Raw genomic sequence first — 230686 nt, forward strand, 5'->3', positions numbered from 1 at the left:
GAGCGCGACGGCCACGTCGACGCGCTCGACCGCGGCGAGGCGACGTCGTCGGGCCTGCTCCAGGAGCACCTGCCGTCGTCCAAGGTCGCGAAGGCGTTCAACCACATCCAGTCGGCGCACATCACGACCGACGGCACGCCCGCCGGGACGCCGGGGCGCCGCGCGCTGGCGACGTCGAGCGACTTCCCCGAGGCCGCCGCGTGGGTCGAGCGGTTCTACGACGAGCTCGGCTTCGACACCGTCGACACGAGCCCGCTCGCGGAGTCGTGGCGCGTCGAGCGCGACCGCCCGGCGTACGTCGCGCGCCAGGACGCCGACGAGCTGCGGGCCAACCTCGCGCGCGCCCCGCGCACGATCTGACCGCCCCGCGCGGCCCGCGGTCAGTCCTCGCCGTAGAAGACGCGCTCCATGACGGTGCGGGCCCGGCGGGCCGTGCGGAGGTAGTGCTCCTCCAGCTCGGCTCCCGTGTCCACGCCCGGCAGGTCGAGCACGCGCGCGAGGCCGTTGAGAGCGAAGCGGTCGTGCGGCAGCACGTCCACCGTCGTGCCCGTCGTGCGCCCGGACCACAGCACGAGCGCGCTGCGCAGGCGCGACGCGAGGTGCCACGCCTCGCCGAGGGTCGCGGCGTCGTCGGGGTCGACGAGCCCGACGTCGACCGCGGCGTCGAGCGCGTCCACCGTGGACGTGGTCCGCAGCGCGGGGACCTCGTGGGCGTGCAGGAGCTGGAGGAGCTGGACCGTCCACTCGACGTCGGACACTCCCCCGCGCCCGAGCTTGAGGTGCCGCGACGCCTCGACCCCGCGCGGGAGCCGCTCCGCCTCGACCCGGGCCTTGATGCGCCGGACCTCGCGCACGTGCGCGAGGTCGAGGCCCCCGGCCGGGTAGCGCCGGGCGTCCACGACGCGCGTGAACGCCTCGCCGAGCCCGGCGACGTCGCCCGCGACGGGCCGCGCGCGCAGGAGCGCCTGCGCCTCCCACACGCTGGACCAGCGCTCGTAGTACTCGGTGTACGACGCGAGCGAGCGCACGAGCGGGCCGTTGCGCCCCTCGGGCCGCAGGTCGGCGTCCACGGGCAGCGCAGGCTCCGGCCCGACGGCGGACAGCAGCTGCCGCAGCCGCGTCGCCGCGGCGAGCGCGTACGCCTGGGCGGCGTCGCCGGCCGCACCGGGCGCCGGGTCGTGGACGAACATGACGTCGGCGTCCGAGCCGTAGCCCATCTCGCGGCCGCCCAGGCGCCCCATCGCGACGACGAGCAGGCGCGCCGGCGCGGACGACGGGTCCGGCGCGTCGTACCCGAGCTCGTCGCGCGCCACGAACTCCGCGACCCGGAGCGCGCCCGCGAGCACCACGTCCGCCGCGTCGGAGATGCTGCGCGCGGCGTCGACCGGGTCGACGACCCCGAGCAGCTCGGCGGCGCCCGTGCGGGCCAGCTCGCGCCGCCGCACGGCGCGCAGGCTCACCGTGGCCGGCTCGACCTCGTCGGCGCGCGTGAGGATCGCGTCGGTCTCCGATGCGAGGCGCTCGATGCCGCGCGGGACGAGGTCCGCGTCGCCCGCGAGCCAGCGCACGGACTCGGGCGACCGGCCCAGCGCGTCGGCCATGTAGCGCGAGTTGGACAGGAGGTGCGCGAGCCGCTGGGCCGCGGACCCGGAGTCGCGCAGGAGCTGGAGGTACCAGTGCGTCGTGCCGAGCGTCTCGGAGAGCGTGCGGAACGCGAGCAGCCCGGCGTCCGGGTCCGCGCCCTCGGCGAACCAGCCGAGCATCACAGGCAGGAGCTGACGCTGGATGGCGGCGCGACGGCTCACGCCCTCGATGAGCGCGGTGACGTGCCGCATGGCGCCCGCCGGGTCGCGGTAGCCGATGGCGGCGAAGCGGGCCTTCGCGGCCTCCGGCGCCAGGCTCACCTCGTCCGGCGAGAGCTGCGCGACGACCGGCAGGAGCGGCCGGTAGAAGATCTCCTCGTGCAGGCCGCGCACCTCGCGCCGCGTCGCGCGCCACCGCTCGGTGAGGCCCGCCGAGCCCTCGGTCCGCATGCCGAGCGACCGGGCGAGACGGCGCAGCTCGTCGTCGGCCGTCGGGAGCAGGTGCGTGCGCCGGAGCCGGAAGAGCTGGATGCGGTGCTCGAGCGAGCGCAGGAACCGGTAGCAGACGCCGAGCCGGGCCGCGTGCTCGCGCCCCACGTACCCGGCGGCGGCGAGCTCGGCGAGCGCGGTGAGGGTGCTGCGGCTGCGGATCGAGTCGTCGGACCGCCCGTGCACGAGCTGGAGCAGCTGCACGGTGAACTCGACGTCGCGCAGGCCGCCCTTGCCGAGCTTGACCTGGCGGTCGGCCTCCGCCGCGGGCACGTGCGCCTCGACGCGGCGGCGCATCGCCTGCGAGTCCTCGACGAAGTTCTCGCGGCCCGCTGCCGACCACACGAACGGGGCGATCGCCTCCTCGTACGCGCGCCCGAGCTCGCGGTCGCCCGCGACGGTCCGCGCCTTGAGCAGCGCCTGGAACTCCCACGTCTTGGCCCAGCGCTCGTAGTACGCGACGTGGCTCGCGAGCGTGCGCACGAGCGGGCCCTGCTTGCCCTCGGGGCGCAGCGCGGCGTCGACCTGCCACAGGGCGGGCTCGCCGGACGTGCCGGAGCACACGCGCGCGAGGCTCGTCGCGAGGCGCGCCCCCACGGTCGTGGCGTGCTCCTCGTCGTAGCCGTCGGCGGGCTCGACGACGTAGATCACGTCGACGTCGGAGACGTAGTTGAGCTCGCGCGCCCCGCACTTGCCCATGCCGATGACCGCGAGTCGCACCCCCGCACCGTGGTCGTCGAGCTCCGCGCGCGCGACGGCGAGCGCACCCTCGAGCGCGGCGGCGGCGAGGTCGGCCAGGGCCGCACCGACCGCGGGCATGCGCGTCAGGGGGTCGGTGACGGTGAGGTCGGTCGCCGCGATGCGCAGGATCCGCTCGCGGTAGGCGCGGCGCAGCGCGTCGACCCGCTCGGGCCCCGGCTCGGCCGCGACCGGGACGGCGGCGTCCGGGTCGGCGCCCACGGCGCGCAGCAGCTCGGCCCGCACGTCGCCCGCGGCCACCCCGGTGCCCGGCGCCGGGTCCGCGACGACCTCGAGCAGCGCGGGGCGCCGCACGACGTCGTCGCCGAGCGCGACCGACGCCCCGAGCACCGCGAGGAGGCGGTCGCGGGCCGGGCCGGGCCGCAGGGTGCCGCGCGCGAGGTCCGCGAGCGCACCGCGCGCCTCGACGTCGGGGCGCAGCGCGCCCGCGAGCCGCACGACCTGCAGGAGCGCGAGGTCCGGGTCGGCGGCCTGGCCGAACGCGGCGAGCAGCTCGTCGTCGACGACGCCCGCCGGGTCGGCGGCGCCGGCCTCGGGACCGTCGACGGACCGGGCACCCGGGTCGAGCAGCAGCGCCAGGTCCGGGTCCGTGAGCAGGCCGGCCGAGCGCGTGATGTCGGCGAAGCCGAACCGCGCGAGCCGACCCGTGAGCGTGGGCCGGCGGGACCCGCCGGACCGACCGGACGTCGTCGTGGACCCGCTCACAGGACCTGGAGGAACCGCTTCAGCTCGAACGGCGTGACCTGCGCGCGGTACGCGTCCCACTCCTGGCGCTTGTTGCGCAGCACGAAGTCGAACACGTGCTCGCCCAGGGTCTCGGCGACGAGCTCGGAGCCCTCCATGATGCGGATCGCCTCGTCGAGCGACTGCGGGAGCGGCTTGATGCCGAGCGCACGACGCTCCGCGTCGGTGAGCTCCCAGACGTCGTCCTCGGTCTCCTCGGGGAGCTCGTAGCCCTCCTCGATGCCCTTGAGCCCGGCGGCCAGCATGACGGCGAACGCCAGGTACGGGTTGGTGGCCGAGTCCAGCGCGCGGTACTCCACGCGGCTCGAGTTGCCCTTGCCCGGCTTGTACATGGGCACGCGCACGAGCGCGGAGCGGTTGTTGTGGCCCCAGCACACGTAGCTGGGGGCCTCGGCGCCGCCCCACAGGCGCTTGTACGAGTTCACGTACTGGTTCGTGATCGCGGTGATCTCCGCCGCGTGGACGAGCAGGCCCGCGATGAACTGGCGCGCCGTCTTGGACAGCTCGAACTGGGCGCCCGGCTCGTGGAACGCGTTGCGGTCGCCCTCGAAGAGCGACAGGTGCGTGTGCATGCCCGAGCCGGGGTGGTCGGCCATCGGCTTGGGCATGAACGACGCGAACACGCCCTGCTCGAGCGCGACCTCCTTGACGACCGTGCGGAACGTCATGAGGTTGTCGGCCGTCGTCAGCGCGTCGGCGTAGCGCAGGTCGATCTCGTTCTGCCCCGGCCCGGCCTCGTGGTGGGAGAACTCGACCGAGATGCCCATGGACTCGAGCATCGTGATCGCGGCGCGCCGGAAGTCGTGCGTGCTCCCGCGCGCGAGGTGGTCGAAGTACCCGCCCTGGTCGACGGGGACGAGCGGCGACCCGGCGTCGGCCGGCTGGTTGAAGAGGTAGAACTCGACCTCGGGGTGCGTGTAGAACGTGAACCCCTTGTCGCTCGCCCGGGCGAGCGCACGCTTGAGGACGTTGCGGCTGTCCGCGAGGGACGGCTCGCCGTCTGGTGTGAGGATGTCGCAGAACATGCGGGCGGTACCGTGCCGCTCGCCGCGCCACGGCAGCACCTGGAACGTGGTCGGGTCCGGCTTGGCGATCATGTCGGCCTCGTACACGCGCGTGAGGCCCTCGATCGAGCTGCCGTCGAACCCGATCCCCTCGGCGAACGCCGACTCGAGCTCCGCCGGCGCGATCGCCACCGACTTGAGCATGCCGAGCACGTCGGTGAACCAGAGCCGGATGAAGCGGATGTCGCGCTCCTCGACCGTGCGGAGCACGAACTCCTGCTGCCTGTCCATGCGGTACATCCTGCCTGATCCGTGTGACGAACGGGTGACACGGTCGTGTCCTGGACGTCGTGCCGCGGGGCGGGCCCCCGGACGAGCCGTCCGCCCTGCTCGTCTAGGGTGGACGCATGGCTGATCTGCGCGTCGCGCTGGCACAGGTCGACACGTGCGTGGGGGACCTCGACGGCAACGCCGCCCTGGTCCTCGAGCGCACCCGGGAGGCCGCGGCCGCGGGCGCGCAGCTCGTCGCCTTCCCGGAGATGACCCTCACCGGCTACCCGATCGAGGACCTCGCGCTGCGGGCGTCGTTCCGGCGCGCGGCGTGGGACGCCGCCGCGGACATCGCGGCGCGGCTCGACGCCGAGGGGCTGGGCGCGGTCACCGTCGTGCTCGGCACCGTGGGCACCTCGGGCGCGCCGCGCGGTGCGGGCGCCGCGGAGCGCGAGGCCTCGGGCTCCCCCGCCGACCTGCCGACCAACCGCGCCGTCGTGCTGCGCGACGGCGCCGTGCAGGCCGCGTACGACAAGCACCACCTGCCCAACTACGGCGTGTTCGACGAGTTCCGCATCTTCGCGCCCGGCGAGACGACGACGGTCGTCGAGGTCGAGGGGCGCCGCGTCGGCATCGCGATCTGCGAGGACATCTGGCAGGACGGCGGCCCCGTCGCGGAGATGGCGACGCTCGACGAGGCGGGCAACGGGCTCGACCTGCTGCTCGTGCTCAACGGGTCGCCGTACGAGGAGGGCAAGGGGCACGTCCGCACGGACCTCGCCGCGCGCCGCGCGCGCGAGGTGAGCGCCCCGGTCGCGTACGTGAACCTCGTGGGCGGCCAGGACGACCTCGTGTTCGACGGCGGCTCGTTCGTCACCGACGCCGCGGGCACGGTGGTCGCCTCGTCGCCGCAGTTCGTGGAGGACCTGCTCGTCTGGGAGCTCCCCGCCGACGGCTCGCCGCGCGGGCCGCGCGCGCCCGAGCTGCACCCGGACGAGGAGGTGTACCGGGCGTGCGTGACGGGCCTCGCGGGCTACGTGCGCAAGAACGGCTTCCGCTCGGTCGTCCTCGGCGTCTCGGGCGGCATCGACTCGGCGCTCACCGCCGCCGTCGCCGCGGACGCGATCGGGGGCGAGAACGTCGTCGGCGTGTCGATGCCGTCGCGGTACTCGTCGGACCACAGCAAGGACGACGCGGCCGACCTGGCGAAGCGGCTCGGCGCGGACTACCGCGTCCAGCCGATCGCGCCCATGGTCGAGGCGTTCCAGGGCGAGCTCGAGCTCGAGGGCGTCGCGGAGGAGAACCTCCAGGCGCGCGTGCGCGGCGTGATCCTCATGGCGATCTCCAACCGCGAGGGCCACCTCGTCATCGCGCCGGGCAACAAGTCCGAGCTCGCGACCGGGTACGCCACGATCTACGACGCGGGCAGCATCGGCGGGTTCGCGCCGCTCAAGGACGTCGACAAGTCGCGCGTGTGGCAGCTCGCGCGCTGGCGCAACAACGCCGCGCTCGACCGCGGCGAGATCCCGCCCATCCCGGAGTCGTCGATCACCAAGCCGCCGTCGGCGGAGCTGCGCCCCGGCCAGACCGACCAGGACTCGCTGCCGCCCTACGACCTGCTCGACGAGGTCCTCGACGCCTACATCGAGCACGCCGAGGGACGCGCCGAGCTCCTCGCCCGCGGGTTCGACCCCGAGGTCGTCGACAAGGTCGTCACGCTCGTCGACCGCGCCGAGTGGAAGCGCCGCCAGTACCCGCCGGGCCCGAAGGTCACGGCGCTCGCGTTCGGCCGCGACCGCCGTCTGCCGATCACGAACCGCTGGCGCGAGCCGCTCGCCTGACGACGCCGGCACCCCGCGCGCCGTCCGCCCCCTCCCGCACCCAGGAAAGGCCGTCATGTCTGCTCACACCGCCCCCGAGCCCGCCGCGACCGGCGGCACGGGACCGCGCCGCGTCCGCGTGCACCACCTCGCCGAGGCCAAGACGCGCGGCGAGAAGATCACCATGCTCACCGCCTACGACGCGGTGACCGCGCGCATCTTCGACGACGCGGGGATCGACATGCTGCTCGTCGGCGACTCGATCGGCAACACGATGCACGGGCACGCGTCGACCCTGCCCGTCACGGTCGACGACCTCATCCCCCCGGCCCGCGCCGTCGCGCGCGCCGCGCGCCGCGCGTTCACCGTCGTGGACCTGCCGTTCGGCTCGTACGAGGCGGGCCCGGAGCAGGCGCTCGCCACCGGCGTCCGGTTCCTCAAGGAGACGGGCGTGAGCGCGGTCAAGCTCGAGGGCGGGCGCCGCGTCGCGGCGCAGATCCAGGCGCTCACGGACGCGGGCATCCCCGTCGTCGGGCACCTCGGCTTCACGCCGCAGTCCGAGAACCTGCTCGGCGGCCCGCGCGTCCAGGGTCGGGGCGACGACGCCGCGGAGCGCCTCAGCGAGGACGCGCTCGCCGTGGCCGAGGCGGGCGCCGTCGCGGTCGTGCTCGAGATGGTGCCGGTCGAGGTGGCCGCGCGCGTCACCGAGATCCTGCGCATCCCCACGATCGGCATCGGCGCGGGGGCCGCGTGCGACGGCCAGGTGCTCGTCTGGACGGACATGGCCGGGATGACGGACTGGTCGCCCCGGTTCGCCAAGCGCTACGCCGAGATCGGCGCCGCGCTCGGCCAGGCGGCGGCCGACTACGCCGCCGACGTGCGCGGCGGGACCTTCCCCGACGACGCGCACAGCTTCGCCCGCTGAGCACCCGGTGCGGGCGCCGGGTCACCCTGCGCCCGCACCGCCGTCGGCGACCCACGCGGCGACGCCGCTCGCGACGGCGTCCGCGTAGCGCTGGCGCCCCTCCTCCGACTCCATGACCGCGGCCTCCTCGGGGTTGCGCATCTCCCCCAGCTCGAGCATCACGGCCGGCCGCTCGGCGTGGTTGAGCGTCGCCAGGTCGGCGCGCCGCTGGACGGGGCCGTCGTCGGCCGCGACCGACGACGACGGCGCGAACCCGGCCGCCGTCAGCGCGGCCACGAGCTCGTGCGCGAGCGCGACGCTCGGCTCCCCCTGGGCCTCGTCCACGGGCGGGTCGGACACGATCGCGAAGAACCCGTGCGCGCGGCGGTCCTCCGTGCCGTTGGCGTGGAGCGAGACGAGCACGTCCGCGTCGTTCTCCTGCGGGAACCGACCGCGCGCATCGACGCACGGGCCCACGCCCGCGTCGTCGGGGCGCGTGAGCACGACGACGGCGCCCAGCTCGGTCAGGCGTGCCGCGAGCCGCCCCGCCACGTCCCACGTGAACGCGTGCTCCGGGTAGCCCGAGTCCGTGGACGTCCCCACCGTGTTGCAGGCCTTGGTATCGCCCCGGCCGTCGGGGACGGGCGCGTTCACGACGAGCGGGTTCGCCCCGTTCCCGCCGTTGTGCCCCGGGTCGACGGCGACCGTCACGCCCGCGAGCGGGGGCGCCGGCCCGGTCTCCGTAGCCGTCGGGTCGGGCGACGCCGTCGACGGCGCGGGCTCGGGCGCGGCGGGCACGGCCCCGCCCGAGGGGGTGACCGTCGTCGGGCCGGCTCCCGACACGGCGCGGACCTGCAGCGCGACGAGGAGCGTCAGCGCGCCCACCGCCAGCCCGGCGAGGAGCAGGCCGAGACGGCCCGACCACACCCGGCGCGGGCCGGGCGGCGGGGCGTGGGTCACTCCTCGCGCTCGCGGCGGTCTTCCTCGTCCCAGGCGTCCGTCCGCTCGCGCGCCGTCTCCAGGGCCTTCTCGGCGGCCTCGCGCGTGGGGTACGGCCCCATGCGGTGCGACCACGACGCGCTCGGGCCGCGGTGCACCTCGCCGGTGCGCGTGTCGTAGTAGTACCCGTCCGTGGCCGCGGGCTCGCCGTCGTCGCTGAAGCGTGATCCGGTGCTCATGCCTCGATCCTCCCCCATCCCGGCCCGGCCGGCCGCCCACGGCGCCCGCGCGTTCGTAGACTGGCGGCCATGAGCACCGCCCCCGTCCCGCCCGACGCCGCCGCTCCCCCACGCCCCGGGCGCCGTGGCCCCCTGACGCCGGGCGTCGTGGGACCCCAGCGGCAGGTCCCGACGACGATCGAGCGCCCCGAGTACGTGGGCCGGCCGGGACCGCGGCCCTTCGAGGGGAGCGAGGTCAACGACCCCGCGACCGTCGAGCGCATCCGGGTGGCCTCGCGCGTCGCGGCGCAGGCGCTCGTCGAGGTCGGGCGCCACGTCGCCCCCGGCGTCACGACGGACGAGCTCGACCGCGTGGGCCACGAGTTCCTCCTCGACCACGGCGCCTACCCGTCGACGCTCGGCTACCGCGGGTTCCCCAAGTCGCTGTGCACCTCCCTCAACGAGGTCGTGTGCCACGGCATCCCGGACTCCACCGACCTCGTCGAGGGCGACATCGTCAACGTCGACATCACCGCCTACGTGGGCGGCGTGCACGGCGACACGAACGCCACCTTCACCGTCGGCGAGGTGGACCCGGAGTCGGCGCTGCTCGTCGAGCGCACGCGCGAGGCGCTCGCGCGCGGCATCAAGGCCGTCGCGCCCAGCCGCCAGATCAACGTCGTCGGACGCGTCATCGAGCGCTACGCCGCCCGCTTCGGGTACGGGGTCGTGCGCGAGTACACGGGCCACGGCGTGGGGCGCGCGTTCCACTCGGGGCTCGTCGTGCCGCACTACGACGCGGCGCCAGACCACGCGACCGTGATCGAGCCCGGGATGGTCTTCACCATCGAGCCCATGCTCACGCTCGGCACGTCCGAGTGGCGGATGTGGGACGACGGGTGGACGGTAGTCACCGCGGACGCCTCGCGGACCGCGCAGTTCGAGCACACGCTGCTGGTGACCGACGACGGAGCGGAGATCCTCACACTGCCATGAACGCCCACCAGGACTCGCACGCCGCACCCCCGCGGACCGTCCGCGCCCCCGCACCGCCTTCGGCATCGACGTCGGCGGCAGCGGCATCAAGGGCGCCCCGGTCGACCTCGCCACGGGCGAGTTCGCGCAGGAGCGGCACCGCATCCCCACCCCCCAGCCGTCGACGCCGCAGGCCGTCGCGGAGGTGATCGCCGAGCTCGTGGGCGCCTACGACCTCCCGCAGGACGTGCCGATCGGCGTCGCGTTCCCCGCCCCGCTCCAGCACGGCGTCGTGCGGTTCATCGCGAACCTCGACAAGTCGTGGACGGGCGTCGACCTCCCGGCGCTCGTCGCGCGCGAGACGGGACGGCACGTCGTCGCCGTCAACGACGCCGACGCCGCGGGCGTGGGCGAGGTGCGCTACGGCGCCGCGCGCGACGCGGACGGCGTCGTGCTCGTCGCGACGCTCGGCACCGGCATCGGCAGCGCGATCCTCGTCGAGGGCCGCCTGCTCCCCAACACGGAGCTCGGGCACCTGGAGATCGACGGGTACGACGCCGAGACCCGGGCCTCCGACGCCGCGCGCGACCGCGAGGACCTCGACTGGGCACAGTGGGCCGAGCGGCTCCAGCGCTACTTCGGGGTCGTCGAGGACCTGTTCTCGCCCGACCTCATCGTCGTGGGCGGCGGCGTGAGCAAGAAGCACGAGCACTTCCTGCCGCTGCTGCACCTGCGGGCGCCGATCGTGCCCGCCCAGCTGCGCAACGCAGCGGGCATCGTGGGCGCCGCGTCGCTCGCGGCCGACGCCGTCTGACGATCGTGCCCGGGGTCCGAGCCCGGTCCCGAGGGGCCGGGCTCGCCGGGGCCCTCAGGCCGGGCTGACCTCGTGGTGCTCGGTGCCGAAGATCTCGATGACGCCGAGCATCTCCAGGACGTCGGTGACGACCGTCGGCGGGTTGCGCAGCGTCACGGACAGCCCCTCCTCGGAGCCGATCGTGTAGAACTGCACGAGGAACGCGATGCCCGTCGAGTCCATGAACGTCACCTTGGACGTGTCGATGACCACGGGTACGTCGCGTTCGAGAGCGTTGGCGAGCGCGGCGCTCGCCTCGCTGCGCAGGGCGACGTCGATCTCGCCCCACATGTCCACGACGCTCGCGTCGCGTTCTTCGAGCAGCCGGATGCCGCCCGTCCCTGCCCCGGTGTCGCTGCGTTCGAGCTCCTGTACCAACACTGCCCCGCCCTTCGTCCCGCCTTGCCTCGCCCACCCCGACGAGTGCCGCGCCTCCTGCCCGACGCCCCGACCTGTCGGCCCCTGCTCTCGTACGTCGTCGGGCGACAGCAGGACTCCGGCGTGGTCGGTCGTCGCCAGAGTACCCCACGGATAGCGGCGGCTGGTAGGCCTCTGGCGAAGACTTTACCCAGAACCCCGTGAGAGGCCGTTCACCCGGGCGATGGTTGAGGATTCATTCAACAACTGGACGGCTGTCCAGACGACGACGGCCGCCACGGACCCGGTCGCGGGTCGACGTGACGGCCGTCGTGGCGGGCGCCGGACCTCAGCCGGTGTTCTGCAGGCCGGCCGCGACCCCGTTGACGGTGAGCAGCAGCAGGTGCTGGAGCTCGTCCTTGACAGGGCCCTCCGCGCCGGAGCGCAGGCCGCGCAGCGCGCGGACCTGGAGCAGCGAGAGCGCGTCGACGTACGGGCTGCGGAGCTGGACCGCACGGCCCAGCACGCGCCGGCCGGCGAGCGGCCACGCGTTCTCCGTCACCGCGAGGACCTGCTCGCGCGTGAGGCGCAGCTCGTCGAGGATCGCCTGCGCGAGGTCGTCGCGGTCCCCGAGCGCGAGGTACCGCTCGGCGATGCGCTCGTCCGTCTTGGCGAGCGACATCTCGACGTTGTCCAGCAGCGTCGCGAAGAGCGGCCACTCGCGGTGCGCCTCGCGCAGCAGCTCGAGGTCGCCGAAGTCGCGCAGCGCCGTGCCGAGCCCGTACCAGCCCGCGAGGTTGATGCGCGCCTGCGACCAGGAGAACACCCACGGGATCGCGCGCAGGTCGTCGAGGGACGAGACCGACAGGCCGCGACGTGCCGGGCGGGAGCCGATCGGCAGGAGACCGACCTCCTCGAGCGGGGTCACCTGCGAGAACCACTGCGGGAACCCGTCCGCGCGCACGAGCTCGTGGAACCGGCGGCGCGACGACTCGTCGAGCGCGGCTGCGAGGTCGCGGTAGCGCTCGGTCGCCTCGGCGTTGCGCTTCTCCGTCGACGGCGCCGACGCGAGCAGCGTCGCCGCGGCGACCTGCTCGATGTGGCGCGACGCGATCGTCGGGTCGCCGTAGCGCGCGAGGATGACCTCGCCCTGCTCGGTGAGCTTGAAGCGGCCGTCGACCGAGCCCGGGGGCTGGGCGAGCACGGCACGGTTCGCCGGGCCGCCGCCGCGGCCGAGGGCGCCGCCGCGGCCGTGGAACAGCGTGAGCGTGATGTCGTGGCGCTCGGCCCACTGCGCGATGCGGCTCTGCGCGTCGTGCAGGGCGAGGGTCGCGGACACCGGGCCGACGTCCTTCGACGAGTCCGAGTAGCCGAGCATGACCTCGACGCGGCGCCCGTTCTCGGCGAGCCGACGCTGCACCTGCGGCAGCGTGAGCATGGACTCGAGGATGTCGACGCTCGCCCGGAGGTCGGCGAAGGTCTCGAACAGCGGGATCGCGTCGACCACGGGCGCCTCGTCGGAGCCCTCGAACGCGAGCTCTGCGAGCTCGTACACCGCCGCCAGGTGCTCCGGCTTCTGCGTGAACGACACGATGTAGCGGCGTGCGGCCCGGATGCCGTAGCGCTGCTGGACCGCGCCGAGCGCGCGGAACGTGTCGAGCACCTCGCGCGTGCGGTCGGAGAGGTCGCCGTGCAGGCCCTTCTCCGCGATCTCGGCGAGCGCCCCCTCGTGGACCTGGGAGTGCTGACGCACCTCGAGCTCCGCGAGGTGGAACCCGAACGTCTCGACCTGCCACACGAGCTGCTGCAGGTCCCCGTACGCCGCACGGGGCGCGCCCGCCGCCACGAGCGACTCCTGGACGACCCGCAGGTCGGACTCGAGCTGCTCGGCGTTCGGGTAGGCGAGGTCGGCGTTGCGGGCCCGCGTCGCGGCGATGCGGTCCGCGACGACGAGCAGGACCGCGCGGTGCGGCTCGCGCGGCGACGCCTCCGACGCGGCGACGGTGACCGCCTCCGAGAGCCGGCGCTGGCGCTCCCACAGGGCGCGCAGGCCGTCCGACGGCGGCGTGCCGTCCTGGTCGAGCGTGAGCTTGCGCCCGACGGCGCGCGCCTGCTGCTCGAGCGCCGCGAGCGCGTGGTCGGCGGCGATCGCCGCGGCCTGGCGCGTGACGTCGGCCGTGACGTTCGGGTTGCCGTCGCGGTCGCCGCCGATCCACGTGCCCAGGCTGACGAACGGCCGCACGAGCGGCTCCTCGCGCCCCGCCTCGTCGCCCAGCAGCCAGTCGTCCAGGCGGCGGTAGACGGTGGGGAACGTGTCGAACATCGTCGCGTCGAACACGCCGAGCGCCGTCTTCACCTCGTCGAGGACCGACGGCTTGTGCTCGCGGATGGGGGCGGTGCGCCACATCGTGTCGATCTCGGCGAGGAGACGACGCTCGTTCTCCGCGAGCGACGTGCCGCCGAGGCGCTGCGCGTCCCGCTCGTCGAGGAGCGTCGCGATGCGCCGCACCGCGCCGGAGACCGCACGACGGCGCGCCTCCGTGGGGTGCGCAGTGAGCACGGGGCGGAACTCGAGGCGACGCAGCCGGCGCAGCGCCTCCTCGCGCCCGACCTCGCCGACGAGCTGCTCGAACGCCTCGGGCAGAGAGTCGTCGGGAGTCGTCGCGCGGGTCGCGAACTCGGCCTCGCGCTCGCGCAGGACGCGCACGCGGTGGTACTCCTCCGCGAGGTTCGCGAGGTGGAAGTAGCACGTGAAGGCCCGCGCCACCTGCTCGGCGCGCGCCATGGACAGGCCCTCGACGAGCGCCTCGGCCTCGGCGAGCACCGCGCCCGACCGGTCGTCGTACGCGCGGATCGAGAGCTCGCGGAGCCGCTCGACGTCGTCGAGCAGGTCCTGGCCCCCCGTCTCACGCAGCACGGTGCCCAGCAGGCCGCCGAGCAGGCGGACGTCGTCGCGCAGCGGGCCCGGGACGTCGTGGCGCGCGAGGCCGCGCCCGGCGTGACCGGTGTCGTCGGGGAGGTCGGAGACGTCGGCGGAGACCCGGTCGGGGCCGTCGGCAGCACCCGGGGACGGGGACAGTTCCGAAGGGGAGAGGTCGTTCACGGTGACGAGAGTATTCCTTGACCGTCAGGGGACGTCGAGACGTCCGAGGGGTGATCGCTGGTCGAGCACGGGTCGGCCCGGGGTCGTGAGGCGCAGCCCGGGCGCACCGCGGAAGGTCAGCGGCGCGCGCCGACCCGTACCGCGTCGAACGGCGCGTTCGAGGCCACACGGTCCTCGATGGAGGCGGTGACGACGTCCTTGGCGACGCGCGCGGCGTCGAGCACCGAGGCGCCCTTCGCGAGCTCCGCGGTGATCGCGGCGGCGAACGTGCAGCCGGCCCCGCTCACGCGCTCCTCGCCGATCTTCGGGGTGCGCAGCACGTGCACCTCGTCGCCGTCGACCAGGACGTCGACCGCGTCGGGGCCGGGCAGCTCGACGCCGCCCTTCGCGACGACGGCGCGCGGGCCGAGCGCCTGGACCTTGCGCGCCGCCTCGACGAGCTCCTCGACCGTCTCGATCGACTCGACGCCCGCGAGCGTGCGCGTCTCGAAGAGGTTGGGCGTGACGACGGTCGCGAGCGGGAGGACCTGCGCGCGCAGCGCCGTGTCGGTGTCGAGGGCGGCACCGGGCTCCTGGCCCTTGCAGATGAGGACCGGGTCGAGCACGACGTGCTCCCACGTGCGCGAGCGCAGCGACTCGGCGACGACGTCGATCGTCGCGGGCGTGCCGAGCATGCCGATCTTCACGACCGAGGGCTCGTGCGTGACCGTCGCCGCCTCGAACTGGTCGGCGATCACCTGCGGGTCCACGGGGACGAAGCGGTGGCCCCAGTCGTTCTTCGGGTCGAACGAGACGATGCACGTGAGCGTGCCGACGCCGTAGGCGCCGAGCTCCTGGAACGTCTTCAGGTCGGCCTGGATGCCGGCGCCGCCGGTGGCCTCGGAACCGGCGATGACGTAGGCGAGCGGAGGCGTGTGCGAGTCGTGGTGCGACATGGTGCTCCTCGGCACGAGTAGGACGGGGCCCGTCCTCCCGGTGGTGCCGGGAGAGGCGGGCGGACGCGCCGGCGGACCGGCGTCTCCGCGGCGGGTGCGGCACGACAGCCTAACGCCGCACCGCGGCGCTCACGCCGTCCCGCCGCCTCGCGGCCGCCGCGGCCCGAGCCCGCCCGGGCCGCGCGCGGCCCTCCCGTGCCCGCGCACGAGCAGCGTCCCGAGGCCGAGCAGGAGGGCGGCGAGCGCAGCCAGGCCGGCCGTCGTGGCGCCCGTCACGGCGAGGGCGTACGAGGGCCCCGCGGACGGCCCCGGGGCGGCCGGGTGCGAGCCCGGCACCGCACCGGCGGGCGCCTCCCCCGGGCCCGACGGCGGGAGGCCGGGACCGGGGCCGGGGCCGGGGCCGGGGCCGGGAGGAGGCGTCGCTCCGAGCAGCAGACGGACCGCCGCGGCCGCGACGTCGTTCTCCGGGACGGTGTCCGGGGCGTCGTGCGCGACCCGCGCCGTGACGACGAGGTCCGTGCCCGGCGCTCCGGTGGCGGTGCCCGTGAGGCGGTACGTCACCGCGGCGCCGGGCGGCAGGTCGCCGACGACGCACGTGAGGACCGTCGCCGCCACGACGGCGAGGGCGGCCGTGGCCGCAGGCGTGCAGCGCACCTCGGCGGTCGCGCCGTCGAAGCTCGCGACGAGCACCGCGTCGGCGTCGGTCAGGCCCGCGGGCACCTCGAGCGTGAGCACCGTGCCGGTCGTGCCCGCCGGCCCGCCGTTGCGCACGACGGCGTCGAGCTGCACGCGCTCGCCCGGTCTCGCCTGGCCCGACGGCGGGGAGAGCGTCACCGACACGTCGGTCGCCGGCGGCGCGGTCACGGTCCCGCACGCCCGGTCGTCGTTGTCGTCCGCGACCGGGTCGAGCGACCCCGAGCCGACGAGCGCGGTGTTGCAGAGCTCCTGGCCCGTCGTGCCGGCGTCCACGCCGAACGTCACGAGCACGGACGCCGACTCCCCCACATCGAGCGTCTCGAGCGGGCAGCGCACGATCTCCTCGGTGTCGCCGTCCGCGGTGCTGTACTGCTCCGGAGCCGGGCACTCCCCTCCCGCCTCGCGCACCGCCGACACGTACGACATCCCGGCGGGCACGTTGTCGGAGACGACGACGTTCTCGGCGACGGACGGGCCGTCGTTCGTCGCCGTGAGGCGCCAGGTCGCGGGCCGCCCGGCCTGCATCGGGTTCGGCTCGACGAGGGTCTTGACGACCCGCGTGTCGGAGACGTGCTGGACGGTGACCGTCTGGGCGGACTCGTTGTTGTCCAGGGCGGTCTCCGGGGTCGGCGTCGCGACGACGACGCGCGCGGGGTAGTCGCCCGCGGGCGTGTCCCCGGGGATCTGCAGGACGACGACGGACGTCGTGGCCACGCCGGGCTGGAACGGCCCGGTGGGGTCCGTGGCCGCGCAGGAGAGCACGTAGGAGAAGTCCTCCCACGCCGCGGCCTGCGGCTCGGCGGGCGGCGGGCGGTTCCAGGTGCACGTGTTGAACGGGACGTCCCAGCTCACCGGCACGAGCCCGGGCGGGAAGGTGGTCACGCCGGTCACGTCCCACGCGGCCGAGGGGCCGTTGTTGATCGTGAAGCCGGTGTAGGTGAGCTGGCCGCCCGCGGCGGGGGTCGTCGTGCTGACCGTCGAGGTGATGGCGACGTCCGCGACGCGCGCGAGGCGCACCCGCGCCGTCGCGGTGTTGTCCGCCGGCTCGGGATCCGTCGCCCCGGACGACGCGGTCGCCGTGTTCTCGACCTCCCGGGCCACGTCGGTCGACGCCGTGGTGGCCACGACCCGCGTCGCGACCGACCCGCCGACGGCGATCGCGCCGACCGAGCAGCGCACCTGCTGGCGTCCCTGCCCGTCGGTCCCGGTGACGGCGCAGCCGGGGGACGACGCGGGGTCGAGCGCGAGCCCGACCGGGAGCGTGTCCTCGACGACGGCCTGCTCGACGTCGGACGGCCCGGCGTTGACCGTGGTGAGCGTGAACCCGACGGACCCTCCGACGGGGGCGACAGGGACGCCGTCGGGGTCGATGACGGTGGTGTCCGCGACCTTGAGGAGCCGCAGGTCGGCCTGCTCGACGACGTCGACCGGCGCGGCGGCCTGCACGGACGTCGGTGCGCCCTGGAGGTCCGGGGTGGTGGACGTCGCGGTCGCGACGTTCGTGACCTGCTCGCCCTCCGCGCTGACGTCGACGAACCCGGAGACCGTCACGACGGCCGGGGCGCCGGCCGCGGGCCACGCGGCGAGCGTGCCGAGCCGGCACGTCACGCCGCCCGGGGAGACGACGCACGTGCCGTTCGTCGTGCTCGCGGCGGTGGCGACGAACCCGGGGGGCATCGGGTCCGTGAGCACGACGCCCGCCGCGTCGGCGACGCCGCCGCCCGCCGCGTCCGGCAACGACACCGTCAGCTGGTAGGCGAACGGGCGCCCCGCGACGAAGGACGGGTGCCCGTCCGCGGGGTTGGGGGTCGTGCCCACCGGCGTCTTCGCGATCCGCAGGTCGGTGCGCTCCTGCGTGACGGCGGTCGTGGCGGCGGCGAGGTTGTTGCCCTGGTCGGTCTCGGGCGTCGAGGTGAAGACGCGCGTGCGGCCCTCGTACGTCCCCGGCTCCTCGTACCCCGCGACGACGGCCTCGAGGCTCACCGGCACGCTCTGGCCGGGCGCGAGGTCGCCGACGGCGCACACGAGCTCGCCGTTGTCGAGCGAGCAGCCCGCGGGCAGCGACTCCTCGACCACGGCGGCGTCGAGGTCGACCGCCTGCCGGAACACGACGTCGCGGGCGACGGACGGGCCGTCGTTGCGCAGCGTGAACGTCACCGTGCGGCGAGACCCGGGCCCGGTGCTGCCGGGGTCGGTCGGGGTGATGGCCGCGTCCGTCACGAGGACGTCCGCCTCCGTCGTGACCGTGCTGGCGGCCGTGGCGGTGTTGTTCGAGACGACCGGGTCGGGGCTGGTGTCCTGGCTGACCACCTCGGCGGAGTTCACGAGCCGCGTCCCTGCGGCCAGACCCGGGTCGAAGGAGACCTCGACCTCGAGGACGACCGTCTCGTCGGGCGCCAGGTCGGCGGGCAGGACGCACGAGACGACGTCACCGCTGGTCGTGCAGTCCGGGGTCGCGGGAGACCCGGGGATGGTCGCGCCGACGAAGACCGCGCCGTCGGGCAGCGTGTCGCGGACGGTCGGTGCCGGCGCGACGAGCTGCTCCTCCTCCGGGTCGGGCGGGTGGTTGGTCACGGCGAGCGTGTAGACCCCCGTGCCCCCCGCCGTGACGGTGGCGGGCGCCGTCTTGGTGATGCCGAGGTCGATGTACGGCTCGCCGGTCAGCACCCACGTGGCCGTGTTGTTCGTGGTCGGCCCCTCGTCGGGCGCGGACACGGTCACCATCTCCGTGACGTCCGGCCCGCCCTCGAGGACCTCCTCGGCGGTCGTCCGGACCGTGACGGTCGCGGTGGCCCCCGCGGGCACGGGACCGAGCAGGGTGCAGGTGAGGAGCCCGTGGTCCGGGTCGCCCGGCTGCGGCGTCGCGACCTGGGAGGTGTCGCACGTCCCCGCGTCCGTCTCGACGGCGTCGAACCGCAGGGCGAGCGGCACGAGGTCGGTCACGGTGACGTCGCGCGCGGCGGAGGGCCCGGCGTTGCGCACGGTGATCGTGTAGTCCACCGGGCGGGGAGCCGCGCCGGGCAGCGAGGTCCGGTTGGCCCGCTTGGACACGGACAGGTCGAGGCTCCGCGACACCGGAGTCGTCGCGGTCGCGGTGTCGTTCGCCGGCTCGGGGTCCGCGGTGCTCGTCCGCACGGTCGCGGTGTTCGTCAGCGCGTCGCCCGCGAACGCCGGGTCGACGGTGCCCGTGACGGTGACCGTCGCGGTCGCCCCGGGCTGCGTCCCGCCGCCCGTCGCGGCGGGCAGGTCCCCGAGCTCGCACGAGAGGGTCTGGCGCCCGGGTGCCGGGGTGTCCTGCTGCACGGTGCACGTGCCGCGGTCGGTGACGGCCGACGTCACGGTGACGCCGGCCGGGACCGCGTCGGTCACGACCGTGCCGCGAGCGCCCGACGGCCCCCAGTTGTTCGCGACGACGGCGTAGGTGATCGTCGACCCCGCCACCACGCCCGTCGGGCCGGACTTGCCGAGCCGCACGTCCGCCTGCGGCGCGCTCGTGGTCACCTGCGCCGTCGCGCGGTTGTCGCTCGCGTCCGGGTCGGCGGTGGCCGCCGTCGCGGTCGCCGAGTTCCCGACGACGACCCCGCCGTCGAGCGTGGCCGCGAGCACGCCCGTGACCGTCACCGTCGCCGTCGCGCCCGCGGGCAGGGTGGCGACGGCGCACCGCACCCCCGACGCCTGCACGGCCGCGCACACCGCTCCCCCGGTCGTCCCCGTCACACCGGTCAGGGTGAGCTGGCCCGGGTCGTCGACGGCGTCGGCCAGGACGACGTCCTGCGCGTCGGACGGCCCCTTGTTCGTCACCGAGAGCGTCGAGGTGACGGTGGTCCCCGGCGCCGCCGTCGCGGGCGTCGCAGTCTTGGTCACCGCGAGGTCGGCCGCCCGGACGAGCGGCGCGGTGTCCGCCGCGGTGTTGTTCGTGAGGTCGGGGTCGAACGACGCCGTGCTCACGCTCGCGACGTTCGTCACGCTCTGCTGGGCGCTGCCCGCCGGGGTGCGCCCGCGGACCACGACGACGACCGAGGCGCCCGGCTCGAGCCGCCCGACCGCGCACACCACCTCCAGCGTGCAGGACACCCCGGGCGGCGCGTCGACGCTCTCGACGGTCGTGCCCGACGGCGCGGGGTCGCGCAGCTCCGTGGTCAGGGCCGGGTTGGGCCCGGCGTTGGAGACGGTGACCGTGCTGACGACCTCGCCGCCCGCCGTCGCCGGGTCGGGCGCGACGTCCTTCGTCACCGCCACGTCGGCCCGCGTCGTGACCACCGTGCTCGCCGGGTTGGTCGTGTACGTCGCCGCGATGCCCGTGGTCGCCGTCCGGTAGTCGAGGTCGGCGAGGTTCGTGACGGTCGTACCGCCCGCCGCGTCGTCGAGCGTGACCTGGAACGTGTACGCCGACCGGGAGGTGCCGTCGTCGGTGCAGCCGGCGCCTGAGCACGCCATGGTCCCGCCCGCGGTCGCCGAGGCGCCCGCGCCCAGACGGACCCGGACGGTGCGCCCGTCGACCTCGCCGACGTCGTCGCCCGCTCCCGCCGTCAGCGGCACGGGCGTGGCGCCCGGGAAGGGGACGAGGGCGAGCGAGCCCGGCACGAACGTCGTGCCCGGTGGCAGCACGTCCTCGGACACCACCTCGACCGCCGGGTCCTGCCCGGTGTTGGCGTAGTTGAGCGTGTACTGGAGGGTGTCGCCCGGGCGGGCCGGGTCGTTGCCCGCGAGGTTCGTCACGGTCTTGGACGACGCCGTGAACTCCGGCGCGTAGAGGTTGATCGCCATCCCCAGGACTCCCGGGTAGTAGACGTCACCGTTGCTGGAGAACGTGAAGCGGGCGCTCGTCGCCCCGTTGGGGATGGCCCCGGACGCCCCGAGGTTCTTGATGTCGAAGCCCAGCATGTTGCGGTCGGCCGGGGTGCGCGTCTGCACCGACTGGCCGTTCGCCCCGTTGGCGCTGTCGAAGAAGTTCGAGCCCGGGGAGAGCGCGGTGGCGAGCTGCGTGCTGCCCAGCCGCGTGTAGTCGCCGGTCTGGGCGAGATCGCCCTCGTAGGCCACCATCGTCAGCTGGGCGTCGACCGTCCCCGCCTCCGGGGCGAGGAACCCCGAGACCGTGACGTCCTGCGGGCTGCCCGAGCCGACGGCGTTGAACCCGTCGAAGACCGTGAGGTTGCGCAGCGGCAGGCCCGGCGCCGCGTACACGACCGTGAGGGCCCAGCCCGCGTAGCGGTCCTGGCCCGTGGCCGCCTCCACGTCCGCGCCCCAGTACTCCCCGCCGCCCGCCTGCTGCACGATCGTCGTGACGTCCGCGAAGCGCTGGTAGGCGTTGTAGCTGCTGGGGTTCGGGCCGAACTGGTCGCGCGCGGCGGTGCTCGCCGCGACCGTCCGGTACGACGCGGCGCCCGGCGTCCGCAGCCGCATCTGGTCGGCCTGCGCGGCCGAGCCGCCCTGGCCGCCCGCGCCCGCCTGGAGCCGCGCCCCCCAGTACAGGCCGGCCCACAGCACCGTCGACCCGGCCGGGAGGTCGAGCCGCGACATCGTCGAGCTGCTCGTCGACGCGTCCGCGTCCGCGTCGAGCTCGACCATCGTGAACGCGTTGTTGTCGGCGGCGGCGCCCGCCCGGGCGCGCGTGCACGAGGCCGACGGCGCGCACGTCAGCAGGTTGTTCCCGACCGTGACGACGGCACCGTTCGCGTTCGTCGCGAACTTCGCCGTGAACGGCACCGTGGGCGCGGCCGTCGCGCTCGGCGCGGACGGGACCACCAGGAGGGCCACCACCAGGCACCACAGGAGAGCCGTCGCGACGATCGACCGACGGCGGTCCGGCGCGGCTGTGCGTCGTCCCATCTCGTTCTCCGCTCGAGGGGAGTCGTGGGTCCACGCGCGACGTTACGCACGGTCACGACGCCCCGCACGGCGGGCGCAGCAGAGGGGCGGGAGGCGGGTGCGGCGGCCCGTACGTCGGTCCTTCGTCCAGCGGATCGAGCGTCGAGCGCCGACGACCGGAACGCCATCGCCCCACGGAGGAGCGACTACGTCCCGCCTTGACGTCTACGTTGTTCCGATGGACCAGGAGCAGCGCACCGTCCGCGGAACACCAGTCCCCGACGCGCAGATCTCGGCCTGGGCCGACGAGGCCGAGGCTGGATACGACCTGCCCGCCCTCCGCGTGCGTCGCCGTGGCCGCCTCGCGGCCGGCCACGGCCCGGGCAAGCCCGTCACGGTCCGCCTCGACGAGCAGACCCTGACCGCGCTCCGGGAGCGCGCCGCGCAAGAAGGTCTGTCGACAGAGTCGGAGGCGATCCGCGCCGCCGTCCGCGCCTGGGCCTACGGGGCGTGAGCATCCACGCGACGAAGGCACGCCCACAGTGCCGGGACGGCTCCAGCACGACCCGCCAACGACCGCAGGATGTCGTGCGGTCCTCACGCGGACCGATGCAGCGCGGTCCCGTGGAGCCGCAGGTCGGGAGGTGCGATGCGGACGAGTCGGTCTGCACGCCGGGAAGAGCCTGCCCCCAAAAGAGGGGGCTAGTGTGACCTGCGACGATGCGTCAAATGCGCTGGCCATGCCCGGTTTCCAAGTTGTCACTAGGTTGGTTGGGTTGCCCGATGCGAACTGGCTTGTGATGTTCTTGTGGTGTTTTTGCCCTCCCGGATCGGCGCCGCAATCGTTGCAGGTGTGGTGTCGGCGGACGTGCTGTTCAACCCGTCACGTCCTGGCGCGCAGTACGGCACCCGACTTGCGCGGCCTACTAACGACGTCGGGGCGGACTCTCTCACCGTCGTACCGTCCATCGCGGCTCGGCCCGTGTTGCACGCTGGGCGTCACCGCAAAGTCCGCCTTGACGATATGACTGCGCACGCTCACCCGCGGGCGTGCATGGCCGGTTGCCCGCACGACCCGCACCACGGTGGTGACACACTCCCTGACCGCGGCCCGTGGTCCTATCTACTGCGCGGTGCCTTTCCCAGCCAGTTCGAGCGTGGCAGCGCCGTGGGACGGCTGGCACGGCGCACCGTCCAAGAAGCGCTCGTGAGCCTGCGCGACGTCTCCCGCGATGCGCTCAGCGACGTCGACGTGGCTGGTCGGCGGCTGTTGGCCCTCGATCTCGCTCGCCCCCCTTCACGCGGGAAGTGCTGTCCTGGACTACCACTCACCGCTGTGCACCGGACGAGTCGGCGGAAACCGCTGTGACTTCGGATGTCGCCCTGCCCGTCCCGATAGCGATCGTGGTCTTGAAGGTCGGCTGCCGCAAGCGGTTGTGAGGCACGTCTGGAATCGCAGGGTCGGCGCCCGTCAGCTCCGCCAGGCGACCGCGTCGAGCAGACGCAGGTCCGTCAACCGCGCCATCGCCGCCACCTTGGGGTCGCCATCGGCGGCCAACCGTGCACGGGCGTCAGCAAGCGCGTCCGCGTTCTGCTTGTCGGTGAGGTCTTCACGGATCGACGCCCAGCAGAGGCGACGCGCACCACAGGTCGGGTGTTGGCTGGCCGCAAGGGACGCCGCGGTGGCGTATGTGGCTAGAAGACGAGAGTCGAGGATAGGGAACAACCCGGGCCGTTTGAGGTGCAGCACCTTGTGGAGCTTGGCGGCCGCAACGCCCGCCGGAGCCCCGGTACGGAAGTGCTCGTGGAGGGCGACAGCCGCGTCGTACAGTCCGTCGCGTTCATCCGGATCGGCGTTGACCAGGCTCGCACCGGTCGGCACATCACCCCACGGGGCCGTGCGGGCGCGCTCCACGAACCAAGCGCTCTGGCTGTTTGAGATGCGGCTCGCGATGATCCGCGTCCTGGCCACCTCCTGGCCCGTCAACGTCCGTGGGTCACCGACCCCGCCCAGGTCATACCTTGCGATCGTGGCGTGGTGTCGCCGCCCATACTCGGACAGCTCGGCGAACACGTCTGCAATGACAGTCCGGGCCAACGCCAATGACAGCTGCACGCCGCACACGCTCTCACACCAGGTCGCTTTCGAACCGCGAAGCCTGTGCCGGGCGTGACCAGTCCCTCTGTTGCTCACCCGACGGGTTGTGGCCCGGTTCGCTGACCAGAACGTCGGTCCGAGAGAACACTCCCAGCACGTCGTATGAGGCGGAGCTCCGGCCAGGGGAGCCCGCGAAGGTGTGAGCACGACTCTCATTCTCTTGGTCCGGCTCCCATACTTCGCCTCGCTCGATCCGGTCGTCGGCGTACCTGTGATCCAGAGACGGACCGGGGCACGCGTACGTCGCGTGGACGCATCTACGGCTCCGTGGGCTAGGCGGCATCAACGGGGCCACGAGCGACACCGTCTGCGAAGAACGATGCTCAAACGGTTGACCAACGCGAGGAACGCCCGCTACGGTGTGCGCAACCGCTTAACCACGACGATGGGTAGCAATGGACCAGCGAGGGTTCTACCAGCCGAACGGCGCCTGGGTGGGGGACGTCATCCCCTGGCAGGAGGACGGTGTCTTCCACCTCTTCTACCTGCACGAGACGCGCCGCACACCGAAGAGCGGCATGCCGTGGCACCGGGTCACCACCGAAAACCTGGTCGACTTCCACGACGCCGGAGAGGCGCTCGCCTCGGGCGGACCGTCCGCACCAGACTTCAACGTCTACACGGGCAGCATCGTCCTGGACCGTGAGGGAATCCACCACGCGTTCTACACCGGGCAGAACCCGGCCCACATGGGCGCGGACGGGCGACCGCTCCAGGTGGTCATGCACGCGACGAGCCACGACGGCATGCGGTCCTGGCAGGGCCGCCCCGAGGAGACGTTCGGCGCGACGCCCGGGTACGAGACTGGGGACTGGCGCGACCCGTTCGTGCTCTGGGACGCCGAGGCCGAGCTATGGCGCATGCTGATCACCGCCCGTCATGACCACGGGCCGGAGCGTCGGCGAGGCGTCATCGCCCAGTGCGTCTCGCGCGACCTCACCACCTGGGAGGCTGCCGCGCCGTTCTGGGATCCGCGCCGATACATCGCTCACGAGTGCCCCGAGGTGTTCCAGTGGGGTGAGTGGTGGTACCTCGTCTACTCCGAGTTCAGCGACGCCTTCACCACGCGCTACCGGATGGCCCGCAGCCTGGACGGCCCGTGGCTCGTGCCCGAGCACGACACGCTCGACGGGCGCGCGTACTACGCCGCCAAGTCCGCGGAACGCGACGGACGTCGGTTCTTCTTCGGCTGGATCGCCTCTCGCGAGGGCGGGACCGACGACGGAGCGTGGCAGTGGGCCGGCACGATGTCGGTGCTCGAGGCTGAGCAGCGGGGCGACGGCACCCTCACCTTCCATCCCACACAGGAGCAGCGCGACACATACGTCGATCCGGTCGAAGTCGTCGCCGCCGGGACGATGCTCACCGCTCCCGACGGGCACGCGAGCGTGCTCTCCCCCGAGGACGCACCGAACGCGTTCCGGCTCACCGCCCGATTCGACGTCGGCGCGGGAACCCGTGAGCTCGGTCTGCTGCTGCGCGCGAGCGTCGACGGCGACGAGGGGTACGTGCTGCGCCTCGAACCGCACCGCCAACGCCTCGTCCTCGACCGGTGGCCCCGCCAGCAGACCGGCACCGAGCAGTGGCAGATCTCCGGGGACGTCCCGTTCGCCGTCGAGCTCGAACGCCCGTGCACGATCGAACCCGGTGAGCACGAGCTCGAGGTGATCGTGGACGGCGACCTGTGCGTCGCCACCGTCGATGACGCGACCGTGCTGAGCACGCGCCTGTACGACCGGGCATACGGCCGCGTCGGAGCGTTCGTCGGGGAGGGCACCGCCACGCTGACCCGCCTCGCGCTCGCCACCCCGGCCAGCCGCCGCCCGGCACGAGAGCTCGACGACGCCACCGACCTCGGCGACGGCGTGCTCGCCACGGCGACGTAGCCCGATCCCTGACCCGCCCCCAATCCAGTTCACCGCACACCCACCGATCAACGGAGATTTCCACCATGGCTCTCAGGAAGCGCAACGCAGCACTCCTCGCCGCCGCCGTGACCACCGCCCTCGCGCTCACCGGGTGCGCGGGTGGGGCCAGCGGCTCCGACCCCACCGACGTCAACCCCGAGGGCGAAATCGATCCCCGCGAGATCTCCTGGCTCCTCTCGCGGCCCGCCGACGGCGGCGTCATCACCGCGATGGAGCAGATCGCGGACGAGTACGCGGCCGAGCACCCCGGCTTCTCGTTGAACCTCATCACCACTCCCGACCGGCCGTCGTACATCCAGAAGTACGAGACCCTCGCGGCCGCGAACAAGCTCCCCGAGCTCTTCGACACCGACGCCACGCCCTTCGCGCAGAAACTCGCGAGCCAGGACCGGATGATCGACGTCGACGTACTGCTCGACGACCTCGGCCTCGCCGAGGACTACCGCGAAGCGGCGCTGGGCTACCAGCGTTTCGACGACGGTTCGCTGTACATGGTGCCGTTCGAGTTCCAGCTCGAGTTCTTCTGGTACAACACCGCGCTGTTCGACGAGGCTGGAGTCACGGTCCCCGCGACGCTCGACGACTTCCCGCAGCTGTGCCGGGACCTGCGCGCCCAGGGCATCACACCGATCGCGCTCAACGGGCAGGACCAGTGGCCGCTCGAGCGGTACATGGCCTACTACCCGTTCCGCATGGCTGGGCCCGAGTACGTCCAGGACCTCAAGAACGGTGACGCGGCGTTTGCCGACCCCGCCGGCGTCGCCGCCGCCGAGTGGCTGTCCGCGCTCGGGGAGGCCGGGTGCTTCCAGGAGGGCTTCTCCTCCACCGGCTACGCCGACGCTCAGGCGCTGTTCACCTCGGGGAAGGCCGCCGTCTACAACATCGGCACCTGGGAGCTGGGCAATCTCGCCACGGAAGCGCTCGACCCGGGGGTGCGCGACGACGTGGACTACTTCACCCTCCCCACGATCGACGGTGCCGTCACCACGGACGACGAGTACGTCACGCCTTCTGGGATCGGCATGGCCGTCAACGCCCAGACGTACGACCCGCTGGTCCGGGACTTCCTGAAGTTCGCGCTCGAGCGGTACCCCGAGATCTACGCGGCGACGGGCGCGCTGTCTCCCACGACGACCGCGCAGACCACGATCCCCGCCGACGCGACCCCGCTGTACTCCCGCGCGGTCGAGCAGGCGGACACGGTCGGACCGAAGATCGCGATGCCCTGGGACACCCAGCTCGACCCGGCCACCAACACCCGGCTCCAGCAGGAGCTGACGCTGCTGGTCCAGGGCGACATCACGCCGGAGGAGTTCGTGACGACCATGGACGCGACGCTGCGGGAGAACACCGATGGCTGACACCGCCACCGTCGACGTCGCGGCGCCACCGCGACGTCGACCGCAGACACGGCGCACGCCGCTGAGGTCGTCGATGCTTCCGCGCCGGTCGCGGATCGCAGTCCTCGTCTTCCTGGTGCCACCGCTCGTCCTGTACGGCGTGGCGGTGCTGCTCCCGATCGTGCAGTCCCTGTTCTTGAGCCTGTTCCGGTGGGACGGGATCAGCGACATGGACTTCGTCGGCCTGGACAACTACATCAAGATGTTCACGCGCGACGACGTCTTCTGGACCGCGTTCGGCAACGCTCTCGGCTACCTCGCTATCTGCCTGGTGCTCCAGCTCGGCGGCGCACTAGCCGTCGCGGGGCTCCTGACAGCGCTCCCTCGCGCACGCGAGCTCGTCAAAACCCTCTACCTGCTGCCGGCCGTCATCTCGACCGTCGCGATCGCGTTCCTGTTCCAGCGCATCTACTCCCTCGAGCCCGTCGGCCTGCTCAACCAGATCCTGGGATGGGTGGGGCTGGAGAGCCTGCAGACCGCGTGGCTGTCGAACGTGGACACCGTGCTCGCCGCGGTGTCCATTCCTGAGGGGTGGCGGTTCACCGGCCTGTACATGCTCATCGTCTACGCGGCGCTTATCGCCGTGCCCCGCGAGCTCGAGGAGGCTGCACGCCTCGACGGCGCATCGTGGTGGCAGGTGTTCTGGCGGATCCGCTTCCCCTACATCCGCCCCGTCTGGATCACGACGACGATCATGGCGACGACCTTCGCCCTGCGCGGGTTCGACATCCCGTACCTGCTGACCAACGGCGGCCCCGGCCAGGCCTCCGAGCTGCTGACCACCTACATGTACAAGACCGCGTTCGTGCACACCGACTACGGCTACGCCAGTGCGATCTCCGTGTTCATCGTGGTCGAGTGCCTGGTCGCGGTCGGCCTCATCTTCCTCCTGCTCCGTCGAAGGGACGCCTCGTGACCACGCCCGTCCTGGCCCGATCCACGGGCGACACCTCGCGCCCCCCGCGCCCGCCGGCCCGAGCGCACTCGTCGCGCTCCTCCCGGCTCCGCGTCCAGCGCACCCTGCTGACCGTCACGATCGTCGCGATCGTCGTCGTCCAGGTCTACCCGCTCGCCTGGCTGTTCCTCACGAGCTTCCGTACCGCGGCAGACTTTGCCGGCGGGAACCCGTTCGCGATCCCCGGCGAGCTCACGCTCGACAACTACGCGCGGGCGTTCGCGACCGGCAACCTGTGGATGAACATCGTCAACAGCTTCGTCGTGACCCTCGGTGCGAGCGCGCTCATCGTCATCGCCGGGATGATGGGTGCCTTCGCCCTGCAGGTGCTCGGCTTCCGGTTCAGCGGGCTCGTGCGTGCCCTGTTCCTGCTGGGCATCATCGTGCCCGTCCAGATCGCGCTCGTCCCGCTCTTCGTCGACTACGCGCAGGTGGGGCTGCTCGACACGTACGCCTCGATGATCATCCCGCTCGCGGCGTTCTCGCTGCCGATGGCGATCTACCTGTTCTCCTCGTTCTACGAGTACATTCCCCGAGAGATGTACGAAGCGGCGTCACTCGACGGCGCGGGCCCGTACCGGATCTTTGCCCGCATCACGACCCCGCTGTCGGTGAACACCATCATCACGGTGGTCCTCGTGAACAGCATCTTCATTTGGAACGACTTCATCTTCGCCAACACGTTCGTCCTGTCCGACGGGCTCAAGACGATCCCACTCGGCCTTCAGAACTACATCGGCGCCATGGGGAACACCGACTGGACGGCTACCTTCGCGGCCGTGTGTGTCACCGTGACGCCGTTGCTGCTGGTATTCCTCGTCCTGAACAAGGCGATGATCAACGGACTCGAGAGCGGGGCGACCAAGGGATGAGCACGACAGGCAACGGCAAGCACGGAGCGACCGTCACGATGCGCGACGTCGCGAAGCTCGCGGGCGTCTCGGTCGCCACGGTCTCGCACGTCGTGAACGACAAGCCCGGTGCGCGCATCGGCAAGGACGCCCGGCGACGGGTGCAGGAGGCCGTCGAGCAGCTCGGCTACCGCCCCAACGCCCTGGCGAAAACCCTCTCGCGGGGCACCTCACCCTTTATCGGGCTCGTCGCCGACGAGATCGCCACCACCCCGTTCGCCGGGCAGATCATCCACGGTGCACAGGACGAGGCGTGGAAGCACGGCTACGTCCTGCTCGTCGCTAACACCGACGGGAACGTGGCGGCAGAGAACGACGCCATCGCGATGATGCTCGAGCATCAGGTCCGCGGGATCCTCTACTCCACCTGGTACCACCGCGAGATCGTCGTCCCCGAGCCGCTGCACCAGACCGACACGATCCTGGTCGACTGCTACGCCGACGGCAGCGGGCTGCCTGCCGTGGTCCCCGACGAGGAGCAGGGCGGGCGGACCGCCACCGAGGAGCTCCTCGCCGCCGGTCACCGGCGTATCGCCTTCCTCAACACCACCACCCCATCCCCTGCGCAGTCCGGTCGTCTGGCCGGCTACCGCGCCGCGCTCGAGGCAGCAGGCGTCGGGTTCGACCCCGGGCTCGTCGTGTCCGTGGCGCCCGAGCAGGAGGGCGGCTACGCCGGGGCGTCGCACGTCGTCGCCTCCGGTGCGACCGCCGTGTTCTGCCACAACGACCGCGTCGCGATGGGCCTGTACGACGGCCTGCGCGAGCGCGGGCTGCGCATCCCTGACGATGTCGCCGTGATGGGCTTTGACAACCAGGACGTCATCGCCGCCCACCTGCGCCCGACCCTGTCCACCGTGGCGCTGCCGCACTATGAGCTCGGCGCCGCAGGCGTGCGCATACTCCTCGGCGTCGACCCCGTTCCGGACGACAAGCCCCGTCTCATCTCCTGCCCGCCCGTACGCCGGCACTCGGTCTGAGGAGTCCATCCCGTGTCGCCGACGAGCACCGAAGTCCCCCGCCCCCGATTCCACTTCACCCCCAGGCGAAACTGGATGAACGACCCCAACGGGCTCGTGCACCACGAAGGCCTCTGGCATCTGTACTACCAGCACAACCCGGAGGGTTCTGACTGGGGCAACATGAGCTGGGGCCACGCCACGAGCCCCGACCTCGAGCACTGGACCGAGCACCCCGTCGCGCTCCCGCACCGCACCGGCGAGCAGATCTTCTCCGGCTCCGTCGTGGCGTCGCGTGCCGGCGGCGACGTGCTCACCGCGTACTACACCAGCGCCTACGACGACGGACGCCAAGCGCAGTCGCGTGCGACCAGCCACGACGGCGGCTTCACATGGGAGACCGACCCCTCCAACCCGGTCCTCGACCGGGGCACCACCGCGTTCCGCGACCCCAAGGTGATCCGCTACGACGACGGCCGCGACCCCCGCTGGGTCATGCTCACCGTCGAAGCAGACAACCGACAGGTCCTGCTCTACACCTCAGAGGACCTGCTGTCCTGGGAGCACCTGAGCACCTTCGGTCCCCTGGGGACGACCGGTGTCGTATGGGAGTGCCCCGACCTGGTCAGGCTGCCCCTGGACGGCGACGCCGACAATCCCAGGTGGGTCTTGCTGCTCAGCACCAACCCGGTCGTCGACAACCCCGATCCCACCGGCTCATCGATGCACTACGTCGTCGGGCACTTCGACGGCACCGCGTTCCACCCGGACTCCCCCGAACTCCGCAGCCTCGACCACGGGCGCGACTACTACGCGGCCGTCACGTTCGACGACGCCCCGGGCGGAGAGGCCGTGACGATCGGATGGATGAGCAACTGGCGCTACGCGCACGCGTTCCCCTCGACGCCGTGGCGCGGGGCGATGTCGTTGCCGCGTGTCCTGGCGCTACGCACCATGCAGGGGCGGCCCACCCTCGTCCAATCACCACCGACCTTCATCCGAAAGCTCCTCGAGCACGCATCGCTGGCCACGGTCGCCGTCGGGGACGTCCCCGCCCTGCTCACGCTCTCCGGGCACTCGCTGATCGAGATCCACTGGGACCCCTCGACCACCGGCTCGCTCGACTTGCGGCTGCGCGGAGAGGCGGACTCCTTCGTCGACCTCTCGCACCATCCCCGCACCGGAACTCTCCACGTCACCCGCGGAGGTCCCGCTGCTCAGGCCGTGCACCGCGACTTCCCGTCGACGAGCACGCTGCCGCTACCTGCGGACCGCCCGGCGCGACTGCTCCTCAGCCTCGACGGGCCCCTCCTCGAGGTTTTCGTCAACGCCGGCGAAGCGACCGCGTCGAACCTGGTCGTCCTCGGCGCTACGGGTGTCACCGCGAGCATCAAGACAGCACGACCAGGAACCCTGCACGTCACCGCAGTGGACATCGAAATGCCTACCGGACTCGACGCTCTGGTCCCGGCCGCCGTGCTCGACTGACCAGCGCCCCACCCCGACAGCTCTCCTTCTACCGCTGCCCGAACCAGGGTGGACGCTTCGTCGCGCCCACCCGTCCACGAGAGGAACCAGCAATGACGCCGTCCGTCTCACGTCGCACCGTGCTCCAGGGAGCAGGCGCCGGAGCGCTCGCTCTGATCTTCGGCGGCGCTGTGCCGCCCGCAGCCCGCGCATCCGCCCCGGGTTCGCTCCGCGCCGTCTACCACATGACGCCGCCCAGCGGCTGGCTCTGCGACCCGCAACGCCCGGTCACCACGCACGGCGCCTACCAGCTGTACTACCTGCACTCCGACCAGAACAACGGCCCCGGCGGCTGGGACCACGCGACCACGACCGACGGTGTCGCCTTCACCCACCACGGCACCGTGATGCCGCTCCAGCCCGACTTCCCCGTCTGGTCCGGGTCAGCCGTCGTCGACACCGAGAACACGGCAGGCTTCGGCGCCGGCACGGTCGTCGCACTCGCGACGCAACCGACCGACGGCATCCGCAAGTACCAGGAGCAGTACCTGTACTGGTCGACCGACGGCGGGTTCACGTTCATCTCCCTGCCCGACCCCGTCATCGTCAACACCGATGGCCGAACCGCGACGACGCCCGCCGAGATCGAGAACGCCGAGTGGTGCCGCGACCCCAAGATCCACTGGGACACCGCCCGCGGGGAATGGGTCTGCGTCATCGGACGACTGCGGTACGCCGCGTTCTACACCTCGCCGAACCTGCGCGACTGGACACTTCGCCGCAACTTCGACTACCCGAACCATGCCCTCGGCGGCATCGAGTGCCCCGACCTGTTCGAGATCACCGCAGACGACGGGACACGCCACTGGGTGCTCGCCGCCAGCATGGACGCCTACGGCATCGGCCTCCCCATGACGTACGCCTACTGGACAGGCATCTGGGACGGCGAGCAGTTCCACGCCGACGACCTCACCCCGCAATGGCTCGACTGGGGCTGGGACTGGTACGCGGCCGTCACCTGGCCATCGATCGACGCGCCCGAGACGAAGCGCCTCGCCATCGCGTGGATGAACAACTGGAAGTACGCCGCACGCGACGTCCCCACCGACGCATCCGACGGCTACAACGGGCAGAACTCGATCGTCCGCGAGCTGCGGCTCGCCCGACAGCCTGGCGGCTGGTACACCCTCCTGAGCACACCCGTGGCAGCGCTGGCGAACTACGTCACCGCCACCACCACACTCCCCGACCGGACCGTCGACGGCAGCGCCGTCCTGCCATGGAATGGACGCGCATACGAGATCGAGCTCGACATCGCCTGGGACACCGCGACGAACGTCGGCATCTCGGTGGGCCGCTCCCCCGACGGAACCCGGCACACGAACATCGGCAAGTACGGAGCAGACCTGTACGTCGACCGAGGCCCCTCGGACCTCGCCGGCTACTCGCTCGCGCCCTACTCCCGGGCCGCCGCCCCCATCGACCCCGGCGCCCGATCCGTGCACCTGCGCATCCTCGTCGACACCCAGAGCGTCGAGGTCTTCGTCAACGCCGGCCACACCGTGCTCTCCCAGCAGGTCCACTTCGCCGAGACCGACACAGGCATCTCGCTCTACACCGACGGCGGCCCCGCGCAGTTCACCGGCATCGTCATCCGCGAGTTCGGCCAGGTGATCTAGACGATGCACGCCACGACGCCCACTGAACACAGACCTGGCGAGACGACGCCGAACAATCGACACGTCCTCGTCGTCGGTGAGGCGCTCGTCGACGTCGTGCACCGCGCGGACGGCAGCGTCGCCGAGCACCCCGGGGGCAGCCTCGCGAACGTCGCCCTCACGCTCGGCCGGCTCGGGCGGGACGCCCGGCTCGCCACGTGGCTGGGGCACGACGCGCACGGCGAGGCGGTGCGGGCGTGGCTCGACGACTCCGCCGTGACCCTCACGCCCGGCAGCACCGACGCCCCCACGACGAGCGTCGCCACCGCGCACCTCGACGCGCACGGGGCGGCCACGTACGAGTTCGACCTGGAGTGGCGCGTCCCCGCGGGCACGGCTCCCGACGCCGGCACGCTCGCCGTGCACACGGGCTCCATCGCCGCCGTGCTGGAGCCCGGCGCGTCCGACGTCCGCGCGCTCGTCGCCGCAGCGCGCGACACCGCGACGATCACCTACGACCCCAACGCCCGGCCCGCCCTCATGGGCGACCCCGCCGACGCGCGCACCCGCATCGAGGCGCTCGTCGCGCTCGCCGACGTGGTCAAGGTGAGCGACGAGGACGTGGCGTGGCTCGTGCCGAGCGCGGACCCGGTCGCGGTCGCGCGCGAGTGGCTCGCGCTCGGGCCGGCGCTCGTCGTCGTGACGTTCGGCGGCGAGGGCGCGGTCGCCGTCACCGCGACGGGCGAGCAGCGCGCCCGGGCCCCGCGCGTCGAGGTCGTCGACACCGTCGGCGCGGGCGACTCGTTCATGGGCGCGCTCCTCGACGGGCTGTGGGAGGCCGGCCTGCTCGGCGCGGACCGGCGCGAGGCGCTGCGCGCGATCGACGCCACCGTGCTCGGCGACGTGCTGCGCCGCTGCGTCGCGGTCGCCGCCGTCACCGTCTCGCGCGCCGGGGCCAACCCGCCGCGACGCGCGGAGCTCGCCCCGGCTCGAGAAGCCGACCGCGAAGGGCACGCCTGAGATGGCCACGAACAGCGAGGCTCAGACCACGCCTCTACCGAGAGCATCCGGCCGGTCAGTACGTGTCACCGATTGGCGTAGATCGCCCGTCGCACACTTGGAAGGACGCTCCGTCGCGCCGCTCGAAACAGGCGCTCAGGCCGCCGGGTTGAGTGCCGCGGCTTCCTCGTCCAGACGGTAGTGGAGGCTGCAAACGAACATGAGGCCCTGAACGGCGTTGCGGCGGTTGAACTGACGCGGGCTGACGGTGTGGGCGGTGGCGTTGCGGCTGAACGTCGAGGGCACCTTGTCACCTTCGGTGACATAGAACTGCTGGTACGCCTGCCACATCGGGGCGAAAGCGACGAACTGCCGGAAGGTGAACTCGTCGTAGGCGTCCTTCGTGCGCGTGCCCTTGTTCGGCGTGTACTTGTAGCGGTCGTCGCCGAAGTAGTCGGTGAGGATGGAATCAACCAAAGACCCGCTGAGAGCCTGTGCCGCGGCGGTGTGTCCAGCGTCCAGGGCGTCGAGAGCGAATGGGTCTGCCCTGCGCCCGTCGAGCGCAGCCCGTTCTCCCAGCCTGCGCAGCACTCACTCTCCTGCGCGAGCCTGCCTTCAAGGGACGTCGGCCTTCAAAGGACGTACGACACACGTCCTGCTTGCCTCTCGCGATACAGGGAGAAACCCGATGGCCGACCTACGCAGCAGGTTCCGATGCCCTTGATTGGGGTTGTCGCCGTCAGCAGCGGTTGGCGCGGTGGCTGGCAACAAGTGCCTTCGCACCCGCGACCAGGTCACCGGTGGCTATACCGGGCTGGTACAGCGAGCCCCCGACACCGAACCCGTCCGCCCCGGCCGCGGCCCAGCTGGCAAGGTTGGTCGCGTCCACGCCTCCGACGGGATAGAGGGCGATGCCGTCGGGAAGGACGGTTCGCCAGGCGCGCAGTCCGCTGGGGCCGACCTGGTCGGCTGGGAAGACCTTGAGCTCGGTAGATCCAGCGGCAAGGGCGGTGAAAGCCTCGGTGATGGTCGCGACTCCGGGCAGGCATCGCATCGAGCGTGCAAGTGCAGCGCGGATGACGGCCGGGTCGACGTGCGGGGAAACGATGAGCGAGGCCCCTGCCTCATGCGCTCGAGCCACGTCCTCAATGGTCCTGACGGTCCCGGCACCGACTTGAGCGTCCTTGGGCAGGCAGGAGCGCAGCGCGGTGATGCTGCGCAGGGAGTCTGGTGTCGTGAGCGGTACCTCCAGCGTGCGGATTCCCGCGCTGTAAAGGGCGGTGCCCACGGTCGGCGCTTCGGTGGACGGCAGTCCACGCAGGATGGCGACGAGGCGTGCCGGATCCGCCGATGAGGTCATGGGAGGGCTCCTGCGGGCGTAGGTGAAGAGACAAGACCGACGCGCACAGCGACGTGGTGCAGTCCGCCCGCGGCGACGTCGTCATTGACGAGGCGAGCCTGCGTCCCGTACCGCGTCAGCGCTCGGACGTACCGCTCCTGCAGGTGCGGCTCACCCACGACGACGGGCCGGACATGTGGCGAGCTGAGCTCGGCTCTTGCGACGCCTGCGATCTCCGCGCCCACGAGGAGGCCTGAGAGGTAGTCCGGTGCGTCGCCGGCGGGCATCTTGCCCGTCACGACCAGGGCCCGCGCCGAGAAGAGCGTGAGGACGGTGCCTTCGACCTGATGGCCCCAGGCGACGTCCAGGCCGCGGTCGAACGCCGACCAGCTCGGAGCCTGCGGCGCGCACACACCGTGACCGAGGACGGTGTGCGCGAGCAAGGCTGCGTACAGCTCGCCGGTCAAGGCTGTCGCTAAGGAGGTCAGTCGGGTGCCTCGCGCTCGCAGCCATTTGGAGTGCGTCCCGGGAAGGACTAGGACGGTCTCCTCGTCGGCAGCGGGATGGATCTGCAGGAGGGTCCCGAGCGCCTGGGTCTCCTCTCCCCGGGCTACCTCGGTCAAGGACTCACGCGACGACGTCACCCCGGGCAGCAGGTGCACGTCCGCGATCCGGGTGCGCACTGCGGTCAGTGGCACGTCGTCGCGCGCGAGGTCGATCGGTAGCGGCAGGTAGGGCGTGTGCTGCCAGCCTTGGTCGCTGCCGACCATGCCGCTGGCGATGACGGGGAGCCCGGGGGTGCGCGCCAGCCAGTCGCCGCACAGCAGCACCAGGGCGTCCTCGAAGGCACGCTCCCGGCTGTGGCCGTCAACGATCGCGCGCCGGCTGATCGCCGCCACGCCGTCCTGGCTCGTTCGTCGTGCGAGCACCGTGCCGGTGTCGTCGAGGAGGTAGGCGCGGCAGGCTGTCGTGCCCCAGTCCAAGGCGACGAGGCCAGGCTTCACACTGAACTCCCGCCGGGCTGAAGCAGTTGCGCGTGGCGGTGCGCCCAGTCGAGGTAGTGGGACACCTGCGTCTGAAGGTCGCCGGGCGACCAGCCAAGCTCTGACTGGGCGCGCTCGGACACGTAGACCCCGTTCTTCCCGTGATCGTCGCGCGGGTCCATGTCGGCCTCGGCCACGTCGAGCGGCGTCTCGACCACGTCAACGCCGAACGCTGCGACGAGCTCGCGCACACTGGTGCGTCGGCCGGAGGAGATGTTGAGGGTGCGTGTCGTGCCGGGGTCTCCCCCATGGCGGGCAGCCTTGTGCAGCGCGTCGGTCGCGCTGTCGGCGCTGAGCCAGTCGCCACACGCCTCAAGAGTCCGGGCCGTCAATCGAGCCGGTTCTCCCCACACTGCGGCGGCCGCGAGGTGGAACGGGAGCGACATGACCGCCCGTCCACTAGTGGGTCGCTCCATCGGCCCGAACATCTTCGTCAGGCGCGTGATGGTCGTCGGTAGGGCGTGCAGCTCGGCGAAGCGGTGGGCGACGAGCTCGCTCGCCCACTTGCTGATGCCGTAGAGCTCGTCGGGGCGGGGCGTGCTCTCCTCGGTCAGCAGCGTCTCGGGCGAGGACCCGTAGACCGCGCCGCTGCTGACCAGGACGATGCGTGGAGCTTGCGGCAGGCGGCGTGCGGCGTCCAGCAGGTTGACCGTCCCCTCGACGTTGACCCCGGTGAATCGTGCGGGGTTCTCGACCTCGCTGCGGGCGTCGTGTGTGACGGTCGCGCCGTGCACGATCGCGTCCGGGCTCGCCTCACGGACTGCCTGGACTACCGCGTCGGCGTTGGTGACGTCGACGGCGCGGAAGTGGGCACGCTGGGCCAGCGGCCCCAGGTTGTCGAGAGCTGCCTGGTCGGGGTCGTGCAGGTCGATCGCCGTGACCTGAGCGTCCGGCTCGGAGTCGAGGATTCTCGCCGCGAGGACGCTCATGACGAAGCCGTTGGCTCCGGTGATCAGGTAGTGCATGGGCTCTCCCTACGGTCGGTGCCGGCCGGCAACAGGGGCGGCGGCGCGCTCGCGTGCCATCGCGTGGACCGCGTCGTCGACGGTCAGGACGCCGTGCAGGCCGAGCTCGGCGGCAAGGACAGCGGCCTGCGGTGGGCGGATATTGGTCTCCTCGAGCACTGCCCTGCGGGAGAACACCTCTGCTGGGGTGCCGTCGGCAAGGACGGCTCCCTCGCGCATCGCGATGACGCGCGTCGCGTACTCGGCGACGAGGGCCATGTCGTGGGAGATGATCACCACGGTGCGTCCCAGCGCGTGATGGTGGGCCAGGGCGTCGAGGATCTTGCGGGACTCGGCACGGTCCTGCCCGGTGGTCGGCTCGTCGATGACGGCGACCTCGCATCCCATGACGAGGGTGGAGGCGATGGCAAGCCGCTGGCGCTCGCCACGCGACAGGTGGACGGGGTTGGCGTCCTGGCGCCCGGCGAGACCTACGAGGGCGAGGGTGCGGGTGACCTGATCTTCGAGTGCGGACTCCTCGACGCCGAGGTTGCGCGGCCCGTACTCCAGCTCCTCTCGACACGTGTCGTGAAAGATCTGTCGGTCAGGGTTCTGGAACACGTATCCGACCGTGGAGGCGAGCTGGTGCAGCTTGGTGCGCCGGGTGTCCACGATGCCGTCTCGCGTGCGCAGCCGGACGCTGCCGCCGGGGTTGGTCGGTCGCAGGAGGCCGTTGAAGTGCTTGGCGAGTGTCGTCTTGCCGGAGCCGTTCTTCCCGATCACTGCGACGAACTCGCCCTGGCCGATGGACAGCGACACCCCTGCGAGCGCGCGTTTCGTTCCGCCGTAGGTGTGCTCGACGTTGTCGATCTCGATGACCGTCTCCGTGCTCGTCATGCCAGTCTCCCCTCGTGCAGCATCGGCTCGGCCAGGTCAGCCCGGCGCCACGTGTCGACCGCCTCCTGGACGGACAGCGGCAGCTGTCCTGGCCACAGGCCCTGCTCGCGCAGCCGCAGTGCGACGTCCAGGACCTGTGGGCGCTCGGGTGCGGTCGGCCCTTCAAGGACGTCTCGCGGGGTGCCTAGAGCGCGGATGCGCCCTTCGTCGAGGACGACGAGGCGGTCGGCGTACACCGCCAGCTCCTCGACCTTGTGCTCGACGATGATGATGGTCACGCCCTCGTCGGCGAGCACGCGGATGGCGTCCATGACGTTCTCGGTTCCTGCTGGGTCGAGCTCTGATGTGGGCTCGTCCAGCAGCATGATTCGCGGGCTGAGGCAGAAGATCGAGGCGACCACGACGCGCTGTTTCTCACCGCCCGAGAGCGCGTGGGTGAAGCGGTCGAGCAGCCGCTCGATGTCGAACAGGTGCGCCGCTCGGGCAAGGCGCCGCTCGATCTCCGGTACGGGCACGCCGCGGTTCTCCATGCCCCAGACGAGTTCCTCGCGCACGACCGTGTTGACGAGCTGGACCTCTGGGTCCTGCATGACGAGTCCGACGTCCTCGGTGATCTGGGCCAGCCCGTCGTACGCGGAGAGCTCGCGGCCGAGTATGCGGACGGTTCCCTTCAGGTTCGCGTGGTGCTCGTGCAGGGGGATGACGCCGGACAGGCACTGCAGGAGCGTGGACTTGCCTGCGCCGGTCGGGCCGAGGATGCCGACGATCTCGCCCTGTCCGATGGTCAGGTCGATCTCGTCGAGGGCACGGCGGTCGGCGCCGTCGTACCGGACGCTGAGGCCGGCGACCTCGATGGCTGGTGTGGTCATGTCACGTTCCTCCCAGGAACGGGGTCGGGGCCCACCACTGGGCGCCGATGAGGGCGGCAGCGAGCGCAAGGGTGCACAGCAGCAGGGCGGCGTCGGTGGCGCGGAAGACCGGCGAGCGGTAGTACGTGCGGGTGCCGCGCAGCCCGTATCCGCGCAGCTCCATCGACAGGGCGATGTCGCCGCTGCGCTTCATCGATCCGGCAAGCATGGGGAACAGCATCCGCACGATCGCTCGTCCGCGTCTGAACGGGTTGCTGGAGCCGCTCTCGCTGGACCCGCGCACGGCCATGGCGGTCAGCAGGGTGCGCGCCTCGTCCTGCAGCAGCGGCAGGAATCGGAACGCGAAGCTCGTCAGATATGCGAACCGGTACGGCACACCGAGCTTGTCCAGCGCGAGGGCAATGTCTGAAGGGCTCGTGGTGACGGAGAACCCGTAGAAGCAGATGCCCATCGCGAACAGCCGCATCCCGATCCCGAGCCCGAGGAGCACCCCGGAGCGGGACAGCGAGACTGAGCCGATATGCATCAGCGCCGGGCCTCCCTGAACCAGCGCCTGCAGGAGCGTCAGCAGCGCGATCAGGGGAACGATGAGGACTAGCGCCTTCCAGTAGGAGGCTGGGGTGATGCGCGCGAGGGCGGCGAGCCCGATGACGACCAGGACGGTGAGGGCGACGAGGACGTCGAGCCGGGTCGTGCTGAGCGCTACGGCGAGGACCAGGAGGATGACTCCGAGCTTCGCCCGGGCGTCGGCGCGGTGCAGGAAGGACCGGCCGGGGCGGTACAGCATCGTGCCGCTCATCGTGCTCCTCCCGCGGACGAGATGGTCAGGTCATACCGCATCGAGGCTCCCAGCGGTCGCGCGCTCCTTGGGAACCAGGCCCGTGTTCACCAGTCGGCGCATGATCCCGTAGGTGATGAAGGAGCCCACGAGGTAGCACGGCTGGACGATGAGGATCTGCACGGTGATGAAGTCCCAGGGCAGGTGCAGGATCACGCGGTTGCCGATGCCGAACATCATGGCGTCGCACAGACCGGCGATCTGGCCGATGACCACGACCTGCCAGAGCTTGAGGCCTCGGTCGCGCGGCTTGAGCGCCCAGACCAGCAGAGCCACCGGGATGGTGTGGGCAGCGTTCGTCAGGAACAGGAACGGTGCCATCGGCTGGGATGCGGTGAGGTTGGAGATGATCGGGTTGATCCACGCCGTGATCAGGGCGCCCGTCAGTCCGTAGAACGCGGCGGACGGGACCCAGATGGCGCACACGACGATCGCCGAGACGATTGGGATGCTCCCGCCGGTCAGGGCGAGGTCGATGCGCTCGGTGATCTGCAGGATGACAGCCATCGTCAGTCCGAGGAACACGCACGTGATGATCGTGCGAGTGTCACGCGGGAGGATCTGGAACTTCCAGTTGGGCAGGACGGTCCAGCGGGTCTTGGTCTGCTGAGCTCGAGTCATGGTGTCCCTCCGGGGACGTGTCATGGTGCGGTCGTCGCTGACAGCACCTTCTGGTGGTCGCCCGTGCGCGTTCATGGCGACGAGCGATCGGGGCCGCGTTGCGGCCAGGGCCGGGCACCGGCTCGCGTGCCGGTGTCCGGAGGTCTATGTCAGTGCACTCGGGCGAGCGCGCGGTTGACGAGCAGGGCGAGCTCGGAGCCGGGGCTGCTCGGGGTGCCGGCGAGGATGTCGTCCTCGGTGATGCGGGCGAGGTAGATCCCCCGGTCGCCGAACCGGTCGTGGTCGTAGGTCACGTAGATCTGACCGTCGGGGCCGATCGCCGCGTCGGGGTAGGACACGTCATCGCGGTCGTCGAGCAGCAGGCGGTGCGGCCAGGTGGCCCCGTCGTCGTCGCTGAGGAGAGCAGTGAGGTTGGTGCGCCCTTTCCACTCCTTGACGTTGCCCTGCAGCTCGAGCTCCTCGACGGTGCGCCGCTCGCCGAAGTCGACGTGGTTGATCATGAGCAGTCGTCCAGAGGGCATCCGCCGGATGTGGAACCGCGAGCAGGGGCCGTCCACGTGGCTGCGCCGGCCGGGCGACCACGTGCGTCCGCCATCGGTGGAGAATGACTCCCCCACGCCGTCGAAGCAGCGCACCAGCATCCACAGCGTGCCGTCCTGCTTCTCGACGACCATGTGCTCGTCGAAGCTGCGGTTCGGGACGTCAGCGCTGCCCCTGTACCTGATGGTCTCGCCCTGGTCGGTGGAGGCGTACACGTTCGAGAACCGCTCACCGTCGAGGTGGTGGTCCTCGGTGGGCTCGTGGCATGCCCAGATGGCGGTCGGGAAGAGCCAGGTGCCGTCGGACAGCACCGTCGGCTTGTTCATCTGCAAGCCGTTGGCGATTCGCCGCGGCGGCGACCAGGAGGGCGTGTCGTCGTCAGGGTTCTCGCTCACCGACGCCCACACCCCGACCCGGCCGTCGAAGAAGTCGCGGCTCTGGTTCCAGAACATCCACAGCCGGTCGGCCGGGTCGCGCCACAGCGCCGGGTCGTACACGCGCACCTGCGGATCGGGATGCTCGACGACGAACCGAGGACCATCCCAGGTTCGGCCCTCGTCGTCGCTGGTTACTGCCAGGACGAAGTTGCCACCGGTCTCCGTCTCCATCCCCGTGTACCAGTCCACGTAGAGACGTCCGCCGGCCGTCCGCTCGATCGAGGGGATGCCCTGCCACATGCGGTGCTCGTCCTGGAACCGGTCCTCGGTCGGGTTGATCAGCACCCGTGCTGGGGACATCGTGCCTGAGGTCACCATCTGCTCCTGCCGTCGTTGCGTCGTCGATCCGACGGTCGTTTCCGTCGACGGCGGCAGTCTGCACACCCGAGGAGGCGTCTGTCAATTCTGACTAACGCTCCCCAAGTCAGCGTCGGACGGTGTCGGGTACGGCTTCGACCCAGCCGAGGAAACGCTCGACGAGAGCGCCGCCGCTTCCCACCAGGGCGTTCTCCGCGGCGGCGATCATGTCGTCGAAGTGCGCCTCCATCGCTGCCTGTGCACCCGCGGGGTCGCGAGCCTCGATGCGGTCGAGGACGTCCCTGTGCTCGGCGACGACGCGCTCCTCGTCGCGGCGGGTGGACAAGATGGCGTCGAGCACAGCTTCAACCCGGTCCAGGTGCGGAGCGAGCATCATGTCAGCGGCCAGCTTGAGCATCCTGTTGCTCGCGAGGTCCACCACGCCACGGTGGAACTGAAGCCCAGGCTGCTCGATCATCGGCATGCTCCCGACCGCGTCGGCGTGATCGGAGCACAGCCGCCGAAGCTCGGCGACCCCCTCCGCGCCGGGATTCCGGGCCGCGTCGGCGGCCACAGCGCTCTCGACCGCCTGGCGCGCCCGCAGCAGGTCGAGCAGATCCTGGACATCGCGCACCGCGTGCTGCAGCGAATCCGACGTCCGCTCCGCCAGGACTGCCTCCGCAGCGCGCCGCCGCCCCTCTGGCGAGAGAGTGCGCCCCTTCGTCCCCGCCGGGGCGGTCCACCCGCGCCGATCCATCTCGCGCAAGAGGCGAGACACGGAGGACTCGCTGAGGACCATCCCGCGTGCCGCGAGCTCGCGTTGAGCGTTACGCGTGCCTACGGGAGCGTCCGACGTCGAGATGGCGTGCGCCAGTGCGAGCATCGCGCCTTCGCGATCGTTCATGTGTGTCCTCTCCCGGCCCGTCCGCTTGACGCGGATGGCAAGTCAGGGCCATCGTTGGCCGATGTTGGTCAGATATGACTAACGAACACCACGCATTCTAGTCGGTGCCATCAGCGACCGGCGGCACCCCTACGGAGAGACACGCGATGACAACGACGCACCCTACCGAGCAGCCGTACCCGCGCGACCTCGCCGGCTATGCCGGGCGCCCTCCGCACGCTGGGTGGCCGGGCGGGGCGAAGGTCGCCGTCTCGTTCGTCATCAACCTTGAGGAGGGCGGGGAGAACAACGTCCTGCACGGCGACCTTGCATCCGAGGCGTTCCTGACCGAGGAGCCGACGACGGCACTGGCAGGGCGCCGCAATCTCAACGTCGAGTCCCAGTACGAGTACGGGACTCGTGCTGGCTTCTGGCGCCTGCAGCGCCTGTTCGCCGAGCACTCGCTGCCCGTCACCGTCTTCGGCATCGCCGAGTCGATGCGGCGCAACCCGGGCCTCGTGGCGGCCGCGCAGGAGTCCGGCTGGGAGATCGCGTCGCACTCGCTGCGCTGGATCAACTACGCCGAGGTGAGCTCCGACATCGAGCGCGACCACATCGCGCAGGCCGTCCGCACTCACACCGATGTCGCTGGAGAGCCGCCCGCCGGGTGGTACACCGGTCGCAACAGCGACAGCACCCGCCGCCTGGTCGTCGAGCACGGCGGATTCCTCTACGACTCCGACTCGTTCAGCGACGACCTGCCCTACTGGGTCGACGTCGACGGCATCGCCCAGCTCGTCGTCCCGTACACGCTCGACAACAACGACGGACGGTACGTCAACACCTACGGCTTCCAGTCCGAGTCCTTCTCCGCATACCTGACCCGCGGCCTGGAGCAGCTTCTCGAAGAGGGTGCCGATAGCCCCAAGATGATGAGCATCGGCCTCCACCTGCGAATCTCGGGGCGGCCCGGGCGCGCAGCCGACCTCAAGCGCTTCCTTGGCCTGGTCGCCAGCCACCCCGATGTGTGGGTCGCGCGACGCATCGACATCGCGCGTCACTGGCGATCGGTCCACCCGGCAAAGAACTGGCTACCGAACAGCGTCGACCCCCTCGCCGACATGTCCTAGGCAGCAGTCGTGCACACCAGGTGGCCATGCGGGAATTTGCTCGACCATGGGACGGAAGTTCGTCTGGGCCACCACGCGGGAGCACGCCGCGAACACCTACCTCGCACCCCTGCTCGCCATACCCGCCCTACCCGTAGCCACCGCCTGGGGCAACAACCGCACCAGCCCTCGATTCGGCGAGGCCAGGGACCGAGACAGTGCCGCATGAAAAACTGGAGCCCTCAAGAGCATCTACCGCGGGCGACCGCTCGTGTGGCTCGACGACCAAGCCCACCGGTGGGCCGGAGCACGCGTCGCCTCACGACTTCTACAAGGCCCAATGTGCACCGCTTTCGCCCCCCGCGCCACAGCACGAGCGAACCGACGACGAGCACGTGAGCTTCCCTGCCGAAGCCACTCCATCGCGGCACCCGCACCCGGCCTGCAGGCCGCCTGGAGGATGTGACACCGCCAAAGACCGCAACCGAACCTCCAGTTTGTCCGATGCGCACGGCCCGCTGTGATGTTTTTGTGATGTTCTTGCTACCGACCAATGCATAACCGCAGGTCAGAGGCATAAATGCGGACGAGTCGGTCTGTACGCCGGGTTCTGTTCCCGCGCGAGGTCACCCTCGCGCGGGCGACGGTCATCCATCTAGGCCCTGCGTCGCCGCAGGGCTCGAGCGGTCTACCCGACTGTGCTTCTCCGTGGAGAATCGGGCGGGCAGCCCTCAGACACAGTCTGTCTGACCTTGCTCCAGGTGGGGTTTACCGAGCCGGACCGGTCACCCAGTCCGCTGGTGGTCTCTTACACCACCGTTTCACCCTTACCGCACCGGTCGGGGCCGGAGCCCTTCCCGACGCGGCGGTCTGTTCTCTGTGGCACTGTCCCGCGGGTCACCCCGGGTGGGCGTTACCCACCACCTTGCCCTTCGGAGCCCGGACGTTCCTCGGCGGGAGGCACGAGGCCTCCCGACGCGACCGTCCGACCGACTCGTCCGCGCCAGCAAGGCTACCGCTCCCGGGCGGCTCGGCGGACCAGCGACCGGCCCGCCGGCGGGTCATGGCCCGTAGGATGGCCCGCCCCCCTCGAAGCCTGCTCCCGGAGGTCTGTCGTGCCCGCCACCGCCGAACCGTCCGCCCCCGACGCCCCGATCGCGGCACCCGCCACCGACACGTCGGCCGAGCTCGCCCGGGAGCAGGAGTTCCTCGCCGACGCCCGCAGGCAGCTCGCCCGCATGCGCGAACGGGCGGGGTCGCTCGACGCGCTCGCGGGAGACCGGGTCAGCGCCGAGTACCTCGAGGCGGCGCTCGCCCGTCGGCTCGCCCAGCTCGCCGACGACCCCGACGTCCCGCTCTTCTTCGGACGCATCGACCTCGACGGCACCGGCCCCGGGCCCGGGCCCGCCGAGGTCTTCCACATCGGCCGCCGCCACGTCTCCGACCCCGAGGGCGACCCGCTCGTCGTCGACTGGCGCGCCCCGGTGAGCACGCCCTTCTACCGCGCCACCCGCACCGAGCCGATGGGGGTCGCCGTCCGCCGCCGCTACGGCTTCCAGCGCGGCGCCCTCACCGGCTTCGAGGACGAGTCGCTCACCGCCCCGGGCCCCGCTGCGGAGTCCTCCGCGATCCTCGAGGCCGAGATCGAGCGGCCCCGTACCGGGCCGATGCGCGACATCGTCGCCACCATCCAGCCCGAGCAGGACGTCATCGTGCGCAGCGGGATCGACCGGACCGTCGTCGTGCAGGGTGCGCCGGGCACCGGCAAGACCGCCGTCGGGCTGCACCGCGCCGCGTACCTGCTGTACTCCCACCGGGAGCGGGTGAGCCGCGCCGGGATGACCGTCGTCGGGCCCAACGCGAGCTTCCTGCGGTACATCCGCGACGTGCTGCCTGCCCTCGGCGAGGTCGACGCGACCCAGACCACCGTCGAGGAGATCGTCGCGGCGCACGGCCGCCTGCGCGGCACGGAGCCCGCGGAGGTCGCCCGGCTCAAGGGCGACGGGCGCCTGGCCGAGGTGCTCCGACGCGCCGTGTGGTCGCACCTCGTCGATCCGTCCGAGGCGCTCGTGCTGCCGCGCGGTGCGCGCCGCTGGCGCGTCGCCGCGCACGAGGCACGCGAGTGCGTGGCGCAGGTGGTCGGCCGGGAGCCGCGCTTCGACGCCGGTCGCGACCACCTGCGGCACGCGCTCGCGCACCGGATCCTCGTGCAGATCGAGGAGTCCGGGGAGGCGCTCGACGAGCGGGCCTGGGACGCGCTCGCACGCACGCGCCCGGTCCGGGACTACACCGCCGCGGTGTGGCCGAAGGTCACGCCGACGGCGCTGCTGCACCGGCTCCTCGTCGACCCCGCGTTCCTCGCCGCGAGCGCCGACGGCGTCCTCACCGCGGACGAGCAGGAGCTGCTGCGCCCGGCCCGACGCCGGCACGGACGCCGCGCGCGCGGCGCTCGCCGCGGCGGGCCTCGCCTTCGCGGTCGTCGGCGACGCGTCGGACGACGACGGCGCGGTCGAGTTCGACGCGCGCCTCGACCTCGTGCCCGCGTCGCTCGCGAAGGGCTTGGAGTTCGACCACGTCGTGCTGGACGACCCGGAGGGCGTCGTCCGGGGCGAGCCCGACCGGGTCACGGGCCTGCGGCGGCTGTACGTCTGCCTGACCCGCGCGGTGACGTCCCTCGCCGTCCGCCACCGGGACGACCTGCCCGCGGAGCTCCGCCGCCCGTGACGGGCGCCTCGTGGTGCGGCGGACGCGCCGGGACCGTCGTGTCGGAACTCCTCGGTAGGGTGCCCGGGTGGCCACAGCGACTGCGACCGACCCCGCGCTCGACGTGCTCCGGCGAGTCTTCGGGTACGACGCGTTCCGGGGTGAGCAGGCGGCCGTCATCGACACCGTCGTCAACGGCGGCGACGCCCTGGTGCTCATGCCGACCGGCGGGGGCAAGTCGCTGTGCTACCAGATCCCCGCCCTGGTCCGTCCGGGGACCGGCGTCGTGGTCTCCCCGCTCATCGCCCTCATGCAGGACCAGGTGGACGCCCTCGCGGCGCTCGGCGTCCGCGCCGCGTTCCTCAACTCCACGCTGTCCTCGGAGGACCGCCGCGCCGTGGAGCGCGCGCTCGTGGCGGGTGAGCTCGACCTGCTCTACGTGGCGCCGGAGGGGCTCCGCAGCCGCGCCACCCTCGACCTGCTCGACAGGACGCCGATCGCGCTCTTCGCGATCGACGAGGCGCACTGCGTGTCCCAGTGGGGCCACGACTTCCGGCCGGACTACCTCGAGCTGTCGGTGCTGCACCAGCGCTGGCCGTCCGTCCCGCGCATCGCGCTGACCGCGACGGCGACGGCCGCGACGCGGGCCGAGATCGCCCAGCGCCTCGACCTGGAAGGCGCACGGCACTTCGTCTCCAACTTCGACCGCCCCAACATCACCTACCGGATCGTGCCCAAGGACCGGCCCGAGAAGCAGCTGCTCGACCTGCTGCGCACCGAGCACGCCGGGGAGGCGGGGATCGTCTACTGCCTCTCGCGCGCGTCGGTCGAGAGGACCGCCGCGACGCTCGTCGAGAACGGGATCCAGGCGCTGCCCTACCACGCGGGCCTCCCCGCGTCGGTGCGCGCCGCGAACCAGTCCCGGTTCCTGCGCGAGGACGGCCTGGTCATGGTCGCGACGATCGCCTTCGGCATGGGCATCGACAAGCCCGACGTCCGGTTCGTCGCGCACCTCGACCTGCCCAAGTCCGTCGAGGGGTACTACCAGGAGACGGGGCGCGCCGGGCGCGACGGGCTGCCCTCCACCGCCTGGCTGGCCTACGGCCTCGCCGACGTCGTGCAGCAGCGCAAGCTCATCGAGACGTCCGACGGCGACGCCGCACACCGGCGCAACCTGGGCCGGCACCTGGACGCGATGCTCGCCCTCTGCGAGACCGTGGAGTGCCGCCGCGCCCAGCTCCTCGCCTACTTCGGCCAGGAGCACCCGGGGGCCTGCGGGTCGTGCGACACGTGCCTCGCCCCGCCCGAGGCCTGGGACGGGACGGTCGCCGCGCAGAAGGTGCTCTCGACGGTGTTCCGCCTGGACCGCGAGCGCGGGCAGCGCTTCGGCGTCGGGCAGGTCGTCGATATCCTCCTCGGCCGGGACACGGAGAAGGTCCGACGGTTCCGGCACCAGGAGCTGTCGGTGTTCGGGGTCGGGGACGACCTGTCCGAGAACGAGTGGCGGGCCGTGGTGCGCCAGCTCCTCGCCCAGGGGCTGCTCACCGTCGAGGGCGCGCACGGGACGCTCGTGCTCACCGTAGCGAGCGGGGAGGTCCTGGCCCGGCGCCGCGAGGTCCGGATGCGGCACGAGCCGGCTCGTCCGGTGCGTGCGGCGAAGGGACGGAAGGCGGCGGCCGCCGCCGAGCTGGCCGAGGCGGACGTCCCGCTCTTCGAGGCGCTGCGCGCCTGGCGGGCGGGCGAGGCGAAGACCCAGGGCGTGCCCGCGTACATCGTGTTCGGGGATGCGACGCTCCGCGGGATCGCGACCGCCCGGCCCGGCTCGCTCGAGCGGCTCGCGCTGGTGAGCGGCGTCGGCGAGAACAAGCTCGCCCGGTACGGCGACGCGGTGCTGGCCGTCGTCGCCGAGGCAGGGTGAGCGGCCGCACACCGGGCTCGGACCGTCCCCCGCCGCCCCCGGCAGCGGACGACCGTGTCAGACGTCGACGCGGTACGACAGCGCGAGCTCGTCGCCGCTGACCCCGCGGATGCCCCAGTTCTCGCGCGGGCTCTCGAGGATCACGAGCTCCACGTCGTCCACCGTCAGGCCGAGGGCGGGCACGACGTCGTCGTACAGCGCCGCGACCAGCGCGCGCTTGGCCTCGCGCGTGCGGCCCGTGAAGCAGACGACCTCGACGACGAGGTACGCGTCCGAGCGCGGGGCGACCAGGTCGTCGTCGTCCAGGAGCAGGAAGCGGTGGAACCGCTTGTCCGGCGGGAGCTGCCACGCGCGCACGAGCGCGTCGTGCAGCGCGTCGGACACCTCCCTCCGCCGCGCGCCCCACACGCTGCGCCGTCCGTAGATCTTCACCTGGGCCATCGGGCGAGCGTAGCCGTGACGCACCCCACGCCGTCGGCCCCGGTCAGCCGCGGCGGGGACGTCGCGCGCGCTCGTAGAGTGACCCGGTGCTCGTGCTGCTCCCCCGTCCGAGGGCAAGACCCCCGCGCCCGACGGCGCCCCGCCCGTCGACCTCGACACCCTGACCTCCCCCGCGCTCACCGCGCACCGCGTGACGGTCCTCGACGCGCTCGCCGCCGCGAGCGCCCGGCCGGACGCCCACGAGGTCCTGGGCACGACGCCGGGGCTCGCCGAGGAGGTGCGGCGCAACACCATGCTGCGCTCGGCCCCGGCCGGTCCGGCAGCCGACGTGTACACGGGCGTGCTGTACGGCGCCGCGGACCTCGCGGGGGCGCTCGCCGCGGGCGGGGAGCCCGCGCGTCGGGCCCGCGAGGACGTGCGCGTCGTGTCGGGGCTGTGGGGCGCGCTCTCCCCTGCCGACCGCGTCCCGGCGTACCGGCTCTCCATGGCGGTGGACCTGCCGGGCGTCGGGAAGCTCGCCACCGCGTGGCGGCCCCACCTCGGCCCCGTGCTCGACGAGCGGGCCGCGGGCGACGTCGTCGTGGACTGCCGGTCCGCGACGTACGTGGGCGCGTGGAAGCCGCGGACGTCGGGCCCGCGGGCGGCCGAGTGGGTCGCGGTGCGGGTCGTGCGCGAGCACGCCGGGAAGCGGACCGTCGTCTCGCACAACGCCAAGCACACGCGCGGCGTGCTCGCCGGGCACCTCGTGCGCCGGGAGGCGGCGTCGCCGTCGTCCGCGGCCGGGCTGCTGGACGCCGCGCGCGAGCTCGTCGGCACGGTGATCGGGACCGAGGTCGGCTCGGGCCTCACCTACCGGCTGATCGAGGCCACGCTGCACGACGCCACGACCCGCAGCGGCCCGCGCACGCTCGAGCTCGTGATCTCCTGAGCGGTCCGGCGCGGTTGTCGGACCGGGCCGGCGCCGCGTGCCACTGCGCCGGGACGGGCAGGGGTCCACAGTGGACCCATGGCCGTCAGCCAAGACCTCGCCGACCGCGTCCGCGCGGTGCTGGCGCCCCGCGCCCCGTTCGAGGAGCGGACGATGTTCGGCGGCCTCGCGTTCCTCGTCGACGGGCACATGGCGGTCGCGATCACCGGGGACGCCCTCATGGTGCGGGTCGGCACGGGCGGACGCACCGCCGCCCTGGAGCGCGGCGCCCGGCCGATGACGATGGGCACCCGCACGATGGCGGGGTGGGTCGTCGTCGACGGTCCACGCCTGGCGGACACGCGCGAGCTCGACGCCTGGGTGGAGACCGGTCTCCAGATCGCCCGCACCGCGCGTCCGAGGCCGCCGAGGTAGAGGCCTGGTCACGACCATGCCTCTACCTCGCGCTACCAGGCCTCTACCTCGGCCGGGTCAGAGGTCGCTCGGGACGCCCTGGGCCGTGAGCTCGTTCGTGCCGTCGGCCCACAACCGCAGGATGCTCACCGACGCCGGAGGGACGCGGATGCGCGACCACTGCTCGGGCGGCGCGCCCACGGCCGTCCCGATCGCGGCCCGCACCTGGACGGCGTGACCCACGACGACGACGGTGCGGCCCGCGGGCCCGGCACCCGGCAGCATGGTGTCGACGAGGTCACGCAGCCCCTGCCGGACGCGCACGCCGACGTCGGCGGCGGACTCGCCGCCCGGGGCCGGCGTCGTCCCGGTCGTGTACCAGGCGGGCAGGAGGCCGGGCCACCCGGCGTCGACCTCCGCGGCCGTGAGCCCTTCCCACGCGCCGAAGTCCACCTCGGCGAACCGGTCGTCCGTCGTCACGGGCACCCCGAGGCGGCGGCCGACGGCGCGCGCGGTCTCCTGGGCCCGGACCATGGGCGAGGAGACGACGGCCGACGGGCGCGGCAGGTCGGGCCACGCCTGGCGACCGATCCGGAACACCAGGTCCGCGGCCTGCGCGGCCTGCGTCCGGCCGCGCGCGGTGAGCGACGGCCCCGGGACCGACGAGCCGCTGAACGCGCCCGCGACGGTGAGCGGCGTCTGGCCGTGGCGCACGAGCACGACCGTGAGCGCGGGCGCGTCGTCGAACCGGACGGTGGCGCCCGACGGCCGAGCGGGCGTGTCGAGCGCCGCGCCCTCGGGGACGGCGGGGAGGGTCGTCCCGTCCACGGAGACGGGCGCGGTCTCGGTGGCGGGGTCGGCCGCGGCGCCGGACCGCACCTCCGACGTGTCCGCGGGCTCGTGGTCGCGCACGACCGTCCCGCGGGTGTCCATCGCCTCGTTGGCGAGGGCGTCGGCCGCCGCGTTCTGCGCGCGCGGCACCCACTCGTAGGTGACCTGGGCGGCCGGCAGCACCGCCGCGGCCTCGGCCGCCAGGCGGCGCATGTCGTCGTGCTTGATCTGCCAGCGCCCCGACATCTGCTCGACGACGAGCCGCGAGTCCATCCGGACGGTCACGCGCGCGTCCGGGTCGATCTCCGCGGCGGCGCGCAGACCGGCGACGAGGCCCGAGTACTCGGCGACGTTGTTCGTCGTCGTGCCGAGGTACGCGGCCCGCTCGGCGAGCACCTGGCCGGTCGCGGCGTCGCGGACGAGCGCCCCGAAGCCCGCGGGCCCCGGGTTGCCGCGGGAGCCGCCGTCGGCCTCGACGACGAGCTGCCGACCGCTGGTGCCGCTCACGCGCCGGCGCCCTCCGGCCGCACCACGATGTGGCCGTAGTCCTCGAGCCGCACCACCTGGTCGGGCGCGGCCGACGTGATCGCCGCGAGCTCGGCCGGGCTCAGCGAGACGTTGAGCCCGTCGACGTGCTGGCCGCGCAGCGCGACGACGCCACGCCCGCCGTTCTGGTCGCGCACGCGCTCGTAGAGCGCGAGCAGGCCCGCGTCGAGGCCGGCGACGGCGTCCGTGCGCCGCCCCGCGACCTGCGCGGCTTCGGCGTCGAGCTCGGCGTACCGGGCGTCGCGCGCGGCCACGACCTCGGCCTTGGCGGACTCGAGCTCGGCGTGCGCCGACTCGAGCTTCGCGAGGGCCTCCTCGTGCGCCTCGAGGCGCTCCATGACGTCGAGCTCGACCTCCTCGAGGACGCCCTGCCGGCGCGCGAGCGACTCGAGCTCGGCGACGAGCGCCTGAGCGTCCTTCGCCCCGACCTGGCCGGAGTCCAGGCGGGACTGGTCGCGCGCGGCGCGCGTCCGCACCTGCTCGACGTCACCCTCGGCCTTGGTCAGCTCGCGCCGGAGGTCGCTCACCGCGGTCCGCGACTCCACGAGCTTGCCGCGCAGGTCCTCGAGCTGGGCGTCGAGCTCGGCGATGCGCGCGTGCTCCGGCAGGTTCTTGCGCTGGTGCGCGAGCTGCTGGGCACGCGTGTCGAGCTCCTGGACGTCGAGCAGGCGGAGCTGGTCGGCGGGCGGTGCAGTGGCCACGGGTGGTTCCTTTCGTGGGCCCCGGGGCGGGGGCCGGCGTGCGGGTCGGTGGGGACGGGTGGGGGTCGACGCGCCGCGGGCGTCAGCCCTGCGCGGTGGCGCGGGGCGGTCCGGCGTCGGCTGCGGGGTCGGCGGGTGCGGACGGGAACCGCGCCGTCCACGGGTCGGTGACGAGCGTGCTGACCCGCGTCTCCACGGCCGCGCCGGAGCGCGCGAGGACGCGCACGAGGTCCTCGGCAGCGTAGCGGAGCCACGGCCACTCCGAGGCGTAGTGCGGCACGTCGACGAGGAACGGCGTCCCGGCCTCGCCGCCGCCGAGCCGCGCGCGCTCGCGCAGCTCGGACACGGGGTGGTGGCGCAGGTCGGAGGTGAGGTAGACGTCGGCCCCGCTCGCGCGCACGGCGTCGAACAGCGAGTCGCCGGACCCGCCCACGACCGCCACCGACTCGACGCGCGCGTCGAGGTCGCCCGCCACGCGCACGCCCTGCACCGTCGGGGGCAGCACCTGCGCGACGCGCTCCGCGAAGGCGCGCAACGTCGTCGGCTCCGCGAGCCGGCCCACGCGGCCGGTGCCGGTGCGCGCCGCCTCGTGCGGCGACGGCGCGGGGTGCGGCACGAGGGGGACGCGGTGCAGGAGGTCGAGCGCGTCGGCGAGGGCGTCCGCGACCCCGCGCTGCGCAGCGTCGGCGTTGGTGTGCGCGACGTAGAGCGCGCAGCCGCCCCGGATGAGGCGGTGCACGAGCGAGCCCTTGAAGGTCGTCGCGGCGACGGAGTGCACGGGCCGCAGGAACAGCGGGTGGTGCGTCACGAGGAGGTCGGCGCCCCAGGCCAGCGCCTCGTCCGCGACCTCCTCGACGGGGTCGACGGCGAGCAGCACCTTGCGCACGGGCGCGTCCGGGTCGCCGGCGACCAGGCCGACGGCGTCCCAGTCCTCCGCCGTCGACGGCGGGTACAGCTCGTCCAGCGTCCGCACGACGCGGCCGAGCGTCGGGTGCCCCGCGCCCTCGGCCGCCGGGTCCGCAGGAGGCGTGTCGGTGCTCGGGTCGGGCGCGGCGGTCATGGCGGCAGGCTATCCCGGGCGGGCCGCCGGACGCCGCTCGCCATGGTTTGATGGATTGCGCAAGCCATCATTCCGTAGCCCGGAGGACCCGTGCCCCGCCCACCCCGACCCGACGACGGTGCCCCCGGCACCGACGAGACCGCCCCCCTCTACCGCATCAAGGCCGAGCTCTTCCGGTGCCTCGCGCACCCCACGCGGATCCAGGTGCTCGAGGTCCTCGCCGCCGACGCCGACCACACCGCGCCCGTCTCCGTGCTGCTCGACGTCACCGGGTGCGAGGCGTCCCAGCTCTCCCAGCACCTCGCGGTGCTGCGCCGGGCAGGCGTCGTCACCTCGACGCGCAGCGGGAACGCCGTCGAGTACCGCCTCGCCGAGCCGCTCGTCGCCGAGCTGCTCGTCGTCGCGCGGGCGTTCCTCCTGTCGAACCTCGCCGGCGCGTCCGACCAGCTCGAGGCCGCGCGGCGGCTCCCGGCCCTGCCCGGCGCGACCGCGCGCGCGGTGCTCGACGCGACCACGGCGTCGTCCCCCTCGGCATGAACCGCCTCGCCGCCGTCCGCGACCTGCTGCCCCGCCGCTCCGACTACGACCTGCGCCCCCGGACCCTGCGCGCCGACCTCCTCGCCGGCGTCACCGTGGGCGTCGTCGCGCTCCCGCTCGCGCTCGCGTTCGGCGTCAGCTCCGGCGTCGGGGCCGCCGCCGGGCTCGTCACCGCCGTCGTCGCCGGCGTCGTCGCGGCGGTCCTCGGCGGGTCGAACCACCAGGTGTCCGGACCGACCGGGGCGATGGCGGTCGTGCTCGCGCCCGTCGTCGTCGCGCACGGCCCAGGCTCCGTGGCGCTCGTCACCGTCCTCGCCGGGCTCGTGGTCCTCGTCGCCGGGCTCGCCCGGCTCGGCCGGGTCGTCACGTACATCCCGTGGCCGGTCGTCGAGGGGTTCACGCTCGGGATCGCGTGCATCATCTTCCTCCAGCAGGTCCCGGCCGCGGTCGGCGTCGAGGTCGCGCCCGGCCACAACACCCTCGTGTCCGCCGTGGAGGCCGTGCGCGCCGCCGTCACCGACGTCCCCGCCGCCCCGGTGCTGTGGACGCTCGGCTGCGTCGCGCTCGTCGCCGCGACCATGGTGCTGCTCCCCCGGCTCCACGCGGGGATCCCCGCGTCGCTCGTCGCGGTCGTGCTCGCCACCGTCCTCGTCGAGGTGCTCGGCGCGCCCGTCCCGCGCATCGGTGCGCTGCCGTCGTCGCTGCCCGCGCCCGTCCTGCCGTCGGTCACGCCCGGCGCGCTGCGCGACCTCGGCGGCGCCGCGCTCGCCATCGCCGCGCTCGCCGCGATCGAGTCCCTGCTGTCCGCGCGCGTCGCAGCGACCATGGTGCAGTCCGGGCCGGGCGGCGGTTCCGTCTACCAGCCCGACCGAGAGCTCGTCGGCCAGGGCGTCGCCTCCGTCGCCAGCGGCCTCTTCGGCGGCATGCCGGCCACGGGGGCCATCGCCCGCACCGCGGTCAACGTGCGCTCCGGCGCCCGCACGCGGCTCTCCGCCGTCGTGCACGCGGTCGTGATCCTCGCGGTCATGTACCTCGCCACCGGCCCGGTCTCGCGGATCCCGCTCGCCGCGCTCGCCGGCGTCCTCATGGTGACGAGCTTCCGGATGATCGGCGGGCGCACGATCCGCTCCGTCGTCGGGGCCGGGCGCTCCAGCGCGGCGACCTTCGCCGTGACTGCCGTCGTCACCGTCGCGTTCGACCTCGTGCAGGCCATCGAGATCGGCATCCTCGTCGCCGCGTTCTTCGCGCTGCGGACCGTCGCCCGCGCCTCCGGGGTCCACCGCGAGCCGCTGCCCGGCCCCGCCGAGCCGGGCGACGAGCACGTCGCGCTCTTCCGGCTCGAGGGGTCCATGTTCTTCGGTGCCGCCGACCGCGTGCTCGCCGAGGTGACCGACGCCTCGGCGCACGAGGACGTCGCCGTGGTCGTCCTGCGGCTCTCCCAGCTCCGCATGGTCGACGCGACCGGGGCGAAGGCGCTCGGCGGGCTCATCGAGGGCCTCGAGGCGCGCGGGGTGACCGTCCTCGTCAAGGGCGTCCAGGACCGGCACCGCGCGCTGCTCACGAACGTCGGCGCGCTCGCCGAGCTCCGGCACGAGAACCACCTGTTCGACACGCTCGACGACGCCGTCGAGCACGCGCGCTCCCACGTGCGCCGCGCGGCCACCGGCACCGACGTCCCGCAGGTGCGCGGTCTGCGACCCGCGACGTGAGTGCCTAGCCTGGAGCCGTGCACGAGTACGTGCGAGCCCTGCCGCGGGCGCTGCCGCCCGGCGTCGTGTCGATGGTCGGATACCGCCTGCGGACCGCGACGACGGACGGCACGCCGTCCGTCCACCGCGGCCTGCCGTCGCCGTGGCTCACGCTCGTCGTGAGCACCGCGGGCGCCGTGCCGACGGCGGTCGGGCCGGACGACGCCCCGGTGGGTTACGCCTCGCTCGTCGGCGGTCTGCACACGCGGCCCGCGTACATCCACCAGCCGCCCGAGCAGGCGGGCGTGCAGCTCGCCCTCGACCCCCTCGCGTGCCGGGAGCTGCTCGGCGTCCGGGCCGGCGAGCTCGGGCTCGTCGAGGACGCGGACGCGGTGCTCGGGCCCGTCGCCGAACGGTTGCGCGAGCAGGTGGCCGAGGCGGGCTCGTGGCCCGCGGCGTTCGACGTCGTGCGGGCGGTGCTCACGCAGCCCGGGGGCGTCGCGCCGGGTGGCTCCGTCGCCCGGCGCGACGGCGTGCGGCCCGACGTCGCGGAGGCGTGGCGGGTGCTGGTGCGCACGCACGGGCGCGCCCGGGTCCGGGACGTGGCCCGCCACGTGGCGCTGGGCGAGCGCCGCCTGGAGACGCTGTTCCGGGCGGAGCTCGGGGTCTCGCCGCGCGCGGCGCGCGGGCTCGCGCGGTTCGACGCCGCCCGTCGCGCGGTGCAGCGCCTCGCCCTCGGCCGCGGGCCCCGCACGCTCGCGGACGTCGCCGCGAGCGCCGGGTACGCCGACCACTCCCACCTCGTGCGCGACTTCCGGCGGTTCGCCGGCACGACCCCGACCGGATGGGTCCGGGAAGAGGTCGGGAACATCCAAGCCGGGGGCCACACCGACGGCCCAGCCTGGGACCATGAGCATCCACGAGAGCACCCGGGACACCGCTGACCACACCCCCGCCGCCGACGCGGCCGGGACACCGACCGGGACACCGCGCCCCCAGGTCTGGCCCACCCTCCAGGCGCGCGACGCCCGCGCGCTCGTCGCGTTCCTCACCGACGTCGTCGGGTTCGTCGCGACGGCCGTCATGGCGGGCGACGACCGCGACGTCGCGCACGCCCAGCTCGACTGGCCGCACGGCGGCGGGATCATGCTCGGCAGCCACTCCCCCGAGCGGGAGTGGTCGCGCGAGCCGGGGACGTGCGGCACGTACGCCGTCGTGCCCGACGACGCCGCGATCGAGGCGCTCGACGCCCGGCTGCGCGAGCGCGTGCCGGGTACCAGCGGTCGCGTCGTCGTGCCGCTGCGGGACACGGACTACGGGAGCCGCGAGCTCGTGCTCCGGGACCCCGAGGGGAACCTCTGGTCCTTCGGCACGTACCGCGGGGAGCCGCGGCGGTGACGACGCCGGGCGTCCTGCCCGCCGCGTCTCACTTCGCCTCGGCGTAGTGGTCGACGACCGCGACCGTGAGCGGGAAGTCGACCGGGAAGTCGCCGAACAGGAGGCGCCCCGCCTCGGCCGCCGCGGCGCGGACCTCGTGCGCGACCGTCTCGGCGAGCTCGGCCGGCGCGTGCACGACGACCTCGTCGTGCAGGAAGAAGACGAGGTGCGCCCGGTCGGCGAACGGGGCGGGCGCCGCCCCGGGGGTCGCGGCGAGGGGCAGGTCCCACAGCCGCCGCCGGATCGACGCGAGCCAGCACAGCGCCCACTCGGCGGCGGTGCCCTGCACGACGAAGTTGCGCGTGAACCGGCCCCAGGCCCGCGTGTACGACCGGGCCCGCGCCTGCGCGTCGGCCCCGGACGCGGCGTCCTCCGTGGCACCGGCGTCCTCGACCGCGTACGCCCCGTCCTGCGCGGCGTGCCACGACTCGCCGGGGCGCGGGGAGCTGCGGCCGAGGAGCGTCGAGACGATCTCCCCGCGCTCGCCCGCCTGGGCGGCGCGCTCCACGAGGCCGATGGCGTCGGGGAACGCCTTCGCGAGCCGCGGGAGCACGAGCGCGCTGTCGCCGGTCGTGCCGCCGTACATCGCGCCGAGCATCCCCACCTTGGCGTGGTCGCGGGTCGCGACGGCGCCCGACGCGACGATCCCCGCGTACATGTCACCGCCGCGACCCGCGGCGGCCATGCGCTCGTCGTGCGCGAGCCCGGCGAGCACGCGCGGCTCGAGCTGCGCGGCGTCGGCCACGACGAGCCGCCAGCCCGGGTCCGCGACGACGGCGCGCCGCACCTGTTTCGGGAGCTGCAGCGCTCCCCCGCCGCTCGACGCCCACCGGCCCGTGACGACCCCGCCCACGACGTACTCGGTACGGAACCGGCCGTCGTGCACCCAGGTGTCGAGCCACGCCCAGCCGTTCGCCGTGAGGAGCCGTGCGAGCTTCTTGTACTCCAGCAGCGGCTCGACGACGGGGTGATCCGTGCGCTCGAGCTCGCCCTTGCGCAGGGACCGCACGCCGACGCCCGCGTACTGCAGCGCCTTGAGCAGGTCGGGATGGGAGTCGGGGTTGAGGGTGGGCGGCGCGTCGAGCGCCGTGCGGATGCGCGCGACGAGCTCTTCCATGCGCGCGGGCCGCTCGCCCGGCCGGGGCCGTGGTCCGAGCTCGCCGCTGAGGATCGCGTCGTGCACGTCGGCGCGCCACGGCACGCCCGCGTGGTGCATCTCGGCGGCGACGAGTGCGCCCGCGGACTCGGCGGCCAGCAGGAGCCGCAGCCGCCCAGCGGCGTCCGGCCCGTCCGCGGCGGCGGCGGTCGCGAGCTGGTCGCGAAGCTCGGCGACGGGGTCCAGCCGCACGCTCGGGCCGTCCTGCGCACCGAGCTCGAAGAGCCCGACGGGCTGCCGCGGCGCGGACGGGTCGCGCCCGGCCGGCACCGCGGCGAGCGCGTCCCACGGCCCGGGGTCGCGCCGCGCGAACGGCGTGCCCGCGACGAGCCGCGAGCGTCGTAGCAGCACGTGGGACAGGCGCAGGTCGTGCGACCGCTCCACGCGCCGCCCGGCCGTGAGCAGGGGCGGGTACCACCGGTTCGTGTCGTCCCAGGTCTCGCGGACCGGGTCCGGCGGACCGTCCACGACGTGCTCGACCCGGGCCCGTCCCGGCGAGCCGACGTGGACGGCGTAGGTGCTCACGCGCTCGCCTCCCGTGCTCGGGGCCCGGGGTCGGGCGCGGCGGCCACGGCGCGCGCGAGCGCCCGGCCCCGGGACGCGACGAAGCCGGCCCGCAGTAGCCGGGGGCTGTCCGGCTCGTGCGCGACGAGGCCGACCGTGGCGGCGAGCGTCGTCGCCCCGAGGTCGTCGGCGGTGCGCGCGGCGCGCGCGAGGGCGCTCGCCTGGTGCGGCGTGAGGTGCCGGCGCCCCGTGGCGGCGAGCGCCACGACCGTGTCGAGCAGCGTGTCGCACACGTCCTCGACGGGCGTGGGCACGACCACCTCACGCACGTGCGTGCCGGCGCGCCCGCGCAGCGACCGGACCCGGGCGCGGAGCCTGGTCCACGGGGTCGACCACGCCCGGTGGTCGTACGCCGGCGTCAGCGTGGGGACGACGACGTCGAGGCCTTCACCCGGCCGGTCGACGAACAGCCCGACGGCCTCGTCGCGCCGCGACGCGAGGTCGCGCTCGACGGCGACGGCGACCACGCGCCGGTTCCCCGCCGCGACCCCGAGCAGGGTGTCGCACGCCGCCTCGTCCGCGGCGTCGACGCGCACGACCGTCTCCGCGCCATCCGCCGCGACCAGCGTCCAGGTGAGCTCCTGGGCGACCTCGTCGAGGCCGATCGCCCCTGCCTCGCGCACCATGACGACCCGCACGGCGGCGGGTGTCCGGCCGAACCCGGCCTCGGCCCGCGGCGGGGTCGTCGCGGTGCGGGCCGCGACGTCGCGGAGCTCGTCGGCGTCGAGCGCCCCGAGCGGCTCGACGGCGGGCCCCTCGCCCGCGCGCAGCCCCGTGTCCGCCCGCTCGGTCGCGCCGCGGAGCGCGAACGGGCCGCGGCACAGCGCCTCGACCGAGCGGCCCCAGACGAGCGGGAGGTCCCACGAGCGCCGGAAGGTCGGGTCGGCGCCCGGCGGGCGGCCGGTGGTGACCGACCGCACGCGCCCGGCGTCCGCGTCCCACAGGTGCACGGTCACCCCGCGCGCGCCCGACGCCGCGACCCACCACCGCGCACCGAGCGGCACGACCCGCGCCAGGTCGGTCGGGCGCTCGTCGGGCGTGCCGGCGTCGGGCGGGGGCACCGCCTGCACGTACGCCCACAGCTCGGCCAGGGCCAGGAGGCAGTCCGTCTCGTCGACCGCGTCGCGGCGGTCCGCGAGCGCCTCGAGCCGCCCGACCGCGGACGTGACGAGGCGCTGGACCGCGGGCCGCCGGCCGAGCCGCGCCACCACGCCCGCGCCGCGCAGCTCCTCGAGGTCGTCGTGGCCGACGTGCGAGAGCCCGACGTCGAGCAGCCGCTCGACCGCGCGCACGACCTCGTCGGCCACCGCCCGTGCGTCGGGGACGCCCGTGGCACGCGGCGTCGCGGCGGCCCGCTCGGGCCAGGGCCACGGCCGGCCGTGCGCACGCCACACGTGCACGAGCGCCTCCAGCCGCCACCGGCGCTCGTCAGCGTCGCTCCACGCCGCCCCCTCGCGGGCCACGAGCATCCCCGGGAACCCCGCCCCCGCGACGTACGTGACGCGCGGCGCGCCGGGCCACGAGACCTCCGCGCGCGGGCCGTCGACCGCCACCTCCACGGGCGGCCCACCGACCGCCGCCTCCACGGGGAGACCGTCGACCGACGCCTGCGCGGGATCAGCAGGCACCGTCTCGGCGACCGCCCGCACGACGGCGGCGCCCGCGGCTCGGTGCACGGCGCGCGGGTCGAGCGCCAGGATCTCCGCCACCGGGTCCGGGGCGGGAGCGGACGGCGTCGCGCCGTCACGTGCCGCGGCGGGAGCTGCCGCGGGTGCGGCACCCGTCCCCCGTGCCCACAGGCTCGCGGCCACGACGTGCTGGCACGTGCCCGGCGTCGGGCACGCGCACCGCGCCCCGGCGGGACCGCGTGCGTCGAGCTCGACCCGCACCCCGCCCACGGACACGACGACGCCGTCGGGGCGCGCCTCGACCGGCTCGACCCGCCCGGCGGTGACGTCCTTGCGGGCGCGCCGGACGAGGCCCGGGCTCGCGAGCGTGGCGAGGGCGTCGTCGTCGTACCCCGCGTACACCGCGGCCCACGCACCGGGCCCGGCGCCGGACCCGCTCACGGGAGCACCTCGCCGAGCCACTCGGCGAACCGCTCCGGCGTGAGCGCCGCGATCTCCATGCCCTGCTCGGCGAGCCGGCGCGCGACGCCGCGGTCGTACGCGGGGTTCGCCTGCCCGTCGAGGGCCGCGAGCCCGAGCAGCCGGACGCCCGACGCGTGCAGACGCCCCACCGCGGACACCAGCTGCGACACCGAGCCGCCCTCCTCGAAGTCGCTGACGAGCGCGACGACCGTGCGCCGCGGGTCGCGCACGTGCTGCTCCGCGTACCGCACGGCGCGCGCGATGTCGGTCCCCCGCCGAGCTGCGCGGTGAGCAGCACCGTCACCGGGTCGTGCGCGAGGTGCGACATGTCGACGACCGCCGTGTCGAACAGGACGAGGCGGACCGTGATCCCCGGCAGCCCCGCGAGGATGCCCGCGCTCACCGCGCTGTAGAGCACCGAGGCCGCCATGGACCCCGACTGGTCGACGAGCAGCACGACGTCGTACGACAGCGACCGGCGCCGCCGCGCCGAGAATCGCAGGTCCGTGACGAGGAGGCGCCCGCGCTCCGGGTCCCAGCGGCCGAGGTTCGCGCGGACCGTCGCGGCGGCGTCGAACGTGCGGCTGGATCGCACGAACGAGCGGCGAAACCGGTCCCGGCGCCCGTCGACGGCCGTCACGAAGCGGGGGCGCAGGCGGCGCACCACGTCCTCGACGACGCGCGCGACGATCCGTCGCAGCCCGTCCTGCACCTGCGGCCCGAGCCTGCCCCGCACGCGCAGGAGCGCCGACGCCAGCTCGGCGCTCGGCTCGACGGCCTCGACCGCCTCCGGGTCCGCGAGCAGCTCCGTCATGCCGTACCGACCGACCGCCTCGACCTGCATGCGCTCGAACGTCTCGCGGGGGAACAGCTCGCGCGCCGACCCCAGCCAGTCGAGCCCCTCGACGACCGACCCTCCGCGGCCACCTCCGCGGCCCCTGCCTCGGTCGCCGTCGGGGTCTCCCCCGGTGCCGTGCCGGTGGCCGCGCGCGGTGTACTCGCGGTCGTAGAGGTGCCCGAGCGTGCGGTCCAGCGCCTGGTCCGGTGGCGCCACGGGCAGCGTGTCGCCCGCGTACCGGCCCAGCACGAGCCGCCAGCGCCGCGCGGCCTCCTGGTCGTCCGCCCGCCCGGCCACGCCGAGACCGCCGCCCGCCGTCACGAGGCGCTCCCGCGAGCCCACGCGCCCAGCCCATCCCGCTCGAGCACGGCGACGAGCTCGCGCTCCACCACCAGCGCGGCCCGCAGGTCGTCCTCCGAGACGTGCACGCGCCGGTCCAGCGCGTCCGCGCGCGTCCCGGTGCGCGCGGCGACTCGCTCGGCGAGCCGGTGTGTCTCGGTCGGCCGCAACCACGTGAACGCGCGCCGCAGGTCCGGCAGGACCGCTCGGAACGCGTCCTCGTCGAGACCACGCAAGCCCTCGTCGACGGCGTCGAACATCTCCGGCGTGTGGAGCAGCAGGTCCGGGGCCGCGCGCAGGACCCCGCCGAGGAACGCCGTCGCCGCCACGGGGTCTGCGCCGGGTGCGAGCTGGGCCCGCACCCGCTCGACGAGCCCGCGGTCGCCGGGCTCGTCGCCGAGCTCGTCGTCGACGGCGGCGAACGCGGTGAGCGCCCCGCGCACCGCCGGGGACGCGTCGGCGTCCTCGCGGACGCGCGCGAGCGCCTGCCCCACCGTCGCGGCCGCCGAGCCCGGTCCGTCCCGGCCTGCGCCGCGCACGTCGCGCACGAGGGACCGCAGCGCGACGAGGCTCGCCAGGGCGTCGTCCTGCGTCGTCGCGTCGGCCGCCGCGAGGTCCGGGACCAGGTACGCGGCCGTGGCCAGCCCCTGCTCCGCGAGGTCGAGCAGGGCCTGCGCGTGGTCGCCCAGCTCCAGCTCGACGCGCGCCCGCCACAGCGCGACGAGCCGTCGCATGCCCGCGACAACGGACGCGAGCGACGGGTCCACGTCGAGCGTGGAGCGCACGAGCGCGACGAGCGGGGGCAGCCGCTCCGGCAGGCCGACGACGACGCACTGCGCGACGAGGCGCGCGACGGCGTCGCTCGAGCGCTCCTCGCGCGCCCGCTCACGGGCGTCGTCGAGCAGCGCGACCGCGACCGCCTCGAGCGTCGCCCCGCGGTGGGAGAGCTCGACGAGGCGCGCCTCGACGAGCGGCGTCCACGCGTACGTCCACTCCTCCAGCACGAGGCCCAGCCCGCGGCCCGCGACGTGGTCGGGGCCCGAGACCCGGCGAGCGAAGCCCAGCTCGAGGAACGCGCACAGCGCGAGGAACCGACGCCGGTCGCGGTGCGCGGTACGACGGCGGGCGTCGAGCCGCACGGTGCGCGGCACGGCGTCGGACACGTCGAGGCGCAGCGCCCGGGCGCGGGCACGCGCCTCCTCGACGAGCGGCGGGGCCGCACCGCCCGGGGCGACGTCGCCGAGCGCGCGCCCGGCGAAGATCTCGGCGACCGCGAGACCGAGCGGGCGGTCGCCCGCGGCGTCCAGGTCGTCCGGGTCCTTCACGTAGCACGAGGTGATCGCGTCGAGCAGGTCGGTGCGGCACGGCCAGGGCCGTTCCCGCAGGGCCGCGAGCCGGTGCGCGTGCTCGACGGCGGCCTGGGACTGCGCCACGCTCACGAGGGCCCCGCGCTCCGACGCCCCGCGCCCGACGTCGACCAGGACCCCGGCCGCGGCGGCAGCGGGCCCGGCCGGGTCGTGGTGCGCGGCCCAGAGCCGGTCGTAGTAGCCCGGCGCGGGCATGCCCGCGCCGTACCCCCGCAGGGCGTCGAGCCGCTCGTCGTCGTAGCGGACGAGCCACGCGGGAGCGTCGGCGAGGTCGCCGTACCCGTCCGCGGGGCGCCGCGCCACGACCGCCGCGCCGTGCTCGCTCCCGACGAGCGCCTCGACGAGGGCGAGCGTGTGGAACGCGCCCGTGACGACGACGACCGGCCCGTCCGCACGCGCGGCGTGCTCCGCGACGCGCGCGGACATGCGCGCCTCGCGGTCGAGCGAGCCGTCGGCGGCGAGCGCCTCGTCCTCGTAGTCGAGCCGCGCGAGGGCCGCCCAGGCGAACACGTCGTCGACGAGCTCGCGCCAGTCGTGCAGGCGCGACGTCTCGCGCGCCTCGAAGAGGTGGTCCCACAGCTCGTCGTGGTCGCGGCACCCGAGCCGCTCCGCGAGCCGGGCGACCGTGCGCGAGTGCGCGAGGTGGCGCTCCGCGAGGACGGTCCGCGCGGCGGCTCCCCGCTCGTCGTCCTCCTCGGCCGCCCGCTCGCCCCACGGGGAGTCGACGAACGCGAGCTCCGCGCCCGCCGCGTGCCCCGCGCGCAGGGCGACCCACTCGGGCGAGTACCGCGCGAGCGGGTAGAAGCCCGCGGCGCGCACGCCGCCTCCCGCGGCGTCTGCGAGGTCGCCGGCGAGGCTGAGGACCGCGACGGGCGGGACCGTCCGCTCGTCGAGCAGCGCGGGCAGGAGGCGCGTGTACTCCTCGGGCCCCTCGACGAGCACGACGGACGGCCGGATCTCGGCGACCAGCGCGGCCACCGCGACCGCGCAGGCGGGACTGTGGTGGCGCACCCCGACGAGGTGCACGCCGTCGCGCTCGCGCAGCAGCGCGAGGTCGTGAGCCGCCTGGCGAAGCCGCGGCGGCGCGGCGTCCCACGCGGCGCGCAGGGCTACCGCCACAGGTCGCCCGCCGCGGTGAGGAAGTCCTTCCAGCGTGCGTCCGACCGCGCGCGCTCCCGCACGACGTTGTCCACGTAGTGCCGCAGCCGCCGCGCGTCCTCCTCGTCGCCCTTGAGCGCGACGCCGCCCACCTGGCGCGCGACCTGCCCGGCCGTGACCGTGCCGTCACCGAGGTAGCGCGCCTCGAGCGACGCCGCGATCGCGACGTTCACCGCCTCCGCCGTCGACATCACGGTCTCGGGGCGCTTGACCGGTGCGCCGCTCGCCGTCGTGCCGGTGCGCAGGTCCTGGAACACGGTGACGAGCACCTCGAGCACGTCACGGTCGAGCACCGGTCGGTCTTCGACGGGCCCGAGCTCGGCGGTGAGGCGCGTCTCGACGAGCTCGATCTCGAACGCGCGGTCGCGGATCGGCGCGACCGTCTCGAAGTTGAAGCGCCGCTTGAGCGCGGCCGACATCTCGTGGACCCCGCGGTCGCGCAGGTTCGCCGTGGCGAGCACGTTGAACCCGGGCCGTGCCGCGACGCGGGCGTCGGCGCCGAGCTCAGGGACCATGAGCTGCTTCTCGGACAGCACGGAGACGAGCGTGTCCTGGATCTCCGGGGCGCAGCGCGTGATCTCCTCGAACCGCGCGACGCGCCCGCTCTCCATCGCACGGTAGACGGGCGACGGCACGAGCGAGCGCTCGCTCGGCCCCTCCGCGATGAGGAGCGCGTAGTTCCACGAGTACCGCACGTGGTCCTCGCTCGTGCCCGCGGTGCCCTGCACCGTGAGGGTCGACGTGCCGCTCGCGGCCGCCGCGAGCAGCTCGGACAGCAGGGACTTGGCCGTGCCGGGCTCACCGACGAGCATGAGGCCCTGCCGGCCGAGCAACGACACGACCGCGCGGTCGACGAGCGGGTCGTCACCGAAGAACTTGCGGCTCACGCCCAGCTCCCGGTCGCCCACGACGAACGCCCGAACGGCGCGCGGGCTCAGGCGCCAGCCCGGCGGGACGTCGGCCCCGCGCCGGGCGTCGGCCTCGGCGAGCGCCGCGAGCTCGTCGGCGTACCGGACCTCCGCCGGCGGTCGCAGCTCGGCGAGCGCCGGGGGCGCCTGCTCGTCACCGGTCGTCGTGCTCGTCACCCGGGCTCCTCCTCGGTCCGGTCGCGGGCACCGTGCCCGTGGTCCTGCAGGTCAGCGTAGGAGCCGCGTCCCACACGGCCGGCGCCGGTGCCGCGGGAGCGGTCGGCGACGGTTTCGGCGGGCGTGCCCGTCGTGGGGGCGCTCTCCCCACCGGCCCAGGCTGCGCCCGTGGCGCGTCCCGCCGGGACCACGCGGTGCGGGTCGGCCTCCGCGTTCACGACGCCGCCGACGAGCACGACGATGCTCGTGAGCCAGCCCCAGAGGACCCCGGCGAGGACGAGGCCGAGCATCTGCCCGGCCGCCTGGACGACCGCCGTCGTCCCCGCCTCGGAGCCCGGCGCCGCCGGTCCCGCGAGCCGGACGTAGAGACCGAACCCCCAGGACACGAGGAGGACGCCACCGGTCCCGACGGCCGCGCCGGGCAGGCACCGCCGCCACGTCGTGTCGACGTTCGGTGCGTAGCGGTAGAGCAGCGTGAGGTACGCGCCACAGACGAGCACGACGGTCGGCCAGCGCAGCACGTCCCACGTCTGCCGGAAGGCCGCGTCGAGACCGAGCCGCTCGGCCAGGTCGGCGCCGTCACCCAGGAGCGGGCCGACGACGACGAGCGCGACGACGGACACCGCCGTGACGATCGCGCCGAGGGCGAGCGCGACCCCCAGGACGTACTGCGCCACGACCCCGCGGCGCCGCTCGACGCCGTACGCGTCGTCCAGGGCGCGGACCGCGGCGCGGAAGACACGGCTCGCGAGCCAGAGCGCGACGAGGAACGACCCGACGGCGAACCCGGTGCGCTGCTCGTCGAGGAGGCTGTCGACGAGCGGCGCGACGACCGAGGTCGACACGTGCTCGGCGAACACCGTGGTGAGCCCGCCGACGATCGACGAGCGGATCGAGTCGACGGTGTCGTCGCCGAGGAGCGGGCGCAGGAAGCCGAGGCTCGACCCGATCGCGGTCGTCAGCGGGATGAGCGAGATGAGGCCGTAGTACGACATCTCGGCGGCGAGGCCCGTGACGCGGACACCGGCGACGCGGAACGCCGATCGGGCGGCGACGTCGGCGACGCGCACGCCTCGCACCCGCGGCCCGGTGCGCGCCGCGGCGGCGAGCACGCGGTCCTGCCACGCGACCCGGCCCGCCGCGCGCTCGCGCCGCCGCGCCGTCCACGGGCGGACCACCGCTCGCGCGCACCACGTCCCGGCGGCGACCGCGCCGGCCGCGGCGGGCACGCTCGCGAGGGCGCCGAGCGCCCGGGTCCCGCCGTCGTCCGCGGCGACGGCCAACACGACGACGACCGCCCCGACGCCCGCGAGGGCGAGCAGCGTCGACGTCGCCGTGCTCACGGCGGACCGGACTGCCGTCGACCGGCGCGCGAGCACGGCGACGAGCAGCCAGGCGAGCGTCGCGACGACGATCACGGGGCGGCGCCGCCGCTCACGGGAGCGTCCGGCGGGTCACCACTGGCTCTTCCGCTCCCAGTCGGGGTCGAACGACCCCGCCTCGGCCACCGCCACATAGTCCCGGTAGGCCTCCGCGACGAGGACGGGCGGCAGGTCCGCGATCCGCGCGGTCCCCCGTCCGGAGCCGCGGCCCGTCCGCTCGAACGTCAGCGCCGTCACCGCGGCCGGGATGTTCTCCTCCGGGACGAACGACCCCGTGAACTCGATCTGCACGACGATCCCCGCGCTCGTGAACGCCTTGGTGTACGCGCTGAACCACCCGGCGTCCTCGGCCTGCGAGCGGGAGTAGCCCCGCTTCGTGGCGCGCCCGCGGACCGAGAAGCTGTCGGAGAACCAGCCCTTGTGGTCGTCGATCGCGGTCGCACCCGTGGGGACGTCGGGCGTCGTGACGTCGAGCTGCGCGAAGAGCGGGGCGACCTCGTAGTCCGCCAGGTGCGCCGTCCAGGCCGCCGTCGCCTCCGGGCCGAGCAGGACCGCGTGCGCGAGCCCGACCGTGGACTCTGCCCCGAGCTCCACGTCCTCGTCGTCGGCGTCGACGAGCGCGCCGCCGTCGGGCCGGAACGGGCGGGCTCCCTCCGTCCCGGGGTTCTCGACCCAGACGAGCCGCTCGACGAGGCGCGACATCACGGGGTGACCGAGGAGGTACTCCTGCCACTCCGACGCCGTCCACGTGCGGCCCACGCACATCGCCTCGTAGAGCCGCTGGGTCTGCAGGGCGACCGCGGCCTTGAGCTCCTTGCGGCTCGCGGTGAGCTGCTTCTTGGCGGCCGCGACGAGCTCGGGGTCGTCCTGCGCCCGGGGCGCCGGGAGCGCCTTGACCACCTTCCCGGCGTCGCTCGTGAGCTCGAGCGTGAAGGCGGGGGTGATGCGCCCGACGTACTCCCGGGAGCCGAGGTCGAGGTGGAGCAGGCCGTCGTCCTCGAAGCCCGCGGTCTGGACGGTGCGGTCGGCGAGCTGGTCCGCCGTCCAGCCGCGCCGCTCCGCGAGCTCGGCCGCCAGGCGCTGCGCGGTCTCCTGGACCGTGGCCTGGCGGAACCGCCGCGAGACGGCGAGGAGCTCCTGGATCGCGGCCGGCTGCCCGTTCGCCGCGAGCGCGTGCACGAGCGCCTCGGTCTGCGCGCGACGCCCGACGTGCGCCTTCGCGTAGCGCTGGAACGTCGCGGCGAGCTCGGCGCCGGGCATCGCGACGGTCAGCGCGAGCAGACCCTTGTCCTTGACCGCCGAGCCGACGTACGTGGCCTGGTGCTCGCGGTACAGGTCGCGGTGGTGGTCCTCGAGCGTCTTGGACGCCTCGACCGAGTAGTGCTCGGGCGAGCGTTTGGCCCAGGCCTGGTACTGGTCGTACCGCAGCTGGGCACCGGCCGTCGCGTACGCGTCGCTCTCCTGCGGCGAGGGGTTGCGCGTGTCCTGCGCGACCCACGCCGCGAGCACGTGGCTGCCGAGCCGTGCGCGGTCCTCCTCCTGCAGCAGCGACAGGTACCGCTCCAGCAGCCCGGCACCGCTCGGGTCCTTGAGCTTGACCGCGAGCACGACCCACCAGCGCAGGACCGTCGGGTCCACCGGCGAGCCGTCCGCCGCCCAGCGGGCCGCGGGCAGCGCGTCGAGGTCGAACCACGCCATGCTGACCGGCTTCTTCGCGCGCAGGCCCTTGGTCGCCTCCGCGAGCAGCGCCTCGGGCGCGAGGTCGGCCGAGATGTCCTCGCCCAGCGCCTCGAGCGCCGTGAGGAGCGCGGCGCGCACGACCTCGCTGCGCTCCTTGCCCAGCGCGGCGCGCAGCGCAGGCACCGCGTCGACGTCGCCGAGCCGGGCGAGCCACTCCGCCGCGCTGCGGCGCACCTCGGACCGGCCGTTCCCCAGGCCCTGCTCGGCCAGCCCGCGCACCCCGGGGTGCGTGCTCAGGGCCGCCTGCGCCGTCGCACGATAGGTGCGGCCCTCACCCAGTGCGAGCTCGGTCAGGCGCGGCAGGAACCGGCGCGGGACCTGCGGCAGCTGGGCGAGCACCGCGAGCGCCCGGGCCGGCTTGGCGCTGCCGTACGTGCGCTCGCGGTCGTCGAGCGCGGCGGCGAGCCGGTCGAGGTGCCCCGCGTAGTAGGGCCACGCGTGCTCGGGCGTCACCGTGTCGGTCGCCCACCAGGTCGAGAAGTACAGCTCGTCGACCAGCGCCCCGGCGTCGTCGCGTCCGACGCGCCGCAGCGCCTCGTCGAGGACGCGCAGGTCGACGTCGAGCAGGTCGCCCTCGTGGAGCCGGTACCAGCCGAACCGCTCGCTGCGCCCGCGTCCCTCGTTCCCCTGCAGCCGCAGCCGGTGCAGGAGCGTGATGCCGGGGAGGCGCGAGAAAACGCCGGGCGCGGACAGTCGGCGCATGACGACGCCGCCGGGGCGCCGGGTGCTCGTCCCGGACAGGAACGCCGCGAAGACCCGGAGGTCCTCGTCGGTGATGCCGGGCAGCTCCTTGAGGTCCTGCTCGACGGTCAGGCGGCGCCACCGCGGCCACCCGTCGTCCTTCTTCCCTGCGTGCGCCGCGTGGTCGGCGCGGGCGCGCTCGAGGGCGGTGTCGATCGCGGCCCGCGCGGCCCGCACGAACTCGTCGCCGAGCACCGTCTCCGGCAGCGGCTCGAAGGGCGGCACGTCGATCTCGGGCTCGTCCTCCTGCGCGGCGTCGAGGACACGCGCTCGCTCGACGGTGTCGCGCAGGAGCGTCGCCCGGGCGCCCGTCGACCGCTCGGCCGCCTCCTCCAGGGCGACCAGACCGCCGTCGACCTGGGCGAGGCGCGTCACCACGGCGCCGAGCCGCGAGGCCGGGAGCGACGTGAGCAGAGGGGCGAGGAGCTCGCGCTGGCGCGCCGCGGGGAGCGGGACGAGCGCGGCGACCGCCGCCTCGCGTACCGCCTTGCTCGTGTCCGCGGCGAGCACGGCGAGCAGCGGGGCGAGCGTCTCGGTCGCCGCCGGGTCCGCCGCGACGAGCGCCACGAGCTCACCGCGCCCCGCGGCGCTCACCCCCGGCAGCACCCGCGTCGCGACGTCCAGGTGCGCGACGACGAACTCCCGCGCCGGGTCGCCCAGCAGCGCCGGGCCCAGGTGCCGCGACGCCCAGCCGGCCGACGCCGGCCGCTCGAACAGCTCGCGCAGCACCACCGCCGGTGCGTCCGCCTCCGGCACGCCGCCCTCCACCGCGAGGGCCACGAGCAGGTCCGGCGTCCAGCGGTCGGGCGCGCCCTTGCCCTTCTGGCCGTGCCGGCGTTCGTTCGCGCGCCGCGACATGTCGTTGACGAGCGTGGTGAGCCAGCGCGGGTCCGACGCCCGCTCGCGGTCCACCTCGGACGAGACCGCGCTGAGGACGCGGCCGAGGCGCACGAGCTCCGGGACGGTGACGGAGTCCGAGAGCGTGTAGAGGTTGGAGCGCGCGGTGACCGCCTTCGCCGACGTCCACCCCGGCACGGCGGCCTTCAGCCGGTCGTCCTGGGCAGGGGTCGTCCACGAGTAGACCCCGGACTGGCCGGGACGACCGAGGAGCGCCTCGACGTCGCCGCCCCGCAGCGCCTCCAGCTCGAGCAGGACCTCCGGTCCCTCGCCCCGGTGCACGTACGCGACCGCACGGCCCGCGAGCTCCGGCGACGCGACCGCGAGCACCTTCAGGGCGTCGACGAGCCGAGCGCTCGGGCGGTCGCCTCCCGTCTGCCCCTCGGCACGCCGGAACAGACCCTTGACCTTCTCGAGCACCCTCTACCTCACCGTCACGTCGTCGCTGCTGGTGGGCCCGATGCTAGGGGCGGCCGCCGACACGGCGCGCTGCGCTCGCACGGGCGACGGGTGCCACGTCGCAGCACGGCACGACCGTGACTGGCGGGAAGGGAGTGGTGGGTGGGCCCGGAGGGACTCGAACCCCCGACATCCACGGTGTAAGCGTGGCGCTCTAACCAGCTGAGCTACAGGCCCTGGAACGGCGGAGCACAGCCTACCGGGTCGGCACCCCGCCACCTGCCACGACCGCCCGGCTCCCAGGGCTCAGAGCTGCTCCAGCGCCCGTCGGTAACCGTCGAGGTCGCGGCGCTGCCCGCGCGGGTTGACGACCGACCACCGGACGATCCCGTCGGCGTCGAGCAGGAACGAGCCACGCAGCGCGAGGCCGTTGTCCTCGTCGAGGACGCCGTAGGCCCGTGCGACGTCCCCGTGCGGCCAGAAGTCGGAGAGCAGGTCGAACTCGAAGCCCTCCTGCGCCGTCCACGCCTTCTGCGCGAACACCGAGTCGCACGAGATGCCGAGCAGGGTGACGCCGGCCGCCTCGAACTCCTCGAGGTTGTCGCGCAGCTCGCACAGCTCGCCCGTGCAGATCCCGAGAACGCGAAGGGGTAGAACACGAGGAGCACCGGCCCACCCTGCAGGTCCGCGAGGTGGACGGGCGTGCCGTGGGTGTCCGGCAGCGTGAAGTCGGGCGCCGGGTCGCCCGGACCGGGCGGCGTCGTGCGCCCGGTCGTCGCGGCGTCGTCAGCGACCGCGGCCACGGGTCCCGAGCTTCGTCGCGGACCAGTCGGGCGCGATGGCGAACGTGCTCGTCGCGTGCAGCCCGGCCGTGGTCGCGGCCTCCTGGATGTCGTTGTGGCCCACGTGGCCCGGCCGGCCGGGCTTCGGGGTGAGCACCCAGATGAGGCCGCCGTCGTCGAGCACGGTCTGGACGTCCACGAGCAGGTCGGTGAGGTCGCCGTCGTCCTGGCGGAACCACACGACCACGCCGTCCGTGACGTCGTCGTAGTCCTCGTCGACGAGCTCGCCGCCGACGAGCTCCTCGAGCTCCCCGCGCAGGTCGTCGTCGACGTCGTCCGCCCAGCCGAACTCCTGGACCACGTTGCCGGGCGCGAACCCCAGTCGGTCCGCCCCGCTGGGCCCTACGGTGTCGGTCACTGTCGTGTCGTTCCTTTCCTCGTCCTGTCCGTGCGGTGGGCCGTCGCGCGCGCCCGGGCGGGCGCCCGCGCGCACGACGACCTGCCGTGTCTGGCAAAGGTAGCCCACCGCAGGGTGCGGTGCTTGGCAAGGCACCGCCCACGGACGGCCGTCCCGCGGGTCGTCGGCCGTGGTCGTGCACCGCCGGGCGGCCGCACGACGGCGGCGCGCACGCCGTCCGGCCCGTGTCGCCGAAATCACGCCCTCTTGACCACCCGATGGTGTGACTTACGCGCGCGTTGTGAACACAATGGGTAGACCACCCTGGTCTCGTGAAGAGGCGCGGTCGCCACCAGCGGCCGCGGCCGCGTGCCCGGAGTGGGCCCGAGACGGGTGTCGGCCGTGTACCGCGCGGCCGAGCGCCCGGCATCCGACGAGATATGAGGTTGCTGGTGGCTTCGTACGACGAGACCGGACCGCTGATCAACGGTCTGCTCAGCCAGGTTCCGGACTTCGACCCCGCCGAGACCGGCGAGTGGGTCGAGGCCCTCGACGGCCTGATCGACGACCGCGGGGGCCCGCGCGCCCGCTACGTCCTGCTGAACCTGCTCAAGAGGGCCCGGGAGCGCAACGTCGCCGTCCCGACCTCCCTGACCACCCCCTACGTGAACACCATCGGTGTCCACGAGGAGCCCTACTTCCCCGGCGACGAGGCGCTGGAGCGCCGCTACCGCTCGTGGATCCGCTGGAACGCCGCCGTCATGGTGACGCGGGCGCAGCGGCCCGGCATCGGCGTCGGCGGCCACATCTCCTCCTACGCGTCGGTGGCGACGCTGTACGAGGTGGGCCTGAACCACTTCTTCCGCGGCAAGGACCACCCGGGCGGCGGCGACCAGGTCTACTTCCAGGGCCACGCCTCCCCCGGCGTGTACGCGCGCGCCTTCCTGGAGGGCCGCCTCTCCGCGGACCAGCTCGACGGTTTCCGCCAGGAGAAGTCGCACCCGGGCGGCGGCCTGCCGTCGTACCCGCACCCGCGGCTCATGCCCGACTTCTGGGAGTACCCGACCGTCTCCATGGGTCTCGGCCCGGCGAGCGCGATCTACCAGGCGTGGACGGACAAGTACCTGCACAACCGCGGGATCCGCGACACGGAGCAGCAGGACGTGTGGGCGTTCCTCGGCGACGGCGAGATGGACGAGCCCGAGTCGCGCGGCATGCTCCAGCTCGCGGCGCAGCAGCAGCTCGACAACCTGACGTTCGTCGTGAACTGCAACCTGCAGCGCCTCGACGGCCCGGTGCGCGGCAACGGCAAGATCATCCAGGAGCTCGAGGCGCAGTTCCGCGGTGCGGGCTGGAACGTCATCAAGGTCATCTGGGGCCGCGAGTGGGACGTCCTGCTCAACGCGGACAAGGACCGCGCCCTGGTCAACCTCATGAACGTCACGCCCGACGGCGACTACCAGACGTACCGTGCGGAGTCCGGCGCGTTCATCCGCGAGCACTTCTTCGGCCGCGACCCGCGGACGAAGGCGCTCGTCGAGAACATGACCGACGACGACATCTGGAACCTCAAGCGCGGCGGCCACGACTACCGCAAGATCTACGCGGCCTACGCGGCGGCGCGCGCCCACACGGGCCAGCCGACCGTGATCCTCGCGCACACGGTCAAGGGCTACGCGCTCGGGCCGTCGTTCGCGGGCCGCAACGCGACGCACCAGATGAAGAAGGTCGGCCTGGCCGACCTCAAGGCGCTGCGCGACTCCCTGCGCATCCCGATCACGGACGAGGAGCTGGACGCCAACCCGTACGAGCCCCCGTACTTCCACCCGGGCCCCGACGCACCGGAGATCCAGTACCTGCTGAACCGTCGCCAGCAGCTCGGCGGGTTCGTGCCCGAGCGCCGCTCGTCGCCGAAGCCGATCACCCTGCCCGGCGACAAGTCCTACGAGATCCTCAAGAAGGGCTCGGGCCAGCAGGAGATCGCCACGACGATGGCGTTCGTCCGCCTGCTCAAGGACCTCATCAAGGACAAGGAGTTCGGCAAGCGCGTCGTGCCGATCATCCCCGACGAGGCCCGCACGTTCGGCCTGGACTCGATCTTCCCGTCGGCGAAGATCTTCAACACCCAGGGCCAGCACTACCTCGCCGTGGACCGTGAGCTCATGCTGAGCTACAAGGAGTCCGAGGCCGGGCAGATCATGCACACCGGCATCAACGAGGCGGGCTCCGCGGCCGCCTTCCAGTCGGTCGGCACGTCCTACGCCACGCAGGGCGAGATCATGGTGCCGTTCTACATCTTCTACTCGATGTTCGGCTTCCAGCGCACCGGCGACCAGTTCTGGGCGGCGGGCGACCAGCTCACGCGCGGCTTCATCATCGGCGCGACCGCGGGCCGCACCACGCTCACGGGCGAGGGCCTGCAGCACGCCGACGGCCACTCCCCGCTCCTCGCGGGCACGAACACCGCGATCGTCCAGTACGACCCGGCGTTCGGCTACGAGATCCGGCACATCGTGCGCGACGGCATCGAGCGCATGTTCGGCCCGGGCGAGCACGGCGTGGGCGCGGACGGCCGCGACCAGAACGTCATGTACTACCTCACGGTGTACAACGAGCCGATGGTCCAGCCGGCCGAGCCGGAGGACGTGGACGTCGAGGGCATCCTCAAGGGCATCCACCGCATCTCCGTGGGCGAGGGCGACGGGCCGCGCGCCCAGATCCTCGCGTCGGGCGTCGGCGTGCCGTGGGCGCTCGAGGCGCAGCAGCTCCTGCGGGAGGACTGGGGCGTCGCGGCGGACGTGTGGAGCGTGACGAGCTGGAACGAGCTGCGGCGCGACGCGCTCGCCGCCGACCAGGCCGCGTTCCTCGACCCGGCCGCGCCGGCGCGCGTCCCGTTCGTCACGGAGAAGCTCTCCGGCGCCGAGGGGCCGTTCGTCGCGACGAGCGACTACGACCACCTGGTCCCCGACCAGATCCGCAAGTGGGTCCCGGGCGACTACGAGGTGCTCGGCGCCGACGGCTTCGGGTTCTCGGACACGCGCGCTGCGGCCCGCCGGCACTTCAAGATCGACGGCCCGTCCGTCGTCGTGCGCACGCTCCAGGCGCTGGCCAAGCAGGGCAAGGTCCCCGCGGACGCGTCGGCCCGCGCGATCGAGAAGTACCGCCTGATGGACGTCACCGCCGGCACGTCCGGCAACGCGGGCGGCGAGGCCTGACGCTCACCGCCTGAGACGACGACGGCCGGTCACCCCGCGGGGTGACCGGCCGTCGTCGTCTCCGGAAGGTGCCGGACGCCGTGGGTCAGGTCCCGGCGCGGTGCTGCTCGGCCTGCGCGACGGCGCGCTCGAGGTCCGCGCGCAGCGGCGCGACGCCCCGGGGGTCGCCGTACTCGACGAGCGACTCGAGGTGGTGGCGGGCGTCGAGGGGCCGGTCGGCCTCGATGGCCGCGAGGACGAGCTGGCGCCCGACCTCGGCCTCGTGCTCGCGGGCGCGCCAGTGGCCGACGCCGAGGCCCAGCGCCTCGACCGGCAGTCCCGCCGTGCGCAGCACCTCCATGGACTGCGCGAGCGCGTGCCCCGAGGGGTCGCGCTCCGCGGCCGTCGCGAAGCGGCGCAGGGCCGCCTCCGGGTCGTCGTCGAGGGAGAGGCGGCCGAGCTCCACGAGCGGGTACCACCCGCGCGGGTGCCCGGCGAGCTCCTCGGCGAGCGCCCAGACCGCGAGGTCGGCGGCGCGCTGCTTCTCCGTCTCGTCCGCCGGGGCGGCGAGCGGGTCGTCCGTGGCCGGTCCCTCCGCGGCCCGACGGCGGACCAGCTCCGCGAGCGCGCGGAAGGCCCGCTCGTCGTTCGGGTCGTCGACGAGCATCGCCCGCAGCGCGTCCTCGTGGACCGTGTCGCCACGCTTCTCCCCGGACCGTGGGCGGCGCGTGCCGACGGTCGACGCGGACGTCGGCCGACGCATGAGCTGTCGAAGTCGGGGCATGAGTGCCATTCCCCGACCCTAGCGGGTCGTCCGGGTGCTCACCCAGCGACCCGGTCCCCCGGCGACCCGGGGCCCGCCGTGGCACGCGCTTTGTGGACTGTCCACAACCCCGGCCGTATGCTCGGCGCGTGACGGCCACCCCCAGGACCCCGGCGACCGCGCCGGCCCCGACCGGCCCGGCCGGCAACGCGGACAACCTCCAGCGCCTGCGCGACGGCAGCGGCCTGCTCATGTCCGCCGCGCTGCGCCGGCTCGACGACGAGATCCGCTGGTACCGCGAGCTCCCGGCCGAGGACCGCTCCTACGTGGGTCTCGTCGCGCAGTCCGGCATCACGGCGTTCGTCACGTGGTACGCGGACCCGCAGGCCCCGCCGCACGGCGTGAGCGACATCTTCGCCGCGGCCCCGCCCGAGCTCACGCGCTCGATCTCGCTCCAGAACACGCTCCAGCTCGTCCGCATCGTCGTCGAGGTCGTCGAGGCGTACTCGGACCAGCTCGCGGCACCGGGCGGCGAGCGCGACCTGCGCGAGGCCGTGCTGCGCTACTCCCGGGAGGTGGCGTTCTCCGCGGCGGAGGTCTACGCCCGCGCCGCGGAGGTCCGCGGCGCGTGGGACGCGCGCCTGGAGGCCCTCGTCGTGGACGCGCTCATCCGCGGCGACGGCGACGACTCGCTGCGGTCGCGCGTCTCGGCGCTCGGCTGGGGCGGCCACGGCTCGACCCTCGTCATGGCGGGCACGATCGCCGCGACGCTCGACGAGGTCCGGACGGCGGAGCTGCGCCGCGCGACGCGCCGCGCGGCGGGCGACGCGCTCGTGGGCATCCACGGCGACCGGCTGGTCCTCGTGCTCGGCGGCGAGGGGGACCTCCAGGCCGCCGCGGCGTCGCTCCTGCCCCGCTTCGGCCCCGGCCCGGTCGTCATCGGGCCGACGGTCCCCGGGCTGGAGGAGGCCGCGCGCTCGGCGCAGGCCGCGCTCGCGGGGCTGCGGGCCGCGCCCGCCTGGCCGCAGGCCCCGCGCCCGGTGCTCGCCGACGACCTGCTCCCGGAGCGCGTCCTCACCGGCGACACCACGGCGCGACGCACGCTCGTCGCCCAGGCCTACCGCCCGCTCGCCGAGGCGACGGGCTCGGTGCTCGAGACGCTGTCCGCCTACCTCGGCACGGGCCGGTCGCTCGAGGCGGCGGCCCGGTCCCTGTACGTGCACCCGAACACCGTGCGCTACCGCCTGCGCAAGGTCTCGGAGATCACCGGCTGGGACCCGCTGGACGCCCGCGAGTCGTTCGTGCTGCAGGTCGCGCTCGCGCTCGGGCAGCTCTCGACGGTCCGCTGAGGAGCCGGGCGCGCCCGACGTCCCGCGGGCTCCGCGCCCGCGGCGCCTTGTAGGTTCGGCACAACCACCCTCCGCAAGGTTGGTGCGCGTCGTGACGTGGCGCACGGCCCTCGCGTTGGCACAGTTGACGGGTGCTCGCCGTCTTGTGCCCTGGACAGGGCTCCCAGTCCCCCGGAATGCTCGCCCCCTGGCTCGAGCTGCCCGGCGTCGCCGACCAGGTCTCCGCGTTCGGCGAGGCCGCGGGCCTCGACCTGCGCGCGCACGGGACGGAGTCGGACGCCGACACGATCCGTGACACGGCCGTCGCGCAGCCGCTCATCGTCGCGTCGTCGCTCGTCGCGCTCCGCGTGATCCTCGACGGGCGCGACACCGCCGACGTCGTCGACGTGACCGCCGGGCACTCGGTCGGCGAGCTCGCCGCCGCGGCCGTCGCGGGGGCGCTGACGGACACCGGCGCCGTCGGGCTGGTCGCGCACCGCGCGCGCGCCATGGCCGCGGCCGCTGCCGCGACGCCCACCGGCATGAGCGCCGTCGTCGGGGGCGACCCGGAGGAGGTCCTCGCCGCGATCGAGGCGGCCCACCTGTGGCCCGCGAACGTCAACGGCGGCGGGCAGGTCGTCGCCGCCGGCGCCCTCGACCACCTCGCCGCCCTCGCGGAGAACCCGCCCGCGAAGGCGCGCGTCATCCCGCTCCAGGTCGCGGGCGCCTTCCACACGCCCTTCATGCAGCCGGCGCTCGAGGAGTTCGAGCCGGTCGCCGCGTCGTGGGACGTCGCCGACCCGCGCCTGCCGCTCCTGTCCAACGCCGACGGCGAGTCCTACGGGACCATCGACATCGAGGGCAGCACGTACGGCAAGGCGCGCGACGTCGTCCGCCGCCTCACCGCGCAGATCGCGGCGCCCGTGCGCTGGGACCTGTGCCAGGAGACCCTCGCGGAGCTCGGCGTCACCGCGCTGCTCGAGCTCGCGCCCGGAGGCGTCCTCACGGGTCTCGCCCGCCGGTCGCTCAAGGGCGTCGAGGCCGTGGCCGTGAAGTCGCCCGACGACGTCGAGGCCGCGCGCGACCTCGTCGCCCGGCACTCGGTGGCGGCCGGCGCGGCCACGGGCGTCGACGCGTGAGCGGCGCGACCCTGCGCCAGGCCACGGGCCCGGCGCACTCGCGCATCCTCGCGATCGGCGGGGTGCGCGGCGAGAACGTCGTGACGAACGACGACATCGCCGGCCCGATCGACTCCTCCGACGAGTGGATCCGCCAGCGCACCGGGATCGTCACGCGGCGTCGTGCGGGCGCCGACGTCGACGTCCTCGACCTGTCCGAGGCCGCGGCGCGCGACGCACTCGCCCGGGCTGGCCTGCAGGGTGGCGACGTCGACGCGGTGATCGTCTCCACGGTCACGTACTTCCACCAGACCCCCGCCGCCGCGGCGGTGCTCGCGGAGCGCCTCGGCGCGACGCCCGCCGCCGCGTTCGACGTCTCCGCCGCGTGCGCGGGCTACGCCTACGCCATCGCGCAGGCCGACGCCCTCGTGCGCGCCGGCATCGCGACGCACGTGCTCGTGGTCGGCGCGGAGAAGATGAGCGACTTCATCGACCCGACCGACCGCTCGATCTCGTTCCTCCTGGGCGACGGCGCCGGCGCCGCGATCGTCGGGCCGTCCGACACCCCGGGCATCGGCCCGACGGTGTGGGGCTCCGACGGCGGCAAGGCGCAGGCGATCCGCCAGACGCACGCGTGGTCGGACCTGCGCGAGGACCCCTCGCTCGGGTGGCCCACGCTGCGCCAGGACGGTCAGAGCGTGTTCAAGTGGGCCGCGTTCCAGATGGCCCCCGTCGCCGCCAAGGCGATGGCCGAGGCCGGGGTCGCCCCGGCCGACATCGGCGCGTTCGTGCCGCACCAGGCGAACATGCGGATCATCGACCAGATGATCAAGCAGCTCGAGCTCCCCGCGTCCGTCGCGGTCGCCCGGGACATCGCGGAGACCGGCAACACGTCGGCCGCCTCGATCCCCCTCGCGACCCGGCGCCTGCTCGACGAGGGGCAGGTCCGCTCCGGCGACCTCGCCCTCCAGATCGGGTTCGGCGCCGGGCTCGTCTACGCGGCGCAGGTGGTCGTGCTGCCGTAGGGGAGAATCACCCTGGACGGACGGCCGCCCTCCCCGCGGGGAGGGCCCACGCCGTCGGCGGACCCGTCCGTCGCGCGCACCGTCTGACGAAGTACCGCCCGGCACACCCACCGGGCACCGCCACCGGGACCGGTCGCCGCCGGCCCCACGACAAGGAGAAACCATGGCCTACACCGAGCAGGAAGTCCTCGCCGGCCTCGCGGAGATCGTCGCCGAGGAGACGGGTCTGCCGACCGACGCCGTCGCGCTCGAGAAGTCCTTCACCGACGACCTCGACATCGACTCGCTGTCGATGATGACGATCGTCACCCACGCCGAGGACAAGTTCGGGGTCCGCATCCCGGACGACGAGGTCAAGAACCTCACGACGGTCGGCGACGCCGTGTCCTTCATCACGGGCGCCCAGGCCTGAGCACGCCCCGCCTGCCTCGCAGGCCTGCGGGCGGGTCGGCGTCACCCACGCCGGCCCGCTCGTCCTCCCGCCCCCGCCGCAACCCCCGAGGAGCACCATGTCTGCCGCTACTGAAGTCGTCGTCACCGGCCTCGGCGCCACCACGCCGCTCGGCGGCGACGTGCCCTCCACCTGGGCCGCGGCACTGGCCGGCGAGTCCGGCGCGCGCACGCTCGAGAACGACTGGGCGGAGCGCTACGAGATCCCGGTGACATTCGCCGCGACGATCAAGGTCGACCCGGCCGAGGTCCTCGCGCGCCCCGAGATCAAGCGCATGGACCCCTCCACGCAGTACGCGATCATCGCCGCGCGCGAGGCGTGGGCGGACGCGGGCAGCCCCGAGGTCGACGGCGACCGGCTCGGCACGGTCGTGTCGTCCGGCATCGGCGGCATCTGGACCACGCTCGACGGCTGGGACACGCTGCGGGAGCGCGGCGCGCGCCGCATGCTGCCCATGACCGTGCCCATGCTCATGCCGAACTCCCCCACCGCGTACGTCTCGCTCGAGCTCGGTGCCCGGGCGGGCGCCCACGCTCTCGTCTCCGCGTGCGCGTCCGGCGCCGAGGCGATCGGCTACGGCGTCGACATGATCCGCGCGGGCCGCGCGGACGTCGTCGTCGCCGGCGGCACCGAGGCCACGATCCACCCCATGCCGATGGCGGCCTTCGCCGCCTCGCGCACGCTCTCGCTGCGCAACGACGACCCCCAGGGCGCGTCGCGCCCGTACGACGTCGACCGCGACGGCTTCGTCATCGGCGAGGGCTCGGGCGTCGTCGTCCTCGAGAGCGCCGAGCACGCCGCGGCCCGCGGCGCCCGCGTCTACGCGCGGCTCTCCGGCGTCGGGCTGTCCTCCGACGCCTACCACATCACCTCTCCCGACCCGGAGGGCCGGGGCCAGGTCGCGGCGATGCGCCGTGCGCTCGAGGAGGCCGGTGTCACCGGGCGGGACGTCGTGCACGTCAACGCGCACGCGACCTCGACCAAGGTGGGCGACCTCACCGAGACCCGCTCCATCCGCTCGCTGCTGGGCGACGACGCCGACCACGTGCTGCTCTCGGCCACCAAGTCGATGACCGGACACCTCCTCGGTGGTGCCGGCGCGCTCGAGTCGATCTTCACGATCAAGGCCGTCGCGGAGCGCCTCGCTCCCCCGACGATCAACGTGACGAACCCCGACCCGGAGCTCCAGGTGCCGCTCGTGCGCGACACGCCCGCGCCGCTGCCGAGCGGCGACGTCGTCGCGATCAACAACTCGTTCGGCTTCGGGGGCCACAACGTCGCCCTCGCCGTGGCCAGCGTCTGACCGCACGCCACGACGACGCGAAGGGCGCCTCCCCGATCTCGGGGAGGCGCCCTTCGTGGTCCTCGCGGACGAGCGTGCGTGGACAGTCTCTGCAGTGCGGCGTGCGGGGGCGTCAGCCGACGCGGTGCAGCCAGCGCACCGGAGCGCCCGCGCCGGCGTAGCGGAACGGCTCGAGCTCGTCGTCCCAGGCCTTGCCGAGCGCGAGGTGGAGGGCGTCGCGCATGGCCCAGGGCTCGCTCACCTGCTCGAGCGCGGCCCGGATCCGGTCCTCGGGCACGACGATGTTCCCGTGCACGTCCGTCTGGGCGTAGAAGATGCCGAGGTCGGGCGTGTGGGACCAGCGACCGCCGTCGACGCCGTGGCTGGGCTCCTCGGTCACCTCGTACCGCAGGTGGGACCATCCGCGCAGCGCGGAGGCCAGCCTGGCGCCCGTCCCCTGCGGCCCCTGCCACGAGTACTCGGCCCGGTAGAGGCCGCGCGCGGCGGGCTGCTCGGTCCAGTCGAGCGACACGCGCACGCCGAGGACGTTGCCCGCGGCCCACTCCATGTGCGGGCACAGAGCACGCGGTGCTGAGTGCACGTAAAGAACACCGCGGGTGATGGCACCGGCCATGTCTGCCTCCCTAGGTCGAGGTTTCGTCTTCCCCAACGTCCTCACCCAGGGCGGGTCCACAGCGCTCGCACAGGTGTCGCGGCGTGTCTCGTGCTCATCTTGCACGACATCGCGCGTGCGCGCGAGAGATCGGGCGGGCGTGCCCGGGACCGACCGGGCACAACCCCGTCAGAGGTGCTCGCGCAGCTCGCGCATCGCCTTCTTGCGCACGGAGCGGTCGAGCCGGTCCAGGTAGAGCATGCCGTCGAGGTGGTCGCACTCGTGCTGGAGGCACCGGGCCATGAGCTCGGTCCCCTCGACCACGACCTCGTTGCCGTCGAGGTCGGTGCCGACCACGCGCGCATACCAGGCGCGGCGCGTCGGGTACCAGAGGTCGGGGACGGAGAGGCAGCCCTCGTCGCCGTCCTGGTAGTCGTCGGACAGCTCGACGATGCGCGGGTTGAGCACGTACCCGATCTCGTCGTCGATGTTCCACGAGAACGCCCGGAGGTTGACGCCGATCTGGTTGGCGGCGAGCCCCGCGCGTCCCTCGTGGTCGACCGTCTCGACGAGGTCGGCGACGAGAGAGCGCACCCGGTCGTCGATGGTGGTGATCTCGTCGCAGGGGGTGCGGAGCACGGGGTCCGGGATGGTCCGGATCTCTCTCATCGCCATGGTCACCATTCTTCCATGCGCACGACGACGTCCGGCCGTCGTCCCCGGCCTCGCACCGGGGCGCGCGTCACATCCGCGCGTACCGCGCCCGCGCGAACGAGTAAAGCCCGTAGGCCGCGAAGCCCAGACCGACGGCGACGAGGAGCGCGACCCCGAACGGCTGCGCCGCGAGCGTGGCGAACGCGCTGTCGAGGCCGCCCGCCTGCTGCGGGTCGTGCTGGACCGCGGCCACGACGAACAGCACGCCCAGCACGCCGAGCGCGATGCCCTTGGCGATGTACCCGACGCGCCCGAGCGTCACCACGGCGCGGCCCAGGTGCCCGCTGGTCCCGCCCTGGAGGTCCTCGAGGAACTTCTTCCGCCACCCCTTGACGACGTGGTAGACGCCACCGGCGACGATGCCCACCCCGACCGCGCCGACGAGCAGCACGCCGCCGGGCTTCTCCATGAGGGTCGCAGTCATGCTCTCCTCCTGGCCGGAGCCGGCGGCGGACCCGGTCACGACCTGGAGGGCGATCACCCCGAGCGCCAGGTAGAGGACGGCCTTGCCCGCGGCCTTGAGCCGGTCGGACGTCTCGGCCGCGCCGCTCAGCGCGACCGTGACCTGCCACAGGGCGAGCGCCGCGAACGCCACGACGGCGAACCAGAGCAGCGCGGTGCCGCCCGGCGTCTGCGCGATCGCGGTGAGCGCACCGGTCTGGTCGGCCTGCTCGCTCGAGGCCGAGCCCGTCGCCACCTGCACGGCGAGGACGCCGACGACCAGGTGGAGCAGACCGCTCACCGCGTAGCCCCCGCGGGCCAGGAGCTCCAGGGTCTTGCTGCCGCGTGCGCCGCGTGCTGCCGCCTTGCCGGTCGAGCTCATGCTCGGTGCCACAGGACCTCCTCGGTCGTCGGGACGCCGCCCCCACCGCGCCGCCGGGTTCTCCGGCCCGCACACGGTGCCAGAACTGCGCACTCCGCGCACGCCGGACGCCGTTCCCAGGCGGCGTTGATCACGATTCGGTAACGTGCCGCGGATGCCCACGCAGAACCCTCGCCTCGCCGTGCTCGACGGACTCCGGTTCGCGGCAGCAGCCGCGGTGCTCGTCTACCACTTCGTCGCCGTCAACCACCACGCGTGGGGCGCGCGCACGAGCGCCTCGCTCCCCGACGCACAGGCGGTCACCGCCTACGGGTCCTTCGGGGTCCAGCTCTTCTTCGTCGTCAGCGGCTTCGTCATCCTCATGACGGCCTGGGGCCGCGACGTGCGCGGCTTCGTCGCGTCGCGCGCCGGGCGGCTCTTCCCCGCGTACTGGGCCTCCGTGCTGCTCACGGTGGTCCTGCTGGTGCTCGTCGTCCCCGGCCGGCGCGACGTCGACCTGCCGCAGGCGGCGGCCAACCTCACCATGGTCCAGCGCGCGTTCGGCATCCCCGACCTCGAGGCCGTCTACTGGACGCTCTGGTCCGAGCTGCGGTTCTACGTCCTCGTCGGCGTGCTCGTCGCCGTCGGCCTCACGCGGGCGCGGGTCCTCGCGTTCGTCGTGCTGTGGCCCGTCGCCGGCGCGATCGCGACCCAGACCGGCTCCGAGCTGGCCGCGACGGTGCTCGTCGCCCCCGACGCCCCGCTCTTCGCGGGCGGCATGGTGCTCTACCTGCTGACCCGCGAGCACCGCTCCCCCGTCCTCTGGCTCGCGCTCGCGCTGAACGTGCTCCTCGGGGCGGCGCTCTCCGGGCGGATCCAGTCCGGCCGCATCGAGAACAGCACCGACGTCGTCGTCTCCCCCACCGCGTGGTGGGTCGCGATCGTCGTGTGCTTCGCGCTCGTCGCCGTGGCGACGCTCACGCCGCTCGCCCGCGTCTCCTGGGGCTGGCTCACCGCGCTCGGCGCCCTCACGTACCCGCTCTACCTCGTGCACTCGTCGTGGGGACGATGGGTCATCGAGTCCGTGCACCCGTACCTCTCGCGCGCCGCGACCCTCGCGGTGGCGGTCGCGGTGTGCCTCGCCCTCGCCTGGGTGATCCACCGCGCCGTCGAACGGCCGCTCGGGCCCCGGCTGCGGCACGCCCTCGACCGCGACCTGCGCCGCGACCTCGACCGCCCGACCCGGGCCGCCGCGTCCCGGGGCGCTCAGGACGAGGCGCTCGCCGCGAGGTAGTCGCGCAGCACCACCGCCTGGTTGTGCTGCTCGTCCCTCGCCCCGTACACCAGCGTCACCACGGGGTGCTGCCCGACGACGTCCCGCAGCTCCGCGACCGCGTCGCCCTGGGCGTCGAGCTCGGCGCGGTACCGTTCGGCGAACTCGTCGAACAGCCGCTCCTCGTGGTGGAACCAGCGCCGCAGGTCCGTCGACGGCGCCACGTCCCGGAGCCACAGGTCGACGTGCGCCGCCTCCTTGCTCACGCCGCGGGGCCACAGGCGGTCGACGAGCACGCGGAACCCGTCCTGCTCCTCGGCCGGCTCGTACACGCGCTTGGTCCGCACCGTCATGAGGCCATGACACCGCGCGGACGCTCGCGCCGCACGCGCGACGCGGAAGGGTGCCCCGTGCAGGACTTGAACCCGCGACCGAGAGATTATGAGTCTCCTGCTCTGACCAGCTGAGCTAACGGGGCGCGCGGGCGAGCATACCGCCCGTGCGGCAGGCGGTCGGAGAGCCGCTACGGTGGGGACGTGTCCTGGTTCCGCCGTCCCGCGCTGCCCGACCCTGCCCGCCGTGCGCTCGACCTCCCGGCCACCGATCGTGTCCTCGCGTCGGCGGAGCTCGCCGACGGGTCGTGGGCCGTCGCGACGCGGGCCGGGCTCCTCACGAGCGACGCCGGCGGGACGACCGTCGTCCGGCGCCTCTGGTCGGACGTCGACCGGGCGGGGTACGACCCGGAGAGCGCGACGATCACCGTCTCGTGGGTCGACGGCGCCCCTCCCCTGGCCCTGCGCCTCGCCGACCCGCGCCGCACGTCGCTCGCGCAGACGCTGCGGGAGCGGGTGCAGTCGTCGGTCGTGCTCTCGGAGACCGTGACGTTCGCCGCAGGCCTCACCGCGCGCGTCGCCGTGCGGCGCGACGCGGACGGCGAGCTCTTCTCGCAGGTCGTCGCCGACCCCGGGCTGGACCTGACGGACCCGGAGGTCGAGGCACGGGTCGACGCGGCAGAGGGGCGGGTCCGGTCGGCGTCCGGACTACCCCTCTGAGCCTGCTAGAGTTTTCCCCGGTCGCCACGGTGAACACCGTGACAGCCATGGTCGATCCCGCGTAGCTCAGCTGGCAGAGCATCCGACTGTTAATCGGACGGTCGTAGGTTCAAGTCCTACCGCGGGAGCCCTCAGGTTCGGCCCCGGATCGCACAGCGGTCCGGGGCCGAACCTTTTGCGTTCCCGGGACGGACGTCCCTCCGGCGCGGGAGCGTTCGACCTCTCCGAGCGCCGGTGACGTGTCCGTGCCGCTCGCGCGCGCTGGGCGTCGGCTAACGCCGCCGCCCGCGCTGGATGCCACGGCCTGACCAAACCCGCCGGCGTCAGGCGATCTCGCCCTCGCGCAGCGTGCGGCGCTCGGCCTCGACGGCGAGGAGCGCGGCGAACGCCTCCTGGTACGCGGCGAGGTCGACCGACGGGTCGAGCCGCTGGAGCCGGCTCTTCGCGTCGGCGACGCGGCGCGTGAGACCCAGGTCGACGAGGCCGCGCACGACGCCCGCGACGTAGCCGCCGACGACGTTCTCCCGGTCCTCGGGCAGGGGCGCGACGGCGAGCTCGGTCACGAGGCCGCGCACGGGCTCGGCTGCCTGCTCGACGACCGCCTCGACCCAGTGCCCGGCGCCGAGCGACCTGCCCTCGCGCACGCCGCCCGCGGCGCGGATCGCGGCGTGGACGGCGCGCCACGCGGGGACGGCGAACGCTTCCTCGCCGAGGTCGTCGAACATCGGCGGCACGTGCTGGGGGTACTGGAGGACGGCGGCGAGCGCGAGTCGCTCCCGGCGCGCGACGGGGTCGCGCGGGTCGGGCAGGGGCAGCGCGGGGACCTCGGGCTCAGGCGGCCGGGCCTCGGCGCCGGGGCGGGCGTCGTCGGGCCGGGAGGTCCGCACGGGCCCGGGTGCGCTGCCGCGCTTGGCGGCCGCGGCGACCTCGCGCCGGACGCGCTCCGCGTCGGTGCCGATCCAGCCGGCGAGCATGCGCGCGTACTCGGGCCGCAGCGCGGTGTCGCGGATGCCGGCGACGACGGGGGCGGCCGCGCGCAGGGCGCCGACGCGCCCCTCGGCCGTGTCGAGGTCGAACGAGGCGAGCGTCGTGCGGATGACGAACTCGAAGAGCGGCTGGCGGCCGTCGACGAGCGCGCGCACCGCGTCCGGCCCGCGCGCCATGCGCAGCTCGCAGGGGTCCATGCCGCTCGGCTCGACGGCCACGAACGTCTGGGCGTAGAAGCGTTGGTCCTCGCCGAACGCCCGCACGGCGGCCTTCTGGCCCGCGGCGTCGCCGTCGAACGTGAAGACGACCTCTCCCCCGACGGACGCGCCCGACGCGAGCTGCATGCCGCCGCCCGCGGTCGTGTCGCCGAGGAGGCGCCGCACGATGCGCGCGTGGTCCGAGCCGAACGCGGTGCCGCACGTCGCGACGGCCGTCGTCACGCCGGACAGGTGCGCAGCCATGACGTCCGTGTACCCCTCGACGACGACGACGCGCTTCTGCTTCGCGATCTCGCGCTTGGCGAGGTCGATGCCGTAGAGCACGTGCGACTTCTTGTAGAGCGTGGTCTCGGGCGTGTTGAGGTACTTGGGGCCCTGGTCCTCGTCGTAGAGGCGGCGCGCGCCGAACCCGATGATCTCGCCGGTCACGTCGCGGATGGGCCACATGAGCCGGCCGCGGAACCGGTCGTAGATGCCGCGCTGCCCCTGGCTCATGAGGCCGGAGGCGACGAGCTCCGCCTGCGTGAAGCCCCGGCCCTGGAGGTGGCGCTGGAGGTTGTCCCAGCCGGTCGGCGCGTACCCGACGCCGAAGTGCTCGGCGTCGGCCCGCTCGAAGCTGCGCTCGGCGAGGAACGCGCGCGCGGCCTGGGCGCCCGGGGCGAAGAGCTGCTCGGAGAAGTACTGGGCCGCGACGCGGTGCGCCTCGAGCAGGCGCTGGCGGCGGCCGGGCTCCTCGCGCGGGCGCTGCGGGCCGCCGGAGTCCTCGTAGCGGAGCTGGATGCCGATGCGGTCCGCGAGGTACTCGACGGCCTCGACGAACGTCAGGCCGTCGATCTTCTGCACGAACGAGATGACGTCGCCGCCCTCGCCGCAGCCGAAGCAGTGCCAGCGCCCGACGCCGGGACGCACGTGGAACGACGGCGAGCGCTCGTCGTGGAACGGGCACAGGCCCTTGAGCGAGCCGACGCCTGCGGTCTTGAGCGTGACGTGCGCGGAGACGATCTCGTCGATCCGCGCGCGGTCGCGGACGGCTTCCACGTCCTCGCGTCGAATCAGGCCTGCCACGAGGCGAGTCTATGCGCCCCGGGCCGGCCCGGTGGGTGCCCCGGTGGCGGTGTCCGTCACCCCGGCGCCGGTCCCCGCCGCCGCCCCCACGAGGGCCGCGCGCGACGCCGCGCAGCGGCGCGCGTACGCGCCCGGGGTGACGCCCGTCGCGCGCGCGAAGTCCGCCCCGAGATGGGCCTGGTCGTAGTAGCCGACGGCGGTAGCGAGCCCCGCGAGGTCCTGGCCCGGATCCGCCGCCAGGAGGTCCGCGGCGAGGTGCACGCGGTGCCGCTGGAGCACCCACTTGGGGCTCACGCCGACGGACGCGGCGAACAGCCGTTGCAGCGAGCGCGCGGACGTGCCGACGACGTCCGCGAGGTCCCCCACGCCCGCCCCCGGCCCGAGCTCGCCGCCGACGAGCGCCGCGAACGCCCGCGCGACCCGGTCGAGGTCGCGCCTCGCGCGTGCGGTGCGGACCCGCTCGGCCCGGGCGCGCAGCAGGGGCTCGACCGTCCGCGCGGCCTCCTCGTCGCGGCCGGTGACCGCCAGAGCGAGCGCGGCGGCGCCGGTGCGCTCCGCCGTCGGGCCGAGCAGCGGCGCGGCCGGGACCTGCACGCCCGGACGCACGGCGTCCGGGTGGCCGAGCAGCACCCGGAAGGCGCCCGGCCGGAGCTTGGTGCCGACGACGGCGCCCGACCCGGTCAGGGTGCGCTCGAACAGCCCCGGCGGGATCCCGTGCGCGACGTACCCCGACTCCTCGGCCACGACGTTCGCCACCGGGTGGGGCACGAGGACCTGGGTGAACTCCGCACCGGGCGGCAGGTCCCACCGCACGACCCAGTGCCGCTCCACCAGGTCCGCGAGGTCGGGGGCGGGCTCGACGCGCACGAGCTCGAAGCCGCGCCGCGCGGCCGCGGGGTCGACGAGGCCGCGGACGGACGTCGTCGGGCGCCGGGGCCCCGCGGGGGCGCCGGCACCGGCGGGTTCGAACACCTGTCGCATTCCTCCAAGACTGGCACGGCCCGCCGACACGAGCATGAGGGGACGGCCCGCCCCGGGTGGGCGGGAACCACGAGGAGGAGGACACCATGGAGATGTCGGCACTGCACCCCAACGTCACGGTGAGCGGCGCGCGCGAGGCCATCGCGTTCTACGAGGCCGCGCTCGGCGCCGAGGTGATCGACACGATCACGGCGGGCGACGCCGTCATCCACTCCGACCTGCGGCTCGTCTCCCCGGCGGGGACCAGCACGTTCACCGTCGCGGAGGCGTTCCCGCCGGACTCGGTCGCGCCCGAGCCCGGCGCCCCGACGCACGCGTCGTTCACCGTCCCGGTCGAGGACACCGACGCCGCGTACGCGCGGGCGCTCGCGGCCGGCGCGTCGAGCCTCGCGGAGCCGTCGGACTGGTTCGAGGGGTTCCGCCAGGCGGCGGTGCGCGACCCGTTCGGGCACCGCTGGTACTTCGCGACCGTCGCGGAGTCGGTGACGGCCGAGGACGTGCAGCGCGCGAGCGACGCGTGGGTCGCCGAGCGCGGCTGACCCGGCCCGTGCGCCCGCCGGTCAGGCGGGCGGGCGGACGAGGCGCGCGTGCAGCTGCATCGCGGAGACGTCGGTGAGCGACGCGACCTGGTCGATCACCACGCGCAGGCGGGCCGCGTCGTCGGGCGCCGCCTCCCAGTCCGCCGCGAACGACGGCTCGAGCGCGACGGGCGCGCGGTCGCCCAGGACGTGCACCAGGTCGGCGATCACCTCGCGCTGGCGCTGGTAGAGCGGCTCCTGCTCGCGCGGCGCCATGACGTACGCGACCGCGACGCCCTTGAGCACGAGGATCTCGGCGACCGTCTCGTCCGGCACGACGAGCCGCGCCGCGTAGCGCGTGAGCGGGCCGTCCCCGAACAGCGCGCGCGTCGCGTCCTGGGCCGCGCCCGTGAACCGGCCGATGAGCTGGCTCGTGGCGTCCTTGAGCGCGGCGAGCGCGCGGCGCGACCCGTCGAACCCGGTGACCAGGTGCCCGGTGCCCTGGAGCCGGGTGATCGCGGCGTCGAGCGCCGCCTCGTCGTACGCGGTGCCGTACCAGGAGTGGACGGCGCGCACGACGCGCGCGCGCTCGTCGGGGTCGTCGAGCACGGCGAGCTCGATACGCCCGCCAACGACGGCGTCCTCGACGTCGTGCACGGAGTACGACACGTCGTCCGCGAGGTCCATGACCTGCGCCTCGAGGCACTTCACCTGCGCGGGCGCCCCGGCGCGCAGCCAGTCGAACACCGGGCGGTCGTCCTCGTAGACGCCGAACTTGTGGGTGGGCCGGCCGTCCGCGCGCAGCGGCGCCTCGCCCGCGCCCCACGGGTACTTGACGCTCGCGTCGAGGCTCGCGCGCGTGAGGTTGAGCCCGTACGAGCGGCCGTCCTCCACGACCTTGGGCTCGAGCCGCGTGAGGAGGCGCAGCGTCTGCGCGTTGCCCTCGAACCCGCCGACGTCGACCGCGAGGTCCGCGAGCGCCCGCTCGCCGTTGTGCCCGAACGGCGGGTGCCCGAGATCGTGCGCGAGGCACGCGGTGTCGACGATGTCGGGGTCGCAGCCGAGCGCCTTGCCGATCTCGCGGCCCACCTGCGCGACCTCGAGCGTGTGCGTGAGCCGGGTGCGGACGAAGTCGTCGCTGCCCGGCCCGAGCACCTGCGTCTTGGCGCCGAGGCGGCGAAGCGCCGACGAGTGCACGATGCGCGCGCGGTCGCGCTCGAACGGCGTGCGGGCCCGGGACTTCGGGGACTCGACGAACCACCGCTCGGTGTCGGCGTCGGAGTACGACGCCGTGCCCTCCTCGCCGCGCGCCGGGCGCGGGCCGGTCCCCACGACCGCGGGGTCGAACGCCTGCTGCTCGAACGTCTGCACGGGCCCCAGCGTAACGACGCCGGTCGGCACGTGGCGGACGGCGGGCGGGCCGCCGTGGGCGTACTCTCCGCCGTATGGGTGCAGCGCGTGCGCTCGAGCTGCGGGCCGTCACCGTCGACGGCCTGGTCGAGGTCGTCCCCTACGTGGACGGCCGGTCGCTCGTGGACGTCGTCGGACGGTTCGAGTCGGCGCGCGGGTACTCCCCGCGGGCGCGTACGGCGGGCTGGTCCCCGCGTTCTTCCGCTACGGCGACGCCGCGCACCAGTGGTACGGGCGGGGTCGCGTGCCCGCGGGCGGCCGCGCGTGGGTGCTCGCGTGCGACTGCCACGAGGCGGGGTGCTGGCCGTTCGAGGTGGCCGTGGCCGCCGACGCGACCACAGTCACGTGGCGCGACCTCACGCAGCCGTTCCGTCCCGAGTGGGACTACTCCGCGCTCGGGCCGTTCACGTTCGACCACGCGCAGTACGACGACGCGGTGCGCGCGGTCGCGCACCTGTTCGGCTAGGGCAGCCGCCACACCCCGACGGCCGGGCCGTCGCCCGCGAGCCGGGCGCCGCCGTCGTGCGGGGCGAGGTCCAGCGCGCCGTGCAGCCGCTCGGGCTCCCCACGCCCCACGAGCGCGGGGTGCAGCGTGACGCCGCCCCACGGCGCGCGCGCGAGCGCGACGAGGACACGCTCCTCAGGCGTCTCCCGGAGGTAGACGAGCGCGTCGTCGGCGACGTGCACCCAGCGCAGGCCGCCGTGGCGCAGCGCGTCGGAGCCGCGGCGCACCGCGATGAGCGCCCGGTACAGGTCGAACGTCGCGCCGTCCCAGCGCCCGTGGCCCGAGTCCGCGTCGTCCCACGGCATGGTCGCGCGCGCGTGCTCGCCGTTGAGGCCCGTGAGCCCGACCTCGTCGCCCGCGAAGACGACGGGCGTGCCCGGGTAGGTGAGCAGGAGCGTCGCCGCGACCTCGACCATCTCGCGCGAACCGACGATCGAGCGCAGCCGCGGGGTGTCGTGCGAGCCGAGCATGTTCCACTGCGACGCGGTCACGCGCCACGGCAGCACGGCGTCGAACTCGCGCATCGTCTCGACGACCGCCGGCCCGGCCCGGCGCGGCGTGCGCACGGGCAGCCCGAGGTAGGGCACGGGCGAGTGCGCGGGAGACAGCCAGGTCCACGCCGGGCGCGTGAACGCCGAGTAGTTCATGTTCGCGTGCCAGCCGTCGCCCGCGAGGTCGCCGGACGCGTCGTGGAAGTGCTCGGCGACGAGGGCGGCCTCCGGGTTCACGCCCCGCATCGTCGTGCGCAGGCGCCGCGCGACGTCGAGCGTGCGGTCCTCGGCGCCGAAGCGCCCCGTCATGTTGGCGACGTCGATGCGCCATCCGTCGAGACCGAACGGCTCGCGCAGGTAGCGCCCGACGACGGACCCGGGCCCGTCGATCATGCGCGCCCCGAGCTCGGCCGAGCCGTACGACAGCTTCGGCAGCGACGCGTGCTCGAGCCAGCCCACGTACCCGGGCTCGCCGTCGGTCCAGTAGTAGAAGTCGCGCTCCGGCGCGCCCGGGTCCGCGAGCGCCCGCGCGAACCACTCGTGCCCGGCGCCCGTGTGGTTCGTCGTGAGGTCGCCCATGACGCGCAGCCCGCGCGCGTGGGCGGCGCGGATCAGCGACGCGTACGCGGCGTCGCCGCCGAGCAGCGGGTCGACGTGGTCGAACGTGCTCGCGTCGTAGCGGTGGTTGGAGCGCCCCGGGAAGACGGGCGTCGTGTAGAGCGTCGTGACGCCGAGCGCCACGAGGTGGTCGAGCTGCTCCTCGACCCCGGCGAGGTCGCCCCCGTAGTACTGCGTGCCGACGTCGGGGCCGGCGCCGTGCGGCTCGTCGTCCCAGGCCGCGGGGACGGCCCACTTCGGCAGCGGACGCCCGTCGGCCCCGGCCGAGCGCGCGAACCGGTCGGGGAAGACCTGGTACACGACGCCGTCGCGCATCCACGCGGGCGCGCCCTCGTGGACGGTGAGGCGGAAGTCCGCGGCGTCGGGCACGTCGCGGTCCCACACCCCCCGGCCGTTGAGCCAGCGGTAGCCGCCCTCGCCCTCGTCGAGGAAGAACCGGTAGCCGGTCACCGGGTTGTGCACGAGGACCTCGGCGACGTACCAGTCCTCGTGCTCGTCCGAGCGGTCGAGGCGCGCCGGGGCGAGGCGCGGCTCGCCGTCGCGCACGGTGCGCAGCCACACGTCGCGCACGCCGGCGGACCGGGGCACGCGCACGCGGACGGGGACCGTGTCCCGAGGGCGGGGACGCCCTCGGGGACGTACAGCGCCGAGCCGTCGTGGTGCGGGACGGGGGTGGCGACGTCGTGCACGCGGTCAGCCCTTCACGGAGCCGGCCGTGAGGCCGCCCACGATGTACTTCTGCAGGTAGAGGAACAGGGCGAGCACGGGCAGCGCCGAGATGACGGCACCGGCCGTGAAGAGGCCCCAGTTGGCCTCCTTGAGCGACGACACCCACCCGTACAGCCCGACGGCGAGGGTCCAGTTGCTCTCGGACGACAGGACGATGCGGGCGATGATGAACTCGCCGAACGTGCTGATGAACGACAGCAGCGCGACGACGGCGAGGATCGGCGCGACGAGGCGCAGGATGATCGTCCAGTAGATCTGCGTGTGGGTCGCGCCGTCGATCTTCGCGGCCTCGTCGAGCTCGCGCGGCACGGTGTTGAAGAACCCGTACATGAGGAACGTGTTCACGCCCAGGGCCCCGCCGAGGTACACCGCGACGAGCGCGATCTTGCTGTTGAGGCCGAGGACCGGCACGACGTTCCCGAGCGAGATGAGCAGCAGGAAGATCGCGACGAACGCGAGCATCTGCGGGAACATCTGGATGATCAGCAGGGACGTGAGGCCGGCGCGCCGGCCGCTGAAGCGGAACCGCGAGAACGCGTACGCCGCCGCCGCGCCCATGAGCACGGTGCCGACCGACGTCGCGACCGCGATGACGAGCGTGTTGCCCATCCACGTCCAGAACATCGTGGTGCCGAGCTGGGCGTAGTTCGCGGTGCTCACGTCGGAGAACAGCGAGTTGGAGCCGGTGAGCGTCCCGTTCTCCGACAGCGACGCCGACAGGACGTACACGAGCGGGAACGCGGCGTAGACGACGGCGATCACGCCGACGACGTGCCGCCAGCCCAGCTCGGAGAACCAGCGCCCCGGGCGCATGCGGTTCCGGGACGCCGGGACGGCGGTGCCGCCGACGACGGGGGGTGCCTGGGTGGTCGCCATGTCAGCTGATCTCCTCGAACTTGCGCGTGCTGCGGAAGGCGATGGCCGAGATCGTCCCCACGATGACGAAGATGACGATCGACAGGGCGCTCGCGAGCCCGAAGTCCTTCTGCGCCGAGCCGTCGACGCCGGAGATCGAGTACACCATCGAGATGAGGATGTCCGTGTGGCCGAGCGGCACCGACGCGTCGGCGAAGCGTGGCCCGCCCCCGGTGAGCATGTAGATCAGGGTGAAGTTGTTGAAGTTGAAGGCGAACGACGAGATGAGCAGCGGCGCGGTCGAGATGAGCAGCAGCGGCAGCGTGATCGCGCGCCACGTGGTCCAGCGGCCCGCGCCGTCGATCTTCGCGGCCTCCATGACGTCGGACGGCAGGGACTGCAGGGCGCCCGTGCAGATGAGGAACATGTAGGGGAAGCCCAGCCACAGGTTCACCCCGAGCACGGACAGCTTCGCCAGCCAGGGGTCGGTGAGCCACGGGATGTGCGCGCCGCCCAGGATCACCTCGTTGATGAACCCGAACCGCGTGTTGAGCAGCCCCGACCACAGCAGCGCCGCGAGGAAGCCCGGGATCGCGTACGGCAGGATCATGAGCGTCCGGTAGACCTTGCGCCCGCGCATCCGGGTGTCGTTGAAGACGATCGCGAGGAACAGGCCGAGCAGGAACGTCGTGGCGACCGAGCCGATCGCGAACACGAACGTCCACACCAGGATCTTGACGAACGGCTGGGCGTAGCGGGCGTCCGAGAACGCGGTGACGAAGTTGTCGAACCCGACCGGGACGCGCCACCCGACCGCGAGGGTCGAGCCGTCGGGCGCCTCGAACTGGCCCTCGTCGTTCGGCGTGTAGACCGTGCCCGTCGTGGTGTCGGTCATCGTGTCCGCCGCCGCGTCCCACTCGAGGGCGGACGTGTACACGTAGCCGGTGCGGGCGTCGGTGGTGCGGATCGAGCCGTCCTCGGGGTCGTCCGAGACGGGGACGCGCAGCTCGGTCACCTCGGCCTGGCGCTGCAGCACCTGGTCGCGCGGGAGGACCGTGTACCCGGGGACCTCGGTCGCGCGGCCGTCCTCGACGGTCGCGCCGTCGACGACCGACAGCGGCCGCTCGGCCGTGCCGGCCTCGACCTCGCCGTCGTCGGTGACGACCGCGAACCCGAGCGCGTCGCCGTCCTCGACGACGGTCAGCGCGGACGACGCCGAGCCCTCGACCCGGCGCTCGTTCTGGATGAGCAGCGCGGAGACCGCCTGCTCCTTCGTCGAGTTGTGGCCCGTGCCGTAGTTGGTGAACGCCACGTAGCCCGTGTACCCGACGACGAAGATCTGGTAGACGAGCAGGAAGATCAGGCCGGGCAGGATGTACTTGAGCGGCAGGGACCGCTTCGAGAAGTACACCCAGTTCGCCGCGACGAGCAGCGCGATCGTCGCGGCGAGGATGCCGTACGAGCCCGCCGTCCACGCCGACCAGACCACGTACACGCCGAGCGCGTCCACGACCGCCATGAGGGCGAGCTTGACGAAGAACCCGGGCCCGTAGTCGCGCGCGTGCGAGGCGTCGCGCGGCCGCAGGCGGCGCTCGCCGCGCGGCGGCGGGCCGTCGGCTCCGGAGGTGCCGACGCGCTCGTCGCCGGCCGTGGTCTGAGGGGCGGACATCGTGGTGCCTCCGAGGTCGTCGGACGCGCGGGGTGCTGCGTCTTCTGGAGTGTCGTCGTGCTGCGTCGCGGCCCGTTCCGGGCCGGAGGTCGGGACGCGCCGTCGCGGTGCGCAGGAGCCCTGCGCACCGCGACGGCGGGCTGCACCCGGATCAGGAGTCGATCGCGCCCTGGATGTCGGCGATCATCTTGTCCCAGCTCGAGACCGGGTCGGCACCGGCGACGATCGCCGCCTCGGTGACGCCCCAGAAGCTCCACACGGAAGCCATCTCGGGGATCGACGGCATCGGCACGGCCTCGGCACCCACGGCGCGGAAGCCCGCGACGATCGGGTCGTCCGCGGCGGCGGTGTCGGCGGCGGCGGTCAGCGCCGGCGGACGGTTGCCCGCCTCGTACAGCGCGAGCTGCGCGTCCTCGGTGGACAGGAAGTTCACGAGGAAGTCGTTCGCGACGATCGCGTTGTCGCTCTCCGCGCTCAGGTAGAAGCCCTGGACGCCGACGAACGGCTGCGCGGGCTGGCCGCCCGCGGTGGGGATCGGGTCGATCGACAGGTCGAGGCCCTCGAACGAGTCGATCATCCACGGACCGCCGACGATGAACGGCGACTGGCCGTTCTTGAACGCCTCGACGGCGATGTCGTAGGTCGTGTCCTGGCTGAGCACTCCGGCCGCACCCTGGGCGCCGAGCCACTGCGCGAACGCCTGGCCCTCGGGGCCGCCCATCGCGAGCTCGGACGAGTAGCTGCCGTCCTCGTTCTGCGCGAAGACGGGAGCGCCGAACGACGTCTGGAACGGGTAGTGGGTGTACGGGTCACCCTTGTCGCCGTCCGACTGGACCAGGATCGGGAACTGCGTCCCGGCGGCCTGGCCCGCGGCCACGGCCTCGTCCCACGTGGCGGGGGCGGTCGGCGCGAGCGCCGTGTTGCGGATGAGGGCGATGTTCTCGATCGCGTAGGGCAGGCCGTAGACCTGGCCGTCCTGCGTGAACGCCTCGATGGAGACGTCCTCGAACTCGGCCGCCTTGTCGCCCAGCTCGAGCGGCGCCACGACGCCGTTCGTGGTGAGCTCGCCCAGCCAGTCGTGGGCGCCGACGGTGATGTCGGGGCCCTCGCCCGTCGGGACCTGGGCGAGGAAGTCCGCCCGGATGTCCTCGAAGTTCTTGAGCACGACGTCCACCGTCGTGCCCGTCTCGGTCTCGAACGACTCGGCCGCCGCGGTCACGGCGTCCTGACGGGTCTCGTCGACCCAGACGGTCAGCGAGCCACCGGCGGACGAACCCTCGGCGCTCGGCTCGTCGGTGGTCTCGTCGCCCGAGCCGCCGGACGAGCAGGCGGTCAGCGCCAGCGTCGTGGTCAGCGCGGCGGCAAGAAGGATGCTCCGTCGCATCAGTGGTCACTCCAAGCGTGTCGTGATGGGCGGCCCGCTCCGGCGTTGGCACCGGCGCCGGACCCTGATGGGCACGACGGTAGAGCGGGAGGTGGCACAGGTGCAAGTCGTTGCGGTAACTTTCATGCAACGCTTTGCAGGGCGTCGACCGGCGCCCACCCGCCTCCTCCGGTCGACGGGTCCGCGCGCCTCCGCACAGGGGATCGCGGCTCGCCGACCGGACGACCAGGACGAGGAGGTCCGGTGTCCCCTACGCTGCCCCATGTGCGTACCCGTCTCAGTGATCTCGCCGCCCAGGCAGGCGTCTCCACGGCGACGGTCTCGCGCGTCCTCAACGGGAAGCCCGGCGTCGCGAGCGAGACCCGCCAGGCGGTGCTCGCCGCGCTCGACGTGCTGGGCTACGAGCGACCGTCGACGCTGCGCACCCGCTCCGCCGGCCTCGTCGGCCTCGTCGTCCCGGAGCTGACCAACCCGGTCTTCCCCGCGTTCGCCCAGACGATCGAGTCGCTCCTGTCCGAGCACGGGTACACGCCGCTGCTGTGCACGCAGTCGCCGGGCGGGACCACGGAGGACGACTACGTCGACATGCTCATGGACCACGCAGTCGACGGCATCGTCTTCGTCTCCGGCCTGCACGCGGACACCCAGGCGAGCCACGAGCGCTACGAGCGGCTGCGCAGCCGGGGCATCCCGATCGTCCTGGTCAACGGCTTCGCCGAGGGCATCGACGCCCCGTTCGTCTCGCCCGACGACGTCGCGAGCGTCGAGCTCTCGGTGCGCCACCTCGTCTCGCTCGGGCACCGCAGCGTCGGCCTCGCGATCGGCCCCGACCGCTTCGTCCCCGCGCAGCGCAAGCTCGCGAGCTTCGCCGAGTCGCTCGTGCGGCACGGTCTCGTCGCCGACGAGGCGGAGGTTGCCCAGCACGTCGTCGTGACGCTCTACACCGTCGAGGGCGGCCAGGCCGCGGGCGGCGAGCTCATCGACTCGGGCCACACCGCGATCGTCTGCGGCTCCGACCTCATGGCGCTCGGCGCCATCCGCGCGGCGCGCTCGCGCGGGCTGCGCGTGCCGCAGGACGTCTCGGTGCTCGGCTACGACGACTCGCCCCTCATCGCCTTCACCGACCCGCCGCTCACCACCGTGCGCCAGCCCGTGAGCGCCATGGCGCACGCCGCCGTCAGCGCGCTCCTCACGGAGATCGCGGGCGAGCGGGCACCGCGGACCGAGCTCCTCTTCCAGCCGGAGCTCATCGTCCGCGACTCGACCGGGGCCGCCCCGGCCCGCGCGGCGTCCGCGACGGACGCGAGCACGGTCGCCGCGGCGGGCTCGCCGACCGCCTGAGACCGGCGCCCGGAAGTCCACGCACCTCGCTGCGGGCGTCCGCCGACCCCTCGTCGGCACCGCACCGCAAGCGCTTACACTCGACGGAGGGTCGGCGACACCCCGCTCCGCCAGCCGAGTGACCACCACCGGAAGATCCCCTGAAAACCCCAGCACCACGTACGTGAGGACCGACAGCTCGATGACTCGTATCGATTCGACGCCGACCGCCGCCGCGACCAGCACCGGGCTGGCCACCGCCCCGGCGCCCTTCAGCACGGGGGCGCTCGTGCACACCGGGCCGGGCGAGGCCCCCGAGTGGTGGCGCGACGCCGTCATCTACCAGGTGTACCCGCGCTCCTTCGCGGACGGCGACGGGGACGGCGTCGGCGACCTGCCCGGCATCACCTCGAAGCTCGACCACCTCGCCGAGCTCGGGGTCGACGCCGTCTGGCTGAGCCCGTTCTACCGCTCGCCCCAGAAGGACGCGGGCTACGACGTCGCGGACTACCGCGACGTGGACCCGCTGTTCGGCACGCTCGCGGACTTCGACGAGCTCCTCGCCCAGGCGCACGCGCGCGGCATCCGGATCATCGTCGACCTCGTCCCGAACCACACGTCGGACCAGCACGCCTGGTTCCAGGCGGCGCTCGCGTCGCCCGAGGGCTCGCCGGAGCGCGCACGCTACATCTTCCGCGAGGGCGAGGGCGAGCACGGCGAGCTCCCCCCGAACAACTGGCAGTCGATCTTCGGCGGCCCCGCGTGGACCCGCGTCACGGCCGGTCCGAACGCCCGCCCCGTGACCGGCGCCGAGGGCGAGACGCCCGGGCAGTGGTACCTGCACCTCTTCGACTCGACCCAGCCCGACCTCGCGTGGGACAACCCGGAGGTCCGCGAGGAGTTCGAGCAGGTCCTGCGCTTCTGGCTCGACAAGGGCGTCGACGGGTTCCGCGTCGACGTCGCGCACGGCATGATCAAGGCCGACGGCCTGCCCGACTGGGACGGCACCGTCTCGATGGTCGAGGGCACCGAGGCCGCCGACGGCGAGGAGGGCACCGACCCGGGCGCCCCCGAGGACGGCTCGACGGGCGCCGGGAACTCCGGCCCGATGTTCGACCAGGACGGCGTCCACGAGATCTACCGCGCGTGGCACCGCGTCCTCGCCGAGTACGACGGCGACCGTGCGCTCGTCGCCGAGGCGTGGGTCGAGCCGCTCTCGCGCCTCGCGCGCTACGTGCGCCCGGACGAGATGCACCAGGCGTTCAACTTCTCGTTCCTCACCACCGGCTGGGACGCCGCGCCGCTGCGCACCGTGATCGCGGCGTCGCTGCACGCGAACGACGAGGTCGGCGCGCCCACGACGTGGGTCCTGTCGAACCACGACGTCGTGCGCCACGCGTCGCGCCTCGGCCTGGCCGACCCGGGCCTGCGCCCCAACGGCGTCTTCGCCCACGACCCGCAGCCCGACGAGGAGCTCGGCCTGCGCCGCGCACGCGCCGCGTCGCTGCTCATGCTCGGCCTGCCCGGGTCGTCGTACCTCTACCAGGGCGAGGAGCTCGGCCTCCCCGAGCACACCGCCCTGCCCGACGAGGTCCGTGAGGACCCGGCGTTCTTCCGCACCCAGGGCGCCGAGGCGGGCCGCGACGGCTGCCGCATCCCCCTTCCCTGGCGCGCCGACGCCGAGGGCTTCGGGTTCGGGCCGTCCGGCAAGACCTGGCTCCCCCAGCCGGAGTCGTACGGCCGCTACGCCGCGGACGTCCAGCGCGGCGTCGAGGGCTCGACCTACGAGACGTACCGCACGGCCCTCGCCACGCGTCGCGCGGAGCGTCTGGGCGCGGGCACGCTCGCGTGGGTCGAGGAGTTCGCCGGCTCAGCGGACGTCGTCGCCTTCCGCAACCGCGACGTCGTCGTGCTCGCCAACCTGGGCGCCGAGCCCGTGGTGCTGCCGCACGGCGCGGAGGTCCTCGTGGCCTCCGGCCCGGTCCTGAGCGACCGCTCCGCGGACCCGCAGGTCCGCGTCCCGTCGGACACGACCGTCTGGCTGCGCGCGCACTGACCGACGCCGCCGCGTCGTGCGCGACGGCCGGGACCCCGCGGGGGTCCCGGCCGTCGCGCTTCTCGTCCCGTCGGCGCAGGGCCGCGCTGGGGCGGTCGGCGAGGAGCCGGCGCTCAGCCGCCGGAGACGCTCAGCTCGGCCTCGCGCAGGCGCTCCTCGTGCTCGGCGTCGAGCTCGCGCGAGTCGAGCCAGCCGTACGGCAGGTGCGGCGTCTTGGGCGACCCGGCCCGGCCGCGCTGACCCTCGGCGGCCTCGCCGGGGTAGGGCGCGTCCTGGTCGAGGTCGTCGAGCAGCGCGCGCAGCTCGGCGAGCGTCGAGACCATCGCGAGCGCGCGGCGCGCGTCGCCGCCCACCGCGTAGCCCTTGAGGTACCAGGCCATGTGCTTGCGCAGGTCGCGCATGCCCTTGCCCTCGTCGCCGTCGAAGTACTCGATCATGAGCTCGCCGTGGCGGTAGATCGTGCCCGCCACCTCGCGCAGCCCGGGGCGCACACGCTCGGGGCGGCCCGCGAACGCCGCGGCGAGGTCGGCGAACAGCCACGGCCGGCCCTGGCAGCCGCGCCCGACGACGACGCCGTCGCACCCGGTCTCGCGCACCATGCGCACGGCGTCCTCGGCCGACCAGATGTCGCCGTTGCCGAGCACCGGCACGCTCGTGACGGCCTCCTTGAGACGCGCGATCGCGGACCAGTCGGCCGTGCCGGAGTAGTGCTCGGCGGCGGTGCGCGCGTGCAGCGCGACGGCGGCGACGCCCAGGCCCTCCGCGATGCGGCCTGCCTCGAGGTAGGTGAGGTGGTCGTCGTCGATGCCCTTGCGCATCTTCACGGTGACGGGGACCCCGTACGGGCGGGCGGCCTCGACCGCGCCCTGCACGATCGCGGTGAACAGGTCGCGCTTCCAGGGCAGCGCCGCTCCCCCGCCCTTGCGCGTGACCTTGGGCACCGGGCAGCCGAAGTTCAGGTCGACGTGGTCGGCGCGGTCCTCGGCGACGATGATGCGCACGGCCTCGCGGACGGTCGCGGGGTCCACGCCGTACACCTGCGCGGACCGCGGCGTCTCGTCGGCGCCGAACGTCACGATGCGCAGCGCCTCGGGGTTGCGCTCGACGAGCGCGCGGCTCGTGACCATCTCGGCGACGTAGAGGCCGGGGTCGTCGCCGCCGGACGCGCCGGCCTCGCGGCACAGCGTGCGGAACGCGCGGTTCGTGACGCCCGCCATCGGGGCGAGGACCACCGGCGTCCGGACGACGATCGGGCCGATCCGCAGCGGCGCGACGAGCGGACCGGTCCCCGGGTCGGGGCGGTCGATCGTCGTGCTGAGGGCAGGAGCGGGTGCAGTCACGCGCTCCATTGTCCCACCCGGCTCCCGCTGCACGACGAGCCCCGTTTCGACGAGCGAGCACCGCACGGTCGTGGCAGTGTTGAGGAGGTCCGGCAATCCAGGCCGGACACGGACGAAAGGGACGACATGCCTCTCTGGCTCATCCTGGTCATCGTCGGCGCCGTGCTCCTCATCCTCGGCGTCGCCATCGAGGCCGCGAAGATCCTCATCTGGATCGGCATCATCGTGCTCGTCGTGAGCCTGGTGATCGGCCTGCTCAACAGGGCTAAGGGGGCGGCCCGCTAGCGCGAGGCCGCTGGGGGCGACGCGTCCCGACGAGACGCGACAGGAGGGGCGGGACCGCACGGTCCCGCCCCTCCTGCGTGCCCGGCGCCGGTGCGCCGGGCCGGTGACGCGTCAGGCGCCGAGCAGGTGCCCGGCGAGGTACTCGGTGACCTTGTCGAGCGCGACGCGCTCCTGGCTCATCGAGTCGCGGTGGCGGATCGTCACGGCCTGGTCGTCGAGCGTGTCGAAGTCGACCGTGATGCAGAACGGCGTGCCGATCTCGTCCTGGCGGCGGTACCGGCGGCCGATGGCGCCGGCGTCGTCGAAGTCGACGTTCCAGTACTTGCGGAGCTCCGTCGCGAGGTCCTTCGCCTTGGGCGAGAGCTGCTCGTTGCGGCTCAGCGGGAGCACGGCGGCCTTGACCGGCGCGAGGCGGTGGTCGAGGCGCAGGACCGTGCGCGTGTCCACGCCGCCCTTCGCGTTCGGCGCCTCGTCCTCGGTGTACGCCTCGACGAGGAACGCCATGAGCGAACGCGTGAGACCCGCGGCCGGCTCGATGACGTAGGGCACCCAGCGCTCGTTCTTCGTCTGGTCGAAGTACGACAGGTCCTTGCCGGAGTGCTCGGCGTGCGTCTTGAGGTCGAAGTCGGTGCGGTTCGCGATGCCCTCGAGCTCGCCCCACTCCGAGCCGGAGAAGCCGAAGCGGTACTCGATGTCGACCGTGCGGGTCGAGTAGTGCGAGAGCTTCTCCTGCGGGTGCTCGTACAGGCGCAGGTTGTCGCGCTGGATGCCGAGGTCCACGTACCAGTCGGTGCGCGTGTCGATCCAGTACTGGTGCCACTCGGCGTCCGTGCCGGGCTCGACGAAGAACTCCATCTCCATCTGCTCGAACTCGCGCGTGCGGAAGATGAAGTTGCCCGGCGTGATCTCGTTGCGGAACGACTTGCCGATCTGGCCGATGCCGAACGGCGGCTTCTTGCGGCTCGCCCCCATGACGTTGGCGAAGTTCACGAAGATGCCCTGCGCCGTCTCGGGGCGCAGGTAGTGCAGGCCCGACTCGTCCTCGACGGGGCCGAGGTACGTCTTGAGCATCATGTTGAAGTCGCGCGGCTCGGTCCACTGCCCGCGCGTGCCGCAGTTCGGGCAGACGATCTCGGCGAGGCCGCCCTCGGGCGCGCGGCCCTTCTTCTCCTCGAACTCCTCGATCATCTGGTCCTCGCGGAACCGCTTGTGGCAGTGCAGGCACTCCGTCAGCGGGTCGGTGAAGACGCCCACGTGGCCCGACGCGACCCACACCTGGCGCGGCAGGATCACGGACGAGTCGAGACCCACGACGTCGTCGCGGCTCGTGACCATCGCGCGCCACCACTGCTTCTTGATGTTCTCCTTGAGCTCGGTGCCCAGGGGCCCGTAGTCCCACGCGGAGCGGGTGCCGCCGTAGATCTCGCCCGAGGGGAAGACGAACCCGCGCCGCTTGGCGAGGGAGACGACGGCGTCGAGACGGGCGGTGGGCGAGGGCGCTGCGGCCACGGACATCACTCCTGGTGCTCACGGCCCCGCACGTGGCTCGTGGGGGCTGGACGGGTGGGCGACGCCCGCACGGGCGCCGACCGACCAGCGTACCCGGCCGTGACCCGGCTCACCGGGAACGGTTTTGACATTCATTCTCAAGAAGGCGGAGACTGGTGGTCATGCACCGCTCCCCCGCCCGGCGCCGTCGCGCCCTCGCCACCACCGCCGTCCTCGCCACGGCCGCGCTCGTCGCGTCCTGCTCCCCCGGCGACTCCCCCGGGGACGGCGGCTCGGGAGGAGGCGGCGACGACGGCCGGCTCCAGGTGCTCGCGTCGTTCTACCCGCTCCAGTACGTCGTCGAGCAGGTCGGCGGGGAGCACGTCGACGTCGCGAACCTCACGCCGCCCGCGGCCGAGCCGCACGACCTCGAGCTCGCACCCGCGCAGGTCCGCTCGATCGGCGACGCCGACCTCGTCGTCTACCTCTCGGGGTTCCAGCCCGCGGTCGACGAGGGCATCGAGCAGCGCGCCCCCGAGCACGTGGTCGACGCCGCGGAGTCGGCCGGGCTCGAGGAGCACCCCGGCGGCGAGGGCGAGCACGCCGACGAGACCGCGGAGGAGCACGCCGAGCACGCGGACGAGTCCGGCGACGGTCACGACCACGGCCCCACGGACCCGCACTTCTGGCTCGACCCGACCCGTCTGGCCGCGGTGGGCGACGCCGTCGCCGACGAGCTCTCCGCGCTCGACCCCGACCACGCCGACGACTACGCGGCCGGTGCCGCCGCCCTCACCGCGGACCTCGACGACCTGGACGCCGAGTTCGCCGAGGCGCTCGCCCCGTGCGCGGGCGCGACGCTCGTCACCTCCCACGAGGCCTTCGGCTACCTCGCCGAGCGCTACGACCTGCACCAGGTCGGGATCTCCGGGATCGACCCCGAGGCGGAGCCCTCCCCCGCGCGCCTGCGCGAGGTGGGCGAGGTCGTCCGCGAGAACGGCGTGACCACGCTCTTCTTCGAGACGCTCGTCAGCCCCAAGGTGACCCAGACGCTCGCCGACGACCTCGGCGTCCGGACCGCGCTGCTCGACCCGCTCGAGAGCCTCGCGGAGGGCGCGACGGACTACCGTGAGGTCATGGAGTCCAACCTCGAGGCGCTCACGTCCGGCCTCGCGTGCGCATGACGGACGCACCGGAGCTGATCGCCGCGCGCGAGGTCCACGTGACCCTCGGCGGGAGCGAGATCCTGCGCGGCATCGACCTCTCGGTCCGCGCGGGCGAGGTCGTCTCGCTCCTCGGCGCGAACGGGTCGGGCAAGTCGACGCTGGTCCGCGCGCTCGTCGGGATCGTGCCGCTCTCCCGCGGCTCCGTCGACCTGTTCGGCGCGCCGCTCGGCCCGCGGCTGCCGTGGCGGCGGCTCGGCTACGTGCCGCAACGCGTGAGCGCGCCCTCGGGCATGCCGTCCACCGCGTCGGAGGTCGTCGCGTCCGGGCTCCTCGGCGGCGGCCGTCTCCGGCTCCCGCGCGGGTGGCGCGACCGCACGGTCGAGGCGCTCGAGCTCGTGGGCCTCGCGGACCGCGCCGACGACTCGACGGCCGAGCTCTCGGGCGGGCAGCAGCAGCGCGTGCTCATCGCGCGCGCCCTCGTGCGCCGGCCCGACCTGCTCGTGCTCGACGAGCCCGTCGCGGGCGTCGACAAGCCGAGCCAGGAGGCGTTCGCCGCGACGATGACGCGCCTCGTGGGCGACGGCCTCACGGTCCTCGTGGTGCTCCACGAGCTCGGGGCGCTCGCCCCGCTCGTCGAGCGCGCGGTCGTCCTGCGCCACGGGCGGGTCGTGCACGACGGCGCCCCTCCCCGCGCGTCGTCCACGCACGCGGGCGCGACGCACCAGCACCTGCACCCGCACGAGCCCGTGGACGGCGACAACCGCCCCGCGGGCCCGGAGACGGGCCTCACCGACACCCTGAACCCCGACCTCTCCGCAGGCCACGCACCCAGGACGGCCTCATGACCACCCTGTTCTCCGAGATCTCCCTGCTGCTCACCGACCCGCTCATGCAGCGCGCCCTCCTCGCGGCGCTGCTCGTCGGCGTCAGCGCCCCCGTCGTGGGCACGTACCTCGTGCAGCGCAAGCTCTCGCTGCTCGGCGACGGCATCGGGCACGTCGCGCTCACCGGCGTCGCGCTCGGGTGGCTCGTGGGCGCGGCGATGGGCGTCGTGCCGAACGACGCGCTCGCGATCCCCGGCGCGGTCGTCGCGGCGGTGCTCGGCGCGGTCGCGATCGAGGTCGTGCGCGAGCGGGGCCGCACGAGCGGTGACCTCGCGCTCGCGCTCCTCTTCTACGGCGGCATCGCGGGCGGTGTCCTGCTCATCAGCCTCGCGGGCGGTTCGTCCGGCAGCCTCATGCAGTACCTGTTCGGCTCGATCTCGACGGTGACGTCGTCGGACCTCGTCCTCACGGTCGTCCTCAGCGCGGTGATCCTGCTCGTCGGCGTCGGTCTGCGGGCCGCGCTGTTCTCGGTGAGCCACGACGAGGAGTTCGCGCGCGCGTCCGGCCTGCCCGTGCGCACGCTGAACATCGCCGTCGCCGTCGTCGCCGCGCTCACCGTGACCGTGTCGATGCGGGTCGTCGGGCTGCTGCTCGTCAGCGCCCTCATGATCGTGCCCGTCGCGGTCGCCCAGCTCGTCACGCGCTCGTTCCGCCGCACGATGCTCGTCGCGTCGGTCGTCGGGGTGGTCGTGTGCGTCGTCGGGCTGTCCTTCACGTACTGGAACAACGTCTCGCCGGGTGCGACGATCGTGGTCCTCGCGATCGCGACGTACCTCGTCGTCGCCGCGCTGCGACCCCTGTGGGTCCGCCGGCGGCCGCGCGTCGCGCGGGACCCGCACCCGGACATCCCCGACGACGTCGAGCTCGACCTCGTACCCTCGGGGTCGACCCACCGCACCACCGGAGGTGACCCGTGCAGCGCATGACCCGCCAGCGCGCCGCCGTCTCGGACGCGCTGGAGGACCTGGAGGACTTCCGCAGCGCCCAGCAGCTCCACGAGATCCTGCGCACGCGCGGCGACAACGTGGGGCTCGCCACCGTCTACCGCACGCTGCAGAGCCTCGCGGACGGCGGCGACGTGGACGTGCTGCGCACCGAGGAGGGCGAGAACCTCTACCGTCGGTGCGAGCGCCGCGAGCACCACCACCACCTCGTGTGCCGGGCGTGCGGCCGGACCGTCGAGATCGACGGCCCGACGGTCGAGGCCTGGGCCAACCAGGTCGGCACCTCGCACGGGTTCGTCGACATCCAGCACACCATCGAGCTGTTCGGCACGTGCGCGGGCTGCGCGCGGGCCACCGCCGTCCAGGACTGAGCGGTGCCCGACGCGCTGGACGGCGCCCCGTTCGCCGCGCTCTTCGCCTTCTTCTTCGCGGTCGCGTTCGTGCGGACGCAGGCGACCTACTGGATCGCCCGCCTCGTCACGACGTGGACCCTCGACCGCACGCGCCCCGTCAAGCCGTGGGTCGCGCGCGTCCACGCCTGGCTGTCCGGGCGGTCGGCCGCACGCGGGATCGAGACCGTGCGGCGGTGGGGCGTGCTCGCGGTGCCCGCGTCGTTCCTCGCGACCGGGACGAAGACCGTGATCAACGCCGCCGCGGGCGTCGTGCGCATGCCGTTCGGGCGCTACCTCGCGGCCATGATCCTCGGGTGCGCGGTGCACGCGACGATCTACGCGACCGTCGGGTGGGCGGTGTGGACGGCCGCGTTCGCCGCCGCGACGGGCTCCCCCACGGGCGTCGCGGTGCTCGTCGCGATCATCGTCGTGGCCGCCGTGGCGGTGGTCCTCATGGTCCGCCGTCGGGCCGCCCGGGCGGGCGCCGACGCCGCGGTCGTGCCGGCCGGCACGACCGCCGGCGACGTCCCCGCGCTGGACGGGCAGGCGACGATCCCCCGCGACGAGGACGCGCCGCGCACCGACCGATGAGATGACGGGTCCCGGACCGTCCGAACCCCCATGACGACGTTCCTCCTGCTGCCCGGCGCCGGCGGCGACCCCGCCTACTGGGACCTGCTCGTCCCGGAGCTCGACCGGCTCGGCCACCGGCCGGTCGCCGTCGACCTCCCCCAGCACGACGAGGGCCACGGCTGGGCGGACCTCACCGACGCCGCGGTGACGACGCTGCACCAGGCGACGGCCCCCGCCGAGCGGGACGACCTCGTGGTGGTCGCCCAGTCCATGGGCGCGTACGTCGGGCCGCTCGTGTGCGAGCGCGAGGCGGTCCGCCTGCTCGTGCTGCTCAACCCGATGATCCCGCGACCGGGCGAGAGCGGGGGCGACTGGTGGCGCGCGACGGACCACGCCGCCCGTCGTGCCGCCACGGGCCTGGGCCCGTTCGACCCCGTGGACGACTTCTTCCACGACGTGCCGGAGCCGGTCGCGGCCGTCGTGCAGCGCAGCGACCGGCAGCCGTCCCAGCGGTCCTTCGCCGAGCCGTGGCCGGCCCGCGCGTGGCCCGCCGTGCCCACGGTCGTGCTGCAGGGCGACGACGACCGGCTCTTCCCGCCGCCCTTCCAGCGCGCCGTCGCGCGCGAGCGGCTCGGTGCGGAGGTCGAGACGATGCCGGGCGGCCACCTCGTGGCGCTCAGCCGCCCGGCCGAGCTCGCCGCCCGGCTCGACGCGCTGGCCCGCTGACGGGCCGCCCCGACGGGACGACCGCCCCCTCAGCCGACGCTCGTCGGTTCCTCGGGCGCGCCCACGCAGAACTGGTTGCCCTGCGGGTCGGCCAGCACCGCCCAGCGGTACCCGGGGATGGTGTGCTCCCCGACGAGCGTCGCGCCGTCCGCCACGAGCGCCGCGACGTCGGCCTCGCGGTCGGACGTGCCGAGGTCCAGGTGCAGCCGGTTCTTGCCGGGCGTCGGGTCCTCGACGCGCTGGAACCCGAGGACCGGAGCCGTCACCCCCTCGGCGGGCACGACCTCGAGGAACCACCCGTCCGCCTCGTCGACGAGCCGCCCGCCGAGGCGGCGCGCCCACCACTGGGCGAGCGGCCGCGGGTCGGTGGAGTCGACGGTCACCATGCCGATGCTCAGAGTCATGCCGCGCACGCTACCGGCCGCCTCCCACGGCGTCCCGGCGACAGGGCGCGCGCCGCCCCGCGCACGACGTCAGGCCGTGCCGTCCGCCGTCCCGCCCACCGCGTCGACCGCGCCGCCGTAGCGGCGGTCGCGACGCGCGTACTCCTCGACGGCGCGCCACAGCGAGCGGCGGTCCACGTCGGGCCAGGGCTCCGGGAGGAACACGAGCTCCGCGTACGCGGCCTGCCACAGCATGAAGTTCGACGTGCGCTGCTCGCCCGAGCTGCGCAGGAACAGGTCCACGTCCGGCAGGTCGGGCTCGTCGAGGTGCTGCTGGACGGTCCGCTCCGTGACCTTGCGCGGGTCGAGCCGCCCGGCGGCGACCTCGCGCGCGATGGCGGCCGCGGCGTCGGCGATCTCGGCGCGACCCCCGTAGTTGACGCACATCGTCAGCGTGCAGACGTCGTTCTGCTTCGTCTGCTCCTCCGCGACCTCGAGCTCCTTGATCACGGACGCCCAGAGCCGCGGACGACGCCCCGCCCACCGCACGCGCACGCCCCACGAGTCCATCTCGTCGCGGCGACGCCGGATCACGTCGCGGTTGAAGCCCATGAGGAAGCGGACCTCGTCGGGCGAGCGCTTCCAGTTCTCGGTCGAGAACGCGTACGCCGACACGTGCTTGACGCCGATCTCGATGGCGCCCGCGACGACGTCGAGCAGCGCCGCCTCGCCGGCCTCGTGGCCCGCGGTGCGCGGCAGCCCCCGCGCGTTGGCCCAGCGGCCGTTGCCGTCCATGACGACGGCCACGTGGTTCGGCACGAACTGCGCCGGGATCGCCGGGGGCCGCGCACCGCTGGGGTGCGGGAACGGCGGCTGGTACGTGCGCCGCGCCATCAGGCGTCCGCCCCGGCGCCGGCGCGCGGGTCCGCGGAGGCGGCGGCCTCGTCGGCGTGCGGGACGGCGGGGACGTGCGGGGCGGGGGCGTCCCGCTCCACCATGCGCAGTGATCGCAACGTTCTCTCCAGGTGGTATTGGCTGTACGCGGCCACGAGGCCGCTCGCTTCCTTGCGGTGCCGGGCGTCCGACGCGTCGGCCGCGTCCCACTCCCCCGCGAGCAGCGCGGCGAGCAGGGCGAAGGTCTGGGGCGCGGGCGCCGTCGAGCCCGGCGGGCGGCAGCGCGAGCACACGGCCCCGCCCTGCGCGACGGCGAACGCGTGGTGCGGGCCCGGCTCGCCGCACCGCGCGCAGTCGACGAACGACGGCGCCCAGCCCGCCACGGCGAGCGCGCGCAGGAGGTAGGAGTCGAGCACGAGCCCCGGCGCGTGCGCGTGCTCCGAGAGCGCCCGCAGCGCGCCCGCGAGCAGCCAGTACTGCTGCACCGCGGGCTCGCGCTCGTCGGCGACGAGCCGCTCCGCGGTCTCGAGCATCGCGGCGCCCGCCGTGTAGAGGCCGTAGTCCTCGCAGATCCGGCGCGCGTACGGGCCGATCGTCTCCGCCTGGGTCACCGTGTCCAGCGACCGGCCCGCGTAGAGCTGGACGTCCACGAGCATGAACGGCTCGAGCCGCGCGCCGAACCGGGACGACGTGCGGCGCACGCCCTTGCCGACGGCGCGCACCTTCCCGTGCTCGCGCGTCAGGAGGGTGACGATGCGGTCCGCCTCGCCCAGCTTCTGGGCGCGCAGCACGATCGCGTCGTCTCGGTACAGCACCACGCCCCTATTGTCCGTCACGCCGCCGACACGGCGCGCACCACCCGCCGACGGTGGTCACGCGGGCGCGAGGCAGCCGAGGACCGCGCGGACCCGGGCCAGCGTCGTGGCCGCGTCCTCGCCGGCCTCGACCTGGCGGGCCGCGGCGAGCACCACGGCGTTGACGAGCTCCGCGGAGCGCGCGGCGTCCGGGACGCCGAGCTGCTCCAGGGCCTCGACGAGCGGCACGAGGATCGTCGCGTGCATCGCGGCGCTCTGCTGGGCGAGCGCCTCGCGGCCCGCCTCGGCGCGCAGCGCGGCGACGACGGCGTGCTCGCCCTCGGCCACGAGGAGCAGGTTCTCGCGCGCGTAGGCGACGATCGCGTCCTCCGGCGACGCCGCGGTGGCCACCGCGGCGGTGATGCGCGCGGACCACCGCGGCACGACGTCGGCGACGACCGCGTCGAGCAGCTCCTCCCGCGACCGGAAGTACTGGTAGACGCTCGACCGGGCGAGCCCGGCCCGCGCCGCGACCGCCGCGAGCGTGAGCCCGCTGCCGTCCTCGCGGATGAGGTCGCGGGCGGCGTCGAGCAGGGTCCGGAGCTGCGCCGCGCGGTGCTCGGCCACCGTCGGGGCAGCGATCTTGGGCACGAGGGTCCTCCTTCCCGGAGCGCTCTGCGGAGCACTCCCCCGGGAGCGCGACGGCCCCCGGCCGGACCATCATGCCCGACCGGGGCGGTGGAGCGGCCTCCCGGAGCCGCCCGCCGACGTCAGCCGGCCACCGCGGGCAGCCCGAGCCGCCCGTCGACCATCTCGACGACCCGGTGACAGTGCTCGAGCACGTCGTGGTCGTGCGTGACCATGAGCGCCGCGGCACCGTATGCCTCGACCTCGCGGGCCAGCAGGCTCACGACCTCGTGGCTGCGGGCCCGGTCGAGCGCCGCCGTCGGCTCGTCGACGAGGAGCAGCGCGGGGCTCGCGACGAGCGCGCGGGCGATCCCCACGCGCTGCCGCTCGCCGCCCGAGAGCTGGTCCGGGCGCCGGTCGGCGCGGTGGCTCATGGACACCGAGCCCAGCAGCTCGCGGGGGTCGCGGGCGCGGGGGTCGCGCTCGTCGATCCCGGCGATCCGCAGCGCGAGCCGGAGCTGGTCGACGCTCGTGAGCGCCGGGAGGAGGTTGCCGGACTGAAAGACGAAGCCGATGCGCTCGCGCCGCAGCCGGGCCCGCTCGCGGTCGTTCGTCGCGCCGAGGTCGACCCCTTCGAGACGGACGGTCCCGGAGTCCGGCGCCGTGAGCGCGCCGGCGACGGCGAGCAGGCTCGACTTGCCCGAGCCCGAGGGCCCGACGACACCGACGAGCTCGCCCGCGGCGACGCTCAGGCTGACCTCGTCGAGCGCGACGACCGTGGTGTCGCCGTCGCCGTGGCGGACGGTGACCCGGTCGATCTCGAGCACGGGCGTGGCGGGGGTGGTGGTGCTCATCGCTGCCCTCCCAGGGCGGTCAGGGGGTCGACGGAGGTGATGCGCGCGACGGCGACGGCCGCTCCGGCCATGCCGAGGACGAAGAGCAGGACGCCGGCCAGCACGAGGTCGGGGGCCTGGAGCGCGAACGGCATCGGCGACGCGCCGAGGCCCGCGCCCACCGCGACGCCGAGGGCGAAGCCCACGCCGATCGAGGCGAGCAGGAGCACGGCGGCCTGGCCGAGGGAGTCGGCGAGCAGGAAGCGGCGCCGTGCCCCCATGGCGCGCATCACGGCGATCTCGTGCCGGCGCTGGATGACCCACACGGTGAAGAACGCCCCGACGACGAGCGCCGAGATGGCGTAGAGGAACACCTGGATGAGCAGGAGGGTCGCGGTCTCGGCCGTGTACCCGGGCGAGGCGTCGAAGGACTCGGTGAGCGTGCGCGTCACCGTGCCCGACGCCGCGTCGGCGGCCTCGCGGTCGAACGACCCGGGGTCGGTGCGCAGCGCGACGGCGGTCGCGACGTCCGGCACGTCGGCTCCCGGCTGCTCGGCCCCGGCAAGGAGCTCCTGCCACGTGCCGAGCGGGAGGTAGGCGATGTCGACGTGCCCGAACGTGTGCTGGTCCTCGAGGACGCCCACGACCGTGAGCGTGCGCTCCGGGCGCGCGAGGTCCACGGTGTCGCCGACGGAGAGGCCGTCCTCGGCGGCGGTCGCCGAGACGACGATGCCGTCCGCTGCCCCGACGGCGTCGCCCTCCGCGATCGCGGCCGGGGCCACGAACGAGCCGGGCTCGACGCCCACGAGGGTGAGGTCGACGGGCGAGCCGTCCTCCTGGTGCGCGTTGGCCAGCAGCAGGCCGTACGGGGCGGCCTCGAGCACGCCGGGCTGCTCGGCCATGGTGCCGACCTGGTCCGTCTCGATGACGGAGCGCGTGAACGCGGCGTCCGTCCCGGTGCCCTCGGCGAAGGCGAAGTCGGTCACGGGCGTGCGCTTGAGGCCGGAGACGCCGTCGTTGACGAGGCCGGCGGACAGCCCGGAGAGGAGGACGACGAGGACCGCGACCAGCGCGACGACACCGCCCATGAGCAGGAAGCGGGTGCGCGCGAAGACGAGCTCGCGCAACGCGAGGAACATGAGCAGCCTTCCAAAGTTGTCGACAGTGCGTCGGCATCTTACCAACACCGTGTCGACAAAATGCCGACGGCCCGGACGACGAGGTCGTCCGGGCCGTCGGCGAGATCGGCGGGAGAGCGGTCAGTCCCGGGCACGCTCCGCGCGGTTCACGGCGGACACGATGGCCTTGAGCGAGGCGGTCGTGATCGACGGGTCGATCCCCACGCCCCACAGGACGTCGTCGCCCACCTGGCACTCCACGTACGCCGCGGCCGTGGCGTCCCCGCCCTCCGAGAGCGCGTGCTCCGCGTAGTCCAGGACGCGGACGTCGACCCCCACCTGCGCGATCGCGTCGACGAACGCCGCCACCGGGCCGTTGCCCGTGCCCTCGAGCGTCAGCTCCTCGCCGCGGTCGAGGACGTCGACGCTCAGGGTGTCGGGGCCGTCCTCGCTCGACGACGCGCGCGTGGAGCGCAGCTTCAGCCGGCCCCACGGCTCCAGGCCGGAGCCGGGCTCGACGGGCAGGTACTCGTCCGAGAAGAGGCGCCAGATGTCCTCGCCGGTGACCTCCGTGCCGTGCGCGTCGGTGTGCTGCTGCACGGACTGCGAGAACTCGATCTGCAGACGGCGCGGCAGGTCGAGGTGGCGCTCCGACTTCAGCAGGTAGGAGATGCCGCCCTTGCCGGACTGCGAGTTGACGCGGATCACGGCCTCGTACGAGCGGCCGACGTCCTTGGGGTCGATCGGCAGGTACGGGACGGCCCACGTGATGTCGTCCACCGTGGCACCCTCCGCCTCCGCACGGACGGCCATCGCGTCGAAGCCCTTCTTGATGGCGTCCTGGTGCGAGCCGGAGAACGCCGTGAAGACCAGGTCGCCCGCGTAGGGGTGCCGCTCGGGGACGCCGAGCTGGTTGCAGTACTCCACCGTGCGGCGCACGTGGTCGATGTCGGAGAAGTCGATCTGCGGGTCCACGCCCTGGCTGAACAGATTCATGCCCAGCGTGACGAGGCAGACGTTGCCGGTGCGCTCGCCGTTGCCGAACAGGCAGCCCTCGATGCGGTCCGCGCCCGCCTGGTAGCCGAGCTCGGCGGCCGCGACCGCCGTGCCGCGGTCGTTGTGCGGGTGCAGCGACAGCACGACGTTCTCGCGGTGGTGCAGGTGCCGGTTCATCCACTCGATCGAGTCGGCGTAGACGTTCGGCGTCGCCATCTCGACCGTGGCGGGCAGGTTGATGATGACCTTGCGGTCGGGGCGGGGCTCGAAGACCTCCAGCACCTCGTTGCAGATGCGGGCCGCGAACTCGAGCTCCGTGCCGGTGTACGACTCGGGCGAGTACTCGTAGTAGACCGTCGTCTCCGGGACGGTCTCCTCGAACTTCTTGCACAGCCGCGCGCCGTCGACGGCGATCGCGATGATGCCGTCCTCGTCCGAGCGGAACACGACCTCGCGCTGCAGGACGGACGTCGAGTTGTAGAGGTGCACGATCGCCTGCTTCGCGCCCTTGATCGCCTCGTACGTGCGGGCGATGAGGTGCTCGCGGGACTGCGTGAGGACCTGGATGACGACGTCGTCCGGGATGCGGTCCTCCTCGATGAGCATCCGCACGAAGTCGAAGTCGGTCTGCGAGGCCGAGGGGAAGCCGACCTCGATCTCCTTGTAGCCCATCGCGACGAGCAGCTCGAACATGCGCAGCTTGCGCTCCGCGTTCATGGGCTCGATGAGGGCCTGGTTCCCGTCGCGCAGGTCGACGGCGCACCAGCGGGGCGCGGTCTCGATGCGCTTGTCCGGCCACGTGCGGTCGGGCAGGGAGACGTCGATCTGCCGGTGGAACGGCAGGTACTTGTGGATCGGCATGCCCGACGGCTGCTGCGGGTTCGGGTCCGCGGCGGTGGGCGTCGAGGTGGGGGCGGAGGCGTTCATCGTCGGTCCTTCGGGGTCGTCCTGATCGGTGTCAGCCGGCACACCAACCACCGCGACGAGGAACCGGCTACAGGGCCTCGCCGCGGCAACGAAGGAGGAGCTGCCGCATCAGGTGCACGACGCCACTGTACTCCTCCGCCGTCCGCGCGCCCGGGACGTCCGCTCCTCGGGCACGGCGTGGGTGCGCCCGGCCGGCCCTCGCGCGGAGGGCCGGCCGGGCGCCGGGGTGCGTCAGCCGCGCCGCGAGCGCAGCGCCGCGTCGACCGCGGGGTCGCCGAGGTTGCCGAGCCACTCGAGCAGCGCGGGGTACGTCGACGGGTTCGCCGCGACCTGGGGCCGCAGGTGCGGGGCGTCCTGGACGATCTGCGCCAGGACCTCGAGCGGCGTGCCCGGGTCGAGCGCCTGGGCAGCGGTGAAGCCCGCCGGCTGGGCCGGCGGGGCGTACGACGGCTGCTGCGCCGCGGGCTGCTGGGCGTACCCCTGCTGGTCGTACCCCTGCGGCGCGTAGCCCTGCTGCCCCGGCCCGGAGGACGCGTAGCCCTGCTGCTGGCCGTAGCCCTGCTGGGGGTACCCCTGGCCGGGCTGCTGGGCGGTCGGCTGCGGGCCGGTGCCCGGCTGCTCCTCCTGGTAGGCGGGCAGGACCGCCGTCGACGGGCCCTCGTCGGGCGTGAGGCCGGGACGCGCGGCGTACCCGCTGCGCTCCGGCTCCGCCGGCTGGACCGGGAGCACTTCGGTCGTGTCGGACCCGGCAGCGAACCGCCGGTCCGGCGCCTGTTGCGTCGGGACGGGGCCCGTGTGCCCAGCGGGCGGGTAGGCGTTCGTCGGCCCGGTGGACGGGTAGCCGCCCGTCGGTCCCGTGGCCGGGTAGGCGCCCGTGCCCGGGTAGACACCCGAGTGCTCGGTCGTCGGGTGCGCGCCGGTCGGCGGGCCCGCCGGAGCGGGCGCGGGCCGGGCCGGCTTGGGTTGCTTCGGTGCAGGCGGCTCCCACACGTAGGCGCGTGCCGCCTCCGCCCCGGTGGCCGCGGGCACCGGACGGTGCTCGGCGAAGTACGCACGGACCTCGCGCGGCACGGTGAGCGCCCCGACGACGAGCAGCGGGAGGCCGAAGGCGAGCAGCACGTGCTCCACGCCGCCGCCGAGCACGACGCGGTTCGACGTCACGACGAGCAGCACGATGCCGAGCAGCGCCACGACCCCGGCGCCGCCGAGCGCGAGCGGGCGCCCGGTGGCGGCGTCGCGAGCGAGCGAGCGGCGCGCGACGAACGCGACGGCGGCCGCGAGGACACCGACGATCACTGCGAGGACGACCGGGACGCCGCGTGCGCCGTCGGCCAGGGTGAGCACGGCGCTCACGGCGACGTAGCCCGCGACGACGAGCACGAGGTCGAGGGCGTTGACGGCCACGCGCACCCAGGTGGTCACCGGGTCCGCGGCGGCCATCGCGCGGTGCACGGCGGGCGCCGCGGCGACGGCCGCGAGCGCCGGGACGAGCACGAGCCCGAACCGGCCGCCGTGCGTGCTCTCGATCGTCACGAGCCCGTTGTTGCCCGAGCCGAGGACGAACCCGACGGCGAGCATGACGCCCAGCCCGACGAGCGTGAGGCGCGCGGCCTCGGACCGGCGCCACGTGCCGTACGTCGGCAGCCCGGCGAGCGCGAGGACGAACACCGCGGCCACGATCACCAGCAGCACGAACAGGGCGCCGCCGAGGCGCGTGCCGGTGGCGGTGAGGATCACCGTGAGCAGAACGGTGAGGGCGAGGAGCGCCGCGAGCGCGAGGAGCGCCTGGAGCCAACGGTCGGTGACCGCGCGGTCCTGGTCCTGCGGCCCGAGCTCGCTCTCGCGCGGCTGCGCCGCGAGGAGCGCGCCCGCGAGGCCGAGCGCGGCGGCGGAGCCGACCCCGCCCCACCCGTCGGCGAGGTCGCCGCCGCCCACGACGTCGACCACGAGGTAGACGAGCACGAGCAGCACGTAGGGCGCGTTGGCCAGCAGACGGACCGTGCGCGTGGTGTGCACGGTCCAGGTCGTCGGGAGCACGCCCGTGCGCGCGAGGTACGGCAGCGCGAGCGTCAGCAGCGAGAGGATCGTCAGCAGGACGACCTCGATCTTGTCCGACGCGCGGCTCGACACGTCCCACGGCAGCGCGAGGGAGACGAGGAGCAGCAGCGCGGCGACACCGTCGCGCACGTAGTCGCTCACGGGGATCCCGGCGAAGGGCGACGCGGTGGCGGTCGCCGTCGGGGTCCCGCCGGTCTCGCGAGCGGAGCCCGTGTGCTTCTCCGTGCCCGTGTCCGCGGCTCCCGCCGCGTCCGGGTCCGACCCTGCCGAGCCCGTCGCACCGTCCGGTGCGCGCTCGGCCGTGGAGTCCCCATCACCCGCCGTGACGCCCTGGGGCGCCGGGGTCGGCCCGGTGCCCGCAGCACCGGGCTGCGGGTCCTCGGCCGGCTCTGTCTGGTTGGTCATCGTGCACTCCCTACGCTGTCGCGCGGTGCCGGTCGCACGCACGCCGGGCCGAGGGGCCCCGACCGTTTCTACCGGTTCATCACGTGCGGCTCAAGCGCCCACGCGGCCCGGGGCCACCATCCGGACGGTGCCGGAGGCGACGCCGGAGGGCGTCGCGCCCGCCCGGCACCTCACGAGACCGCCGTCAGCCCGCCGGTCCCGAGGAGAAAGAGCCGGCCCTCGACCGCGAGCACGTCGTAGGTGCCCTCCGGCAGCGTCCAGCGCCACTCGACCGCCCCGTCGTCGAGCGCGATCGACACGAGCCCCGGCTGGCGGCGCTGCCGCTCCGTGACGAACAGCGACCGGCCGTCGGTGAGCACCGGCCCGGGGCCGCCGTCCTCGAGCGTGACGGCCCACTCCTCCTCGCCCGTGCGGGCGTCGACGCTGCGGTAGGCCGAGTCCGTCTGGACGACGACGCGGCCGTCGACCCGCGCGACGGCGCGCATGCCCGTGCCCGGCAACGACCACAGCTCCGACCCGGTCGCGGCGTCCACGCCCACGATGCTGCCGAAGGTGTTCGTGACGATGACGCCCGGCGCGGACCCGTCCGACAGGGGCGCCTCGAGCACGCGGCCGGAGATCCGGAACGCGGGCTCGCCCGCGGCGGTGAACACCGTGGCGGTGCCGCGGCCGTACTCGTTGCCGACGTAGCGCCCGTCCTGGAGCCGGACGATGGTCCACACGTCGTCCTCGACGAGCGACAGGCCGTCCTCCGTGAGCGCCGCCGCGACGCCCGGCGCAAGGACGTCGACGACGCCGCGGCGCACGTCGAGCACGACGTCGCCGCCGCTCCCGAGGCCGTCGTGCGCGAGCGTGCGCTCCCACCGCACCTCCCCGGTCGCGGCGTCCTCGCGCACCACCGCGACCTCGTCGCCGCGCCACCACGCCCGCACGACGTCCGTCGCGCCGACCGGCACGACGGACAGCCGCCCCGCCGTCGCGGCCGTGCGCTCCCCCACGACCTCCCCGGTCGTCGCCCGCACGGTCGTGAGCCGGGCCGCCTGCTCGCGCCACCCCGTCGGCACCGCGCACACCACCACCTCGCGCGCGGGCTCGCCCGAGGCCGGCAGGCACGTGGCGCGGTCGCCGAGACGCTCGGACCGCCAGAGGACCGAGCCGTCCGCGACGGAGTACGCCGTGAGCGATCCGTCGACGGTCACGACGGCACCGACCGCGGGGACGACCTCGGTACCGGGCTCGACGGGGACCGACCAGCGCGGCTCGGGCGGGTCCTCGAGCGGCCGCAGCCCCCGGCGAGCGCGGTGACGTCGACGGGCCGCGCGTCCTCCATCGACGCGGTGAAGGCGACGGAGCCGGCGAACGCGACGGCGACCGCGAGCGCCACCCACGGGACGGGGTGCAGGAACCAGCGACGCCCGGCCGCACGCACCTGGGCCTCGCCGCCCCCGGCGGACCGGGACGGCCGGGGCGCGCCGGACCGCGCCGGGCCGGGCGTGTCGCGGGCCGTGGGCGGGCGCTCGTCCTGCGGGCGCGACAGGGGCAGCACGTCGCGGGCCGCCCGGTCGTGGTGCCCGCCCCGGACGGCGGGCGGGCCGTCCTCGTCCCGGGGTCGCGGCCCGTCGGGCGGACGGCGGACGGGCGCCTCGGCAGGACCCGCGAGCGCGGCGTCGAGGGCGGCGTCGAACCGGTCGTCGGACCGCAGCTCGGGCGGCAGGATCTCGAAGCCGCCGACCGCCGTCCCGGCACCGTCCGTCGTCGGCTCGTGGGTGACGTGCCCGGCACGAGCCGCCCGGTCCTGCGCGAGCCGACGGCGCCTCACCCGTCCACGATACGCACGCCCGTGGGGCCGCGCCGGGCGAGCGGCGGGACCGCCACGCCCGGACGACGGCGCACCGGCAGGGTCAGATGCCGAGCTGGTAGACGCCCCAGTACGCGAGGATGACGAGCAGGACGGTGGACCCCGCGATCACGCACCACAGCATGACGCGGGGGGTCACGCCCCGCGCGACCTGCAGCACGCTCCCGCCCTCGTCCGCGGCGACCACCTCGTCGGTGCCCCGGCGCTCGTCGTGCGCACGGCGCGCGGAGCGGACCTCGGCGGCCCGGTTGACCAGCAGGGCTCCCGCGACGAGCGTCGCGAGCCCGACGAGCCGCACCCCGATCCAGCCGCCCTGCACGACCCACGCGTCCTTCTCGTAGTCGAGCGCGAGCCGCGCGGTGGCCACGAGGTAGACGACGAGCGCGACCGTCGTCGCGAACGCGCCGACCCCGAGCCCCACCAGCGGCACGCGGAAGCCGGGCGCGAGACCGGCGGGCGCTCCGGACCGGCCCGCGACCCGTCGCAGCCGGCGCACGAGGCCCCCGACGAGGCCGACGAGCGGGCCGAGCACGAGCAGCCCGACGGCGGCGAGGACGAGGCCGACGAACAGGTCGCCGTTGCCCAGCCAGCGCGGCGACGGGACCGGCCCGGCGAGGTACTGCTGCGTGGGCTCGGCGCCCGCGACCTGCGGCAGCGCGGTCGCGCTCGCGGGCAGGGACGTCACCCAAGAGCTCACGTCGCGCGGGAAGTCGGGCACGAGCACGTCGTCGATCTTGATCCCGTGGTTCGCGTCCGCGTAGTACCGCACGGTGACGTCGGCCCCGCCCGGCACCTGCGACGACGGCCCCGTGGCGTCGAGGATCTGCCGCGCCCCCTGCTCGACGGGCATCGACGGGTCCGCGGTGCCGTACACGACGAGCACCGGCTGGGTGAGCCGCTCGAGGAACGGCTCCACGTCGAAGTCGGCGTACTCGAAACCGCCGCCGGGGATCGCCATCCCGACGGCGCGCGGGATGGCCCGGAACACCCCGTGGGGCACGTCGGTGTTGCGCAGGTAGCTGTCGACCGCGAACGCGGCCTGCTGGCGCGGCGGCACGACCGGCGCGGACACGAGGACGGTGAAGGCGATCGTCGGGTCGTCGGCCGCCATCACGGGCACGATCCACGTGCCCTCGGACTCCCCGTACAGCCCCACGCGCTCCGGGTCGACGCCGGGACGCGCCCGCAGGAGGGCGACGGAGTGCGCGTAGTCGCGTGCCATCGCCTCGTAGTCGCGGTGCCGCGTCGTGTAGGTGTCGAGGCGCTTGTCCGGGACGAGGGTCACGACGCCCGCGCTCGCGAGGTCGGTCGCGACGTCCACGAACGCCTCGGACGCCAGGCCGGTCCCCGCACCGTGCACGAACACCATGCCCGGGAGGTCGTCGCCCGCGTCGACGGGCTCGCGCAGCACGCCCCCGACGGTCGCGCCGTCGAGCCGGACGGTCACGTCGGTCTCGCGCACGTCGTAGGTGCCGACCGGGGCGGCCCCGCCGGGCGGCTGCCCGCCGACGGTCGTGTCGGGCGTCTCGGGGACGAGGTGCTCGGTCACGGGCACCGGGTCCCACTGCGGCCCGGTGACCGCACCGACGATCGCGAGGACGATCGCGAGGGCTGCCGTCGTCGCGGCGGTCCGGAAGATCACCGAGGAATCGTACGCCGCGGGCCGCCGGCCGGTCCCTGGTGCCCTCCCGACGGCGGCACGGGGGACGTCCCCCCGGGTCAGAACCCGAGCCGGTGGAGCTGCTTGGGGTCGCGCTGCCAGTCCTTGGCGACCTTCACGTGGAGGTCGAGGTAGACGCGCGCGCCGAGCAGCGCCTCGATGCCGTGCCGCGCGCGCGTCCCGACCTCGCGCAGGCGCGAGCCGCCGCGGCCGATGACGATCGCCTTCTGCGAGTCGCGCTCGACGAAGAGGTTGACGCGCACGTCGAGCAGCGGCGGCCGGCCCGTGGCCTCGTCGCCGCTGCCCTCGCGGGGCACGATCTCCTCGACCTGGACCGCGAGCGAGTGCGGGAGCTCGTCGCGCACGCCCTCCAGCGCCGCCTCGCGCACGAGCTCGGCGACCATGACGGCCTCCGGCTCGTCCGTGAGCTCGCCGCCGGGGTACAGCTCGGGGCCCTCGGGCAGGTGGGAGACGAGGACGTCGGTGAGCACGTCGACCTGGTAGCCGTCCTGGGCCGAGACGGGGACGATGTCGGCCCAGCCGCCCGTCGCCTCCCCCAGCCGGTCGACCGCCAGCAGGTGCGCGGCGAGGGTGCCGCGGTCCACGAGGTCGGCCTTCGTGACGACGGCGACCACGGGCGTGCCACGGCGCCCGCGCCTGAGCTCCGCGAGCTCGTTCGCGATGAAGCGGTCGCCCGGGCCGATCTTCTGGTCGGCGGGCAGGCAGAACGCGATGACGTCGACCTCGGTGAGGGTCTCGCGCACGAGGTCGTTGAGACGCTCGCCGAGCAGCGTGCGGGGGCGGTGCAGCCCCGGGGTGTCGACGAGGACGAGCTGCGCGTCGGGGCGGTGCACGATCCCGCGGATCGTGTGGCGCGTCGTCTGGGGGCGCCCGGAGGTGATCGCCACCTTCTGGCCGACCAGCGCGTTCGTCAGGGTCGACTTGCCCGCGTTGGGCCGCCCGACGAGGCAGGCGAAGCCGGAGCGGTGCTCGGGGGTGGTCGTGCTCACGGGGTGTCCTTCACGGTGGGGAGGGGCTGACGGGTGTCGGCCGCGGGGTCGGGCTCGTCCGGCGCAGGGACCGGAGCGTCGGGCGAGGTCGCCGTGGAGACGAGGACGGTCGCGAGCTGCTTGCGGCGGCCCTGGACGCGGTCGGCCTCGAGGCGCAGCCCGTGGACCTCGGCCACGGAGCCGGGCAGCGGGACCTTGCCGAGCGCCTTGGCGAGCAGGCCGCCCACGGTGTCCACGTCGTCGTCGTCCAGGCCGAGGCCGAAGAGCTCGCCGAGCTCGTCGACGCCGAGGCGGGCGGGCACGCGCAGGACGCCCTCGCCCAGGTCCTCGACCTCGGGCTCCGGCCGGTCGTGCTCGTCCGTGAGCTCGCCCACGATCTCCTCGAGCGCGTCCTCGATCGTCACCAGTCCCGCGACGCCGCCGTACTCGTCGACGACCATCGCGATGTGCGAGGACGACGCCTGCATCTCGCGCAGCAGGTCGTCCACGGGCTTGGACTCGGGCACGAAGATCGCGGGGCGCGCGACCTCGCCCACGGGCCGCGCGTCGGTCCCGGGACCGCCCTGCAGGACGCGCACGACGTCCTTGAAGTAGGCGACGCCCACGAGGTCGTCCGCGGACGTGCCCGTGACCGGGATGCGGGAGAAGCCGGAGCGCAGGAAGAGCGAGAGGGTCTTGCGCAGGGGCGTGTCGCGCGACGTCGTCACCATGTCGGTGCGGGGCACCATGACCTCGCGCGTGAGGGTGCTGCCGAGCTCGAAGACGGAGCGGATGAGCTCGCGCTCCTCCTCCTCGATGACCTCGGACTCGTTGACGCGGTCCACCATGTCCTGGAGCTCGCGCTGGTGGGCTCCCTCGTCGGGCGCCGGGGCGAGCCGCGTGAGCCAGCGCGTGGCCCCGACGACGACCGTGAGCAGGCGCGACAGGCTCAGCAGGACGCGCACCGCGTGGCGGCGGCCGAGGGACCGCGGGCTCACGCGCACCACGAGGAGCCCGACGACGACGCTCACCGCGAGCGCGACGAGCAGGACCTGCCACCACGGCTCCAGCCACGCCGCGACGAGCAGCGTGAGGCACGTGACCGCCGCGACCTCTGCGACGACGCGCACGAAGCCGACGGAGCGCACGGTCGCCGCCGGGTCGGCGAGCAGCGCCAGCGCCCGACGCCCCTCCGGGCGGGCGGGCACGGCCGGGTCGTCGCCCAGGGCGGCCTCCGTGACGGCCGCCCGCGTCACGCGCAGCACCGCCGCCTCGCCCGCGCTCAGCGCGGCCGCGAGCACGACCGTCAGGACGGTCAGGGCCGCCAGGAGCGCGACGGGTTCGCCGCTCACCGGCCTGCGAGGAAGGTCAGGAGCAGCTTGCGCTGCAGCGCGAACATCTCCTTCTCCTCCTCCGGCTCGGCGTGGTCGTAGCCGAGCAGGTGCAGGATGCCGTGCGTCGTGAGCAGCAGCATCTCCTCCGCCGTCGAGTGGCCCGCCGTCACCGCCTGCTGGGCGGCGACCTCCGGGCACAGCACGACGTCGCCGAGCTGGCCGGGGCCGGCGACCTCGCCGTCGCGCCCGGGCCGCAGCTCGTCCATGGGGAACGACAGCACGTCCGTCGGGCCGGGCTCGTCCATCCAGCGCACGTGCAGCTCGCTCATCACGTCCGTGTCGACGAAGAGGATCGACAGCTCGCTCTGCGGGTGCACGCGCATCGCGTCGAGCACGTACCGTGCCAGCGCCGCGAACTCGGCCTCGTCGACCTCGGCCTCGGTCTCGTTGTTGACCTCGATGCTCACGCGTCGTCCCTCGTCCGTCGTTCTCGTGCCGCGGGGCGTCCGCGGCGGTCGTCGTCGCGGCGGCGCGACCCGGAGCTCCCCGAGCCCCCGCCGCTCGCCAGGTCCCACCGCGCGTACGCGTCGATGATGTCGCTCACCAGCCGGTGCCGCACCACGTCGGACGACGTGAGCCGGCAGAACTCGACGTCGTCCACGCCGGTGAGGACGTCCTCGATGACGCGCAGGCCGGACTGCGTGCCGCCCGGCAGGTCGACCTGCGTCGCGTCGCCCGTGATGACCATGCGCGACCCGAAGCCCAGGCGCGTGAGGAACATCTTCATCTGCTCGGTGGTCGTGTTCTGCGCCTCGTCGAGGATGATGAACGAGTCGTTGAGGCTGCGCCCGCGCATGAACGCGAGCGGCGCGACCTCGATCGTGCCGGCCTCGATGAGCTTGGGGATCGAGTCCGGGTCGATCATGTCGTGCAGCGCGTCGTACAGCGGGCGCAGGTACGGGTCGATCTTCTCCGTCAGCGAGCCGGGCAGGAACCCGAGCCGCTCCCCCGCCTCGACGGCCGGGCGCGTGAGGATGATGCGGTTGACCTGCTTCGACTGCAGCGCCTGCACGGCCTTCGCCATCGCGAGGTACGTCTTGCCCGTGCCCGCGGGGCCGATCCCGAACGTGATCGTGTTCGCGTCGATGGCCTCGACGTAGCGCTTCTGCCCCACGGTCTTGGGCCGGATCGTGCGGCCGCGGCTCGACAGGATGTTGAGCGTCAGCACCTCGGCCGGGCGCGACGCCGTCGCGGCGGTGAGCATCGCGATGGACCGCGTCACGACGTCGGCCGTGAGCTGGGTGCCGGCCTCGACGACCTCGACGAGCTCGTCGAGCAGGCGCGCGGCGAGCGCGACCTCCCCCGGAGGGCCGGCGACCGCGATCTCGTTGCCCCGCACGTGCACGTCGACGGCGGGGAACCCCTCCTCGACGGCCCGGAGCACGGAGTCGCGGCTACCGAGGAGCGCCACCATCGGCACGTGGTTCGGGATGACGATGCGGTGCTCGACCCGGTGCGACGAGGGGTCGGGTTCTCGGGACAGAGAGGTCATGAGCCGGCTTGCGCCGCTGCGCTCCTTCGGTCGGGCAGTGGGTCCGGGACGGCCACCGCCCCGCAGATCGCTTCCATCGTACCGAGCGCGGCCGGGCGTCACACGCGCTTTCGCGCAGGGCTCAGGCGGGCGACCAGCCGAGCTCGGCGCCCGCGATGACGTGGCCGTGCACGTGGAACACGCTCTGGCCGGCGCGCGGCCCCGAGTTGAAGATGAGCCGGAACTGGCCGTCGGCCAGGTCGCCCGCCACCTCGTCCGCCAGCGCGACGACGTCGCCGAGCAGCTCCGGGTCCGCCGCCGCGAGCTGGGCGATGTCGCCGTGGTGGTCGCGCGGCACCACGAGCACGTGCACGGGCGCCTGCGGGTCGATGTCGCGGAACGCGATCGAGCGCTCGCTGGTCGCCACGACGTCGGCCGGCACCTCCCCCGCGACGATGCGGCAGAAGAGGCAGTCCGGGTCGGTGCGCAGGTCGGTGCTCGTCATGACCCCGAGGCTAGACCACGCGTCCCGGCCACGCCCCAGCGGCCGAGCCGCTCGGCGAGCAGCGCCACGGCCACCGGTCCGGCGGTCGACGTGCGCAGCACGTGGGGCCCCAGCCGCGCCGCGACCGCGCCGGCCTCCGTGAGGTCGGCGAGCTCGCGGTCGGAGATCCCGCCCTCCGGGCCGACGACGACGAGCACCTCGGGTGCGGGCGCGCCGTCCGTGGCCGGACCGGCGGGCAGCCCGACGTCGGCGAGCGGCGTCGTCGCCTCCTCGTGCAGGACGATCGCCCGACCGCCTGCCGCGACGACGTCGACGACCCGCGCCGCGAGGCCGCGCGAGTCGAGCGCGACCTCGACGCGAGGCAGGCGCGCGCGCCGGGCCTGCTTGGTCGCCGTGCGGACCGTCGCGAGCCACCGCGCGCGGGACTTCGCCGCGCGCTCGCCGCGCCACACGACGACGGAGCGCTCCGCCTGCCACGGCACGACCGCGTCGACGCCGATCTCCGTCGCCGCCTCGATCGCCATCTCGTCGCGGTCACCCTTGGCGAGCGCCTGGACGAGCGTCACGACGACGTCCGGCGCCGGCTCGCGGTCCACCTCCTGCACGAGGAGCGTCACGCGGCCCGACTCGGCGTGCTCGACGACGCACCGCAGCCGGAGCCCGTCGCCGTCGACGACGTCGACGCGCTCCCCTGCGCCGCGCCGCTGCACGACGCCCGCGTGCCGGCCCTCCGCGCCGTCGAGCACGTAGCGGTCGCCGGGCGCGACGCCGTCGGTCCCCGTCTCGGCGAGGAACACCGGAGCACTCATGCGCGCGCCCCGCTCAGCGGCCGGAGAGCTTGTCGCGCAGGCGCGAGAACACGCCCGGGTGCGCGGCGGCGAGCCGGGGCTCGGGCCGCTCCTCGCCGCGCAGCGCGGCGAGCGAGCGCAGGAGCTGCTCCTGCTCGGGGTCGAGGGCAGTGGGCACCTGGACCTCGATGTGGACGTTGAGGTCGCCGCGCCCGCTGCCGTGCAGGTGCCCGACGCCGAGGTTCTTCAGCGTGACGATCTGGTTCGGCTGCGTGCCGGGGCGCAGGTCGATCTCCTGGAGCCCGTCGAGCGTCTCCAGCTCGAGCACGGTGCCGAGGGCGGCCGCCGTCATCGGCACCTGGAGGGTGCAGTGCAGGTCGTCGCCGCGGCGCACGAACGTGTCGTGGTTGCGCTCGCGGATCTCGACGTACAGGTCGCCCGCGGGGCCGCCGGCCGGGCCGACCTCGCCCTGCGCGGTGAGCTTGATGCGCGTGCCCGTGTCGACGCCCGCCGGGACGTTGACCGTGATGCTGCGGCGGCTGCGCACGCGGCCCTCGCCCGAGCACTCCGCGCACGGCTCGGGGATGACGGTGCCGAAGCCCTGGCACGCGGCGCACGGCGCGCTCGTCATGACCTGGCCGAGGAACGAGCGCGCGACGCGCTGGACCGTGCCGCGCCCGTGGCACACCTCGCACGTGCGGGGCGAGGTGCCCGGGCGGCAGCAGGTGCCGCCGCACGTGCCGCACACGACCGCCGTGTCGACCTGGAGCTCGCGCTGCGCGCCGAACGTCGCCTCGGAGAGGTCGATGTCGAGCCGCACGAGAGCGTCCTGGCCGCGGCGGGCGCGCGGGATCGGGCCCTGCTGCGCCTGGGCGCCGCCGAAGAACGTCTCGAAGATGTCCTGGAAGCCGAACCCGCCGCCCATGGGGCCGCCGCCCCCGCCGCCGGGGGCGCTGGGGTCGACGCCGAGGTCGTACTGCTGGCGCTTCTCCGGGTTGGACAGCACCTCGTAGGCGCGCGCGACGTCCTTGAAGCGGTCGCCCGCCTCCTCGCCCGCGACGTCCGGGTGCAGCTCGCGCGCGAGCTTGCGGTACGCCTTCTTGATCTGGTCCTGGCTGGCGTCACGGGCCACGCCGAGGATCTCGTAGTAGTCGCTCACACGTCACTCTCTGCTGGTGCGGGTCGTGAGGCCGGCGCGGGGCCGGTCGGGAGGGGTCGGGGGTGGTCGTCGAGCGGGCCCGCCGCGGGCGGGGAGACCGCGGGGCTCACGTGCCGAGCACCCGTGACAGGTAGCGCGCGACCGCGCGCACCGCCGCGATGGTGCCGGGGTAGTCCATGCGGGTCGGCCCGATCGAGCCGACGAGCGCGACCGTGTCACCGTCGTTACCGTAACCGGTCGTCACGACGGAGGTCTCCGCGAGGCCCTCGAGCTGGGTCTCGCGACCGATCCGGACGCTCACGCCCGACTCGGCGGCCATCTCGGTGAGCAGCCCGAGCAGGACGACCTGCTCCTCGAGCGCCTCGAGGACGGGGCGCAGCGCGTGCTCGAACCGCATGCCCGCGCGCGCGAGGTTCGCCGTGCCCGCGAGGACGAGGCGCTCCTCGCTCTCCTCTGCGAGCGTCTGGGCGACGAGGTCGCCCACCGCGCGGACGAGCGGGGCGTCGTCGGGGTGGAAGCTCTCGGTCACGGCGGCGAGACCGGGCGCGAGGTCCGTGAGGCGCTTGCCCGCGGCCGCGGCGTTGAGCCGTGCGCGCACCTCGACGAGGGTCCCCTCGTCCGGCAGGCTCGCGACCTCGAGCGTGCGCTGCTCGACGCGGCCCGTGTCCGTGATGATGACGACGAGGAGGCGCGACTCGCCGACGGGCACGAGCTCGAGGTGGCGCAGGCCCGACCGGCTCAGCGAGGGGTACTGCACGACGGCGACCTGGCCGGTGAGCTGGGCGAGAAGGCGCCCGGCGCGCGCGATGACGTCGTCGAGGTCCACGCCCTCGGACAGGAAGGTCTCGATGGCGCGCTTCTCCGGCGCGGACAGCGGCTTGACGCCCGAGAGGCGGTCCACGAAGAGCCGGTAGCCCTTGTCCGTCGGGATCCGGCCCGCGGACGTGTGCGGCTGCGCGATGTACCCGGCGTCCTCGAGGGCCGCCATGTCGTTGCGGATCGTGGCGGGCGAGACGCCGAGGCTGTGGCGCTCGGTGAGCACGCGCGACCCCACGGGCTCGCGCGTGAGGACGTAGTCCTCGACGATGGCCCGCAGCACCTCGAGCCGGCGCTCCTCGCTCACGTCCACCTCCCGCGTGCCGCACCGTCGCCGCCCGGGCGGGCGTGCGGGCGTCGGCACTCTCGACCTCCGAGTGCCAATCCTACGCGTCCGCGCGGCCCGTCCGGCGGTCCTCCGCTCGTCGCGAACGCAGGTCGAGGAGGCCGACGACGAGCGCGACCGCGACGAGGCCGATCGTCACCAGGAGCGCGCGCCCGGTCGCGTCCGCGGCCGAGTCGCCGCTCGCGAGCCCGCCGTAGTAGACGGACAGGACCACGGAGATCCCGACGGCCGACCCGATGCGCTGACCGAGCTGCAGCATGCTGCCCGCCACCCCGGCCCGGCTCACCGGCACCTCGGACAGCGTGAGCGTCTGGTTCGGCGCGATGACCGTGCCGCTGCCCGCGCCCGCGACGAGCAGCGCGACCGCGAGCGCCGGGCCGACGGCGCCCGGGTCGTCCCCGAGCGCGCGCACGACGACCTCCGCCGCGACCACCCCGACGAGCACGAGCACGACGCCGCCCACGACGAGCTCGCGGCCCCAGCGCGCGACCCAGCGGCCCGAGAACCACGCCGACACGCCCGACGCGACCGCGAACGGCGTGCCGACGAGCCCCGCCTGGAGCGGCGTGTACCCCAGCTCGTCCTGGAGGTAGAGCGTGACGACGAGGAAGATGCCCGTGAACCCGGCGAAGTACGCGAGGCCGAGCAGCGCGCCGTTGCGGAAGGACCCGAGCCCCACGACCTGGGGGTCGAGCACGGCCTCGCCCGTGCGCCGCTGGTAGCGCCGCTCCCAGCCGACGGCGGCCACCACGGCGGCCGCGGCCGGCACGAGCCACCACCAGCGCGACGCGTCGTCGCCGCGGCCGGTCGTCGTGACGAACGGCATCATCACGCCGAGGGTCGCGGCGCCGAGCAGGCCCAGCCCGACGAGGTCCAGCCGGCGCGGCCCGCGCGCCGCGCCCGAGCCGGTGCGTGGCGGCCCGGGCACGAGGCGCCACGCGAAGGGCAGGAGCACGGCGACGACGGGGATGTTCACGAGGAACACCCACCGCCACCCCGTCTCCGGTCCCGCCGCGGCGATGATGAGCCCGCCCAGCAGGGGCCCGAGCGCCGTCGAGACGCCGATCGTCGCCCCGAACATGCCGAACGCGCGCCCGCGCTCGTACCCGCGGAACTGCTGCTGGATGAGGCCGACGACCTGGGGGTTGAGGACGCCCGCGCTCACGCCCTGGAGCAGGCGCGCGACGCCGAGCCACGTGTCGGTCGGCGCGAGCCCGGACGCGAGGCTCATGAGCGCGAAGCCCAGGAGGCCCGCGATGAAGAGCGGGCGTCGTGCGCCCGCGTCGCCCAGCCGCCCGGCGGGCACCAGCGCGAGCCCGAACGCGAGCGTGTAGCCGGCGACGACGAGCTGGAGCTGGGTCGGGCCCGCGTCGAGCGACGACTCGATCGACGGCAGGGCCACGTTGACGATCGACACGTCGAGCGTCGTGATGAAGCCCACCGCGAGGCAGACCGGCAGCACGCGCCAGCGGTTCGGGTCCGGCTCCGCGCGCTCCTGGCTCATCGGTCCGTGGTACCACCCCGCCCCGGGGGCGCGCGCGCCGGGAGCCGCCGCGCGCGGCCGGGCCGGGCGCCCGGGACCTTCCCGCGGGCGGCCGATCCCGCGACGCACGGGGCGATCTCGGTGGTGAGCGGCGGACGCTGGCCTAGGGTGACGCCGTGTCCTTCGACCGCTACGGCTCCGACGTCCTCGGCGGCACGCCCGCCCCCACCCACCACCGCGCGCGGCCCGTGTCGCGCCCGCAGCCCGCGGAGCGCGGCCTCGTCGTCGAGGAGGTGCAGACCGGGTGGGTCGGGGCCGTCGTCCGGGTCGAGAAGTCGGGCGGGATGCACGTCGTCGTGCTCGAGGACCGCGCGGGCCGGACCCGCACGTTCCCGCTCGGGCCGGGCTTCTGGGTCGACGGCGCGCCCGTCGAGCTCACCCCGCCCGTCACCTCCCGCGCCCCCGCCGCGCCGACGCGCACGGCCTCGGGCTCGCGGGCCGTCGTCGGGCAGCGGGCGCGCGTCGCGCGCGGGAGCCGCATCTGGGTCGAGGGCAAGCACGACGCCGAGCTCGTCGAGAAGGTGTGGGGCGACGACCTGCGCGTGGAGGGGGTCGTCGTCGAGCCGCTGCACGGCGTCGACGACCTCGCGGCGGCGCTCGCCGACTTCGGCCCGACGCCGCAGCGTCGCGTGGGCGTGCTCGTGGACCACCTCGTGCCCGGCAGCAAGGAGCGGCGGATCGCCGACGAGGCGCTGCGGCGCTCGCCCGCGGGCACGGTGCTCGTGCTCGGGCACCCGTACGTCGACGTCTGGCAGGCGGTGAAGCCGGCCCGGATCGGCCTCGAGCGGTGGCCCGTGATCGAGCGCGGCACCGAGTGGAAGCGCGGGATCCTGCGCGAGCTCGGCTGGCCGGCGGAGAGCGCGGAGGACGTCGGCCGCGCGTGGCAGCGCATCCTCGGCACGGTGCGCACGTACGCCGACCTGGAGCCGTCGCTGCTCGGGCGCGTCGAGGAGCTCATCGACTTCGTCACCGCGCCCTGACCGGTCGCGGGCGCGCGGGACGCACCCCGCGCGTGAGGTACCGCGCTCGAGACGCACCGCGCCCCGGCACCGACGGGCGGTACCGGGGCGCGGCGACAGCGTCGGCCGGGTCTCAGGCGGCCGGCACGCCGCCCGTGAGACGGCGGTAGGCGTAGCCGACGGCGACGTAGCTCAGCGGGATCGTCACGAAGAGCCCGAGACCGCACGGGATCGCGCCGAGGATGTTGATCCCGACGAGGGCGAGCAGGAGCAGGAACACCTGCCCGAAGTTCTTCGCGACGAGCGAGAAGCTCGTGCGGATCGCCGTGATCGCGTCGACGCCCTGGTCGAGCGCGACGTAGTACACGAACGCCGAGAACAGCAGCACCGCGAGGCCGGGCAGGACGCACAGGAACAGCCCGATGTACGACAGGACGCCGACGATCAGAGCAGCGAGGAGCACGTTGACGACGTTGCCGATGCGGAAGAACGCCGCGACGTCCGGCCGGCGCCCGTCCGCCTCGTCGAGCGCGCCGCGCGTGAAGAACGCGGTGATGAGGTAGCCGATGACGGTGCCGACGAGCCCCAGCACGACACTGGTGAACGTGATTCCGCTCAGCGCGGCGAAGTTCGTGTCGGAGTAGTCGAACTGGTCCTGGAACTGGTCGAACCCGCCCGTGATCCAGCTCCACGCAATGTTGACGGCGAGGAAGATCAGCGCGACGAGGATCCACGGCCCCAGGTTCGACGTGACGCGGCGCCACCCGTAGGAGATCGCGTCGCCGACGCCGAACGCCGGGCCCGAGTAGCCGGGCTGGCCCCCGTACCCTCCGGCGGCGCCCGGGTACGACCCGGGCGGCGGCGGGTACCCCCCGGCGGGGGGCGGGTATCCGCCGGCGGGCGGCGGGTACGCACCGGACGGGGGCGGGTACGCGCCCGGCGGGGGCGTCGCCGGTCCCCCGGCCGCGCCGTCCGGCGCACCGGTCGGCGCGCCGTAGGCACCCGGTGCCCCGTACGCGGGCGGGCCCGACGGCGGTGCGGCCGGGTCGTGCGGCGCTCCCCCGCCCGGGCCGTACGGCGAGGCGGGCGGGACGTCGCCGCCGGACGGGGCGGCGTCGGGCCGGTCGGGTCCGGGACCGGACGGTGGCGTGGCGTCCGGTCGCGGGCCGCCCGCGCCGTCGGCGGGGGTGTGCTCGTCGTCGCGGGGCGGCTCGCCGCCCGGGTTCGTGGGGTCGGTCATCGTGCACCTCGTTCCTCGTCGTCACGTGCTGCGGGCTGCACGCTCCGTCGACGTGCTGGGTCCACCTTGGCGGTTCCCGGCCCGGACCGCGCGGCGAGCACCGCGGCCGTCGCACGGCGGCGGGCAGGATGGTGCCGCCGAGGGGCCTCGTCCCCGCGGGGCGCGCCCGGGTCGCGGTGGACCCGGGCCGACGTCACTCGTCCGTGATCGTCCGGACGACCGTGTCCGCGAGCAGCCGCCCCCGCAGGGTGAGCACGGCACGACCGGCGACCGCTGCGCGGCCGTCGAGCAGCCCGTTCGCGACGAGCCCGGCGACGGCGTGGCGTCCCGCCGGGGAGAGGACCGCGAGGTCGAGACCCTCGCGCAGCCGCACGCCGAGCATCGCCTGCTCGAGCCGGCCCTCCGTGCGCGTGAGGAGCTCGCGCCCCGCCGCGGGGCTCGTGCCCGCCTCGAGCAGCGCCGCGTACCGGCGCGGGTGCTTGACGTTCCACCACCGCACGCCGACGCGGGCGTCCTCGGGCGACGCCCCTGCAGGCGCGGCGCCGGTCGCCGCGACGTAGGAGTGCGCACCGGGCCCGATCCCCCACCAGTCGTCGCCGCGCCAGTACGCGAGGTTGTGGCGGCAGCGGTCGGCCTCGGTACGGGCCCAGTTGCTCACCTCGTACCAGGTGAGGCCGGCCGCCGTGAGCAGCTCGTCGGCGAGCTCGTACTTCGTGGCCTGGTCGTCCTCGCTCGGGAGCGCGACCTCCCCGCGCCGCACCTGGGCGGCCATCTTCGTCCCCGCCTCCACGACGAGCGCGTACGCGGACACGTGGTCGACGCCGGTCGCGAGCGCAGCCTCGAGGCTCGCTCGCCAGTCGTCGAGGCTCTCCCCCGGCGTGCCGTAGATGAGGTCGAGCGAGACCTGGAGGCCGGCGTCGCGCGCCCAGCGCACGACGTCCGGGATGCGGCGCGGGTCGTGCGTGCGCTCGAGCGTCGCGAGCACGTGCGGCACGGCGGACTGCATGCCGAACGACACGCGCGTGAACCCGGCGGCCGCGAGCTCGGCGAGCGACTCGGGCGTCACCGAGTCCGGGTTCGCCTCCGTCGTCACCTCGGCGTCGGGTGCGAGCCCCCACGCGTCGCGCACGCCGCCGAGCAGGCGGACGAGGTCCCCGGCAGGCAGGAGCGTGGGCGTGCCGCCGCCGACGAAGACGGTCGACACGGGCCGCTCGGGCAGCCCGGCGTCGTGCAGCACGCGCGCGGCGAGGTCGATCTCGCGCAGCGCCGTGCTCGCGTACGAGGCCTGGCTCGCGCCCCCGCCGAGCTCGGACGCCGTGTACGTGTTGAAGTCGCAGTACCCGCACCGCACCGAGCAGAACGGGACGTGCAGGTAGACCCCGAACCCGCGGGTCGCGGGCACGGTGCCGCCCGCGCCGCTCGCGACCCAGGAGGGCAGCGAGCCGTCGGGCGGGACCGGCTCGCCCTCGGGCAGCGCCGGGCTCACTTCTTCGACTTGTCCTTGGCGTCCTTGCCGCCCGCGGCGTCGGAGGAGAGCGCGGCGATGAAGGCGTCCTTCGGGACCTCGACCGACCCGATGTTCTTCATGCGCTTCTTGCCCTCCTTCTGCTTCTCGAGCAGCTTGCGCTTGCGGCTGATGTCACCGCCGTAGCACTTCGCGAGGACGTCCTTGCGCATCGCGCGCACCGTCTCGCGCGCGATGACGCGCGCACCGACGGCCGCCTGGATCGGCACCTCGAACTGCTGGCGCGGGATGATCTCCTTGAGCTTCGCCGTCATCATGACGCCGTAGTCGTACGCCTTGTCCTTGTGCACGATCGCGCTGAACGCGTCCACCTGCTCGCCCTGGAGCAGGATGTCGACCTTGACGAGGTCGGCGACCTGGTCGCCCGACGGCTCGTAGTCGAGCGAGGCGTAGCCGCGCGTGCGGGACTTGAGCTGGTCGAAGAAGTCGAACACGATCTCGGCGAGCGGGAGCGTGAAGCGCAGCTCGACGCGGTCCTCGGACAGGTAGTCCATGCCGAGCATCTGGCCGCGGCGGTCGTTGCACAGCCCCATCACGGTGCCCACGAACTCGCTCGGCGCGAGGATCGTCGCGCGCACGACCGGCTCGCTGACCTGCTTGATCTTGCCGCCCGGGAACTCCGACGGGTTCGTCACGTTGACGAGCGTCCCGTCCTCGAGCGTCACGTCGTAGACGACGTTCGGCGCGGTCGAGATGAGGTCGAGGTCGAACTCGCGCTCGAGGCGCTCGCGCACGATCTCCAGGTGCAGCAGGCCGAGGAACCCGACGCGGAAGCCGAAGCCGAGCGCGACCGACGTCTCCGGCTCGTAGTTGAGCGCGGCGTCGTTGAGCTTGAGCTTGTCGAGCGCGTCGCGCAGGACCGGGTAGTCGGTCCCGTCGATCGGGTACAGGCCCGAGAAGACCATGGGCTTCGGGTCCGAGTAGCCGCCGAGCGCGTCCGCGGCGGGCTTGGCCGCGTTCGTCACCGTGTCGCCGACCTTCGACTGGCGCACGTCCTTCACGCCCGTGATGAGGTAGCCGACCTCCCCGACGCCGAGGCCCTTCGTGACGATCGGCTCGGGCGAGATGACGCCGATCTCGAGCAGCTCGTGCGTCGCGCGCGTCGACATCATGACGATGCGCTCGCGCGGGTTGAGGTTGCCGTCGACGACGCGCACGTACGTCACGACGCCGCGGTAGGTGTCGTAGACCGAGTCGAAGATCATGGCGCGCGCGGGGGCGTCGGCGTCGCCGACCGGCGCGGGCACGCGCTCGACGATGCGGTCGAGCAGCGCCTCGACGCCGGCGCCCGTCTTGCCGGAGACCTTGAGCACGTCGTCCGGGTCGCCGCCCACGAGGTTCGCGAGCTCCTCCGCGTACTTCTCGGGCTGGGCCGCCGGGAGGTCGATCTTGTTGAGCACGGGGATGATCTCGAGCTCGTTCTCCATCGCGAGGTACAGGTTCGCGAGGGTCTGCGCCTCGATGCCCTGCGCCGCGTCGACGAGCAGCACCGCGCCCTCGCACGCCGCGAGCGACCGCGAGACCTCGTACGTGAAGTCGACGTGCCCCGGGGTGTCGATCATGTTGAGCGCGTGCGGCGTCTCCACGCCGTCCGCCACGACGGCCCACGGCATGCGGACCGCCTGCGACTTGATCGTGATGCCGCGCTCGCGCTCGATGTCCATGCGGTCGAGGTACTGCGCGCGCATGGCGCGCGGCTCGACGACACCGGTGAGCTGCAGCATGCGGTCGGCCAGGGTCGACTTGCCGTGGTCGATGTGCGCGATGATGCAGAAGTTCCGGATCAGCTCGGGCGGCGTGGCCGCGGGCTGGATGCGGGTGCTCAGCTGGGCACTGGGGATCGGGGACAACGCGGGTGCGCTCCTGGGAGTGGCGTGCGGGTCGGGGCCGCGCGCTCGGGGCGGCGCGCCGACGGTCGCTCTCGGGCGGGCGGGAACGACCATTGTCCCACGTCCGGCGTCGGGCACCCGCCCGCCCTGCGGGGCACCGCGAGCCGACCTAGCGTGGAGGACCGGCCGGCCGCACCGGGCCGACCGGCGACGAGAGGAGCGCTCATGGCCCAGGACACCGAGCACCGCACCTCCGGCCGCCCCGAGGGGCGCCGCGTGCTGGCGATCGTGACCAACTACGGCGTCGAGCAGGACGAGCTCGTGGTCCCGCTCGAGCACCTGCGCGGCGAGGGGGTGGAGGTCGACGTCGCGGCCACGTCCGCCGACGACGTGCAGACCCTCGTGGGCGACAAGGACCCCGGTCGCACCGTCACCCCGAACCTCACGCACTCCGACGCCGACCCCGCCGAGTACGACCTGCTGCTCGTGCCGGGCGGGACGATCAACGCCGACGCGCTGCGCCTCCAGGACGACGCCGTGAGCCTCGTGCGCGCGTTCACCGCCGCCGGCAAGCCGGTCGCGGCGATCTGCCACGGCCCGTGGGCGCTCGTCGAGGCGGCCGCCGTCGAGGGCAAGACCCTCACGAGCTACGCGTCGCTCGAGACGGACGTGCTCAACGCGGGCGGCGCCTGGGTCGACCGGTCCGTCGTGCGCGACGACGAGGGGTACACGCTCGTCACGTCGCGCGACCCCGGCGACCTCGACGACTTCCTGCGCGAGGTGGACGCCGTCCTGGCCGGGTGACGTGCACCGTCCGGGCAGCCGGGCGGACGCGCGTCCGCCCGGTAGGGTGCGCGCGTGGCACGCAACCGATGGCTGGGACTTCTGACCGACGCGGCGCGCGCCGTGGTCTCCGGGCTCACGCGCTCGCAGGGCGCAGGGCAGGGCGGCGCGCGCCAGGGCACCGCGGCGACGCGGGCCCCGGGGCGGGAGCGGACGCCGTCGGGCCACGGCCCCGCCGACCGCACGCCGTCGCCGCGGCCCGGCCCGCGTCCCGGTGCTGCACCCGGTCCTCGACCCCGCCCCGCGGCGGGCGGACGACCGGGCCCGGCCGGGACGACGGGCGGTCGGGGCGCCGCCGCCGGGGCGTACCCGGGCGATTTCGAGGGCGCGGTGCGTGCGCAGTACGCGCCGCGGCCCGACGGCGACCCGGACCCCGGCGAGATCGTCTGGACGTGGGTCCCGTTCGAGGAGGACCACTCGCAGGGCAAGGACCGGCCCGTGCTGCTCGTCGGGTCGGACGGCCCGTGGCTCCTCGGCGTGATGCTCACGAGCAAGGACCACTCGCGCGACGCGCGGGACGAGGCGCGCTGGGGCCGGTACTGGCTCGACATCGGGTCGGGCCCGTGGGACGCGCAGGGGCGCGACAGCGAGGTTCGGCTGGACCGCGTGGTGCGCGTCGACCCGGCCGCTGTGCGCCGCGAGGGTGCCGTCGTCGGGCGCGACGTCTTCGACCGCGTGGTCGAGGGGATCTCGCGGCACCGCTGAGGCGGTGGTCCCGGCTCTCGCGCGAGCCTCGGGGCCGCGCGAGGCGCCGCTCCGGCGTCCGCACGAGCGATTAGGGTCACGGCCGGACCGCTGGTAGTCTTGATGGCTGCGTGTCCGCCCAGGTCGGCGGGCACAGCTCCAGCACCTCTCCACGGGTTCCCCACCCCAGTCCCGGAGCTGGAGTCGCCCTCTACGACCTATCCGCTCGCTCCGGCGAACAGAACCAGAAAGTCCACACGTGGCCAACATCAAGTCCCAGATCAAGCGCATCCGCACGAACGAGAAGGCTCGTCTGCGCAACAAGGCAGTCAAGTCCGAGCTCAAGACGTACGTGCGCCGCGTGCGCGAGGCCGTCGCCGCGGGCGACAAGGACGCGGCGACCACCGCGCTCCAGGCGGCGTCCCGCAAGCTCGACAAGGCCGTCTCGAAGGGCGTCATCCACGCGAACCAGGCCGCGAACCGCAAGTCGGCCATCGCGAAGTCCGTCAACGCTCTCTGATCGCACGGTTCGCCCGCGGTGTCGTGACACGCTGATCGTCGCGACGCTCGCACAGGTTTCCCACGAGGGGCGCCGACCCGCACGGGTCGGCGCCCCTCGTGCGTCCGGTGACGGGCGCCTCGTCCTGGCCGTCGGCACCGCGCGGGACCGGGTGCCCGGTCGGAGCCCGCCGCCGACGCCGTGCCGAGCCGGGACCCCGAGCCCGGAGTCGGGCGGGCTTGCTGCTCGGTCAGCGGCCGTGGGCCCGCGCGATCGTCAGCACGGCCCGCTCGACGGCGAACACCGGGTCACGACCGGCGCCCTTGACCTCGGCGTCGGCCTGCGCGACGGCGCTGATCGCGGTCGCGAGCCCCTCCGGGGTCCAGCCCGCGAGCTCGCGGCGCGCACGGTCGACCTGCCAGGGCGCGAGGCCCAGGTCCTTGGCCGCCACCCCGCCACGGCCACGCATCGCGCCGACCTTCGCGAGGGCGCGGAGCTTCATCGCCAGGGCTGCGACGAGCGGCACCGGGTCCGCGCCCGTCGCGAGCGCGTGCCGCAGGAGCGCTACGGCCTCCCCCGCGTTCCCCGCGACCGCGGCGTCCGCGACCCGGAACCCGGTCGCCTCGACCCGGCCGCCGTAGTACCGGTCCACCACGGCCTCGCTCACGGTGCCGTCGGTGTCCGTGACGAGCTGGCTGCAGGCGGCCGCCAGCTCCCGCAGGTCGTTGCCGAGTGCCTCGACGAGAGCCCGCACGCCCGACGCGTCGATGCGTCGACGGGCCCTGCGGAACTCGGCGTTGACGAACGCCACCTTGTCGGAGTCCTTCTTGATCGCCTCGACCGCGACGACGGGCGCGCCGCTCCCCTTGATCGCGTCGAGCATGCGCTTGCCCCGCACGCCGCCCCCGTGCACGACGACGACCGTCGTCGCCGGGTCGGCGACCGGCACGTAGTCCACGACGTCCGCGACGAGCGCGTCCGTCGCCGACTCGGCACCCTCGACGACGACCACCTTCGCCTCGCCGAACAGCGACGGGCTCGCCGCCACCGTGAGCATCCCGGCCTGGTACGTCGCGGCCTCGATCGTCACCTTCTCGACCTCGGGGTCGCGCTCGCGCGCCAGGTCGACGATCGCGTCGACGGCACGCTCCGCGAGGAGCGACTCGGGCCCCTGGACGAGCACCACGGGCGCGAGCCGGACGTCGTCCCACGCGAGGGACGGGCCGGCGGACGGACGGGCGGTGCGGGTCGGCGCGGGCATGGCCCAAGCCTGCCACGAGCCGCCCACCGGCGGTGCCGGCCGACGCGCCCCGAGGCTGCGGTCCGCGACTCTCGCAGGAGTTCCGGCGACGCCGCACCGACGGCGCCCGGGCGTCGCGGGCGCCCTGGCACCGGGGCACAGGATGGTCGGCCGCCCGGGTGCCCGGGTGCCCGGGTGCCCGGGCGGGGGCACGCTCGGGCGCGGTCACCCGCATCCCGCGGCGGAGAGGACCTCGTCGCGCACGACGAGCGCGACGGTGCCGCACACGTCGGTCCGCAGCACGGTAGCCCCGACCCCGCGGTAGAGGTCGAGCGCCCGGTCGGTGGGGTGGCCGTAGGTGTTCTCGCCCGAGCTGACGAGCGCGACGGTCGGTGCCAGGACCTGCGCGAGCCGGTCGGACTGCGTGGCCGAGCCGTGGTGCGCGACCTTGACGACGTCGACCGGGCCCGTGCCCCGCTCGCCCAGGGTCCGGGCGAGCGCCGCCTGCCCCGCGTCCTCCAGGTCGCCCAGCGCGACGACGTCCAGTCCCGCCACCCGGACGAGGAGCGCCACGCTCGCGTCGTTCGCGTCGCCCGGTCCGGCCTGCAGCACCTCCCACGAGGCGCCGTCGTCGACGCTCTCGCCGGATCCCCCAGCATCCGCAGCACCGACTGAGCCCGCCGCGCCCGTCTCCCCGGGCCGCGCGACCTGTACCGGGACGCCTGCGTCCGCGAGGTCACCGAGCACGCGCTCGGCCTGCCCCGCGGGCTCCGCCGCGGGGCTCACGAGCGCGCGCTCGACCTCCCGGCCGCGGAGCACCGCCTCCAGGCCGCCGACGTGGTCCGCGTGGAAGTGGCTGAGGACGAGCAGGTCGACCCGCTCGATCCCGAGGTCGTCCAGGCACGACCCCGCTGCGGCGCCTGCGGGCCCGACGTCCACGACCACCGCGGCGCGCGATCCCGAGCGCACGACGAGCGCGTCGCCCTGCCCGACGTCGCACGCCACGACCGCCCAGTCCGCGGGGACCGGCCCCGCGGTCACACCGAGCGGCCGGAGCACCACGACGAGCAGGACGGGCACCGCGACGAGCGCGACGACCATGGCCGCGACACGCGCACGAGACCGGGCTCTCGCCCGCGGAGCGAGGGCGGGGTGCGCACCATCGGCCCGTCCGAACGGCCCGGCGTCGGGGCGTGACGACCGGGTGACGCGACGCCACCCCCCGGCGAGGCGCACCCGCAGGGACGGCGACGTCGCGCGACGCAGCGTGCGGCGCTCCCCCGCGTCCTGGAGGGCGCGCGAGCGGAGGAGCACGGCGAGCGCGACGGCAGTCAGCGCGGCGAGCAGCGCGGCTCCTCCGACGCCTTCGGGCCAGGGCGCCCGCGCGCCGGGCGCGGCGGCGAAGACCTGGGCAACGCCCGCGATCCAGCCCGTGAAGAGCCCCGCCGTCCAGGCGAGCGCGGTCGCGGCACCGGGCCACCACGGCGCGACGAGCGTCGCGAGGACGCCGAGCACCGTCGCCGGACCGAGCGCCGGTGCGGCCAGGAGGTTCGCCGGGACGGACCACGTGCTCACGCTCGGGTCGAGCAGGACGACGATCGGGGCGCACGCCGCCTGCGCTGCCACCGGGACGGCGAGGACGTGCGCGGTGGTCCGTCCGCACCACGGTGCCAGCCGGCGGGCGATCGGCGCCGTGAGCAGGGCCAGCCCGGCGGTCGCGGCGACGGAGAGGACGAAGCCGTACGACCGTGCCAGCCACGGGTCGACGACCAGGAGCACGACCACGGCGGCCCCGAGCGCCGCCACCGCGCGGGACGGGCGGCCGAGCGCGATGCCGACCACGCCGACCACCCCCATCGCCGCCGCTCTCAGCACGCTCGGCTCCGGGTGGACCAGCGCGACGAAACCCACCATCGCCGCGCCCGTGACGACGACGCGGACGGCTCGCGGCGCCCGCAGCAGGACGCACAGCGCCGCGACGCACGCGACGACGATGACGAAGTGGCCGCCGGACACGGCCGTGACGTGCGTGAGCGACGTGGTGCGCATCGCCTCGTCGAGCTCCGGGTCCAGCCGCGAGGTGTCCCCCACGGCCACCCCCGGCACGAGCCCGCGCGCCTGCGGGCTGAGCCCGTCCGTCGCGTCGAGCAGGCTCTGCCGCATGGCGTGCACACCCCGCAGGAACCGCCCGGGGTCGTCGACGACGCGTGGCGCGCCGTCCGTGCGCAGGAACGTCCGGTCCCCCTGCACGTCGAGCCGGCCGGTGACCACGACGTCCGCCCCGTACGCGAGGTCGGTCCACCCGTCCCCCGTGCCGGACACGACGACAGGCCCCGCCGCCGGGACGGTCGCGCCGCGTGCGGTGACCTGGTCGACCGCCACCCGCGCCTCGTGCCGGTCGGCCGACCCCGACCACGGGTCGGTCCGCGGCTCGACGGCGGAGCGCACCGTCCCGGCGAGGGTCGCCGTCGCGCGCTCGTCGGCCAGCGAGGCGAGCGGAGCCCGCGCGGCGAGCTGGACCCCGCCCGAGAGGAGGACAGCGGCCACGCACGCGAGGACGAGCGCCACCTGCCCGAGCACGCGCACGCCGACCGATGACCCGGTCCGCGGCCCGACCGGCCGACCTTCCCGTGGCCGGACGGGTGCGCCGAGCCGCGGTCCGCCCGACCGACGGGGGCCCGCACCGGTCGCCGGGCCGGAGGGCACGGTGACGAGGCCCGCACCGACGCCTGCGTCGGACATCGCGGGGAAGGTCGCCCCATGACGCAGCGCGACGAGGCCGGCGCCGAGCACGCAGCACAGCACGACGGCCGTGGCACGCGCCCCGTGCAACGCGTCCGCCGCCGACGCACCGACGGCGACGAACGCGGTGGCCCAGGCCGCGAGCGCCGTGGGGACGAGCCGGAGGTCGGTCACACGCGCACGAGGTCGCGCACGTCCTCGAGCACGGCGGGGCCGATGCCGCTGACCTCCCCGAGCTCGTCGACGGCGGTGAACGGACCGTTCTCGTCGCGCCACGCGACGATGCGCTCGGCGAGCACGGGACCGATGCCGGGCAGCGTGTCGAGGGCGGCGGCGTCGGCGGCGTTGAGGTCGACGACCGCGCCACCCGCACCCCCGCCACCGGTGGAGGCCGCCCCCGGGGAGGCGGGCGGCGGTGCGGCGACCGCCTCGCCGGGGCGGGGGACGTGGATCTGCTCGCCGTCAGTCACGGCGCGCGCGAGGTTGAGCGCGGCGAGGTCGGCGTCGGGGGTCGCTCCCCCGGCCGCGTCGAGCGCGTCGGCGACGCGGGCGTCCGTCGCGACGGTCACCAAGCCCGGCGCCGCCACCTGCCCGACGACGTGCACGACGACCCCGCCCGGCGCCCCGGCCGCTGCTGTGCCAGGACCGGGAGCGGCCTCCCCCGCGCCGTCGGCGGCGGCACCACCCGCCGCGGCGGGCGACGCGTCCGAACCGGCCGGGGCGTCGTCACCAGCTGCCGCTGCCGCGGCGGGGGCGTCCACGCGCGCCACGGGCTCGACACCCCCGGCCGGCGCGCGTAGCACGGCGACGCCGACCGCGACGAGCAGCACCACGACGAGCGCGGTGACCGCGGTCCGCGGCCGCAGCGCCCACCGCCGCCCGCCCTCCTCGGCGAGGTCGCCGAACCCGGAGTGCGCCGTCGGGTGCCCGTGCGCGGCCGTGTACGCGCTCGCGGCCGTCTGCGCCGCGCGCCGCCGCAGGCGATCCACCCCTCCGTCCGCCTCGACGTCCTCGTCTCCGTCCACGGTGGCGGCGGGCACCTCGTCGTCGGACCGCGCCGTCCCCCGAGGGTGGCGGGACCGACGGCCTCGTCAGCCTCCGGCACCAGGGACGGCAGGGACGGCAGGGACGGCGCACACTCCTCCGGCTCCGGCCGCGACGGCAGCCACCCGTCGGCGCCGGACGACCTGGGGTCGCCCGGCGCTCCAGGACGCCGGTGCCAGGACGGGACGACGTCCGGCGCAGGGACGTCCGACGCAGGGACGCCCACCGCCTCGTGCGGCTCCCACGACCACCGCTCGCCTCGCCCCGGGCTCGTCTCCGGCGGGTCGACCCGGGGCAGCGCGGCGGTCGCCGGGTGCCACGCGAGGGCAGGCCGCCCGGACCCGGCGACCGCCCGCAGGCGTTGCCGGACGACGGCGCCGTCCCTCCCGGGGTCGCGGCCGGGGCGGGCGTGCTGGCGGGGCTCGTGCCGAGGTGTGCTCACGCCGTGGACGCTAGGGCGAGGGCGCCGCACCCTGCGGGCGCCTCGGGCCGGGTTGTGGAGGAGGCGACGAGGCGCCCGGCTTGTGCACGGCCACGCGCTTAGGGGCCGCGCGGTCGGCACCTCAGGTCGTCGTCGAGAGGTCCCCTGCCCCGGAGCCGCGGTCGGCGAGGTCCGCGACCACGACGGCGAGCACCCCCGGGCCGACGTGCGCCCCGAGCACCGCGCTCACCGGCGTCACGACGACGTCCAGGCCGGTGCGCTCGGTGAGCGTCACCGCGAGCCGGTCGGCACCGTCGTCGTCCCCGACGTGGTGGACCGCGAGCGCGGGCCGCCCGCGCCGGTCCGCGGACTCCACGGCGACCGTCGTGAGCCGCTCGACGGCGGCGGACCGGGTCCGGACCTTCTGCACGACGTCGATCCTGCCGTCACGCACCGCCAGCAGCGGGCGGACACCGAGCACCGTCCCGAGCGCGGCCGAGGCCGCGCTGAGACGGCCGCCGCGGCGCAGGTGGTCGAGCGAGTCGACGAGGAAGACGGCACGGCTCGCGTCGGCGACCTCGATCGCCCGCCGCGCGACGACGTCCGACCCCGCCCCGGCCGCCGCGGCCGCTGCCGCCTCGCGCGCGGCGAAGCCGAGCCCCATCGCGACGGTCCGCGAGTCCACGACACGCACGGGGACGGGGGCGTCGGCGGCCGCGAGCGCCGCCGCGTGCACCGTCCCCGACAGCTGCCCCGAGAGGTGGACGGAGACGATCTCGCGCGCGCCGGCCGCGGCCGCCGCGGCGTACGCCTCGCCGAACGCGCGTGGCGTCGGCTGCGAGGTGGTCACCCGGTGGCCGGCCTGGAGGTGCGCCGCGACGTCCTCGGCGTTGAGGCCGACGCCCTCCAGGTGCGACTCGTCGTCGACGATCACGTGCAGGGGGACGGCGCGCAGCCGCTCGTCGGGCCCGGGGGGCAGGGAGGCCGTGGAGTCGGTGACGACGTGGACGCGGTGGTCGGTCATGGCCGCGCCACCTTACGGCGACCACGCGTCGTCGCGCACCCCGGCCGCCCAGGGACGCGACCGGCCCGCGACGCCGGAGCGGCGCCGCGGGCCGGTGGGCGGCGCGTCAGGCCGAGGTGGCCGCGACGCCCGCGGGCACGGCATGCTCCGCAGGGCGCGCCGCGGGCCGCTCCGCGGCGAGCCGGCGGTAGGACGCGTGGTCGACGTACAGCTCGTCGCGCAGCGGGTTGCGACGCCGCGAGACGATCACGTACGCCTGGTAGACCGCGACGGCGACGTTCGCGAGGAGCGAGACGAGGCTCACCACGAAGAGCGCCGTCGGGTCGTGGGAGGACTGCACCGCGAACGGCGAGTCGGAGACGAACGCCGGGACGGCCATGGTGAACATCATCCAGAGCGCGAGGGTGTGGGCACGGTGCTGGAGCCAAGCCCCCTTGCGCAGGAAGAAGGCGGGGATGGTGCACGAGATCAGCAGGGCGGCACCGGCGTAGAACGCGTGGTCACCGACGCAGTTGTAGACGTAGGCGAAGTTCCAGAGGTCGTAGGCGATGATCCAGAACCACATCATGTCGGGCCAGATCATGTCCTGGAACCGGTCACGGGTCACGAAGATCCCGACCCACCCGCAGATGGTGACGAGGTTGAGGATGCCGGCGACCCCGTTCATGACGTTCCACGGGCCGCCCACCATGACGACGCCGTCGACCACTCCGTCCATCCCCGTGACCTGGAAGTCCCGGATGACGGCCTCGAGGATGTTGAGCCCGAGGATCGCGGGCGGGAACAGCAGGGCGTACCGCATGGCGCGCAGCCGAGGGCTGTAGCGCAGGAGCATGAAGCCGATGCAGCCCGCGAGGGCCGAGTAGACCTTGACCCAGTGGAACCACGTGCCGGTCGAGGAGCCGGCGCCCGCCGTCTGCGGCCAGACGAAGATCGTCAGCACCACGGGCAGGACCACGAAGATCCCGACGGCGGCGGTCTTCGACCAGCGCACGAGCTCGTTGAGCGCGATGAGCGCGGCCAGCACGACGAACCACATGACGGCTGCCTGCCACGGGATCGAGTCGAACAAGAACATGTCGTCTTCTCCTGCGGGACGACCGGGCGGTCCCACGCCACCCGGGAACGGTGCGCGCTCGGAGGGCTTCCGGGTCCCGGCGCGCCGGAGGACCCGGGATCACCCGTCCGAGGAGCTCTCCTCGTCCAGGTGCAGCGTCTGGCGCACGATCGTCGCGAGGGCCGCGTCGTCCACGTCCGGGGAGTTCCGGACGAGTCCGACCAGCCCGTAGACGAGCACGTAGAACGTCTCCGCGACGTGCGTGATCCGGACGCGGTGCCGTGCCGCGTAGGCCTCGACCGTGGTTGCCTCGAGGCACGCGACGACCGCGCGGACGGCGCGGTCGAGGAACCGGTCGTAGAGTCCGCCGTTCTCGGGGCGCCGGAGGTCGTCGCGCAGCGGGTCGATCGCGCGCAGGTAGGTGCGGAACATCGCCACGCAGTCGACGAGCGCGGTGTCGATGTCGCCCGTCTCGCGAGCGGCGTCCCAGGCGCGGACCGCCGCGGTGAACTCCTCGACGTACTCGTCGAGCACGGCGTCGACGAGCGCGTCCTTGTCCGCGAAGTAGTAGTAGACGAGCCCGCGCGCCACGCCGGCGCGCTCCGCCACGTCCGTGGTGGACGTCTTCGCGATGCCTCGCTCGACGAAGAGCTCCCGGGCGGCGCGGACGATCTCCTCGGCCCGCACCTCGGGTGCGGACCGACGTCGCCGCGTCGGTGTCGTCGCGCTCATGGACGCTCCTTCATCAGGGGGACGTCTTCACGCTAGGACCGCTATTGACAGACCGTCAACAAAGCCGAGCGCCGCGGGGACGAAGGTCCCCGAGGGTCGTGACGACCGTCCGGGCGCGGCCGGGCGGCCGCCCGCGCCGCGCCCTAGGATCCGAGGCATGGGCGACGACGCACCGACCGACCCGGAGATCCTGGCGCTGCGCGCGGCCGCCGCGCAGGCCGCCGCGGAGGCGGCCGAGGCACGCGCCGCCGCGGCGCGGGCGGCGCTCGAGGCCGCCGAGGCGGCGGCGCGCGGAAACGCCCCCGAGCCGGACGCCCCCGCTCCCCCGGCCTCCGCTCCGTCGACCGACGCGACCCCTGCCGACGCGACGCCCGGGGACGCTCCCGCGGCCGAGCCGTCCCCGACGGACGCACCACCGGGGCCGGCGCCGACCGGCCCCGCCCGGGACGCACCGCCGCCCCCGGCGACGGGTACGCCGCGCAGGTGGCGACGGGCTACGCGTACGCGGGCGGCACGCTCCCGCTCGGCGCGCTGCTGGAGGGTACGGAGGGCGGCGACCCGTCCCCCCGCGCCGACGTCCAGGTCGGGTTCGCGCTCTCGATGCTCAACCGGCACGGGCTCGTCGCGGGCGCGACGGGCACCGGCAAGACGAAAACGCTCCAGGGCATGGCGGAGGGCCTGTCGGCGGCGGGCGTCCCCGTGTTCCTCGCCGACGTCAAGGGTGACCTGTCGGGGCTCGCCGTGCCGGGCACGTCGTCCGCGAAGATCGTGGAGCGCGCGGCGTCGATCGGCCAGGACTGGAGCCCGACGGCGTACCCCGTCGAGGTGTACTCGCTCGGCGGCCTCGGCACCGGGGTGCCGATCCGGACGACGGTCGCGGACTTCGGCCCGCTCCTGCTCGCCAAGGTGCTCGGCCTCAACGAGACGCAGGAGTCGAGCCTCGGGCTCATCTTCCACTGGGCCGACGCCCAAGGCCTCGCGCTGCTGGACCTCAAGGACCTCCAGGCCACCATCGCCTACCTGACGTCCGACGAGGGCAAGGCCGAGCTCCGGGGCATCGGCGGCGTCTCGGGCGCGACGGCCGGCGTGATCCTGCGCGAGATCGTCGCGCTCCAGGCGCAGGGCGCCGACGTGTTCTTCGGCGAGCCGGCGTTCGCGACGTCGGAGCTGCTGCGCACGACGCCCGACGGGCGGGGCGTCGTCTCCACGCTCGAGCTCCCCGCGGTGCAGGATCGTCCGGCGCTGTTCTCCACCTTCCTCATGTGGCTGCTCGCCGACCTCTTCCAGGAGCTGCCCGAGGTGGGCGACGTCGAGAAGCCGCGGCTCGTGTTCTTCTTCGACGAGGCGCACCTGCTGTTCACCGGCGCGTCGAAGGAGTTCCTCCAGCAGGTGGTGCAGACGGTGCGCCTCGTGCGGTCCAAGGGCGTCGGCGTGTTCTTCGTGACGCAGAGCCCGAAGGACGTCCCCGCCGACGTGCTCGCGCAGCTCGGGAACCGCGTCCAGCACGCGCTGCGCGCCTTCACGCCGGACGACGCCGCGGCCCTGCGGGCCGCGGTGCGCACCTACCCCACGTCGCCGTACGACCTCGAACGGCTGCTGCAGTCGCTCGGGACGGGCGAGGCCGTCGTCACGGTGCTCACCGAGAAGGGCGCGCCCGCCCCGGTGGCGTGGACACGGGTCCGTGCGCCGCAGTCGTCGATGGACCCCGCGCCGACGTCCGTGCTCGACGGCATCGTGGCGGCGTCGCCCGCGACGGCCCGGTACGGCACCGCCGTCGACGCCGAGTCCGCGTTCGAGCTCCTCCAGGTGCGCGTCCAGGAGCAGGCGGCGGCGCGCGCCGCCGCCGACGCGGCCGAGGCCGAGGCGGCCGCGCAGGAGAAGGCGGCGAAAAAAGCCGCCCAGGAGGCCGAGCGCGCGGCGAAGAAGGAGCAGGCCGAGCTGGAGAAGATGCGGGCGAAGCTCGAGCGCGAGGCCGCGACGGGGCGCTCGCGCTCGTCCGGGTCCTCCCGGTCGCGGTCGTCGAGCCCGCTCGACTCGTTCCTCCGCTCGGCGGGCACCCAGCTCGGCCGCGAGCTCACCCGCACCATCTTCGGCACCCGCCGCCGCTGACCCTCCACCCGGTGGGTGCGGGAGACCGTCACGCCGGAACCGGTCAGCGCGGCTGTCTCGACCCGTGAGTGCGGGAGATCGTCGCGTCCGGCTGTCCGAGACGCGACGATCTCCTGCACTCAGCGAACGAGGTCAGACGACGATGTTGACCAGCTTCGGGGCGCGGACGATCACCTTGCGGACCTCGGCGCCGTCGATCGCGCGCACGACGTTCGGCTCGGCGAGCGCGGCGGCCGTGAGGTCCTCCTCCGAGATCGACGGCGGCACCTCGATCCGCCCGCGGACCTTGCCCTTGACCTGCACGATGCACGTCACGGTGTCCTCGACGAGGTAGCGCTCGTCCGCCGTCGGGAAGGGCTCGTGCGCGAGCGAGCGCTCGTGGCCCAGGCGCTCCCACAGCTCCTCCGCGATGTGCGGCGCGACGGGCGCGGTCATGAGCACGAGAGGCTCGACGGCCTCGCGCGGCACGCGGTCGAGCGACGTGAGGTGGTTGTTCAGCGTGATGAGCTTCGCGATGGCCGTGTTGGGGCGCATGTGCTCCATCTCGACGCGGACGTCGGCGATCGCCCGGTGCACGGCGCGCAGCGTCTCGGGCGACGCAGGCTCGTCGACGACCGTCACCTCGCCCGTCTCCTCGGAGACGACGTTGCGCCACAGGCGCTGCAGGAACCGCTGCGACCCGACGACGGCGCGCGTCTCCCACGGGCGCGACAGGTCCAGCGGGCCCATCGACATCTCGTAGACGCGGAACGTGTCGGCGCCGTACTCGGCGTACATCTCGTCGGGCGTGACGACGTTCTTGAGCGACTTGCCCATCTTCCCGTACTCGCGCTGCACGACCTCGCCGTTCCAGCGGTACACGACCTCGCCCGAGCCGTCGGGCGCGGGCTCCTCCGTGACCTCGGTGGCAGGCACGTACTGGCCGCGCGCGTCGGTGAAGGCGTACGCCTGGACGTAGCCCTGGTTGAACAGCTTGTGGAACGGCTCGACGCTCGACACGTGGCCCAGGTCGTAGAGGACCTTGTGCCAGAACCGCGCGTAGAGCAGGTGCAGCACGGCGTGCTCGACACCGCCGACGTACAGGTCGACGCCCCCGGCGCGGCCCGCGCTCGGGTTGTGCTCCGGGCCCATCCAGTAGCGCTCGAGCTCGGGGTCGACCACCGTGTCCTGGGCGCCGCCGTCCCACTGCGGGTCGAGGTAGCGCAGGTAGTACCAGCACGACCCGGCCCAGTTGGGCATCGTGTTCGTGTCCCGGCGGTACTGCTTCGGCCCGTCGCCGAGGTCGAGCGTGACGTTGACCCACTCGTCGTTGCGGCCCAGGGGCGCCTCGGGCGACGAGTCGGCGTCGTCCGCGTCGAACGTGCGCGGCGCGTAGTCGGGGACGTCCGGCAGGTCGACGGGCAGCAGAGCGTCGGGGATCGCGACGGGCTGGTCGTTCTCGTCCCAGACGATGGGGAACGGCTCGCCCCAGTAGCGCTGGCGGCTGAACAGCCAGTCGCGCAGGCGGTACGTCGTCGTGCCCTCGCCGATGCCCTTGCCCACGAGCCACTCGGTGATGCGGCGCTTCGCCTCCGGCACGTCGAGCCCGTCGAGCGAGATCTCGTCGTTGGCGGAGCCGACGACCACGCCGTCGCCCGTGTACGGGCCCGTGAAGTCCTCCGGCAGCCCGTCCGCGGGCTCGACCGTGCGCACGACCGGCAGCCCGAACGCCTCGGCGAACGCGAAGTCGCGCTCGTCGCCGCCGGGGACGGCCATGATCGCGCCCGTGCCGTAGCCCATGAGCACGTAGTCGGCGGTGAAGACCGGGATCGCCTTGCCGTTCACCGGGTTCACCGCGAGGTGCCCCGTGAACACGCCCGTCTTCTTGCCCGCGTCGGCCTGGCGCTCGACGGCGGTCTTCGCGGCGGCCTCGCGGCGGTACGCCGCGACGGCCTCGACCGGCGAGCGGTGCCCGCCCGTCCACGCGCTCGACGTGCCGTCCGGCCAGTGCGCCGGGACCTCGTCGAGCAGCGGGTGCTCGGGCGAGACGACCATGAACGTCGCGCCGAACAGCGTGTCGGGGCGCGTCGTGAAGACCTCGACCTCCGCGCCGGACTCCGCCGCGGCGTCGTTCGCCCCGTCGGGCGTGCCGAGCACGGCGAACCGCACGAGCGCGCCCTCGCTGCGACCGATCCAGTTGCGCTGCATCGCCGTGACCTTCTCGGGCCAGTCGATGAGGTCCAGGTCGTCCGCGAGGCGGTCGGCGTACGCGGTGATGCGCATCTTCCACTGGCGCAGGCTGCGCTGGAACACGGGGAAGTTCCCGCGCTCCGAGCGGCCGTCGGCGGTGACCTCCTCGTTCGCGAGGACCGTGCCCAGGCCGGGGGCCCAGTTCACGGGCGACTCGTCCACGTACGCGAGGCGCTGCGAGTCGACGACGGCGCGGCGCTGCTGAGGCGTGAGGCTCGCCCAGCCGGCCCCCTCCTCGACGCCCTCGACGCCGCCCGGCACCGGGCGCGCGCCCGACGCGAGCTCGGCCTCGAGCTCGGCGATGCGGCGCGCGCGACCACGACCGCCGTCGGGGCGCAGGGCCTCGGGGTCGTACCAGGAGTCGAAGATTTGCAGGAAGATCCACTGCGTCCAGCGCACGTACTCGGGGTCGATCGTCGCGAACGTGCGGCGCGAGTCGTGCGCGAGCCCGAGGCGTCGCAGCTGCCGACGCATGTTGGCGATGTTCGCCTCGGTGGTCACGCGCGGGTGCTGCCCCGTCTGCACCGCGTACTGCTCGGCGGGCAGGCCGAACGCGTCGTAGCCGAGGGCGTGCAGCACGTTCTCGCCGCGCATGCGCCGGAACCGGCCCACGACGTCCGTCGCGATGTACCCGAGGGGGTGCCCCACGTGCAGGCCCGCGCCCGACGGGTACGGGAACATGTCCATGATGAAGTACGGGCTCGCGCCCTCGGGACCGTCGCCCTCGCCGTCCGTCAGGTCGCCCGTGGGGTTCGCGGCCCAGAACGTGCCGCGCTGCTCCCAGAGCTCCTGCCACTTGAGCTCGATCTGCTCCGCGAGCGCCGGCGTGTAGCGGTGGGCGGGGCCGCCCGCGGCGGGGGCGTCCGGGGCGTGCGGGATCGAGGTCGTGTCAGGCGTGGTCACCCGGCCGAGTTTACCGGCCGTCGCACGGCCCGACGGCGGCCGTCCGCCCCGTGCGAGGATGTGCGGCGTGATCATCGTGACGACCAACGACGTGCCCGGCTACCGCATCGACGCGGTGCTCGGCGAGGTCATGGGCATGACCGTGCGCAGCGCCAACCTCGGGGCGAACTTCGTCGCGTCCTTCCGCTCGATCGGGGGCGGGGAGGTCAAGGAGTACACGCAGCTCGTCTACGAGTCGCGCCAGGAGGTCATGCACCGCATGGTGCAGGAGGCGCAGCGCCGCGGGGCCAACGCCGTCGTCGGGATGCGCTTCGACACCGGCGAGATCGCGGCGTCGTTCTCGGAGGTGTGCGCGTACGGCACGGCCGTCGTCGTCAGCCCGCTCGCCGCGGGCCAGCCCGGCGCGACGGCGCAGTCCGCCCACCAGGCCCAGGGTGCGCCGTCCGCTCCCCCGCAGCCGGGCGGCCACGGCTACCCGCAGGACGCCGCGCCGGACCAGCCCGCCTGGCGCTGACGCGACCCGGCACCACCGGCGCGGCGGCGCCGGTCAGAACAGCGAGATGATGATCGGGCCCTTGACCAGCACGATCCACGCGACGAGCGCGACGTAGGCGATCGCCAGGAACAGGTTCCGGTTGCCGACGAGGGTGCGGCGCACGCCCTCGCCCGCGGGCAGGTAGCCCTCCTGCACGGCGTGGACCACCTGGTACCAGAACAGCGGGATCATGGCGAACCACACGACCATGCAGTAGGGGCACATCGCGGAGATCGCGTACATCGTCGTCCACATGAGGAAGACGATCAGGCCCATGCCGAGCGTCGTCCCTCCGAGGAGTGCGGGCCAGTACCAGCGCGGCAGGCGGGCGCCCGCGAGCAGGACCACGCCCGTGGTGATCACCACGGGGAACGCCGCGATCCCGAGCAGCGGGTTGGGGAAGCCCAGGAGCGCGCCCTGCCACGAGTCCATCGCGTCGCCGCAGTCGAGCAGGGCGTTGACGCTGCACGAGGCGACGTGACCCGGGTCGGCGAGCTTGAGGTACTTCTCGATCGCGAGCGCCGCCGAGCCGGCGAGGCCGATCGCGCCCAGCACGACGAGCAGCCAGCCCATCGTGCGCGGCCTGATCGGGCGGGGGCCGGACGCGGGCAGCAGCTCGTCGTCGGGCTCGGCGGACACGTTCGCACCGGCGGTGGCGCTCTTGCTCACGGGGACGCTCCTCGTGGGTCACCGGCTCCCGCCGGACGTGACGGCGCGCACGGCGGTGCGCGCACGGCACAACCTACCGCGCCCCGCTGGGACCTGGCTGGGAGACACCGGACCACCGCACGCGCGCGACCTCGGCCGGTCGGCGGCTACCGCGGCGGCGCGACGGCCGCCGACGGCGCGTGGGCGTCGTCGGGCAGCGTGGCGACCACGACGCCCGCAGGGCGGCGACCGACGACGAGGATGATGGCGAGGCCCGCCACGGTGAGCGCGACGCCCGTCCAGGCGGGCGCGAGGTAGCCCCAGCCGGCGGCGATGACGAGCCCGCCGAGGAACGCCCCGTTGGCGTTGCCGACGTTGAGCGCGGAGTGGCACAGCGCCGCACCGAGCGACGGCGCCGACGGCGACAGGTCCATGAGCCGCGTCTGGAGCGACAGGCCGAGGATCTGCGACGTGACACCGAGCAGGAACAGCGACAGCACGGCCGGGACGGGGTGCTGCCCGGTGAGCGCGAAGAGCGCCAGCATCGCCCCGGTCGACACGAACCCGAGGTACACGGTGCGCATCACCGAGCGGTCGGCGAGCCGGCCGCCGAGCACCGTCCCGACCGTCATGCCGACGCCGAAGATCGCGAGCACGAGCGGCACCGCGCCGGACGCGAGCCCGGTGACGCGCGTGACGGTCGGCTCGACGTAGGAGTACACGGCGAACATGCCGCCGAACCCGATCGCGGCGCCGACGAAACCCGTCCACAGCGGGCCGTTGCGCAGGGCGCCGAGCTCGCGCCGCACGCTCGTGTCCTCGTCGCCCGCCCCGGCGGGGATCAGTCGCCACAGCGCCAGGAGCGTCACGAGCCCGAGCGCCCCGACGACGACGAACGCGGCCCGCCAGCCGAGCTGCTGCCCCGCGAACGTGGAGAGGGGGACGCCGACGACGTTCGCGATCGTCAGGCCCGCCATCATCGTCGCGACGGCGCGGCCCCGGCGGCCCGGACCCGCGACGGCCGCGCCCACCGCCGCCCCGACGCCGAAGAACGCGCCGTGCGGCAGCCCGGCGAGGAAGCGCCCGGCGACGAGGGTCTCGATGCTCCCCGCCGTGGCGGAGAAGAGGTTCCCGAGCGTGTAGAACGCCATGAGCGCGACGAGGAGCGTCTTGCGCGGCACGCGTGCCGCGGCGACGGTGAGCAGCGGCGCGCCGACGACGACCCCGACGGCGTAGGCCGTGATCGCGTGGCCGGCGGTCGGGATGGACGTGCCGAGGTCGGTCGCGATGTCGGACAGGAGCCCCATGGTCGCGAACTCGGTCGTCCCGATGGTGAAGCCGCCCATCGCGAGCGCGAGCAGCGCGGGCCCGGCGCCGCGCAGGCGGCCGGCGTCGCGCGGCTCAGGGGCGTCCGACGGCGGTGCGGTCGGGGTGGCGTCGGTCATGGGTGTCCTCGTGCGTCGGTCGGGCGGGTCGGGCGAGCGGCTCGGACCGAGGTGTCGAATCGATTCGAGCCCGGTCGGCGACATCGGCGACGAGAAGAAGGGGCAGGCGACCAGTCTAGGCGGAGACGGGCTCGGCGCGCACGACCCACACGTGGTCCGCCGCGCGCAGGCCGAGCTGCGCGGGCGGCGCCGGGCGTGGTTCCGGCGCCGGCTCGACGCCCTCGGTCGGCGGCGACCAGACGACCGAGAGGATGCCCGCGTACTCGCGGCGCTCGCGGACCTCGACGCCCGTGTCGAGGCCGACGCCGATCTCGGCGAGGTAGCGCAGCACGTCGGGGTCGGCGTCGGAGATCCGCACCACCGTGCCGCGGTCGCCGACGACGAGCTCCGCGAGCGGGACCGCGGGCGGGCGGACGACGGTCCCGTCGGCACCGGGGATCGGGTCGCCGTGCGGGTCGCGCGTGGGGTGCCCGAGGCGCGCGTCGATGCGCTCGATGAGCAGGTCCGAGACCGCGTGCTCGAGCACCTCCGCCTCGTCGTGGACCTCGTCCCAGCCGTAGCCGAGCTCCGACACGAGGTACGTCTCGAGGAGCCGGTGGCGGCGCACCATCGCGAGCGCGAGGCTGCGGCCGCGCTCGGTGAGGGTGATCGCACCGTACGGCGCGTGCTCGAGCAGTCCCTGGGCGCTGAGCCGCCGGACCGTCTCGGAGACGGTGGAGGCCCCGACGCCGATGCGCTCGGCGAGGAGCTTCGTCGTCACGCGCTCGTCCGCCCACTCCTGGGCGGCCCAGACGACCTTGAGGTAGTCCTGGGCGACGGGCGTCAGGTCGGTCGGGTGGTCCACCCGACCACCCTAGGTCACGGCGTCCGGCCGGGGCTCAGGGGGTCGCGGACCGGACGAGCTCGAGCCGCACCTCGACCGTCCCCTCGTCGCGCACCTGCACGGGCGCGCCGGGCGGCACCGCGATGCCGAAGTCGGAGAAGCGCACGCCGATCGCCCCGGTCGCGAGCGCCCCCTGGCCCGACCGCTGCACGTCGAGCGCGACCGTCACGGCCTGGGTCTCGTCGCGGATCGTCAGCGCCCCCGCGGCCTGGAGCCGGACCGTCTCGTCGGTGGCCGCGAGCTCGCTCACGTCGAGCGGCGAGGTGAGCGAGAAGAGCGTGGTCGGGTACAGGTCCGTCTCGAGCGCCTGCTGGAGCTGACGGTCCGCCACGGACGACCCGGTCCGGAGCGCGGTCGTCGCGACGGTCACCGTCGCGGTCTGCAGCTCGCCGTCCGCGACGCGCAGCGTGCCGGTGACCTCCGGCGTGGTGCCGAGGAGCACCGCCTCGTCCGCCGGGACGTCGAGGACGTCCGCGCGGAAGCCCGCCTCGGAGCCCGGCGCGACGACCCACTCGCCGTCCACGTCGAAGGGACCGGGCGCGGCCGGGGCCGCGGACGCCGTCTCCTCCCCCGGCGACTGCAGGCCCAGCGGGGGCGGGGTGCGGCCCTCCTGCACCTCCGAGTACACGAACGGGGCGAGGAGCACCACGACGAGCGCGAGGACCACCGACACGACGATCCAGCGCGTCGACCTGCTCATACGCCCCATCCTGCCGTGCCGCGCAGCGCGCGGCGAGCACCGACGCGCAGCGGCTCAGCCCTCGCCCGCGGGTTCACCCCCGGCCGGGGCGTCGGCGGGCGCGTCGCCGTCGGGCACGTCGCCCTCGGTGCCGACCTCGGTGCCGTCCTCGTCGGGCTCCTCGACGACCGGCTCGCCGGACGGCGTGGGCCACGCGATCCGCGGCCAGACCTTCGCGGACTCGTCCGTCCCGATCTGCACGAGCTGCCAGTCGACGATGCGCCGCCGCTCGGGGTCGAAGCGCAGCACCGTCATCTCGGCGGTGCCCTTGAGCGGGCCGATGCGGAGCTGGTCCTTGACCGCGCCCGCGGTGCTCCCGCTCACGTACCGGACGCCCCCGCCCGTCCGCTCCGGACCGGACCGGGTGTGCATGTGCCCGGAGACCTGGTTCGGGACGCAGCCGGAGTCGAGCGCCTCGTTCCCCATGCGGGGCGTGTGGATGAGGAGGAGGTCGATCGGGTCGCCGTTCTCCTGCTCGGCGCACGCGACCTCGGTCAGCCGGGCCGCGTACTCCTCCGGCGTCTCCTCGCGGGGCGGTTGGCTGCCGAGCCCGAGCCGCGTCTCGAGCGGGTCGCGGTCGCCGAGGATGCGGATCCCCTCGACCTCGACGACCTTGCCGTCCAGGACGGTCTGGCCGTTCGCGCGCTCCTGCGCCGAGGTCTCGACGCTGTCGTGGTTGCCGTCGGCGACGACCATCGTCACGCCCTTCGGCACCGCGGAGGCGAACGAGTCGACGCAGAACGACTCGACGGCCGTGCCGTTCATCGTGGTGTCGCCGGCGTTGAGGACGACCGACGCCCCCGACCGCTCCACCGCGGTCCGGATGAGCGGGGCCATGCCGGTGTTGCAGTGCAGGTCGCTCACCACCAGGAGCGTGACGAGGTCCTCCTCCGCCGCGGGGGCGGGCTGTGGCGTCGCCTCGTCGCCCGCCTCGGTGTCGGCCGCGGCGTCGGAGCCGTCGTCGGGCGCGCCGGGCTCGTCGGCTCCCGCGTCGGTCCCGTCGTCCGTGCCCGACGTCGTCCCCTCCGTCGCGTCCGGGGCGTCGCCCGTCGCGTCGGGGGCGTCGGAGGACGCGCCGTCGGACGGCTCGTCGGAGGCCCGGTCGTCGGACGTGCCCGCCGCGGCGGGACGCGGCGCGGTGAGGCGCTGGATCCGGTCGCGCCGGTCCCAGGCCGCGACGAGGTGCGCGTCCGCGCGTGCGTAGAAGTCCTCGTTCTCGCGGTAGAGGTCGATGAGCATCGCGCCGTAGGTGTCGACGACGCCCGCGAGCCGGCCGGTGATGCGCGCGCCCTCGAGCGGGGTCCCGTCGAACACCGCGGACGCGCGCTGGGACGGCCCGGCCGTCGTGCCCGGGTCGCTCGCGACGAGCGACGCCCCGACGAGCGAGACGAGCACGACGCCCGCGGTGATCTCGTACGTGCGCGGCGCGACCCGCTCGCTGAGCTCCCGCCGGCGCGGCGGGCCGAGCAGGAGGTAGAGACCCGCACCGACGGCCGCGACGACGAGGACCGCGAACCCCGTGCGGCGCAGCGCGTCGACGACGAGGGCGCGTGCGACGGAGCCGATCGTCTCCTGCGGGCCGCCGAAGAAGCGGAGGTAGTCCTCGAGGTCCTGGGACAGGCCCTCCAGCGTGTCCGCCTGCCCGACGGCGGTGAGGTCGGCGGGGATCTCCTCGACCGTGACGTCGGCGCCCAGGCCGAGCGGCAGCGGCGAGTCGATCTGGATCGTCCCGAGCGGGCCGAGGTCGACGGTGACGAGGCCGTTCGTCGTGACCTCGTACAGCGCTTCGTGCGGGCCGAGGCTGCGCTCGGCCGTCGCCGTCGTGACCCCCCACACGACGCACGGCACGAGGGCGAGCAGGATGCCGAGGGTCCAGCGGACCCAGCGGGGCGGGGTGCGGTGCGGACGGCTCATCACCGCCCAGCCTCCCGGATCGCGGCTCTCGTCGCCAACCGCGAGCTCCGCGCGCCCCGCCGCGAGGGTGCAGGGGGGCGCGCGGGGCGGCGCGCCGTCAGGACTTCGCGCCCCGCAGCGTGACGAGCGCCACGCCCGCGGCGACGAGCATGAGCACCACGCCGATGAGCGACGTCGTGCCGACGCCGCTGCCGAACGCGGCGTGCGCGGAGTCGAGCAGCGCCTGCGCCTGCCCGGCGGGCAGGGTCGAGGCGACCTGGGTCGCGCCGCCGAGCGTCTCGGCCGCGGCGACGGCGTCGGCCGCGGGGACGCCCTGCGGGACGACGACGTTCGCGTGGTACGACGCCGTGAGGATGCTCCCCAGGACCGCCGTGCCGAGCACGGCCCCCACCTCGTACGCGGTCTCGGAGATCGCGGACGCGGCACCCGCCTTCGCGGCGGGGACGGACGACACGATGAGGTCGTTCGACACGGTCTCGGCCGCGCCCACGCCGAGGGAGAGCACGACGAACGCCACCATGAGCAGCGCGAGCGTGCTCTGCCCGGCGCCCGCGGCGACGATCGCGTAGCCCGTCGCGGAGAACAGCAGCGCGACGGCGACGACGTGCGCCGGGCGCACGCGCCGCACCACCCGGACGACGCCGAGCCCGGCGACGATCATGACGACCAGCCCCGGCAGGAGCGCGACGCCCGCCTGCATCGGGCCGAGCCCGAGCACGAGCTGGACGTCCTGCGACACGAAGAACAGGAAGCCGACGAGCGAGAACACGGACAGCAGGTTGACGAGCACCGCGCCGCTGAAGGCACCGCGCGTGAAGAGGCGCACGTCGATCATGGGGTTGGACCGGTGGAGCTGACGGCGCACGAACAGCACGCCCGCGGCGAGCCCCACGGCGACGCTCGCGAGCGCGACCACGCTCGGGCCGGACTTCGCGAAGGTCTTGATGCCGTAGACGACCGGGGTCATGGTCGCCATGACGAGCATGATCGACAGGACGTCGATCCGGCCCGGCGCGGGGTCGCGCGACTCGGGCACGAAGAACGGCGCGAGCGCGAGCAGCAGCACGAGCACCGGGACGGCGAGGAGGAAGACCGAGCCCCACCAGAAGTGCTCGAGGAGGAAGCCGCCGACGATCGGCCCGAGCGCGGACCCGGCCGCGAACCCGGCGGCCCAGACGGCGATGGCGAGCCGGCGCTCCTCGCGGTCGGTGAAGACGTTGCGCAGGATCGAGAGCGTCGACGGCATGAGCATGGCGCCGAAGAAGCCGAGCGCGGCGCGCGACGCGACGAGCGCTCCGGCGCTGGGCGCGTAGGCCGCGACCACGGAGACGGCGGCGAAGCCCACCGCACCGGTGAGGAGCAGCTGACGGCGGCCGACGCGGTCGGCGAACGAGCCCATCGGCACGAGCAGACCGGCGAGCACGAGCGGGTAGATGTCGATGATCCACAGCAGCTGCGTCCCGGTGGGGCGCAGCGACTCGGAGATCTGCGGCAGCGCGAAGCTGAGCACGGTGTTGTCGACCGACACGAGCAGCACCGGGAGCATGAGCACGGCGAGCGCGAACCAGCGGCCGGCGGCGCCGCGCGCGGGTCCACGCGTCGCGGGCTCGTGCTGGGCGGTGGTCCCGGTCGGGGTCGTCGTCACGGGGGTCGTCACGGCGAGGGGTCCTTCCACGTCTTCCGGGCGGCCGGGGCGACGCGGTGGCGCCGAACTTCCAGACCGTCCAGACGGTATAGTAACGACGGGACAGGCCACCGTCACCCCACCCGCGCCTGTGACGCTGCGCACCGCGCCGCCTCCCCCCGACCGGCGCCCCCGCACCGGCCGCGGGCTCGCGGTTCACCGGCCTGCGGGTCCGCACGGGCCGACTACCCTCGGTGCCATGCCGCCGCCCCCCGCTGCTCGCGCCAAGGTCCTGCGGGCGTTCGCGTCCCTGCTCGTCGAGCAGGGCGAGCGCGCCGCCACGCTCGAGGCGGTCGCCGAGCGCGCCGGGGTGTCCAAGGGCGGGCTGCTCTACCACTTCGGCTCCAAGGACGCGCTCGCCGACGGCCTCACCGAGCACCTCCGGGAGCTCACCGCCGCCGACGTCGAGGCGATGCGTGCCGCCCCCGCGGGCGCCGTCGACTACCTCATCCGCACCTCGACGCTCGTCGACACGGAGTTCGAGCTCGTCTACCTCGCCGTGTCCCGGCTCGCGCAGGGGTCGTACCCGCGCGCCCGTGCTGCGCTCGACGGCGCGCACGACGCGTGGACCCGCGCCGTGCTCGACGAGGTCGGCGACCCCGTCGTCGCCCACGCGATCGTCCTGCTCAGCGACGGCCTCTACGCGCACGCCGCGCTGAGCAGCGACGTGCTCGGCCGCGTCACGGGCGGCGACGAGGGGGACGACGGCGACGGCACCCCGGGCGAGGACCTCGCCTTCCGCGGCCCCCGCCCCGGCGACGACGTGGACGACCTCCTCGGCCTCATCGGCGAGCTCGTCGCGCTGCGACGCCCGGGCGGAGCGCGGTAGCGCCAGAGCTCCTGGCTGACTCCTGACCCTGTCGACGAGCGCCGCGAAGCCCGGCGCCCCGGCCAGCGGGAGGCTCCGGCGATTCGGTGTGACACCAGGTCTCCCGGTGTTACTCTCGATCCATGCCCACGCTCAAGCCGCGCCACGCGATCACGGAGACGGACGCCGTCGCCCGCGCGCTGGCGGTCGCCCGACGCCGGTGGCCCGGTGAGCCCGCGACGCGACTCCTCACCCACCTGATCGAGGAGGGAGCCGCGGCCGTCGAGCACGAGGACGACGTCGCCGAGGCCGAGCGCCGCCGGGCAGTGGCGGCGCTCACGACGCTCTCGGAGCACTACGCGGCGCCCGACTACCTCGACGACGTCCGGGCGGGCTGGGACGAGTGATCGTCGCCGACGCGAACGTCGTGATCGCTGCGTCCAGCCCTTCCGACGTGCACCACACCGAGGCGACGTCGCTCGTCCTCGAGCACGGACAGCACGGGATCGTCCTCCACTCCCTCACCCTCGCCGAGGTGCTGGTCGGTCCGGCGCGAGCAGGCGCCCAGGCACAGGCACGTCACCGCCTGGAGGCGGCCGGGTTCGGCCTCTCCGCGCAGGGCGAGCCCACACCCGAGGACCTCGCGCTCGTCCGTGCCACCGCCGCGCTGAAGATGCCCGACGCCTGCGTCCTCGCGCTCGCCGAGTTCCTCGGTGTCCCTCTCGCCACCTTCGACTCCCGCCTGGCGAACGCCGCTCGCGCGCGCGGCACGACGGTGCTCGGCCTCGCCCCGTGACTCCGGTCACGGGCCGCCCCTGCCCGACGCGGCCAGACCCGCCTCAGTTCTCGTAGGCGGCGCGCAACGGCACCAGGTCAAGCTTGGACTGCGTCATCATCACGTCCACGACGCGCTGCACGCGGGCCGGGTCGGGATCCCGCAGCATGGCGAGGAACTCGAGCGGCACGACCTGCCACGACAGCCCGAACCGGTCCTTGAGCCAGCCGCACTGCGACTCCTGGCCACCGTCGGTGAGCGCCGCCCAGTACTCGTCGACCTCGTCCTGGGACTCGCACTCGACGACGAACGACACCGCCTCGGTGAAGGGGAACTGCGGACCGCCGTTGATGGCGTCGAACCGCTGGCCGGCGAGCTCGAAGTCCGCCGACACGGCGGTGCCGTCGGGCTGGCGGAACACGTCGCCGACCTTCGCGTCGGGGAAGACGCTCGAGTAGAACGTGATGGCCTCCTCGAGGTTGCCGTCGAACCACAGGCTCGGCACGATCGCACGCATCGTCGTCTCCTTCGCAGGGCCTCGCGGGCGGCCGGTCGACCGCCCACCCGTTCCGACGGGCGCCGGGCGCGGAACTCATCGCACCCGCCCCGAGGTCGCGCGGTGCGCGCCCGCCCGCCGCCCGGTGCTAGGCGGACGCCTTCTTCCGGGTCGTCTTCGAGGTGGTCGACTTCTCCTTCGTGGAGGCGGCGCGGCTCGTGCTCTTCTTCGCGGCCGGCTTTGTCGCCGCCTTCTCCTTCGTGCCCGAGCTCTTGCTCGCGCTCGTCGACCGGGAACCGCTCGACCCCTTGCCCGACGACGAGCTCGCGCGGCCGGAACCCGACTTCGCGGTCGACCCGGAGCCCGACCCGGGCCCTGAGCCTGAACCTGAGGCCTTCCCCCCGCTCGCGCGCGAGCTCTTCGACGACGCGACCGACTTGCGTAGCGCCTCCATGAGGTCGATGACCTCCGCGCCCTCGCTCTCCTCCGGCTGCTCGCCGAAGGTCTCGGCGGTGTCGAGCGCGTCGCCCTGCTCGAGCTTGGCCTCGATGAGCTGACGGAGCTGCGCCTGGTAGTCGTCCTCGTACTCCTCGGGCGTGAAGTCCGCCTCGAAGCTCGCGACGAGCTGCGCCGACATGGCGAGCTCCTTGTCGGTCACCTTCGCCTCGTCGTCGAGCGAGGGGAACGCGGCCTCGCGCACCTCGTCGGCCCACAGCAGCGTCTGGAGCACGAGCACGTCGTCCCGCACGCGCAGCGCCGCGAGCCGCGTGCGCTGGCGGAGCGCGAACTTCACGATCGCCGTCCGGTCGGTCTCCTCGAGCGTGCGCCGCATGAGCACGTACGCCTTGTTGGACTTCGAGTCGGGCTCCAGGTAGTAGCTGCGGTCGAGCAGGAGCGGGTCGATCTGCTCGCTCGGCACGAACTCCACGACCTCGATCTCGCGGGTGCGCTCGGCGGGGAGCGCGGCGAAGTCCTCGCTCGTCAGCACGACCGTGCGCTCGCCGTCGTCGTACGCCTTGTCGATGTGCTCGTACGGCACGACCTCGCCGTCGATCTCGCACACGCGCCGGTAGCGGATGCGGCCGCCGTCCTTGTCGTGGACCTGGTGCAGCGGCACGTCGTGGTCCTCCGTCGCGGAGTACACCTTGACCGGCACGTTGACGAGGCCGAACGTGATGGCGCCCTTCCAGATGGCCCTCATCCGTCCATGGTGGCGTCACCGGCGCCCGCCCGCGAGGGATACGGCGCGACGTCGGCTCCCGCGTGTGGGTGGCCCGCGGCACCATGGACGGGTGGCGGGGACGAGGTTCGAGTTCGAGGCCGAGCTGTGGCGGTGGGAGGCGCGCACCGACAGCTGGGTGTTCGCCGCGCTCCCGGAGGACGTGAGCGACGAGATCGCGGAGCTGCCGCTGCCGCCCGCGGGGTTCGGCTCGGTCAAGGTCGAGGTGACGCTCGGGGCGCAGCGCTGGTCCACGTCGGTGTTCCCCGACGCGCAGCGCAAGACGTTCGTCGTGCCGATCAAGGCCGCGGTACGCCGCGCCGAGGGCGTCGACGTCGGCGACCGGGTGCGGATCGGCGTCGAGACGCTGGTCTGAGCGGCCGGACGTCGTCGCGCGGCCCGTGCGGGCGCGTCGCCTCAGCCGTCGTGGCGACGTTCGTGGAACGCCTCGTCGGCGACCTGCGCCGTCCGCATGAAGCTCTCCATCACCTCGCGCGGCGTGGCGAGCTCGTCGGTGTTCTCGACCGGCTCCGGCACGCCGTCGAGGCTGCGCACCTCGTCGTGGATGCGCTCCATCGTCGTGTCGAGGGTCGCGGCGACGTCCGCGGCGAGCTTGAGCGCGTCCGTCAGGTGCTGAGGCACGTCCCGCTGGTACTTGTAGTAGATCTTGTGCTCCAGGCTCGCCCAGAAGTCCATGGCGATCGTGCGGAGCTGGATCTCCACGACGACGTCCTCGACGCGGTCGGAGAGGAACACCGGCACCTGGACGATGAGGTGCAGGCTCTTGTAGCCGTTGCCCTTCGGGTGCGCGATGTAGTCGCGCTCCTCCAGGACCGTGAGGTCGCGCTGGCCCACGAGCAGGTCGCGCACGCGGTAGATGTCGGAGACGAACGCGCACGTGACGCGGACGCCCGCGACGTCGAACATGTTCTCCCGCACGCCCTCCGGGGTGAGCGGGATCCCCTTGCGGCGCGCCTTCGCGACGATCGACTCGAGCGACTTCAGGCGCGAGCCCAGGTGCTCGATCGGGTTGTCGTCGTGCACGTGCCGGAACTCGTCGCGGAGCACGGTGATCTTCGTCATCACCTCGTCGATGCCGAACTTGTAGTTCATCATCAGGCGACGGAACTCGCGGACGCGGGGACCGATCTCCGCGGGGAGCGGTACGTCGTCGGTCGTCAGGTGCGTCACGGTGATCCTCTCGGTCCGGCATCGACCCCGGGCGGGCTCCCCGGCCGGTCGGACAGCCCCACCCAGTGTCCACGGTCGAGGACGCCGAGAAGTTCCCGCCACCGCGGGCGACGCCGTCGGGCCCGCGCCACGATGGGCCCATGGCCACCACATCCAGCCGGGCGGGCGAGACGGTGAACGTCGGTGGTCACCGCCTGCGGCTCACCAACCTGGACAAGGTCCTCTACCCCGCCACCGGCACGACGAAGGCCGACGTCCTCGCGTACCTCGCGGCCGTCGCCGACGTCATGCTCCCCCACTGCGCCAACCGGCCCGCGACGCGCAAGCGGTGGCCCGACGGCGTCGACGGCCAGGTGTTCTTCCAGAAGAACGCGGGCCAGGGCGTCCCGTCCTGGGTGCGCACGCGGCGCATCCAGCACAAGAGCAGCGCCAACGACTACGTGCTGGTCAACGACCTCGCGACCCTCACGTGGCTCGGCCAGACGGCGTCTCTCGAGCTCCACGTGCCGCAGTGGCAGTTCGGTCGCACCGGGGCGCACCTCGACCCCGACCGCCTCGTCCTCGACCTCGACCCCGGCCCGGGGGCCGGGCTGGCCGAGTGCGCGGAGGTCGCACGCCAGGCGCGGCAGATCCTCCAAGGCATGGGCCTCGAACCCCTGCCCGTGACGAGCGGGTCCAAGGGCATCCACCTGTACGCCGCGCTCGACGGCAAGCAGGACGCGGCGGCCGTCTCCGCCGTCGCGCACGAGCTCGCCCGCTACCTCGAGGCCGAGCACCCCGACCTCGTCGTGAGCGACATGAAGAAGTCGCTGCGCGGCGGCAAGGTGCTCGTGGACTGGAGCCAGAACAACGGCAACAAGACGACGATCGCGCCCTACTCGCTGCGCGGGCGCGAGCACCCCACCGTCGCCGCGCCCCGCACCTGGGAGGAGCTCGACGACCCGGACCTGCGCCACCTCGACCTCGACGAGGTCGTCGAGCGCGTGCGCACCCTGGGCGACCCGCTCGCCGCGCTCACGCAGGGGCACCTCTCCGCGCTCGAGCCCACGCCCGCGCGCATGGCGACGTTCGAGCGCAAGGGGGGTGCGGCGTCGGGAAGCGACACCGCGGACGGCGGGACGGGCGACGAGCGGCCCGACCGCCTGCACCGGTACCGCTCCATGCGCGACGCCGGGCGCACGCCCGAGCCCGTCCCGGACGAGGCGCCGCCGCCGAGCGCGGGCAACAGCTTCGTCATCCAGGAGCACCACGCCCGCCGCCTGCACTGGGACTTCCGGCTGGAGCACGACGGCGTGCTCGTGAGCTGGGCGCTCCCGCGCGGCGAGCCGACCGACCCGAAGAAGAACCACCTCGCCGTCCAGACCGAGGACCACCCGCTCGCCTACGGCTCGTTCGAGGGCACGATCCCGAAGGGCGAGTACGGCGCCGGCGAGGTGACCATCTGGGACGCCGGCACGTACGAGCTCGAGAAGTGGCGCGACGGCGAGGAGGTCATCGTCACGCTCCACGGCGAGCAGCACGGCACCCGCCGCCTCGCGCTCATCCACACGGGCGGCCGCGACGGCCGCGACGAGGACAACTGGCTGATCCACCTCATGGCGCCGAGGCCGAGCCGTCCGGGCGAGAGCCCGCGGGGTCGGGGCGCCGGGGGTGGGGAGGAGGCGCCGGGTCTACCATCCGCGGCTCGTCCCTCGCCGCTCCCGCCAGACCCGCCACGACCCGGCACCTCCTCCCCACCCCCCGCTTCACCGTCGGCTCGCGGCGCGTCCTCGCCCGACGACCACGGTGCTCCAGAGCCACGGCCCGCGCGGACGGACTGGCGGCCGATGCTCGCGTCGCCCGCGTCGGCGGGCGACCTGCACGACGGCGACGCGTGGGCGTTCGAGATGAAGTGGGACGGGTTCCGGACGCTCGCGCACGTGTCCGAGGGGCGCGTGCGGCTCGTGAGCCGCTCGGGCAAGGACATGTCGGTGACGTACCCGGAGCTGCAGGCGCTCGCGGAGCAGGTCCCGGCCGAGGCGCTGCCGGTGGTGCTGGACGGGGAGATCGTCGCGCTCGACGCGCGGGGGCGGCCGAGCTTCCGGCGTCTCCAGCAGCGCGCGAACATCGCCAAGCCGGGGGACGTCGCCGCGGCGCGACGGCGGGTCACGGTCGACCTCATGGTGTTCGACGTCCTGGAGACCGGCGGGCGGTCGCTCGCGAAGCGCCCGTACGACGAGCGGCGCGAGGTGCTGGAGGACGTGCTGCGCGACGCCGTCGCCCCGGTGCACGTGCCGCCCGTGTTCGACGGGGACCTGGAGGCCGCGATGGAGACGTCGAGGCGGCTGGGGCTCGAGGGCGTGGTCGCGAAGCGGCGCGACGGGACGTACTCGTCGGGCCGCCGCTCGGCGCTGTGGCTGAAGCTCAAGCACGCGCAGTCGCAGGAGGTCGTCGTGGTCGGGTGGCGACCGGGCCACGGCGAGCGGACGCACCTCGTCGGGTCCCTGCTGCTCGCCGTGCCCGACGACGGCCGCCTCGTCTACGTGGGCCGGGTCGGGTCGGGCTTCACGGACGCCGAGCGGCGCGACCTGGTCGCCGAGCTCGACCGGATCGGGCGCACGACGGCGCCCGCGGTGGGCGTGCCGCGCGAGGACGCGCGCGACGCGCACTGGGTGTCGCCGCGGCGGGTCGCGGAGGTCGTCTACGCGGAGTGGACGGGCGCCGGGGAGGGCGACGGCGACGACGTCCCGTTCGGCAAGCTGCGCCACCCCGTGTGGAAGGGATGGCGTCGGGACAAGTCGCCGGACGACGTCGTGCTGGAGGCGCCCGCGACGCTCGAGGGCTGAGTCGGCCGCGGTCCTCGGTCGGTCGCCGCATCGCGCCAGCGGAGCGCTCGGACGATTGGTATACCATTTGGCCATGGCTGCCCCTCCCCTCCCGCGCCGCACCGACCGGCCCGGGGACCGTCGGCCGCGCCGCGCGGCGGCGTGGGCCGCGGCGCTCGGCGTCGCCGTCCTCGCCGCGTGCACGCCCGCCGGGGCGGGCGACGACGCCACGCCCGACGCGCCGCCGAGCCCGGCCGCCACCCCGCAGGCTCCGGCGACGACGCCCGCTGACGGCCCGACGACCCCCGCGCCCGACGCCGTCCCCGCCGTCGAGACCCCGCGCTTCCTGCTCGCCACCGAGGCGGAGTCCGACGGGCTCGCGGTCGTCGACCCGACGATCCGGGAGGGCAGCGCCGTCGTCGACCGCATCGAGGTCGGGGCCGCGCCGTGGGGCGTCGCCGTGCACGCCCCGACGATGCGCGCCTACGTCTCGACGGCCCAGGGCGTCGCCGTCGTGGACCTCGCGACGCGCGAGCGGGTCGACCTCCTCCCCTACCGGGACGCGCCCGCGCGCGTCGCGTTCGGCGAGTACCGCCGCGGCGGCATGGGCATCGCCGTCTCGCCCGACGGCGCCCGCGTCCACGTCGCCGTCCACCGCGGCGACTCGTCGACGCTCGAGACGATCGACGTCGCGTCGCGCGAGGTCGTCGCGAGCACCCCCGTGGGGCTGCGACCGTTCGACGTGCTCGTCGCCGCCGACGGCAGCGAGGTCTACACCGTCGACCACGACGCGTTCTCCGTGCACGTCGTCGACACCACGACGTTCGAGGCCCGACGGATCGAGGTCGCGCCGTTCGGCACGGACGGCGGCCTCGCGTCGTTCGAGAAGCCGCACTACGCGGTGCTCGACGACGACGGCTCGCTCCTGCTGCCCTACCAGGGCCGCGTGCTGGTGCGCCTCGACCCGGCCACCGGCACGACGACGACCGTCGCCTCGGCGGCCGACAGCCACCAGCACGGCGTCGCCCGCGCGCCCGACGGCCGCGTCGTCGTCGTGGGCAACGGCCCGTTCGGCAACGCCACGGGCGGGCCGAACGTCACGGTGCTCGACCCGGCGACCGGCGCGGAGCAGGTCGCCCCGCTCACGCGCCGCCACGAGACCGTGACCGCGTGGACCGACCCCGCGACGGGCCGTCCGAGCGCCGTGCTCGCCGGCGGGTACACGCAGGCCGAGGCGTGGGACGGCGCGACCGTCGTCGACCTCGGCACGCTCGACACGTACGAGATCCAGATCCCCGGACGGCCCCAGGTCGTCGCCCCGCTGCCGGAAGGACCCGCCGCATGACCACCGCCCGCACCCCCGAGACCGTCACCGTCCTGCGCGACGTCCGCCCCTGGGGCGGCGAGCCGGTCGACCTGCACGTCGCGGACGGCCGCATCGCCGCGGTGACGCCGCACGACCCGGCGGCGGGCACGGCGCCGGAGGCCGGCGTGGTCGACGGCCGCGGCCTGCTCGCGCTCCCGGGCCTCGTCAACGCCCACGCGCACGTCGACAAGAGCTGGTGGGGCCGGCCCTGGGTGAGCTACGGCGGCGAGGCGACGACGCAGGGCCGCATCGCGCACGAGCGCGCGCACCGCGACGAGCTCGGCATCCCGGGCGTCGACGTGACGCTTACGGTGCTGCGCGAGTTCGTGCGGCACGGCACGACGGCGATCCGCACCCACGTCGACGTCGACCTCGGCCTGGGGCTGCGCGGCATCGAGGTCGTGCGCGAGGCGCTCGCCGCGCTGGACGGCGCCGTGCACGCCGAGATCGTCGCGTTCCCGCAGGACGGCGTGCTGCGCCGCCCCGGGGTGCTCGACCTGCTCGACGCGGCCGCCGCCGCGGGCGCCGAGCACGTCGGCGGCCTCGACCCGGCGTCGATCGACCGCGACCCCGTCGGCCAGCTCGACGGGCTGTTCGCGATCGCCGAGCGCCGCGGCGTCGGGATCGACGTGCACCTCCACGACGGCGGGGACCTCGGCGCGTTCCAGGTCGAGCTCATGATCGACCGCACCCTGCGCGCCGGCCTCCAGGGGAAGGTCAACGTGGCGCACGGCTTCGCGGTCGGCGACGTCCCGGCGTCGCGCCAGGCGGAGCTCGTCGCCGCGATGGGCGAGGCCGGCATCACCATGACCACGGTGGCGCCGATCGGCGCCGCTCCCCTGCCCGTGCACGCGCTGCGCGCGGCGGGCGTCGCCGTCGGGCTCGGCACGGACGGCATCCGCGATCTGTGGTCCCCGTACGGGACGGGCGACCTCCTCGCGCTGACGACCCAGCTCGCCCGCCTCTCGCGCTTCCGGTACGACGAGGAGCTCGTCACCGCGGCGCGCGTCGCGACGTCCGACGCCGCGCGCTTCGTCGGCCGCGACGTCCACGACCTCGTCGTCGGCGCGCCCGCGGACGTGGTGCTCGTCGACGCGGAGAACGTGCCCGACGCCGTCGTGCGCGCCCCGCGCCGCGCGCTCGTCGTCGCGGGCGGCCGGGTCGTGGCCCGCGACGGCGACGTGCTCGTCTGACGTCGCGGGCCCCGAGCCGTCAGGCGCGCGGCGCCCTCGCGTGCGCCAGGGCCCAGTCGAGCGCGTGGTCCGCGACCGCCTCCCACCCGGGCGCCGCGCACGTCCAGTGGTCGCGGCCCGCGAACTCGTAGTACTCCGTGAGCGCGGGCGAGGCCTCCCAGTGCTTGGCGTTCGAACGGTTCACGGCCGGCGGCATGATGTGGTCCTGCTCCCCCGCGACGAAGAGCAGGGGCGCCCGGTCCGCCGAGTAGTCGACCCACGTGTCCTGGTGCCCGGGCTTGAAGTTGGCGACGAGGCCGTACTCCCACACCCAGTGGCCGGGGGCGGGGATCGCGTACCGCTCCCAGACCGCGCGCGACGCCTCCTCGCTGAGCGTGTTCGTGAACGCGTAGTGGAACTCCTCGGGCGTGAAGCCGACGGCGCGGTGCCGGTTCGCGGGGTTGCGCAGCGCCGGGAAGAGGGAGCGCGCCTGGGACACCGGGGTGACGCGCACGCCCTCGGTGGGCGCCGAGTCGATCACGACGCCCGCGGCGCCGAGACCCCGCGCGAGCAGGAGCTGGGTGAGGGTGCCCCCGAACGAGTGGCCCATGATGATCGGCGGCGTGTCGAGCGCCTCGACGACGGAGGCCAGGTGGTCCAGGGTCTCCGGGACGGTGAGGTCGGCGATGAGCTGCGGGTTCTCCCGGAGCCCCTCGACCTCGATCTCGAAACCGGGGTAGCCGGGCGTCAGGACGGTGAGTCCCTGCTGCTCGTAGTGCGCGACCCACCCCTCCCAGCTCCGAGGGGTCATCCAGAGGCCGTGCACGAGCACGACGGTGTCGGGGCGAGGATCGGGAGGCGACCCCGCGGGTGCCTCGGCGGGGGTCGGGGAGCGGTCGACGTCGGTCATGGCCGGGTCCTCTCAGGCTCGGTGGCGGTGGAGAAGAGCGGGGACGCCACGTCGCGTCCCCCCGGCCGGCACCCCGCCGACCTGTCCTTCGAGAACTGTGCGCGGAGCCCTCCGTCGGACGCTACCGTTCCCGGGCGCCGGGCGACAGACCCTCTGGCCACCCCCGTCGATGAGTTTCCGGGCCCGGGTGCGTCTATCCCGCGACACCCCTCGGGCCAGGCGCCCGCGACACCGGAGGACCCCATGAGCACCCAGATCTTCGTCAACCTGCCCGTCCAGGACCTCGACGCCGCCAAGGCGTTCTACACCGCGCTGGGGTACACGGTGAACGAGCAGTTCACGGACGAGAACGCGTCCTCGATCGTCCTCAGCGACACGATCTACGTGATGCTCCTCACCGCGGAGTTCGCGCAGCGGTTCACGAACAAGGCGATCGCCGACGCGACCGCCACGACCGAGGTCATCAACGCCCTGAGCGTCGGCTCCCGCGCCGAGGTCGACCGGCTCGTCGACGCCGCGTTCGCCGCCGGCGCGACGGCGGTCAAGGACCCTCAGGAGGAGGGCGGCTTCATGTACTCGCGAAGCTTCGCCGACCTCGACGGGCACCAGTGGGAGGTCCTTCACATGGACCCCACCGCGTTCGAGGGCTGACCGCACCGCGGGAATCCGTCGGGCGCCCGCGGGGTTGCCGCCCGTATGCGAGCCATCACCTACTCCCGCTACGGCGGCCCCGACGTCCTCGAGACGACCGACCTCCCGACCCCCAAGGTCGGCCCCGACTCCGTCCTCGTGCGCGTGCGCGCCGCGAGCGTGAACCCGGTGGACTGGAAGGTCCGCGAGGGGTACCTCGACCAGATCATGGATGTCGCGTTCCCTGTCGTCCCGGGCTGGGACGTCGCGGGCGTGGTCGAGCGCGTGGGCCTGGACACCCCCGAGCTCCAGGTCGGCGACGAGGTGTACGGGTACGTGCGCAAGGACGTCGTGGGCGGCGAGGTCTCGGGCGGCACGTTCGCCGAGCTCGTCGCGGCGCCCGTCCGGACGCTCGCGCGCAAGCCGGCGGCGTGGTCGTTCGAGGAGGCGGCGGCGGTGCCCCTCGCGGGGCTGACGGCGTACCAGACCATCCGACGCACCGGGCTCGCCGCGGGCCAGACGGTGCTCGTGCACGCCGCCGCCGGCGGCGTCGGGTCGTTCGCCGTCCAGATCGCGAAGGCGCTCGGGGCGCGCGTCCTCGGGACGGCGTCGGAGCGCAACCACGACTTCCTGCGCTCGCTCGGCGCGGAGCCGGTGACGTACGGCGACGGGCTCGCGGAGCGGGTCCGCGCGCTCGCGCCCGAGGGCGTGGACGTCGTCCTCGACTACGTGGGCGGCGACGCGCTCGACTCGGTCCCGCAGGTGCTGCGCGACGGCGGCACGGTCGCCTCGATCACGGACGCGCGGGCACGCGACGAGCTGGGCGGGCACTACGTGTGGGTGCGCCCCGACGCGGCCGACCTCGCCGAGCTCGCTCGGCTCGGCGACGAGGGCCTGCTGCGCCCGGAGGTCGCGGAGGTCTTCGACCTCGCCGACGCCGCCGACGCGCACCGCGCGAGCCAGTCCGGGCACGTGCGCGGCAAGGTCGTCGTGCGGGTCTGACCCTCCGAGACCGGCCCCGGCGGCGCCCGATCGACCCGCCGCGGGCCGGTCCGGCACGTCCGGGCCGGTCGGGCTGGCCGTCAGGCGGTGGGCGGTTCGCCCGGCAGCTCCCGCAGCGGCGACGTGAGGTCGCCGCCCGCGTCGCCCGTGTTGACCGTCCCCTGCCGCTCGACGAGCACCGCGGAGGTCTCGACGGCGGCACGCGGCCGGTGCTCGACGCCCCGCGGCACGACGAACAGGTCGTGCGGGCCCAGCACGACCGCGCGCTCGACGCCGCCGTCGCGCAGGTCGATCGTCAGCTCGCCGTCGAGCACGAGGAACAGCTCGTCGGTCTCGGGGTGCGTGTGCCAGACGAACTCGCCCAGCACCTTCACCACCTTGACGTCGGCGTCGTTGAGGCTCGCCACGCGGTGCGGCTGCCAGTGCCCGTCGAACGTGTCGAGGGCGGCGAGGAGGTTGCGCACGTCGGTCATGCGAGCAGCCTGCCACTCCAGGACCCGACCCCGGCCGCCCGAGCGGACCCGCGGAGGACCGACGTCGGGCCGCTCGGGTCGATCTCGGCGGCGAGCGGTGCCACGCTGGGCTCATGTCGAGCACCGATGCCGCACGTCCGGGGGCCGCGTTCGGCCCCGAGGTCTACGCCGCGCGTCGCGAGCGCGCCGCCGCGCACGCGCGCGAGGCCGGTCTCACGGGGCTGCTCGTCTCGCCCGGCCCCGACCTCGCGTACTTCACCGGGTACGCGCCGCCGGAGACGGAGCGGTTGACGCTGCTCACGATCCCCGCCGAGGGGACCGGGACGACCGGCGGCGCGTCCGTCGTCGTGCCGCTGCTGGAGCGGGGCGACCTGGCCTCCGCCCCGGGCGCGGACGGCCTCGACGTCGTGACGTGGCGCGACGGCGACGACGAGCACGACGCCGCGGCGCGACTCCTCGCCGCGGACGGCACCTACGCCGTCTCGGACGCCACGTGGGCGCTGCACGTGCTCGGGCTACAGCGCGCGCTGCCGGGCGCCCGCCTCACCGCGTTCTCCGACGCCGTCCCGACGCTGCGGGCCGTCAAGGACGCCGCGGAGGTGGAGCGCCTCGCCGCGGCGGGCGCGGCCGCCGACGCCGCGTTCGCGGACGTCCTGGGCGTCGCGTTCGCGGGCCGGCGCGAGCGGGACGTCGCGGCCGACCTCGACCGGTTCCTGCGCGAGCACGGGCACGAGCAGGTCGACTTCACGCTCGTGTGCTCCGGCCCGAACGGCGCCGACCCGCACCACGACGCGGGCGACCGCGTCATCGAGCCCGGCGACCTCGTCGTGCTCGACTTCGGCGGGCTGCGCGACGGGTACGGGTCGGACACCTCGCGGACGGTGCTCGTCGCGGGCGGCACGGACGACGCCCTCGCGGACCAGCAGCGCGAGGTCTACGACGTCGTCCGGCGCGCGCAGCAGGCCGGGGTCGACGCGGTGCGCCCGGGCGCGACGTGCCAGGACGTCGACCGCGCCGCGCGCGCCGTCATCGTCGACGCGGGCTACGGCGAGCAGTTCGTGCACCGCACCGGCCACGGCATCGGCACGACGACGCACGAGCCGCCGTACATGGTGGAGGGCGAGGACCGCCCGATCGAGCCCGGCATGTGCTTCTCCGTCGAGCCGGGCGTGTACCTGCCCGGCCGCTTCGGCGTCCGGATCGAGGACATCGTCGTCGCGTTCCCGCCGGATGTGCCCGACGGCGCACGCCGCCTCAACACCTCGACCCACGACCTGCAGACGGTGCGCTAGCCGTCGGCACGGCGGGCGCGGGACCTCGAGCCGGCACTCCGCCTCAGCCGCCCTGGGCCCCTCCGGCGCCGGTGGCGCGCACACGGTCGTTGCGGATGCCGACCCAGCTGAGCACGCCGCCGAGGACCAGCAGCGCCGCCGTGACGAGGAGCGAGCGGTGGAAGCCGTCGAGGTCGAGCACGCCGCCGACGATCACCCCCGCGAACGCGATAACGACGAGCCCCGCGACTCGCGACACCGCGTTGTTCACCGCGGAGCCGATGCCTGCGTCGGCCGCGGGGATCGAGCCGAGGATCGCCGACGTCAGCGGCGCGACCGTCATCGCGAGGCCCAGGCCGAAGAGCACGAGGCCCGGCAGGACCTGGGTGACGTACACGGCGTCGTCGGTCGTCGTGAGCAGGAGCAGGTAGCCGGCCCCGCCGACGATCGGGCCGAGCGTCATGAACAGGCGCGGGCCGTAGCGGCCCGCGAGCGCCCCGAACCGCGTCGACAGGGCGAGGAGCACGAGGGTGACGGGGAGCTGGGCGAGCCCGGCAGCGGTCGCGCTGTACCCGCCGACCTGCTGGAGGAAGAGCGTGACGACGAACCCGCCGAAGTACAGCGCGCCGTAGATCGCCGCGGTCGCGAGGTTGCCCCACGCGAAGTTGCGCACCCGGAACAGGCGCGGCGGCAGCATCGGGTCCGGAGCACGACGCTCCCACCCCACGAACGCGGCGAGGCACACGACCCCGACGGCGAACGGTCCCCACACGACCGGGCTCGCCCACCCGAAGCGGCCCTGCTCGATGAGCGCGAACACCGTCCCCGCGAGCCCGACGGCGGCGAGCGTCGCCCCGAGCGTGTCGATGCGCCGTCGTCCGCCCGGGCCCACCGCGGCGCCCGGCTCCTCCGCCGCGGACCGGGGGACGCCGCGCAGCAGCCACAGCGTGACGGCGACGGGGAGCACGTTGATCCAGAAGACCCAGCGCCACGAGATCGCGTCGATGAGGATGCCGCCGAGCAGCGGCCCGACGAGCGACGCGGTGCTGGTCCACGCGGTCCAGGAGCCGATCGCGCGGGCCTGCCGCTCGCCGTCGAACGTGGAGATGATCATGGCGAGCGAGCTGGGCACGAGCAGGGCGCCCGCGACGCCCTGGAGGCCGCGCGCGACGACGAGGACGAGGCCGTCGGGCGCGAGCGCGCACGCGACCGACGTCACGGCGAACCCGACGAGCCCGATCGCCATGATGCGGCGTCGTCCGTGGACGTCCGACAGCGACCCGGCCAGGAGGATGAGCGCGCCGAGCGTGATCATGTAGGCGTCGACGACCCACTGCTGCAGCGCCAGGCCGGTGACCGGCCCGGTGGTGAGCTCGGCGGAGATCGCGGGCAGCGCGACGTTGACCACCGAGCCGTCCAGGAACGACACGAACGACGCGAGGACCGCGACCACCAGCACCCGCTGCTGCACCGTCACGCCCTCACGCTACGACGGTCGCGGCGATCAGGCGTTGGGAGCGACGTCCGTCCCCGCCCCGCGGCGGCGCGGCACGACGCGCGACGGCGCCGTCCGCCCGGCGGGTCCGGGCACCTCCTCGACCTCGAGGCCGGCGTCCGCGATCATCGCGAGGTCCGCGGCGGCGTCCTGCCCCTCCGCCGTGAGGTAGTCGCCGAGGAACAGCGAGCTGGCCACGTGCAGGGCGAGCGGCTGGAGGGCTCGCAGGTGGAGCTCGCGCCCGGCGCCCAGGCGCAGCTCGGCCCGGGGCAGGACGAACCGTGCGGCGGCGAGGATCCGCAGGCACCGTTGCGGCGTGAGCTCGTGCCGGCCCGCGAGCGGGGTCCCCTCGAAGGGCACGAGGACGTTGACCGGGACGGAGTCCGGGTCGAGCGCCCGCAGCTCCAGGAGCACGTCGACGAGCTGCTCGGGGGTCTCCCCCGCCCCCGCGATGAGCCCCGAGCAGGCCGACAGCCCGGCGCCCTGGACGCGCCGGACGGTCGCGACGCGGTCCGCGTGGTCGTGGGTCGTGCAGATCTCGGGGTAGGCGTCCTCCGACGCGTTGAGGTTGTGGTTGTAGGCCTGGGCGCCCGCGTCGCGCAGGCGCTCGGCCTGGCCGTCGGACAGCAGCCCGAGGCACGCGCAGACCTCGACGCCGGGGTGCTCCTCGACGATCCGGGAGACGACCCCGCAGACGCGGGTCACGTCGCGCTCCGTGGGGCCGCGCCCGCTCGCCACGAGGCACACGCGCGACGCCCCGGCGTCGATGCCCGCGCGCGCCGCACCGAGCGCCTCGGGCGCCCGGAGCCACGTGTACCGCAGGATCTCCGCCGCGGACCCGAGCCGCTGGGAGCAGTAGGTGCAGTCCTCGGGGCACAGCCCGGACTTGAGGTTGACGAGGTAGGCGAGCTTCACGCGCCGGCCGAACCACCGGCGTCGGACCCGGGCCGCCGCGGCGACGACGTCGAGGAGGTCGTCGTCGCCGCTCGCGAGGACGGCGAGGAGGTTGTCCGCTGACGGCACCTCCTCGCCCGTCGTGGCGGAGACGAGGTCGTCGAGCAGCGCGGCGAGGTCCTGGTCCATGGGTCGATCGTGGCGACGCGCGCCGCGCGGGCCCGTGCACGATCTCTCCAGCGTCCGGCCGCACGGACGGGAGAGCCCGACGACGCGTCGGTGACGGTCCACAAGACCGGTGGGGCGAGACCGTCGCTCTCCCCCAGGCGCAGGTCGCACTACGTCGGCCCCCGAGTCTCGTCCGCGACATACCTAGCGGTAGGTATGGTCGCCCGCTAGGCTGTGGCCCATGCCGTCCGACACGCGACCCGAGCCACGCGCGGAGGCGCCCGGCTCGGCCCGCGAGCGCCTCGTCGCCGCCGCGCAAGAACTGTTCTGGGCCCAGGGCGTCGGCGCGACGAGCCCACGCCAGGTCCTCGCCGCGAGCGGCGTCGGACAGGGCAGCCTCTACCACCACTTCCCCACGAAGCACGACCTCGCCGCCGCGGCCGTGCACGCCACGACGACCGCGGGCCTCGACGCCGCGCGCCGCGACCTCGGCGCGCAGGGCTCCGCCGTCGAGCGCCTCGTCCGCTATCTCGAACGCCCGCGGCCCGCGCTCGCCGGCTGCAAGGTCGGGCGCCTCGTGAGCGACCAGGCCGTCATGGACGACGCCGCGCTCGCCGCTGAGGTGGGCGCCTACTTCCGCGGGCTCGTCGACCTGGCCGCCGCCGTCCTCGTCGAGGGCGGGCTGCCCGACGACGCGGCGCGCGACCGCGCGCACGCCGCCGTCGCCGTCGTGCAGGGCGGGTACGTCCTCGCGCGCGCCCTCGACGACCCGGACGCGATGTCCGCCGCCGCGCGGGGCTTCGTCGCCCTGCTCGACCCGCTCCCGACCACCTCGGAGGACGCATGACCGACGCCGACCGCCCGTCCCTGCGCGAGCGCCTGCGCGCCCTGCCCGTCTTCGGCCCCGACCTCCCCGGTCTCGACGTCGACGCCGCACCCGACGACGCGGGCACGCTCTTCGTCCGCTGGCTCGACGACGCGATCGACGCCGGGCTGCCCGCACCGCACGCCGCCACCCTCTCGACCGCCGACGCCAGCGGCCGCGTGGACGCCCGGACCCTCATCCTCAAGGACGTCGACGGCGACGGGTGGGTCTTCGCGACACGCGCCGACTCCCCCAAGGGCGTCGCGCTCGCGCAGAACCCGAACGCCGCCCTGACGTTCTTCTGGCGCGAGCACGGCCGGCAGGTCCGCGTGCGCGGGCCCGTCGTGCCGCTGGACGCCGAGACGTCCGCCGCCGACTTCCTGGACCGGTCCGACTTCTCCCGCGCGACCGCCCTCGCCGGGTCGCAGAGCGCCCCGCTCGCGTCCCGCGCCGCCTACCGCGAGGCGTGGGACGCCGCCCTCGACCGCGTGCGGGCGGAGCCCGGGCTCGTCCTCGACGCCTGGACCGCGTACGCGCTCGAGCCGACGAGCGTGGAGTTCTGGGCGTCGTCGGGCGCGGGCCAGACCCGCCTGCGCTACACCGCGGCGTCCGGCGCGCCGACCACCTGGACGAAGGAGCTGCTGTGGCCCTGACCGACGCCCCCGCCCTCACCCCGCCCGACGTCGAGGAGGTCCGGCGCGACGCGCGCGCCGCCCTCGACGCGGTGACCGACGCGGCGCGCGGGCTCGACGCCGCCGGGCTCGACGCGCCGTCGGCCCTGCCCGGGTGGTCGCGCAGCCACGTGCTCGCGCACGTCACCGCCATCGGCGAGGCCATGGCGCGGCAGGCCGAGCGCGCCGCGCGCGGCGAGCTCGTCGAGGTGTACGACGGCGGCGCGGCCGGGCGCGAGGACGGCATCCGGACGGGCGCCCTGCGCTCGGTCGCGCAGCACGTCGCGGCGCTCGACGCTCTGGCCGACCGCCTCGACGCCGCGTGGCCCGCGGTCGGGTCTTTCGGGTGGTCCGCGCCGGTGACGTACCGCGACGGCACGGTCGCGGACGCGCTCGTGGCCTGGTGGCGCGAGGTGCGGATCCACGCGGTCGACCTCGACGCGGGCGTCGGCCTCGACTCCTGGCCTCCCGCGCTCGGGCTGCACCTCCTCGACTTCCTCGGGGTCCGGCTCGCGGACGACGTCGTGGTCGCGCTCGACGGGGCACCAGGAGACCTCGTCGTGGTCCCCGGCGGCGTCCACGTCGGACCGGGCGCTCTCCGCGTCGGACCGGGCGCCCTTCGCGTCGGACCGGGCGGCCTCCGCGTCGCTGCCGGACCTGAGCCCGCGTCCGAAGCCGAGCCCACGTCCGGGGCCGCGGCCTCGCCTGCGCCCGCGTCCGCGCCCGGCCGGGGCGCCGTCGTCGTCCACGGCCGCCTCACCGACGTCGCCGCCTGGCTCGCGGGCCGCACCCCCGGCACCGAGCCCACCGCCCGCCTCGCGGCCGAGCCCGTGAGCCTCCCCGAGATCGGCCCCTGGCCGTCCCCGTACTCCCCGCCGCAGGAGAACCCCACCCCCGCGAGGTAGAGCCCCGGTCGGCCCAGGTAGAGCCCAGGTCCGCCAGGTAGAGGCGTGGTCGGCTCGTGCACGCGGACCACGGCTCTACCTCGCGAGACCACGGCTCTACCTCGCAGGAGGACGGCTCGGGATCCGTGCTCTCCCTCGCGAGATCGTGGTGCGACCCGGGCGAACGCGGCCGGATCGCGCGGTACGCGACGTCCGACCTGCCCGGCTCGGGACCGAGGTCCCGCGAAAGTGTGACGCACGCCCGTGACGCACCGCACAGTTAGTGCACTCTTTCACAAGCGTAGGATCGACATGTGTCGAGTCGAGCGAGCAACCCCGCAAGCAGCGCAGACCAGATCGACGTAGCCCTCATCGGCGGTGGCATCATGAGCGCCACGCTCGGGGCACTCCTGAAGGTCTTGGAGCCCACCTGGACGGTGCGCATCTACGAGCGCCTGGACGCCGTGGCGCAGGAGTCGTCGAACCCGTGGAACAACGCCGGGACGGGTCACGCCGCCCTGTGCGAGCTGAACTACACGCCGGAGAAGCCGGACGGCTCGATCGACATCACCAAGGCGGTGAAGATCAACGAGCAGTTCGAGGTGTCGCGCGAGTTCTGGCACCACCTGCTCACGACGGGCGCGCTGCCGCAGCCCGCGAGCTTCATCTCCCGCACCCCCCACATGACCTTCGTGCGCGGCGCGGAGAACGTCGACTACCTGCGTCGCCGCTTCGAGACGCTGCGCCGCCACCCGCTGTTCAGCGAGCTCGAGTTCACGGACGACCCGGCGGTCATCGCCGAGTGGGCCCCGCTCCTGGTCGCCGAGCGCGACGGCGACGAGCCGGTCGCGGCGACGCGCGCGACGAGCGGGACCGACGTCGACTTCGGCGCCCTCACCGAGCAGCTCGTCGACTACCTCGTCTCGGAGGGCACGCAGCTCTACCTCGAGCACGAGGTGAAGAACCTCAAGAAGACGAAGGACGGCCGCTGGCGCCTGACGGTCAAGGACCGCTCGTGGAACGCCCCGAAGCGCCGCTCGACCGTCGAGGCCCGGTTCGTGTTCGTGGGCGCCGGCGGCGGCGCGCTCCCGCTGCTCCAGGCGGCCGGCATCCCGGAGGCGAAGGGCTACGGCGGCTTCCCGATCAGCGGTGAGTTCCTCCGCACGGACGACCCGGAGCTCGTCGCCCAGCACCAGGCGAAGGTCTACGGCAAGGCCGACGTCGGCTCGCCGCCCATGTCGGTCCCGCACCTGGACACGCGCGTCGTCGACGGCAAGACGTACCTGATGTTCGGCCCCTACGCCGGGTTCAGCCCCAAGTACCTCAAGAAGGGCAAGTACCTCGGGCTCTTCACGTCGCTGCGCCTGCACAACCTCGGCTCGATGGTCGGCGCGGGCCTGAAGAACCTCGACCTCACCCAGTACCTGGTGGGCCAGCTCCTCGCGAGCCCGGAGACCAAGTTCACCGCGCTCCAGGGCTTCATGCCGACGGCGCACCCCAAGCACTGGGAGACCATCACCGCGGGCCAGCGTGTCCAGGTGATCAAGAAGGACAAGGACGGCAAGGGCGTCCTCGAGTTCGGCACCGAGGTCATCGCGGCGTCCGACGGCTCGATCGCCGGCCTGCTCGGCGCCTCGCCGGGCGCCTCGACGGCCGTTCCCGCGATGATCGACCTGCTCGAGCGCTGCTTCCCCGCCCGCTTCACCAAGTGGCGCCCGGAGCTCGCGACGATGATCCCGAGCCTCGGCCACGCCCCGTGGGAGGCGCACGAGCTCGAGGGCCTCGACCAGCTCACGGGCGACGCGGACGTCGACGCGGTCGGCTCGCGCGCCTGACCCGAGCGACACCGCTCCCCCGCGAACGGCCCGGACCTCCACGAGGTCCGGGCCGTTCGTGCGTCCGGAGACGCCGCACGCGGTCGAGCGGCGCGTGGCCGGGCGGCTCCGCACGCGAGGGCTCAGTGCGCGAGCGGCGTGCCCCGGGTCCCCGGCCGCCGCGGCGCGACGGGCGCGTTCGCCCCGGGGCGCCCGCCCGGCACGGCAGGAGCGGCGCGCACGCCGTCGCGCACGGCCGGGTTCGGCACGACGCGCCGCAGCACGAGCTCGGCCGCGACCTCGTGCGGGTCGACGACGGCGGCCGGCTCAGCCGGTCGCGACGCCGCGGCGCGCAGGTCGGCGTCCAGGCGCTGCGCGTCACGGTCCCACCGCTCGCCGTGCACCGACCGGTCCCCGCGCGCGTCCCACGCGGCGCCGCCGGGCCACGCGCCGTCGGACCCGGCGGGGAACCACGGACGGGCCGGGTCCTCGCGGCGGACCGCGAGGGCCGCGACCGTCGGGCCGACGACGAGGAGAAGAGCCACCACACCCCAGAAGATGTCCATGGCTCCACCCTCCCGGCGCGCGACCCGCGCCACGAGTGGCAGCACTGACACCTCTCGACAAGATCCTGCCAGCGGCGTAGCGTGCCCAGCATGGTGCGATCCGTCGCGGCCGTCGTGTGCGACGGCCTGGCCCCGTTCGAGTTCGGCGTCGTGTGCGAGGTCTTCGGCCTCGACCGCAGCGACGACGGCGTCCCGTCGTTCGACTTCCGCGTGTGCGGCCCGGTCGCGGGCCGTGCCGTCCGCACGTCGGTGGGCGCCCACGTCGTGCCCGACCACGACCTCTCCGCGACGGACGACGCGGACCTCGTCGTCGTGCCGGCGATCCGCATCGGGACCGACTACCCGCCCGAGGTGCTCGACGCCGTCCGCCGCGCGTCCGACCGCGGCGCCCTGCTGCTCAGCGTGTGCTCGGGCGTGTTCGTGCTCGCGGCCGCGGGCGTCATCGAGGGACGGCGGGTGACGACGCACTGGATGCACGCCGACGAGCTGCGCCGTCGTTACCCGAGCCTCGACATCGACCCCGACGTGCTCTTCGTCGACGACGGCAACCTCATCACGAGCGCCGGCACGGCGGCGGGGATCGACGCGTGCCTGCACCTCGTGCGCCGCGAGCTCGGGGCGCGGGTGGCGAACACGATCGCCCGGCGCATGGTCGTGCCGCCCCAGCGCGACGGCGGGCAGCGCCAGTTCATCGAGCGCCCGGTGCCCGAGTGCGAGGAGGACTCGTTCGGGGAGCTGCTGGAGTGGATGACCGACCACCTCGACGAGCCGCTCACCGTGCGCGACCTCGCCCGCCGGGCCCACACGTCCGAGCGCACGTTCGCGCGCGCGTTCGTCGCGCAGACCGGCACGACCCCGCTCGCGTGGCTGACGTCGCAACGCGTCGCGCACGCGCAGTCGCTGCTCGAGGAGTCCTCGCTGGACCTGGAGGAGGTCGCGCGGCGCAGCGGTTTCGGGTCGGCCGCGCTCCTGCGCCACCACTTCCGGCGGGCGGTCGGGATCACGCCGACGGAGTACCGCCAGACCTTCCGGTTCGCCGCCTGACCCCTTCGGAGGAGGTGTCGCTCCTTCGCGACTCCTTCACCCGGCCCCCTCGCGCGCGCAACCTACGGTCCCGTAGGGTGGGGTCATCTGCACGACGAGCACCTGCTCACCTCCGCGGCTGGGAAGTCGACACCGACACCCCTGCGAGGACACATGACCTCTGCCGCAGTGCGCCCGGGCTTCCGGGCCACCCGCCCTCGGACCGATGAGCCCGGTGCCGTCACCAGCACCTACAGCGCACTGTCGCGCACGGTGCGCGACGCGGGCCTGCTCCACCGCACGCACGCCTACTACCTGTGGACCCTCGGGGTCCTCACGCTCGCGCTCGGCGGCGCGGTCGCCGGGTTCGTGCTCCTGGGCGACTCGTGGTTCCAGCTCCTCGTCGCCGGGGCGCTCGGCCTGATCCTCACCCAGTTCGCGTTCGTCGCGCACGAAGCCTCGCACCGCCAGGTCTTCGCGTCCGGCCCGGCGAACGACCGCCTCGGGAAGGTGCTGGCCAACGGCGTCGTCGGCATCAGCCACTCGTGGTGGATGAACAAGCACACGCGCCACCACGCGAACCCGAACCGCCGCGGCAAGGACCCGGACATCGCGCCCGACGTCGTCGTGTTCCTCGAGGAGGACGCGGAGGCCGCGAAGGGCTTCCGGGCGGTCATCAACCGCTACCAGGGCTGGCTGTTCTTCCCGCTCCTCACGCTCGAGGGCGTGAACCTGCACGTGCAGGCGTTCCGCTCGCTCCTCGCCGGCGGCCGCGCGCGCGGCGACGTCCGCACGCGCGTCATCGAGATCGTCACCATCACGCTGCGCCTGTCGCTCTACGTCGGCGCGGTCGTCTGGTTCCTGCCGCTCGGCCTCGCGGCCGCCTTCCTGGGCGTCCAGCTCGCCGTCTTCGGCGTCTACATGGGGGCGTCGTTCGCCCCCAACCACAAGGGCATGGCGATCATCCCCGCCGACAGCAAGATCGACTTCCTGTCCAAGCAGGTCCTCACCTCGCGGAACATCCGCGGCGGCTGGTGGATGAACATCCTCATGGGCGGGCTCAACTTCCAGATCGAGCACCACCTGTTCCCGAGCATGCCGCGCCCGCACCTCGCGCGGGCCCGCGAGATCGTGCGCGAGCACTGCGCGCACCTCGGCCTGCCGTACACGGAGACGAGCCTCGTGCAGTCCTACGCGATCGTCGTCCGGTACCTCAACCGCGTGGGGCTCTCGGCGCGCGACCCGTTCGACTGCCCGATGTTCCGCCAGCTCCGCCGGGTCTGATCAGCCCGCCCCTGCTGCACGACGCCCCGCTGCACGACGCCCCGCGCCCGACGGCGCGCGCGGGGCGCGTCAGGCGGACGCCGCGTGCCCGTGGCGCCAGTACCCGACGAAGTCGACGTGCGCCTTCGGCACGCCCCGGTCGTTGACCAGGTGGCGGCGCACGCCCGTCGCGAGCGCCGACTCCCCGACCGCGTACGCGTAGACGGGGCCGGCGGGCAGGTCGGCCGACCGTACGGCGTCGAGCGCGAGGCCGCCCGGCAGCAGGTCGTGGTCGCCACCGCCCGCGGGCCGCGCGCCGTCGCGCGCCAGCCAGCGCAGCTCGACGCCCGCGGGCACGCGGAACTCCTGGGCGTCCGCCGCCTCGGGGACCTCGACCACCGCGAGGCCGCGTGCGTCGTCGGGCAGGGACTCGCAGATCCCTGCGACCGCGGGCAGCCCGGTCTCGTCGGCGACTAGGAGCGTCCAGTCGTGCGGGACGCGCGGGTGGTAGCCGATCCCCTGGTCGAGCAGGCCCACGCGGTCCCCCGGCTCGGCGGACAGCGCGAACGAGGACGCAGGCCCCGCGTCGCCGTGCACGACGAAGTCCACGTCCAGCTCGCGCAGGCCCGGGCGTACGGCGCGCACGGTGTAGTTCCGCACCCACGGGCGGCGCGCCTTCGGGGTGGCGAGGTACTGGACGTACCAGAGGCCCGACGCGCGGGTCGGCAGCCGCAGCGCCTCCTGGTCCTCGCGCGGGAGGAAGAGCCGGAACCACTGGTCGAACCCCAGCGGGGTGAAGAGGTCGAGCTCGTCTCCCCCGAGCGTGACCCGCACGACGTTCGGGCTGACCCGCTCGCGCCCGACGACGCTCAGCGTGACGACGTGCGCGTCCTGGGCCTTGACGGTCTTGACGGACACCGGCGGCTCCTCTGCGACGCCCGGGTCCCCGGGCGGAACGGCGGCCCCGCGAGCGCGGCGACCACGAGAGAGGTTAGCCTCACCTCACGCCCGCGTCGATGTGCTGGATCCCACACCCTGCCCGCGGCCGCCCCGCCCGAGGCACCCGATGCCTCCTGGCATGCTCGGGACGTGGAGATCCCCGTCGTCTGGTCCGTGGTCCTGCTCGTCACGGCCGCCTGGAACCTGCTCATCTGGCCGCGCTTCCTCCAACGCATCGCCAAGGACCCCCGCTCGCGCGACGCCGACGGCCGCGCGACGCGCTTCCTCACCGTGCACGTCGTGCTCATCGCGGTCTCGCTCGCGCTCGCCCTCGCCGTCGGGGTGCTGGGCGTCCTCACGCTCTTCTGACCCGGGCCGTCGCGCGGCCCGGCCCGACGCCCCACCCCGCGCCCGAGCGCGGCCCGGACTACCGGCGTCGGACGAGGTTCGCGAGCGGCGAGTGCCGAGGCACCCACCGCGCGAGCGCGACCGTCGAGCCGGCGCCGAGCGCCGCCGTCGCCCAGACGCCCGCGGCGAGCGACCCCAGCGCCGCCCCGGCCGACAGCACGAGCGGACCGAGGGCGTCGCCGGTGTCCTGGAACAGGCGCCACACGCTGAGGAAGGTCGGGCGCACGTCCGCGGGCGCGACGTCGGCGCCGAGCGTCATGACGATGCCCGAGCCCATGCCGTTCCCGACCCCGAGCACCGCCGCGACGACCGCGAGCGCGGGGGCGGTGTGCGCGAGCGGCAGCACCGCGAGACCGACGGCCATCGTGAGCATGGACGGCACGGCGACCCACAGGCGCCCGAACCGGTCCATGACCTTGCCCGCCGGGTAGAAGAGCAGCATGTCGAGCGCGCCGGAGACGCCGAAGATCAGCGACGTCACCTCGGCGTCCAGCCCTAGGTGCTCGCCCCACAGGGGGATGACGGTCTGCCGGGCCCCGCGGACCGCGCTGACCAGGAGGATCGCCACGCCGAGCGTCGCGAACAGGTGGCGATGGCCGCGCGCCACGCGGGCGATGCCGACCCGCGGCACCGCCCGCGCGCCGCGCAGTCGAGCACGCCCGGCCTCCGCGGGGTCCGGCCGCACGACGGCGAGCACCACCACTGCGGTGAGAGCGGCGCCCGTCCCGAGCCAGTAGGCGCCGCGCACGTCGGTCGCGGCGATGACCGCCGCGCCCGCGAACGGGCCGAGGAACAGCCCGATCCGGTGCACGCCCGCGAGCGTCGACAGGACGCGGGCCCGGCGCAGCGGGGGCGTGATCTCGGTGAGGTACGCCTGGCGGGCGAGGTTGAAGACCGCGGTCGACGCACCCAGCGCGAGGACCCCCACCGCGAGGCCCCACAGGCTGGGGGTGAGCGCGATCGTCGCGAAGGCGACCGCCGCGACGCCCCCGGCGAGCAGCATGGCCGCACGGTCGCCGAGGCGCTGGGCGAGCGCCCCGGCGGGCAGGTCGAAGAGGATCTTGCCGATCGGCACGAGCGCGGCCACGAGCCCCGCGACCGTGAGGCTCGCGCCCCGGCCCGTGGCCGTGACGGCGACGACCGGCAGCATGGCCCCCACGCCGATCTCGAGGACGAGCGTGGGGAGGAACGCGCCGAGGACGACGCTGCGCAGCGGGAAGAGCGGTGCGTCGGTGCCCGCGGGGGCGGTCACCGGGCCTCCGCCACGGCCTCGACGGCAGGGCTCGGCACCTCGACGGCAGGGCTCGGCGCCTCGACGGCAGGGCTCGGCGCCTCGACGGCAGGGCTCGGCGCCTCGACGCCCGCGCGCAGCGCGGCCGCGTCGGGCTGGGAGACCTCGACGCCGCGGCACGCGGGGGCGTCCGCGAGGAGCTCCAGGAGCTGCGGCGCGGCCGAGGCGCCGCGGTCCCAGCGCCCCGTGACGACGGAGACGACCCAGCTCGGCGCACCGCCCTCCGGCAGCGCGAGCGTCACGAGGCGCTCGGCCTCCGGCTTGCCTGCGACGTGGCGCGGCACGAGCGCGATGCCGAGCCCCCGGTCGACGAGCTCGAGGAGCGTGTGCACGTCGTTGACCGAGCACCGCACGCGCCGGTGGACGCCGTGCGCGGCGCACGTCGCGTCGTTGACCGGCCGCGCGCCCCACGAGGGGTCGAAGTCGACGAACTCCTGGTCCGAGAGGTCGGACCACTCGACCCGGCCCCTCCCGGCGAGCGGGTGCTCGGGCGCGCACACGAGCACGAGCGGCTCGCTGCCCAGGACCGTCTGGGACAGCGGCCCCAGGTGCTCGGTGGTCGCGACGAACGCGACGTCGAGGTCACCCTCGCGGACGCGCGCGAGGAGGTCGTGCGAGCCCGCCTGCGCGAAGTGGATCTCCACCTGCGGGTACCGGCGGTGGAACCGCTCGAGCAGGGCGGTCACGTCGAGGACGCCGAGGCACTGCTCCGAGCCGACGCGCAGCGAGCCGGACAGCGCGTGCGTCGCCCGGACGACCGCGTCGCGGGCGGCGGCCGCCTGCGCGAGCATGGAGCGTGCGTACGGGAGCAGCGCGAGACCGGCTTCAGTGGGCTCGACGCGCCGCGTCGTCCGCGTGAACAGGCTCGCGCCGAGCTCCTCCTCCAGGCTGCGGACCGCGGCGGAGAGCCCCGACTGCGAGACTCCGACGAGCTGGGCGGCGCGGGTGAACTGGCGTTCGTCCGCGAGCGCGACGAGGTACTCCATCTGACGAAGATCCATTGACCACTCACAGTTCTCTATTTGACAAATACTAGTTGTTGGACTTCTAGGTTAGCGCTTCCTAGGCTCGACCCCGTCGCGGCCGACCGGGCTCGCTCGGGTCGTCCGGCACCCCGCCCCCGGGCGGACGACGTCCCTTCCTACCCCTGACCCGCGAGAACGACCCCCCAGCAGCAGCGCACTCTCGGATCCCGGACACCGACGTCGCGCACCCGACCCGCCCACCCCGCGAAGGAGCTCCACCGATGAAGCCCTTCACCCTGACCGGCACCGACATCGTCGTCCCGGACGTCGTGCTCGGCCTCATGCGCATCCAGGACAAGACCGACGACGAGGTCCGCACCCTCGTGCGCACCGCACGGGACGCCGGCATCACGTTCCTCGACCACGCCGACGTGTACGGCGCCGAGCTCCACGGCTGCGAGCGTCGCTTCGCCGAGGCGCTCGACCTCTCCCCCGCCGAGCGCGCGGAGTGGGTCATCCAGTCCAAGGCCGGCATCGTGCCCGAGGGCCCGTACTTCGACTTCTCGTACGAGCACCTCGTCGCGTCCGTCGAGGGCTCGCTCGAGGCCCTGCGCACCGACTACCTCGACATCCTGCTGCTGCACCGCCCCGACGCCCTCGTCGAGCCCGAGGAGGTCGCGCGCGCGTTCTCCGACCTGCACGCCGCGGGCAAGGTGCGGGCGTTCGGGGTCTCGAACCACACGCCGGGCCAGATCGAGCTGCTGCGCCGGTACGTCGAGCAGCCGATCGTCGCGAACCAGCTCCAGCTCTCCGTCACGCACGCCCCGCTCGTCGCGCAGGGCGTCGCCGCGAACATGCAGGCCCTCGACCAGTCGATCAGTCGCGACGACGGCATCCTCGACTACTGCCGTCTCCACGACATCACGATCCAAGCCTGGTCCCCGTTCCAGGCGGGGTTCTTCACGGGCGTGTTCCTGGGGTCCGAGAAGTACCCCGAGCTCAACGCCGTGATCGACCGCCTCGCCGCCCGGTACGACGTGCCGCCCATCGCGATCGCGACCGCGTGGATCACGCGCCACCCGGCGCGCATGCAGGTCGTGCTCGGTACGACGAGCCCCGACCGGGTCGCCGGCGCCGCGCTCGGTTCGGAGGTCCCGCTCACCCGCGCCGAGTGGTACGAGATGTTCCGCGCCGCGGGGTACACCGTGCCCTGATCCCCGGGCGCCGAGGGCCCGGCGCGAGCGCGTGCGGAAGGTCACGCGCTCGTCGTCCGAGGGGTCCCGCGGGGCGGTCTAGGCTCGTGCCGTGGCAACCTTCTCGGCAGTGACCCGGCAGCACATCCTCCAGGCCCTCGCGGACTGGGACGACCGGGGCCGGGACGCGTTCCTCGGGGTCTACGGGTTCACCGCGTCCCCCGGCACACCGCTCGTCCACGAGGACCGCGTCTACGACGCGCAGGCGATCCTCGGCGTCGCGCACCGGTACGCGACCGGCCGCGTCGCGACCGCCGAGGAGTTCCGCAGCAGCCCCGTCGGCGTCGCGGACCTGCTGCGCAAGCGCGGGTTCGACGTGCCCGGTGCCGCCCCCGCGGCGGCCCCCGCACCCGCGCGTCGGGCCACGGCGAAGGCCGCGCCCGCGACGCGCACGCCGCGCCGCACGACCGCCCGCTCCGCGGAGCCCGAGAAGCCGCCGGCCGTGTGCCCCACGTGCTTCACGGTCCTGCCCGCGACGGGCATCTGTGACGAGTGCGGCTGACCCGCTTCTCCACCAGCGCACGACGAGGGGCGCCGTCCGGTCGGACGGCGCCCCTCGTCGTGCGTGCTGCCTCGCGGGAGGCCGCGGGCGACCGGGTCAGTTGACCTCGGACGGGTGGGCGCTCACGCGGCCCGAGCCGTCACCCGTGTCGAGGGCGTCGATCGCGGCGACCTCGTCGGCGGTGAGCTCGAACCCGAAGAGGTCGAAGTTCTCCACCATGCGCTCCTTGCGCGACGACTTCGGGAAGACGATGAAGCCGCGCTGCAGGTGCCAGCGCAGCACCGCCTGGGCGGGCGTCACGCCGTGGGCGGCCGCGGCGTCGACGACGGCCTGCTTCTCGAAGAGCGGGTACTTGCCCTGGCCGAGCGGACCCCAGGCCTCGATCTTCGTGCCGTTCGCGTCGGCCCAGGCGAGCACGTCGCGCTGCTGGTAGGCCGGGTGCAGCTCGATCTGGTCGACGGCGGGCACGACGCCCGTGGCGGCGACGATCCGGTCGAGGTGCTCGGGCAGGTGGTTGGAGACGCCGATCGAGCGCGCGAGGCCCGCGTCGCGGATCTCGACGAGCTTCGCCCACGCGTTCGTGTACTGGTCCTGCTCGGGCGCGGGCCAGTGCGTGAGGTACAGGTCGACGTGGTCGAGGCCGAGCTTGTCGAGGCTCTCGCGGATCGCGTCGTGCGGCTGCTCGCCGGACTGGCGGTCGTTCCAGAGCTTCGTCGTGACGAAGAGCTCGTCGCGGGGGATGCCGCTCTTCGCGATGGCGGCGCCGACGCCCTCCTCGTTGCGATAGATCGCCGCGGTGTCGATGTGGCGGTAGCCGACCTCGAGGGCCTCGCTCACGGCCTTCTCGGCCTCGTCCGGCGGCACGAGGAAGACGCCGAAGCCGAGCTGCGGGATGGTGTGACCGGAGTTGAGCGTCACGGTCGGTACAGAGGGAACGGTCATGCTTCCAGCGTAGGAACCCGCCTTCCGCCCGTCCAACGACTGCGGCGCATACGACTCAGCGCTGCCGCTCATGAGTCGAAGGGGAGCGCTGCGCGGAATGTCCGACTGGACTTCTCAGATCACGGTTTGGTTACATTGGCGCGTCCTACCCACGAAGAACCGGAGCGCACCATGTCCCGAGGCCGCCACAGCGCAGCCCCCGCCACCGCGCGCTCCTTCCGGCTCCCGGCCCTGCCGACGCTGCCGGTCCGGTCGCTCAAGCTCCCCGCGCTGGCGCTCGTCACGCTGCTCGGCGCGGGCGCCGTGGGTGCGGGCCCCCAGCCCGCGGAGGGCAACCCCGACCTCGCTCCGCTGAGCGTCGAGCCCACCGCCGGCGCGAGCGTGGAACGCGGCACGGGAGCCGCCAGCCGCTCGTCCGAGCGCGTCGCGCCGCCCACGGCGCCCCAGGAGCCCCCGGTCGTCGAGACCGCGGCGGAGATCGCCGTCGTGCCGGCCGCCCAGGCCGCCCCGACGCCCCCGCCCCTGCCGCCCGTGACCGGCCAGCTCTGGACCACCGAGGCCGTCAACGTGCGCTCCGCGCCGTCCCCGGACGCCGAGCGCGTCGCGACCACCGAGTTCGGCGCCGCCGTCGACGTCACGGGCGTCACCGAGGGCGACTGGAGCCAGATCGTCTGGGACGGCGCGGCCGCGTGGATCAAGTCGAGCTTCCTCGCGCAGTCGCAGCCCGAGGCGCCCCAGGTCGCCGCCGCCGCGGCCGGGGGGTCGAGCGCCGGCGGCGTCTCGGACGCCGCGTGCTCCGTGAGCACCGGGATCGAGTCGTCGCTGCGCGCCAACGCGCGCGCCGTCTACCGCTCCGTGTGCGCGAACTTCCCCCAGGTCACCACGTTCGGCGGCATCCGCCCCGGCGACGACGGCGACCACGGCACGGGCCGCGCCGTCGACATCATGATCAGCGGCGAGACCGGCTGGGACATCGCGCGCTACCTGCAGGCCAACGCGGGCTCGCTCGGCATCACCTACCTCATCTACCAGCAGAAGATCTGGATGGCCGGCGACCCGGCGAGCGCGTGGTCCGGCATGGAGGACCGCGGCGGCGCGACCGCCAACCACTTCGACCACGTGCACGTCAGCACGTCGTAGTCCCCGCTCCTCCCGCACGAGCGCCCGGCCGGCACCTGCCGCGCCGGGCGTCGTCGTCCCGGCTCACGGCACGCCCGTCGCGGGCCGGTACCGCACCGCGACGGCGCCCGAGCGCAGCTCCTGCCGGTCCACCAGCTCGAGCGTGATACGCTCGCGCAACCCCGACAGCAGCGTCGGCCCGTGCCCTGCAAGGACCGGCTGCACGAGGAACGCGTACTCGTCGATCAGCCCGAGATTCGCGAGCGCGAGCGGCAGCGTCACGCCGCCGACGAACAGCGGCCCGCCCGGCTCCTCCTTGAGCCGCCGCACCGCGTCCCCCAGGTCGCCCTCGACGAGCTCGGCGTTCCAGTCGACCTCGCGCAGCGTGCTCGACACCACGTGCTTCCTCGCCCCGTCGATCGCCTCGGCGAACGGGACGTCCCGCTCCCCCATCCAGTCCGGCCACGCGCCCGACGCCGGACGGCGCCACGCCGCCTCCATCATCTGGTAGGTGACCCGCCCGAACAGCAGCGCGTCCGCGCGCTCCGTCTCCTCGGTCCAGAACCGCATCGACTCCTCGTCGGGCGGCAGGCCCGCCTCGTGGTGGCAGCAGCCGTCGAGCGTGACGTTGATCGCGTAGCGCAGTGGCCTCATCGCGTGCCCTCCCCCGGGTACCCGCGCGACGGACGGAGCGCCGTCGCACCGCACCAGCGTGGCAGGCGCGGGAGGCCGCGCCAAGACCCGCGTCCTCCACCGACGAGCACCGGGCGGCGCGCAGGACGCAGAAAAGCCGGACGGGAGCCCGCCCATCTCTCGATGGTGCGTGCTCCCGTCCGGCTCTACGGGTGGAGCTGAGGGGACTCGAACCCCTGACCCCCTGCATGCCATGCAGGTGCGCTACCAGCTGCGCCACAGCCCCGTGGATCCGTGAAGATCCAGGTCATGCACTCCTCCGGCCGGTTTCCCGTCCTGCGGAGCGTCGCTAGTCTACGCAGAAACCGGCTCCAGATTCCAATCCGGTCCCGCGTTCCACTCGTCGAGCGGGAACCCGGCCCCGACGTTGTGCGCCACGAGGCGCCACGCGGGCGTCGCGGCGGGCGCCGAGCGGTGCAGGTGGGACCAGTGGACGTTGTGCAGCCCGGAGATCCCGCGCCAGCCCTCCGGGTCCAGGCCGAGCAGCGCGGTGACCGCGAGCGTGATCGCGGCGCCGTGCGAGACGACGACCAGCGTGTCGTCCCGCTCCAGCGACTCCACGTGCTCGGTGACGGACGTGACGAGGCGCGCCGCGACGTCGGCCTTGGACTCCGCACCCGCGCGCACGGGCTCCTCGCCCTGACGCCACGCCGCGTACTCCTCGGGCCAGCGCTCGGCGATCTCCGGGCCCGTGAGGCCCTCCCACTCCCCGAAGCCGCGCTCGCGCAGCCGGGGGTCGTACGTGACGTCCGCGCCGATCGCCGCCGCGTACGCGCGCGCGGTGTCGGCGGCGCGCACGAGGTCGGACGCGACGACGCGCGTCGCGCGGTGCGCGCTCGCGAGGGCCTTCGCGCCCTGCTCCGCCTGCCACCGCCCGACGGCGTCGAGCGGGATGTCGACCTGCCCTTGCAGGCGCATCGTCGCGTTGTACGCGGTGCGACCGTGACGCAGGAGGACGAGCGTGCCGGCGGTCACGCCAGGGGCTCCCCCGAGAGGCGGATGGCGCCGTCGCCGCGCGTGGTGTCGTCGCTGTCGTCGGCCGTGCCGTCGCCGCCGCGCGCGTCCTCCGGCAGCTCGACGACCGGGCAGTCCTTCCACAGCCGCTCCAGCGCGTAGTACACGCGGTCCTCGGCGTGCTGCACGTGCACGACGACGTCGCCGAAGTCGAGCAGGACCCAGCGGGCCTCCTGCTTGCCCTCGCGGCGGATCGGCTTGGACCCGGCCTTGTGCATGGCCTCCTCGACGGCGTCGACGATCGCCGAGACCTGGCGCTCGCTCGACCCCGAGGCGATGAGGAACACGTCGGTCAGGACGAGCTGCTCGCTCACGTCGAGCGCGATGATCTCCTCGGCCTTGCGGTCGGACGCCGCCCGGGCGGCGATGACGGCGAGCTCGAGGGCTCGGTCGGTGGCGGTCACGTGTCTCCGTTCGTGGTGCGGCCGGTCAGCGGCCGGTGTCGAGGGTGCCGGGGTCGTCCCACGTCCGCACGGCGGCGGCCGAGGCGCTCGCGTCCTCCACGGCCAGGCCCGGGTCGTCGCGGGACACGAGCGTCCAGACGAGCAGGCCGAGGACGAACGCGACGGCGACGAGGATCAGGTAGTGCAGCCACGTGTACGACGGGCCCCGCCGCTCGTCCTCGAGGTCGTCGTCGTCCGACTCCTCGGGCTCGGCGGCACGACCGCGCACGCGGGGGAAGAGCTCGTCCGAACCGCCGGCTGGAGCAGGTGCGGACTCCCGCACGCCGCCGAAGGGCGACGACTGCTCGCGGTCCGCGCTCGCGGGCTCGGGCGCGGAGCCTGCCGTGATCGCGGACCACGGCAGGGCCGCGCCGCCTGCCTCGGCGGGCGGTGCCGGGGCGGGCGCGCGCTCGGGAGCGGGGGCGCGCGTGCCCGCCCACGGGGACGTTGCCGGTGCCGGCGCGGGCGTGCCGGGCGGGGCGGGGCTGGTGGGCGGGGCCGCGAACGCCGAGAGGCGCGGCGGCTGCGTCGCCTCGGGACGCGCGGGGCCCGCGCCCGCGGCGAGACCGCCGACCGGAGCCGACGGCGTCGCGGGGCGCACGGGGCCGGACGCACCCGGCACCGGGGGCCGCGGGGCCGCGGCAGGCGGACGCGAGGACGTGCGCGTGGGCACGACGGGCGTCGGGGCCGGCGGGCGGATCGCGACGCGCTCGGCCGTCTCCTGGACCGGCGTGAGGCGGCCGGTCTCGTCCAGGCCGCGCATGCCGCCCGAGGCGGCCGGGGGTCGCACGACCGACGGCTGTGCCGGGTGCTCCGCCGGGCCGGTCGTCTCGCGCAGGGTGCGGCGCGACGGCGGCGGGCCGGACGGTGCGGCCGGGCGCGGCGGCTGCTGCCAGCCGCCCGCACCCGGTGCCGGGGCAGGCGGGGGCGCTGCGCTCTGCGCGGACCGCTCGGCGGCGGCCGCCTGCTCGCGCTCGCGCATCTCGCGCCGGGTGAGCGGGCGGACGGGCTGCATGTTGCTGCCGTTGTCACTCATCGTGCTGACCTCGATACAAACCGTGCTTGGCGATGTACTGGACCACGCCGTCCGGAACCAGGTACCACACCGGCTGCCCGGCCTCCGCGCGCCGACGGCAGTCCGTCGACGAGATCGCGAGGGCGGGGACCTCGAGCGTCGTGACCACGCCCGGAGGCAGGCCCTCGACGCTCAGCTGGTGACCCGGGCGGGAGACAGCCACGAAGTGTGCCATCTTCCAGAGCTCGTCGGCATCCTTCCAGGTGAGGATCTGCTCGACGGCGTCCGCACCCGTGATGAAGAACAGCTCGGCGTCCGGTCGCGCGGCCCGCAGGTCGCGCAGCGTGTCGACCGTGTAGGTCAGCCCGGGCCGGTCCACGTCCACACGGCTCACCGTGAACCGCGGGTTCGACGCGGTCGCGATGACGGTCATGAGGTAGCGGTGCTCGGCCGGGCTGACGGTCTGGTGCTGCTTGAACGACGGCTTGCCCGTGGGGACGAAGACGACCTCGTCGAGGTCGAACCGCGCCGCGGCCTCGCTCGCAGCGACCAGGTGGCCGTGGTGGATGGGGTCGAACGTGCCACCCATCACCCCCAGGCGGGGTCGGCGCGGGCTCATCGACGCGTCATCGGTCGCGGGCGCTTCCGTCGTCCGGGGCGGGTCAGTGCCGCGTGCCGACGCTGCGGAACGCGTAGGTCACGAGCAGCAGGGCCACGAGCCCGCCGAACCCGAGCAGTCCGTACGCGAGCGGCGGGATGGGCAGGTGCGACGCGGCCTCGGCGCCTTCCTCGGCGGCCAGCACGACGGCAGAGATCACGACGTCCTCCTCGAAGGTCGTCCCCGGGCCGGACGGGCACGTGCCGCGGGCCGGGGTGGTGCGATGGAACGGTACGCCCGCCGGGACCGGCCCGACGGCGGACCGGACGGGCGCCGGTCGCCGACCAGTCTCTCACGACCGTCCGGGGACCTCGTCCGGCGGGTATCAGGTACCCGCCGGGGGCCGTGCGTCAGGGGCGGACGTGGCCGTCCCCGTGCACGACCCACTTCGTCGTCGTGAGCTCCGCGAGGCCCATGGGGCCGCGCGCGTGGAGCTTCTGGGTCGAGATGCCGATCTCCGCCCCGAGGCCGAACTGGCCGCCGTCGGTGAAGCGGGTCGAGGCGTTGACCATGATGGCGGCGGAGTCGAGCTCGGCGACGAAGCGCTCCGACGCCGCGAGGTCGCGCGTGACGATCGCCTCGGTGTGGCCCGACGTCCAGGTCCGCACGTGCTCGATCGCGGCGTCGAGGTCGTCGACGACGCGCACGGCGATCTCGGGCGCGAGGTACTCGGTCGCCCAGTCCTCGTCCGTGGCCGCGAGCACGTCGGTGCCCGCGGGCGCGAGGCCGGCCGTGCGGTCGTCACCGTGCACGACGACGCCCGCCTCGGTGAGCGCGGCGAGCGCGGCCGGGAGGAACTCGGGTGCGGCGTCCGCGTGGACGAGGAGCGTCTCCGCGGCGTTGCAGACGCCCACGCGCTGCGTCTTGGCGTTGAGGAGGATCTCGAGCGCCATGGCCCGGTCCGCGCTCGCGTCGACGTACACGTGGACGTTGCCGACCCCGGTCTCGATGACGGGGACGGTCGACTCGCGCACGACGGTGCGGATGAGGTCCGCCCCGCCGCGCGGGACGAGGACGTCGACGAGCCCGCGCGCGTGCATGAGCGCGACGGCCCCCGGGCGCCCGTGCCGGTCGATCGACTGCACGAGGTCGCCGGGCAGCCCTTGCGCCTCGAGCGCACGGGCCAGCACGCCGACGATCACCTCGTTGGAGCTCGCCGCCGCGGACCCTCCGCGCAGGATCACCGCGTTGCCGCTCTTGAGCGCGAGGCCCGCGGCGTCGACCGTCACGTTGGGGCGCGCCTCGTAGATCATGCCGACGACGCCCATGGGCACGCGCAGCTGGCGCAGGCGCAGGCCGTTCGGCAGCGTCGAGCCGCGCACGACCTCCCCCACCGGGTCCGGCAGGCCCGCGAGCGCGCGCAGCGCGTCGGCGATCGCGGCGACGCGCGGCGCGTCGAGCGCGAGCCGGTCGAGCAGCCCTTCGCTCATGCCGTTCGCGCGCTCACGCTCCAGGTCGACGGCGTTCGCGGCCACGATCTCGTCGGTCGCCGCGACGAGCGCGTCGGCGAGCGCGAGGAGCGCAGCGTCCTTCGTCGCGCGGGTCGCCGTCGCGAGCGTGCGCGACGCGACCTTGGCGCGGCGCGCGACGTCCTCGACGGCCGCCGCGACGTCGGTCGGAGCGTCGGTCGCGGCTGCGGCAGGACCGGCGGTCCCGGGCTCGGCGGCGCCCGCGACGACGGGCGCGTCCTCGGTGGTGGTCATGGTCCGAGCCTACGTCGGCGGCCGTCGCGCCGGGAGCGCCGTCCGGCCCGCGGTCAGCGCGCGCGCCGCCGCACGAGGACGAGGTCGTCGCGGTGCACGACCTCGCGGTCGTAGCCCTCGCCGAGCTCGGCCCGCAGCTCCGTGGTCGACCGGCCGAGGAGGTCCGGGATGTCGCGCGACTCGAACGCGACCAGGCCGCGGGCGACCACGCGCCCGTCGGACGCCACGAGCTCGACCGGGTCGCCGGCGTCGAACTCGCCCTCGACCGCGGTGATCCCCGCGGGCAGCAGCGAGGCGCGCCCGCCCTGCACGGCCCGCACCGCGCCGTCGTCCAGCACGAGGCGGCCGCGCGTGCGGGCGGCGTGCGCGAGCCAGAGCCGGCGGCGCGTCGTCCGCCTGCCCGTCGCGGCGAACCAGGTCCCGACGGGCTCGCCGGCGAGCGCGGCGGCAGCGTGCTGCGCCTTGGTGAGCACCACGGGGATTCCGGTGCCGGTCGCGATGGAGACCGACTCGAGCTTGGTGAGCATGCCGCCCGTGCCGACCGCGCTCCCCCGTCCCGTCACCTCGACGCCCTCGATGTCGGCCGGCGAGCGCACCTCGGCGATCCGCCGCGTGCCCGGGCGCGACGGCGGGCCGTCGTACAGGCCGTCGACGTCCGTGAGCAGGACCATGGCGTCGGCCCGCACGAGGTGGGAGACGAGCGCGGCGAGCCGGTCGTTGTCGCCGAAGCGGATCTCGTCGGTCGCGACGGCGTCGTTCTCGTTGACGACGGGCACGACGCCGAGGTCGAGCAGGCGCTCGAGCGAGCGCTGGGCGTTGCGGTAGTGCCCGCGACGCACCGTGTCCTCCGCGGTGAGGAGCACCTGCCCGACGCGCAGCCCGTGCGCCGCGAACGCCTCGGCGTACCGGGCGACGAGCATGCCCTGCCCGACCGACGCCGCGGCCTGCGCCGTCGCGAGGTCGCGCGGTCGGCTCGCGAGGCCGAGGGGGCCGATCCCGGCGGCGATGGCGCCGGACGTGACCAGCACGACCTGGCCGCCGTCCGCGCGTCGGGCCGCGAGGACGTCGACGAGCGCCCGCAGGGCCGCGAGGTCGAGGTGGCCGTCGGCGCCCGTGAGCGACGACGAGCCGATCTTCACGACCACGCGGCGGGCGGAGGCGATCTCGGAGCGGGAGGACAGCGCGTTCACGCTCCCATCATCGCCGCCGGAGGGCCGCCGCCGCGCACGATTTCACGGACCAGGACGCCTGCGCCCGGGACCGACCCGCTCCCGGGCCGCGCCGAGGACGACCCGGGCACGGCGGAGGGCCCGGTCCCCCACGGGGAACCGGGCCCTCGTCGGCGCGGACGACTCCGGGTCGGTCGGACTCCAGGTCAGTCGGACTCGGGGTCCGTCCAGGTGCCGGCCTGGCGCTCGGTCCACAGCTCGCGCCGCGCCTCCGCCTTGGCGTCCATGCGCTCGTGGTGCTCGCGCCGCTTCTCCGAGCGGGTCGGGCGCAGGCTCTCGTCGAGGCGGTTGTCGGAGCCGCGCGGGCCGCCGAGCAGCTCGGAGCCCGACATGAGCGTCGGCTCCCAGTCGAAGACGACCGCGTTGACGTCGCTGCCGATGCGCACCTCGTCGCCCGCGACGGCGCCCGCCTCGAACAGCTTGTCCTCGACGCCCAGGCGCGCGAGGCGGTCCGCGAGGTAGCCCACGGCCTCGTCGTTGGAGAAGTCCGTCTGGCGGACCCAGCGCTCCGGCTTGGCGCCGCGCACCTCGAACCAGTAGTCGGTCGCCCCGCCCTTGCGCTTGACCGTGAACCCGGCCTCGTCGACCGCGCGCGGCCGCAGCACGACGCGCGTCGGCTCGGGGGCGGGCGCCTCGGCGCGCGCCTTCTCCACGAGCTCGGCGAGCGCGTACGTCAGCGGGCGCAGGCCCTCGTGGCTCGCGGTCGAGATCTCGAACACCCGCAGGCCGCGGGCCTCGAGGTCGGGCTTGACGAGCTCGGCCAGGTCGCGCGCCTCGGGGACGTCGATCTTGTTGAGGACGACGAGGCGCGGACGCTCGGTGAGCGGCACCCGCCCGCCCTCGATCTCGAGATCCTGCGCGTAGGCCGCGAGCTCCGCCTCGATGACGTCGAGGTCGCTGATCGGGTCCCGGCCGGGCTCGAGCGTCGCGCAGTCGAGCACGTGCACGATCACCGCGGTGCGCTCGATGTGGCGCAGGAACTCCAGACCGAGGCCCTTGCCCTCGCTCGCGCCCGGGATGAGGCCCGGGACGTCCGCGACGGTGAAGCGCGCCGAGCCGGCCTGCACGACGCCCAGGTTGGGCACGAGCGTCGTGAACGGGTAGTCGGCGATCTTGGGCCGCGCCGCGGAGATGGCGGCGACGAGCGACGACTTGCCGGCGCTCGGGTACCCGACGAGCGCGACGTCCGCGATGGTCTTCAGCTCGAGGACGACGTCCCGCTCCTCGCCCGGCTCGCCGAGCAGGGCGAAGCCCGGCGCCTTGCGGCGAGGGGACGAGAGCGCCGCGTTGCCGAGACCGCCGCGGCCGCCCTCGGCCACGACGTACTCGGCGCCCTCGCCGACGAGGTCGGCGAGCACCGTGCCGTCGGGCGACTTGACGACCGTGCCGTCCGGGACGCGCAGGACGAGGTCCTCGCCGTTGGCGCCGTCGCGGTCGTCACCCATGCCCTGGGTGCCCGACGTCGCGTGGCGGTGCGGCGAGTGGTGGTACTCGAGGAGCGTCGTGGTCTGGGAGTCGACGACGAGGCGGACGGTGCCGCCGTCACCGCCGTTGCCGCCGTCGGGGCCGGCGAGCGGCTTGAACTTCTCGCGCCGGACCGAGGCGCACCCGTTCCCCCGTCGCCGCCGGAGACGTGCAGGACGACACGGTCGACGAAGCTGGCCATGGAGGGATCCTCTCAGAGGTGGGTCGTGCGGTGCCGCGGTCGCGGCGGGTGGTGCGGCCCGTGGGGACGGGTGCCGGAAACGGCAGGAGGGGCGCACCGCGTCGGTGCGCCCCTCCTGCTCGAAGCCTCTGTGGCTGTCGCTCAGCCCTCGGCGGAGACGATGTCGACGACCTTGCGGCCGCGACGGGTGCCGAACTGGACCGCGCCGGCGGCCAGGGCGAACAGCGTGTCGTCCTTGCCGCGGCCGACGTTCTCACCGGGGTGGAAGTGGGTGCCGCGCTGGCGGACGATGATCTCGCCCGACTTGACGACCTGCCCGCCGAAGCGCTTCACGCCGAGGCGCTGGGCGTTCGAGTCGCGACCGTTGCGCGAGGAGCTCGCGCCCTTCTTGTGTGCCATGACGAACCTGCTTTCGTGCTGGTCTGCTGAGGGAGGGTGCCGTCGGCGCGGCGCGGCTCGGGGCCGCTAGCTCGCGCCGGGCGAGATCACTTGATGCCGGTGACCTTGAGGCGGGTCAGCTGCTGACGGTGACCCTGGCGACGGCGGTAACCGGTCTTGTTCTTGTACCGCAGGATCGTGATCTTCGGACCCTTCTCGTCCCGCACGACCTCGGCGGTGACCTTGACCTTCGCGAGCTTCGCCGCGTCGGTGGTCACCTTCTCCCCGTCCACCAGCAGGAGAGCGGGCAGCTCGAGGGACTCACCGGCCTTGGCGGACACCCGGTCCACCACGACGATGTCGCCGACGGAAACCTTCTCCTGACGGCCACCGGCCTTGACGATCGCGTACACCACGTTGCTGCTCATCTCTCCTAGTCTTGGCGTGCTCGTCACGGCGAGTTCGTCTTGGAGACTCCGACCACGCCGCGGCGTGCGAGTGCGAGTCGTCCGTGGGCACACGGGACCGGCGCGCCTGGGCGCGCCGACGTCCAAGATTACGGACCGCAGGGCGTCCTGGTCAAATGGCGCGCACGGACCCCGGCGCGGGCGACCGCTCCGGGGCGCGTGGCAAGCGTCGCACCGAGGACCGCGGACGGCGACGCCTCCGTGCGACGAGGCCGCCGGCCGACCCTACTCGAGGACGAACGTGACCTCCAGCACGACCTGCCAGGCCGTGATGCGGCCGTCGGCCACGTCGACCTTCTGCTCCTTGACCCACGCGCCCGAGACGTTGCGCAGCGTGCTCGCGGCGCGCTCGACGCCGATCCGCACGGCGTCCTCGAAGCTCGTGTCCGACCGCGCGCTGATGTGCGTGATCCGTGCCACCGTTCCGCTCATGCCGGCTCCCCGGTCCAGGGCGGGCGCACCGATGCGCCCGCGCACCCGTCGAGCATCCCGCCGTCCCCGCGGCCGCGCCACCGGGGCGCCTCCCGCTCAAGACCCTGCGCGGCCCACCCGGGGGCGCGGCGTCCGCCGTCGTGGCTACGCTGGCCGTGGAGGTGGTCGCATGCGCCCCGCGGACCCGCCCGACGCCGAGCGCCGGGACGACGCCGTCGCCGCGGCGCTGCGCACGGTCGACCGCCGCGGCTTCCTCCCCCGCGCGCAGCGGCGCTGGGCCGCGCAGGACCGGCCGCTCGCCATCGGCCACGGCCAGACCAGCTCGCAGCCGTCGACGGTCGCCGCGATGCTGCGCCTGCTCGACGTCGTCCCGGGCGCCCGGGTGCTCGACGTCGGCGCCGGGTCGGGCTGGACGACGGCGCTGCTCGCACGGCTCGTCGGACCGACCGGGCGCGTGCTGGGTATCGAGCGCCACGCCGACCTCGCCGCGTGGGGCGCGGCCAACCTCGCCGCGGTGCGCGCGCCGTGGGCACACCTTGTCCTCGCGAGGCCCGGCGTCCTCGGCACGCCGGGCGAGCAGTACGACCGGGTGCTCGTCTCGGCCGCCGCCGACGCCCTCCCCCGCGCCCTCGTCGACCAGCTCGTGCCCGGCGGGCGCCTGGTCGTCCCCGTGCGGCACACGATGCTCGTCGTCGTGCGCGACCCCGACGCCCCGGACGGGGTGCGGGTGAGCGAGCACGGGTCCTACTCGTTCGTCCCGCTCGTCGAGGACCCGGCGGGACCGGCCGCGCCGCCGTCCTGACGGCGCCACGGGGCTCCCGGCAGGTGCACCCGGCAGCGCGCCTCGTAGCTCTCGGCGCCGCCCACGTGCGCGGCGACCGGCGCGAGCGGGTCGCCCGCCCCGCCGCCGTCGGGCTCCGGCTCCCGGACGGCGCGCACGTGGAACGCGGCGTCCTCGCCGCACACCGCGCACACCGCCGTGAGCTTGTCGACGCGCTCGGCGAGCGCCGCGAGCGTGGGCAGGGGTTCGAAGGGCCGCGCGTCGAACGTGACGTCGAGCCCGGCGACGACCACGACGAGCCCGTCGTCGGCGAGCCGCTGGACGACGTCGACGAGCTCCGGCCCGAAGAAGTGCGCCTCGTCGACGGCGACGAGGTCGAGCGCCCCGGCGTCGCGGACGATCCGCTCGAGGTCGTGCGCGTCGCGGGCGGTGCGCGAGGGGATCGCGAGGCCCGAGTGCGAGCTCACCGTGCCGGTGCCGCGCCGGGTGTCGAGGACGTGCCCGACCACCTCGACGCGGCGCCCCGCGACCTCCGCGCGCCGGACCCGGCGCAGGAGCTCCTCCGTCTTGCCCGCGAACATCGGGCCGCACACGACCTCGACGCGCCCGCCGAGGCGGGGCGTCGGGAGCCCTGCATCACCGGCCCCGGGAACGGTCCCGGGGGCGCCCGGGCGCGCCGCGTCGCTCATGCGAGCAGTGAACCACCGGCTCAGTGGTGGCGCGCGCCGCCGTTCGACGACGGCCGGACGGGCAGCGGCTTCGGCTCCCCGGCGGGGCCGAGGACGGAGACGCGGTCGGGGGCGCCGGGCCGCGCGTCCCGGCGGCTGAGGAGCGTCGTGCCGGACGGGGCAGGGCTCGCCGCGTCGGTCGGTGCGTCGGCCTGCTCGTCGCCGGAAGCCGCCGGGGCGGCGTCGGCCCGGGCGTCGGGAGCGGGTGCCGACCTCTCCCCCTCGGGCGCGGGCGTCGGCTCGGCCGTCGGCACCCCCGCCGCGATCCCGGCGAGCCCCGGTCCGCCGATCCCCGGGACGGACCGGACGAGCGGGAGCTCGCGCGTCCCGGTGCCCGCCGCACGACCGCCCTCCGCGGTCCGCTCGACCGCCGGGTCGGGCGTCGGCCGCTCCGCCGCCGATCCCTGGGCCGGCCGCTCGTCGTCCGCGTCGCGCTCCGCCGACGCGCCGGGCGCGGGCGGGGTGGCCGCCTCCCGGCGACCGGGTGCGGGCGCCGCGACGTCGGCCGCGCGCGTCGGCCGCGCGTCGAGGGCCGGGTCGGCCGGCAGGACGCCGCGGTTCAGCTCGCCGTACGGCACGTGGACCGACGGCGCGACCCGGCGCGCCGCCTCGACCACGGCGCGCTGGTCGTCGAAGAAGATGTGCGGCCGCAGCACCTCGAGCACGCCGCCCTTGTCCACGCCCCCGAGGAAGAACGCGTCGTCGACCGTCACGCCCCACGAGGAGAGCGTCGCGACCGCGCGCTCGTGCGCCGGGGCCGAACGGGCCGTGACGAGCGAGACGTGCACGCGCGGCCGGTAGGACGGATCGGTCGCGTGCCGCTCGCGCTCGACGACCTGCACGCGGTGGATGCCGACGAGGAGCTCGCGCAGCGGCCCCCGGCCGAGCGGCACGTCGGCGTTGAGCACCTCGTGCTCGCGGAACGACGCCAGGCCGCCGTCCTGGTAGCGACGCTCCGAGGAGTCGTCGGCGAGGACGCCGTCGAAGTCGAACGCGATGCGCAGCTCGTCGCCCTCCTCGTCGGCGAACGTCGGGTCGAGCACGTACCCCGCGGGCAGGCCCAGGTCGACGGCGTCGCGCACCGAGCGCTCGTCGGCCGAGAGGAAGAGGTCCACGTGCAGGGGACGGATGAACTCGTGCGGGCTGCGCCCCTGGCGGAAGACGGCGCGCGTGATGTCGAGGTCGTGGTGCCGCACGGAGCGCATGACGCGCAGGCCGGTCTCCGGGGAGTTGCGGGACATGACGATGACCTCGACGAGCGGGTCGTCGGCGGAGGGCGCGAGGTCGTTGAGCGCGAGCAGGCGGCGCACGAACCCGAAGGCGACGCCGGGGGCCAGCGCGTCGTCGCGGTGGCGCTCCTGGAAGTCGCGGTACGCCGCCTCCCCCTGCGTGCGGAACACGCGGTCGGACTCGGTGAGGTCGAACAGTGCGGACGAGGCGACGCCGACGACGAGGCGGCCCGAGAGGTCGTAACCCATGCGCGCATGATGCCAGGTGCGGGTGACGTGCACGAAGACGGCCCGGGGACGCGGCAGGGGCGAGGGTCCGCAGACCCCCGCCCCTGCCGCACCGCTCAGCTCTCGGTGGGCTCCGACCCGCTGTCGTCGCCCGCCGTGGGCGCCGAGCCGTCCGCCGGTGCTTCGGCGCCGTCGTGCTCGTGGGCGTGCGCCGCGGCCGCCGCGATCGTCGCGAGCGTGGCCTTGACCGCGGCCCGCGCCTCCGACGTGACCTCCGGCAGGACCGGGACGGCGGGCTGCGGGAGGGTGATCCCGGTGTCCTTCGGCGCCGAGGCGCCCGAGCCGGAACCGCGCTTGCGGCGCGACCGCGAGCGGCCGCCCTCGGCGGGCTCGTCGGCGGCGGCGCCGCCCCCGTTGCCCCCGGCGTTCCCGTTGCCGTTGCCGTTGCCGTGGTTGCCGTGGTCGTGGTCGCCGCGGTTGCCGCCCGACTTCTCGATCGGGTCGGTGTGCACGATGAACCCGCGCCCGTGGCAGTGCTCGCACGTCTCGCTGAACGCCTCGACGAGGCCCTGGCCCACGCGCTTGCGCGTCATCTGGACGAGGCCCAGCGACGTGACCTCCGCGACCTGGTGCTTGGTCCGGTCCCGGCCCAGGCACTCGACGAGGCGGCGCAGCACGAGGTCGCGGTTCGACTCGAGCACCATGTCGATGAAGTCGATGACGATGATGCCGCCGATGTCGCGCAGCCGGAGCTGGCGGACGATCTCCTCGGCCGCCTCCAGGTTGTTGCGCGTCACCGTCTCCTCGAGCGTGCCGCCCGAGCCGGTGAACTTGCCGGTGTTGACGTCGACGACGGTCATCGCCTCGGTGCGGTCGATGACGAGCGACCCGCCCGAGGGCAGCCAGACCTTGCGGTCCATGCCCTTGGCGAGCTGCTCGTCGACGCGGTGCACCGTGAAGACGTCCTGCGTGCCCGTCCACTTCGAGACGCGCTCGCGCAGGTCGGGCGCGAGCTCCTCGACGTACGTCGAGATCTCCGACCACGCCCCGTCGCCCTCGACGACGAGCGAGCTGAAGTCGTCGTTGAAGATGTCGCGGACGACGCGGATCGCGAGGTCCGGCTCGCCCTGGAGCAGGGCGGGCGCCGACGCGGTCTTCGACTTCTTCTCGATGGCCTCCCACTGGCCGCGCAGGCGCTCGACGTCGGCGCGCAGCTCCTCCTCGCTCGCACCCTCGGCGGCGGTGCGCACGATGACGCCCGCGCCGTCGGGCACGACCTCCTTGAGGATCTTCTTCAGGCGGTTGCGCTCGGTGTCGGGGAGCTTGCGGCTGATGCCGGTCATGCCGCCGCCGGGGACGAACACGAGGTAGCGGCCCGCGAGCGTGATCTGCGACGTGAGGCGTGCGCCCTTGTGCCCGATCGGGTCCTTGGTGACCTGCACGAGCACGGAGTCGCCCGACTTGAGCGCCTGCTCGATGCGGCGCGGCTGGCCCTCGAGCCCGGCCGCGTCCCAGTTCACCTCGCCCGCGTACAGGACGGCGTTGCGGCCCTTGCCGACGTCGATGAACGCGGCCTCCATGCTGGGCAGCACGTTCTGGACGCGGCCCAGGTACACGTTGCCCGCCATCGACGCCTGCGACTGCTGCGAGACGTAGTGCTCGACGAGCACGCCGTCCTCGAGCACGGCGATCTGCGTGCGGCCGCCGCGCTCGCGCACGACCATCGACCGCTCGACCGACTCGCGGCGCGCGAGGAACTCCGCCTCGGTGATGATCTGGCGACGACGACCCGCGTCGCGGCCCTCGCGGCGGCGCTGGCGCTTCGCCTCGAGCCGCGTGGAGCCCTTGAGCGCGGTGACCTCGTCGGCCAGGCTGCGCTCGCGCGGGCGGGAGCGCGTCGTGGTCGTCTCGCCCTCGCCCCGGCTCCCGCGGCGACGACGGCGACGGCGGCGGCTGCCGCCCGCCTCGTCCTCGCCCTGCTCGTCCCCGGGCTCGTGGTCGCTCTCCTCGGCGTCGGCCGGCGCGGCCGCGTCGACCGGCTCGTCGTCCTGCGCCGACGGCGAGGCGTCGTCCTCGTCCTGGTCGCGCTCCTGCTCGCGGTCCTGGTCACGTCCCCCGTCCGGACGACCGCGACGCCCGCGGCCACCACGACGGCGGCGGCGGCGCGGGCCGGAGTCGGCGTCGGAGTCGGCATCGGCCTCGTCGGTCGCAGGCTGCTCGTCGGGCTCCTCCGCCTCGTCGAGCTCGACGAAGTCCTCCGGCCCGAACGCGTCCTCGGGCACCTCGACGCCCTCGGCGACGAGCTCGGACTCGATGGCCTCGATCTCCTCGACCGCGGCCGCGTCCTCGCCCGTGAGGACGAGCTCGGTGGCGGCGGGCTCCTCGACGGGGGTCGACGGCTCAGCCGTCTGCGACTCGGTCGTGCGCGACTCGGTCGTGCGCGACTCGGCCGCGCGGGACGCGGGCGCCGAGGCCCTCCGGCCGCGACGGCCGCGGGTCCCGGTGGCGGGCTCGGGCGTCGCCGTCGGCTCCGTCGTCGCGACCGGCTCCGTCGTGGCGACCGGCTCCGTCGTCGTGGGTGCCGAGGCGGCGGGCTCGACGTGGCGCGGCGGCCCGGCCGGGCTCTGCGCGCGACGCGGACGGCGCGGCGCCGCAGCCGGGTCGGGCGCCTGGAAGAGCAGGGCGGTCGTCGCGAGGCGCGGGGTGCTGGTCCCCGCTCCCGTCGCGGCGGGCGACGCCGGGCCGCCGGCCGGGGCCGACGACGCGGCAGCGGCCGGGGCCTCGGGCGCGGCCGTGCTGTCGGCCGCGGCGGTCGCCTCCGGTGCCGCCTCGGCGGGCTTCGAGGTGGCGCGGCGCGAGCGGCGCGCCGGCTTCTTCGCGGGCTCCGCGGACGCCGGCGCCTCTGCCTCGGCGGGCGTCGGCTCGGCGGCCGGGGCCGCGGTCTCGGCGGTCGGGGCCGCTGCCGCGGAGGTCGCGCGGCGCGACCGGCGCGCGGGCTTCTTCGCAGCGGGTGCCTCGACGGGCTCGGCCGTCGTCGGCGCGCCGGACGGCGCGGTGTCTGCGGCCGGGGCGTCCGGCTCGGCGACCGGCGCGGCCTCGACGGCCGGAGCCTGCGCGGTCGTGCGCGTCGCCCGGGTGCGCTTCGCGCGGCGCGGCGCGTCGGCCGCGCCCAGCAGGGCGTCGGCGTCGGGCGCCACCGTGGGGGCCGGGGCCTGCTCGGCGGCGGGCGGTGCGCTGAGGCCGAACTCGGAGAGGACGTCGAGCGGCGCGTCGCCGGCCGGGGCCTTCGCCTTCTTGCCGCCGCCCTGGGCGCGGCGCGGCGCGCGGGCGCGCGGGGCGGGCTCTGCCGCCGGCGGCTCCGCCACGGCGTCGGCGGCCGCGGGGCTCGCGTCTGCCGGGACGTCGGCCGGGGCGGACGCAGCGGGAGCCGCGTCGGCCGCCGGAGCGGCGACGGACGGCGTGGTGCGGGTCGCGCGACGCGAGCGGCGCGCGGGCGGGGTCGTGGCCTCGGCCACGGGTGCGGTCACGGGCGCCTCGGGCGCCGGGGTCGCGTCCGCGGTGGCCGCCGCAGACGCGGCGACGTCGGAGGCAGCCGTCGCCGCCGGCGGCGTCTGCGGCGGTGCCGCGCTGCGCGTCGCGCGGCGGCGGGCGGGCTTGCGCGCCGGGGTCGTCGGGCTCTCGGCCCGGTCCGCGGCGGCGTCCGCCGTCGACTCTGAGGGGGTGCTGTCGGAGGTGCTGTCGAGCGTCACGCGTCGTGCTCCTGCTGCCACAGGGACCGCCCCGCACCGTGCGGCCCGTCGGGCGGTCGGTCGTCGCTCGGGACGAGCGCACCGGAGCGCGTCGTCCGGCGACGGAAGTCGTCGGTCACGGCCGCGGTCCGCGTGCGCGGCGCGGGCGCCTGCCACCGGGCCCTTCGCCCCGGTCGGCGCGCCGACTGCCGCGGTCCGCTGGTGCCGCGATCTCGTGCTCGCCGGGTGAGCGATGCGGAGCCCGCCCGGCTCCGCCCAGTATCGCACAGGGGTGCGGACGAACCCGGGCGACACGCACCGCGCCCCGGGCCGCCGGTCCCGGGGGGTCGGGACCAACGTCCCGGGACCTTGTGAACATAGTCACAAGCGGCGTGTTTTCAGTACTCCTCGTCATTTCCGGCCCTGCTGATGCGGCAGATTGGAACTACCGTCGGAGGAGGCGACCGGTCGTCCGGCCGCCGGCTCCGGCAACACTCCCCTACGCCGTTGTCCCTTCCCCGACCCGGTCGGGCCCCCCGAGGAGCGCACGTGGATGCCCTAGCCCTGGCGCGGTGGCAGTTCGCCATCACGACCGTCTACCACTTCATCTTCGTCCCGCTGACGATCGGCCTGTCGCCGCTCGTCGCGATCATGCAGACGGCGTGGGTCCGCACCGGCAACGAGCGCTGGCTGCGCCTGACGAAGTTCTTCGGCAAGCTGCTGCTCATCAACTTCGCGCTCGGCGTCGTGACCGGCATCGTGCAGGAGTTCCAGTTCGGCATGAACTGGAGCGAGTACTCGCGCTTCGTCGGCGACGTGTTCGGCGCGCCGCTCGCCATGGAGGCGCTCGCCGCGTTCTTCATCGAGTCGACGTTCCTCGGCCTGTGGATCTTCGGGTGGGACCGCCTCAACAAGAAGGTGCACCTCGCGTGCATCTGGGCCGTCGCGATCGCGACCAACCTCTCCGCGTTCTTCATCCTCGCCGCGAACTCGTGGATGCAGCACCCGGTCGGCGCGATCTTCAACCCGGAGACCGGGCGCGCCGAGATGAACGACATCGGCGCCGTCCTCACGAACAACACCCTCTGGGCCGCGTTCCCGCACCAGATCACGGCGACCTTCCTCACCGCGGGCACGTTCGTCACGGGCATCGCCGCTTGGTGGATGGTCCGCCTCGTGCGCACCCGCAAGGCCGAGAACGTCGAGCTCGCGCGCGACGTCTACCGCCCGGCCGTCACGCTCGGCGTCATCGCCATGCTCGTCGGCGGTCTCGGGGTCGCCGTCTCCGGCGACATCCAGGGCAAGATCATGTACGAGCAGCAGCCCGGCAAGATGTCGTCGGCCGAGGCGCTCTGCCAGGGCTCGGAGGGCGCCGCGTTCTCCATCCTCACGATCGGCGACCTGTCGAACTCGTGCGAGAACGTCAGGCACCTCATCGAGATCCCCGGTCTCGCGTCCTACCTCGGCACGGGCCACTTCTCCGGGCCGGAGAGCTACCTGCCCGGCGTCGAGGACGTCCAGGAGCAGATGACCGAGCGCTACGGCGACGTCACCGCCTCCGGCGACCCCGTCACGTACACGCCGAACCTCGCGATGACCTACTGGTCCTTCCGGCTCATGATCGGCATGGCCGCCGGCTCCGTGCTCCTCGCGCTCATGGCGCTGTGGCTCACCCGCAAGGGCCGGGTCACGGACAACAAGTGGTTCGCGCGCGTCGGCCTCATCGCCATCCCCATGCCGTTCCTCGCGAACTCGTTCGGCTGGATCTTCACGGAGATGGGCCGCCAGCCCTGGGTCGTCGCGCCGAACCCGACGGGCATCGACCAGATCCGGCTGCTCACCGAGCGCGGCGTGTCCACCGTGGTGAGCCCCGGCGTGGTGCTGACCTCGATGATCGTCTTCACGCTCGTCTACGGGGCGCTGGCCGCGGTCTGGTTCACGCTCATGCGGCGCTACGCGATCGAGGGCGTCCCGCTCACGGTCCGCGACGAGTCCCCGGAGGCCCAGGAGCCGCCGGACGAGGACTCCGAGTCCGCCGACCGTCCGTTGTCCTTCGCGTACTGACGCGACGCGCCTGAACCCGCCCAGAAAACTCAGGAGACACCGTGGATCTCGCCGTCGTCTGGTTCGTGCTCATCGCGGTCCTGTGGACCGGGTACCTCGTGCTCGAGGGCTTCGACTTCGGGGTCGGCATGCTGCTGTCGATCCTCCCGCGCGGTGACAAGGAGCACCGCGAGAAGGAGCGCCGCGTCCTCATCAACACCATCGGCCCCGTCTGGGACGGGAACGAGGTGTGGCTGCTCACCGCGGGCGGCGCGACGTTCGCCGCCTTCCCCGAGTGGTACGCGACGCTCTTCTCCGGCTTCTACCTGCCGCTCCTGCTCATCCTCGTCGCGCTCATCGTGCGCGGCGTCGCGTTCGAGTACCGCGGCAAGATCCGCGACGAGGGCTGGGCGCGCCGCTGCGACGTCGCGATCCAGGTCGGGTCGTGGGTCCCCGCCGTGCTGTGGGGCGTCGCGTTCGCCAACCTCGTGCGCGGCGTGCAGCTCGACGCCGACCACCAGTTCGTCGGCGGCTTCTTCTCGCTCCTGTCGCCGTTCGCGCTCCTCGGCGGTCTCGTCACGCTGAGCCTGTTCCTGCTGCACGGCTCGGTCTTCGTCGCGCTCAAGACCGACGGCGAGATCCGCGCCCGCGCCCGTCAGCACGCCTCGGTCTTCGGCGTGGCCGCGCTCGTGCTCGCCGGCGGCTGGGCCGTCTGGGCCCAGGTCGCGTACTCGGTGCCCTGGACGTGGGCCGCCGTCGTGCTCGCCGCGGCCGGGCTCGTGACGACGCTCCTCGCGAACCGCAAGGGCTCCGAGGGGCGCGCGTTCACGGCGTCGGCCCTGACGATCGTCGCCGCCGTCGTGCTGATCTTCGGCTCGATGTACCCCGACGTGATGCCCGCCGTCGACCCGGCGAACTCGCTGACGGTGCACAACGCGTCGTCGACCGACTACACGCTCACCGTGATGACGTGGGTCGCCGTGATCCTCACGCCGCTCGTCATCGCCTACCAGTCGTGGACGTACTGGGTGTTCCGCCGCCGCCTGTCGACGAAGGACATCCCCGCGCCCGCCGGCCTGTCGCTCAAGAAGGTCCGCGAGGCGGCGTTCGGCGGGGCGTCCTCGGGCGGCTCGACCGGCCGTGGCCTGACCGACGGCGGGGGCTCCGGCTCGTGAAGCCGCTCGACCCGCGGCTCCTGCGCCACGCGCGGGCCGCGCGAGGGTACGTCGTCCTGACGGCGGTGCTCGGGTTCGCCACGGCGGCCCTGGTCGTCGCCCAGGCCCTCGTCCTCGCGTCGGTCCTCGCGCCGGCCGTCCAGGGGACGGCCGACCTGGCCGACCTCGGGCCGCGGGTCGGGCTGCTCGCCGCCGTCGTCGCCGCGCGCGCCGGCACCTCGTGGGCGCAGGAGCGCTTCGCGCTGCGTGCCGCGACGCGGACCGTCGCCGAGCTGCGCGAGCAGGTCGTCACGCACGCCGTGGCGCTCGGCCCGCGGTGGCTGGCCTCGGGGCGCGGCCCCGAGGTCGCGACGCTCGCGACGCGCGGGCTCGACCAGCTCGAGCCCTACATGGTGCGGTACCTGCCCCAGCTCCTGCTCGCCGCCACCGTCACGCCCGCGACGCTCGCCGTCGTGCTGGGCCTGGACTGGGTCTCGGCCGTGATCATCGCCGTGACCATCCCCCTCGTCCCGATCTTCATGACGCTCGTCGGGCGCCTCACCGCGGGGACGTCGGAGCGGCGCCTCGTCGTCATGCAGCGGCTCGGCGCGCAGGTGCTCGACCTGCTCGCCGGCCTGCCGACGCTCCTCGCGTTCGGTCGCGCGCGCGGCCCCGAGCGGCGCGTGCGCGCGCTGGGCGAGGCCAACCGCCGCGCCACGATGGGCACGCTGCGCGTCGCGTTCCTCTCCGGCATGGTGCTCGAGCTCCTCACGACCCTGTCCGTGGCCGTCGTGGCCGTGGGCGTCGGCCTGCGCCTCGTGCACGGCGGCATGGAGCTCGAGCCTGCGCTCGCCGTCCTCGTGCTCGCCCCCGAGGTCTACCTCCCGCTGCGCCAGGTCGGCCTGCACTTCCACGCCTCGACCGACGGCATCGCCGCGGCCGAGCAGGCGTTCGCCGTCCTCGACGAGGACGCGCCCGCGCCGGGCACCGCGCCCGCGCCCGCGCTCGCCGGGACGACGCTCGCCCTGCGCGGCGTGAGCGTGCGGGCCGGGGACCGCGACGTGCTCGCGCCCGCCGGCCTCGACCTCGAGCTCCGGCTCGGGACCTCGAGCGGCCGCGTCGTGGCCCTCACCGGGCCGAGCGGCGCGGGAAAGACGACGACGGCGATGGTCCTGCTCGGCCTCGTGCGGCCCGACCGCGGCACCGCGACCCTCACCGCGCCCGACGGCGCCCGGCTCGACCTGGCCGACGTCGACCCCGAGACGTACTGGCCCCAGGTCGCGTGGCTCCCCCAGCGCCCCGTGCTCGCGCCGGGGCGGCTGCGCGACGTCGTCGCCGGCGGCCTGGACGTCACCGACGCCGACCTCGACCGCGCGGCGCGCACCGCCGGCCTCGACACGGTGCTCGCCTTGCTGCCCGCGGGCTGGGACACCGAGGTCGGGCGCGGCGGCGTCGGGCTGAGCGTCGGCCAGCGCCAGCGCGTCGCGCTCGCCGCGGCGCTGCTCGGCGACCCGGCGCGCGTCCCGCTCGTCGTGCTCGACGAGCCGACTGCGCACCTGGACGCGCGCGGCGAGCAGGTGGTGCTCGACGCCGTGCGCGCGTTCCGCGACCAGGGGCGCACCGTCGTCGTGGTCGCGCACCGCGCCTCGCTCGTGCGCGCGGCGGACGACGTGGTCGAGGTCCGCTCCGCACGGCTCGAGCCGTCCCCGGCGAGCCCGGGCGCCGACCCGGCCGACCCCCAGGGCACCGCCCTGGCGGTCGGCGCCGCCACCTCCACGACCCCCGAGGGGAGCGTCCCGTGACCGGACCTCGCGCCCGCCTCGCCGCCGACCCGCTGTGGCGGGCGGTCGGGCTGCTCGACGTGCGCTGGCGCCGCGTCGTGTGGGCGGTCGTGCTCGGCACGCTCTCGCTCGGGAGCGCCGTCGGCCTCGCGGCCGCCGCGGCGTGGCTCATCGCGCGCGCCTCGCAGATGCCGCCGGTCCTCACGCTGTCCGTCGCGGTCGTCGGCGTGCGCGCGTTCGGCATCTCGCGCGGCGTCTTCCGGTACCTGGAGCGGCTCGCGTCGCACGACGTCGCGCTGCGCGGCATGGCGTCCCTGCGCGCCAACCTCTACACCGCGCTCGCGCAGGGCTCGCCCGCCGCGCTCGTCGGGCTGCGGCGCGGTGACCTGCTCGCGCGCGTCGGCGCGGACGTCGACGCGGTCGGCGACGTGGTCGTGCGCGCGTTCGTGCCCGCCGGGGTCGCGCTCGCCGTGTCGGTGGGGTCCGTCGTGCTCGTGGGCGCCTTCCTGCCCGCGGCCGGGGTCGCGCTCGCGCTGTGCCTGCTGCTCGCTGCCGTCGTCGCACCGTGGCTCTCCGCCCGGTCGGCGCGCGAGGTCGAGGCGCGCGGCGCCACGACGCGCGCGGCGATGACCGCCACGACGCTGGAGATCCTCGAGGAGTCCGGGCCGCTCGCCGTGTCCGGGCGCCTCGGCACGCGCCTCGACGACCTGCGCGCGACCGACCGGGCGCTGGCCCGCGTGACCGACGACGGCGCCCGCCCCGCCGGGGTCGCGGCCGGGATCGCCGCGCTCGCCGTCGGCCTCGCGGTGCTCGCGTCGCTCCTGCTCGGCATCCCGGCCGTCACCGCCGGCACGCTCGCGCCCGTCGAGCTGTCCGTCATCGTCCTCACGCCCCTCGCGGTGTTCGAGGCGGCGAACACGCTGCCCGCCGCCGCCGTCCAGCTCCACCGCTCGCGGCAGGCCGCCGCGCGCGTGGTCGGGCTCCTCGACGGGCCGGCGCCCGCGGCCGGTCGCGCGCCGACCCCCGCCCCCGGCGAGGCGGGCCGCGCCCCCGACCCGCGCGCGTCCCTCGTGCTCGACGACGTCGCGGCCGGCTGGCCGGGCGCCGGACGCACCGTCGTCGAGGGCGTGGATCTCGCGCTCGCTCCGGGCCGTGCGGTCGCCGTCGTCGGGCCGTCGGGCGTCGGCAAGACGACGCTGCTCGCGACCGCCGCCGGGCTCGTCCCGGAGGTCGCGGGGCGGGTGCTCCTCGACGGCGTCCCGACGGCCGACCTCGCGCGCGAGGACGTGGCGCACCACGTCGTGCTCGTCGCGGAGGACGGGCACGTGTTCGACACGACCGTGCTGGAGAACCTGCGCGTCGCGCGCGGCGACGTCACGACCGAGGAGGCCGAGGCCGCTCTGCGTGCCGTCGGCCTCGACCCGTGGCTCGCCGCGCTGCCCGACGGCCTGGAGACGCTGCTCGGCCCCGACGCCACCACGGTCTCGGGCGGCGAGCGCCGCCGTCTGCTCGTGGCGCGCGCGCTCCTGTCCCCCGCGCCGCTGCTGCTGCTCGACGAGCCCGCGGAGCACCTCGACGCCGCCGGCGCCGACGCGCTCGTGCGGCACCTCGTCGCGACGACGCGCGCCGCGCAGGACCGGCGCGGCGTCGTCCTCGCGACGCACCGGCTGAGCGCGCTCGAGGCGGTCGACGAGGTGCTGCTGCTCGGCGTCCCCGACGACGCGCCGGACGGCGCCCCCGCACGCGTCGTCGCGCGCGGGACGCACGCCGAGCTGCTCGCGCTCCCCGCCTACCGCTGGGCGCTCGACCAGGAGGCCCCCGCGGTGCGGTGAGCCCGCAGGGTCAGCCCTCGCCGAGGCGCGCGAGGAACAGCGCCTCGCCGACCGCGAGGTTCTCGATCTCGCTGGGCGCGACCGACTCGTTCGGCGCGTGGATGAGGCACGCCGGCTCCTCGACCCCGAGGAGCACGATCTCCGCGTCCGGGCACTGGCCCGCGAGCACGTTGCACAGCGGGATCGAGCCGCCCTGGCCCGCGGTGACCGTCTCGCGCCCGTAGGCGTCCGCGAGCGCCCCCGTGAGCGTGTCGAACACGTGCCCGCTCGTGCGGGCCGCGAACGGCTGCCCGACGGCGTCGCGCTCGACCCGTACGCGCACCCCCCAGGGCGCGTGGGCCTCGAGGTGTGCGACGAGCTTGTCCTGCAGGTCCTGGGCGTCCGCGCCGGGCGGCACCCGCAGGTTGAGCCGGGCGGACGCGCGCGGCTGGATCGCGGCCGCCGAGCCGACGACGCTCGGCGCGTCGATCCCGAGGATCGTCACGACGGGCCGCGCCCACAGCCGGTCGGCGACGCTGCCGGTCCCGACGAGCCCGACGCCGTCGAGCACGCCCGCGTCGCGGCGGAACTGGTCCTCGTCGTACGCGACCCCGTCCCACGTGCCGTGCGCGACGGCGGGCGGCACGCCGTCGATGGTCGTGTCGCCGTGCTCGTCGCGCAGGCTCGCGAGGATCGCGACGAGAGCCGCGAGCGCGTCGGGCGCGGCGCCGCCGAACATGCCGGAGTGGATCTCGCCCTCGAGCGCCTCGACGTGCACGACGACGTTCGCCGCGCCGCGCAGGGTGACGGTGAGCGTCGGGAGGCCGAGCTCGGCATTGCCGGTGTCCTGGACGAGCATCGCGTCGGCCGCGAGCGCCCCGGGGTTCTCCTCGACCCACCGGTCGAGACCGCCCGTCCCCTGCTCCTCGGAGCCCTCGACGACGAGCCGGACCCCGACGGGGAGGTCGTCGCCGCCGAGCGCGCGCAGGGCCCGCAGCGCGGTGAGGTGCGTGACGACGTTCCCCTTGCAGTCCGCGGCGCCGCGCCCGTAGAGGCGACCGTCGCGCTCGGTGAGCTCGAAGGGCGGGCTGGTCCACGCCGTGTCGTCGAGGGGCGGCTGGACGTCGTAGTGCGCGTAGAGCAGGACGGTGGGCGCGCCGTCGGGCCCGGGACGGTGGCCCAGGACGACCTGCGACCCGTCGGGCGTGACCTCCAGGCGCGTGTCGATCCCCTCCGCGCGGAACGCGTCGGCCACCCACCGCGCGGCGCGCTCGCACTCGGCGCGGGGGTAGAGGCGCTCGTCGGCGACGGACGGGATGGCGACGAGCGTGCGCAGGTCGTCGAGCGCGTGCGGCAGGAGGCCCTGCACGGCGGCCCGCACCTCCTCGACGTGACCGGTGGCGTCGGGTCGTGCTCCGGTGCTCGGCTGGCTCACGCGTCCTCCTCGGTCGTGGTTCCGGTGGTGGCGTCGGTGCCCTCGCCGCCCTGCTCGGTGGTGCGGCCGGGGTCGAGGTCGAGCGAGTCCACGTACGCGTCGAACGCGGCGAGCTGCTCAGGGCAGTAGACCTCGATGACGAGCCGGTCGCCGGCGAGGCGGCGCTCGTCGAGCACGGACGGCCGCAGGCCCGGGCCGGCGGCCCCGTTCGCCGCGCCGAGGTTGGCGGTCGCCTCGACGAGGGCGGCCGGGTCGGCACAGAAGCCGCCGCCGTCGTCGCCGAGGACGTCGGCGATCGTCTCCTCGCTGAAGGCGGTGATCCCGATCGCGGCGAACTGCTCGTGCAGCTCGGCCGCCTTCTGCTCGGCCTCGCGCGCGTCGCGGTTCGACCGCACGTCGTCGAAGACGATCAGCATGACGGCGCCGAGGGCGACGAGGAGCAGCGCGGCGGCGGTGTACGTGACCCACCGCTTCGACGAGTCCGGCTCGGGCTCGTGCTCGGGGACGTGGGAGGGACGGGTCGTGGTCATGCCGCGTCGCCCTCCCCCGCCTCGTCCGCCGCCGCGAGCGCCGCGGCCTCGGGGTCCCTCCAGGACGGCTTGCGCAGCAGGTAGAAGAGCGCCGGGACGAGGATGCCGATGATCCCGAGGCCGCCACCGACGATCAGCACGTAGACGCCCACGTTCCCGCTGGAGAACTGCGCGGGCGGCACGAACCCGATGATCATCGCGGCCACCGAGGCGCAGAACCCGACGACGCACAGGAGCGTCAGCGCGGGCGCGCGGTAGCCGCGCGGGTGGTCGGGTGCCCGACGGCGCAGCCGCACCGCCGCGACGAACAGCAGCAGGTACATGACGAGGTACACCTGCGTCGTGATGACGGACAGGATCCAGTAGGCGCTCGAGACGTCGGGGATGAAGGCGTACAGGAGCGCGATGCCGGTCGTGATGACGCCCTGCGTGACGAGGATGTTCTGCTGCACGCCGTGCTTGTTGAGCCGCTGCAGGAACGGCGGGAGGTAGCCCTCCTCGCGCGCGACCGTGAGCAGGCCCTTGGACGGCCCGGCGAGCCACGTGAGCATGCCGCCGAGCGACGCCGCGATGAGCATGAGGCCGAGGATCGGCGTCAGCCAGCTCACGCCGAAGTTGGCGAAGAACGCGTCGAACGCCTGCATCACCCCGGCGGTCAGGCTGAGCTGGTCGGCCGGGATCACCCAGCTGATCGCGACGGCCGGAAGGATGAAGATCACGAGGACGAGCCCGATCGCGAGGAACATCGACCGCGGGAACTCCGTCGCCGGCCTGCGCAGGCTCGTCACGTGCACCGCGTTCATCTCCATGCCCGCGTACGACAGGAAGTTGTTGACGATGAGCACCAGCGACGCGAGCCCGGTCCAGGCCGGCAGCAGGTGCTGCGCGTCCATCGGCGCGGCCGACGGGTTGCCCTGGGCCAGGAAGACGACGCCGAGCACGACGAGGATCGCGGCCGGGACGAGCGTCCCGATGACGAGGCCCCAGCTCGACAGCCCCGCGACCGTCTTGGTGCCCTGGGAGGAGAGCCACACGCCCGTCCAGAAGAGCACGACGATGACGACCGCCACGTAGAGCCCGTTGCTCGCGAGGCTCGGGTTGATGACGTAGGCGAACGTGCTCGCGACGTACCCGAGCAGGCTCGGGTAGTAGAAGATCGTCATCGCGAACTGGCACCAGATCGCGAGGAACCCGAGCGGCTTCGACACGCCGTCCGCGACCCAGCGGTACACGCCGCCCGACCACCCCGACGCGAGCTCGGCCGACACCAACGACGTCGGGAGCAGGAACACGAGCGCCGGAACCACGTAGAGGAACACGGCCGCGAGGCCGTAGACCGCCATGGTCGGCGCGGCGCGCAGGCTCGCGACCGACGACGTGATCATGAACGCGAGCGTGAGCCACGTGATGTAGTTCTTCGGCGTCCGTGCCGTGATCGCCGCGCGCACCTCAGCGTGCGTCGGCGCGCCCGTGGACGAGCCCATCCCCCACCCCCGAAGCCGTGACCCCGCCGGGGCCGACCGGGACGGCGCGCGGACGGCGCGTCGTCGGAACACCGCGAACATATCGCCGCGACGCAGGTCGCGCCTGGGGAGTCGTCCGGGGCGCGACCAGGTCGCGGACCGGGCGCCGCACCGGCACGGGGTCGGCGCCGGGCCTGCTCAGAGGTGGCGCGAGCGCGGCTCGGTGGCGGCTCGGACGCGGTGATACGTTCGCGAGGCGGCCCGTCCCGCGCAGCGCGAGGGCCGTGACGACGACACGGACGACCTCAAGGAGCAGCGGTGAAGATCCTCGTGCCCGGCACCATCGCCCTCGACGTGCACGCGGGCCCGGACGACGAGGTCGTCGTGTACGACGCCGCGGCCCCGTTCCGCCCCGAGGACGCCGACGCCGAGGTGCTCGTGGTGTGGGGCGGCTCCGCGGAGAACCTCGCCGACGCCGCGGCGCGGCTCCAGCGCCTGCGCTGGGTCCAGACGCTCGCCGCGGGCCCCGACGCCGTGCTCGCCGCCGGGTTCGGGCCGGACGTGACGATCACCTCGGGCCGGTCCCTGCACGACGGCCCCGTCGCCGAGCACGCGCTCGCGCTGGTCCTCGCCGTCGTGCGTCGGCTCGACGTGCTCGGGGCGGCACAGCGCGAGCACCGGTGGGACACCGCGGTGAACCAGGCGCAGGCGGACCCGGCGACGGCCGCGCGCTACACGCTCGACGGCGCACGCGTGACCGTGTGGGGCTTCGGCTCGATCGCCGCCCGCCTCGCGCCGCTGCTCGCGGCGCTCGGCGCCGACGTGACGGGCGTCGCGAGCCGCCGCGGCGAGCGGCACGGCTTCCCCGTCGTGACCGACGACGACCTCCCCGACGTGCTCGCCTCGACCGACGTGCTCGTCTCGCTCCTGCCCGCCCTCGACACGACGCGGCACGCGTTCGACGCCGCGCGGATCGACCAGCTCCCCGACCACGCGGTCTTCGTCAACGTCGGCCGCGGCGCCACGGTCGACGAGGACGCGCTCGTCGCCGCGCTGCACGACGGGCGCCTCGGCGGCGCCGCGCTCGACGTCACCGGGTCCGAGCCCCTGCCCACGGAGTCACCCCTGTGGGACGCGCCGCGCCTGGTCCTCACGCCGCACGTCGCAGGCAACCGGCCCCAGCGCGCGTCCGAGCTCGTCAACGCCAACCTCGACGCGGTCCGCGCGGGCCGCGAGCTCCGCAACGTCGTCCCCCGCTGAGGGGGCGCTTCCGGGGTCTACCAGCGGCCGTTGCGGGGGCGCGGCTGGCACCGCGGGCACGTGTACGACGAGCGGTTCATGAACTCGTCGCGCCGGACGGGCGTGCCGCACCGGGGGCACGGCTCGCCCTCCTGCCCGTACACGGCGAGCGACCGCGAGAAGTAGCCGGACTGGCCGTTCACGTTGACGTACAGCGCGTCGAAGCTCGTGCCGCCCTGCGCGAGGGCCTCGGTCATGACCTCGGCCGCCGCGTCGAGCAGGCGGTGCGCCTCGGGACGGCGCAGCGTGTCCGTCGCGCGGGCGTAGTGCAGCCGGGCGCGCCACAGCGCCTCGTCCGCGTAGATGTTGCCGACCCCGGACACGACGGTCTGGTCGAGCAGCGCGCGCTTGACGCCCGTCCGACGACGCCGGATCGCGTCCACCACGTCGTCGCGCCGCAGCGACGGGTCGAGCAGGTCCCGGCCGATGTGCGCGACCGGCGCCGGGACCGCGGCGAGGTCGGAGCCGAGGCCGCCGGGGGCGCCGTCGGGCGTCGGGACGAGGTCCTGGACGGACAGGTGCCCGAACGTGCGCTGGTCGACGAAGTCGAGCGCCTGCGCACCGTACGCGGTGCGGTCGTCGTGCTCGAGCACCACGCGCACCCGCAGGTGCGGCGAGCGGTCGGCGAGCGCGACGCCGGAGCGGACGAGGAGCTGTCCCGACATCCCGAGGTGGGCCAGCAGGGCGGCGGCGGGGCCGTCGTCGGACCCGGCGGCGGGCTCAAGCGGGAGCCAGAGGAACTTGCCGCGGCGCACCGCGGCGCCGAGCCGCTGACCGAGCAGCTCGTCGCGGAAGCCCGCCGGCCCGCCCTCGTGGCGCCGCACGCTGTAGTCGCGCAGCACCTCCACGTCGACGACGCGGGCGCCCACGACGTGGCGGGCGAGACCGTCGCGGACGGTCTCGACCTCGGGCAGCTCAGGCACCGGCGTCCTCGGCCGCGACCGGCGAGGCCGCCGACGCCGCCTCGCGCTCGGCCTGCTCCGCCGCGAGCGCGCGGTACGCGCGCTCCGCGGCCTCCTGCTCGGCGTACTTCTTCGCCGTCCCGCTGCCCGTGCCGTAGAGGCGGCCGTCGAGGTGCACGTACGACGTGAAGACCCGCGCGTGGTCCGGCCCGACGGCGTCGCTCGAGTACGACGGCGCGCTCAGCCCGGCCGCGGCCGCGGCCTCCTGGAGCGACGTCTTCCAGTCGAGCCCGGCGCCCAGACCCGCCGCCGCCGACAGCGTCGGCTCGACGAGCCCGAGCACGAGCCCGCGGGCCGGCTCCAGGCCGTGGCTCAGGTAGACCGCGCCGATGATCGCCTCGACCGTGTCGGAGAGGATCGAGTCCTTGTCGTTGCCGCGCGTGCGGATCTCGCCCTTGCCGAGCAGCACGTACTGCCCCAGGCCGAGCCGGCGCGCGATCGCGGCGAGCGACTTCTGCGAGACGGTCGCGGCCCGCATCTTGGCGAGCTCGCCCTCGGACAGGTCGGGGTGGCGGCGGTAGAGGGTCTCCGTGACGACGAGGCCCAGGACGGTGTCACCGAGGAACTCGAGACGCTCGTTCGTGGGGATGCCGCCGTTCTCGTGCGCGAACGACCGGTGCGTGAGCGCAAGCACGAGAAGCTCGGGGTCCAGATGGACCCCGAGCTTCTCGAGAAGACCGGATGCCGGTGCAGCCGGTGCCACGCGCCTCAGCCTGCGTGCTCGGTGCGCAGCGCCTCGGCGTACTGGCGGCCCTTGTAGGTACCGCACGTCGGGCACGCCGCGTGCGACAGCTTGTCGCCCTTGCACTGCGGGCAGGTGGTGAGGTTCGCGGCGGTCGTCTTCCACTGCGAACGACGCGCACGGGTGTTGCTGCGCGACATCTTGCGCTTCGGAACAGCCACGGCTAGCTCTCTTTCGTCTCGTCGGACACGTTCGAGGTGTCGAACATGCTCTCCAGCGCCGACCACCGAGGGTCGACAAGTTCGTGGGTGTGGCCCGGGTCGTCCGCCAGGCGCGCACCGCACTCGGAGCACAGCCCCGGGCAGTCCGCTCGGCACACCGGACTGAATGGTAGTGCAGTGACGACCGAATCCCGTAGCGCGGGCTCGATGTCCGCGAGGTCGCCGTCCAGCTCGTAGACGTCCTCGGCGTCCTCCAGGTCGTCACCCGACTCCTCGGCGGCCTTCGCGCGCTCCGGGTAGGCGAACAGCTCGCCGAGCTCGACCGAGACGTCCTCGTGCACCGTGTCGAGGCAGCGCACGCACTCCCCGACCGCGCGCCCCGTCACCGTCCCGGAGACGAGCACACCCTCCATGACGGCCTCGAGACGCAGGTCGAACTCGAGCTCGCTGCCCTCGGGGATGCCGATGACGGCGGTCCCGAGGTCGGCCGGCGCGGGGACGGTCCGGCGGACCGTCAGCATGCTCCCGGGTCGCCGACCGAGCTCGTGCGTGTCGAGCACGAGCGGCGACGTCTTCTCGGCGGTGATGGTGCGCTCCAGGATCGGAGCCCGCAGGCGTGGGTGCCCGCGGACGGTGGTCAACGATGGTCGGGGGCCGGCGACCGCTCGACGGCGGCTGCCAGGCACGGGTCGACGCGTGACGCGACGAGCCAAACATCGATCTTACGTCACCGGACGCCGTGGTCGCCACCTTCGCGGTGGCGACCGCGACGGTCGTCGGGCCCGGCGACCGGCACGCCCGTCAGCGGGCCGCGCGCTCCCCGCCGCGCTCGCGCATCGTCGCCGGGAACGGCGACTCGTCGGCGTCGCCGAAGCGGTCGCCGAGCCGGTCCGCGAGCTTCGCCCGGCCGGCCTGGACCTGCGCGAGGAGCTTGCCGAGGTCCACCTCGAAGTCCGCGAGCCGCCGGTCGCAGTAGTCGTCGGCGTCGCGCTGCAGCACGGCCGCCGCCTCCTGCGCCTCGTCGACGATGTCGCGGGCGCGCGCCTCCGCCTGGACCACCACCTGCTCCGTCTGCACGAGCTCGATCGCCCGGGCGCGCGCCGTCGTGAGGATCTCCTCCGCCTGCCGGTGCGCGTCCTCGAGCACGGCGTCCGCCTGCGCGAGCACCTCGTCCGCGTGCGCGAGCTGCTCCGGCAGCGCGCCCCGCAGCTCGTCCAGGAGCGCGAGGGCGTCGCCCTTGTGCACCAGCACCGACGCGGACATCGGCATCGTGCGCGCCGACTCGACGAGGTGCGTGAGGTCGTCGAGGATCGCGTTCAACCCGACCTGCGCCTCCTCGCCCGCGCGGTCCTCGTGCGTCGGCCGTCGGTCCTGCTGCTCGCTCACGTACCCGGTCCTTCCCGTCGTGCTCACCTGCTGGTCCCCTGCGTCCGTGCCAGCGCCGCCCGGACGGCGTCGCCCACCCCCGGCGGGACGAGGTCGTCCACCGGTCCCCCGTACCGCGCGATGTCCTTCACGAGCGACGACGCGACGTGCAGGAGCGCCGCGTCGCCCGCGACGAACACCGTCTCGACCTCCGCGAGGTGCCGGTTCATGAGCGCCATCGGCAGCTCCGCGTCGAAGTCGGCACCGCCGCGCAGGCCCTTGACCACCGCCGTCGCACCGACGTCGCGGCAGAAGTCGACGAGCAGCCCCGGCACGACCTCGACCCGGACGCCGTCCAGCCCCGCGTCCCGCACCGCGGACCGCGCGAGGTCCACGCGCTCGTCGACGCTCAGGAGCGCCGACTTCGACGCGTTCCGCGCGACGCCGACGACGACCTCGTCGAAGAGGGCGCGCGCACGGCGGACGATGTCGAGGTGGCCCAGGGTGATCGGGTCGAACGACCCGGGACAGACGGCTGTGGTCACCTCGTCACGGTAGTACACGGGGGCCGCCGGACCTGGGCGGCGCGGCCGGGCGCGCGCCGACCGGCGTCGGGCGCGACGATGGTCGACGTGACCTCCCCCGCCGTCGTCCCGCTCACCGACCCCGCGCTGCTGCGCTCGCTGCACCGCGACGTCCTCGTGTCGTCGTTCCCCCCGGCCGAGCTCGTCGACGAGCAGGAGCTGCTCGACGCCCACGCGAGCGGGCGGCTGCGCAGCCTCGGCGTGGTCGAGGACGGCCGCGTCGTCGCCGGCGTCGTCGGCGAGTGGTTCGCCGACGCGCGCGTCCTCCTCGTGCTCTACCTCGCGATCGCCCCCGGACGCCGCGGCGGCGGCGTGGGCCGTCGTCTCGTCACCACCGCGCTCGACGACTGGCGCGCGCTCGACCCGCTCGTCGTCGTGGGCGAGGTCGAGCACCCCGCGCACCACACCGGCAGCGAGGCCCACGGCGACCCCGTCGCGCGGCTCCGGTTCTACGCGCGCCTCGGGGCGCGCGTCCTGGCACTCCCCTACTTCCAGCCCGGCGACGGCCCGGGCGGCGAGCGCGTGCCCGCGCTCCTCCTCGTGTCGTTCCCCCTCGGTCCGCACGCCGCCGAGGACGACGTCCCGGCCGCGCCGCTGCGCGCCTTCCTCGCGGAGAACCTCCGCGAGAGCGAGGGCACGCTCGCCGACGACGCCGCGACCCGCCGCCTGCTCGACGCCGCAGGCGGGGACCGCGTCCGCCTCGTCGACCCGGACGACCCCGCCGCCCTCGCGACCGTGCCCGTCGGCGCCCTCGCCCCGGCCGAGACCCGAGCCCCGACTGCCTGACCCCTCCGGCCTCGCGGCCGACCGGAGACTGCCGCCGCGAGCCACAGGGCTGGGCACGACGCCCCCACCGACCAGGCGGTCCCGGCAGGCCGAGCAGGCGGTCCGGGTGCGTCAGCCGACCCGGACGAGCCAGAACCACCTGGTCGACCGGGACGTGGGGCCGGACACGGGTGGGCGGCGGGCTATGCGTCGTCGGGGAGCTCCGGGCCGACGAAGAACACCGCGGTCTCGCCGTAGTCCTTGTGCGCGACGAGCTCCCAGCCGGCGGGCCACGTCGGCTCGGGCGTGCGCGTCGAGCGCTCGACGACGACGACGGCGGCCGGGTCCAGCACGCCGGGCACGGCGAGGTGCGCGAGGACGCGCTCGAGCGCCTCGGCCGTCACGTCGTAGGGCGGGTCCACGAGCACGAGGTGGAAGGGGCCGTGGACCGCCCGCCCCGGGGTCGGCGCCCCGACCGCTCCGGCCGCGTCCCCGACCGCCGACCGCTGCGCCGCGGCCGCCGCCACGCCCGCGACGAACGCCTCGGCCGGCTGCGCGACGACGTGCACGTTCGACAGGCCGAGGGCGGCGACGTTGCGTCGGGCGACGTCGGCCGCGACCCGCGCGGAGTCGACGAGCGTGACGTCGGCCGCGCCGCGGCTCGCCGCCTCGAGGCCGAGCGCGCCGGAGCCCGCGTAGAGGTCGAGGACGTGCGCGTCGTCGACGACGCCGAGGTGCTCGAGCCGGGAGAAGATCGCCTCTCGCACGCGCTCGCTCGTCGGTCGCGTGCCGCGGGGCGGGACCTGCAGCGTGCGCCCACCGACTGTTCCCGCCACGATCCTCGTCACGCGCCCACCCTACGCAGACACCGCGGCGCCCCGCCGTCACGCACGCTCGAGGAACTCCTCGCGCTCGGGGTCGAGCTGCTCGCGGATCGCGGCGGCGAGCGCCGGGTGGTCCGCGAGGTCCGGGTCCTGCGCGACGACCTCCGCCGCGTCCGCCCGCGCGGTCTCGATGACGTCCGCGTCCTTGACGACGCGCAGGAGCCGCAGCGAGCTCGCGCGCCCCGACTGGGCGGCGCCCAGGACGTCGCCCTCGCTGCGCAGCTCGAGGTCGACGGTGGCGAGCTCGAACCCGTCCGTCGTGCGCGCGAGCGTCTCGACGCGCGTCGCGGCGGGCGTGCCCGGCTGCGCGGTCGAGACGAGCAGGCACAGCCCGGCCGCCGACCCGCGCCCGACGCGCCCGCGGAGCTGGTGGAGCTGGGAGATGCCGAACCGGTCCGCGTCGAGCACGACCATCGCCGTGGCCTCCGGGACGTCGACGCCGACCTCGACGACCGTCGTGGAGACAAGCACCTGGACCGCTCCCGACGCGAAGTCGGCCATCACGGCGTCCTTCTCGGCCGGCGGCATCTGGCCGTGCAGCACGCCGACCGTCAGCCCGGCGAGCCGCGGGTGGGCGCGCAGCTCCTCCGCGACCTCCAGCACGGCGCGCAGCGGCGCCCGCTCGACGGCGTCGGGCGCCTCGGGGTCGAGCAGGAAGTCCGGGACGTCGTCGAAGTCGTCGTCCCCCGTCCCGCCCGCGTCGGCGTCCGGCTCGTCCGGGTGGATACGGGCGCACACCACGTACGCGCGGTGCCCGGCGTCGACCTCCTCGCGCACGCGCGCCCACGTCCGCTCCATCCAGGTGGGGTTCCCGGCGGGCACGACGTGCGTCGTGATGCCCGCCCGCCCGGCGGGGATCTCCGTGAGCGACGACGTCTCGAGGTCGCCGAACACGGTCATCGCGACGGTGCGCGGGATCGGCGTCGCCGTCATGACCAGCAGGTGCGGGGAGGTGCGGGCCTTCGCCCGCAGGGCGTCACGCTGCTCGACGCCGAACCGGTGCTGCTCGTCGACGACCACGAGCCCGAGGTCGGCGAACTGCACGTGCTCGGAGAGCAGCGCGTGGGTGCCCACGACGATCCCCGCCGCGCCGCTCGCGGCGTCGAGCAGGGCCTCCTTGCGCGCCGCGGCGCCGAGCGAGCCGGTGAGGAGCGCGACGCGCGTCCCGTGGTCGGCGCCCCCGAGGAACCCGCCCTCGGCGAGCGGCCCGAGGAGCGCCCGCAGGGTCCGCGCGTGCTGCGCGGCGAGCACCTCGGTGGGCGCGAGGAGCGCCGCCTGGCCGCCGGCGTCGATCACCTGGAGCATCGCGCGCAGCGCGACGACGGTCTTGCCGGAGCCGACCTCGCCCTGGAGGAGCCGTTGCATGGGGCGCGCGAGCGCGAGGTCGTCGGCGATCTCCCGGCCCACCTCGCGCTGTCCCTGCGTGAGCGTGAACGGCAGCGCCGCGTCGAAGTCCGCGAGGATGCCCGGCTCGCCCTCCGGCCGGGGCGGGCGGGCGGTCGCGGGCTCGGCGGCGGCCCGGGCACGCCGCTGCGCGAGCGCGGCCTGGAGGACGAACGCCTCCTCGTACCGCAGCCGGTCGCGACCGCGCCGCCACTGCTTCTCGTCATACGGCTCGTGGACGTCGCGCAGCGCCTCGAGCCGGGTACCGAGCCCGCGCCGCTCGCGGACGGCGTCGGGCAGCGGGTCGGGGACGTCCTCCTCGCGCAGCGGGTCGAGAACCGTCCGCACGGCCGGCTGGATCTTCCAGCTCGGGATGCTCCCGCTCGCGGGGTAGATGGGGATCGGCCTGCTCGCCTCGAGGACGGCGCTCTCGGCGTCCTCGGCGTCGTCGTCCATGCCGATGATCTTGTAGTCGGGGTGCGTGAGCTGGCGCGTGCCCCGGTAGAGGCCGACGACGCCCGTGAACAGGCCGTGCCGCCCCGGCGCGAGCCGCTGCTCGTGGTAGCGCAGCACGTTGGGGCTCTTGGCGAAGAACGTGAGGGAGAGCTGCTGCGGGCCGTCCGTCACGATTGCCTCGAGGATGGCGCCCGCGCGGTTGCGCATGCGCCGGACGGTCGCGCTGCGGACCTGGGCGACGATCGTCACGTGCTCGCCGAGGGCGAGCCCGCCGAGGTCCGTGAGACGGCCGGGGTCGCCGTAACGGCGCGGGTAGTGGCGCAGCAGGTCGCCCACGGTCTCGAGGCCGAGCTTCGCGAGCGGCCCCGCGCTGCGCGTCCCGACGGCGCGGGTCAGCGGCTCGGCCAGCCGGTCCGTCATGCGCCCACCGCCTCGTCCGTGCCGTGGTGGACGACGACGCCCTCCGCGGCGACCGCGACCGTGCCGCCGTCCCGGCCCGAGCGCAGGAGCACGAGCTCGGCCCCGGCGCGGGCGGCCGCGGGGGCGAGCGCGTCGAGCGCCGGGAGGGGGACGTCGTCGTCCGCGAGGACCGTGACGACCTCGGCGGGACGCTCGAGCAGGCCCTCCAGGAGCCCGACGAGCCGGTGCGCGGCCTCGGGGTCGTCCGTCCCGGCCGCCGACGCCCGGGACGTGCGCACCGTGGCGAGAGCGGACCGCACGGCGTGCACGCGTCCGGGGCCGTCGACCAGTTGGGCGGCGGCGAGCGCGACCGTCACGTGCAGGTCCGTCGGGGCCGCGAGCACCTCGAGCGACTCGACGCCGTCCTCGCGCAGGGCCGCGCGGAGCGTCGCGACGTCCTCCTCGGGGAGGTCGCCGCCGGGCAGCACCACGACGTGCGCCGCGCGCGCGTCGACGGCGACGCGGTGCAGCGCGGCGAGGTCGGGGGCACCGGGCTCGTCGCGCAGGAGCACGACAGCGCCCGCGCGCGCGAGGTCCGCGACGAGCCCCGGTGAGCTGGTCACCGCGACGAGCCCCGGCTCGTCCGACGGGCCGCCGTCCGCCGTGACGCCCGCCGCTTCCGGAAGATGGCCGTGCCCGTGCGCCCCCGGCAAGTGGCGCAGACGGACCTGCCGCAGCGCGACGAGCGCCCCCGCTCCCTCCCGCGACGCGCGGCCCTGGGCGTCGGCGAGCACCGCCCGTCCGGCCACGACCGCCGCCATCGGGTCGTCGGTGTGGACGTGCGCCTGCCACAGCCCTGACCCGTCGTCGCCCGCGCCGCCGACGACCACGACGGAGTCCCCGATCCGGGACAGGTCGGACCGCAGCCGCTCCCCCGGTGCCGCGGACGCGCCCACGGCGCCCGCGAGCGCACCGCCCGGCAGGTCGACCACGTACATCACCTCGAACTCGCCCCCTCGTGCGCGGCCTCGGTCCCCGACGCCGCCCCCACGGACGACCCGGTGACCGGCGTCATGCCGGACATCATGCCCAGCACCTCCGACACGACCGGCGCGGGGGTCACCGGCGCCGCGCCGGGCTCGTCGAGGCGTGCGTCGACGGTCCCGCGGCCCGGCTCGTCGAGCTGCGTGCGGTCCGCTCCGCCGGTCCGCTCGTCGAGCGCCGCGACGAGCGCGCCGAGCACGAGCACGAGTCCCAGGGCCCCGGCGTCGAGCACCTGCGCCCGTGCCAGCGCGTCGAGCTCGTCGGTGCTGCGCAGCGCCGCGGCCCGGGCGCCGTCCCGCGCCGCCGCGGCGACGGCACCGGGCGAGGGGTCGCCGTCCGTGACCACGTCCGCGGCCGCGCGGGCCGCCGCGTCCGCCGCGGTGAGGATCGTGCCCGGCGCCGGGCGCGCGACGGCACCCCGCGCCGTGCGCGCGGCGCGGTCCAGGCCGACGGCGAGCGCCGCCCCCGAGACCGTCCGGTGCTCGGCGAGCTCGAGCGCGAGCCCGCGCAGGTACTCGCTGAGGATGACGCCGGAGTTGCCTCGCGCCCCGACGAGCGCCCCGCGCGCGAGACGCACGAGGACGTCGCCCGCGCCGCCCGCCGGGCCCGCGGCGTCCGCCGTGCCCGCAGGCAGCGCCCGCACGGCGTCGAGCAGCGTGAGGTACATGTTCGTGCCGGTGTCCGCGTCGGCCACGGGGAAGACGTTCACGCGGTCGAGCGACGCGCGCGCCTGGGCGAGGGCGTGGACACCGCCACGACCCCACGCGACGACGACGGCGGCGTCGACCACGTCGGCTCCGGGGCTCACGTCGGGACGGCTCCTCGTACGCTGGGGGACGGCCCGGCCGCGCGCGGCGGGTCGGACGACCCGGCGGTCGTCGGGACCACGGTAGTCAACCCGGCCCCCGGTCGTGGGGCGAGCCGCCCCGGCTCCGGCGTGATCCGTGCGACGCGGACCCGGTTTGAGCTGAGGGCCTCGGATCGGCTACCCTGACGAGGTTGCCCGGGTGCTTCGCGCGCCCTCGACATCGTCGAGGAGCCGCCGAGGGACACCGGGCCGGACACCCTACAGACCATTCAGGACGTCGCCGCTGCGTGCGCGACGTGCACGACGATCAGGAGAAACCGTGGCTGCCAACTGCGACGTCTGCGGCAAGGGCCCGGGCTTCGGGCACAGCATCTCGCACTCCCACATCCGCACGAAGCGCCGCTGGAACCCGAACATCCAGCGGGTGCGCGCCGTGGTCGCGGGGACGCCCAAGCGCCTCAACGTGTGCACCTCGTGCCTCAAGGCCGGCAAGGTCACCCGCCCCGCCTGAGTCGCGCGACTCCTCCACGAGAGCGCCCGCCGGTCCCCGGCGGGCGCTCTCGTCGTCTGCGGCCCCGGTCGCCGGACGCCCGAGCTCCGAAGATCTCCTGAGGATCCGGACAAACGGGCTTGGTGTATCCCCGCCCGGGTGGCAGTCTTTGTTCATGGTGACGGAACTTAGCGAGGTAACGATCCGCCCGGCCGGTCCCGCGGACGCGCGCGCCATCGCGGCCGTGCACATCGCGTCGTGGCGCGGCGCGTACGCCGGCATCGTGCCGGACGAGTACCTCGCCTCCCTCGACCACGACCAGCGTGAGAAGCACTGGGTCCAGAGCCTCGGCACCGCCGGGGCACGCACCTGGCTCGCCGACGCCGACGGCCGCACCATCGGCTTCGCCACCCTCGGCCCCGGTCGCGACGAGGACGCCGAGCCCGGGGACCTGGAGATCTACGCCATCTACCTCGACCCCGAGTCCTGGGGCCGCGGCGTCGCGCGCGACCTCATGCGCACCATGCTCGGCGAGGTGGGCCCCGGCACCACCGTCACGCTCTGGGTCCTCGAGGACGCCGAGCGCGCGCGCCGGTTCTACCGCCGGCACGGGTTCAGCCCGGACGGGGTCGAGCGCCGCGACGACATCGGCGGCAAGGACCTCACCGCCGTCCGCTACCGCCGGAGCTGACGCCCGCGCTCAGGCGCGGAAGTGGTCCCACCCCGACGACCGGCGCGGCACCGCGCCGTCCAGGCGCACGCCCGGGCCGTCGTCACCCGCGGGACGCACCGTGCCGAGCGGCCGGAACCCGGCCGGGAGCGACGCCGCCGCGGGGAACGTGGCGAGCAGACCGTGGTCCTCTCCCCCGGACAGGACCCACCCGTCGACGAGCTCCGTCCCGTCGCCCGCGAGCGCGGCGCCTGCGTCCCGCAGCCGGGCACGGTCGGCGTCGAGCGCAGCCGGGTCCAGGTCGACGACGACGCCGCTCGCCCGCGCGACCCGCCCCGCGTCCCGCAGCAGGCCGTCCGAGACGTCCATCATCGCCGTAGCCCCGGCGTCGGCCGCGACCGGGCCCGCGGCGAGCGGCGGGTCGGGACGCAGGTAGGCGGCGACGAGCGCGTCGTCGACGTCCGCGCGACCGGCGTCGAGCAGCGCGAGACCCGCGGCGGACCGCCCGAGCGTCCCCGCGAGCGCGACGACGTCACCCGCCCGGGCTCCGCCGCGCAGCACCGGCTCGCGTCCCTCCAGGTCCCCGTGGACGGTCACGGCGACCACGACCTGGTCCCCTCCGGACAGGTCGCCGCCCACGACCGCGGCACCGAGCGGGGTGCACGCGTCGGCCAGCCCGCGCGCGAACCCGGTGACCCAGTCGACGGGCAGGTCGCCCGGCATGACGAGCGACACGACGAGCGCCGCGGGGCGCGCGCCCATGGACACGACGTCGGCGAGGTTCTGCACGGCGGCGCGCCGGCCGACGTCGTAGCCCGTCGACCAGCGCCGGCGGAAGTGCCGGTCCTCGACGAGGACGTCGGTGGACACGACGTAGCGGCCGTCGGGCGCGGCGACGACCGCGCAGTCGTCCCCCGGCCCGACGAGCGTCGAGGGGGCCGTGGGCAGCAGGGGGAAGATCCGGGCGAGGAGCGCCTCCTCGGGCACGTCGCGGACCAGCAGAGGCGTCTCGCTCACGCGGCCACCCTAGTCGCCGCCCGGGCGGTCACGGGCACCCGTCGCGGGCCGCTACGGTGGTCGCGTGCTCGACGTCGTCCCTCCCCGCTCCCCCTCCCCCCGCCCGGGGTCGTCCCGGCCGTCCCGGCGCCGGCTCGTCCGCGCCCTGGCCGTCCCCGCGCTCCTGGGCGTCGTGGCCGCGACCGCCGCGTGCGCGCCGCGCATCGGCGTCCCCGTGGCGGACGACGCCCAGAACCCGCTGTGCGCGGACGTGGTGCTCGCGCTGCCCGACTCGCTGGGCGAGGACCTGCCGAAGGTCGGCACGACGAGCCAGGCCACCGCCGCCTGGGGCGAGCCGGGCGCCGCGGTGACGCTGCGGTGCGGCGTCGAGGTTCCCGGGCCCACGACGACGGCGTGCCAGAGCGTCGTGTCCGAGGGGGGCAGCGTCGACTGGCTCGTCGTCGAGGACGAGGGCACGTGGACGTTCACCACCTACGGGCGCGACCCCGCGGTGCAGGTCGTCGTCCCGCCCGCCGTGACGGAGGGGCACTCGACGTCGTTCATCGCGGACCTGGGCCGCGCGGTCATGGAGGTCCCGCAGACGCGTGCGTGCGTCGGCGTGGGCGACGTCGGCTGAGCCGGTGCCCGTCCCGGGCCTGCCCCCGGCTCGCCGCCCGCGCGGTCAGCGCAGGCCGGTGGGCCGCTCGAGCGCGAGCGCGACGAGCTCGTCGATGAGGTCGGGGTAGCTGAGCCCCGACTTCTCCCACATGCGGGGGTACATCGAGAACGGCGTGAAGCCCGGCATGGTGTTGATCTCGTTGACGACGACCTGCTCGTCGGGCGTGACGAACACGTCGACGCGCGAGAGGCCCTCCGCGCCGACCGCCTCGAACGTGCGCACGGCGATCTCGCGCACGCGCTCGACGAGGTGCTCCGGGAGGTCCGCCGGGCACGACAGCTCGACCCCGGCCTCGTCGAGGTACTTGGCCTCGAAGTCGTAGAAGTCGTGCTGCTCGCCCGTGACGACGATCTCCCCCGGCAGGGACGCGCGCGGCCGGGCTCCCCCGCGCCCGCCGAGGACGGCGCACTCGATCTCACGACCGACGACGCCCGCCTCGACGACGACCTTCGGGTCGTGCTCCTGCGCCGCGGCGATCGCCACGGGCAGGTCGGCGAGGTCGTCGACCTTGGAGATGCCGAGGCTCGACCCGGCGCGCGCGGGCTTGACGAAGACGGGCAGGCCGAGCGCGGCCACCGCCTGCGTCACCGTCTCCGGGTCGCGCTCGAACGCCCCCGGCTTGACGACGGTGTACGGCGCGATCGGCAGGCCCTCGCCCGCGAGCACGAGCTTCATG

Annotated in this window: 200 protein-coding genes, 4 tRNA genes, 1 other RNA gene and 4 pseudogenes (2 of these 209 only partly in view); 79 read left to right on the forward strand and 130 right to left on the reverse strand. The window is 74.5% G+C overall.

The features are described 5' to 3' along the window. Positions 1-360, forward strand: partial view of an NADPH-dependent F420 reductase gene (locus BJP59_RS09950; protein ID WP_137281137.1) — the 3' portion only. It extends 348 nt beyond the left edge of the window; the window shows 360 of its 708 coding nt (coding positions 349-708); the start codon falls outside the window, past its left edge; it ends in the stop codon at positions 358-360. 20 nt (positions 361-380) lie between these two features. On the opposite strand, the gene BJP59_RS09955 is transcribed toward BJP59_RS09950, so the two are convergent. Together BJP59_RS09955 and glnA are read right to left on the reverse strand one after the other, a co-directional pair. Beyond that, positions 381-3536, reverse strand: a complete 3156-nt coding sequence (locus BJP59_RS09955; RefSeq protein ID WP_194522859.1) for a bifunctional [glutamine synthetase] adenylyltransferase/[glutamine synthetase]-adenylyl-L-tyrosine phosphorylase — start codon at positions 3534-3536, stop codon at positions 381-383. After that, positions 3533-4870 (reverse strand): type I glutamate--ammonia ligase, encoded by a 1338-nt coding sequence (glnA, locus tag BJP59_RS09960; protein ID WP_021483141.1) that lies wholly within the window; start codon positions 4868-4870, stop codon positions 3533-3535. The genes BJP59_RS09955 and glnA overlap by 4 nt, the downstream gene beginning before the upstream one ends. 116 nt (positions 4871-4986) lie before the next feature. On the opposite strand from glnA, the gene BJP59_RS09965 reads away from it, so the two are divergent. Both BJP59_RS09965 and panB read left to right on the forward strand, forming a co-directional pair. Continuing rightward, a complete protein-coding gene (locus BJP59_RS09965) occupies positions 4987-6690 on the forward strand; it encodes an NAD+ synthase (protein ID WP_194522860.1) in 1704 nt (567 codons plus the stop codon). A gap of 55 nt (positions 6691-6745) precedes the next feature. Further along, on the forward strand, positions 6746-7594 hold the full coding sequence (panB, locus tag BJP59_RS09970) for a 3-methyl-2-oxobutanoate hydroxymethyltransferase (protein WP_034653916.1): 849 nt from the start codon (positions 6746-6748) through the stop codon (positions 7592-7594). 21 nt (positions 7595-7615) lie between these two features. On the opposite strand, the gene BJP59_RS09975 is transcribed toward panB, so the two are convergent. Next, on the reverse strand, positions 7616-8533 hold the full coding sequence (locus tag BJP59_RS09975; RefSeq protein WP_228485380.1) for an N-acetylmuramoyl-L-alanine amidase: 918 nt from the start codon (positions 8531-8533) through the stop codon (positions 7616-7618). Next, entirely contained in the window at positions 8530-8751 is a 222-nt protein-coding gene (locus BJP59_RS09980; protein ID WP_144682218.1) for an SPOR domain-containing protein, read from the reverse strand. The genes BJP59_RS09975 and BJP59_RS09980 overlap by 4 nt, the downstream gene beginning before the upstream one ends. 69 nt (positions 8752-8820) lie before the next feature. Here BJP59_RS09980 and map point away from each other — a divergent pair, with 69 nt between their 5' ends. Together map and ppgK are read left to right on the forward strand one after the other, a co-directional pair. After that, positions 8821-9726 carry a type I methionyl aminopeptidase gene (map, locus tag BJP59_RS09985; RefSeq protein ID WP_194522861.1) on the forward strand — a complete coding sequence of 302 codons (906 nt, stop codon included), beginning with the start codon at positions 8821-8823 and terminating at the stop codon, positions 9724-9726. Positions 9727-9790: 64 nt separating this feature from the next. Continuing rightward, on the forward strand, positions 9791-10519 hold the full coding sequence (gene ppgK / locus BJP59_RS09990; RefSeq protein ID WP_194523019.1) for a polyphosphate--glucose phosphotransferase: 729 nt from the start codon (positions 9791-9793) through the stop codon (positions 10517-10519). Between the two features lie 54 nt (positions 10520-10573). On the opposite strand, the gene BJP59_RS09995 is transcribed toward ppgK, so the two are convergent. From BJP59_RS09995 to BJP59_RS10010, 4 genes are all read right to left on the reverse strand, one after another. Continuing rightward, on the reverse strand, positions 10574-10939 hold the full coding sequence (locus BJP59_RS09995) for an STAS domain-containing protein (protein ID WP_021482430.1): 366 nt from the start codon (positions 10937-10939) through the stop codon (positions 10574-10576). A gap of 325 nt (positions 10940-11264) precedes the next feature. Beyond that, on the reverse strand, positions 11265-13874 hold the full coding sequence (locus BJP59_RS10000; RefSeq protein ID WP_228485421.1) for a phosphoenolpyruvate carboxylase: 2610 nt from the start codon (positions 13872-13874) through the stop codon (positions 11265-11267). A gap of 260 nt (positions 13875-14134) precedes the next feature. Further along, a complete protein-coding gene (thiD, locus tag BJP59_RS10005; protein ID WP_021483778.1) occupies positions 14135-14953 on the reverse strand; it encodes a bifunctional hydroxymethylpyrimidine kinase/phosphomethylpyrimidine kinase in 819 nt (272 codons plus the stop codon). Positions 14954-15082: 129 nt separating this feature from the next. Continuing rightward, positions 15083-21478 carry a DUF11 domain-containing protein gene (locus tag BJP59_RS10010; protein WP_194522862.1) on the reverse strand — a complete coding sequence of 2132 codons (6396 nt, stop codon included), beginning with the start codon at positions 21476-21478 and terminating at the stop codon, positions 15083-15085. Between the two features lie 217 nt (positions 21479-21695). Here BJP59_RS10010 and BJP59_RS10015 point away from each other — a divergent pair, with 217 nt between their 5' ends. After that, positions 21696-21971 (forward strand): ribbon-helix-helix domain-containing protein, encoded by a 276-nt coding sequence (locus BJP59_RS10015; RefSeq protein ID WP_194522863.1) that lies wholly within the window; start codon positions 21696-21698, stop codon positions 21969-21971. 957 nt (positions 21972-22928) lie between these two features. Here the strand turns inward: BJP59_RS10015 and BJP59_RS10020 are convergent. Then, positions 22929-23573: a DUF6308 family protein gene (locus tag BJP59_RS10020; RefSeq protein ID WP_194522864.1), complete on the reverse strand. Its 645-nt coding sequence runs from the start codon at positions 23571-23573 to the stop codon at positions 22929-22931. Positions 23574-24010: 437 nt separating this feature from the next. Between BJP59_RS10020 and BJP59_RS10025 the strand changes: the two genes are divergently transcribed. The 8 genes from BJP59_RS10025 to BJP59_RS10060 all read left to right on the forward strand — a co-directional run bounded on the left by BJP59_RS10025 (position 24011) and on the right by BJP59_RS10060 (position 33910). Beyond that, positions 24011-25501 (forward strand): GH32 C-terminal domain-containing protein, encoded by a 1491-nt coding sequence (locus BJP59_RS10025; RefSeq protein WP_194520841.1) that lies wholly within the window; start codon positions 24011-24013, stop codon positions 25499-25501. Positions 25502-25566: 65 nt separating this feature from the next. Next, entirely contained in the window at positions 25567-26904 is a 1338-nt protein-coding gene (locus BJP59_RS10030) for an ABC transporter substrate-binding protein (protein WP_194520842.1), read from the forward strand. A gap of 73 nt (positions 26905-26977) precedes the next feature. Continuing rightward, a complete protein-coding gene (locus BJP59_RS10035; protein ID WP_086151565.1) occupies positions 26978-27859 on the forward strand; it encodes a carbohydrate ABC transporter permease in 882 nt (293 codons plus the stop codon). Continuing rightward, entirely contained in the window at positions 27856-28770 is a 915-nt protein-coding gene (locus tag BJP59_RS10040; RefSeq protein WP_228484995.1) for a carbohydrate ABC transporter permease, read from the forward strand. Before BJP59_RS10035 ends, BJP59_RS10040 begins: the two co-directional genes overlap by 4 nt. Further along, positions 28767-29786: a LacI family DNA-binding transcriptional regulator gene (locus BJP59_RS10045; RefSeq protein ID WP_194520843.1), complete on the forward strand. Its 1020-nt coding sequence runs from the start codon at positions 28767-28769 to the stop codon at positions 29784-29786. Before BJP59_RS10040 ends, BJP59_RS10045 begins: the two co-directional genes overlap by 4 nt. A 12-nt stretch (positions 29787-29798) precedes the next feature. Beyond that, complete coding sequence (locus BJP59_RS10050; RefSeq protein ID WP_228484996.1) at positions 29799-31253, forward strand: glycoside hydrolase family 32 protein; 1455 nt, start codon at positions 29799-29801, stop codon at positions 31251-31253. A gap of 92 nt (positions 31254-31345) precedes the next feature. Then, complete coding sequence (locus BJP59_RS10055) at positions 31346-32911, forward strand: glycoside hydrolase family 32 protein (protein WP_194520845.1); 1566 nt, start codon at positions 31346-31348, stop codon at positions 32909-32911. 3 nt (positions 32912-32914) lie between these two features. After that, on the forward strand, positions 32915-33910 hold the full coding sequence (locus BJP59_RS10060) for a carbohydrate kinase family protein (RefSeq protein WP_194520846.1): 996 nt from the start codon (positions 32915-32917) through the stop codon (positions 33908-33910). Between the two features lie 135 nt (positions 33911-34045). Here BJP59_RS10060 and BJP59_RS10065 read toward each other — a convergent pair whose 3' ends face one another. From BJP59_RS10065 to BJP59_RS10110, 10 genes are all read right to left on the reverse strand, one after another. Beyond that, complete coding sequence (locus tag BJP59_RS10065) at positions 34046-34480, reverse strand: hypothetical protein (RefSeq protein ID WP_194520847.1); 435 nt, start codon at positions 34478-34480, stop codon at positions 34046-34048. Between the two features lie 148 nt (positions 34481-34628). Continuing rightward, positions 34629-35249 (reverse strand): 2-dehydro-3-deoxy-6-phosphogalactonate aldolase, encoded by a 621-nt coding sequence (locus BJP59_RS10070; protein WP_086151056.1) that lies wholly within the window; start codon positions 35247-35249, stop codon positions 34629-34631. Further along, positions 35246-36232 (reverse strand): 2-dehydro-3-deoxygalactonokinase, encoded by a 987-nt coding sequence (locus BJP59_RS10075; protein ID WP_194520848.1) that lies wholly within the window; start codon positions 36230-36232, stop codon positions 35246-35248. The genes BJP59_RS10070 and BJP59_RS10075 overlap by 4 nt, the downstream gene beginning before the upstream one ends. Then, complete coding sequence (locus BJP59_RS10080; RefSeq protein ID WP_194520849.1) at positions 36229-37236, reverse strand: NAD-dependent epimerase/dehydratase family protein; 1008 nt, start codon at positions 37234-37236, stop codon at positions 36229-36231. The genes BJP59_RS10075 and BJP59_RS10080 overlap by 4 nt, the downstream gene beginning before the upstream one ends. A gap of 9 nt (positions 37237-37245) precedes the next feature. Further along, entirely contained in the window at positions 37246-38112 is an 867-nt protein-coding gene (locus BJP59_RS10085) for an energy-coupling factor ABC transporter ATP-binding protein (RefSeq protein ID WP_194520850.1), read from the reverse strand. Continuing rightward, positions 38109-38981, reverse strand: coding sequence for an energy-coupling factor ABC transporter ATP-binding protein (locus BJP59_RS10090; protein WP_194520851.1), 873 nt, complete (start codon positions 38979-38981; stop codon positions 38109-38111). Before BJP59_RS10090 ends, BJP59_RS10085 begins: the two co-directional genes overlap by 4 nt. A 1-nt stretch (position 38982) precedes the next feature. Beyond that, complete coding sequence (locus BJP59_RS10095) at positions 38983-39780, reverse strand: energy-coupling factor transporter transmembrane component T family protein (RefSeq protein WP_194520852.1); 798 nt, start codon at positions 39778-39780, stop codon at positions 38983-38985. Between the two features lie 30 nt (positions 39781-39810). Then, on the reverse strand, positions 39811-40440 hold the full coding sequence (locus BJP59_RS10100; protein ID WP_086151236.1) for a hypothetical protein: 630 nt from the start codon (positions 40438-40440) through the stop codon (positions 39811-39813). Positions 40441-40589: 149 nt separating this feature from the next. Next, positions 40590-41732, reverse strand: coding sequence for a sialidase family protein (locus BJP59_RS10105; protein ID WP_228484997.1), 1143 nt, complete (start codon positions 41730-41732; stop codon positions 40590-40592). A 109-nt stretch (positions 41733-41841) separates the two neighbouring features. Beyond that, a complete protein-coding gene (locus BJP59_RS10110) occupies positions 41842-42618 on the reverse strand; it encodes an FCD domain-containing protein (RefSeq protein ID WP_194520854.1) in 777 nt (258 codons plus the stop codon). A gap of 146 nt (positions 42619-42764) precedes the next feature. Between BJP59_RS10110 and puuE the strand changes: the two genes are divergently transcribed. Beyond that, a complete protein-coding gene (puuE, locus tag BJP59_RS10115; RefSeq protein WP_086151064.1) occupies positions 42765-43727 on the forward strand; it encodes an allantoinase PuuE in 963 nt (320 codons plus the stop codon). 562 nt (positions 43728-44289) lie between these two features. On the opposite strand, the gene rnpB is transcribed toward puuE, so the two are convergent. Together rnpB and BJP59_RS19790 are read right to left on the reverse strand one after the other, a co-directional pair. Continuing rightward, positions 44290-44703, reverse strand: an RNA gene (rnpB, locus tag BJP59_RS10120) — RNase P RNA component class A. A 64-nt stretch (positions 44704-44767) separates the two neighbouring features. Continuing rightward, positions 44768-45904: a hypothetical protein gene (locus BJP59_RS19790; protein WP_228484998.1), complete on the reverse strand. Its 1137-nt coding sequence runs from the start codon at positions 45902-45904 to the stop codon at positions 44768-44770. 337 nt (positions 45905-46241) lie between these two features. On the opposite strand from BJP59_RS19790, the gene BJP59_RS19795 reads away from it, so the two are divergent. Next, a complete protein-coding gene (locus tag BJP59_RS19795) occupies positions 46242-46430 on the forward strand; it encodes an ATP-binding domain-containing protein (protein ID WP_228484999.1) in 189 nt (62 codons plus the stop codon). A 67-nt stretch (positions 46431-46497) separates the two neighbouring features. Beyond that, complete coding sequence (gene recQ / locus BJP59_RS10130) at positions 46498-48327, forward strand: DNA helicase RecQ (protein WP_194520855.1); 1830 nt, start codon at positions 46498-46500, stop codon at positions 48325-48327. Positions 48328-48384: 57 nt separating this feature from the next. Here the strand turns inward: recQ and BJP59_RS10135 are convergent, their stop codons facing one another. Continuing rightward, positions 48385-48768 (reverse strand): tautomerase family protein, encoded by a 384-nt coding sequence (locus BJP59_RS10135; RefSeq protein ID WP_194520856.1) that lies wholly within the window; start codon positions 48766-48768, stop codon positions 48385-48387. A gap of 100 nt (positions 48769-48868) precedes the next feature. On the opposite strand from BJP59_RS10135, the pseudogene BJP59_RS10140 reads away from it, so the two are divergent. Continuing rightward, positions 48869-49696, forward strand: a pseudogene (locus BJP59_RS10140) (YaaA family protein); the annotation flags it as partial. Between the two features lie 78 nt (positions 49697-49774). Continuing rightward, positions 49775-50110 (forward strand): TfoX/Sxy family protein, encoded by a 336-nt coding sequence (locus BJP59_RS10145; protein ID WP_194520857.1) that lies wholly within the window; start codon positions 49775-49777, stop codon positions 50108-50110. A gap of 57 nt (positions 50111-50167) precedes the next feature. Here BJP59_RS10145 and BJP59_RS10150 read toward each other — a convergent pair whose 3' ends face one another. The 3 genes from BJP59_RS10150 to BJP59_RS10160 all read right to left on the reverse strand — a co-directional run bounded on the left by BJP59_RS10150 (position 50168) and on the right by BJP59_RS10160 (position 53227). Continuing rightward, positions 50168-51427, reverse strand: a complete 1260-nt coding sequence (locus BJP59_RS10150) for a bifunctional RNase H/acid phosphatase (RefSeq protein WP_194520858.1) — start codon at positions 51425-51427, stop codon at positions 50168-50170. Beyond that, on the reverse strand, positions 51424-52167 hold the full coding sequence (locus BJP59_RS10155; RefSeq protein WP_034653131.1) for a zinc ribbon domain-containing protein: 744 nt from the start codon (positions 52165-52167) through the stop codon (positions 51424-51426). The genes BJP59_RS10150 and BJP59_RS10155 overlap by 4 nt, the downstream gene beginning before the upstream one ends. Before the next feature lie 82 nt (positions 52168-52249). After that, the gene (locus tag BJP59_RS10160) at positions 52250-53227 is read right to left on the reverse strand and encodes a Nif3-like dinuclear metal center hexameric protein (RefSeq protein ID WP_194520859.1); all 978 of its coding nucleotides are present in this window, start codon (positions 53225-53227) and stop codon (positions 52250-52252) included. A 90-nt stretch (positions 53228-53317) separates the two neighbouring features. Between BJP59_RS10160 and BJP59_RS10165 the strand changes: the two genes are divergently transcribed. From BJP59_RS10165 to BJP59_RS10180, 4 genes are read left to right on the forward strand one after another with little or no spacing between them, the layout of a single operon-like run. Then, positions 53318-53764, forward strand: coding sequence for an ArsR/SmtB family transcription factor (locus tag BJP59_RS10165; protein WP_076405483.1), 447 nt, complete (start codon positions 53318-53320; stop codon positions 53762-53764). Further along, positions 53761-55473 carry a SulP family inorganic anion transporter gene (locus tag BJP59_RS10170; RefSeq protein WP_194520860.1) on the forward strand — a complete coding sequence of 571 codons (1713 nt, stop codon included), beginning with the start codon at positions 53761-53763 and terminating at the stop codon, positions 55471-55473. Before BJP59_RS10165 ends, BJP59_RS10170 begins: the two co-directional genes overlap by 4 nt. Positions 55474-55490: 17 nt before the next feature. Continuing rightward, the gene (locus tag BJP59_RS10175; protein ID WP_228485000.1) at positions 55491-56396 is read left to right on the forward strand and encodes a helix-turn-helix domain-containing protein; all 906 of its coding nucleotides are present in this window, start codon (positions 55491-55493) and stop codon (positions 56394-56396) included. After that, positions 56362-56850 carry a VOC family protein gene (locus BJP59_RS10180; RefSeq protein ID WP_228485001.1) on the forward strand — a complete coding sequence of 163 codons (489 nt, stop codon included), beginning with the start codon at positions 56362-56364 and terminating at the stop codon, positions 56848-56850. Before BJP59_RS10175 ends, BJP59_RS10180 begins: the two co-directional genes overlap by 35 nt. 28 nt (positions 56851-56878) lie before the next feature. Here the strand turns inward: BJP59_RS10180 and BJP59_RS10185 are convergent, their stop codons facing one another. From BJP59_RS10185 to BJP59_RS10230, 10 genes and pseudogenes are all read right to left on the reverse strand, one after another. After that, positions 56879-58513, reverse strand: a complete 1635-nt coding sequence (locus BJP59_RS10185; RefSeq protein WP_228485422.1) for a bifunctional 3'-5' exonuclease/DNA polymerase — start codon at positions 58511-58513, stop codon at positions 56879-56881. Positions 58514-58566: 53 nt separating this feature from the next. Beyond that, entirely contained in the window at positions 58567-60678 is a 2112-nt protein-coding gene (locus BJP59_RS10190; protein WP_194520862.1) for a hypothetical protein, read from the reverse strand. Further along, positions 60675-61543, reverse strand: a pseudogene (locus BJP59_RS20395) (VWA domain-containing protein). The gene BJP59_RS10190 and the pseudogene BJP59_RS20395 overlap by 4 nt, the downstream one beginning before the upstream one ends. A gap of 311 nt (positions 61544-61854) precedes the next feature. Next, positions 61855-64362, reverse strand: a complete 2508-nt coding sequence (locus BJP59_RS10200; RefSeq protein WP_194520863.1) for a DUF5682 family protein — start codon at positions 64360-64362, stop codon at positions 61855-61857. Next, entirely contained in the window at positions 64353-65486 is a 1134-nt protein-coding gene (locus tag BJP59_RS10205) for an ATP-binding protein (RefSeq protein WP_144682252.1), read from the reverse strand. The genes BJP59_RS10200 and BJP59_RS10205 overlap by 10 nt, the downstream gene beginning before the upstream one ends. Continuing rightward, the gene (locus BJP59_RS10210) at positions 65483-66904 is read right to left on the reverse strand and encodes a YihY/virulence factor BrkB family protein (RefSeq protein WP_194520864.1); all 1422 of its coding nucleotides are present in this window, start codon (positions 66902-66904) and stop codon (positions 65483-65485) included. The genes BJP59_RS10205 and BJP59_RS10210 overlap by 4 nt, the downstream gene beginning before the upstream one ends. Before the next feature lie 36 nt (positions 66905-66940). After that, complete coding sequence (locus tag BJP59_RS10215; protein ID WP_194520865.1) at positions 66941-70666, reverse strand: DUF4132 domain-containing protein; 3726 nt, start codon at positions 70664-70666, stop codon at positions 66941-66943. A 142-nt stretch (positions 70667-70808) separates the two neighbouring features. Beyond that, a tRNA-Val gene (locus BJP59_RS10220) sits at positions 70809-70882 on the reverse strand. Between the two features lie 69 nt (positions 70883-70951). Then, positions 70952-71448 (reverse strand): annotated as a pseudogene (locus tag BJP59_RS10225) (peroxiredoxin). Beyond that, positions 71432-71845, reverse strand: a complete 414-nt coding sequence (locus tag BJP59_RS10230) for a DUF3052 domain-containing protein (protein ID WP_031316633.1) — start codon at positions 71843-71845, stop codon at positions 71432-71434. The pseudogene BJP59_RS10225 and the gene BJP59_RS10230 overlap by 17 nt, the downstream one beginning before the upstream one ends. Positions 71846-72276: 431 nt before the next feature. On the opposite strand from BJP59_RS10230, the gene aceE reads away from it, so the two are divergent. After that, the gene (gene aceE, locus BJP59_RS10235) at positions 72277-75039 is read left to right on the forward strand and encodes a pyruvate dehydrogenase (acetyl-transferring), homodimeric type (RefSeq protein ID WP_034655442.1); all 2763 of its coding nucleotides are present in this window, start codon (positions 72277-72279) and stop codon (positions 75037-75039) included. 85 nt (positions 75040-75124) lie between these two features. Here aceE and BJP59_RS10240 read toward each other — a convergent pair whose 3' ends face one another. Continuing rightward, a complete protein-coding gene (locus tag BJP59_RS10240) occupies positions 75125-75811 on the reverse strand; it encodes a hypothetical protein (protein ID WP_194520866.1) in 687 nt (228 codons plus the stop codon). 119 nt (positions 75812-75930) lie between these two features. Between BJP59_RS10240 and BJP59_RS10245 the strand changes: the two genes are divergently transcribed. The 5 genes from BJP59_RS10245 (at position 75931) to BJP59_RS10265 (ending at position 81006) form a co-directional block, all read left to right on the forward strand. Further along, complete coding sequence (locus tag BJP59_RS10245; RefSeq protein ID WP_076405505.1) at positions 75931-77130, forward strand: PucR family transcriptional regulator; 1200 nt, start codon at positions 75931-75933, stop codon at positions 77128-77130. A gap of 131 nt (positions 77131-77261) precedes the next feature. Beyond that, positions 77262-78248 carry an ACP S-malonyltransferase gene (locus tag BJP59_RS10250; protein WP_114553198.1) on the forward strand — a complete coding sequence of 329 codons (987 nt, stop codon included), beginning with the start codon at positions 77262-77264 and terminating at the stop codon, positions 78246-78248. After that, on the forward strand, positions 78245-79252 hold the full coding sequence (locus BJP59_RS10255) for a beta-ketoacyl-ACP synthase III (protein WP_086151081.1): 1008 nt from the start codon (positions 78245-78247) through the stop codon (positions 79250-79252). Before BJP59_RS10250 ends, BJP59_RS10255 begins: the two co-directional genes overlap by 4 nt. Positions 79253-79415: 163 nt before the next feature. Continuing rightward, positions 79416-79664, forward strand: a complete 249-nt coding sequence (locus BJP59_RS10260) for an acyl carrier protein (protein ID WP_021482065.1) — start codon at positions 79416-79418, stop codon at positions 79662-79664. Between the two features lie 97 nt (positions 79665-79761). Further along, the gene (locus BJP59_RS10265) at positions 79762-81006 is read left to right on the forward strand and encodes a beta-ketoacyl-[acyl-carrier-protein] synthase family protein (RefSeq protein WP_194520867.1); all 1245 of its coding nucleotides are present in this window, start codon (positions 79762-79764) and stop codon (positions 81004-81006) included. 112 nt (positions 81007-81118) lie between these two features. Here the strand turns inward: BJP59_RS10265 and BJP59_RS10270 are convergent, their stop codons facing one another. The 3 genes from BJP59_RS10270 to BJP59_RS10280 form a co-directional block, all read right to left on the reverse strand. After that, entirely contained in the window at positions 81119-81619 is a 501-nt protein-coding gene (locus tag BJP59_RS10270) for a DUF3145 domain-containing protein (RefSeq protein WP_021481145.1), read from the reverse strand. Between the two features lie 168 nt (positions 81620-81787). Further along, a complete protein-coding gene (def, locus tag BJP59_RS10275) occupies positions 81788-82273 on the reverse strand; it encodes a peptide deformylase (RefSeq protein WP_021481144.1) in 486 nt (161 codons plus the stop codon). A 67-nt stretch (positions 82274-82340) separates the two neighbouring features. Continuing rightward, a complete protein-coding gene (locus BJP59_RS10280) occupies positions 82341-83147 on the reverse strand; it encodes a DUF1206 domain-containing protein (protein ID WP_228485002.1) in 807 nt (268 codons plus the stop codon). 142 nt (positions 83148-83289) lie between these two features. On the opposite strand from BJP59_RS10280, the gene BJP59_RS10285 reads away from it, so the two are divergent. Beyond that, positions 83290-84408 carry an acyltransferase family protein gene (locus tag BJP59_RS10285; protein ID WP_194520868.1) on the forward strand — a complete coding sequence of 373 codons (1119 nt, stop codon included), beginning with the start codon at positions 83290-83292 and terminating at the stop codon, positions 84406-84408. Here BJP59_RS10285 and BJP59_RS10290 read toward each other — a convergent pair. Both BJP59_RS10290 and BJP59_RS10295 read right to left on the reverse strand, forming a co-directional pair. Then, positions 84381-84740, reverse strand: a complete 360-nt coding sequence (locus tag BJP59_RS10290; protein ID WP_205688645.1) for a DUF488 domain-containing protein — start codon at positions 84738-84740, stop codon at positions 84381-84383. The genes BJP59_RS10285 and BJP59_RS10290 overlap by 28 nt on opposite strands. A gap of 51 nt (positions 84741-84791) precedes the next feature. Next, a tRNA-Ile gene (locus BJP59_RS10295) sits at positions 84792-84865 on the reverse strand. Between the two features lie 58 nt (positions 84866-84923). Between BJP59_RS10295 and BJP59_RS10300 the strand changes: the two genes are divergently transcribed. Together BJP59_RS10300 and BJP59_RS10305 are read left to right on the forward strand one after the other, a co-directional pair. After that, positions 84924-85439 carry a hypothetical protein gene (locus BJP59_RS10300; protein ID WP_194520869.1) on the forward strand — a complete coding sequence of 172 codons (516 nt, stop codon included), beginning with the start codon at positions 84924-84926 and terminating at the stop codon, positions 85437-85439. Between the two features lie 55 nt (positions 85440-85494). Then, positions 85495-85567: transfer RNA gene (locus BJP59_RS10305), tRNA-Asn, on the forward strand. A gap of 195 nt (positions 85568-85762) precedes the next feature. Here the strand turns inward: BJP59_RS10305 and dnaG are convergent. After that, positions 85763-87709: a DNA primase gene (dnaG, locus tag BJP59_RS10310; protein WP_194520870.1), complete on the reverse strand. Its 1947-nt coding sequence runs from the start codon at positions 87707-87709 to the stop codon at positions 85763-85765. A gap of 9 nt (positions 87710-87718) precedes the next feature. Then, the gene (locus BJP59_RS10315; RefSeq protein WP_194520871.1) at positions 87719-88681 is read right to left on the reverse strand and encodes an AraC family transcriptional regulator; all 963 of its coding nucleotides are present in this window, start codon (positions 88679-88681) and stop codon (positions 87719-87721) included. Positions 88682-88776: 95 nt separating this feature from the next. On the opposite strand from BJP59_RS10315, the gene BJP59_RS10320 reads away from it, so the two are divergent. After that, complete coding sequence (locus BJP59_RS10320; protein ID WP_194520872.1) at positions 88777-89229, forward strand: VOC family protein; 453 nt, start codon at positions 88777-88779, stop codon at positions 89227-89229. A gap of 21 nt (positions 89230-89250) precedes the next feature. Here BJP59_RS10320 and BJP59_RS10325 read toward each other — a convergent pair whose 3' ends face one another. Beyond that, positions 89251-90540 (reverse strand): deoxyguanosinetriphosphate triphosphohydrolase, encoded by a 1290-nt coding sequence (locus tag BJP59_RS10325; RefSeq protein WP_228485424.1) that lies wholly within the window; start codon positions 90538-90540, stop codon positions 89251-89253. A gap of 322 nt (positions 90541-90862) precedes the next feature. Between BJP59_RS10325 and BJP59_RS10330 the strand changes: the two genes are divergently transcribed. Next, complete coding sequence (locus tag BJP59_RS10330; RefSeq protein ID WP_194520874.1) at positions 90863-91084, forward strand: hypothetical protein; 222 nt, start codon at positions 90863-90865, stop codon at positions 91082-91084. Here BJP59_RS10330 and BJP59_RS10335 read toward each other — a convergent pair. From BJP59_RS10335 to BJP59_RS10350, 4 genes are all read right to left on the reverse strand, one after another. Continuing rightward, the gene (locus BJP59_RS10335) at positions 91081-92826 is read right to left on the reverse strand and encodes a glycoside hydrolase family 13 protein (protein ID WP_228485003.1); all 1746 of its coding nucleotides are present in this window, start codon (positions 92824-92826) and stop codon (positions 91081-91083) included. The genes BJP59_RS10330 and BJP59_RS10335 overlap by 4 nt on opposite strands. A gap of 99 nt (positions 92827-92925) precedes the next feature. Then, the gene (locus BJP59_RS10340; RefSeq protein WP_009864775.1) at positions 92926-93837 is read right to left on the reverse strand and encodes a sugar ABC transporter permease; all 912 of its coding nucleotides are present in this window, start codon (positions 93835-93837) and stop codon (positions 92926-92928) included. A 1-nt stretch (position 93838) separates the two neighbouring features. Continuing rightward, positions 93839-95485, reverse strand: a complete 1647-nt coding sequence (locus BJP59_RS10345; RefSeq protein WP_194520875.1) for an ABC transporter permease subunit — start codon at positions 95483-95485, stop codon at positions 93839-93841. A gap of 151 nt (positions 95486-95636) precedes the next feature. Beyond that, positions 95637-96869, reverse strand: coding sequence for a sugar ABC transporter substrate-binding protein (locus BJP59_RS10350; protein WP_021482604.1), 1233 nt, complete (start codon positions 96867-96869; stop codon positions 95637-95639). Between the two features lie 264 nt (positions 96870-97133). Here BJP59_RS10350 and BJP59_RS10355 point away from each other — a divergent pair, with 264 nt between their 5' ends. Both BJP59_RS10355 and BJP59_RS10360 read left to right on the forward strand, forming a co-directional pair. Continuing rightward, a complete protein-coding gene (locus BJP59_RS10355; protein ID WP_228485004.1) occupies positions 97134-98210 on the forward strand; it encodes a LacI family DNA-binding transcriptional regulator in 1077 nt (358 codons plus the stop codon). 181 nt (positions 98211-98391) lie between these two features. Next, positions 98392-100245, forward strand: a complete 1854-nt coding sequence (locus BJP59_RS10360) for a glycoside hydrolase family 13 protein (protein ID WP_194520876.1) — start codon at positions 98392-98394, stop codon at positions 100243-100245. A 113-nt stretch (positions 100246-100358) separates the two neighbouring features. Here BJP59_RS10360 and dusB read toward each other — a convergent pair whose 3' ends face one another. Then, the gene (gene dusB, locus BJP59_RS10365; RefSeq protein WP_194520877.1) at positions 100359-101594 is read right to left on the reverse strand and encodes a tRNA dihydrouridine synthase DusB; all 1236 of its coding nucleotides are present in this window, start codon (positions 101592-101594) and stop codon (positions 100359-100361) included. Positions 101595-101711: 117 nt separating this feature from the next. On the opposite strand from dusB, the gene BJP59_RS10370 reads away from it, so the two are divergent. Continuing rightward, a complete protein-coding gene (locus BJP59_RS10370; RefSeq protein WP_021483859.1) occupies positions 101712-101870 on the forward strand; it encodes a hypothetical protein in 159 nt (52 codons plus the stop codon). Between the two features lie 111 nt (positions 101871-101981). On the opposite strand, the gene BJP59_RS10375 is transcribed toward BJP59_RS10370, so the two are convergent. Continuing rightward, the gene (locus tag BJP59_RS10375) at positions 101982-103379 is read right to left on the reverse strand and encodes a glycine--tRNA ligase (RefSeq protein ID WP_021482542.1); all 1398 of its coding nucleotides are present in this window, start codon (positions 103377-103379) and stop codon (positions 101982-101984) included. A gap of 161 nt (positions 103380-103540) precedes the next feature. On the opposite strand from BJP59_RS10375, the gene BJP59_RS10380 reads away from it, so the two are divergent. From BJP59_RS10380 to BJP59_RS10405, 6 genes are read left to right on the forward strand one after another with little or no spacing between them, the layout of a single operon-like run. After that, positions 103541-104542 (forward strand): metal ABC transporter substrate-binding protein, encoded by a 1002-nt coding sequence (locus tag BJP59_RS10380; RefSeq protein ID WP_194520878.1) that lies wholly within the window; start codon positions 103541-103543, stop codon positions 104540-104542. Further along, positions 104539-105369, forward strand: a complete 831-nt coding sequence (locus BJP59_RS10385; RefSeq protein ID WP_194520879.1) for a metal ABC transporter ATP-binding protein — start codon at positions 104539-104541, stop codon at positions 105367-105369. The genes BJP59_RS10380 and BJP59_RS10385 overlap by 4 nt, the downstream gene beginning before the upstream one ends. After that, a complete protein-coding gene (locus BJP59_RS10390) occupies positions 105366-106334 on the forward strand; it encodes a metal ABC transporter permease (protein WP_086151093.1) in 969 nt (322 codons plus the stop codon). The genes BJP59_RS10385 and BJP59_RS10390 overlap by 4 nt, the downstream gene beginning before the upstream one ends. Beyond that, positions 106331-106723: a Fur family transcriptional regulator gene (locus BJP59_RS10395; RefSeq protein WP_009864106.1), complete on the forward strand. Its 393-nt coding sequence runs from the start codon at positions 106331-106333 to the stop codon at positions 106721-106723. The genes BJP59_RS10390 and BJP59_RS10395 overlap by 4 nt, the downstream gene beginning before the upstream one ends. Before the next feature lie 3 nt (positions 106724-106726). Continuing rightward, complete coding sequence (locus tag BJP59_RS10400) at positions 106727-107335, forward strand: DedA family protein (RefSeq protein WP_194520880.1); 609 nt, start codon at positions 106727-106729, stop codon at positions 107333-107335. Between the two features lie 30 nt (positions 107336-107365). Then, positions 107366-108043 carry an alpha/beta fold hydrolase gene (locus tag BJP59_RS10405; RefSeq protein WP_194520881.1) on the forward strand — a complete coding sequence of 226 codons (678 nt, stop codon included), beginning with the start codon at positions 107366-107368 and terminating at the stop codon, positions 108041-108043. Positions 108044-108072: 29 nt separating this feature from the next. Here the strand turns inward: BJP59_RS10405 and BJP59_RS10410 are convergent, their stop codons facing one another. From BJP59_RS10410 to BJP59_RS10505, 20 genes are all read right to left on the reverse strand, one after another. Beyond that, on the reverse strand, positions 108073-108447 hold the full coding sequence (locus BJP59_RS10410) for a VOC family protein (RefSeq protein ID WP_043651741.1): 375 nt from the start codon (positions 108445-108447) through the stop codon (positions 108073-108075). Positions 108448-108516: 69 nt separating this feature from the next. Next, complete coding sequence (locus BJP59_RS10415; protein WP_085387710.1) at positions 108517-109320, reverse strand: isoprenyl transferase; 804 nt, start codon at positions 109318-109320, stop codon at positions 108517-108519. Further along, the gene (gene recO / locus BJP59_RS10420) at positions 109320-110138 is read right to left on the reverse strand and encodes a DNA repair protein RecO (RefSeq protein WP_061266734.1); all 819 of its coding nucleotides are present in this window, start codon (positions 110136-110138) and stop codon (positions 109320-109322) included. The genes BJP59_RS10415 and recO overlap by 1 nt, the downstream gene beginning before the upstream one ends. Before the next feature lie 54 nt (positions 110139-110192). Then, on the reverse strand, positions 110193-110765 hold the full coding sequence (locus BJP59_RS10425) for a TetR/AcrR family transcriptional regulator (protein ID WP_194520882.1): 573 nt from the start codon (positions 110763-110765) through the stop codon (positions 110193-110195). A 119-nt stretch (positions 110766-110884) separates the two neighbouring features. Further along, a complete protein-coding gene (locus tag BJP59_RS10430; protein WP_194520883.1) occupies positions 110885-111595 on the reverse strand; it encodes an ABC transporter ATP-binding protein in 711 nt (236 codons plus the stop codon). Further along, positions 111592-112713 carry an ABC transporter permease gene (locus BJP59_RS10435; RefSeq protein ID WP_194520884.1) on the reverse strand — a complete coding sequence of 374 codons (1122 nt, stop codon included), beginning with the start codon at positions 112711-112713 and terminating at the stop codon, positions 111592-111594. Before BJP59_RS10435 ends, BJP59_RS10430 begins: the two co-directional genes overlap by 4 nt. Positions 112714-112833: 120 nt before the next feature. Next, positions 112834-114615: a 2-isopropylmalate synthase gene (leuA, locus tag BJP59_RS10440; RefSeq protein ID WP_031316602.1), complete on the reverse strand. Its 1782-nt coding sequence runs from the start codon at positions 114613-114615 to the stop codon at positions 112834-112836. Between the two features lie 231 nt (positions 114616-114846). After that, positions 114847-117078, reverse strand: a complete 2232-nt coding sequence (locus tag BJP59_RS10445) for a DUF7937 domain-containing protein (protein WP_194520885.1) — start codon at positions 117076-117078, stop codon at positions 114847-114849. 170 nt (positions 117079-117248) lie between these two features. Further along, the gene (locus tag BJP59_RS10450; RefSeq protein ID WP_194520886.1) at positions 117249-118277 is read right to left on the reverse strand and encodes an outer membrane protein assembly factor BamB family protein; all 1029 of its coding nucleotides are present in this window, start codon (positions 118275-118277) and stop codon (positions 117249-117251) included. Next, positions 118274-118897 carry a hypothetical protein gene (locus BJP59_RS10455; protein ID WP_194520887.1) on the reverse strand — a complete coding sequence of 208 codons (624 nt, stop codon included), beginning with the start codon at positions 118895-118897 and terminating at the stop codon, positions 118274-118276. Before BJP59_RS10455 ends, BJP59_RS10450 begins: the two co-directional genes overlap by 4 nt. Positions 118898-118979: 82 nt before the next feature. Beyond that, the gene (locus BJP59_RS10460) at positions 118980-120578 is read right to left on the reverse strand and encodes an alpha/beta hydrolase family protein (protein WP_194520888.1); all 1599 of its coding nucleotides are present in this window, start codon (positions 120576-120578) and stop codon (positions 118980-118982) included. Between the two features lie 77 nt (positions 120579-120655). Then, positions 120656-121606 carry a GTPase Era gene (gene era, locus BJP59_RS10465; RefSeq protein ID WP_074809742.1) on the reverse strand — a complete coding sequence of 317 codons (951 nt, stop codon included), beginning with the start codon at positions 121604-121606 and terminating at the stop codon, positions 120656-120658. Then, positions 121603-122937: a hemolysin family protein gene (locus BJP59_RS10470; protein WP_043651770.1), complete on the reverse strand. Its 1335-nt coding sequence runs from the start codon at positions 122935-122937 to the stop codon at positions 121603-121605. Before BJP59_RS10470 ends, era begins: the two co-directional genes overlap by 4 nt. After that, the gene (gene ybeY / locus BJP59_RS10475) at positions 122934-123386 is read right to left on the reverse strand and encodes an rRNA maturation RNase YbeY (protein WP_021482948.1); all 453 of its coding nucleotides are present in this window, start codon (positions 123384-123386) and stop codon (positions 122934-122936) included. Before ybeY ends, BJP59_RS10470 begins: the two co-directional genes overlap by 4 nt. After that, positions 123383-124471: a PhoH family protein gene (locus BJP59_RS10480; protein ID WP_021482947.1), complete on the reverse strand. Its 1089-nt coding sequence runs from the start codon at positions 124469-124471 to the stop codon at positions 123383-123385. Before BJP59_RS10480 ends, ybeY begins: the two co-directional genes overlap by 4 nt. Positions 124472-124592: 121 nt before the next feature. Continuing rightward, positions 124593-124955, reverse strand: a complete 363-nt coding sequence (locus BJP59_RS10485) for an HIT domain-containing protein (protein WP_021482946.1) — start codon at positions 124953-124955, stop codon at positions 124593-124595. Continuing rightward, on the reverse strand, positions 124952-125764 hold the full coding sequence (locus BJP59_RS10490; protein WP_171468079.1) for a 16S rRNA (uracil(1498)-N(3))-methyltransferase: 813 nt from the start codon (positions 125762-125764) through the stop codon (positions 124952-124954). The genes BJP59_RS10485 and BJP59_RS10490 overlap by 4 nt, the downstream gene beginning before the upstream one ends. A 13-nt stretch (positions 125765-125777) precedes the next feature. After that, positions 125778-126902 carry a molecular chaperone DnaJ gene (dnaJ, locus tag BJP59_RS10495; protein ID WP_043651775.1) on the reverse strand — a complete coding sequence of 375 codons (1125 nt, stop codon included), beginning with the start codon at positions 126900-126902 and terminating at the stop codon, positions 125778-125780. Between the two features lie 106 nt (positions 126903-127008). Then, the gene (gene hrcA / locus BJP59_RS10500) at positions 127009-128025 is read right to left on the reverse strand and encodes a heat-inducible transcriptional repressor HrcA (protein WP_021482687.1); all 1017 of its coding nucleotides are present in this window, start codon (positions 128023-128025) and stop codon (positions 127009-127011) included. A 79-nt stretch (positions 128026-128104) separates the two neighbouring features. Continuing rightward, entirely contained in the window at positions 128105-129568 is a 1464-nt protein-coding gene (locus BJP59_RS10505; RefSeq protein WP_194520889.1) for an MFS transporter, read from the reverse strand. Positions 129569-129723: 155 nt separating this feature from the next. Here BJP59_RS10505 and BJP59_RS10510 point away from each other — a divergent pair, with 155 nt between their 5' ends. Then, positions 129724-130587, forward strand: coding sequence for a DUF3097 domain-containing protein (locus tag BJP59_RS10510; protein ID WP_076405563.1), 864 nt, complete (start codon positions 129724-129726; stop codon positions 130585-130587). Positions 130588-130699: 112 nt separating this feature from the next. On the opposite strand, the gene BJP59_RS10515 is transcribed toward BJP59_RS10510, so the two are convergent. The 3 genes from BJP59_RS10515 to lepA form a co-directional block, all read right to left on the reverse strand. After that, positions 130700-131806: a hypothetical protein gene (locus BJP59_RS10515; protein WP_170963184.1), complete on the reverse strand. Its 1107-nt coding sequence runs from the start codon at positions 131804-131806 to the stop codon at positions 130700-130702. Positions 131807-131999: 193 nt separating this feature from the next. Next, a complete protein-coding gene (gene hemW, locus BJP59_RS10520) occupies positions 132000-133292 on the reverse strand; it encodes a radical SAM family heme chaperone HemW (RefSeq protein ID WP_194520890.1) in 1293 nt (430 codons plus the stop codon). Beyond that, positions 133289-135181 carry a translation elongation factor 4 gene (gene lepA, locus BJP59_RS10525; protein WP_021479819.1) on the reverse strand — a complete coding sequence of 631 codons (1893 nt, stop codon included), beginning with the start codon at positions 135179-135181 and terminating at the stop codon, positions 133289-133291. Before lepA ends, hemW begins: the two co-directional genes overlap by 4 nt. Before the next feature lie 204 nt (positions 135182-135385). Between lepA and BJP59_RS10530 the strand changes: the two genes are divergently transcribed. The 3 genes from BJP59_RS10530 (at position 135386) to rpsT (ending at position 137207) form a co-directional block, all read left to right on the forward strand. Beyond that, on the forward strand, positions 135386-135964 hold the full coding sequence (locus tag BJP59_RS10530) for a type 1 glutamine amidotransferase domain-containing protein (RefSeq protein WP_194520891.1): 579 nt from the start codon (positions 135386-135388) through the stop codon (positions 135962-135964). A gap of 369 nt (positions 135965-136333) precedes the next feature. Next, a complete protein-coding gene (locus BJP59_RS20400) occupies positions 136334-136708 on the forward strand; it encodes a type II toxin-antitoxin system PemK/MazF family toxin (protein ID WP_442861503.1) in 375 nt (124 codons plus the stop codon). 238 nt (positions 136709-136946) lie between these two features. Continuing rightward, positions 136947-137207 carry a 30S ribosomal protein S20 gene (rpsT, locus tag BJP59_RS10540; protein WP_043659362.1) on the forward strand — a complete coding sequence of 87 codons (261 nt, stop codon included), beginning with the start codon at positions 136947-136949 and terminating at the stop codon, positions 137205-137207. 229 nt (positions 137208-137436) lie between these two features. Here rpsT and holA read toward each other — a convergent pair whose 3' ends face one another. The 6 genes from holA to BJP59_RS10570 form a co-directional block, all read right to left on the reverse strand. Next, positions 137437-138447 carry a DNA polymerase III subunit delta gene (gene holA / locus BJP59_RS10545; RefSeq protein WP_076405569.1) on the reverse strand — a complete coding sequence of 337 codons (1011 nt, stop codon included), beginning with the start codon at positions 138445-138447 and terminating at the stop codon, positions 137437-137439. 204 nt (positions 138448-138651) lie between these two features. Further along, positions 138652-141342: a ComEC/Rec2 family competence protein gene (locus tag BJP59_RS10550; protein ID WP_194520893.1), complete on the reverse strand. Its 2691-nt coding sequence runs from the start codon at positions 141340-141342 to the stop codon at positions 138652-138654. Next, on the reverse strand, positions 141339-142193 hold the full coding sequence (locus BJP59_RS10555) for a helix-hairpin-helix domain-containing protein (protein WP_228485005.1): 855 nt from the start codon (positions 142191-142193) through the stop codon (positions 141339-141341). The genes BJP59_RS10550 and BJP59_RS10555 overlap by 4 nt, the downstream gene beginning before the upstream one ends. Before the next feature lie 582 nt (positions 142194-142775). Further along, a complete protein-coding gene (locus tag BJP59_RS10560; protein ID WP_194520894.1) occupies positions 142776-143657 on the reverse strand; it encodes a DegV family protein in 882 nt (293 codons plus the stop codon). Between the two features lie 106 nt (positions 143658-143763). Beyond that, positions 143764-144735, reverse strand: a complete 972-nt coding sequence (locus tag BJP59_RS10565) for a DUF5692 family protein (RefSeq protein ID WP_194520895.1) — start codon at positions 144733-144735, stop codon at positions 143764-143766. A 99-nt stretch (positions 144736-144834) separates the two neighbouring features. Then, positions 144835-145446 (reverse strand): TetR/AcrR family transcriptional regulator, encoded by a 612-nt coding sequence (locus BJP59_RS10570; RefSeq protein ID WP_194520896.1) that lies wholly within the window; start codon positions 145444-145446, stop codon positions 144835-144837. 483 nt (positions 145447-145929) lie between these two features. Between BJP59_RS10570 and BJP59_RS10575 the strand changes: the two genes are divergently transcribed. Further along, the gene (locus BJP59_RS10575; RefSeq protein WP_194520897.1) at positions 145930-147555 is read left to right on the forward strand and encodes a helicase HerA-like domain-containing protein; all 1626 of its coding nucleotides are present in this window, start codon (positions 145930-145932) and stop codon (positions 147553-147555) included. 132 nt (positions 147556-147687) lie between these two features. On the opposite strand, the gene leuS is transcribed toward BJP59_RS10575, so the two are convergent. Continuing rightward, the gene (gene leuS, locus BJP59_RS10580) at positions 147688-150687 is read right to left on the reverse strand and encodes a leucine--tRNA ligase (RefSeq protein ID WP_442861504.1); all 3000 of its coding nucleotides are present in this window, start codon (positions 150685-150687) and stop codon (positions 147688-147690) included. A 67-nt stretch (positions 150688-150754) separates the two neighbouring features. On the opposite strand from leuS, the gene BJP59_RS10585 reads away from it, so the two are divergent. Further along, positions 150755-151201, forward strand: a complete 447-nt coding sequence (locus BJP59_RS10585) for a YbjQ family protein (protein WP_051028118.1) — start codon at positions 150755-150757, stop codon at positions 151199-151201. Positions 151202-151234: 33 nt separating this feature from the next. Here BJP59_RS10585 and BJP59_RS10590 read toward each other — a convergent pair whose 3' ends face one another. From BJP59_RS10590 to BJP59_RS10615, 6 genes are all read right to left on the reverse strand, one after another. Continuing rightward, the gene (locus BJP59_RS10590) at positions 151235-151891 is read right to left on the reverse strand and encodes a vitamin K epoxide reductase family protein (RefSeq protein ID WP_228485006.1); all 657 of its coding nucleotides are present in this window, start codon (positions 151889-151891) and stop codon (positions 151235-151237) included. A gap of 146 nt (positions 151892-152037) precedes the next feature. After that, positions 152038-153315 carry an MFS transporter gene (locus BJP59_RS10595; RefSeq protein WP_194520899.1) on the reverse strand — a complete coding sequence of 426 codons (1278 nt, stop codon included), beginning with the start codon at positions 153313-153315 and terminating at the stop codon, positions 152038-152040. A gap of 115 nt (positions 153316-153430) precedes the next feature. Continuing rightward, on the reverse strand, positions 153431-154159 hold the full coding sequence (locus BJP59_RS10600) for a metal-dependent transcriptional regulator (RefSeq protein WP_114552614.1): 729 nt from the start codon (positions 154157-154159) through the stop codon (positions 153431-153433). 34 nt (positions 154160-154193) lie between these two features. After that, positions 154194-154898: a YceI family protein gene (locus BJP59_RS10605; protein WP_194520900.1), complete on the reverse strand. Its 705-nt coding sequence runs from the start codon at positions 154896-154898 to the stop codon at positions 154194-154196. Positions 154899-154952: 54 nt separating this feature from the next. Further along, positions 154953-156851: a metallophosphoesterase family protein gene (locus tag BJP59_RS10610; RefSeq protein ID WP_194520901.1), complete on the reverse strand. Its 1899-nt coding sequence runs from the start codon at positions 156849-156851 to the stop codon at positions 154953-154955. A 97-nt stretch (positions 156852-156948) separates the two neighbouring features. Next, positions 156949-158508, reverse strand: a complete 1560-nt coding sequence (locus BJP59_RS10615) for an MFS transporter (protein WP_194520902.1) — start codon at positions 158506-158508, stop codon at positions 156949-156951. A gap of 226 nt (positions 158509-158734) precedes the next feature. Here BJP59_RS10615 and BJP59_RS10620 point away from each other — a divergent pair, with 226 nt between their 5' ends. The 3 genes from BJP59_RS10620 (at position 158735) to BJP59_RS10630 (ending at position 160139) form a co-directional block, all read left to right on the forward strand. After that, positions 158735-159364, forward strand: coding sequence for a TetR/AcrR family transcriptional regulator (locus BJP59_RS10620; protein ID WP_228485007.1), 630 nt, complete (start codon positions 158735-158737; stop codon positions 159362-159364). Between the two features lie 122 nt (positions 159365-159486). Further along, positions 159487-159750, forward strand: coding sequence for a hypothetical protein (locus tag BJP59_RS10625; protein ID WP_194520903.1), 264 nt, complete (start codon positions 159487-159489; stop codon positions 159748-159750). Beyond that, positions 159747-160139 (forward strand): type II toxin-antitoxin system VapC family toxin, encoded by a 393-nt coding sequence (locus BJP59_RS10630; RefSeq protein ID WP_194520904.1) that lies wholly within the window; start codon positions 159747-159749, stop codon positions 160137-160139. The genes BJP59_RS10625 and BJP59_RS10630 overlap by 4 nt, the downstream gene beginning before the upstream one ends. Before the next feature lie 43 nt (positions 160140-160182). Here the strand turns inward: BJP59_RS10630 and BJP59_RS10635 are convergent, their stop codons facing one another. Both BJP59_RS10635 and ku read right to left on the reverse strand, forming a co-directional pair. Then, the gene (locus BJP59_RS10635; RefSeq protein WP_194520905.1) at positions 160183-160635 is read right to left on the reverse strand and encodes a VOC family protein; all 453 of its coding nucleotides are present in this window, start codon (positions 160633-160635) and stop codon (positions 160183-160185) included. Between the two features lie 127 nt (positions 160636-160762). Continuing rightward, a complete protein-coding gene (gene ku, locus BJP59_RS10640) occupies positions 160763-161815 on the reverse strand; it encodes a non-homologous end joining protein Ku (protein WP_194520906.1) in 1053 nt (350 codons plus the stop codon). Between the two features lie 91 nt (positions 161816-161906). Here ku and BJP59_RS10645 point away from each other — a divergent pair, with 91 nt between their 5' ends. After that, positions 161907-162209: a DUF1905 domain-containing protein gene (locus BJP59_RS10645; protein WP_031315545.1), complete on the forward strand. Its 303-nt coding sequence runs from the start codon at positions 161907-161909 to the stop codon at positions 162207-162209. 41 nt (positions 162210-162250) lie between these two features. Here BJP59_RS10645 and BJP59_RS10650 read toward each other — a convergent pair whose 3' ends face one another. After that, positions 162251-162949 carry a GTP pyrophosphokinase gene (locus BJP59_RS10650; protein WP_074809919.1) on the reverse strand — a complete coding sequence of 233 codons (699 nt, stop codon included), beginning with the start codon at positions 162947-162949 and terminating at the stop codon, positions 162251-162253. Between the two features lie 215 nt (positions 162950-163164). On the opposite strand from BJP59_RS10650, the gene BJP59_RS10655 reads away from it, so the two are divergent. The 3 genes from BJP59_RS10655 to BJP59_RS10665 all read left to right on the forward strand — a co-directional run bounded on the left by BJP59_RS10655 (position 163165) and on the right by BJP59_RS10665 (position 168387). Beyond that, complete coding sequence (locus BJP59_RS10655) at positions 163165-165849, forward strand: ATP-dependent DNA ligase (protein WP_194520907.1); 2685 nt, start codon at positions 163165-163167, stop codon at positions 165847-165849. A 73-nt stretch (positions 165850-165922) separates the two neighbouring features. Next, the gene (locus tag BJP59_RS10660; RefSeq protein ID WP_194520908.1) at positions 165923-167173 is read left to right on the forward strand and encodes a hypothetical protein; all 1251 of its coding nucleotides are present in this window, start codon (positions 165923-165925) and stop codon (positions 167171-167173) included. Further along, positions 167170-168387: an amidohydrolase gene (locus BJP59_RS10665; protein WP_163187067.1), complete on the forward strand. Its 1218-nt coding sequence runs from the start codon at positions 167170-167172 to the stop codon at positions 168385-168387. The genes BJP59_RS10660 and BJP59_RS10665 overlap by 4 nt, the downstream gene beginning before the upstream one ends. Before the next feature lie 19 nt (positions 168388-168406). On the opposite strand, the gene BJP59_RS10670 is transcribed toward BJP59_RS10665, so the two are convergent. Beyond that, a complete protein-coding gene (locus BJP59_RS10670; RefSeq protein ID WP_081895969.1) occupies positions 168407-169276 on the reverse strand; it encodes an alpha/beta hydrolase in 870 nt (289 codons plus the stop codon). Positions 169277-169519: 243 nt separating this feature from the next. On the opposite strand from BJP59_RS10670, the gene BJP59_RS10675 reads away from it, so the two are divergent. Both BJP59_RS10675 and BJP59_RS10680 read left to right on the forward strand, forming a co-directional pair. Beyond that, entirely contained in the window at positions 169520-169927 is a 408-nt protein-coding gene (locus tag BJP59_RS10675; protein ID WP_021482782.1) for a VOC family protein, read from the forward strand. 45 nt (positions 169928-169972) lie between these two features. Continuing rightward, positions 169973-170908, forward strand: a complete 936-nt coding sequence (locus BJP59_RS10680; protein WP_076405593.1) for an NADP-dependent oxidoreductase — start codon at positions 169973-169975, stop codon at positions 170906-170908. An 80-nt stretch (positions 170909-170988) separates the two neighbouring features. On the opposite strand, the gene BJP59_RS10685 is transcribed toward BJP59_RS10680, so the two are convergent. Beyond that, positions 170989-171381, reverse strand: coding sequence for a cupin domain-containing protein (locus BJP59_RS10685; RefSeq protein ID WP_034654712.1), 393 nt, complete (start codon positions 171379-171381; stop codon positions 170989-170991). A 113-nt stretch (positions 171382-171494) separates the two neighbouring features. Between BJP59_RS10685 and BJP59_RS10690 the strand changes: the two genes are divergently transcribed. Continuing rightward, positions 171495-172673, forward strand: a complete 1179-nt coding sequence (locus tag BJP59_RS10690) for an aminopeptidase P family protein (RefSeq protein WP_086151126.1) — start codon at positions 171495-171497, stop codon at positions 172671-172673. 43 nt (positions 172674-172716) lie between these two features. Here the strand turns inward: BJP59_RS10690 and BJP59_RS10695 are convergent, their stop codons facing one another. Then, entirely contained in the window at positions 172717-174129 is a 1413-nt protein-coding gene (locus BJP59_RS10695; protein ID WP_194520909.1) for an MFS transporter, read from the reverse strand. Between the two features lie 27 nt (positions 174130-174156). Beyond that, complete coding sequence (bioB, locus tag BJP59_RS10700) at positions 174157-175230, reverse strand: biotin synthase BioB (RefSeq protein WP_194520910.1); 1074 nt, start codon at positions 175228-175230, stop codon at positions 174157-174159. A 220-nt stretch (positions 175231-175450) separates the two neighbouring features. On the opposite strand from bioB, the gene BJP59_RS10705 reads away from it, so the two are divergent. The 4 genes from BJP59_RS10705 (at position 175451) to mqo (ending at position 179464) form a co-directional block, all read left to right on the forward strand. Continuing rightward, positions 175451-176056 (forward strand): TetR/AcrR family transcriptional regulator, encoded by a 606-nt coding sequence (locus BJP59_RS10705; RefSeq protein ID WP_194520911.1) that lies wholly within the window; start codon positions 175451-175453, stop codon positions 176054-176056. Next, entirely contained in the window at positions 176053-176727 is a 675-nt protein-coding gene (locus tag BJP59_RS10710; protein WP_194520912.1) for a pyridoxine/pyridoxamine 5'-phosphate oxidase, read from the forward strand. Before BJP59_RS10705 ends, BJP59_RS10710 begins: the two co-directional genes overlap by 4 nt. Beyond that, positions 176718-177650, forward strand: coding sequence for a maleylpyruvate isomerase family mycothiol-dependent enzyme (locus BJP59_RS10715; RefSeq protein ID WP_194520913.1), 933 nt, complete (start codon positions 176718-176720; stop codon positions 177648-177650). The genes BJP59_RS10710 and BJP59_RS10715 overlap by 10 nt, the downstream gene beginning before the upstream one ends. 293 nt (positions 177651-177943) lie before the next feature. Then, the gene (mqo, locus tag BJP59_RS10720) at positions 177944-179464 is read left to right on the forward strand and encodes a malate dehydrogenase (quinone) (protein WP_194520914.1); all 1521 of its coding nucleotides are present in this window, start codon (positions 177944-177946) and stop codon (positions 179462-179464) included. Between the two features lie 122 nt (positions 179465-179586). Here mqo and BJP59_RS10725 read toward each other — a convergent pair whose 3' ends face one another. Then, positions 179587-180009, reverse strand: a complete 423-nt coding sequence (locus BJP59_RS10725; protein ID WP_194520915.1) for a hypothetical protein — start codon at positions 180007-180009, stop codon at positions 179587-179589. Between the two features lie 90 nt (positions 180010-180099). On the opposite strand from BJP59_RS10725, the gene BJP59_RS10730 reads away from it, so the two are divergent. Together BJP59_RS10730 and BJP59_RS10735 are read left to right on the forward strand one after the other, a co-directional pair. Then, a complete protein-coding gene (locus BJP59_RS10730) occupies positions 180100-181053 on the forward strand; it encodes a helix-turn-helix domain-containing protein (protein ID WP_085387675.1) in 954 nt (317 codons plus the stop codon). Between the two features lie 153 nt (positions 181054-181206). After that, positions 181207-182316 (forward strand): fatty acid desaturase family protein, encoded by a 1110-nt coding sequence (locus tag BJP59_RS10735; RefSeq protein ID WP_021482732.1) that lies wholly within the window; start codon positions 181207-181209, stop codon positions 182314-182316. Positions 182317-182385: 69 nt separating this feature from the next. Here BJP59_RS10735 and BJP59_RS10740 read toward each other — a convergent pair whose 3' ends face one another. Next, positions 182386-183213: a siderophore-interacting protein gene (locus tag BJP59_RS10740; RefSeq protein WP_194520916.1), complete on the reverse strand. Its 828-nt coding sequence runs from the start codon at positions 183211-183213 to the stop codon at positions 182386-182388. Between the two features lie 171 nt (positions 183214-183384). Here BJP59_RS10740 and BJP59_RS10745 point away from each other — a divergent pair, with 171 nt between their 5' ends. Further along, on the forward strand, positions 183385-183603 hold the full coding sequence (locus BJP59_RS10745; RefSeq protein WP_114553816.1) for an SCO4848 family membrane protein: 219 nt from the start codon (positions 183385-183387) through the stop codon (positions 183601-183603). A gap of 58 nt (positions 183604-183661) precedes the next feature. On the opposite strand, the gene BJP59_RS10750 is transcribed toward BJP59_RS10745, so the two are convergent. Together BJP59_RS10750 and BJP59_RS10755 are read right to left on the reverse strand one after the other, a co-directional pair. Continuing rightward, a complete protein-coding gene (locus BJP59_RS10750; protein ID WP_194520917.1) occupies positions 183662-184894 on the reverse strand; it encodes an MFS transporter in 1233 nt (410 codons plus the stop codon). Beyond that, the gene (locus BJP59_RS10755) at positions 184891-185919 is read right to left on the reverse strand and encodes a LysR family transcriptional regulator (RefSeq protein ID WP_255541844.1); all 1029 of its coding nucleotides are present in this window, start codon (positions 185917-185919) and stop codon (positions 184891-184893) included. Before BJP59_RS10755 ends, BJP59_RS10750 begins: the two co-directional genes overlap by 4 nt. Positions 185920-186179: 260 nt before the next feature. Here BJP59_RS10755 and BJP59_RS10760 point away from each other — a divergent pair, with 260 nt between their 5' ends. Both BJP59_RS10760 and BJP59_RS10765 read left to right on the forward strand, forming a co-directional pair. Further along, positions 186180-187112, forward strand: coding sequence for an aldo/keto reductase (locus tag BJP59_RS10760; protein ID WP_194520919.1), 933 nt, complete (start codon positions 186180-186182; stop codon positions 187110-187112). 91 nt (positions 187113-187203) lie between these two features. Next, positions 187204-187653: a hypothetical protein gene (locus BJP59_RS10765; RefSeq protein WP_034651120.1), complete on the forward strand. Its 450-nt coding sequence runs from the start codon at positions 187204-187206 to the stop codon at positions 187651-187653. A 96-nt stretch (positions 187654-187749) separates the two neighbouring features. Here BJP59_RS10765 and BJP59_RS10770 read toward each other — a convergent pair whose 3' ends face one another. Continuing rightward, entirely contained in the window at positions 187750-188595 is an 846-nt protein-coding gene (locus BJP59_RS10770) for an aldo/keto reductase (RefSeq protein ID WP_076405613.1), read from the reverse strand. Between the two features lie 171 nt (positions 188596-188766). Between BJP59_RS10770 and BJP59_RS10775 the strand changes: the two genes are divergently transcribed. Continuing rightward, the gene (locus tag BJP59_RS10775) at positions 188767-189735 is read left to right on the forward strand and encodes an SH3 domain-containing protein (RefSeq protein WP_051028408.1); all 969 of its coding nucleotides are present in this window, start codon (positions 188767-188769) and stop codon (positions 189733-189735) included. A 63-nt stretch (positions 189736-189798) separates the two neighbouring features. Here the strand turns inward: BJP59_RS10775 and BJP59_RS10780 are convergent, their stop codons facing one another. The 13 genes and pseudogenes from BJP59_RS10780 to BJP59_RS10840 form a co-directional block, all read right to left on the reverse strand. Then, positions 189799-190368, reverse strand: coding sequence for a dihydrofolate reductase family protein (locus BJP59_RS10780; RefSeq protein WP_194520920.1), 570 nt, complete (start codon positions 190366-190368; stop codon positions 189799-189801). Positions 190369-190560: 192 nt separating this feature from the next. After that, positions 190561-190633, reverse strand: a tRNA-Ala gene (locus BJP59_RS10785). Between the two features lie 68 nt (positions 190634-190701). Next, positions 190702-191382: a histidine phosphatase family protein gene (locus BJP59_RS10790; RefSeq protein ID WP_194520921.1), complete on the reverse strand. Its 681-nt coding sequence runs from the start codon at positions 191380-191382 to the stop codon at positions 190702-190704. Then, a complete protein-coding gene (rsfS, locus tag BJP59_RS10795; RefSeq protein WP_194217069.1) occupies positions 191379-191825 on the reverse strand; it encodes a ribosome silencing factor in 447 nt (148 codons plus the stop codon). The genes BJP59_RS10790 and rsfS overlap by 4 nt, the downstream gene beginning before the upstream one ends. A gap of 25 nt (positions 191826-191850) precedes the next feature. Then, positions 191851-192900 carry a hypothetical protein gene (locus BJP59_RS10800; RefSeq protein ID WP_194520922.1) on the reverse strand — a complete coding sequence of 350 codons (1050 nt, stop codon included), beginning with the start codon at positions 192898-192900 and terminating at the stop codon, positions 191851-191853. Further along, a complete protein-coding gene (nadD, locus tag BJP59_RS10805; RefSeq protein ID WP_031316993.1) occupies positions 192893-193498 on the reverse strand; it encodes a nicotinate-nucleotide adenylyltransferase in 606 nt (201 codons plus the stop codon). The genes BJP59_RS10800 and nadD overlap by 8 nt, the downstream gene beginning before the upstream one ends. 43 nt (positions 193499-193541) lie before the next feature. Then, positions 193542-193697, reverse strand: a complete 156-nt coding sequence (locus BJP59_RS10810) for a hypothetical protein (RefSeq protein WP_021483496.1) — start codon at positions 193695-193697, stop codon at positions 193542-193544. Between the two features lie 190 nt (positions 193698-193887). Then, on the reverse strand, positions 193888-195240 hold the full coding sequence (locus tag BJP59_RS10815) for a glutamate-5-semialdehyde dehydrogenase (protein ID WP_194520923.1): 1353 nt from the start codon (positions 195238-195240) through the stop codon (positions 193888-193890). Positions 195241-195293: 53 nt separating this feature from the next. After that, positions 195294-196421: a glutamate 5-kinase gene (gene proB, locus BJP59_RS10820; protein WP_144682539.1), complete on the reverse strand. Its 1128-nt coding sequence runs from the start codon at positions 196419-196421 to the stop codon at positions 195294-195296. A 194-nt stretch (positions 196422-196615) separates the two neighbouring features. After that, positions 196616-198135: pseudogene (gene obgE, locus BJP59_RS10825) on the reverse strand (GTPase ObgE). A 141-nt stretch (positions 198136-198276) separates the two neighbouring features. Next, positions 198277-198534 carry a 50S ribosomal protein L27 gene (gene rpmA / locus BJP59_RS10830; RefSeq protein WP_021482383.1) on the reverse strand — a complete coding sequence of 86 codons (258 nt, stop codon included), beginning with the start codon at positions 198532-198534 and terminating at the stop codon, positions 198277-198279. Positions 198535-198620: 86 nt separating this feature from the next. Beyond that, positions 198621-198929: a 50S ribosomal protein L21 gene (gene rplU / locus BJP59_RS10835; protein WP_198285668.1), complete on the reverse strand. Its 309-nt coding sequence runs from the start codon at positions 198927-198929 to the stop codon at positions 198621-198623. Positions 198930-199205: 276 nt separating this feature from the next. Further along, positions 199206-199412, reverse strand: a complete 207-nt coding sequence (locus BJP59_RS10840; RefSeq protein ID WP_021482381.1) for a dodecin family protein — start codon at positions 199410-199412, stop codon at positions 199206-199208. 169 nt (positions 199413-199581) lie between these two features. On the opposite strand from BJP59_RS10840, the gene BJP59_RS10845 reads away from it, so the two are divergent. After that, positions 199582-200214 carry a protein-L-isoaspartate O-methyltransferase family protein gene (locus tag BJP59_RS10845; protein ID WP_194520924.1) on the forward strand — a complete coding sequence of 211 codons (633 nt, stop codon included), beginning with the start codon at positions 199582-199584 and terminating at the stop codon, positions 200212-200214. Here BJP59_RS10845 and BJP59_RS10850 read toward each other — a convergent pair. From BJP59_RS10850 to BJP59_RS20150, 4 genes are all read right to left on the reverse strand, one after another. Beyond that, positions 200157-200882 (reverse strand): thymidine kinase, encoded by a 726-nt coding sequence (locus BJP59_RS10850; protein ID WP_194520925.1) that lies wholly within the window; start codon positions 200880-200882, stop codon positions 200157-200159. The genes BJP59_RS10845 and BJP59_RS10850 overlap by 58 nt on opposite strands. Before the next feature lie 20 nt (positions 200883-200902). After that, the gene (locus tag BJP59_RS10855) at positions 200903-202399 is read right to left on the reverse strand and encodes a 5'-nucleotidase (RefSeq protein WP_194520926.1); all 1497 of its coding nucleotides are present in this window, start codon (positions 202397-202399) and stop codon (positions 200903-200905) included. 95 nt (positions 202400-202494) lie between these two features. Then, on the reverse strand, positions 202495-206127 hold the full coding sequence (locus BJP59_RS10860) for an Rne/Rng family ribonuclease (RefSeq protein ID WP_194520927.1): 3633 nt from the start codon (positions 206125-206127) through the stop codon (positions 202495-202497). Continuing rightward, positions 206124-206246: a hypothetical protein gene (locus tag BJP59_RS20150; RefSeq protein WP_255181389.1), complete on the reverse strand. Its 123-nt coding sequence runs from the start codon at positions 206244-206246 to the stop codon at positions 206124-206126. Before BJP59_RS20150 ends, BJP59_RS10860 begins: the two co-directional genes overlap by 4 nt. 409 nt (positions 206247-206655) lie before the next feature. On the opposite strand from BJP59_RS20150, the gene BJP59_RS10865 reads away from it, so the two are divergent. Genes BJP59_RS10865 through cydC form a run of 4 tightly spaced genes read left to right on the forward strand, consistent with a single transcriptional unit; the run spans position 206656 to position 212916 of the window. Next, positions 206656-208170, forward strand: a complete 1515-nt coding sequence (locus BJP59_RS10865; protein WP_061266797.1) for a cytochrome ubiquinol oxidase subunit I — start codon at positions 206656-206658, stop codon at positions 208168-208170. Positions 208171-208211: 41 nt separating this feature from the next. Beyond that, the gene (cydB, locus tag BJP59_RS10870; protein WP_085387659.1) at positions 208212-209324 is read left to right on the forward strand and encodes a cytochrome d ubiquinol oxidase subunit II; all 1113 of its coding nucleotides are present in this window, start codon (positions 208212-208214) and stop codon (positions 209322-209324) included. After that, positions 209321-211105: a thiol reductant ABC exporter subunit CydD gene (gene cydD, locus BJP59_RS10875; RefSeq protein ID WP_194520928.1), complete on the forward strand. Its 1785-nt coding sequence runs from the start codon at positions 209321-209323 to the stop codon at positions 211103-211105. Before cydB ends, cydD begins: the two co-directional genes overlap by 4 nt. Then, on the forward strand, positions 211102-212916 hold the full coding sequence (cydC, locus tag BJP59_RS10880; protein ID WP_076405641.1) for a thiol reductant ABC exporter subunit CydC: 1815 nt from the start codon (positions 211102-211104) through the stop codon (positions 212914-212916). The genes cydD and cydC overlap by 4 nt, the downstream gene beginning before the upstream one ends. A gap of 10 nt (positions 212917-212926) precedes the next feature. Here the strand turns inward: cydC and BJP59_RS10885 are convergent, their stop codons facing one another. From BJP59_RS10885 to BJP59_RS10895, 3 genes are read right to left on the reverse strand one after another with little or no spacing between them, the layout of a single operon-like run. Continuing rightward, entirely contained in the window at positions 212927-214330 is a 1404-nt protein-coding gene (locus BJP59_RS10885; protein ID WP_194520929.1) for a dipeptidase, read from the reverse strand. Next, positions 214327-214860, reverse strand: a complete 534-nt coding sequence (locus BJP59_RS10890; protein WP_194520930.1) for a hypothetical protein — start codon at positions 214858-214860, stop codon at positions 214327-214329. The genes BJP59_RS10885 and BJP59_RS10890 overlap by 4 nt, the downstream gene beginning before the upstream one ends. Beyond that, the gene (locus tag BJP59_RS10895; protein WP_194520931.1) at positions 214857-216344 is read right to left on the reverse strand and encodes an APC family permease; all 1488 of its coding nucleotides are present in this window, start codon (positions 216342-216344) and stop codon (positions 214857-214859) included. The genes BJP59_RS10890 and BJP59_RS10895 overlap by 4 nt, the downstream gene beginning before the upstream one ends. A 297-nt stretch (positions 216345-216641) precedes the next feature. Here BJP59_RS10895 and BJP59_RS10900 point away from each other — a divergent pair, with 297 nt between their 5' ends. Next, positions 216642-217583, forward strand: a complete 942-nt coding sequence (locus BJP59_RS10900; RefSeq protein ID WP_194520932.1) for an NAD(P)-dependent oxidoreductase — start codon at positions 216642-216644, stop codon at positions 217581-217583. Positions 217584-217600: 17 nt separating this feature from the next. Here the strand turns inward: BJP59_RS10900 and mutM are convergent, their stop codons facing one another. The 6 genes from mutM to coaD form a co-directional block, all read right to left on the reverse strand. Next, complete coding sequence (gene mutM / locus BJP59_RS10905) at positions 217601-218545, reverse strand: bifunctional DNA-formamidopyrimidine glycosylase/DNA-(apurinic or apyrimidinic site) lyase (RefSeq protein WP_168944353.1); 945 nt, start codon at positions 218543-218545, stop codon at positions 217601-217603. Next, positions 218538-219287, reverse strand: coding sequence for a ribonuclease III (gene rnc, locus BJP59_RS10910; RefSeq protein ID WP_051028283.1), 750 nt, complete (start codon positions 219285-219287; stop codon positions 218538-218540). The genes mutM and rnc overlap by 8 nt, the downstream gene beginning before the upstream one ends. A gap of 5 nt (positions 219288-219292) precedes the next feature. Then, on the reverse strand, positions 219293-219487 hold the full coding sequence (gene rpmF, locus BJP59_RS10915) for a 50S ribosomal protein L32 (RefSeq protein WP_021482203.1): 195 nt from the start codon (positions 219485-219487) through the stop codon (positions 219293-219295). 2 nt (positions 219488-219489) lie between these two features. Beyond that, entirely contained in the window at positions 219490-220008 is a 519-nt protein-coding gene (locus tag BJP59_RS10920) for a YceD family protein (RefSeq protein WP_194523024.1), read from the reverse strand. A gap of 280 nt (positions 220009-220288) precedes the next feature. Continuing rightward, the gene (locus BJP59_RS10925; RefSeq protein ID WP_228485008.1) at positions 220289-220873 is read right to left on the reverse strand and encodes a hypothetical protein; all 585 of its coding nucleotides are present in this window, start codon (positions 220871-220873) and stop codon (positions 220289-220291) included. A gap of 23 nt (positions 220874-220896) precedes the next feature. Next, entirely contained in the window at positions 220897-221397 is a 501-nt protein-coding gene (gene coaD / locus BJP59_RS10930; RefSeq protein WP_086151247.1) for a pantetheine-phosphate adenylyltransferase, read from the reverse strand. A gap of 87 nt (positions 221398-221484) precedes the next feature. Between coaD and BJP59_RS10935 the strand changes: the two genes are divergently transcribed. Further along, a complete protein-coding gene (locus BJP59_RS10935; protein ID WP_194520933.1) occupies positions 221485-222222 on the forward strand; it encodes a GNAT family N-acetyltransferase in 738 nt (245 codons plus the stop codon). Between the two features lie 182 nt (positions 222223-222404). On the opposite strand, the gene BJP59_RS10940 is transcribed toward BJP59_RS10935, so the two are convergent. From BJP59_RS10940 to BJP59_RS10955, 4 genes are read right to left on the reverse strand one after another with little or no spacing between them, the layout of a single operon-like run. Then, positions 222405-223049 carry an RsmD family RNA methyltransferase gene (locus tag BJP59_RS10940; RefSeq protein ID WP_194520934.1) on the reverse strand — a complete coding sequence of 215 codons (645 nt, stop codon included), beginning with the start codon at positions 223047-223049 and terminating at the stop codon, positions 222405-222407. A gap of 36 nt (positions 223050-223085) precedes the next feature. Next, the gene (recG, locus tag BJP59_RS10945; protein ID WP_194520935.1) at positions 223086-225344 is read right to left on the reverse strand and encodes an ATP-dependent DNA helicase RecG; all 2259 of its coding nucleotides are present in this window, start codon (positions 225342-225344) and stop codon (positions 223086-223088) included. Next, the gene (locus BJP59_RS10950; protein WP_194520936.1) at positions 225341-226315 is read right to left on the reverse strand and encodes a hypothetical protein; all 975 of its coding nucleotides are present in this window, start codon (positions 226313-226315) and stop codon (positions 225341-225343) included. The genes recG and BJP59_RS10950 overlap by 4 nt, the downstream gene beginning before the upstream one ends. A gap of 5 nt (positions 226316-226320) precedes the next feature. Further along, entirely contained in the window at positions 226321-227175 is an 855-nt protein-coding gene (locus tag BJP59_RS10955) for a DAK2 domain-containing protein (RefSeq protein ID WP_194520937.1), read from the reverse strand. 319 nt (positions 227176-227494) lie between these two features. Between BJP59_RS10955 and rpmB the strand changes: the two genes are divergently transcribed. Together rpmB and BJP59_RS10965 are read left to right on the forward strand one after the other, a co-directional pair. Then, the gene (gene rpmB, locus BJP59_RS10960; RefSeq protein WP_024840757.1) at positions 227495-227686 is read left to right on the forward strand and encodes a 50S ribosomal protein L28; all 192 of its coding nucleotides are present in this window, start codon (positions 227495-227497) and stop codon (positions 227684-227686) included. A gap of 154 nt (positions 227687-227840) precedes the next feature. Then, a complete protein-coding gene (locus tag BJP59_RS10965) occupies positions 227841-228356 on the forward strand; it encodes a GNAT family N-acetyltransferase (RefSeq protein ID WP_021483587.1) in 516 nt (171 codons plus the stop codon). A gap of 9 nt (positions 228357-228365) precedes the next feature. On the opposite strand, the gene BJP59_RS10970 is transcribed toward BJP59_RS10965, so the two are convergent. Continuing rightward, positions 228366-229352, reverse strand: coding sequence for a thiamine-phosphate kinase (locus tag BJP59_RS10970; RefSeq protein ID WP_194520938.1), 987 nt, complete (start codon positions 229350-229352; stop codon positions 228366-228368). Between the two features lie 64 nt (positions 229353-229416). On the opposite strand from BJP59_RS10970, the gene BJP59_RS10975 reads away from it, so the two are divergent. Beyond that, a complete protein-coding gene (locus BJP59_RS10975; RefSeq protein WP_228485009.1) occupies positions 229417-229968 on the forward strand; it encodes a DUF3515 family protein in 552 nt (183 codons plus the stop codon). Between the two features lie 45 nt (positions 229969-230013). Here BJP59_RS10975 and BJP59_RS10980 read toward each other — a convergent pair whose 3' ends face one another. Then, on the reverse strand, positions 230014-230686 hold the 3' portion of the coding sequence (locus BJP59_RS10980; protein ID WP_194520939.1) for a D-alanine--D-alanine ligase family protein. 497 nt of this gene lie beyond the right edge of the window; only the last 673 of its 1170 coding nucleotides appear in the window; the start codon falls outside the window, past its right edge — the gene reads right to left on this strand; the stop codon is at positions 230014-230016.

The sequence above is a fragment of the Cellulosimicrobium sp. JZ28 genome (assembly GCF_015327065.1).
In the GTDB taxonomy this organism is placed as follows: Bacteria; Actinomycetota; Actinomycetes; order Actinomycetales; family Cellulomonadaceae; genus Cellulosimicrobium; species Cellulosimicrobium funkei.

Coding starts and splice junctions, on each gene's coding strand:
- BJP59_RS10705 (WP_194520911.1), top strand. CDS start 175,451: ATGCCGTCCGACACGCGACCCGAGCCACGCGCGGAGGCGCCCGGCTCG.
- BJP59_RS10530 (WP_194520891.1), top strand. CDS start 135,386: ATGGCCCAGGACACCGAGCACCGCACCTCCGGCCGCCCCGAGGGGCGC.
- BJP59_RS10595 (WP_194520899.1), bottom strand. CDS start 153,315: ATGACCGACGCCACCCCGACCGCACCGCCGTCGGACGCCCCTGAGCCG.
- map (WP_194522861.1), top strand. CDS start 8,821: ATGAGCACCGCCCCCGTCCCGCCCGACGCCGCCGCTCCCCCACGCCCC.
- BJP59_RS10320 (WP_194520872.1), top strand. CDS start 88,777: ATGGAGATGTCGGCACTGCACCCCAACGTCACGGTGAGCGGCGCGCGC.
- BJP59_RS10920 (WP_194523024.1), bottom strand. CDS start 220,008: ATGCTGACGGTCCGCCGGACCGTCCCCGCGCCGGCCGACCTCGGGACC.
- BJP59_RS10635 (WP_194520905.1), bottom strand. CDS start 160,635: ATGCGTGCGATCGTGCCGAGCCTGTGGTTCGACGGCAACCTCGAGGAG.
- BJP59_RS10730 (WP_085387675.1), top strand. CDS start 180,100: ATGGTGCGATCCGTCGCGGCCGTCGTGTGCGACGGCCTGGCCCCGTTC.
- BJP59_RS10030 (WP_194520842.1), top strand. CDS start 25,567: ATGGCTCTCAGGAAGCGCAACGCAGCACTCCTCGCCGCCGCCGTGACC.
- BJP59_RS10045 (WP_194520843.1), top strand. CDS start 28,767: ATGAGCACGACAGGCAACGGCAAGCACGGAGCGACCGTCACGATGCGC.
- BJP59_RS10110 (WP_194520854.1), bottom strand. CDS start 42,618: ATGAACGATCGCGAAGGCGCGATGCTCGCACTGGCGCACGCCATCTCG.
- BJP59_RS10780 (WP_194520920.1), bottom strand. CDS start 190,368: ATGAGGCCACTGCGCTACGCGATCAACGTCACGCTCGACGGCTGCTGC.
- BJP59_RS10710 (WP_194520912.1), top strand. CDS start 176,053: ATGACCGACGCCGACCGCCCGTCCCTGCGCGAGCGCCTGCGCGCCCTG.
- puuE (WP_086151064.1), top strand. CDS start 42,765: ATGACAACGACGCACCCTACCGAGCAGCCGTACCCGCGCGACCTCGCC.
- BJP59_RS10505 (WP_194520889.1), bottom strand. CDS start 129,568: ATGAGCCAGGAGCGCGCGGAGCCGGACCCGAACCGCTGGCGCGTGCTG.
- BJP59_RS10135 (WP_194520856.1), bottom strand. CDS start 48,768: ATGGCCCAGGTGAAGATCTACGGACGGCGCAGCGTGTGGGGCGCGCGG.
- BJP59_RS10435 (WP_194520884.1), bottom strand. CDS start 112,713: ATGTTCCTCGCGTTGCGCGAGCTCGTCTTCGCGCGCACCCGCTTCCTG.
- BJP59_RS10490 (WP_171468079.1), bottom strand. CDS start 125,764: ATGAGTGCTCCGGTGTTCCTCGCCGAGACGGGGACCGACGGCGTCGCG.
- BJP59_RS10845 (WP_194520924.1), top strand. CDS start 199,582: ATGCGCCCCGCGGACCCGCCCGACGCCGAGCGCCGGGACGACGCCGTC.
- BJP59_RS10675 (WP_021482782.1), top strand. CDS start 169,520: ATGAGCACCCAGATCTTCGTCAACCTGCCCGTCCAGGACCTCGACGCC.
- BJP59_RS10445 (WP_194520885.1), bottom strand. CDS start 117,078: ATGACCAACCAGACAGAGCCGGCCGAGGACCCGCAGCCCGGTGCTGCG.
- BJP59_RS10800 (WP_194520922.1), bottom strand. CDS start 192,900: ATGAGTGACAACGGCAGCAACATGCAGCCCGTCCGCCCGCTCACCCGG.
- BJP59_RS10385 (WP_194520879.1), top strand. CDS start 104,539: ATGACGGACGCACCGGAGCTGATCGCCGCGCGCGAGGTCCACGTGACC.
- BJP59_RS10610 (WP_194520901.1), bottom strand. CDS start 156,851: ATGAGCCGTCCGCACCGCACCCCGCCCCGCTGGGTCCGCTGGACCCTC.
- BJP59_RS10370 (WP_021483859.1), top strand. CDS start 101,712: ATGCCTCTCTGGCTCATCCTGGTCATCGTCGGCGCCGTGCTCCTCATC.
- dusB (WP_194520877.1), bottom strand. CDS start 101,594: ATGGAGCGCGTGACTGCACCCGCTCCTGCCCTCAGCACGACGATCGAC.
- leuA (WP_031316602.1), bottom strand. CDS start 114,615: ATGAACGCCTCCGCCCCCACCTCGACGCCCACCGCCGCGGACCCGAAC.
- BJP59_RS10650 (WP_074809919.1), bottom strand. CDS start 162,949: ATGATGAACTACAAGTTCGGCATCGACGAGGTGATGACGAAGATCACC.
- BJP59_RS10055 (WP_194520845.1), top strand. CDS start 31,346: ATGACGCCGTCCGTCTCACGTCGCACCGTGCTCCAGGGAGCAGGCGCC.
- BJP59_RS10405 (WP_194520881.1), top strand. CDS start 107,366: ATGACGACGTTCCTCCTGCTGCCCGGCGCCGGCGGCGACCCCGCCTAC.
- BJP59_RS10180 (WP_228485001.1), top strand. CDS start 56,362: ATGAGCATCCACGAGAGCACCCGGGACACCGCTGACCACACCCCCGCC.
- BJP59_RS10080 (WP_194520849.1), bottom strand. CDS start 37,236: ATGCACTACCTGATCACCGGAGCCAACGGCTTCGTCATGAGCGTCCTC.
- BJP59_RS10035 (WP_086151565.1), top strand. CDS start 26,978: ATGCTTCCGCGCCGGTCGCGGATCGCAGTCCTCGTCTTCCTGGTGCCA.
- def (WP_021481144.1), bottom strand. CDS start 82,273: ATGGCGATGAGAGAGATCCGGACCATCCCGGACCCCGTGCTCCGCACC.
- BJP59_RS10345 (WP_194520875.1), bottom strand. CDS start 95,485: ATGTCCGCCCCTCAGACCACGGCCGGCGACGAGCGCGTCGGCACCTCC.
- BJP59_RS10660 (WP_194520908.1), top strand. CDS start 165,923: ATGGCTGCCCCTCCCCTCCCGCGCCGCACCGACCGGCCCGGGGACCGT.
- BJP59_RS10855 (WP_194520926.1), bottom strand. CDS start 202,399: ATGGGTTACGACCTCTCGGGCCGCCTCGTCGTCGGCGTCGCCTCGTCC.
- BJP59_RS09965 (WP_194522860.1), top strand. CDS start 4,987: ATGGCTGATCTGCGCGTCGCGCTGGCACAGGTCGACACGTGCGTGGGG.
- BJP59_RS10775 (WP_051028408.1), top strand. CDS start 188,767: ATGTCCCGAGGCCGCCACAGCGCAGCCCCCGCCACCGCGCGCTCCTTC.
- BJP59_RS10010 (WP_194522862.1), bottom strand. CDS start 21,478: ATGGGACGACGCACAGCCGCGCCGGACCGCCGTCGGTCGATCGTCGCG.
- BJP59_RS10605 (WP_194520900.1), bottom strand. CDS start 154,898: ATGAGCAGGTCGACGCGCTGGATCGTCGTGTCGGTGGTCCTCGCGCTC.
- BJP59_RS10240 (WP_194520866.1), bottom strand. CDS start 75,811: ATGGCACTCATGCCCCGACTTCGACAGCTCATGCGTCGGCCGACGTCC.
- BJP59_RS10655 (WP_194520907.1), top strand. CDS start 163,165: ATGGCCACCACATCCAGCCGGGCGGGCGAGACGGTGAACGTCGGTGGT.
- BJP59_RS10350 (WP_021482604.1), bottom strand. CDS start 96,869: ATGCGACGGAGCATCCTTCTTGCCGCCGCGCTGACCACGACGCTGGCG.
- BJP59_RS10770 (WP_076405613.1), bottom strand. CDS start 188,595: ATGACCGTTCCCTCTGTACCGACCGTGACGCTCAACTCCGGTCACACC.
- BJP59_RS10625 (WP_194520903.1), top strand. CDS start 159,487: ATGCCCACGCTCAAGCCGCGCCACGCGATCACGGAGACGGACGCCGTC.
- BJP59_RS10085 (WP_194520850.1), bottom strand. CDS start 38,112: ATGACGAGCACGGAGACGGTCATCGAGATCGACAACGTCGAGCACACC.
- BJP59_RS10850 (WP_194520925.1), bottom strand. CDS start 200,882: ATGAGCGACGCGGCGCGCCCGGGCGCCCCCGGGACCGTTCCCGGGGCC.
- BJP59_RS10725 (WP_194520915.1), bottom strand. CDS start 180,009: ATGGACATCTTCTGGGGTGTGGTGGCTCTTCTCCTCGTCGTCGGCCCG.
- panB (WP_034653916.1), top strand. CDS start 6,746: ATGTCTGCTCACACCGCCCCCGAGCCCGCCGCGACCGGCGGCACGGGA.
- rpmA (WP_021482383.1), bottom strand. CDS start 198,534: ATGGCACACAAGAAGGGCGCGAGCTCCTCGCGCAACGGTCGCGACTCG.
- ku (WP_194520906.1), bottom strand. CDS start 161,815: ATGAGGGCCATCTGGAAGGGCGCCATCACGTTCGGCCTCGTCAACGTG.
- BJP59_RS10340 (WP_009864775.1), bottom strand. CDS start 93,837: ATGGCGACCACCCAGGCACCCCCCGTCGTCGGCGGCACCGCCGTCCCG.
- BJP59_RS10145 (WP_194520857.1), top strand. CDS start 49,775: ATGGCCGTCAGCCAAGACCTCGCCGACCGCGTCCGCGCGGTGCTGGCG.
- BJP59_RS10100 (WP_086151236.1), bottom strand. CDS start 40,440: ATGACTCGAGCTCAGCAGACCAAGACCCGCTGGACCGTCCTGCCCAAC.
- BJP59_RS10840 (WP_021482381.1), bottom strand. CDS start 199,412: ATGAGCGGAACGGTGGCACGGATCACGCACATCAGCGCGCGGTCGGAC.
- thiD (WP_021483778.1), bottom strand. CDS start 14,953: ATGTCGCACCACGACTCGCACACGCCTCCGCTCGCCTACGTCATCGCC.
- BJP59_RS10890 (WP_194520930.1), bottom strand. CDS start 214,860: ATGACCACGACCCGTCCCTCCCACGTCCCCGAGCACGAGCCCGAGCCG.
- nadD (WP_031316993.1), bottom strand. CDS start 193,498: ATGAGCCCGCGCCGACCCCGCCTGGGGGTGATGGGTGGCACGTTCGAC.
- bioB (WP_194520910.1), bottom strand. CDS start 175,230: ATGGACCAGGACCTCGCCGCGCTGCTCGACGACCTCGTCTCCGCCACG.
- BJP59_RS10380 (WP_194520878.1), top strand. CDS start 103,541: ATGCACCGCTCCCCCGCCCGGCGCCGTCGCGCCCTCGCCACCACCGCC.
- BJP59_RS09980 (WP_144682218.1), bottom strand. CDS start 8,751: ATGAGCACCGGATCACGCTTCAGCGACGACGGCGAGCCCGCGGCCACG.
- BJP59_RS10665 (WP_163187067.1), top strand. CDS start 167,170: ATGACCACCGCCCGCACCCCCGAGACCGTCACCGTCCTGCGCGACGTC.
- BJP59_RS10620 (WP_228485007.1), top strand. CDS start 158,735: ATGCCGCCGCCCCCCGCTGCTCGCGCCAAGGTCCTGCGGGCGTTCGCG.
- BJP59_RS10395 (WP_009864106.1), top strand. CDS start 106,331: ATGACCCGCCAGCGCGCCGCCGTCTCGGACGCGCTGGAGGACCTGGAG.
- BJP59_RS10270 (WP_021481145.1), bottom strand. CDS start 81,619: ATGGCCGGTGCCATCACCCGCGGTGTTCTTTACGTGCACTCAGCACCG.
- glnA (WP_021483141.1), bottom strand. CDS start 4,870: ATGGACAGGCAGCAGGAGTTCGTGCTCCGCACGGTCGAGGAGCGCGAC.
- BJP59_RS10160 (WP_194520859.1), bottom strand. CDS start 53,227: ATGACCGCCGCGCCCGACCCGAGCACCGACACGCCTCCTGCGGACCCG.
- BJP59_RS10095 (WP_194520852.1), bottom strand. CDS start 39,780: ATGAGCGGCACGATGCTGTACCGCCCCGGCCGGTCCTTCCTGCACCGC.
- BJP59_RS10690 (WP_086151126.1), top strand. CDS start 171,495: ATGTCGAGCACCGATGCCGCACGTCCGGGGGCCGCGTTCGGCCCCGAG.
- BJP59_RS10290 (WP_205688645.1), bottom strand. CDS start 84,740: ATGACGGTGCGGACCAAGCGCGTGTACGAGCCGGCCGAGGAGCAGGAC.
- BJP59_RS10760 (WP_194520919.1), top strand. CDS start 186,180: ATGAAGCCCTTCACCCTGACCGGCACCGACATCGTCGTCCCGGACGTC.
- BJP59_RS10265 (WP_194520867.1), top strand. CDS start 79,762: ATGTCTGCCGCTACTGAAGTCGTCGTCACCGGCCTCGGCGCCACCACG.
- BJP59_RS10735 (WP_021482732.1), top strand. CDS start 181,207: ATGACCTCTGCCGCAGTGCGCCCGGGCTTCCGGGCCACCCGCCCTCGG.
- BJP59_RS10285 (WP_194520868.1), top strand. CDS start 83,290: ATGCCCACGCAGAACCCTCGCCTCGCCGTGCTCGACGGACTCCGGTTC.
- BJP59_RS10515 (WP_170963184.1), bottom strand. CDS start 131,806: ATGACCGACCCCACGAACCCGGGCGGCGAGCCGCCCCGCGACGACGAG.
- recG (WP_194520935.1), bottom strand. CDS start 225,344: ATGACGGACCGGCTGGCCGAGCCGCTGACCCGCGCCGTCGGGACGCGC.
- BJP59_RS10965 (WP_021483587.1), top strand. CDS start 227,841: ATGGTGACGGAACTTAGCGAGGTAACGATCCGCCCGGCCGGTCCCGCG.
- BJP59_RS10060 (WP_194520846.1), top strand. CDS start 32,915: ATGCACGCCACGACGCCCACTGAACACAGACCTGGCGAGACGACGCCG.
- BJP59_RS10670 (WP_081895969.1), bottom strand. CDS start 169,276: ATGACCGACGTCGACCGCTCCCCGACCCCCGCCGAGGCACCCGCGGGG.
- BJP59_RS10070 (WP_086151056.1), bottom strand. CDS start 35,249: ATGACCTCATCGGCGGATCCGGCACGCCTCGTCGCCATCCTGCGTGGA.
- BJP59_RS10170 (WP_194520860.1), top strand. CDS start 53,761: ATGAACCGCCTCGCCGCCGTCCGCGACCTGCTGCCCCGCCGCTCCGAC.
- BJP59_RS10485 (WP_021482946.1), bottom strand. CDS start 124,955: ATGACGAGCACCGACCTGCGCACCGACCCGGACTGCCTCTTCTGCCGC.
- BJP59_RS10430 (WP_194520883.1), bottom strand. CDS start 111,595: ATGAGCACCACCACCCCCGCCACGCCCGTGCTCGAGATCGACCGGGTC.
- BJP59_RS10410 (WP_043651741.1), bottom strand. CDS start 108,447: ATGACTCTGAGCATCGGCATGGTGACCGTCGACTCCACCGACCCGCGG.
- BJP59_RS10360 (WP_194520876.1), top strand. CDS start 98,392: ATGACTCGTATCGATTCGACGCCGACCGCCGCCGCGACCAGCACCGGG.
- BJP59_RS10025 (WP_194520841.1), top strand. CDS start 24,011: ATGGACCAGCGAGGGTTCTACCAGCCGAACGGCGCCTGGGTGGGGGAC.
- BJP59_RS10415 (WP_085387710.1), bottom strand. CDS start 109,320: ATGGCGCGGCGCACGTACCAGCCGCCGTTCCCGCACCCCAGCGGTGCG.
- BJP59_RS10815 (WP_194520923.1), bottom strand. CDS start 195,240: ATGACCACCACCGAGGACGCGCCCGTCGTCGCGGGCGCCGCCGAGCCC.
- BJP59_RS10480 (WP_021482947.1), bottom strand. CDS start 124,471: ATGACCTCTCTGTCCCGAGAACCCGACCCCTCGTCGCACCGGGTCGAG.
- BJP59_RS10090 (WP_194520851.1), bottom strand. CDS start 38,981: ATGACCACACCAGCCATCGAGGTCGCCGGCCTCAGCGTCCGGTACGAC.
- BJP59_RS10680 (WP_076405593.1), top strand. CDS start 169,973: ATGCGAGCCATCACCTACTCCCGCTACGGCGGCCCCGACGTCCTCGAG.
- BJP59_RS10565 (WP_194520895.1), bottom strand. CDS start 144,735: ATGTTCTTGTTCGACTCGATCCCGTGGCAGGCAGCCGTCATGTGGTTC.
- BJP59_RS10560 (WP_194520894.1), bottom strand. CDS start 143,657: ATGACCGACCACCGCGTCCACGTCGTCACCGACTCCACGGCCTCCCTG.
- BJP59_RS10685 (WP_034654712.1), bottom strand. CDS start 171,381: ATGACCGACGTGCGCAACCTCCTCGCCGCCCTCGACACGTTCGACGGG.
- holA (WP_076405569.1), bottom strand. CDS start 138,447: ATGCCCGCGCCGACCCGCACCGCCCGTCCGTCCGCCGGCCCGTCCCTC.
- BJP59_RS10755 (WP_255541844.1), bottom strand. CDS start 185,919: ATGGAGTACCTCGTCGCGCTCGCGGACGAACGCCAGTTCACCCGCGCC.
- BJP59_RS10570 (WP_194520896.1), bottom strand. CDS start 145,446: ATGAGCGCGACGACACCGACGCGGCGACGTCGGTCCGCACCCGAGGTG.
- BJP59_RS10015 (WP_194522863.1), top strand. CDS start 21,696: ATGGACCAGGAGCAGCGCACCGTCCGCGGAACACCAGTCCCCGACGCG.
- BJP59_RS10260 (WP_021482065.1), top strand. CDS start 79,416: ATGGCCTACACCGAGCAGGAAGTCCTCGCCGGCCTCGCGGAGATCGTC.
- BJP59_RS10895 (WP_194520931.1), bottom strand. CDS start 216,344: ATGGGCTCGTCCACGGGCGCGCCGACGCACGCTGAGGTGCGCGCGGCG.
- BJP59_RS10390 (WP_086151093.1), top strand. CDS start 105,366: ATGACCACCCTGTTCTCCGAGATCTCCCTGCTGCTCACCGACCCGCTC.